This is a genomic window from Neobacillus vireti (genome assembly GCF_001026695.1).
GTDB lineage: Bacteria > Bacillota > Bacilli > Bacillales > Cytobacillaceae > Neobacillus > Neobacillus vireti.
Genome location: NZ_LDNB01000007.1, coordinates 320,225 through 550,910, shown reverse-complemented (window position 1 = coordinate 550,910; position 230,686 = coordinate 320,225). Strand labels below are relative to the sequence as shown.

Genomic DNA, 230,686 nt, shown 5'->3' with positions numbered 1-230,686 from the left:
CCCATTAACGGTTCGGCCTTCCCTCTGTCAACACCCAGCTGGTCCATGATTTCTAACGCTGTTTGGTAGCAGTTTTCGGCTAAATGGGTTTCATATTTATTTAATATTTGCACAGCGTGACCCATCCGGATCCAGCCGCATGCCTCAACGAACGGAGCCTTATAGCTTATACCTTGTTGAATAGCCTTCTGGGCAAGCTCTTTCGCTTTTACCCCCTCACCAGTAAAGGCTTCTATTAAGGAAAGTAATAAATCAGTTTCACGATGGGCCTGCGGCAGTGTGGTAACTAAAGTACCATTCAACACTTCTTTGTATAGGACTTTCCTTGCTTCGTTAAATCGACCGGTTCTTAAATACAATCTTGCCTCTAAATTTCCATCAAAATTAACGGCATTGGTTTTTTGAATCCATTTTTCAGCCTCTGTTGCTTTTCCTAAGTTTAGTAGATTCTCAGATAGCAATTGATAGAGTTTACCTCTTTCTGCACCTGAACTCTTACATTTTTCCCTGTAGGCAATCGCCTCATATAGAAGCTTTTCGGCATGATGCGGCTGAATCGTATCTAAATAAATCTTCGCTTTCCCTTCCAGTGCCATACTCATTCCAAGAGCATCTTGCTTTTTTTCTGCACCAATAAAGGCCTTTTCATAATAATCCTCGGCCTCTTGGTATTGGGAACGGTAGCGATGAATTTCCGCTTTTAAATACCAAAGAAGGTAGTACGATTCCATCTCCTCTTCTGGAAGAATCGTTAATTGATCATGTAGGCTCGCTAATTTTCCACTTTCAAGCATCCTTAAGCCGTTCTCTTGTAAAATGGAAGCAATCGCTTGATAGTGATTGATTTTTTTATAATGATGAAGTGCCTCCTCCCACAATTGTCTTTTTTCATAAAAACGGGCACATTTTTCGTGGAGGATGGCATAATGATTCGGGTTATTCTTTTGAAAAATATTTTCAAGAAAGTCTTTAAATAAGGCGTGATAACGATAATGGTTCATGCCAACCTTTTGGATAAATAAATTCCGGTCTTTCAATTGCTCAAGCATTCCGGAGGCTCCATGAAGGCCAATGACTTCATCACAGATTTCTTCCTCGATTTCTTCAAAAATCGACGTTTGCTCGAGGAACTGTTGGATCATTGGCGGCTGTTTCGAAAAAACCTCCATCACTAAATACTGAAAAAAATCCTGAAGGGAGTGTGAGGAGTGTTCAAAAAGCTCCGTAATGTCCTTTTTTAGCGGGATTTGCTGGGCAATCATGCATAAGGCGATAACCCAGCCCTCTGTCATCTCGTAAATTGTTTGTAGATGCTTGGGCTCGACTTCTAATCGATAAAGATCGGTTAACAGCAGCTCCATTTCTTCTATTGTAAGAACTAGGTCGTCTCTTGAAATCTCTAATAACTGACCACAGACCTTCATTTTCGTCAGATACTTCCATCCCGGGCGGCTGCGGCTCGAAAGGACGATATGTAAATTGGCGGGGATGTGTTCAAGCAATTTTTCCATCCAGCTATTGATTGTATAAGAATGTTCTATTTGATGAAAGTCATCGAGGATCAAGGTAATCTCGGAATCGATCGCGAGAATTTCATTGATAAAAAGTGAAGATAATACACTCAATTCCTCATCGCGGATATAGCGGTCCATCGTGTCAATATAGGCAGTTAATTCCTCGCCGAAATCAGGTAGAACAGGGCGGATGGAATGGATAATATAGGAGAGAAAAGGAAGGATGTCATCATCCAGCGACGAAATGGAGTACCAGCAGCCCGGGATTTTTTCGTCCTTCATAAAGAGGGCAAGTGCCGTACTTTTTCCATAGCCTGCTCCAGAATGAATGATCGTCAGTGGAAAGTCAGGGATTTTCTTTAGTTTCCTAGTAAGCTGTGCCCTCCTGATAAAGTCCTCCTTCACGGCTGGAATCCGCAGTTTTGTTTGAATAATCGGCAGCTTCAATTCTTAATCCCCCCTCCCCATTTTTGAAATATTTACACTATTTTACCATAAATTAATAGGAAAAGGGCAGCATTTCGCTGCCCTGTTCTCATTTAGTAAACTTCAACTACTTTTACCCTGCTTCCAAAATGGTCGATTTGGAGAGGTTTTACAGTCATTTCAGGAAAAATGGCTTGTAAATCCAGTGATAGCTGCCTTCCCTTTTCTTTTTCAGTAAAGCAAATAACGGTCGGTCCAGCACCACTCAAGGCCGTTCCGAATGCCCCGCTTAATTTAGCGGCACGTTCAATTTCCTGAAACCCCAGGACCAGTGGTTTTCGATAGGGCTGATGGAAAAGGTCTTGTCCCATCATTTTTCCTGCTAATTCCCAGTTTTCACTTAAAAGGGCTGCAACTAAAAGATTCGCCGTCGAAGAGGCTTGGACTGCTTCATTCCGGGAAAATGCTAATGGGAGCACCTCCCGGGAATCCTTTGTCAATAGGGTTTCCGGCGGGATGACCACTGCCATTTCAAAGGGAAGGTTCGTGAACGACAGCATATCTACTTCATTTTGACGATAACAGCCAATAACGAGACCGCCATATAGCGAAGCACCAACATTATCAGGATGGCCCTCCAGTTCTGTTGCCAATAGCAGCTTTTCTTTCTGCGTTAAGTTTAAGTTTCCGACTGCATCCGCAAGCTCAATTCCGGCAACAATAGCGGCTGCACTTGAACCGAGCCCGCGGGCTAACGGAATCTCACTTTCCATTTTCACTTTACAAGGTGATAAAACTCTGTCATATTTTTCGGCAATCTGTAAAGCTATTTGACCGATAAAATGTGTCTCATCCTTTGGAAGCTGTTGGAGTTCATCTGTGACAGACAAGAACTCCCAGCGGTGGCTTACCTCAACCTCTAACGTCAAATACAAATCAAGTGCGACGCCCATGGAATCAAATCCTGGGCCAAGATTGGCTGAGCTGGCCGGGACTTTGATGATGAACCTGTTATTTTGAGGCATGTAAGACAACCCCTCGAATATGTTCTGTCACTGCCTTTTCATCATTAGGTAAATGGGTTGGCTTCACCAAACTGTTTTGGATGGCTGTATCTGGATCCTTCAAGCCATTGCCTGTAAGCACGGCGACAATTTTCGTTCCCTTATTGATTTTTCCATTTAGCAGGCTCTTATAAACCCCTGCGATCGAAGCACAGGAAGCCGGCTCCGCAAACACACCTTCTGATGCGGCCAATTTTTTATAAGCAGCGACAATTTCTTCATCACTGACCTCATCAAACTGGCCATCTGATTCTTGGACAGCGGAAACTGCGAGGTTCCAGCTTGCCGGATTGCCAATCCGAATCGCCGTTGCGATGGTTTCCGGATTTTCAAAAACTCGGTTATGAACGAGGGCTGCAGCACCTGCTGCTTGATAGCCAAACATTCGCGGCAGCCTTGTACCTTTTTTAACGGAAAATTCTTTGAATCCCTTCCAATAAGCACTGATATTTCCGGCATTTCCAACCGGTATCGCTAATATATCAGGAGCGTCGCCAAGCTGGTCGCACACCTCAAAGGCTGCTGTTTTTTGTCCTTCCAACCGGAACGGATTTACTGAATTTACAAGGGTAATCGGTTCCACTTCACTAATTGTACGAACCATTTTCAACGCTTCGTCAAAATTTCCTTCAATCGAAATAATTTCCGCTCCATACATCATCGCTTGGGCAAGCTTGCCAAGGGCGATTTTCCCTTCAGGAATGACGATAATACAGTTTAAGCCTGCCCGTGCCGCGTAAGCAGCAGCGGCAGCAGAAGTGTTGCCAGTTGAGGCACAAATGACCGTTTTACTGCCTTCTTCCACTGCCTTGGCAACAGCCATGACCATTCCCCGGTCTTTAAAGGATCCAGTCGGATTCGCCCCTTCCATTTTCACATAAAGCTCGACATCCCATTCTTGTGAAAGTCGTTCGAGCTTTATTAATGGGGTATTGCCCTCATTCAGTGTAAGCTTTGGAGTCTGCTGGTTGACTGGTAAATACTCTTTATAGGCTTCTAGCAATCCAGGCCATCTCATAACGATTTCCTCACCACTCTATACGCACTTTTTACTTCCTTCACTGCCTTTAAATCATATAACTCTAGTAAAATTTTATCGTAATTGGTTAGCGAAGCTTTGTGCGTAACTAAGACGATTTCCGATGTTTCATTTTTCTTAATTGGCAGCTGAAGTATTTTTTCAAAGCTTACGCCATATTTGGCAAAAATGGCGGTAATATCCGCAAAAACGCCAACCTCATCCTGCACGTGGATCCGCAAAAAATATTTAGAGAACTGTTCTTCATTATCCTTTAACAACTTAGGATATTGCGGTGTGACAGCGCTGCGGCCATTTACACCCAATCTTAGATTTTTCATAACGCCAACCAGGTCGGAAACAACTGCTGTTGCTGTCGGCAGACTGCCGGCCCCAGGACCGTAAAACATCGTTTCCCCGACTGCCTCACCATAGACGTAAACCGCATTGTATTCGTTTTGCACGGAGGCAAGCGGATGATTATTAGACAAAAAGGTAGGCGCGACACTAACCTCGACTTTTTCACCTTCACGATGAGCATAGCCGATTAGTTTCATGGTATAGCCTAATTGTTTTCCATACCGTAAGTCTTCTTCGGTAATGCTCGAAATACCACTTACCTTCACATCATCTAAATCAATGTGCATCGAAAAACCTAATGTCGCCAGTATCGTCATTTTGCGGGCGGCATCTAAACCCTCGACATCTGAAGTTGGATCCGCTTCGGCAAATCCAAGATCCTGGGCTTCTTTCAGGACTTCATCATAGGAGCGGCCTTCATCACTCATTTTTGTTAAGATATAATTCGTTGTTCCATTTACAATTCCCATCATTTGAGTAATGCGATCGGATGCTAACCCATCAACAAGGCCTCGTAAGATGGGAATACCTCCGGCCACACTTGCTTCATAAAAGAGGTCACAGCCATGCTCGGAGGCAACCGTTAACAGCTCTGAACCGTGCAGGGCCATCAAATCCTTATTCGCAGTTACTACATGCTTTCCTTGCCGGAGTGCACTAATCAAATAGTCTTTTGTTTCCTCAACTCCGCCCATTACCTCGATAACCACATCTATTTCTTTAGCTCGCAGAATTTCGTCGGCATTTGCTGTTAATAACCCGGTTTCGATTTCAACCGGTCTATCCTTATGTAAATCCTGAACAAGGATTTTTTTGATGACAACCGGACAACCCACTTGGTGGATTAATTTATCCTGGTGATTTTTGATAATTTTGACAACTCCTGAACCAACTGTGCCTAAACCTAATAACCCAATTGAGATGGCTTTCACTCGTTTCCCCTCCTGCATTTGTCCACCTGTGGCGCACAAATGTTTTTCTGTTGTAGACATTATATGATTCTCTGAATATTTTTACAATAGCTTTGTTTTCATCAAATACTATGTAATCGCTTACTATTGCGTCGTAACTGGAATACTATTTCGATGTAGATTTTTTCACTTTTTAAAATGAAATTTTTTCTGCTTTATCCCTTTACAATACTGAAGGTATCGTTGTAGAATAGTCCCTATATTTAGTTAATTTTTGAAATTTCAATCAAATCGGATTATGATATGGATGAAAAGTGATGATGAAGACGGCATTAAGGAAATGCTTCAGAGAGCCGGTGGCTGCTGCGAACCGGTGCAATTTCTTAAAGAAAAGCGGAAGCGCCCGTTTAGCGACGTATGGACTGGAGCGGTCCGACCGAGATAAAGGAAACACGAAGAGCGTTAGCGCATTCGTGCTTGACTTATCGTAGGGAGGAACGCGAAGTACACTAGTCGCTGGGCGCTGAAGCTAGACAGTAATCAGAGTTCAGAGATATAGATTCTGATTACATACAGCCCAGCCCTTCTGAACTGGCAGCTGAACGCTTGAAGTAGGCATGCCCGGTTAAAACCGTTATTTTGTTGAGGCTGCACGTAATTTTCTTGCGGCAAAAGAGGGTGGCACCACGCGTTTATTCACGTCCCTCATAACAGGATTATTCTGCCTGTTATGAGGGACGTTTTCTATTTTAAGAGCAAAAGTTCCAACCTTCGGCGCTAATACCAGACAAAAATTTGAAAGGATGATTTCAATGTTACTTGATCAGCAATACTTGTTCGCCCCTGGTCCAACACCGATTCCTGATCGCGTGAAAGCGGCGATGAATCAGCCAATGATTGCCCACCGCAGCCAAGAATTCCCTAAATTACTTGAAGATGTAGCTACCCGCCTTATGCCTGTGTTTGGTTCGGAAAATCCTGTTACCGTGCTCTCTGGAAGCGGCACTTCTGCATTAGAAGCAGCGGCCGCTAATGTGATTGAAGAAAATGATGTGGTCGTGGTAGTGGTTGCCGGGGCTTTCGGTGACCGGTTTGCCTCGATTTGCGAAACCTTTGGCGCTAATGTCCACCGCCTTAACATTGAATGGGGAGCAGCGTGTACACCGGAACAGCTGGAGGAGTGCTTGCAGTCGATTCCAAAAGAGATAAAAGCTGTTTTTGTTACTTATTGCGAAACGTCTACAGGAGTCCTTAATCCGATAAAAGCTTTAGGCGAGGTTGTAAAGCGATTCACCAACGCCCTATATATTGTTGATGGAGTTAGCTGTATCGGCGCCGTCCCAGTGGATATGAAAGAATGGAAAATCGATATTCTCGTTTCCGGCTCACAAAAAGCGCTCATGCTCCCGCCTGGACTAGCGTTTGTAGCGATGAATGATGAGGCGAGAGCGGTGATTCGCAACTGTAAGGCGAAACGGTTTTATCTCGATTTAAATCGCTATCTAGCATCCTATGAAACTGACAAATCTACACCATTTACACCTGCTGTGTCACTCATTTACGGTGCCCAAGAGGTTTGCCGCATGTTTGAAGAAGAAGGTTTCGAAAATGTGATTAAACGGCATTTGCTTTTAAAAGAGATGGTTCGGGAAGGCTTAAGAGCGATTGAGGTTCCACTATTAACATCTGATGAAGATGCCTCGCCAACAGTTACGGCTGTAAGAACAATTGATGGACCGTCTAAACAAATCAAAAAATTGCTTAAGGATAAATTTGCGATTACGGTTGGCGGCGGCCAAAAAAAATTGAAGGGTGAAATTTTCCGAATCGGCCACATGGGGTATTGTACGCCGTTCGATGTCATAAAAGTATTAGGAAGCATTGAAATGACCTTGAAATTTTTAGAAGGAAAAGATGTGTTAGGTATTGCGGTGAAAAGAGCTGAGGAGGTTTGGATGGAACATGTATAAAGTACTGGTAACCGACGGAATTAGCCATACAGGTTTGGTCAGTTTAATTGAACATCCGCATTTTATTGTTGAAAGGCAGCCGACTCTTCCTGTTGCAGAGTTGAAAAAAATTATTGGCGATTACGACGCCCTGATCGTAAGAAGTCAAACAAAGGTTACCGCCGAATTGCTGGAAGCTGCAGGCAGGCTCCGGGTCATTGCCCGAGCAGGTGTGGGTGTCGATAATATCGATGTTAATGCGGCAACCCGCAAAGGGATCATCGTTATTAATGCACCGGGCGCTAATACGATTGCCGCTACCGAGCATACTTTGGCGATGATGCTGTCGTTAGCGCGAAAAATTCCCCAAGCCCATCAAAAAACAGCAGCTGGTGAATGGGACCGCAACTCCTTTAAAGGGGTGGAGTTGTATAAGAAAACGCTTGGTGTGATCGGGATGGGTAAGATTGGGACGGAGGTTGCCAAACGTGCCAAGAGCTTCGGCATGAACATATTAGGGTTTGACCCATACTTAACTGAGGAGCGGGCGAAAAAATTAGGATTCACAAAAGCAAGTCTTGATTTAATCGCAGCGGAATCCGATTTTATTACGATTCATACTCCGCTAACCAATGATACACGCGGACTTGTGAATGATGATTATTTGCGAAAAACGAAAAAAGGCGTCCGTTTTGTCAATTGTGCCCGCGGCGGGGTGATTGACGAGAAAGCGTTGGTTAGAGCAATTAAGGCTGGGCATGTAGCAGGGGCCGCACTAGATGTGTTTGAAAAAGAACCGGTTGCGGATGTAGAATTGCTGCAAAACCCAAATATCATTGTGACGCCGCATCTTGGAGCTTCTACTGTCGAAGCACAGGAAAAAGTCGCCCAAGAGGTAAGTGCGGAAATTATTGAGATTTTTGAAACACAGTCGATTCAGAATGCAGTCAATATGCCGCAAATGTCCGGGGAAACTCAAGCAAAGCTCCAGCCCTATTTACTGCTTAGCGATCAAATGGGCCAGCTCGTGATTCAGTTGTTAAATAAGCAGGCCCCTACTAAAATTGAAATCAATTATTATGGTGATTTAATTGATGAGGATACGGAATTGCTAACACGGACGCTGTTGAAAGGCGTACTATCCTACCATTTAAGTGATTCTGTCAATCTGATCAATGCGCTGCATCTGTTGAAGGAGCAGGGTGTTTCCTATAATGTCGTGAAAAATGCGACTAATAAAGGCTTTGCTAATTATATGGAGCTTTGTGTTTCTAATGGTCTGGAAACAGCCCGGATTGGTGCCACCGTCTTAAATGGTTACGGCGCGCGGATTTTAAAAATCAACCAATACCGGATTGATGTAAAGCCGGAAAAATATCTGTTATATATTAAACACCGCGATGTACCGGGAATGATTGGCAAGGTCGGATCGTTGTTAGGCGATTATGGGATAAATATTGGTACGATGCAGGTTGGGCGGACCGAGGTTGGCGGAGAGGCCATTATGGTGTTAACACTCGATAAAACCATGGGATCGAATGTCATTCGTGAACTAATGTTAATTGATGGGCTGGACGAAGCACAATTATTGGAGTTAACCAATGTGGATTCGTTTGAACCTGGGCGTGTGGAGCCGGAGAAAGTGGAGAGCGTTTAGTTTGTTCAAGTGAACGAGGGATTGCGATGTTGGCAATCCCTCTTTTTTTCTAGTAGGCAGCACAGTTATTATGATTCGCTGATAGAATGCTTGGATTCGCTGATTGAATCTGAAAATTCGCCGATTGAACCTGAAAATTCGCCGATTGAATGCTTGGATTCGCTCAGAAAGTTCGATGATATTGCCCGATTTTGTGATTCGCTCGTTGAATGCCTGGATTCGCTCATTGAACCTGTAAATTCGCCCATTGAACCCGAAAATTCGCCCGTTGAACCCGAAAATTCGCCCGTTGAACTTGAATATTCCCTGATAGACTCCGATTTCCAGCTGATAATCCGCATAAATTCACTAATAAACACCGATTTTATTGAATTGAGGGAATATCTCCTTACATAAATCACTTTCGGAGGCTAAAAAAAATCAAATTTTCCTTTTTTTATAAAATCCCTTTCAAATCAAGGACGGAATCAAGAATATAATCCGCCCCATGTTGTTCAAATTCACTTCGCGCATCTTTTCCAGAGAGCCCTGTTAATACAGCTGCAAACTGACAGCCCATTTGTCTCGCCGCTAGCAGGTCGGCCAAAGAGTCGCCGACAACTAGAATCTCTTCACCATTTTCAATTGGCAGCACTGTATCTAAGCATTCCTGTACCGATGCCCCCTTACCTTTAAGCCCCATTATGTAAGTGTACGGATGCGGCTTCGATAAGGATTTCCATTCAGGAATCTCCGTTTCCGCCGCCAAAACCTCATCAGCGGTCACGATCCGATTTTCCTCAAAATGCTTCAACCAATCTAAATGCAGAAAGGGCTGGATCGTTTCAAGAGCTGGCCGTCCTGTTCCGATTCCAATCGTGAATCCAGCGCTAGTTAGAAATTGAAATAGCTCATCAATCTCCTCCCTCGGTGCTAACGTTGTTTCGTTTGCTAGGAAACCTTTTTTACCTGTTTGCACTGATGGTCTCCCGGTAGAAGCAAGGACATTCTCATCACCAACATACCATTCCTGTGAAACATGCTCACAAATGGACCACAGCTCTCCCTTTAAGAAGATAGATGTTTCTACACCAAGCTTTTCTCGTGCCAACTCATTCAAATACCCAAGCAACTCCTGCTTCATCGCCTGCGAGCGCTCAAAATCCGCCACAAACAAACTAAAATCCATCTTTACCGGATAATTACTCAACACCCTGCCAATCTCTAATAATGTTTCACGGTTGATTGGTGCCTGACACCATTTGTTAATTTTTTCAAATTCAGTATCCCTAATTTGCGATAGGAGGTGGATTAGTTGGTGACTGAATGATAGATAGATCATGTCCCAGTTTGCGTTTAAGCCGCGGGATTTTAATAATTTGAGAACTTTATCTCCCTCAAATACCTGTTCCCTTATTGCCTTGATTTCGGCTTCATTATAGTCAGTCTTAAACTTTTCATGTGCCAACGCTAAGTAATTACAGCTATTCAGCAGCTCCCAAACTGTTAAGGCAGAAGCATCAAAATAATGCTCTTCGCTTAAAAGTACCCCATCTACGTCAAACAAAATTGTCTTAATCATCGTTCAGCCCCTCTTTCCTAGTCTGCTTTTATACGTTATCGTAACACAGTGGAACAACGTAATTGAAGTATATTTGTTCGAAAAACAGATATATCATTACTTACGACAAAATTGGTGGCATTAATGACATATTTTTAGGCATTTACGACATAGTTTTAGCAACTTACGACACATAATCGGCCACTTACTACACATTTTATGAAACTTACGACATTCGATGGATATAACTGGTAAACAGACAAAAATTTCAGAAATGCTTACCACATATTTGGTGTACAAATGACACATCCGTTTTAATTACCATAAAAAAACCCTTAAGCTGGATTATTAGTCCAACTCAAGGGTGTCACTTCAACTTCGATTTTTCAGCGCACGACTTGTTTTTTAGTTCTTGTGATTCAAGCTCAAAATTTGTTTGGTTTACCGCCCCTCGAAAGGACAAGTATTCATAGATCCAACCCAATCGATATATATTTCACTTCTAAAAACTCTTCGATTCCGTAATGTCCGCCTTCACGGCCGAGCCCGCTCTCTTTATAGCCGCCGAATGGAGCTTGAACGACTGAAGGAAGAGAATCATTCAGACCAATGATTCCATACTCCAGCTGCTCTGTGATTCTAAAAGAACGGCTTAAATTTTCCGTATACACGTAAGCAGCCAGTCCGTAGCAAGAATCATTCGCCCGAGCAATGACTTCTTCTTCGGTTTTAAAGGTTGAGATGGGGGCGAGCGGGCCAAAGATTTCATCCTTCATACATTCCATCTCATCGTGTATATCGGTTAAAATTGTTGGGGCATAGAAATAGCCGTTTTCGGCAGAAGGTTTAAGCCCGCTGTAAGTGACTTTTCCACCCTTTTTCACGGCATCTTTGACAAGTCCGTCTACCTTTTTATAGGCAGCCTTATCAATTAATGGACCGATATCCGTATCCTCTTCCAGCCCATTACCTACCTTAAGCTTTTCTAATTCTGCTTTGAACAGTTTAATAAATGCTTCAGCTACCCCTTCTTGGACGTAAACCCGATTTGTACAAATACAGGTTTGACCTGCGTTGCGGAATTTTGATTGAACGAGCCCAACAGCTGCTTTCGCTAAATTGGCATCATCCATCACAATAAACGGGGCATTCCCGCCCAGCTCAAGTGATACCTTTTTTACATTTTCGGCTGCGCCGCGCATCAATGTTTTTCCAACCTCTGTTGAACCAGTAAAGGTAATCTTCGTTACCCGTGGGTCCTTCAGCCACACCTCTCCAATTTCTGATGATCTTCCAGTAATCACGTTTAACACGCCGGCGGGAATTCCAGCCTCATGTGCAAGCTCAACCATTTTCAAGGCGGTAAGCGGTGTTTGGTTTGCCGGTTTCACAACGGCGGTACACCCGGCAGCAAGCGCAGGAGCAACCTTTCTTGTAATCATTGCTGCAGGGAAGTTCCATGGTGTTATTGCCGCAATAACACCAACCGGCTCCTTTCGTACTAATATTCTTTTATTTGGATGGGAAGCCGGAATCGTTTCCCCATAAGTCCGTTTACCTTCCTCTGCATACCAGGAAATAAAGCCATTCGCATACTGGACCTCTCCTAGTGCCTCTTTTAACGGCTTCCCTTGCTCAATCGTCATAATCCGAGCTATTTCATGTTTGTTTTCTTCTATTAAGAGGTTCCACTTCATGAGAAGCTGATAGCGTTCATCGGCTGTTTTTTTCGACCAGGTTTTGAATGCCTTATGGGCGGCGTCAACTGCCTGCTCCGCCTCATAAGCACCACCCGTCGGTACAGCACCAACGACCTTCTTCGTCGCCGGATTGATGACTTCAGTTAATACTTCAGAATCATGTCCAATCCACTCACCGTTTAGATACATCGGATAGATTTGGTAATTCTTTTTAACAACGTCCATATGATTCCCTCCCAGTGTTTAAAGACGATGCACACTTTATTATTTATTCTTATCTACCTTATTCTACCACTTTATTCAGAATTTTTTAAAATTTATTATACGCAAAAAAGCAGTAAAATCCAATGGTTAGGATTTCACTGCTTTTTTGTATAAATTTTAATTTCCTTGGCATGCTAATAGTATTACTTCGCGAAACGGTGGTTTCCGATTGTTACAGTTACTTCACGTGAAAAAATCCATTTACTTACTGCTGTTTTTGGATTATAGAAGAATAATGAACCGTTACCTTGGCCTTTAAATGCCAATGCTTCATTTACCGCTTGCTTTGACGCGGCATCAGCAGGCTGGTTAATCGCGCCATTTTGAACTGGTGTAAAAGCATAATGGCCGCTAGACTTTTCATAAATAACACCATTAATAGTATTTGGGAAATCCTTGCTATCTACACGGTTAAGAATGACGGTAGCAACCGCTACTTTCCCTGCGTATGGTTCGCCTTTAGCCTCTGCATGAATAAGACGTGCCATCAGGTCTTTTTCAGCAGCAGTAACAGTAGAATTTGGGATTACTAGATTTTGACCAACATTAAGAGCACTGCTAGCTGCATTGTTTGCTTTCATTAAATTAGTCACCGGCACGCCGAACTTGGTAGCAATCTTCCAATACGATTCACCTGATTGTACTTTATGAGTAGTTGTTGCAGCTTCAGTTGCTCCATTTAACGTAAATGCTGACATTGATAGGATTAACCCCGTTGTAATCACTAGTTTTTTAAATTTATTCATTTTATTACCTCCAATTTGTTATCTCGTTTCCCTACTACTAAGGCTATCAGTTGTAACACTCTTATTCATCATCCAATAGATGGTAATCTAAAATCAACTAATCTAGCGCCCACCATGAAGGCATTTGTCTATTAATTGGAATTAACAACCATCGTTTTATTTTTTCTTAAAAATTACATGCATGGATAGTTATGGTGCTTTTATTACACTGTGTTTCATGCTCGTAACATATATAAGTCCGTGTTCCTTTGAAATCTTCACCAAATTGACAACAAATTCATTCATTTCATAGAGGATTTCATCTCAATCTTTGGAATAATATAAGGGAGACAATTTGAAGGAGGATTTTATTTATGGAAAATTCATTAGTCAGTGTACTTAACAAGCAAATTGCCAACTGGTCTCTTATGTATATGAAGTTACATAACTACCATTGGTATGTGAAAGGCGCTCAGTTTTTCACACTGCACGTTAAATTTGAGGAATTTTATAACGAGGCTGGTTTACATGTCGATGAATTAGCAGAACGCTTGCTGGCGATCGGCGGAAAACCTGTAGCAACCATGAAGGAATGCCTTGAAAGTTCATCACTTCAAGAAGCGTTAGGAGCTGAATCAGCTGATGAAATGGTTCAATCCGTTATCAATGATTTCTCCATTATTATTGGTGAATTAAAAGAAGGAATGAGCATTGCTGCTGAAATGAATGATGAAACAACGGGAGATATGCTGCTAGCAATTCATTCCGGTTTAGAAAAGCATGTATGGATGCTGACTGCATTTCTCGGAAAATCCATTTAAGTTTTTGTCGAACATTACTGGTTGAAAAATAAATAAAAGCCTGTCCCTCACTGCATCATTCGTTAATGCAGCAAGGGCAGGCCTCTTTCGCTTTCTATTTATTAAGCGCCGAGTTTTGAAGCTAAATTTGCTGGTTCATCTTTTGACTTCCCAGAAATAGTAAACGCGATACCCGCTGCTATTACCAGAGCTACAATCATCATAATGAATGATGAATTGAATGAACCGGTTGAATCAATCATGTAACCCATTAAGAATGGAGAAATGAAACCTGCAATCGATCCTAAACAGTTAACTGTCGCTGATCCGGATGCCATAATTTTTGCAGGCAGACTGTCAACGACCAGCGCCCAGAATCCCCCTTGGGCTAGGAACATAAAGAAGGCAGCAAGACATTGGTAAATGATAACCATTGTTAAGGATGAAGCTTGGAACATTAAATATAATGCTAAACCTCCAGCTAATGCGTTCGGGATAAATACCCATTTTCGATTTCCTTTCATTCTATCGGATATATACCCACCTAGAACGATTGCTACTGTTCCTACTAAATATGGTAATGCACTATAGATACCAGTTTTCATTAAAGAGAGACCTTTTTCGTTGATCAGATAAGATGGAAGCCATGAGGTAAAGCCCCAAAACGTAATATCAAAGAAGAACCAAATAAGTGCCATTTGCCATAAAATTGGCTTTTTTAATAGTTCTTTGAAAGATACATCAGATTTCTTTTTCCCAGAAGCCTTCTCCACCACTACATCTTCGTCTAATTCTGCAAGCTCCTCTTTGGTTATTTTGGGATGATCTTTTGGATTATCTTTAAACTTGAACCATATATAAATACCGACTGCTAGTCCTGGAAGTCCCATTACGATAAAGACAACACGCCATCCATATAACCCGATGATTGCTGCTGCCACAACCGCTGCTATTGCCGGTCCAAGCGTATTTACGGTTGATTGAATCCCCGTGGCTGTTCCACGCTGCTTACTTGGGAAGTAGGTAGCAATTGCTTTGTATGATCCACCCGGTAAACAAGCTTCACCTAAACCGAAGACAAAACGAACCAATAAGAACAAAGGATATGAGAAAATTAATCCTGTTAAAGATGTAAAAATAGACCACCAAACGATAGCAACACTTACTACCCGACGGAAACCAAATTTATCTGACAGCATTCCGCCTGGAATCTGGAACAATGCGTAGCCAGCAAAGAACATACTTAATAGTAATCCTTGAGCTGTCTTATTTAGGTTAAGGTCTTCCCCGATAAATGGCAGGGCAATCGTAATAACCATCCGATCCAGAAATGAAAATAACCAACATAACCATAGGACTAATAAAATTGAATAACGAACTTTCCACTTTTTCTTTGGCTGTACTTGAGATAAGTCACTCACCAAAATTCCCCCTTAAATAACTTCGTAGATTTGAGTCTAAGAATAAAGCGATTTCATTTTCTCAGGAATAACTATTAATTCTAACCTCTCATCTTTTCGGAAGAGGTTTTTAACTATTCCCTAAATTCATGATATATAAATGGTTGGACATTTTGTTATATTAGTCACGAAATGAACATAATTAGATATAAAACGCCTTCAAATACATACGAAGTGCAGCGAGTAAAGTTAAAAAAACGTTAAAAGGGGTTAAAAAAACATTAACATTTCCATCTGAATATAAAGATAAAATAAAAACAGCCTCGAATTTGGTTAAAAACCTAAGTATTGGCGAACCATTTTTGCATAGGAGCGACTAACTGGAACTTTCGATTGATCACAAAAAATTAAATTATAGGTGCCATTAAACCATTGTTCAATTTCAGTCACAAATTTAAGGTTGATAATATAGCCACGATGTACTCTCAGAAAAGAATGATTTTCTAATTTTTGTTCTATTTCATATAGATTTGTATCTATGGCGTATTTATCATTTACTGTTTTTACAAATACTTGGCGATTTTCTGTTCCAATATATAGAATGTTTTCGAAATCCACCAAGATAATCCGCTCATCTTTAACGACGGCCAGCTTATTTATTTTAAGGCTGGATTTCACTTCTTTTACTGGCTTTGATTGGCCGTCTTCTTTTTTTAATTGATGCCACTCCACTATTCTTTCGATTGTTTGTTCAATTCTTTTTTCGTCAAACGGCTTTAATATATAATCGACGGCATCAAGCTCGAAAGCTTTGATTGCATATTCTTCGAACGCAGTTGCAAAAACAATGAATGGCGGATTCTTTAATGAACGGAGTTGATGTGCTATTTCAATCCCATTTCCATTTGCCAAATGAATGTCTAAAAAAATTACTTCGGGCTCCAATTGATGAATCCCCAAAATGGCTTGATCTATTTCATCTGCTTCTCCAACAATCTCAATTTTATTACTTTGTAAAAGTATGTCCTTAAGGTCTTCTCGGGCAAACAACTCATCCTCAACCAAGAAAGCTCTAATCACTAGACTCTTCCTTCCTTTCATATTGGAGGGGAACAATGATTGTAATGTTTGTTCCACTGTTAACCTGGCTGTCTATAGAAAAAAAAGCTTCTGAACCAAACACTAATGATAACCTCTCCCTAATATTTTGTATCGCTATCCCTGCCCCAATATTTGAAGGTATGGGTTCGCTGCCAATAAACTTTAGCCTTTTGCTAGGAATTCCTCGACCATTATCTTTAATTAAAAGTTTAAGGAAACTTTCTTCCTCATTGTCTATCGTAATTTCAACGGTTTCCTGTTTACGTCGTTGTGAAAATCCATGAATAATTGCATTTTCAACAAGAGGTTGAATGGTGAACGGAGGGATTAATGCCATATTAACGCTTGGATTTACTGTTGTTTTAATGGTAAAACGCTCCGGAAAACGTGCTTGTACTAAAATAAAATAAGCATTTAGAGTCTCCATTTCCTTCTCAATCGGGATTAACGTCTGACTTGCCGCACTCGTATTATTGCGAAGAAAAGTACTTAACTGAAGTAGCAGGGATCTCGCAAACAAAGGATCTCTTTTGCACAGTGCGGAAATCACATTAATCGAATTAAAAAGAAAATGAGGATGAATTTGGGCTTGTAATGCTTTAATTTTTGCATTTTGCAGCAATTCTTTATGCCGTTCAGCATCACCTATTTCCAACTGGGTTGAAAACAACATGAGCAAACCTTCCGCTAATTCTAACTCTGCTTCATTTATTTTAAACGGATTTTTAAAATATAATTTGAATGTACCAATAGGTTTTTCGCCCACCACCAATGGCACAATGATGACCGCTTTCAATGGACAATTACTGTTTTTCAAGCTAATCGATTTTAAGGTATGTATTTCCCCTTTTTGGAGTACCTCTTTTACTGCGTCTTGATCAGCGTACCTCAGTAAGTGCCCATATTCTTTTCCTTCACCAACATGGGTTAAAACATCAGTTAAATCGGTAATGGCTACAGAATCAGCCTTTGTATATGTACATAGTATTTGTGCTACCTTTTCGCATGAGTCCACATTGAACCCCCGGCGAAAAAATGGCAATGTTTTATTTGCGATAAATAATGCCTTTTGGGTTTGAATGGCCTTTACTTTTTCTTCTTCGCGCACCACACTATTAAAGATTAATGCACAGATCCAAATTCCAATTCCATTTACAATGATAATCGGTAATCCAGTGAATTGAATTAATAATAAAGCCACGTTATGGGATTTCGTAAAAACAGGGATTAAAATAATTTGCAGGAACAAGATTAATACACTTATCAATAAAATAAGCGGCGGCTGCATTCGTTCTTTAATGGTAATTTTCCGATTGATCCAACCTGCCGTTAATCCACCTAGTATCGTCAGAATCAAAGTGGCTGTATTAATAAATCCGCCTAATAGATATCGATGTCCGCCTGCGATAATTCCCGCTCCCAATCCGACTGCGGGGCCGCCAAAAAGCCCGCCAATAATTACTCCGATATTACGAGTATCCGCAATTGCCTTAAAGGATTCCAGATTATGTGCCACATCTCCAGATGGTATTTTTGAAACATCAGGATGGATTGCTATACCTGTATAATTCCCTATGATTCCAAATAAACCAAATACAAAAATCATCACAATTTTGCCTTTCCAGCTTAAGTGCTGGTAAATCATTTGCCTAAAGAGATTTAGCCGGGTAATTAAGAATGCTATCGTAACAATCATGCACATCCGCCAAATCAGCTGGCTTATTAGATCTAACATCCGAAACTTCTCCTATTTTTCAAAATCCTAACTAACTTAATAAATACGGTGTGTTTAGTGCTAAGCTGCCCTTTTTCATAAAAGACGGCACTTGCCGTCTTCTTTACTTTTCGGTTGTTAAAAGTGAATATCCAATTCCTGGATAGGTACGAATAATTTTAGAAATATCGGTGCAGCCAGCCTCCTTCAGCTTTTTCCGAATTCTCGCAATTGCTACACGCAAGTACTCCACTTCATCTCGATATTCTGCTCCCCAAACCGACACGAGAATTTGTTCATGGCTGACAATTTTGTCGGCATGAATGGTAAGCTGCTCTAAAATCAAATATTCCGTATTGGTAAAGCGCATTTCTTTCTCATCCACATAGACACGTTTTTGTGCAAGATTTATATTAATCCTGCCAATGGTAATCTTCTTGTCCTCGTGAACGGTCTGTTCGAGATGCGAAGTTCTTCGTAAAACGGCCTTCACTCTGGCAAATAACTCTTCAAGCGAAAAGGGCTTTGTTAAATAATCATCGGCCCCACGTTCAAAGCCTTCCACCAAATCGTTTGAATTGCTGCGGGCAGTCAAGATAATGACCGGAACGTTGGAAAATTTTCGCAGCCTTTCTAGTACGGTGAACCCATCCATGTTGGGCATCATAATATCCAGCAGGACTAAATCAAGTTCATGCAAATCAAAGTTATCAAGAAACTGTTCACCATCTGAGAACGTTTCTACTTTATATCCAAGAGAAAGTAAATTTGCCTTTATGAATCGGACAATTTTTGGTTCGTCATCTACGATTGCAATTTTATGATTCATAACTACCTCCATGATCTCCCTCGTTAATCGGGAGCTTCATCGTAAAAATACTTCCCTTTCCAGGTTCACTTTCGACTAGTATATCACCATTATGTTCTTTCATTAATCCAAGGCAAATCGACAGACCGAGACCAGTTCCTCCCGTTTTCCGCTGCGGCGAATTGTCGACCCTATAAAAACGATCAAATATTTTTTTGCTAAGTTCCTTTGAAATACCAATTCCGTTATCCTTAACATGAATAAATACATCCTTGGGTCCGGCCTCCACAGTTAATAACACCTGCTTCTTAGGTGAGTCATTGTGCACAAGTCCGTTCATAATCAAATTTAACAGCACTTGTTGAAGGCGTTTTTTATCTCCATAAAGCAAGGAAATGTGCGACTGAGTATCTTCGTCATAACGCACTTTATCACTTGCTGCGATTTCGCGTGGCAGCTGATCCAAGGTACTTGAAATCAACTGTGAAATTGGAAAATAACCCTTATTTAAAGACATGGTTCCCATTTCGATTTTCTTGATATCGAACCAGACAGAAATTAAATCCTGCAGATGCAAAATATCTTCATGGATTCCCTGCAGAAGCTCCTGTTTGAAGTCTTCTTCCCAGTCGGCATCCTGCCTCATTAGCGTTTCCACGCTGCCGCGGATGTTCGTAATCGGTGTCTTAAATTCATGGCTGGCAATCGTAATTAAATTGCTCTTTAGCTGGTCAATCTCTTCCTCTTTCGTAATGTCACGAAGCAAATAGCCATTACCAATAAAGCCTGTTTCAGAATACACACTAAATTTGTTCAACATAATATATTTTAGCTGATTCTCATATTCAATTGTCAGTTTTTTAGTTATATCCTCTGATTGTAATAACTCATCCACATTATTATTTTTTGAAACACTTACCTTTTGGATGAAAGCAATTAAATCTACTTCTGTCTTAAGGCTATCTGACCCAATTCCACAAAAAAGATGACTAGTAACAAATTCATTTTGGTAAACAATATTTTTATTGTTATCAACTAGGATGATTCCTTCAGACATACTTTTTAATACAGCATTCAGCCGGGCATGCTGGTCCTTATCTTCCTCAAAATTGAATTTTCCTTTATTCATCATGGAAAATTGCACCTCTGACTCCTTCATTAAATGGTTACCCCCCATTCTAAAAAATTCACTTATTATTAAAAACCCCTATATGCTTATTACATACAGGGGCTTAGTGGTGATTTAGTTTGTAACTGCTGCTTCGCGATTCATTACGATGCGTGTACCAGTTTTTCCTTGAAGAGCATCCTGAAGTTTATCAATCGATGTAATGATAACGTTCTTTCCGCCTTTTTGCAGGAATAAAACAGCTGCCTCAATTTTCGGTCCCATACTTCCTTTTGGAAAATGACCTTCATCCATATAGCGGAGTGCATCATCAGCTGTCATTTCTAATAAGTTTTGTTGCTGTGGTGTGCCAAAATGAATGGCAACTTGTTCCACACCTGTTAAGATAAATAAATAATCTGCATTAATTTCAGCAGCAAGCAGTGCGCTTGCAAAGTCTTTATCGATGACAGCTTCTGTACCTTCAAGCATACCGTTATTCTCGATAACTGGAATTCCGCCGCCTCCAGCTGTAATAACAGTAATGTCCTTCTCAAGCAATGCTTCAATTGCCTCTTTTTCAACAATTTTGATTGGCTTTGGAGAAGCAACTACACGTCTGTACCCTCTGCCGCTATCTTCGATAAAAGTTAGCTTTTCGGTTTTAAGAATTTCTTCCATTTCTTCCTTAGAATAAAATGGTCCAATTGGTTTAGTTGGAGCTTCAAACGCTGGATCATCTTTAGAAACAATTGCTTGCGTAACAACGGTTGCAACTGTCTTACTAATATTACGCTCAACCATTTTATTTCTAAATGCCTGCTGAATTAAATAACCCAAGTTACCTTGAGTTTCCGCATCACACACATCTAAAGGATAAGCTGGAACGACTGCTTCAGCCATTTTAGTTTTAATTAACGTGTTGCCAACTTGTGGACCATTTCCGTGAGTGATAACTACAGTGTGGCCCTGTTCGATTAACCCGAGGACAGGTTCACAGCTTTCATTAATATTTGCTTGCTGTTCTTCAATCGAACCCTTTTGTCCTTCTTTAATAATTGCATTGCCGCCGATAGCTAGGACAATTTTACTCATGTAACATCTCTCCAATGTTGTAATATAATTTTATTGTTCATTTGGGTTTTTAAAGGCCAGCATCCCGATAAGAATACCGAATAGTGTATCCAATCCCGAACTGTGGCCGACTTCAAGCAAGTTCTGAAAGGCCTTATTGAAGGTAGAATCATCACCGCTGGCAAGTGAGTTCACCAACTCGGTAACGGTTGAGCCAAATTCATGCCGAATCGCATACCGTAAATATTCCCTGCTCACATCCGTTGTGATTGGCTCACTCTCCAGCAGCTCTGAAAGCTGTTGGTAAAATAGTGCAGAAATAAAATTGGAAGTGGCATCAAAAGCTAATAAACCGACGATCATGTCGTCACCTGATGGAGTCAGGCCTTTTCCCCTGCCAAGGAAATACCTAAGGGTCTTCTCAATTAAATAACGGTCACTCGACATCACCACTTCGATCAACATGACCAAATATGATTCAGGTCCGAACCACTTCTTTTCGCCGATACCATTAAACCTTTTTAAAAATTGATTTATATCGATATCCAACCCAGTTAATTCTTCCATTGTGCTTAATTGCGCGCAAAGATTTTCAAAGCCAATTTCGAAGACCTGGTTGCTTTTTAAAGAGGTTAATTCATTTTTAAATCTGTGACCCTTTTCCAGGCTGATTGAAAGGCTTGAAAATTCCAAAGAATTCGTTCTTGTATTCCAGAAAACGGCTTCTCCGTTATTCACGACTGAAACGGCCCTTAAAGTGTCTACTTCTAGAAGATGAATCCCAAATGGAAGCAGCCCGTTTTTTTTATTGCCAATAAAAACGAGAGAGTCATCCATTTTAATATTAAAGCCATTTTTAAAAATACTATGAACATGACCATTGCCCTTTTTACTAAGAAGGAGAGGAATTAGATCACTATATCCCTCTCCAAAAAGAGTACTTTTAATCATTTATTCTGCAGCAGGTTCAATTAAACCAAGTTTAACTGCATAAGCATCAATCGCTTTTTCGAAGCAAGCTAATGGAGCACGAACAGTACCTGCACCGATTTGGCCAACTCCTGCTTCTTTATGAGCAATACCAGTGTTGATTACAGGCTCAATTCCAGTTTCAACAACTTTTCTTGCATCGATTCCTAGGCAAGAACCTTTGAAATCCCAAGTTGGAATCGAGAAGTTAGAGTTATGATCGATACAAATTTCCATCATTTCATTACTTGTTTTAACTGCATCGTCCATACCGCCAGCACCTACGAAACGTGTAACACCAGGAGCAGCGATCATTGCAAAACCACCTACACCAAATGTTTCAGTGATTGCACTGTCACCCATGTCAGGGCAAGCCATGTCTTGATCATATCCAGTAAAGAATAGACCTTGTGGTGTATTAACTGGTGCAGTAAACCATTGATCACCCATACCAGCAATACGGATTCCGAATTCGTAACCGTTACGGCACATTGCTGTTACAACTGTACCATGTTGAACCGTTCTAGCTGTGTCCATTACTGCTTTCGTCGTTGCCATCGCAATGTTTAAGAAGAATTGGTCTGTATCAGCTAAGAATTTAATAACATCTTGCTTATCTTTATCAGTTGCATCTGTTTGGATAATGTATGGAGCAATATCTTTTAGGAAAATAAGTGATCCAGCAATATTACGTTGGTGGAACTCATCTCCCATTGTAATTGCTTTTGCCATCGCAACGTTCACGTTTAAGCCGTCGCCTTTTACTTTAAGTGCTTTAGCAATGACAGGGCCTAGTACATCTCTAAACCATCCAAGGCGGTTGATTACTTCCTGAGAATAGGCACCGAAACGAAGAACTGCACCAATTCCTTCATTCATTGTGCAATATGCGCGATTTCCACCATCACGATTTTCAACGACAAGAACAGGCATGCTTCCAGAAGTGATACCACCCATTGGGCCGACAGCATCAACATGGTGACATGGAATGAATTCTATTTCGCCATTTTTAAGCATTGCAAATGCTTCGTCAGAGTTCGTTGCCCAACCTTCAAAAAGGGTCGCACCTACACAAGATCCTTGCATCGGGCTAGTCATGTTTTCCCATTTGATAGGTGGTCCCGCATGAAGTAATACTTTTCCATTTAATTCTTTAATCACAGATTTAGCTGGAACGACATCCACTAAAAATGGTGAGCTTGATACAACTTTATCGATTACCGCTCGGTTTGCTTCATCAATTGTTTTAAATTGTCCGTACATTATGCTTTCCTCCTGAAAATTCAATGTTAGTGCAAATTCGTTTAGCCTTTGGTTTAGCGAAGTACACTTAAGACTTTGCGCATTCTTTCATTACCACCGGCTACTGGACGCCAGTCGAATTGAACAGCTCTGCCGCCGTTAGCTGTAATAGATTCTGTGAATTTCTTTAAACCTACGTTGATCACGCTTGGCTTTTCGTTCAGGAATTTTTCAATTGCTGAAGAAATGGTGATTTCAGCTTTTGGAGCCTCAACTTTTGCAGGAACAACTTCTTTATCTGCTTCTTCAACCTTAATATCAAGCATTGCTAAAGCTGTGCGAATTGCTTGGTTATTACTGTCTCTTAGGATAACCCCAGCTTTCTCAAGCTTTGCTTTTTGTTCTTGAATGTTTTGCGGATCTTGATCTGTTCCACATACAGTCGCAACAAAGTAAATATTTCTGCCGTTTTCCTGTGCCGCTTTTTGGATTTTTTCGATACCAGGAAGTAACGCGCCAGCCATATCTTCATGTGAACCGTAACCAAGAACAACATCGAATAGGATAATCGCTGTTTGCTCATCCTGCGCTGCTTTTTGGAAGAATTCAATTCTTGTATTTGGGTCTATCATTGGGTGTGGTTTACCTTGTGTGTAAATATCATCACCTAGGTCAGCTACTTCAAAGCCATTTGCCTTTAATAGGTAACCATCTTCATGATGTTCGCTTTTTCCAAGTCCAAGACCTCTGCTGATTAAAGTAGCCGCTTCATAGCCAAGAGTACCACCAGAATAAAGTCCTTTGATTGTTTTTTGTTCAGGCTTTAAGTCTACAGCCGGTACTTCAAGGTTGTACTGATAGTAGTTTGCTTTCACCGCATTTCCTTTTGCAAGGTCTACAGAGATTGCAGCTGTTTCTTCAAGGGTGTTCGCATAGTAGAAATTTCCTTCATGTGCATGCGGCTCTTCACCAAGGAAGATGGCAACTACTGGTTTTGAAACGCTTTGAAGTAATTGAACAACTTCATCACGTACTTCTTTTGCAGGTGGCTTAGAAATAAGTGTGATGACTTCTGTTTGCTTATGGTTTGCTAACCCTTTGATTGCATCTAACATCGTAATCGCACCAATTTTATCAGAAAGGTCACGTCCACCTGTTCCAATCGCATGCGTAACACCGCCGCCAAGACGATCGATTTGAACCGTTACTTCCTGAATTCCAGTTCCGGAAGCCCCAACAATACCAATATTCCCTTGCTTTACAACGTTTGCAAATGCAAGCGGTACACCGGAGACAATTTCAGTGCCACAGTCTGGACCCATAACAAGTAGGCCTTTTTCATGCGCCTTTTCTTTAATACGGCGCTCATCTTCGATTGACACGTTATCACTAAAGATTAAGACATGCATGTCATTGTCAAGTGCTTTCTCAGCTTCTTCAGCCGCATATTGACCTGGAGTAGAAATAAGCGCAATATTTGCATTTGGTAAAGCTTTAAGTGCCTTATCCCATGTACGTACTGTTTCGAATTCTTCCTTGCTTCCTGCAATTGCTTGATTGTTTAAATATTGATCAACCTCATCAAGAACTTCTTGAATTTTGTCTTCAGAGTCTGTATCAACAACGATACACATATCATTAGCAGCAGCTTTTTCAAGCTCTTCAGTGTGGAGACCTGCAGTTTTGAAGATATCTTTATTGGCCGGAGTTCCCATCATGATTTGTACCTTGTTAATTCCGTCCATAGTGGAAATTTTATTGGTGAGAAGCATCAGGTTAACTGAATCCTGGTAGGAATTCTCTTTGATAATCGTATAAAGCATTAATGAACGCACCTCTTTAATATATTTTTCGCTTTCATAATAAGCGGGGATATAAAGCATTTGTTCCTCTGTAATGGTAAGGTTTTTCACCTTGCAATGTAATAAAAAACAATACATACACATTAAAAATTCGTTAAAACAATTTTTGTTATATTCTTATGAATTTTCACTCTTTTGCTGATTTAAAAGAGCGGCTAAAAATGGAAGCCGCCCTTTTAATAGAGATTATTTACGATTATTTTGCAAAAGGGCTTTTATTATCATAAGCGTTGTTGTGAACAACATCTGATGTTAAATATTCATAAATATGATCAACAATTTCAATGCCATCTACTTCTGATTTATTTTCTCTATCCGCACTTCTTTGTCCAGGATAGTATACTTTATCAAATCCTGTAGCTGGCTTAATTGAATTCAGATCGTTCATTGTTTGAGCAACACTTTCTTTGAAGGTGTTAATTCCTGCAAAACGTTCTGGATCAATGACAATATGCAACTGACCAAGATTTCTTCCTTCAGTTAGATCATGATACATCGAACTCACCTTATTTCCGAAGGGAAGGCCTAATAGGATTCCGGATAATACGTCGACCATCATCATTAACCCGTATCCTTTTGGACCGGCGATTGGCAATAACGCATTAACTTTAAATGGGTCTGTTGTACCCGCGCCTTCGCTATCTACTGCCCAGCCTTCAGAAATAGGTTTATTTTTGGATCTGGCATCAAGAATTTTCCCCCATGCCTGAACGGTTGTAGCCATATCGATAATAATATGTTCTCCATTCTTTCCAGGAGCCGCAAAGGCAATAGGGTTCGTCCCATAATAAGGTTCTGCTCCGCCAAATGGCACTGCCATTGGGTCTGATTGACAAACTGAAATTGCAACCAGGTCCTGATCAGCGGCCTGTTCAACAAAGTATGACAGCGCACCGCTATGGCCCATACGTCGCATGCCTACTATGGCAATACCATTTTCCTTGGCGATTTTTATCGCTTCATCCATCCCTAATTTCGCCACAACATGTCCCGCTCCATTATCTCCATCAAAAATGGCTGTGCATGGACCAGTTTTAGTAAACGTAAAATTCGGATTATGGGTGATACCGCCTTTTGCAATTCTTTCGGCATAATATTCTACCCGCATTGCTCCGTGGGAATGATATCCTCTTGCATCAGCATGAACAAGAACATCGGCTACAATACCAGCATGATCCACTGTTAAACCTGCTTTATGAAGCTTTGTGACAATTAGATCCTTTAATTGCTCTTTTGTTACCCTCATCCCTTGCACCTCTTCGACTTTGAGAATTGTCTAGCTCCAGCGCCCTAGCGACTAGTGTCCTTCGCTCTCCGCCCTACGATAAGTCAACACGAATCGCCTCCGGCTCTTCGTGTTTCCTTTATCTCAGTTGGAGCGCTCCAGGCCATACGCCGCTGAACAGGGCGCTTGCGCTTTTCTATTCAGCAAATGGGTTTTTGTGATCGTATTGATTGTTATGGATTGTATCAGAGATTAAATATTCATAAATATCATCAACGATTTCAATGCCATTTTCCTTGTATTCTGCTATTACTACATCATTATTTTGCCCAGGATACAGTACTTTTGAAAAGCCTGTTGCAGGTTTAATCTGATTTAGATCTTCCATCGTATTAGAAATATTTTGTTTGAAATCCATTAGGCCCGTAAAGAATGCTGGGTTAATCACAATATGAAGTTGTCCCAATTTACGATATTCGGATAAATTCTCATACATGGAAGAAACCTTGTTTCCAAAAGGAAGTCCTAGAAGAATTCCAGATAATATATCCACCATCATTCCCAGACCATATCCCTTAGGTCCGGATATTGGCAATAACGCACTTACTTTAAATGGATCTGTTGTCGGTTCGCCCTTTTCATCCACTGCCCATGTATCTGGAATTGACTCATTTTTTGATCTTGCATGAAGGATTTTCCCCCAAGCTTGAACCGTAGTCGCCATATCTAACGTGATTTTTCTTCCATCAGCACTTGGTGCAGCAAAGGCAATTGGGTTGGTGCCATAATAAGGCTCGGCCCCTCCAAATGGGACCACCATCGGATCGGATTGGCAAACAGAAAATCCAATTAAATCTGCTTCTGCTGCTTGATGGGTAAAATAAGAGATTGCACCGCTATGGGACATATCTCTCACCCCAACGATTGCTACTCCATTTTCTTTTGCCATATTGATGGCTTCAGCCATTGCCAGTTTCGCAGCGGCATGTCCATTGCCGCCATCAGCATGAAAAACTGCCGAACAAGGGCCTGTTTTTTCAAACTTAAATTCAGGATTAGTATTTATTCCGCCCTTGGCAATTCTTTCAGCATAGTACTCTACACGCATTGCCCCGTGTGAATGAATTCCTCGTTCATCAGCAAATACAAGGACATCTGCTGCAATTTCAGCATGTTCCTCATTAAGCCCTGCTTTTTGAAGCTTCGTTTTGATTAGATCTGTTAATTTTTCTTTTGTAACTCTCATTTAGGCACCTACTTTTCAGTAAAAAACTTGTTGTAAATTATAATGATGCGTCTCTGTTGCAATCTTTAGAGTAAACGTATGCTAATGGCTCTCTGCCAACTGCATATGCTGCTTGATGAACATAAGGTCCCATAAAAATGTAATCACCTTTTTTAACTGGAATCCATTCGTTATCAAGATTGTACATGCCTTCTCCAGACAGTAAATACGCTCCATGTTCTTGAACGTGAGTTTCGATAAACGGATGGCTCGCCGCCGGGTCAAACGATAAAATATGGAAGTTCATATCGAAATCAAGATCGGCTGGTAAAAGATCTTTAATATGAACATTGTGCATGTCATCATAATCTCTGAATTCGATTTGATTTGCGTGTCCGGAAACAACCCATGGCTTGCGTCCTTCAAGCGGTTTATATTTTTGCTTATATAGGAATAAGCGTGAGTCACCAGCTTCAAGGTTTTCTAAATACATTTTTACTCCAGGCGGGCAATATAAATAGCCGCTGCCTTCAAGAACATGCTCCTCTTCGCCAGCTGTTGCTTTCACTTTTCCCTCAAGTACATAGACAAATGATTCTACATCTTCTTGGCCGCAGAAGCCTTCGCTATTCTTTCCGCCTTCGTGCATGGTAATGATGTAGTCAACAAAGCTTGCACCAAGCTTTGGTGAGCCTAGAATGGACATTGAGCAATTCTCAAATCCTGGGACAACATTATTTACCAAACCCTCAGGGGCGATTAAAGCGTACAACCCGTGTTTAATAATTGATCTGCTTGAAAGTAAATCTTTTGGATAACCCATGTTTCATATCTCCTCTACAATATATTTATTTGATCCAGCTTCTCAGCGCCAAGGCGCTTTTTTTCTAATTTATTTATATCCCAATTCATAAAGGGCGCCAATTAGTCCCTTAACACCCTCTGCTAAATCTGAAGGTTTCGTATATTCGGCCGGGTTATGGCTGATTCCTTTGTGACTAGGGACAAATAGCATGGCTGTAGGTACAAATGGAGCAAAAATTTGTGAGTCATGCCCTGCACCACTGTGCATTACCTTGAAATTCAAGCCATTTTCTTTAAATTGGTTCTCGATTAATTCCACTACTGTTGTATCCATTGGAACCGGGTCAGCATCCATCCACATATCAATGGTTGTTTCAACACCATGTTCTTTTGAAATTTCATTCATTCGTGCAGTTATTTTTTCTGTAAACGATACGAGTGCCTCTTTTTCCGTGTGGCGGACATCGATGGTGAAAATCGCCTTTCCTGGCACCACATTCACGATGTTAGGCTGCGCTTCAATTTTACCAACCGTAGTTACAAGCGGATCTCCCGCTTCTCTGGCCATTGTAATCATTTCAAAAACCATTTGGCTGGCAGCGTAGAGTGCGTCTTTTCGATATCCCATTGGAGTTGTACCAGCATGGTTCGCTTCACCGTTAACTTCAACAGTAAATCGTCTTTGACCAACAATATTGTTGACAACAGCTACTGGTATTTTTTCCGTTTCTAAGACACTGCCTTGTTCAACATGAAGCTCAACAAATGCTTTTAAATCATTGCGCGGAGCTTTTGACTCATCCTTGAAATTAAAGCCTGATTCTTTCATTGCTTCAACAAATGGGATACCATCAAAATCGGTAATGTTTTCAACATCTTCACGCCGAGCGATACCTACGATATTTTTAGAGCCCCAAAAAGCATATGGGAAACGGCTGCCCTCTTCTTCTGCCATGGAAACTACCTCAATATTACGCAGTGGCTGTCCATATTTTTGCTTTAAATATTTTAAAGCCAATATACCAGCAACTACACCATACGCACCATCATAGAGGCCGCCATTTTTTACGGTATCTACGTGTGAACCAGTAAGAACTGTCTCATCCGTATTTTTTCCTTTTAACGTCCCAAATAAATTGCCAATTTCATCAAAGCCGGCTTCAAGGCCTTCTTCTTCGATCCAGCCTTTTAAAGCGTGCTGTGCTTGGGCCCACTCTTTTGAATATAGAAGACGTGAAACTCCGCCAGCAGGATCTTTCCCAAATTCCCCCAGCCATTCAAGTCTTCCAACTAATTCTTTTTGTAAATCATCCATTGCATCTACCCCCCAAAAAACATTTTACAGAGATATAAATTTCTTTTTCTTTCCTCTTATATTGTAAGCATTTTCAGCTAAAATATCATTATGACTATTGGATAAAGATGATTTGTTTTTTTGTCCAAAATGGATAAATAAAATGAATAACAAAAAGGAGCAAGCCGCTGCTCACTCCTTTTTAACTACAATTAGTTGGATCTCTTTGCAATTAATTCAATTTCTACCTCTGCACCAAGCGGCAGCGCTAAAACAGCGACGCAAGTTCTAGCAGGATACGGATCCACAAAGAATGTTTTATAAACTTCATTCATTGCTGTAAAATTCCCCATATCTGTCAGATACACATTTACTTTTACCACATCATCAGGTGTTAGGTTCCCCGCTTCTAACACCTCGAATAAATTAGTAAAACACTGCTTTGTCTGTGCACCAATATCACCCGTCATCTTTTCAGCTCCGACTGTGTTCATTGCTGTCTGACCCGATAAAAAAATAAATTCCCCTGCGTCAACAGCATGTGAATATGGCCCCGAAGCGACGGCATTCTTTGCAGTATAAACTTTTCTAGTCATGTAGATTCCCCCATTCTATCTCATAAGGTTAATGTACTATTATAAAGAAATAAGAAAAAAAATCAATTCAAAAGTGTTTTATTTTCTCGTTCAAGAAGATCTACTATCTTCAATCCAACTCGGACGGATAACATTTCCTCTGGATCTTCAAAATTCATCCCAGTAATCTCTTTAATCCTGTCTAACCGATAAACAGCCGTCTTATGATGTATAAATAAAACTTGGGATGCTTTCGTAGCATTTTGATTACACTCTAAAAAGGTTTTTAATGTTTCAATCAAATCATTCTTATTTGCTTGTGAGTAATGAAGGAGACTTTGTAGTGAAGCCGGGATAAATGGTTTTAAAAGAGTCGGATCATCAAATTGGCAAAGGAGTCTATATATCCCTAGTTCAGAAAATGCCGTAATTGCTTCTTTTCCTTTCAAAATCTCCCCCAGTTCCAAAGCATCCTGGGATTTTTGATAACTTATTGGAATCTCATCTATACTATGTGCTAGGCTTCCTATCCCTACCTGTATCACGATATCTCCTATTTGATTTTTTAATAGGTCTTGGATGCCTTTTGCTGTTTCTTTAATACTCGGCATCCACTTTAATTCACTTTCATTTTTTTCCTCTATTTTCCATAACACAATAACCAGGCTGCTTTTATTGCCAATAATTCCATTAGGCAAATATCGGTGAATAATTTCATATACTAGTGGCTCATGCTGGTTGGATAATCCCCGTTTATTTTTTAACCTTGATGAAAGTGTTTCATTATTTTTGGTGATCTTGAACAAAACAACTGCAAAGGATCCTTCTAAATTCCAACCCACTAAATTCGCATTTTGGTAAAGCATTGTCTTGGATTGGTATTTCCCCTCAATTATTTCGCTGATTAAATCATTTTTAAATTTCTTATCCACCTCTGCTACCGCGAATTGTTTTACTAATTCCAGTGATAAAGCTGTCGCTGCATTTTCAACAGCGATAAAGTCAAGTTCTTCAAGAGGTTTATTCGTTTCTCCGATTAACAAATATGTTTTAATGTGGTTAATAGTTTCGATTGGAACGACGATTTGATATCCCTTTTGGCCTGCCATCTCAGGATATTTGACTACTTGCCGATAATGCGGGAATTTTATTTCTTCTGTTTGATTGTAATAAGGGATTTTCTCAACAATTTCGAACATTGCCAGGGACTGAAGCGTGGAAGCAATACAATGGAAATTCCGGTCAAATAAGGCCACTGGATTTCCGATTAATAACTCTAATGTTGCAATAATTTCTTCAGGTCCCTCATCTGCTAACGATAAGGCAGTAAAACGGTCATGGATTTCTTTGTAATATTGGAGCTTCTTTACTTGATTATTCATGATTTCGCCCATAACCGGATACATAACGTCAACATAGGGAATTTCTTTTGGGATCTGGATAATCGGCAGCTTGAATTTTTCCCCGGCACTTATGATTGGCTCCGGAATTTCTGTCACAAAGCGATGATTCTTAATAACAAGTGCACTAACCCCTTTCTCCGCCAGCCGAGAAATAAACTGCCGCTGTTCCTCCTTATCAAAAGAACGGATAGGATAAAGACTTGTTAATATTAATTCCCCGCCCTTCAACCAATCAGTAATGTCGGGGGCTTCCATAATCGTGGCACCTTTAATAATATTGTTTAAATAGTTGTGCCCGCTTAGTACTACAGCATCCTTAAGTGACGCAATTTGGAGCAAATCTTTTACTCTGAATTCCATATGCTGCTGCACCCTTTCTACATCAACAAATAGGTGAAAAGGGCTAAGAGGATAACTCTAAGCCCTTTTTTACTCTAATTATTTTTTAAGAATTAATTAACTCTTTTGTAATACGCCCGTTTTCAAAAACAACTTCTCCATTGACAATAGTGGTTTTGACATTTCCTTTAAAGGTCATTCCTACATATGGTGAATGTTGATGACGATAGAATAAATCTTCTTTATTTAGTATAAAACTTTCTTCCAAATTGACAAGAGCGAAGTCAGCATCATAACCAGCAGCGATTGTTCCTTTATTTGCAAGGCCAAATAATTTCGCTGGGTTTGCAGCTGTTAAGGCAGCGATTTTTTCTAATGGAAGATTCCGTTTAAAATGCCCTTCAGTCAACAAAATATTCAAGGTAGATTGAGCACCGGAAATGCCTCCCCAGCCTTCGAAGAAGTTTCCTTCAATTTCTTTCATAGAAGCAGGTGCTGGTGAATGGTCAGACCCAATCACATCAATTTCTCCGTTCGCTACAGCAACCCATAAATCTTCTAGTTCATCTTCATCGCGTAATGGAGGGCAGCATTTTGCCATTCCGCCTTTTTCTTCTAAATCCTTAACGGTTAAGGACAGATAGTGCGGGCAAGTTTCGACCGTAATATCGACACCCCGGCGTTTTGCGTCTTCAATTACTTCAACAACCTTCCGGCTGCTTGCATGAACAATGTGCAATTTACATCCTGTTGCTTCCGCATAAGAGATAATTCTTCTAACTGCCTCTATCTCAGAAATGATTGGTCTTGATTCCACAAAATCACGCGCAGATGTTTTGCCTTCGCTTTGTTTTTTTTGTGCAAGCTGATCACAAATGACTGTGCTTTCAGCATGAACTGCTAAAAGAGAACCAAGTGATGCAATCTCTGTCATCCCTTTAAAAATAGTTTCATCGTCAACATTGTTAAAATCAGCAATTCCGCTAGGAGACATGAACGCTTTAAAACCGATTACTCCATTTTCATGAAGTTCTTTTAAGTTTTCAATGTTTTCCGGAACAAGTCCGCCCCAGAAGCGCGGATTAACAATCGATTTTTGCTCAGAAAGTGTACGTTTTAATTCAAGATTTTCTTTATTAATGGTTGGTGGTGTACTGTTTAACGGCATATCAAAGAATGTTGTTACTCCACCGGCAGCCAAACTTCTGCTGCCGGTTTCTAGTCCTTCCCATTCTGTTCTTCCCGGCTCGTTAAAGTGAACATGTGAATCAATTAAACCTGGGAATACATGAAGACCTTCCGCATTAATTTCTTTTTCAGCCTTTGCCTCAATCGCCTTGTTGACTGACACTTCTGCAATTTTCCCCGCCTGAACTGCAATATCCCCTTTGACAACCGAATCAGCAGTTACAATATTACCGTTTCTAATAATTAAATCGTAATTATTCATGGCAGTTAATCTCCCTTTTATTTAAAAAATGCAAAATGTTTTTTTATTATCCATTGTCATTATTCAGAAAATATGGTAATTTTAGAATCAATATGATTGTCATATAACAACAACTGTTACACTAATACAGTTTACCCGTTATTTTTGTGCAGACATTAGTTTTCCAATCGGATTCCCAACAATACCTTTTTCCAAGTCGAATACAACATTTCCACGAACGATTGTTTTCGTTACCCGGCAGTCAATTTTTCTGCCTTCATAAGCGCTGTGTTTATTTTTATAGTAAAGGTCTTCACGTTTGACCACATATGATTGGTTAGGATCTACCAAAATAATATCCGCATCTTTTGAAACTGCAATTTCGCCTTTATTAGGCAGGTTAAAACGTTTAGCAGGATTGGAAGCAATTAAATCAACAAACTTTTCAACAGCTAAGCCACGTTGTTTTACAGCCAAATCAAACATTAAATCGACATTATTTTGAATACCGCTAATTCCGCCCCATGCTTCCCAAAGATTTCCTTGCTTTAGATCCTCAGTACAAGGCGAATGGTCGGAAGTTAGCCAATCGATATTGCCGCTCAGAAGCTCGTCCCATAATTTTGCTTGATCTACTGCTTTTCTAATAGGCGGCTGACATTTTGCTCTAGGTCCAATCTCATCAACTTGTTCGGCAGTCATCGCAAAATAGTGCGGGCATGATTCAACTGTTACATCGACACCTTCAGCACGTGCTTTCAAGATGGTCTGAATTGCCTCAGAGGTACTAATATGGACAAGATGCAGCTTACAGCCAGTGTCTTTAGCAAAAAGAATCGCACGACTGACAGCCTCCACTTCTGTAACGATCGGGCGTGATTCTGCATATTCTACACCTGAATTTTTGCCTTCTCTCGCAAATTCTTTTGAAAGCCCAGAGGTAACCGATGCGTTTTCGGCATGGATACATAGTATCTGATCCAATTCTGCTAATTTTTGCATACCTTTATACAATGTGTAATCATCCACATTAGTGAAATCTCCTGGAATATCACTTGTGATATCAGATAAGAAGCATTTGAAAGCAAGAACACCTGCATCAGCCAACTCTTGCAGCTTATCTAGATTTTCCGGCACAAGCCCGCCATAGAACGCATAGTCTACATAGTTTTGATTAACAGCTGCTTCAAGTTTAAGATCTAATGCTTCTTTATTGATCGTTGCAGGAAGCGCATTAAGCGGCATTTCTACATAGCTCGTTGTACCGCCAGCTGCCATTGCTTTCGAGCCTGTTTCAAAGCCTTCCCATTCTGTACGTCCAGGTTCACTTATGTGAACATGTGTATCAACCATTCCTGGCATAACATATTGACCGTTCGCGTCAATGATTTCTTTTGCATCTTCAGTAATTGAATCGGCAATGCAGGAAATTTTTTCGTCTTTAACCCCAATATCAGCTTTACGAACACCATCATGGAATACCACGTTTCCGCCTTTAATAATTAAATCGTATTTCATGTTATATCCTCCCAGAAAATGATTGAATTTATATATAAACAATAACTAGTCTTACCAGTCATCGCTTTAAAACACTTGAGAATTCAGGAAATCTCTTTCAGCCGGTCTTCTGAATGGCCTGTTATATTAATTTTAGACATCCCTGTTTTTGCAAATAAAATATAAAGAATAAAAGCTGTGATTGTACCTGTGAAAAATGACATATCATAAAGAGGTTTAAAGACCGGGACGAATTGCCCAATCAAACTAATAACCCCTGCAATTGCAGTCGTAACTAATGCTGGGATATTAAAGCCGTTTCGGTATCTATACATCCCATTTGCACTGTACAAATCCTTCATATTAATTTCCTTTTTCGCAATCACAAAATATTGAGCAAGCATGATTCCCAATACTGGGCTCAGTAACCCACCCATAATCCCTAAGAAAGTAAAGATACTCGTCGGGTTTTCCATCAGCTTCCATGGCATGATGAGGATTCCAATCACAGCAGCAATTAATGCTCCTGTTTTAAAGGTCAGTTTTTTCGGAAAAAGGGTCGCTAATTGGTAGCCTGCAGGGATGATATTTCCTGTAATATTTACAGATAATGTTGTTAAACAAATGGTAATGACGGAGACAGCAATTGCAAATTTACTATCAAATTTATCCACGACATCAAGTACATTCCAAATCGGTGTTCCAAACGCAATTTCAGAACCCACAATAACAGCGATACTGGCAAAAGCAAATAATAAATATGTTAGAATGACTCCAGCAATTTGTCCAATCGTTTGATCCTTTTGGCTCCTTGCCTCTCGTGTAAAGTCTGAAACGCTTACAGCAAGGGAAGCCCATGTTGCCAAGAGGGCACTTACACATCCTATAAAAACAAGAACGCTATTTCCCTCAATCCCTTTAGCAGTATAATGAAGGATTGGAGTGATACCACCGGCTAACCTAACAGCCCAGATTGCCATTCCACCAAATACGATATAGATGATTGGAGAAAGAAAGTTTGTAAATTTTCCAAGGACACCCATTCCTCCATAAACAAACAAAATATTTATACTCCAAAATAGAAGGAAAGAAATTAACCCTGGTAAATGTAATCCAAAAAAGTTCCAACCGCCACCTAGATTTAAGAAAGCTGGCCAAAATTCACCAATCAAGATGGTAACTGCAAGACTTCCTGCATAAGTTTGGAACCCAAACCACATAATAGCAGCTATAACACCTCTAATGATTCCAGGTACCATTGCACCCCTTTGACCAAATGAGGTTCTTAAAAGCATTGAGGTCGGTACACCAAACTTTGCACCCGCATGACCGCCTAACACAAGGATCGCTCCAAGAATCACCGCCGCTATCATGATTGCCCAAAAAACTTGGCCAATAGATAAACCGAGTGCAAAAAAGCCACCGATTGTCAAATAGGATGGAACGTTATGGACAGCCCCCATCCAAAGGGAAAAATAATTTCCAACTTTCCATTTTCTATCTTCCTGCCTCGTTGGCATTAAATCTTTGCTGAAACTTACCTCCTGGTTCGATACAGGATTATTTTGTCCCAATATTTTCCCTCCAAAAAAAAGATATACGTTTACTTTCTTCCTAATCAATCAAATTAAAAGAGGAAAGTATTCCCTAATATAAGGCCACAATCAACAGATATGAATTATACTATTTTTATATTATGTAACACTTTTTAATCTTTTTTTAACTTGAAACACTTTGTATTCTAACCCTCCCCATTTGTTTTGTCATTGTTACTTTTATATAATTCATATCGAAACTTTTAGCCAATATAAACAAGAAAATAACAAAAAGCCGCATTTTTCAAGTGAAAAATGTGGCCTTTTCGTAATTCTAAATAAACTTTTATTATTTTTCAAAGATTGTACCTTTTTTAAATTTCGAATCTTTAAAGGCATACTTAGATAGAAGGAAATAGGAAACTCCTGCAACGACTAGTCCAATAATCCATGCTAGGTCTACTTCGATAAAGGCTGCGGCAGCACCAATAAACATAGCAAGCAGCCCACTTGGATTATATCCAGCAAATGAACCATCTTCCTTATACAATTCTGCAACATTTACTTTTTGCTTTCTTAATACATAATAATCGATTAATAAAATCGCAACAACAGGTCCCAAGAATGCGGAATAGACAAGAATGAACACATTAAGACCTTTTGCTGATGACTCCTGAACAAGCAACCAAGGGAATGCACCTAATGCAAGCAATCCTGTGATGATGACAGACATTTTATATTTTAATTTTGTCAGTAATGTAATAACGTATGCCGGCGGAATAATGTTGGCAACCATATTTGTTGCAATAACCCCAAGGACAATAAACGCAGACACACCTAATGAAATATAAGGATTATCGATTACAACCGGTATTGCTTTTGCAGGATTTGTGATACCAGTTGCTGAAGCAAGCATGGTCCCGATAACAATGACAAAGCCATACGCTACAGTGATTGGCGCAAAATATAATGACCCCCGCTTTGTATCACTTAAACCAGTTTTAAGCTCTCTGGAATAGTCTGCTGCACTGACAAAAATCCCTGCATAGTTTCCTAAAAAGACCATGATCATTCCAAAGAATGGTAAGCCCCATGATCCTTTTGCATGCACCCAATTCTTTGCAATGTCGGCACTATGGGATGTTAAAAGAATCCCGAATACATAAATAAGTGCTAGCATAATCACAACAGAGGCAAGTGTTTCTACCCATTTAACAGCATGGAAACCAAATGTTGATAAGACAATTTGCACTACCTGAAGGATGATAAAACAAATAGCAATATTATCAAATGAACCATTTGTAACAATCTTCATAATTTCATTTAAGGCCGTACCACCAATCCAGCTTTGAATACCGTACCAAACGATGGCTGGTATACCACGTAAAAGTGACGATATTACGGTTCCTTTTATTCCAAAGGACATCCTTAGCTGAACAACATATGGGATCCCTTCTTTGTATCCAAGCCTATCATTCAAGGCAAAAATAGTTGATATGATAGCAATCGCAACGATAGCAGCTGCAATGGTTTGCCAGATGTTAAGTGTTGCCACTCCCGCTACAATAACGCTAGCCCCAAGAGTCATATTTCCTAAGTTAACACCGTCTCCAATCCACATAAACATATAGGATAAAGGATTAACCGTTCTACCCTCTTTGGTTTTCGGTTTTAGTGAGTCATCTAAGCCTGCTGCATGTTGCATATCTATCTCATTTGAAGCAAAAGTTTCAGAATGTGTAGACATATAAACTTTCCCCCTATTCTTTGTGTACGGAATATTCTTGTTTTTGAACCTTGTCCAAGAATTTATCCCTTTCTAGATGTGGTCTTTTTGTTGTTATTATCAAGTTAAACGAAGGCGGAAAGTGTTTCTTTAAACTTTTTTTAAAATCATTTATCTTTATTTTATATCAAGGTCACACTTTTTAATCTTTTTTTAACTTGATTTGATAAATTGATTTTAACCGTTTGCAAAAAGCTTGTCATTGGCAATTGTAAACAATCCTTTTTCAATTTTTTTAGATAAAATGAACAAAAAAATGCCACAGTCGCGAAAACTGTGGCATTTTTGTACCTATTGTTATTTTATTTAACTAACCTTTTCCTCTTTTACCAAACTTTTTTTGACTTGGTCCAGCTTTGACCAATTAATGGTGTTTTCAAGCAGTACTGCTAGGATAATTCCAATTAATAAACCGCTGCTTACAAGTGGTCTGACAACCATTGGGATGGATCCAAACATATCAGCAGGAATATTCATAATGGCAATCCCCAATAATACTGGAGCAGCAATCCGATAAATACTCTTTGAGGTAAAGGTAATTCCTTTTAAATTCGAAATAGCCCCGCTAAATAGCTGTAAATATGCAACAAATAAGACGGCATTTCCTACACTTACTGGTAATGTTGAAAACAGATGACTAAGCGCTGGAACTAAACCAAGCACCATAAACATAACCGCACCAATGATCATTGGCAGAGTTTGAAATATGAGTGTTGATTGTAAAAACCCTAGCGACGACACATAGGGTGCATAAGGAACCATTCCGAACGCTCCTGAAACAACTGAATTCAAACCTGTTAACACAAATGATTTGCGGTACTGATTATTTGTAGTCGTGGCATTAACCATAGGTTCAAACCCTTTAATAGCGGAAATGGTATTGGTTGTATTCACTAGTCCAGTGATGACAGCAAATATAATCAGACTGAGATTAAAGGTTGGTTTCCCCCAAGGAAAAACATTGAAAATCTTCGTAGATGTAACGACTTCAACTGACTGGGCCGGGAAGAAAATCACATAAATAATCCAGCCTGTTACAATACCAATCAGAATTGAAAAATTTCGAATGACTCCAGGTCCCTTTACATTAATCCAAACCACAAGAATTACTAAGAAAATCGACAAGGCCGCTGTCGGCAAGTGAATTTGATCCCCAGTCGCCAACCCCAGCATTCCTTTTGTAAAAATTCCAACCAACTGTGCACCTAACAAAAATAACACTGTACTCATGACAACAGGTGTAAACAAACGTTTTAACACATTCCCTATTCCAAGAGCACCGAGTATCGTAACAAGAACCCCGGAAAGGATGATACCAACTGCTAGACCACCACCCATTTCACTGGCAGTTAACCCTGCTGAAGAAGCGGATGCACTAATGCTTAAAAGCGCTCCCCACCATAATCCAGATTGCCCTTCCATCAGTGGATATCTATGGCCAATTACTGCCTGAAGAACACAAGCCACACCTGTGAAAATAAATGACCTTTGAAGTGCACTCGCGACTTCCATGGAGGATAAATCGAATGCATCCCCAATGGTTAACGGGATGACAACTGTATTTGCAAACATAAAAAACAGCCATTGTAAGCCGGCAAAAAACATTGTAGATGATGACTTTTGATTCATCACTATTTCCCTCCATTTCCCCTTTATCTTTTCCCAACAATTAAGATCTATTTGAGTTTAGTTCTTCCTAATTTTTAACTACAACAAACAAACAAGTTAAAAAATTCCGTACTAGATAAAAAACCCATTAGAATTTAATATACTAGAAAAGGCAAACAAAATCATTAGTCATTATTCATAATTATATGTGGTATTTTTGTCTAATATAGATAATAATAAAAAAGGTAAAGGATAAGCTAGGTGGAGGTACCAAATGAAAATAGTTGAGGATTTATTTATTGTCGATGTCTTTCAAGACGCACAAGTCATTGCCGGTCATGCCGGACTAAAACGAGTGGTCGAATCAATCGAGGTTTCCGAAACACCGGACGTGATAAATTTTTTAGCTGAGAACTCTCTGTTATTGACAACGGGTTTTGCATTTAAAGATGATCCGCTTGCACTAGGGAAGTTCATTTCCCAAATGAGTAAGCATCCCTGTGCCGGCATCGCCATAAAACTAAAAAGATTTATTGATGTAATCCCTAAAGAGGTGGTGGATTTAGCCAATTCATTAGAATTTCCGATTATCGTCATTCCACCCTCTCTTACTTTAGGAACTGTTGCCCATCAATTGTTAAGTTTTATATGGAATAACAAAATCGAGGAACTATTTTATGCTATCCATATTCATAAAAAATTTACCGAAATGATGATTAAAGGCTATAATCTTCAATCTCTAATTGAAAATCTCGGCTTTTTTTTAAAAAACCCCGTCCTATTACTTAGCCCTCTAGGTGATATTGTCTCATTTTCCCAGCATTTCCATAAGGAAAATATGAAAAATGTGAAAGAACATGTGGAATCTCTTTTCAAAGAAAATATTGAGAAATATAGCGAAAAAGGTAGGATTACGATTGAGCATCCAAATTCTACCCATTCGCCGATATCACTTAATATCGTTCAGGTCAAAACGATGCATCCATATCCAAGTCTGCTTATCATCTTTAACGCAGAAAAATTGCCCTATCCGTCATCACAATTAGCGATTGAGCAGGCATCAACCGTTATTTCCTTCACCCTATTAAAGAACGAAGCAATACGGGAAAGCAGCCGATTATTAGAAAACAACTTTTTTGGCTCTCTCGTTGAAGGGAACATCTCCTTAAAGGAAGAAATTATTTATCGCGGCAAACAACATGGGTTAATTGAAAAAGCAAAATACCTTTGTATTGTATTTAAAATTGACGAGGATAAGCAAGATCCATTCCTGCAAAGTGATCTAACGACAAGGAATCGGTCATACGATTTTTTATATGATTTGTTTAATAAATCAATGATAAAAATTAATAAGGATAGTATTCTTTTTATAAAGAACAAGTATTTTGTCAGTATCATCCAAACGACAAATGATAATCTCACCGCTTCAATTAAGAAAAAACTTGAGGAATTCCAAGAGGAAGCTTATAACACATTAAAGGTTTCGCTTTCCTTTGGTGTTGGTAACTTTGTCAATGATGTGACCTATATTCCGATCACCTATTCGGAAGCTGTGGAGGCTTGGAAACAAGGCGAGGAATTATACCAAAAGAAATTTATCAACCTTTACGAAACAAAGCAATTAATCGAACTCATTCATTTAATTCCGAAGGAAAACTTAAAGAACTTTTATGAAAACACATTGCGGTCGCTCGCGTATCCCAAAACAAAGGATGAGGAAGATTTAATTAATACATTAATTGTCTTTTTGGAAAATAATTGTGAAATCACGATTACCTCCAAAAAATTATTTATCCACCGGAATACGGTTAAATATCGAATCGCAAAATGTGAAGATATATTAGGCTATTTAGTTCATGAACCACAAAACTCACTACATTTGAGAATGGCATTACTAATGCGCCCGATTTTCACAAAAACAGGTGGGATTTAACCTTAATAAAAGAAAAGCGGAGCAAAGAATCATTTCAGTTATTGTCCAAAACGGATAAATTGAATTAATCTTTTTAGCAAATAATACTAAGAAACTTTAACTTTTTTTTATTATACTATAATAAATAGATGAATTTACTTTAATGAAAGTGTGTGAAGCATCAAGATGAAAACAACCATTGTTTATAAAAAAGCAGATCGTTATGAAATAAAAGGAGATTTTTATCCTACTTCTCAACAGCATCGCCCAGTCATTGTTTATATCCATGGCGGCGGCCTCTTTTGGGGATCGAGGGAAGATATGAAAACCGAACAAATTGAAATTTATCATCAAGCTGGTTTTAATGTATTCTCCATCGATTATCGGCTTGCTCCTGAGACGAAGCTGCCAGAAATCAAAGCTGATATTGCTGCTGCCCTTTCTTGGGTTGAAAACGAAGGTGTCAAGGAATTTGAATATGACCCAGAAAGAATAGCTGTAATTGGAGGCTCAGCAGGCGGCTATCTTGCCTTACTATCGGGAACTTTCAAGAAAAAGCCCCAGGCAATTGTTTCTTTTTATGGCTATGGTGATATCACCGGCGATTGGGCAATGAAACCTAGCCCTCACTATCAAAACATGACCACTGTTCCCAAGGAACTTGCAAAAATGCTCGTTTCAAACGAAATTATTACCGTCGGTCCGATTCAAAAACGTTATGCCATCTATATGTACGCCAGACAAAATGGCGTATGGATTGAAGAAATAAGCGACACCCGTAATAAGGAAGAGCTTTCCCAATTTTGTCCGATAAACTTTGCAAGTACTGATTTTCCTCCTACACTTCTTTTGCACGGAACAATGGATGAAGATGTCCCTTATGAACAATCGGTGCAAATGTCCGAGGCGTTAGCCAAAGCTGGAGTAGAATGCAGCTTAATTACGATTCCAAATGGCAAGCATGTGTTCGACGAGGATTGGCAAAACCCGATTGTTCAAAAAGCGTTTGATGATGTAATTACCTTTTTAAAAGAGCATTTAAGTTAATAATTAATTTAGGCTGATTCAAAGTGAAATGCTTACTTTGAATCAGCCTTTTTTGATTTTTAAAAAATCTCAAAACATATTTTCTTTTACCCTTACGTTTGTCCATTCCTTTCCAAGGTGACAAGCATAAAATGTAATTATTTGACTAGGAGGTGATAACTATGTCTGAATTTCACCATGAACACAGAGAACACAATGGCTTTGCTTTAATTGTGGTGTTGTTTATTTTATTAGTCATTATTGGTACTGCTTATGTGTACTGATGAATGATTAACTCTAAATATTCACCATAGTTTTGGGACACAAAAGAGCGGCTTCCTTTATTGGATAACCGCTCTTTTTGTTTTGATTAGAGAAAACTATGCTTTTTACATGATGATATCAATCAGTACAATTTCATTATTCGCATTCACTGCTTCTGTTAACGCCGCCTCAAGCCCTAAGATATTCGTTACTTTCTTCCCGCTAACTCCGTAACCCTCAGCCAATTGAATGAAATCTGGATTAGAAAACGTAACACCAAAGCTATCAGCAAACTTTTTCTCCATTGTATGCACTTCTAGCTTCAACATTGAATTATTCAAAAGAACGATGACAAAGGACACCCCGAGCCGCCTCGCCGTCTCTAGTTCAGAAAAGTTCATTAAGGCTCCGCCATCCCCGATAATGCAAATAATTGTTTTTTCAGGGGCTGCTAATTTGGCGCCAATTGCACCTGGTATGGCGATACCCATCGAAGCAAATCCATTGGAGATAATTAACTGGTTCGCTTCCGCAGGTTTGTAGGTCCTTGCAATTGAGACTTTATGTGAACCAACATCTGAAATAACAATCGTTTCTTCAGTCTGAACCCTTTCAACTGCATGCAAGATTTGTTCAATGGTTAACGAAGCATTGCCGCCAGCTTTTTCAATGATCGAATATGATTCTTCTATCCGGGTCTTCAAGTCACCTGATGGAAGCCAACGCTTAGAGTTGATCTCATATGATAGAAATAGTGGCAGCTGTACTTTCAGATTCCCTATTAATTCTGCCTTTACGGGATAGCATTCATCCACTTCGGCTGCTGAAGCGGATATATGGATAACTGGGACCTTCTTCTTGTTCCATTCCGATGGAAGCTTTTCAATCACGTCAAAGCCAATCACCACTAGTAAATCAGCTTCCTCAAAACCGCGAAGGACATAATCCTTTTCAGCAAACCCAAAGGTATGAAAATTTTGCGGATGTGCCTTTTGTAAAATTCCTTTTGCCATAAAGCTTTGTGCCACTGGTGAGCCAAGCTGTTCAATAAACATTAGGACTTCTTTCACGGCGTCTTGGCGGATGATTTCATTCCCAACAATGATAAAGGGGCGATTACTTGCGTTAAGCAATTGGACCGCCTGCTTAAGGGATTCGGCCGCTGGCACACTTTTTGGCAGGCTTGTAACGGCTAATGGCTTCATCGTCACATTCTCCATTGCAATATTTTCCGGCAGCTCAATCACGACCGCCCCAGGTTTTTCTTCACATGCAGCCCGAAAGGATTTTCTGATGATTTCAGGAATTGTTTCTGCAGCTTTTATTTGTACTGCCCATTTTGTAACAGGTCCGAAAACATTTTGGATATCAATATACTGATGGGTGTGTTTATGCTGCTTTTCAAGACCTGTTTGCCCGGTTATAGCGATAAGCGGGGAATGGTCCAAATTTGCACTCGTGACGCCCGTTAATAGGTTTGTGGCCCCTGGTCCAAGCGTTGCAAGGCAGACACCCGGTTTCCCCGAGATTCGCCCATAAACATCGGCCATGAATGCAGCCCCTTGCTCATGGCGAACGGGAATGTATTTAATTTTTTCAGATCTGGACAAAGAATCAGCTAAATCTATGACTTCCTTTCCTATTATCCCAAAAACAAATTCGACACCTTCGTTTTCCAAACAACTTACTACAGCATCTGATGCTTTCATGACTGCCTCCAAAGAATAGATTTCCTAATTCTATTCTTTGTTTAATTTTTATTATCATGAAAAATTTCGCTGCTTCACAGTTTGGAGGAATCCCCGTTCGATAAATTATTTTCTAAATTCTATTAATTGGTCATTAAGCACCTTTGTTTGAGTGTAAACTTGTTGATAAATCGAAAAGAGTTTTTTATAAGTCTCTACATTTTCTTGTATAGGGTAATAGGTTTTAGACGGTTGAATAAATTCTTGCGCACATTCTTTTAAGGAAGGAAACCAGCCGCACCCATAGGCCGCTATCATCGCTGCACCCATTCCTGGCCCCTGTTCACTTGTTAATTTCTCGATTTTTGCATTAAAAATATCAGCCTGCATTTGCAGCCATATTTCATTTTTGGCACCGCCGCCAATAGAGACGATAGAATCGATAGTTTTACCATTTTTTCTAAATATTTCAATCGATTCGTTTAATGAGAACGTAATTCCTTCAAGAATAGAACGGGCAAAATGTTTCCTCTCATGGGATGCATCTATTCCAATAAAGCTGCCGCGGATGTTCGAATTTGCATGGGGTGTTCTTTCACCGACAATGTATGGAGTGAATAGCAAGCCATTAGCTCCTGCTGGTATAGTATCAACCCCTTCCAAAAACTGATCAAATGATTCCTGCTTTCCAAATGTATCCTTAAACCAGCTTAGGCTATACCCGGCAGCAAGTGTAACACCCATTGTATAGTAAGCATTTTCTTCACCATGATTAAAATAGTGAACTTTTCCCTCAAAATCAAGGTCATTTTGTTCTTCATATGAAAGGACAACCCCAGAAGTACCAACGCTGCATAATGTGTTACCTTCCGTTAAAATACCAGAACCAATCGCGCCGCATGCATTATCTGCACCACCAGCAAAAACCTTTGTTGTGTCAGACAATCCCGTAGATTTGGTAAATTCAGCAGAAATTGTCCCAACACAGGCACGGGATTCCACTAATGGGGGACAGAAGTTTGGTGAAATATCGAATAGATTTACGATTTCAGTGCTCCATTTACGTTCACTTATGTTTAATAGTAATGTTCCGGCAGCATCTGAAAATTCGCTATGGATATTGCCAGTCATCCGAAAACGTAAATAATCCTTTGGAAGCATAAATACGCTCGCTAGTTTATACGTTTCAGGCTCATTTTCTTTTACCCAAAGAATCTTTGGCAGGGTAAAGCCTTCTAATGCAGGATTCTTAGTAATCTCTAACAAACGTTTTTTGCCGACGACATGATAAATTTGCTGGCATTGTTCCGTTGTTCTTGTGTCATTCCATAAAATCGCATTTCGTAAAACTTTATAATCTTTGTCTAATAAAACTAGACCATGCATCTGTCCTGAAAAACTAACTCCCTCGATATCGTTAACATTACCGTGAAATTGCTTTACAAGTTCCGTTAATCCTTCGGATGTCTTTTCAACCCACTCTTCTGGATTTTGTTCACTATAACCGGATTTTTCTAGTATTAAAGGATACGATTTTGATACTTCGTAGCAGACATCACCATTTTGATTGACGAGTAAGATTTTCACAGCACTCGTGCCAAGGTCAATTCCGATTACGTATTTCATCCTTATCATTCCTTTCTTTATGAAAATGTGCTGGAATAAAAGAAACTTCCAGCACATTTTTTACGATTCTATTTTTCATCAATTTGTAGAAATTCTTTATTAAACCGTTACGTTAGAGAGTGTTTCAAGTAAATATTGATTAACCAATGCTTTTAAGCGCTCTGTTCTGCCTGATTGATTTTTAATTTCTTTTAATTGCAATGCGTAGGCTTCTAATTGATGGAAGTTTGTCCTTCCTTCAACGATATCTAGCCCAATTCCTTTTGTATAGCTGCTGTAGCGATCTTCAATAAAGCCGTCTAGGACTTTATCTTCAATCAGCTTATTGGCAACTTTTAGGCCGATAGCAAAGCTATCCATTCCGGCAATATGTGCATGAAAAAGATCCTCCGGTTCAAACGAGCCCCTTCTTACTTTCGCATCAAAGTTTAGACCGCCTTTACCTAAACCGCCATTTTTCAAAATTTCATACATTGCGAGCGTAGTAGAATACAAGTCTGTTGGGAATTCATCGGTATCCCAGCCAAGAAGCGGATCACCTTGGTTCGCATCGACTGATCCCAGCATTCCATTAATACGAGCTGTTCTTAGCTCATGCTCAAATGTATGACCTGCAAGAGTGGCATGGTTTGCTTCAATATTAAATTTAAAGTAATTTGTTAGATCGTATTTTTGTAAGAATGCTAACCCTGTTGCCACATCAAAATCGTATTGATGTTTTGTTGGCTCTTTTGGTTTTGGCTCGATTAAGAACGGTACATTCAAACTAATTTCTTTCGCGTAGTCTATCGCCATTTGGAAGAAGCGTGCCAAATTGTCTTGTTCTAGCGCCATATCCGTATTTAGAAGGGTTTCATAGCCTTCACGTCCACCCCAGAACACATAGTTTTCGGCACCAAGTTCTTTTGCTACTTCCAATCCTTTTTTTACTTTAGCGGCAGAATAAGCAAATACATCCGCATTGCATGACGTTGCTGCCCCGTGAACATATCTTGGATTGGTAAACATATTCGCCGTATTCCAAAGCAGCTTTGTTTTGCTTGTATTCATGTATTCTTTAATCATCGCAACAATTACATCTTGGTTTTCATTGCTTTCTTTTAATGTACGTCCTTCTGGAGCAATATCGACATCGTGAAAACAGAAAAATGGAACATCTAATTTTTCAAAAAGTTCGAAGGCAGCTTCCACACGCGCTTTAGCTAAATCCATTCCTGTTAAATGATCCCAAGGACGGATAGCAGTCCCAGCACCAAATGGATCCGTTCCATCTGCTGTAAAGGTATGCCAGTATGCTACAGAAAAACGAAGCAACTCTTCCATTGTTTTTCCGTTAATCTTTTCCTGTGGATTATAGTACTTAAACGATAATGGATTTTTTGATCTCGTACCTTCAAATTGGATTTTTTTCACACTTTCGAAATAATTCATGGGGGTATCCTCCTATTGGTTTTATGCAATTTAAACTTTCAACAAATTCACCTGCTAGTGGTACCAAAATTTCTTCTTGCTAAGACAGTTAGGCTTACGATTAGACATAATTTAACCCTTCCGGAAATGGAAGTGGGATAGGAAAAATATCTTCGAGCAAACGGTCAAGATTTGAATCACCTTGAAGAATTAATTTTTCTAAATCAGCATTGCTTAAGATTATTGACTTTTGCTTGTATAAAAGTTTTTTGTAATCTTTATCAATATTTATTATTTCGATTTTTCCACTGAAGAACGGTTCTAATTGTTTTAACAATAAATCCAGGTTAGTAATTTTAATCGTCCCCGGGAAAGGTCCGACTGTTTTCTCTTTAAAATTTAAAATATTATTAAGCTCTCTTTCGTGCAATGGAAGGGAATATTGCAGAAAACTTATTCCGTGCTGGAAAGATTCTGCTAAAACAGATTGAATAGCATGCGGCTCTCCTCCCCATTCAATAACTCGTGATGGCAATTCTTCTGAACCTGAAGAAGAATTTGGAACTCCCAAAACGACAAATCCTTTTATTTGATTTTCCGATTCAGCGACCAAAATCTTGTGTTCCATTTTAAGAATACTTGCAAATCCTTTTGCCTGATAAAGGATGGAAAAGTCATATATACTTTGTTCAAAATAAACAGCGCGTGAATGGCGTAATTTTCTTAAATTAAACCAATCGTACGGGAGAATTTCCCGAACTGAGTATCCTTCTTTTACTAGTAAATCCCCTTTATTAATTTCGTATTTATTGACCTCCCCATAGAAAGAACAGCCTGCTTTTATATACATCGGCAGTATGCCTGATACAAATATAAGGGAAGCGTCAGCCCTTTGGGCATGAGCAAACACCTTCTCTAAAAGCATGCTTGCATAGCCTTTCTTTCGATGTTTTGGATGGGTACAAACAGCGCCAATTGAATAGGCTTGAGCCTCTGCATCTCCTAGATGGATGACAGAAGGCACCAAACCAATAAAGGAAACCAATTCATTATTTATGAATGCTCCATATGATTGATTTAGTTCAGGTGAAAACACTTGCGGGAAGGCTCTCCCCATCGAGCTATGCTCCTCATCCCGAAACATTTTATCCGCTAATATTATTGCTTGTTTGTACTCAGTTTCCGATTTAAGTAATCTTAATTCTACCATCTTGTTCTCCATCCAATCCCTTAATTAAGCTAAATACTATTCCTCTTCTTTTGTCACTATCATTTATTTTCCCAAAAATATATCAATAATCACAGCTTCAGTATACTTTGAACAGTCAATCATATAGGTTGACTCAGCCATTGGGGTAATTTTTGCGGCAGTTCCGTTGATAGTTGCCTCCAGGTTTGGCAGCAACGTATAGAAAAGAAATTCTCCACCTTCTTTAAGCTGAACCGTCATCCGATTATTAATAAAATCAGTTTGACTAATTGTTTTTGGTACAATATATTTATTTACAAGTCCAATTGCAGTTACATCATCTTGAACAGGGATGATGGAATACAGGGCAACCCCGCCCTTTTGCAGTTTGAATTCAAAAGTTTCATTGGCACTCATCATGATTACTTCTTTCTTAAAAAAATCATAGACGAGGAATTTGTCTCCATCCAGTAATGAAATGTCTGACGGACTAATCTTTCCAGCAACTTCTTTTCCTTCCAGGTGAATATTAAAAGCAGCAATGATACCAGCATTCCCAGAAGTATTCCAAACCTTTAATGGAACTAAGTCATGATTTGGATTGACAAATAAACAGTCTTCTGTTGGAAGTCCTGGCTGATCGGCACGCAGAATCTTACCGTCGCCCCAAATTAGAGGCCAGATTTTCTCGGTATCGGTTTCGCCAACGCGATCGCTAAAATAAACAGGACCGCCACTGACTGCTCGTAATACTGCGTTTTGAACATCCTCTTCATGGTCCGTCCAGAACATATCCCAGTCACCCCAGTATAAGTTTCCATGATAATAGGAATTATAAGCATTCTGAAGGGCATGCTCCTTAAAGCTGATTTCTTCCCCAGGGACAAAATCATCACTGTTTCGGGATACGGACGATGCTGGCCGGTTAAAGATATTTTCAGCGGCCATTCCCATGCAATTGATGATGGCTTGGTCAAAATGAATGCCAACAGACGCCTCTAATGAAGCGTGAGCACCCCTTGCAGCTTCACCGATTGATTTCTGGTACATCATAAAATTATTGACGGCACTCTGGCTGTCCACCTTAACAAAATCGATGCCTTGCTTCTTTAAGTCAGAATGCCATGCATCCCAAAAATTAAACCCTTTGTTTGCATCAGGATGAGGGAAAAACTTGTGACTGTTCGTTTCATATAAACTGTCACTCATCTTTTTAGCCAATTCTGGGTGTACCCCTCCCCAATAACCAGCAATCGTATGCCAAACACCTACCGACGACACACCATATTGCTTTTTTAATTTTGTTGAGATTGAAGAAAGCCCCTTAGGAAACTTGATCCGGTCGGCTTCGAAGGAACGTAGCCGGTTATCCTCTACACTCAGCCAGCCGTCATCAATCATGACCCATTTAACTGGAAGTTCCTTCTCCCTCAGTTCGTCCATCTTTTCGATAATGCCATTTTCACTTACTTCATGGTAAAAAGCATCCCAACTGCACCAGCCTAAAGAGTCAAGCATTTCTGGATAACGTTTTTTCTCTCTTAACAAGGTTGGGTAGTTAAGCTTCTTTAATACATTTGCAATCGTCTGTTTGGATAAATCGAAAGGGTTCTCCCCAATTCCAATCGCAAATGCCAGTGTATGGCATTCATCATACCCACCAGCATAGGATGATAGCTTAATATCAATTCCCTGTTCGCTGCCGGCAAGCTCTGTCCGGTAGACTTTATCGACAACAGGCAAAAGATAATAATAGAATTCTTCATCCGTTTTCCATAAGAAAGATTGTGTTCGTTCTGGCAAGGTTTCTAGTTCAGTAGAAAAATGAGGACGGGTCCACCAATCTTTATGCTGGTAATTCGCCATTAAACCTTTTACCGGTCCGAGTCCTGCCACATGAATTATAATTCCGCCTTCAGGGGCAAGATATTTATGTCGGTTTTGTATTCGCTCATTTGTGATTTTTACATCGATATAAGCAAAAACAATGTCCTGATAAATCTTAAATTTTAAGGCAAGAGAAATTTCTTCCGCCTGGTCGCTAAAGACATGAATTATTTCATGATAACTCTCCTCGCCATTTCCAGAAGGAATGGTGGATTCTGAAGTGTTCCGAAATACTAATCCATGTCTTGAATGGTCATCAAGAGTAACGGACGGGTTTAAACCTTGTAGAACTGTTTGACCTTTCACAAGAAGATTTAGTTCATTTTTTATCGTGTTTTGATTCATGATTTGCGCCTCCTCCACTAGTTCAATATTTGAGAAAATATTCACACTTTGAAAGCAATGATCTTTCTTTATATATCCAACATTCCTTAGCTGGAAAAGACTCCTGCTGTAACGATTCGATGGTATGAATTTCTTCCCAACGCACCTTTAGGCATAACCCATGGTGCATCATGATAAAGCCGTTCTTCTTCTAATTCTTCAATGCGGTCGATCGTGCCATCAAGCCATTGCTGAAGACGATATTCCGCCGAGTCTAACCTCGACAATACACCACCATAACGGATATCAATTACTTCCCAGCCGAACGGCTTCAACGTTGAAAACCATAATGAACGGTGCAGCTTGCGAAGGTCATCAACCATACCTCGTAATGAAGGCAGTAAATCTTTTAAGTGTGTTAATTCCTTTTTGTCATTCCGGTCAAAAGCATCTTTTATTTTAATTCCGATGTCTGCTTTTACTGACAGTACATACGAAAGCTGGGTATAGAAGCTAAAAATCTCTGACCAATTTTTGTTCCGCTTTGTTGCCTTTTCTAACCGTGAAGCTAAGTCAGCGTAATGTTCACTTAATGGAAGAGAACGAATATTCCCATCATATAAACCAAGTAACACATCCTGCCATAACAAAAACTTAGATGGATGCGATTCATGCGGGTTATCTTTTGAAACACCAGGGGTTTCGTCCAATTCATTTAACGCGAGAAAGTCATCTAAATTTCCACCTGTACAAAATGCAAACCGTTTGGCTAGTCGTTCATGACTAACATCGCTTCCGTAACCGTGTTCAGCAAACAACTGCAGACCCGCCAGTCCAGCAAATGGATGTGTTTCGGCACCGTTATCCCCCCACATAGTCGCGAAAACCTCTGTAATCCCTTCTTTTTTACATGCTTCTAGTGCAGCTTTCGTGGTTGCAAATGTCTTACCATAGTTAGGGGCAATTCCATTCCACGTCCAAACTCCGCCGGCAAAAATCGGTTCCGAACCAAACCTTTTATGTTTTTGTAAAAACGTCCGATAAAATTCTTCATCCGTATGGTAATAATCCCAGTAAACAAGCTGAGCATCTTTCGGCATCGATTCAATCACATCATCTGGAATCTGTGCATTGAGGTCGTAATAATCTCCTGTTCTCGAACCAAGCCGAAAATACATATCGCTCCAAATCATCGGTTTCAAGGATAGCTTTTCAGCAAGATCGACAACCTTATGCAAATGCTCGTTCATAATTTCAAAGCGTTTTTGATAACCATGCTGTTCCAAATATTTCCCCAAGCCGAGCTGATGTGCTTCATCCATACCGATATGAATGCGTTTACTGCGAAAAGGAAGGGAGGCCGCTTTCATCAATTCCTCAATAAAATCATAGGTTTTGTCACTGCCAACCAACAAAATATCAGAAGTATCTTTAATCTCGGCAGCATAATTCCACTTCAACGCCTCGGTTAAATGGGCCAGCGTTTGGATACAAGGAATCATTTCAATTCCTAAGGAATTAGCATAGTCATCACAGGCGTGTAATTCCTGTTCACTATACCTTCCACGCATATATCCGAAATAAGGATATTTTTCAACTGTAAAGGTATCCTCTGTATACACCATGACGATATTTAAACCCATTAAAGCCATTTTCTTTAGGAGGTTTTGAATTCCATCCACAGTCATAACAGCATTCCGAGATACATCGACCATGACACCATTTGTTTTAAAGTGAGGCACTTCACTTAAATTAAACTCATTATTTTCTTCAAACTCTTGGAGCCATAAACCTAAAGCCCGGAAAAAGTGGATTTTTTCTTGAAAGTAAATTTCTCCACGATTTTGCTGACAGCTTACCTTTAACGGCCCATTCATTTGCTTTATATCGATTGGAAAGCCATCTTCACCACGTTCGATGTTAAGCTCATGACATATGATAGTTAACCCCTGTTCTAAACCTTCAATATCACCTGAAAAATGTATTTTCATCGTAGCACCTACATTTCAAACCAATAATTTTGGTTGAGTTTACTGTACCAATAAAAACTATCTTTCTTCGTTCGTTTTAGTGTTTGATAATCGACGTGAACAAGACCAAAACGCATACTGTAGCCATAGGACCATTCATAATTGTCCAGCAATGACCAAATACAGTAACCTTTTAGATTCATTCCCGACGAAAGTACACGACTAATTTGCGTTAAGTGCTGCTTTAGGTAATGAATCCGTTTGTCATCACGAACACGACCATCGACCGGATCTTGATTATAAGTCGCGCCATTTTCTGTAATGTAGATTGGAACATCACCATATTTATTTTTAATATCCATTAGTACTTTATAAAAGCCATCTGGGTAAATAGTGAAACCAATGTCTGTTTTATCAAATAAGTTATCAAGATGTTCACAATCAAACGTTCCGTGATCCTCTTTATGTCTTGAAACTGTCCCATTATAATAATTGATTCCTAAAATATCGATTGGCTGAGAAATGATTTCCAAATCCCCTTCCTCGATGTTTACTTTTGCTCCTTTTTTAGCAAACCAATCTACTAATATTTGCGGGTAGCTCCCTTTAAACACAGGATCGCAGAACCATTCCATAAACCAAGCAGATATACGTGCACATGCCTCGATATCTTCCGGACGGTTACTAAACGGTTCATACCAGGTAACATTTGGTGCGAAGCCAATTTCTCCTGGAATACCTAATGCTTTAAAACGTTGAACAGCTCTGCCGTGGGCAAGTAATAGGTGGTGAGCTACATCTAGAGCAGTCTGCAGATTTGCTTCACCAGGTGCTTGTTCAGCAACGAAATATCCTAAAAACGCTACACACCATGGCTCATTAATCGTTAACCATGATTTGATTTTTCCAGAAAACTCACGGAACAATAATTCTGAGTACTCGACAAATGCCTCAATCGTTTGGCGATTCTTCCAACCGCCTTCATCTTGAAGTGTTTGTGGCAAATCCCAATGGTAGATGGTACAAAGTGGTTCAATTCCGTTTTCTATTAATTTATCTACGAATCGATGGTAATGGTCTAACCCTTTTTGATTGACTTCTCCCCTCCCCTTTGGGAAAATTCTTGGCCAAGCAATCGAAAAACGATAGGTGTTAACCCCTAATTCTTTTAATAACTCAATATCTTCATCCATACGATGATAACTGTCACAAGCGATATTGCCATTATCACCATTTCGGACTTTACCGGGAATTCGGCTATATGTATCCCAAATGGACATGCCCCTGCCATCTTCATTATAGGCACCCTCAATTTGATAGGAAGCAGTCGAAACGCCAAACCGGAAATCTTTCGGGAAAGTAATAATCGCCATAATTTTTAACTCCTTTTAATAAGTTATTTTTCAATGACGGTAGGAATGTCATGCTATCCAATGTGTGGAGACTAGCATCCCTATCCAGTAAACTATAAATCGATTCTTCTTGAAATCGTTTCATTTCCTTCAACAAGGTCTGTTTGTTCCCTATATGGTTGTGGAATAATCTTGTCTTTTTCTGTCTCAAGCCAGTCGCTCCAAGCCTTTTTATCCTTGTTTAGATTTAGCCCGGTTAATCGTTTTAGCTCTGTATGTGCCTGCATGCTAAGTAAGGAACGGACATCGTCAAGATAATTGATTAAGACTTGATAGCCTATTGTGCTCGCACACCTAGCCAAGGCCCGGCCGATGGCCAATTCAAGGATGGCTCTCCGTTCAAGGAAAAAGTCTGCTTGAAAGCCTTGATAACACTGCTGGTTATTGACTGATGAAATTCTTAGAAGCTGCTCAAGTACTGGAATGACCTTCACATCCGCTAATCTTTCCGCACCTATGCAGATGCTATGGATATAATAGAAAAGCCCCCACATCGTATCCTTAAAATCCTCTTCGGATGGGTTAAGTAAATCTGCCACACGCTGCCAAACAGCGATACTCCGTTTATCTTTTGTAAGTCCAAGGGAGTAAAGCAAATAACAAACATCAGGCATCGCCCCGTGGTCAGGCGGCATGGTCACATACAAAATATCAGCAGTCCGTTTCGGCAGCCTATCTCCCTTAAGAAGGCCCATTATTTCTGAGATTAACGTAGGGACACCTGTCTTTGACTCATACATCGCTAAAGCTTGGGCAATTCGTACCTTACGAATTCCTTCAGCATTAGCATACGCTTTTTCAAGAAACGGGATAATTTGTTTCCCCACAGTACAAATTTCAACGAACGGGATTCTTTGTTGATAGATTTCATTCATCCGCATGTTCGAGTATTCATAAAGGGGGTGGTTGACCTCAATCGATTCAATGAGCTTCACTAGTTGTTCATCCGAATAGTGAATTGATTCTATGTTTCTTGTCAAAATACTTTCAGGAATCAAACCTTCTTTCACGATTCTTTCCTGTAAAGCAGTGCAATCTATTTGTCTTGGATATTTGTTTTCCTTCACAGCCATCGCAGCAGCAAGACCGGCAATCCCACCGAGGTTTTCCAAATCCGATTGCATCCGAATAGCAGGTAAGGCATCATGGGTGGCGGATACCGCTTTACCAACCACCAACATTCCATCCAGCCCTTTTGGAAGAAGCATCCGGTAAGGAATTTCAATTTCAAGGTTTGGCGGAATTAACCCGGCATGTAACCAGTTTGCTTCGCTGATCCCTTTCATATCATGGTTACTAAAATGAATATTAATACAATCCGGCCAGCTACGTTGCAGCAATTGATCACTCATATTCATGACAACATCACCAATAATATGGCGGCTTTCCCGTGGAGCAACATAGATTCCGTGATCATGACAGCCATCCACGTCAACGCTCCATCTTCTTCTTCCTGCAAGAATTGCCCGTGTATAATCCTGAACATCCGAAACATTCACCATACTGGTGAAATTATTTTGCAATTTCCCTGGTGTTTTATATTGAGCAAGTGAATACCACATCACAACATGGTCACGAACAGAACCATAAACAAATTCCGCACCTGCAAATGCAGAAAGATCGCCGTCACCGGTCGCATCAATCACACAATCAGCCAAAACGGTGCACATTCCCCATTTTGTCGCAACTAGACTACCACAAACTCGAGTTCCCTTTGTGATGGCACCGAAGGTAATCGTATTGAATAGCAATTCGATTCCTAATTGGTCTGCAGTATCTAAAAGCGCAAACTTTTTTGCTTCAATATTCCATTTATGCCCCTTATACTTTATTCTTTTTTGGACATCATGTACTAATTTCGTAATCCGCTCTGCATATCCATGGCGTTTACCAAACCAATAGCTGTCAACACCACCGAAAGTCCCTGTTCCACCAAGACCAGGATTGAGGTCAACAAGGATTGTCTTCATTCCTTCTTGAGCTGAAACAATCGCTGCGGCACCACCGCTTGAGCCACCCCCTGCGACAAGTACCTCGACTGTCTTTGAAAGGAAAATCTCCTGTTCCGGAACAAAGGCATAATCAACCCTCCGCTCTATAGAATCTACTGGAATTCTCATCTCATATTCAGAGTCCAGTTTTGTAACAGATCCTTTTTGCTGACGTACCACCTGATTTTTTTTGGGTAAATCTCGGATGATTTCGGCAAACTGTTCAGCTAATGATGCGGCTTGGACAGGGTCGAGCCAATTCATATTGTTATACACATAAAGGTCTTTATAAAAACTCCAAACGTTTGGATGGTTAACTGCTAATCGCTCAAGCTGTAATGGTGAAGATGTTTTCTCATCTTCATCCCAATACGGCCCGTTTAATTCATATGAGCTGGCAGATAACATCGCTTTATTAAAAGATGGGACATGATGAAGTAAATATTCAGCAAGTGCAATTCCTACCTTTTGTGCCTTCACTTCACGAAGCCGATTCCCTTCTAGGTTGTTTTCAGCGGTTAAATACAATTGATATTCTACATAGAAATGGCCATTTTCATGATAACCAGGATTAAGGCGGACCTTATTACCCTTTATCGATAGTTCAACCGGAACCGACAGTTCTTCTTTGTTGATTTCTTGGACATCGGTAAACTCTAAAACCCGTTTATAGTAAGGTTTGTCACGGACTTTAGCAGAATTCAAAACATCTTCAGTTAAAAAAGTCGTGATGGCTGTTTCGGTTGCATCGACAATAGCATGGCAGCAAATAAGCTGCCTGCCAGATTTATTGGCAATCACTAAGCCGTTCCAGTCACCATCAACGTGAGTGATAGCGATTGGCAGCGATGCATAGAGTAATTGGACACCCGCAGCAAACAATTCTTCCTCCAATATGATTTTCAGCTGATCAACCTGAAAGACTATCGTTTGTGAATAACCTATCTGAACCGTTTTTCCACAGGTCTGCACACAAGCTTCTATTAACTCTGAAGTTGCTGATTGACTGGAGTCAATCCAAGGACGAAGGGGAGCTGTCAGTTCGCTGCCTAAAAACGTTCTGGATTCAATCACCATCACTTGCTTACCTTGCTTCGCAAATTGCAGCGCAGCTGCTAAACCAGCGAAGGTGCCGCCAATAATGACAACATCAACCTCTGCTAAAATCGGAATGTCCCCGGCAGGCAAAAGACTATTTTTCACAATTAATGCCTCCTTCAACTAATTCATCACTATTGTTCGTTTTCTAGTCCGTATTTTGCAACTGAAAGAGAAGCTAAATCGCCTACAGCTTCTTTTAGTCCTGACGGAACAACAGTGCATACCTTAAATGAATAGGGTAATGCTTCATTACGAAGTTCTTCCATGACGATTGGTTTTAACAAATCTTCTTGGCGTAAGTAAATGCTTCCGATAACAATCTTTTCAGGATTAAGGAAATCAACTAACAGCGCTAGGCCACGACCTAATTTCCGGCCGACAATCTGATAAATCTGATTGGCTAATAAATCTCCAGCTTGAGCAGCTTCAGCCACTGTTTTCGCTGTTATCCGCGCAATTTCTTCCTGAGAAGAACAAATAGCTGTTGTTTTTCCTTTCTCAAACCACTCATTTACTTTCATTTGTGCCAAGCGAGCAATTCCGCCACCGCTGCAAAAGCCTTCAAATGAGCCTGCCTTTCCATACCCGATAGGACCGTCCTGTTCTAAACGAACATGACCAACTTCACCTGCCATATCATTTGTTCCTGTATACAACCGTCCATCCAAAATGAAACCTGCACCCATTCCGGTACCAAACGTTAGAAAAACCATATTTCTCGTGCCCTTCCCTGCCCCCCATTTCCACTCAGCCAATGCGCAGGCATTGGCATCGTTTTGAATGGAAACAGGTACCTGGAAACGATCTCGCAGCGGAGTCAGGACATCAATGTGGTTCCAATTTGGCAAATTAGGCGGAGATAAGATAAGACCCCTTTTACTATCGAGGGGGCCTCCACAGCTTATACCTATGGCTGTTAAGACAAGCCCTTTTTGCTCTGCCATTAATTTTTCTAACTCGACCATCATTCGAGTGAGTGCTTCCTCAGGTCTGGATGGAGTAGAGAAAGTTTGTTTTGCAACAATTTGAATTTCGTTATCTTTTTCAATCCCTAAAACAACAGCACATTTTGTCCCGCCAATATCTAAACCTGCTAAAACGGGGTTCATGCAAAAAATGCCTCCTCTAGCATTACGCAAAGAGCGTGGTAAATTGGCAAATGTCTTTCCTGAATATCAGGTGTTGAAACAAAGGGAACACAAATCGTGATGTCAGCTAACTCTTTTAAGGCACCGCCACTTTTACCTGTGAATCCGATTGTTACTAATCCCAGTGCTTTGGCAACTTTAACAGCATGGTTAATATTATTCGACTGACCAGATGTACTAAATCCGACGAATACATCGCCCGCTTTTCCGTAACCGTACACTTGCTGCGCAAAAACCATATCTGGGGCAACGTCATTAGCAAAGGCAGTCATGAGTGCTGAATGGCTTACAAGAGAGATAGCAGGGAGCGCCCCCTGCAAATTCTCACCTAAGTAGTCATCGCCGCCAGCAGCTGCCTTTAATTTTTCTTTCATCTCTAACGGTAAAGGACGTTTTGACATAAATCCTTTCATTAATTCACCAACAACATGCTCACAGTCAGCTGCACTGCCGCCATTGCCAGCAAGAAGCAGTTTTCTGTCAGACTCATAGGCATGTTTCATCGCTTCAAAGGCTTCCATAATACTAGTTTGACACTCTACTAATTCAGGATACTTTTCAATAAGCTTTTCTAATCTAGCATTCATTCCTACACCCCCTATTAAGTCGTTAGTTAATTTTCTTTAAGATGATCAATCGCTTTGGGAAAGAAATCGGCACTGCCAAAGCTACCTGATTTCAGTACTAGCAGCATTGTCGGTGAATTTAAAACTAATACAGGATGGAAGACCTGGTTTCATTAAATCCCATTACTACTCATCCCATTCAATCAAATTCGTTTCCCTAATCGGCATGTCAGAATTTTTTTGAATACGGAAGGTTTTTATTTCCGATGGTTTAAAAGCAGCTTTGAATGAACGATTAAATTTTGGCAAAGTAATTTCAACTTCTGCTGCTACTTTATTCGTTTCATAGCAACGAATAATCAAATCTTCACTGTCTTCTGCCTTTTTGATGGTACTGACAAGAACATTATCTGCACTTACTTTCACATATGAATCTGTTTGTGGTAATAAGCCTTTATGGAAGGATTCAATAATTGAAATCGGTTTACAATTTAACTCTGCTGCTCTTTTTGGCGTTTCTGCATCTTCCCAGCTTCCTTCATGTGGAAGTAATGAGTATTCAAAGCGTTGAATTCCTTGGTCAATAAATGTATATTCCCCATCCTCGTCTGGAACAAGCGGATCATGATGGGCATAGATGGGGCTGCGCAATACCGTTAAAGACAACTCCTTATTGTGGATACTGTAGCTATATTTCGCATCATTCAACAGGCTTAGACCATACACACCTTCATGGTTTGGACGGACTCCCGTCACATCTACCCAGCTTTGGCCTGGCTCCTCTTCCCCATTATGCTCGCGCTCGATTGATCCATATGGAATTTCATACGTTTGTTTTCTAAAGATTGCATTGATAGGGAAAACAAGCTTCAGCATCTTGAACCTTTCCCGCCAATCAACAGTTACTTTCACATCAATTTGGTCTTTTTCTTGATACATTGTGAAGTCTTGAATCAAAATGGAGCGATCATATTCACTTTTCACACGAATCACAGATTTTACTGGACCATGCTCTGCAAGATATATCTTTGTCGCTTTAAATTCGCCAGCTATGTTATTAAAATGGAGGGTATCATGGCTCCACGTATCTGTTCTATCATGGATGACAACCGGTTTAGCCGCAGGACCTGAAAATACTTCATGAAGGACACGTTTATCGAATAAACTGTTAATCCAACCAGTCTTTGTATCGAATTCCATTCGATAGCGATCATTTTCCATCGAAAATTGACTTGCATTCATAGCTTCGCCAACCGGAGTAGTGCTGCTTAATTCTGTATAAAGCTTATAAACACGATATCCCATCGCCGGTAAATCTGCTAAAAAATTTAAACGGTAGCGTCCACCCGCGGTTGCTTGTGACTGTACAGTTTGAAATGGAACAGCATGACCTTGATCATCAACTAAAACAGATGTTGGTTTCAAGCCGCCAATTTCAATTTCTACATTTACTTTGATATGCCAGGCATGTGGGTTAAAGACGACGATTGGCTTCATTCTCTCATCTTGCTCAATATCAATTTTCCAAGAAATCGATTGCACTGCATTATTTAATGCCCGGTCAGCGATCGCAATTGCTTCACCATATAAATTCCTTGCATCTTCATAGGCAGATTCAATACTTGTCCCCGCTAAAATATCATGGAACTGGTTAAATAAGATATTTTTCCAAGCCCGCTTGAATTCGTCTGGATATGGCTGACCTGTTAACCAAAAAGCAAGGGCTGAATATTTTTCAGCTGTCATTACGATATTTTCTGCTTTACGATTGTATTGCTTTACACCGGAATGTGCCGCATAGCAGCCGCTGGCATGGTGTTGCAGATCGTCATGAACAACAGGTAAATCCTTCGTACTCTTCATTTTTTCAAAATATTCTTCAGGTGTTGAAATCTCCAGATTAGGAAGATCATCATCCTGATTTAACCTATAAATACTCTCAATGTTTTCCTTCGTTGGTCCGCCGCCATGGTTTCCCACTCCATAGAAAATCATTAGATCATTGACATTGCCTTTAAACTCACCCTTACTTCGCTGGACAATTCGATCTAGTTCTTTACCCCATGAATTATATTCCTGCATGATTCGAAACGCCATTACACGTGTGCCATCATCTGATTCCCACCAAAAGAGCCTGCTTGGAAGACCTTTTTCATTTGGTGCCGGCCTCATGAACACATAAGAGTCCATACCGCTTTTCTTCAAGATTTGTGGAAGCATGCCGTGATGACCAAAACTATCGACATTGTAGCCAACCTTTGCTGTTACACCAAATTTCTCTTGAAAATACCGCTGTCCGTAAAGACCTTGGCGGACAAACGATTCACCATTTGGGATATTGCAATCAGGCTGAATCCACCAGCCGCCAACAATCCTCCAGCGTCCTTCTTGAATCCGCTCTTTGATTTCAGCAAACATTTCTGGTTCATTTTCTTCTACCCATTCAAACATAGCTGCTGAACTACAGGTAAAAATGAAATCATCATATTCTTTCATTCGGTCCAAAGCTGAACGAAAAGTAGCTTTTGTTTCTTGGAACCCCTCTTGCCATTGCCAAAGCCAAACTGGATCTAAGTGAGCATTCCCAATCATATGGAAGGTTCTATCTTTCATTTCCTCAACCCCTGTCCTATTTTTGTTGTCTTACAGGTTGAATTGACTTGTTTGGTTATTACTTAATATAAATTGTGTGATTTTTTCAATTTGAACTTTTCCGCCATTTTAAGTGCTGCAGTTAACCCCAATCGTGACTGGAGTCGTATGAATAATCGCAATCTTCTTTTTCATATCCTTTTCCCCCAAACCATCATTATTTCATCATCAAACACAACTAACCACCATGGTATTGCCCAAGATGGTTAATTGAATTTTCATTTAAGAAAGCTGCAAAGATTCGTTAAAGGCTAAGGATTCTTGGGCAGCATATAACACTAGACCTACACACCAGGAATGCGAGAGCGTTAACATCATTCCCTTTGGCTGGAAGCAATTCGTATTATAAAATCGTTCTGTGACCATCCCTTTGTAGGCATTAAAATCACCATCTTTTCTTGCAACAAACTGCAAGAAACAGGCAATATGATCACGGGTTCGGTCTAAGTAATAGGGATCATCCGTGTACTTCCATAAACGAAGCATTTCTGGAACACAAAATAGTCCATAATTATGTAAATGCTGATTTGACGGTGATGCTTGATCAGCACCACGAGACCGAAAATCATATTGATGTAGCAAGGTATGTTCCGGAAAGTTTAGATTATATGTCCAGCGGAAGGTCATTAGCCAATCTGCAGCAGATTTAGCAAGCGCTAGCCATTTTTTATTTTTAGTATTTTCATAGAGCAGTACATAGGCAACAACAGCATTATAAGCATCCTCAGATGTTGGCGTTAAATGAACATCTTCAGGAGCACCGTATATATATTCATCTAACACGAAACGTTGATAATAATGACCAGCCTTTTGGGCTGCAACATGATACTCTTCTTTTTCAAAAAATTTACTTCCTTCTAGTAAGGCGGCAATCCATAAAATCCCGCCTGCTCCATCCCATTCTTCGACGTCTCCAGTTTCACAGTGATAATAGGAACCGAAATTGCCATCGTCACGTTGATGTGCAGCAGCAAAGTCTAAATTAGAAAGAACGGCTTTTTCCCAATCGGGATGAGCAAAGCCCGCTTGCTTTTCGAATGTAAGGGCGCGAACCAAAAACAAAGTGGCTTCAGAGATGGTTCTTGCTTGTAACCATGTATTCTTTGGATTCCAGCCTGTTCCCCAGCCTTTTCCAAGTACCCACGATGCCCAGAATGTCCCACTAGGAGCGAGGGCCGATGCAATATTATCGATAACATCAATAGCCGCATCTACATACTGTTGGATACCCTTTTTTCTGCCATAAGTAAGCAATGCGTAGGTATACGGTACACCGCTGACCCAGCCAACATGCATATGGGGGCGATCGCCCATTCCTTTTACATTGTTATTAAACTCGCGATCGAAGGCGGCCGTTTCGGATAGAATGCTATACTCTGGCATATAATGCCAACGATGTAACCCATGGGCCGTTAATTTTGCTGCTTCCTCAAGACCCACCCATGGATTTAAGAAATGCTCTTGTTGATGAAGCTTATACATTTCACGGACAAATGGATCATAAGAATGTAAATCAGCCGAACCAGTATAGATTTTTAATTGTAAGTGAACGGTTTCACCAGGTGTAAAGGTATATAAAGAAATATCCTTTGGCTCTGGTATCGCATGACCAACAAATGTAATTGGTTCCTCTTTATAAGGGAAATTCACCCAAATAGAAGTAGTCTCCTTATTCCCCCGAAACCCTAAACCAGTCAAACCAAGCTCAGACATTTCCTCTACACAAAGAGCACCACACATTTCATCGTTCCAAGCAAATACAGTTGGAAGGGCGGCACGGTCTGAACGAAAAGACCAATAATCCGAAACCATCTCTTCATGATTGCCACCACGGTAATCATATCTTGGATACTGTCTAGCGTTATGTTCAAAACGATTTTCTTTGTAAAAAGCACCAGGTATCATCCAGGTTGGCTTTCCACTCCCCCGTAAATCAGCATTAAACTGTAAACCATATTGTCCTGAAACTTCTTTGTTATAGCTGACTTGTAAATCAACTTGGATAAAACCGCAGCCATCGTCGACCTGTTTCCAGTCCGATTGAACAGAGAAATGCTCTCCCTTCCCTAGGAAACGGTAACCACCTTCTAAAAGATTGATTTCCTCAATTTTGATTTCCTCTATAGTCTTTTCCCCGTTATAAATTTCAAGTAGTGATGAAAAAGCTAAAAACGCTTGAGCGCTCTTTTGCTCTGAAGAATAGACTTGAATTTCACTTTGTTTATTCTTGCTATCATGGATATTAATATTCGTAGCCAATGAAATCACACCTTTAGTTTGTAAAATTCTATTAGGTTGTCTCTAAAAATTCTTTTGGCAAACTCTACTGCTTCGATTTCTGTTAACATCCCATCTTGAACTTTTTCTACTAATACATCCCCTACAATTTTCCGAGCTAGCTTTTGATGGGCATAAGTTCCTTCAACAAAATTGTAATCTCCGCCAAACCCAAAAATTTTATGTTGCGGCACCATTTCAATCATTTGGTGAAGGATTTGCTTAGCAATCGTTGGCGATATGATATATACCCAGGTGAAATCTGCATAGACATTCGGGTAGTTTTTCGCAATAGTTAAATATTCTTGGTGGTAAGGAATACCGCAATGCAGCAAAACAAAATTCGCATCAGGATAGGCTGCAATAAGTGGAACTAAATCGGTAACCTTTGAGTTTGTAATAAGATTTCCATTACCAGAAACACTAGTTTCATGATGTCCCGTATGAATCTGGATCGGTAAATCATGTTCGATTGAACATTGGATAATATGATGAATCAAATAGTCTTGTAAAGGTATTGATTCCTGTTGCGACAACTGTTCATCCAAGAACGATGAAACCAACCGATTAAAGCATTGTTCAGCCTCGTTAAATGTTGGCTTTGTTGAAGCAAGCGTTCTCCAGTAGGCATGGCCCAGTTTAGTGGCAACCATTCCTTCCCTAACAAATTTATCTAATAAGGCATCTACAGCATGAAGATAATCTTGGAATGTATGAACTTTTTTTCCAGAATGACTTTCAATAATCTGTACATCCTTAATTGTTCTCAATTTAAATGCGTAATCTAAAAACATCACTGGACGAAAAAGAGAAAAATCAACATTCGTTGTAAAAGCTAATGTAATCGCTAAATCAATTCCCGACTTTTCCTTTAACACTTTCATATACCATTTATCATCATTTGTTGCTGCTATTACTTTTTTATTTAAGGCTAAAATACCTTTAACGGTCCAATCGTCCATTCCATATAAATCTTCTAATGCTGTAATAAATGTCCGTGCATAGGTGGTATTCTTTGTTTTCTGAAAAAAAGATAAAAATTGCTCTGCTTTCTCTTCATCACTTAATTTCGATTCAGGGCTTAAAATCCCACGTTTCATCCCTGCTGTGATTAAGTCGGATTCTAAATAATGAAGAAGACCAAAAAAATCCACTTTATTTTTTTTTCGAATTTCCTTCGGATCGATGTGTTCATGTCCATCGATTATGCGAATTTTGTTAATTTCTTCATGGATATGACTCATCGTACTCCTCCCAATAATAAAGGATGACTTAAATGAATTCGTCCCACCAGCCACTCAAAATCGCCTATTTCAACGATACTGAATGGCAGGGATTTCCCTTTCACTTTTAAGTCATCCTCCTTCTAAAACTACCTGCTAATTAATCAACGTTAAGTTCAGGGAATGTGTTCTTAACTTCTTTTTTGAACTTTTCAATTACATTATTAATATCATCTTTATCTTTGATACCTTGTCCAGCAACTTTTCTCCACTTACTTAATACTTCTTCGCCATATTTGTCAGGCTTTAATCCAGGAATATCTTTTACAGTTTCGTAATATGGTTTTAGAATGTTTTGATCACCAAACATTGGAGATTTGAAGGTTTCTAAGTTGTCTTTATATACAGTTAAAAGTCCTGGCATATTTCCAGTTGCTTCCAGGTTATGCTGCTGCCATTCTTTTCCTGCAATGAACTCAATAAATTTATAAGCTAAATCTTTGTTTTCTGATTTTTCATAGATTGAACGGTAAGTACCACCCATGTAAAATCCTTTTGGAGTTGCAGCTACGCCAAACTTATCTTTCGCCTTATCATCTTTGTTATCAACCATGAAGCTTGCCCATGCAGGCATTGCGGTTAACACAACACTACCGTCGTTAATGGCATTTCCCCAACCTGCAGAGAAAAATTCTAGCTTAGCATCTACATCATTATTAAAGATTTCTTGTTGAACTTTATAATTTTCCTTCCAAGCAGGATCGATAGTTAATTTTCCATCCTTCACCCAAGGCTTAGTATTATAAGCTTCAATATTATAGATATCGCCAAAATGAGAAATTAAATGTACCTTGCCATTGCTTTCTTTATTTACCTTTTTACCTAATTCAATAATTTTGTCATAGGAATCGACCATTGCACTGATTTCATCCGGGTTATCTGTACCTAAATATTTTTTAGCATTTTCCTTGATATACCAGAAACCTCCTGGTGAAGAGTGGTCAGAAATCGCTCTTACATCACCTTTAGCATCTCGTCCTAATGCTTGGACATATGGTACGTAATCTTTAACAAGGTCTTCTGCTCCCATATCAGAAAGGTTCACAACATACTTAGAATTGATGAACTTATCAATATAACCCCTTTCTAAGTCAAATATATCGGGAACACCCTTACCTGACTGAAGTACATTTAATAGCTTTGTTTGATATTGATCACCAGGGAAGATTTTAACTTCCACTTTTGCATCCGGATATTTCTTCTCAAATTCTGCCGCCATATCTTTAACTTGTCCAAAGAACGTCCAAATCGTTAATTTACCTTCTACTTTTTGAGCAGTTTTATTATCACTTTTTTTATCTTTTGATGATGTTGATTTTTCACTGTTAGAACAGCCAGCAAATAATGACAGAATAAGAACAGCAGCAAATAGAATAGATAGCCATTTTTTCATTAGATGTACAGCTCCTTTTTTGGGTAAAATAATAGTCGATTTTTTTCTTTCTTGAACCTTTACTTTGTTCTTCAACATCACCCCCATCAAGTCTGATTCAGCAGGATTAACCCTTAAGTGCTCCTGCCGTTACACCACTGATAATCTTCTTAGAAACAATGGAGAAGAAGATTAAGATTGGGATAACAGATATCACAATTCCCACATACATAGCCCCAAAGTCCGTTGAGAACTGAGATTTAACCATGGCAATCATAACTGGTAACGGTTGCAATTCATTATCAAAAAGAATAATCATTGGTGTTAAGAAGTCATTCCACTTTCCAATAAACGAAAAGATTCCTAATGTTGCAAGTGATGGCATTAATAATGGCAAAACTAAACGATGAAATATTTTTAGTTCGCCGCAGCCATCGATTCTACCAGATTCGAGAATCTCTGTCGGGATACTGGAATCACACATTTGCTTCATAAAGAAGATCCCAAACGCGTTCGAAATCGATGGAAGAATGATAGGCCAATAGGTGTTTAGCATATTGAAGGTATCCATCAATTTAAAAAATCCGATAATCCCTAATTGTCCCGGAATCATCATTGTCCCTAAGACGGCCATGAATAGGATGTTTTTACCTTTGTAGTTATATTTCGAAAACCCATAACCAGCTAAAGCCGAAAAGTATAAACTTAATACAGTTGATGAAACGGTAATAAAGATGGTATTAGCAAAACCTCGCCAAATTGGTACTGTATCAATCAACCGCTTATAATTTTCCACAAATTCTCTACCAGGAACTAATAGTAACTTCCGTGCAATATCTGAATTCGCATGTGAGGAAGTGACCATCATACTATAAAAAGGAAGCAGACAAGTGAACGCGACTAAAATCAAGAAAAAATAGACAGCGAATTTAGCTAATGATTTTTTTACATTTATCGTCTTTTTTGTTTTGCCATTGTTACCCGCCAAACCAGTTTCTACAATACTATTATTAGCCTTCATAAGGATCCCCTTTCATTCCAAGCCGAAAGTCTCCTACTTTTCTAAAGTAAAAAGGTATTTTACTGTTCAACTTTATTCATTTTTGAAAACTTAATTGAGATTAATGAGAAGATTAAGATGATGACAAAAATTGCATAGGCAATCGCTGCACCGTAACTATAATCAAAGTTTTTGAAAGCTGTTTGATACAAATACATAACCATTGTCAGGGTCGAATTATCAGGACCATTTCCTAGCATTAATGGTGCGTCAAACAATTGCAAACCGCCGATTATCGAAGTAATAAAAGTAAATAGCAATACTGGCTTTAATAATGGCAGGGTAATTTTTATAGCAATATCCCAGCGTGAAGCCCCATCTACCTCAGCCGCTTCGTACAATTCATGCGGTATCGATTGAAGTCCAGCGATAAATACTAACATGTTGAACCCAAAGTATTGCCACATAATAACTCCAGCAACAATCAATCTTGCAAGCCAAGGGCTATTAAACCAGTTCACCGGGTCATCAATAAGCCCAATACCCATTAAAAGTTTATTGACACTCCCTGTTTGCCAATCAAACATTAAACTGAACAGCACCCCTAGTGTTACTGGCGTTACGATATTCGGAAAGTAGAATACTGCTCGAAAGAAATGCTTTCCTCGAATGAACTTTTCATTCAGGATCATCGCTAAAATCAGTGCAAGAATTAATTGCGGAACAATGGATAACACCCATATGATTAGCGTGTTCCCAATGGACTTAAGAAAGAAAGTATCTTGGAGCAATCTTGTATAGTTGGCCAAACCTACGAACACCGGGTCGGAAAACCCATCCCACTTCATAAAGCTTAAATAGAGGGAGTAGATAATAGGCGTCAATCCAAAGATAAGAAATGTAATGAAATAAGGAACCACAAAATAGAATCCAAATTGTGATTTATTAATAGAAGACTTTCTCATATTGTCACAGCCTTTTAATCTTTTTTGTACACCCTTTAACAAGTTGTTTTATCGAAAACAATCACTCGGAAATCTTTCTGCACGAGTCACGAATAATCAGTTTTGGTTTCAAAAGATGGCGTTCAGAAGGATAATCATCACCCTTTTCCATCCTTTTAAATAATTCAGTTGCTGCCATAATGCCCATTTCCATAAATGGTTGTTTCACAGTCGTTAAAGATGGATAAACCCAACTTGATAGAGTGATATCATCAAAACCTGTTATCGATAGATCAGTTGGAACATGATATCCTTGCTCCTGAACAGCTCTTAATGCCCCAATCGCTGTTTCATCATTTGAAGCTACCACTGCGGTAAAATCACCGACAGATAATAAATGATTCATGGCTTTATACCCTGATTCATTTGACCAATCTGTTGGTACAATCCAATTTGGATTCACAGCCTGCCCCAGCTGCTCCATCGTTTCCAGATAACCCGCTAAACGAGATTCCGTCGCTGCAGCATGATCCGGTCCAGAAATATATGCGATTTTTTTGTGCCCAATTCGACTAAGATAGCGAACAAGCTCTGAAATACCCAAATAATTATCAACGTCCACCGATACTATGTCCTCTACATTGGCTGAATCTCCAAACACCACGACTGGAAAACCAGCCTCGGCAATTTCCAATAAATCTTTGTGATTCCTTTTCCTGAAGCTAATCATAATGATTCCATCAACATGACCTTCATAATATAAATTTTGAAAATAGGATTCTGTATATTTACTTGAAGTCATACTGTAGAAAACACAATTAAAGCCTTTTTCTTTGGCAATTTCCTCAATTCCTCTGAAAATCGTCGGGTAAAACAAGTTCGTAATACTGTCAACGACAATACCAATCGTTTGTGTTTTACTAACAACCAATCTCCTTGCATTTTCATTTCGGTGGTAGTTCAATTCTTCAATCGCCTTTTTTAATGCCTCTTCTGTTTCCTTTTTGACGGGCTGACCATTTAAATAGCGGGAGACAGTACTTTTTGAGGTATTTGCTAATTTAGCCACATCTTTAATGGTTGGATTCATTTCGTTTACCTTCCCTCCCTAACGTTTCTTTCAGACTATTGATAGAAAATAGGAACGTTCCCAAAAAACTGAAAACCGAACAAGAAATCTTCAAGTAACTTTTGATCCCAATTCTCTCAGTATGATTTACCTGATAACTTTCCCCCTGTTATCTTGGGAAAAACAGTCCTTATTATGATGTGGAGTTCCCACTACATAAGACTTAGAAAACGGTTACATCAGAAATAAAAAATTTTTCTCGCAGAAAAAAGGAATCATACAATGGTAATTTCAATAGGAAAACAAGTAACCGATTGAACAGGATTTTTATTTTTGGGAACGTTCCCATTTTAAAGCCGGAAATATTTATCTATTTAAATTTTAATCCCCCGCCAAGTATTTGTCAAAGCAAATTTAAATTTTTTTAATAACATTTTGATGTCGTACTTTATAGCTATTTCTTATCACTTTGTTCATGCTTTGGCGAATGAAAGCTTGTAATCGAGCGATAGACATACCACATCCATATATAACTAATGGTACTTCCACAGAAAAATAGAAACAGAACTGGAACTTTCATTAACAGATAATAGATGGCATACGAGATTATAAAAATTCCCGCAGATTTTAGTGGTGAAGCCGCACTAAATAAAAAGCTATATTTTATATAATCAAAAAAACGATAATGATTGTGAACAAAAATTGGAAAAAAATAAATACATGTAGTGACATAAAAATAAGTAATCAATAGTGTTACTATTTTAAATATAGAACTGCCCATCGATTCACCAAAGGTAAAGAAATGGAGATCAATGTATAATAACCACCCAATCGCTACTAAAATCCAGCCAAGGCCATTAACTTTGATAAATTCCGTTTTATATGTTTTCCAAAACGTTTTAAAAACAGGCACATCCACTTCTCCCATAATCCATTTGCGAACAACAGAAAACATCGCTGCTGTGGAGGGGAAAATCCCAAAAGCCCCCAACCCTATAATAACGAAGATAATCCATAACAATTGGAGATAGGCAAATTGCATAACGAGCTCCGTAATCCGGTATATATAACCACTTACACCCTTAATATTCACTGATAATCATCCCTTTAGTGGACCTCACAATCGTGTAAACGATGGAATATCTCTTTTAATGAATCATAAGTTTCTGCAAAAATCTGATATAGTTTTTCATACTCTTCATGCAATACTTGATTTGGAAGATAAACCTTTTCGTATTGACGCAAACCCCAACATGCTGAAACTTCCTCAAGAGTGTTAAAATCGCCCGCTCCTACCGCTGCCAACATAGCTGCCCCGTATGCACCGCCACCACGATTTTTATTTCTAACAACTGGAACATTAAAAATATTGGCCGCCGTTGTAACCCATAAATCGTGTTGTGCCGCCCCTCCTGTTAACAGGATGTGCTCACACTTCTGTCCTATTGTCTTTTCAACAATTTTAAATGATTGATATAAGGAAAAGAGTACCCCTTCAACTACAGCCCGGGCCATTTCGGACTTTGTATGCTCGTTCGTAAAACCAATAAATGACCCCTTGGCTTTTTCATCCATGTGCGGTGAGCGCTCTCCGAATAAATATGGCAGAAAAAGTAGCCTTTTTGCTCCAGGGCTTGCCATACCTGCTAAGTCTAACAAGTCCCTTATTTCTAAATCGCTGCTAAAGATTGATTCTGTTAACCATTTAAAAGACATTCCCGCAGACAAGGTAGCACCCATTAATACCCATTTCCCTGGATATGCGTGAACAAATGAATGGAGTGTCCCGTTCTTTTCAATGGCAGGTAGGTCTGTACTAACAAAAAGCTGCCCGCTTGTTCCGATGGTGCACAACCAATCTTTTGAGTTAATAATCCCGTTTCCTAATGCCTGGGCTTGAGCATCACCACACCCACAAATAACCACTGTCCCTTCATTTAGTCCAAATGATTCTGCCGCATTCCTTGTAATGGAACCTGTAGAAGCTGTGGATAAATTAATTCCAGGAAGCTTGGAGCGGTCAATTGGAAAGATATTAACAATTTTTTCAGACCATTGCAATGTTTGTAAATCCATAAGCAAGGTTGCCGAGGCATCGGAATAATCTGTTTCAAACGTATCAGTCAGCTTCATTCGAAGAAAATCCTTCGGAAGTAAAAACTTATTCGTTTTTTCATAAAGATCTGGAAAGTGTTTTTTAAACCATATTATTTTCCCGAGCGTGAAACTAATATTTGGACGATTTCCAGTGATGGCGACCCATTCCTCGTTAGTTAACGCCGCATGCATCGCAGCTAACTCATCTTCATTTCTCCGATCAGACCAGATAATTGCATGGTGCAGTGCATTCCCATTTTTATCAACAGGAACAATTCCGTGCATTTGGCCCGTTACAGAGATAGCATTTATTTCTTTTAGAATCTGTGGATTTGCTTTTTTCACATCCGCTAATGCTTCAATCATAGCTGTCAGCCATTGATTAGTATTTTGTTCACTCCAGCCAGCCTGCGGCGTGTGAACCTCATATGACCTTGTTACACTATTTACAATCATACCACTTGAATTCACAATTACTACTTTAAGTGCTGATGTTCCTAGGTCAATTCCCAAGTAGTGTTTCATCATGTAAGGACACCGCTTTCGAGATTTTCAATTAAATTTGTTTCATAAATCGGTTCCACTAGCTTTTTTGGAATATATAATGTTTTGATTTCCATTGGTCCAAAGCAGAGTTCCAATGTTCTGCCCCAATTTTTTAATTCCACTTTTGCAACCGTTTCGGCGTTATTCGTTTCATATAGACGAATAATTAAGTCATCATGATTCTCAGCTTTCTTTAATGCAGAAAGAATGATGTTTGATTGATCAATTGAAATAAATGAATCTTCCTGTGGTAATGATCCTTGATGGTACGTTTCAACAATCAGTTGTGGTTTTTGATTTAATTCTAACGCATGCTTAACAGTCTCTGCATCTTCCCAACTATTTTCATGTGGTAACAATTGATACGTAAAAGTCTGGATTCCCTGGTCAATAACCGGATAATCTTCTTCCATGTCTGGAATAAATGGTGCATGGTGTGCATAGATTGGGCTTCTTAAAACCGTTAAGCTGATGGTATTCCCTTTCACATCGACACCATACTTCCCGTCATTAAGAATACTTAGTCCGTAAATATCTTCCCTTTCTTTGCCTATTGTCCCGGTTACATCGATCCAATTTTGCATTGGGTTTTCGTTTCCATCCGACTCACGCGAAGTATGCCCATATGGAATCTCATAGGTGTTATTCCGTTGATTAAAGCTTACAGGAAACTTGATTTTTAACGTTTGATAGCTTTCTTGCCAGTTTACTTTCACCTTAACTTCAATTTTATTCAAGTGCTTGTACATAGAAAAATCTTGAACAATCGTTGAAGATTGAAACTTTGAAGTTACCCGGATTACGCCTCTAACCGGTCCTTCTTCAAGCTTCTTAATTTGAACGGGCTTAAATTCGCCTGCAATCTCATCAAAGCGTAACGTCCCATGTCCCCACGTATCAGAAGAGTCGTTCATTACAACAGGAATTGCTGCACCATCCTTGAACACTTCAATTTGTCTCTCTTTATCAAATAAGCTGCTAATACCACCTGATTCTTTATCAATAACAAGCTTGAACCGATCGTTTTCCATTTCATAGTCTGTCACTTTTACCTCGTCAAACTCTTTTTTGGACTTGATGGCACGAAGTTTATACGTGCTATATCCTAATGGTGGAAGCTCGGCCAAAAATACGACTCTTTTTCGATTTGGAATTTTTGCTATCGAGTCAACGATTTGGTATGGGATCTCATTACCATTTACGTCTTCAATAATGAACTCTTCTGGCAGTATATAATTCACAAACAACCCATACTCTATTTCGGCATTCACCTTCACCGGCCATGAATGTGGATTAAAGATCACCATTGGCTTCATATCTTTTTCTTCTTCAATACCAATATTCCAACTCAGTGATTGCAAAGCATTATTCATATTTCGAGCAGCAATACTTATCGATTCTCCATATAAATCTCGGGCATCATCATATGCTGATTCAATACTTGTACCCGCTAAAATATCATGGAACTGGTTAAATAAAACTCCCTTCCACGCCTGGTTCATATCTGCCGGGTATGCTTGTCCGGTTGTCCAGTTCGCAATCGAGGAAAACTTCTCAGCCATTAACATAAGATTTTCAGAATATCGATTTAGCTTTTTCACTTCTGAATGTACTGAATAACAACCAACAGCATGGTGAAGTAGGTCATCATGAACAACTGGCAGCTGGTCCTTTAAATCTTCCACCTGTTCGAAAAAGTCATTCGGTGAACTAAAGGAAATATTTGTATCACCCATCAATCCATTTAACTTTTCAATCACCTCGATATTCTCCTTGGTAGGTCCACCCCCGTGATTACCAACACCATAAAAGCACATTAAGTTGTTATAAGAATGCTTAAGCTCGGCCTTGCAATGCATCATATGGTTTTCAAGATGGTCAAAGGTACAATATTCGAAGGGAATCCGAAAGGCCGTTACATGGGAACCATCCTTTGATTCCCACAAAAACAAGCGGCTTGGCAGCCCTTTTTCATCTGGACCAGGCCTCATAAATACATAGGAATCCATCCCTGATTTCTTTAATATTTGCGGGAGCATCCCGTTATGACCAAAACTATCAACATTGTAGCCAACCTTTGCTGTGACCCCAAATTTTTCTTTAAAATAATTTTGTCCAATCAACCCTTGGCGGACATATGATTCGCCACTTGGAATATTGCAATCAGGTTGAATCCACCAACCGCCACAAATAATCCATCTGCCTTCTTGAATTCTATCCTTAATTTCTTCAAACATTTTCGGTTCATTTTTTTCAATCCAATCATAATAAGCCGCAGAACTGGAGGTAAAAATAAAATTCTCATATTCTTTCAAGCGGTCGAGTGCCGAACGAAATGTCGCTTTCACTTCTTGAAAGCCTTCCTGCCAGCGCCAAAGCCAAACTGGGTCCAAATGAGCATTTCCGATCATAAACATATTTTTTATCAAGCCTAATTTCTTCATGATATCCCCTCGAAACCAAGTATTTATACAGTGTAGTGAACAACCCGCAGATTTTCATCGAGATATTCGATTACAGACTTTTTCGTCTCTAAATTAACGAATAGTGTACATTGTTTATCCTCTTTTTGCCAAGATAAGTGCACTTCAGTTTTAGAGGAATCTAACACTTTAAATTCCCCATCAAATGCAGGGTATTCATTTCTAAATCTGATTAGCTTCAATAGTCTTTGCACTACTACTTTTTGAAGTGAATCTTCAATTTCCTCCGATGTGAAGTTATGTCGGTTGATTTCACGAATTTCGCCGGTCTTTTCTACCGAATCATAATCATTTTCTCCTGCAAGCAAGCCTACATAATATACTTGAGGAACTCCAGGTGCAAAAAATTGTACAGCTCTTGCTGCTAAATAAGCATCATCATCTGCATTTAAAACAGAATAATATGTACCACCAATTTGGTGTACATCAAAACCATCCTCACCCTTGTGATCTTCACCAATGATTCGGCTAAGATTTGATCCTCTCTCAACACATATTTCCACTACTTTCCTAGCATCACTGACATTGAATAAACCCTCAACATCCGGCAATACAGGTATACCATCGTGACAATCAAGCATTGTAAATTGCTTACACGGACGAATTTTTAAATACTCGGTAATTCTTTCACTAGATTTATTGGTTAACATCTCTAAAATAGCGTAAGGCAAAATAAAATCATAAATCCAGAAACCACGCTCTGCTAACTTAAATTGTGTGGTATATTCTGCATGTACCTCAGGCAACAGCTCCATATTTAATGAATCTGCTAAACTCTTGATCCAATCAAGAAAATCATAGATTTCTGGCTCTACAAAAAAGCAACTTGTTCCAAGTTTTTTAATAACATAGCCAATTGCATCTAATCTTACAGTCTTTATATTATTCTTGCTAAAGTTTACAAAGAATTCTTTTAAAAGGTTCTTTGCCTTTTCAGACTTAACGTCCAAGTCAATTTGCTCAGATGGATCTTCACGTCCAAATGTTGTCCAAATATTTTCGTATTTACCAGTTGCCTCAATTTTAAATGTAGAATATGGTTTTGGACGTCTTAAGAATATATTCTCAAGATCTTCCTTTGCAGGTTTACCATCTTTCCAAATCTTATCTAAAGTGATAAATATATCTGCATACTCTGATTTACGGCCATTTTTTAAAAAGTCTTGGAAATACTCTGATTGTCGTGAAATATGATTGACCATTAAGTCTACTAACACATCAAAATTTTCCCCAATAGCCTTAATATCCTCCCATGTCCCAAAGCTTGGTTCGATTTCTAAATAATTTAGCGGTGCAAATCCCCTGTCACCAGATGAAGGAAAAGGGGGAAGAATATGGACACCACCTTTAAAAACATCTGAAAAGTGTTGTAAAAGTACATTACGAAGAGACTTTAAATCGCCTCCCAATGAATCAGGGTAGGTAATTAGCTGTACCTTGTTCTTTACTGGCATTCTTACACTTCCTCCTCTATAGTGTCTTCGTGCTTTCACGAATAACCAATTTGTATGGCACTAAATTTTCTACTTTTTCGACTGGCTTCTCCTTAATTTGATTAATGAGAAGTCTTGCTGCGGTTGCACCAATTTCTAGCGGATATTGTTTCACAGAAGATAACTTTGGTCTAAATACTGTCGCTAAATCAATATCATCAAACCCAAGGACCGAAATATCATCAGGAACCTTATAACCATTTTCGTTTAAATAATTTATTGCCCCCAAAGCCTGTTGGTCGGAACACGCAAATATTGCAGTAGGCGTTACGCTACCCATCATAATTTGAGCCGCTGCGGAGTAGCCATCCTCTATTGTATGATATCTTCTGGTCTGCCAATTTGGATTGATAGGTAACTCTGCTTCTGTTAACGCTTTAATATATCCTTGTAACCGATGATCACCAGTTGCCATATCTGATTCTGGCCCTGCCATAATCGCTATATTTTTATGTCTTCGTTCAATAAGATATTTAGTAGCTTCATAAGATGCTTGAATATTATCAATAGTTACATATGGGTATTTTGTTTGCTGCTCTAATTTTTGTCCTAGAAAGACCGTGGGAACCTTTGCATTTTTAAAAAAGTTGTTATATTCCTCTTTAAACTCTGTGACAGAAAATATTATTCCATCAAGCTGTCTTTCCTTAAAAATATTTAGATATTCTAATTCCCTGTTTGTATCGTTGTATGATGTACTTAGGAGAATATTATATCCGTGTTGTTGAGATATTTCTTCGATGCCTTCTATTAATTTTGAAAAAAAGTTATTTGAAATTCTTGGTATTAGGACTCCTATTAGTTGAGTCTTCTTTTCCACTAGGCCTTTAGCCACCATATTTGGTCTATAACCCGTTTCTTCTACAAGTGCAAGAACTCTTTCTTTAAGTTCATCCCTTACAAACTTACTATTATTTAATACCCTAGATACTGTCGAAACAGAAACCCCAGATTTTTTTGCTATTTCTTTAATTGAAACTTTTATAAGGGTCAACTCCTTTTCTAAACACAGGAAAACGTTTTCCTCATTTTGTAATTTTGTTTAGGAAAACGTTTTCCTAATATGGCCAGTTTATTATTTTTTTTAAGTCGTGTCAACAAGGGGCCTTTTACTTTTTAAAAAGATTAAAAAAACGTTCTGGGCTTGGAGTTTTCCTCTAAAAGGAAAACCACTTAATAAAAACGCAAGCACTCGTATTAGCCGATATGGTCTGGAACTAGACATTCTCAAAGTCAAAAATTTATGCTTTCTATTCTCTGGACAAAAAAAGAGACTACCTTTAACGGATAGTCTCTTCTTCGTTTTTACTCCTAGATACGATGACTAGGCTTACGGTAATAATCGTAAAAGCAATAAATGCTAATAAAGGGATCGTGATAAAGCCGAGCCAGTTTATGTAATCCTTTGAGCACGGCACCCCTGAAGTACACATTTCAAACTGCTGTATGTAGGGGATTTTTTGTAATAAAGTGTGATAGCCGGATATCAGCATACCTATGATTGATAATGGGAGCACATAGGAATAGATTCCTTTATCATTCCGATAGACAGCTATTCCAAGTATTATGACTAACGGATACATGAAAATCCGCTGGTACCAGCAAAGTGTACAGGGAATAAAATGTTTAACTTCACTGAAATATAAGCTGCCAAGTGTTGCTAAGATGGCAGCAATCCAGGAGAGCAGCAAAGGTTTATTCATTCTTTTTCTCCTTTGCCGCCTCTTCTACCATTTTTATTAAGTGATCGATTTTTGTACCTGTGAACATCTTGCCATTAACAAACATCGTCGGTGTACCCGTAACCCCTAGTTTTTCAGCATAATCCATATCCTTTTGCCAGGCATCATCTGACTTCTTAGCTTGAAAGTTTTGAACAACCTTTGCGGCATCTTTATCACTAGCCACTTCTTTTAACGTATCAATCAAGAAACTTTCCGTAAAAACATCCTTTTTTTCTTCTGCCGAATCCTCTGGCTGCTTATCAAAAAGGCGATCATGGAATTTCCAAAACGTTTCATTTCCAAGCTCCTGATAAACTGATTCAGCAAACTTAGCAGAACGGATGGAATCAATATTTATAAAGGAATCATTCATGAAATAAAACTTAGCCTTTCCAGTATCAACTAGCTCTTGTTGAATAATTGGCACGATATTTTCGGCAAAATGTTTGCAGTTTGGGCATTTATAATCACCAAACTCAATAATCGAAACTGGTGCGGACTCGTCACCAAGAAACGGCTGATTACTATAATCAATCGTTTCCTCCGTTTTTTGCTTTTCTTCCGGTTTTGTATGATTGCCTAAAAAAATAAAGCCTAATACGAAAACGGCAATAATCCCAATCATCCAAAAAACAAACTTGGATGAGGATTGCGGCTGTTTTTTTGTTTTTTTATTGTTTTTTGCCATAATTTAACTCCTTTTATGATTGTTACTATAAGATACTAAGTACATTGGTGTGCTTAATAGTTTAACTATTACTTATCCTACTTAAGAATGCAAATAAAAGAGTCATTAGACCAAAAAAACGCCATGCAAAAAGGGATTTTTTTATAGTTTTCGCTTATTCATCCCACTGTTTATCAGTTATTAAGAACAACTTCAATCTTTTGCCTATGGATGAGAAACAATCAATTCACATTCGCCATTCACTTCAAATTCACCAAACCCGAAAGGCAGGATCATATGTCTGCCTTTTTCTAATTTGTAGCTTTTTCCTTGATGAACGAGTGAACCCCCGCCTTTAATGATACTTACCAACAAGTAGGTATCATCGGAAGCAAAGCTGAATGTTCCGTTGATGTCCCATTTGTACACTGAAAAGAATGTAGATTCTACAAAAGTTGTGATTGTGGCATTGTCTTTTGCAGCAGTTTTTGGAACAGTTATACTGCCTTGATGGGGAACGGCAGTTACATCAATTGCCTTTTCCAAATGAAGCTCACGTAAATTCCCATCAGCATCTTTGCGATCATAATCATATACCCGGTACGTGGTATCAGAGCTTTGCTGTGTTTCCAATACGAGGGTACCTTCACAAAGGGCGTGGATTGTGCCGCTTGGAACATAGAAAAAATCCCCTGGCTTAATTTTCACTCGTCGGAGCAAGGTACCCCATTTCCCTTCTTTTGCTTGTTGAATAAATTCCTCTTTTGTTTGGGCGTTATGACCGAAAATCATATCTGCCCCTTCTTTACAATCAATGATATACCAGCATTCTGTTTTGCCGAGCTCGCCGTTTTCATGAGTTTTCGCATAAGCATCATCTGGATGAACTTGAACCGATAAATCCATATTGGCATCTAAAATTTTGGTTAACAGAGGGAAAACCGCCTCTTTTGGGTTTCCAAAAAGCTCAGGATGATCTTTCCATAGCTTATCAAGTGTTTGGCCGGCATATGGTCCGTTTTCAATTACCGACGGTCCGTTTGGATGGGCGGAAATCGCCCAGCATTCCCCGGTATGTTCGGTTGGAATCGAATAACCGAATTCCTTTTGTAATGCCGTTCCACCCCATATTCGTTCTTTAAAAACAGGTTTTAAAAATAATGGCTGCAAAATTTGTCCCTCAACTTTCTCTTTGTGTTTTATCCTGTAGTGCTTGTTCCGCAAGAAGTAATGAGCCAATGATTCCTGCCCGGTCACCTAAACCCGGGTTTACTATATAACTAGAAAGTTCCGGTAAGGTTACATAACCACTTATCAGCCCTTCTAAATGCTTATAGATTGAAGCAAAAACTTGCTTTTGGTTCATGACACCGCCGCCAAGAATGATTTTTTTCGGTGACAGAATTAAGATGTACTGCATTAGCGCTTGAGCTATATAGTAGCCTTCTAGATCCCAGACTTCTTGACGTTCCACCAAATTAATTCCTTTCTCTCCCCAGCGGTCTTCAATGGCAGGACCAGCGGCAAGTCCTTCCAAACAGTCATGGTGATAGGGGCATTTTCCTTGGTAAGGATCATCTGGATGACGCCTTAGTAAAATATGTCCCATTTCCGGATGTGACAATCCTTGAAGCAGCTTGCCTTGAATGACTGCACCTGCTCCAATTCCAGTGCCAACCGTTATGTATAAGCAGCTATCCAAGCCTTTTGCTGCACCAAAGGTTGCTTCCCCTAATGCTGCTGCGTTGACATCCGTGTTAAATCCGACCGGAACATGAAAAGCATTCCTCATCGCTTCGACAATCGGATAATTCCGCCATGCTGTTTTCGGTGTCGATGTTATCGTGCCATATGTCTTACTTTCCTGGTCAATATCAATTGGACCAAACGAGCCAATTCCAATTGCCTCTATTTCAAATCTCTTAAAAAATTCAATGACCTGCTGCATCGTTTCATTTGGCACTGTTGTTGGAATCTGAATTTTCTCGGTTATATTCCCTAAGTTATCTCCTACAGCGCAGACAAACTTTGTTCCCCCAGCTTCAATTGCACCTAGCATAAATTTTCCCTCCAAAGGCTCTGTCTTCAATAGACGTTTTTCCATTACAAATTTATCATACTCCTAATTTTATGGAAAGCTATCTCCATTTGAGTAAATATTGGATAGTTTGATACAATAGGTTCATTAGAAAAATTATGAACGGAGTGTTGATGATGACAAACAGTAAATTCACTGGGTTTATTGGAACGTACACGAAGGGTGAGAGTAAGGGGATTTATTCTTTTTCATTAGATACAGACGAGGCGAAAATAACGGATATAAAAGTGGCGGCACAAGCAGAAAATCCTACATACTTAACCATCAGCAATGACAATCGCTTCCTATATTCAGTGGCAAAAGAAGGGGAGACCGGGGGTGTGGCTGCTTTTTCTATCAATGAAAGTGGGGAATTAACAGCAATCAATCGTCAAATGCTCGATGGATCATCCCCATGTCATGTCAGTATCGACAGCAAAAACAACTATCTATTCAGTGCAAATTACCATAAAGGAGAAGTTGTTTCTCACTTGATTAGCCCTGAAAATGGCAGCCTACAACCTGCTGCTTCAGTGATCAAACATGAAGGCCGAGGACCAGATTCCAGGCAGGAAAAGCCTCATACCCATTATGCAGGCCTTACCCCGGATGAAAAATTTCTGGCCGCTGTTGACTTAGGCATTGATGCCCTTATTACCTATGCAGTTAATGATGACGGTTCGCTTAAGAAGGTAAAGTTGCTGCCATTAAAGGCTGGCAGCGGACCGCGCCATCTCACATTTCATCCAAATGGAAAATTTGCTTACCTTATGACAGAGTTTAGCTCTGAAGTGATTGTTTTAAACTATCACTCAGAAAATGGCCATTTCACAGAGAAACAATATATTTCCACACTACCGGCCGATTTTTCCGAAAATAATCAAGGCAGCGCGATACACATTTCTTCGGATGGACGCTTTATTTATGCCGGCAATCGCGGACATAACAGTATTGCACTGTTTAGTGTTAATCAAGAATCGGGCGAGCTTAGCTTTATTGAGCATACTTCTACTGAAGGGGATTGGCCGAGGGATTTTGCCTTGGATCCATCAGAAAAATTCATTGTAGCTTCCAATCAGGAATCGGGCAATCTTGTGTTATTTTCACGGGATACGGGTACTGGGAAATTAACCCTTATACTGTCTGATATTATGGTGCCATATCCGGTTTGTGTGAAGTTTTTACATGTTTTGAGCTGATTAGAATTTTCTAATCGGCTTTTTTTCAGTATCTCTAGCATGCGGTGAGCCAGTAATAATTCTTTTATTCGACAACCTCGTGTGACAAATTTCCTATGTTCTGTCATTTATAATCGAAAGAAGAAATACTAGTTAGGTAGGAGAATTGGTATGAGTTACCGCGAACTACATAATAGTAGAATAAATAAAAAAAGGAAATCTCGAGGACTGGCTGCTTTCGTAAAAATATTCATTACTATTTTTTGGGTATTATTTTTATTATTAAATACTTGGACAGAAAGCATAGAGCGACTAATATATTTACATACGTTCGGATTTAGATGGATTTCAAAACCGGACTTTTTGTCTTTCTTAAATTTCAATGATTTTACGGTAATTCATCCTGAATTTATTAAAATAAAGTTAGGACATTTTATCGGTTTTGCTGTATTGGATTTTCTCCTTTTCAACCTGATAAAAAGGCACAAATATTCGGTCTGCATCTCGATTGCTTTTGCATTTTTAACAGAAATCCTTCAATTGTTTTTCGGCAGAGACGGACGACTTTATGACATTATGATTGATTCCCTGGGAGTTTTATCGGTATTTTTTATCTTAAAGAGGCTTAAACTTTAAGAGCTGTGGGCTTCCAAAACTATGAGGCGGTTCCATTGCTAGAAGGTCTTGCTTACAAAATGAAGAATCAGAAGGGGCATTTGCTCTTTCTGTTTTTTTATATTTGGGGCGTAAAAAAATGGAATCAGTGACAATACTAAATGTAATGCTCAATAGCTAAAGGATGTGCCTTCATTGTTGGATTTCTTCCATGGCCAAGAAACACTTTCGATAATAGAGTGGATTTTACGATCTGTAGTCACGTTTATCTTTTTGCTCTTTGCCGTCAAAGTAATGGGTTCTCGTGCCATTTCTCAATTAAGATTACTTGATTTTGTGATGGCCTTAATGTTAGGAAACATTATTGCCCATCCACTGTCAGACCACAGAATCGGATTAAAAGGTTCAGTAATCTCAACAATAGTAATTATTTCCCTGTACCTGATTGGTATATTTTTAAATTTAAAATGGATCTGGCTCAGAAACACAATTGAAGCCACGCCTATTCTACTTATTAAAGAAGGAGAAATCTTTTATAAAGGGCTTAAAAAGGCAAGAATCTCGATAGATACATTATTAGCTGAGTTAAGAAAAGAGAAAATAGTCGAGGTAAAAAAAGTAGCATTGGCATTGTGGGAGTCTGATGGGAGAATTTCGATATTTTTGGATCCGCAGTATGAGGCAATCACACCATCGACGTACCAGTTACAAACGGAACCATTTGAATTGCCCAGGACGATTATTAAGGAGGGCAAAATTGATTTTCAGGTTCTAAAACAAATTAACAAGGAGGAAGGGTGGCTCATTAATGAGCTTATGAACCACCATCAGACGGAGGTGAATAGGGTATTGCTTGCGACGATTAATCGTAAAAATGATTTGAAGGTGTTTGTGTATAAATAAGCTTGCTAAACCTTAGCATTCAATAAGACCTTTATCATTTGTTCAGAATTGGGGTAGTCGGATTCATAATACTTATTTATTGCTGCTTTAATATCATAATTCACTCTTACAATTGTGGTTTGAAAGCTCTCTTCGTATATTTCAACTAAAGCGTATGACGATTTGTCCAAGCCATCAAATGGTAAGCCAACGCTTCCTGTGTTAATAATACATTTTCCATCTAAATATCTGATATAAGGTTTATGAATGTGAGAGTAAATATATATATCAGCTTCGCTGTCTAACATTTTTTCTTGCAAAACTTCATCACTTTCGGATGGTTGAACAACTTCAAACAAATTTTTAGGGGTTGCATGGAATGCATGGATTTTTACTTTTTCAAATTCCAGCATTAATTCCGTTGGCAAATTACTTAGATAGTTAATATCATTTTGATCTAGTTGTGATAAGGTCCACTCCCGCTCGTTGCTCATTATTTCAATAGCACTATCCGGTACTTCGCCAACATGAATGCCGCGGACGACCCATTCATCGGCATTTCCTTTAATTACTTCAGTATTTAATGACCTCACTAATTCAAGCGACCGTTTAGGTTCCGGTCCCCGGAAACACAAGTCCCCAAGGACAAAAACTTTATCAACTTCTTTAAATTCCAAATCTTTTAGTACTGCATCTAATGCATTTGCATTGCCGTGGATATCGGAAATAAACGCTATTCTCATCATCTCACCTCAGATAAATTAGTATTCCATGTCTATTTTTGTTTAACATTAGGTTTTTTAATCACTCTTTTAAGGTAGATATTGGAAAGTTGTCACTATTAATTGATTGCATGGTTTTTTAAATGATATATTTAGGCTGTTTTATCTACCTTATATTTCCCATTAATAACAAGCCTCTTTTTCAGAAATGTTTCAACTTTGCTGGCTAGAATTTTCCCATACCTAGATGCAGGCCTTTCAATAATTAGCCATGAAATATGGGCTGTAATGATCGCTAAGGGAATTGAAATAATTAAAATGCTCCAAAGAGGGAGTATCTTATAAAAAACATAAATCAAACTAAAAAGTATTGGCAAATGATACAGATAAAGACTATATGAAATTCTCCCCAAAAATAATAATGGTTTAATTAATAATACTGATTGTACTCTTATTGATGCAAGCGAAATTAATATTACCAAAACGGATCCGACCCCAATAGAGTAATCACTCATAATTTCACCGTACTGATAGATTCCTAAATGGTTCGCAACAACGGTTAAAGCCTCATTGTAAATAAAACAAGAAACTGTAAAAATCAATAATACTATTTTATTATTTTTTGTTAGGATTACATAAATTTCAATTAACTGATATAAGTGTTTTGCTAAAAGGCTTCCTAAAATAAACATGGAGATGATTTGTAATGAAGCAAAGAATGAAGTGTGGTAACCTAAGCTATTTTCCCAGTTGAAGATATTATTAAGCCCACTGATGAATGATAAACAAAAACACATAAGTAACGATACATGCCATTTTACTCGAATAATTATTACGGCAATTATAGGAAAAATTAAAGAAACCCTCATTTCTTGCACCAAAGACCACAAGACATTATTGTATAAATTGGTATTAAAATTTCCAATCATCATAATATGATCCAGCATATCTTTCAAAGTGAGTGGTACCGTCCAGGACAGATTAAACCAGCCACTTAACTCCTTTATCCCTCCTTTTGAAAAGCTCAAATATGTAATAATTGATACTGTAACTGCGACTATATATGGGATGTAAATTCTAAAAAATCTTGAAATAATAAACCCACCGTAATTTTTGGTTTTCCCCTTGGTGAATAATAGAAATAAAACAAAACCACTTAATACAAAGAAAAAGTTCACAAAAGAATATGAACTCTTTCCAATAAAAACTTTTAAAGGCAAAAAAACAATGGATGAAACTGTAAATGATATAAATGGTGTAGCAGTAACTATGGAAATATGGCCCAAAAAGACTGAAATCGCTGCTAATCCGCGTAGAGAATCCAATTGGTCGTAACGTCTTCGCATTTATGTCCTCCTAATTTATGTCCCTATTAAAAATACGGGCAATCGTTTTTCGGTAATTTCTTTTAAAACTGCTACTTTCACTAAAAAATGTAAGTATTTTAGTATGGATTCTCTATTTTTTTTGACCTGCTTCTATAATTAGTATAAAAGATTAATTTACGAATCTTATCTGTCTGCTTCTCTGTTAATAAAGCAATTATCCATGCGTAAGATAGTACTAAAGTCGCCAACACCACTTTAATAATAATGGTAGTTTTAGCAAATGGCCATTTTGGTGATCCTAGCCATGTAAGGATAAAATTTGCTAGAGGGTAATGTGTAAGGTATAAGGTATAAGAGAAACTAGCCAACTCTTTATTAATATTAAACTTTGTGTTGTAACTGTTATTAAATAATGAAGTAATTATATAGATAACTATGGAAAATGTTACACCTACCAAAAAATCAGAGAAAAAACTTGAACCAGCTTGATAATTTAGTGAACAAATTGCTATAACAATAGAAACCGTAAAAAAAGTATAATTCAAATATTGCCTTTTAAATTTAAAAGGTTTAATGAATGGGATTAAAGCTCCAAGAATCCAAACTAAAAAATACAGCATTATTTTTTCGCCAACAAAAATTGATATTGTGATAAAGATTAATGTATAAAGAAATTTTACAATTAGTCTTCTTGAAAATATTACAAGCGCTATACAAGGAAACAAAATATAGTACCAAAATTCATAACTTAAACTCCATAAAGGTCCATTTAAACCATACACTTTAACCGATATACCCTGCAAAAAGAATATATTACCAACAAGTTTTTTTAAATCTAAATAATTTGTAATCTTTTGATCTGTTCCAAATAAATTAATTTGGAGCTTAGCCCAAACAAACGTCAAAAATAAACAAGGGAGGAGTACAATCCATAATCGGGTGATTCTTTTTAAAAGATATTCAGACCAACTCCATCTATTATTTTTTATTGATTTTAAAACAGTGGAAGAAATAAAAAAACCACTCAATACAAAGAATATCATTACCGCTTGATACCCCGGTAAGGGAACGTAAAAATGAAACAAGAAAACAGTTAAAGCAGAAAGGAACCTTAATAAGTCTAAAATACTGGATGCTTTACTATTAATTTTGATTGTATTTAGAGTTACATTTTTCAACCAATCGTCCCACTTTCTATAAAATTAAATGACCCATTCATCGGCATTTAATTTTATTCTTTATATTTAAATTTTTATTTAATAGTATTTTGTTTTGATAGATTCTATTTCTATTACTGAGTAATTTTTATTTTCTCACTCAGATAATTTTCAACTAAAACATCGTAATCTGCTTGTTCAGCAAGAATTAAATCAATCACTTCTCGAACAGCTCCGTTTCCACCATTATATTTACATATATAATCTACTGATTTCCTAACAATTTCTACAGCATCTTGAGGAGCAGCAGAATAACCCACTAATTTTATCACTGGCAAATCATTGATATCATCGCCTATATAACATACATTCTTTAGATCAATTTCAAGTAATGTAATAATTTCATATAATATTTCTTCTTTATTGGCAATTCCTTCGTATAAAAAATCAATATTTAACTCTCTAGAGCGAATTTGAACAGATTCTGATTTTCTTCCAGTAATGATGGCAACCTTTATTCCATAGAAACGCACCAGACTAATACCCATGCCATCTTTTACATGAAAGCTTTTAAATTCAACACCATTGGAACCAATTAATAAATTTCCGTCGGTTAATACCCCATCAACATCTAATACGATTAATTTTATTTCGGACTTTTTCACTGTTTAAAACCCCAATTTGGTTATGTCATGTAAATGAATCATAGCAATCGGTTCATTCCGATCATTTACAACCGGCAATACATTAATCTTTAAATTTTCCATTATATTTAAAGCCTCAACAGCTAAGGAAGTTGGTCTGATTGTTGTGGGATTTTCGTTATATAAATGTTGGATTGAAAGATCAATAAATTTATTTCCTTTAGCCAAAGCCCTTCGGAGGTCTCCATCAGTGATAATGCCAACTAGTTTACCAGTATGATCAATAATACTAGATGCCCCTAAACCAGACTCAGTCATACTAAAAATAACTTCTTTAACTGTATTTGTTTTTAAAGAAGTTGGATTTTTTTTTGTAATATCTACTATTGCACTTACAGTAAGTAACAATCTTTTTCCAAGTGAGCCACCCGGATGAAAAATGGCAAAATTTTCGGATGTGAAGTTACGAGCTTTTAATAAGGTGATTGCAATGGCATCTCCTAAAGCAAGCATTAATGTTGTACTTGTTGTTGGGGTTAAGCCAAGGGGACAAGCTTCCTTTACCTTTCCTGTACAAAGAATGTGATCCGCTTTATTCGCTAAAGTAGAATTTGAATTCCCGACAAAAGCTATTAGTCTAGCACCAATACGTTTAATGGATGGAATCATACTAATGACTTCCTCTGACTCCCCACTATTTGAAAGCGCCAAAACAATATCGGATTGAGTGACCATTCCTAAGTCTCCATGGAGCCCTTCGGCAGGATGTAAGTATAAAGAAGGGGTTCCAGTACTAGCTAAAGTAGCTGTTATTTTCCGTCCTATAATCCCCGACTTTCCGACTCCAGTCACGATAATTCTTCCGTTACAGCCAAGGATCATTTCAATTATTTGGGCAACCTCCTGATTCAAATCTTCTATTAATTTTAAAATAGCCTGGGCTTCTTCCGCTAAAACTTCTTTAATGGTAGAGATATGCTTATTAGTTGTTAATAAACCTTTTACCATATATGCCTTCTCCTCTATTTTGACTTGCCTTTAATGAGACGATCAATTTCCACTATAGGTTTAAGAAATTCTTCAAGATTGTCGAGTTTTATCATGTTAGGACCATCCGATAAAGCTCGGTCAGGATCGGGGTGAACCTCTAAAAATAATGCATCAATTCCGACTGCAGCTGCTGCTCGAGCAAGATATGGGACGAACTCTCTTTTTCCACCCGTACTTGTGCCCAAACCACCAGGTATTTGCACACTATGTGTGGCATCGAACACAACTGGGGCATCAAATTCTCTCATTGTTGGGAGCGACCGCATATCAACAACTAGGTTGTTATAACCAAATGTAGAACCTCTTTCTGTTAATAAAACCTTTTCGTTCCCTGATTCCTCTATTTTAACGACGACATTCTTCATATCCCAAGGGGCTAAAAATTGTCCCTTTTTTATGTTAACGATTTTATTGGTTTTTGCGGCGTTTACTAATATATCGGTTTGTCTGCATAGAAAAGCAGGAATTTGAATAATGTCAACTACACCCCCAACAATCTCTGCCTGACTAGCATCGTGGATGTCTGTTGTTATTGGAATATTTAAATCGTTTTTTACTTGATCTAATATCTCTAATCCTTTATGAATACCAGGGCCTCTTTCCGAATAAATCGAGGAACGGTTAGCTTTATCAAAAGATGCTTTAAAAACAAATGGTATGCTAAGTTTTTCGGTAATTTCCTTTATAATGGCAGCTGTTTCCATTACAAGTTTTTCACTTTCAATCATGCAAGGACCAGCTATTAATACAAAGGGACTGTTTCCACCAAATATAATGTCTTCACGTAAAATAATTTCCTTCACCATTAAATTTCAGCTCCAAAATTCTATACTTTTTGTAAATGCTTATCCATTTCAATAATCTTTAAAGCATATTCGTAATCATCTTTCGTATCAATATCAATTGCTTCAATGTCATCCAACTCTTGAAAATATGGGTTAAATCCAATCCTTCTTCCATGTGTTAAAAAGTGATCCTTTTTAAAAATATAAAATCCACTTGTTTCTATATAGATAGGTTCGATATCCTGAGTTCTTGGAATATCGTCGCATTCGTAGTTTAATGTCTGCGCTTTGTACCAAACAAAGGTCTGTTTTTTCTGAACACTTAGTGCAGAATCATAGTTTTCACTTAAAACATTCTCCAAAGCATTTTCAATTGATGTATGAGTCATGAAAGGCGAGGTAGTATGCGCAAGAAGGTATATATCACTGTCAATCATATTAATAAAAGCCTGATAGATTTCATTCCCTTTCACTAAATCGCCATCAAGAAGACGATCTCGTTTAAGAAAATTCACACCTTTTGGTACATAGTTCATTACATTTTCATCACTACAAAAAACGTATACTTCATCAATTTTTTTTATTCTCAATAAATTACTGAATACATACCAGCTTAATGGGTGATCGCCTATTGGCAGAATATTTTTATTTGCTAGTCTTTGACTGTTTAATTTAATTGGGACAAATGCGACTACCTTTTTTCTCATTTTCTCAACATCCTTTGTAAATAATCGTTTTTTATCATTCATTATAAAGAACATCAAAAGTAAAAAAATAAGTAACAGCTTCGCTTAAATTTTTTATAAAAAGATCGGTATTACAAGCAAATAACTTTAAAGATCCAACTCGTTCATTATAAAGAACGATTTAAAGAGAAAATATCATCTTTTTTCCCTAGTGTCAATCACTTTGTTGAAACTTTTTCTTATTAATTTCCTAACCGCAGGACCCTCAACTTTAAAACAAAATATTCTTAACACAGAAATATTAGGTAATACTTTTATTTAATTCTTTCGGTAATTGTTTTAGTTTTTGTTTATTAGAGATTTTTTTACCTAATTTCATAAAAGGCACTTCCACGAAAAAATAGGCTAATGTTGAAAAACAGATTGACACTACAATTGTTAATAGGAAAATTACTCCAATTGGTACTACACTATATAACAAGTAAGTTAAACTTAAAAGAACAACGAGATGATATAGATATAAGCTATAGGAGATCTTTCCTATAAAATTTATCGGTTTTAACATTAATAACTTTGTTACCTTACCAGATCCTAAAGCAATAACAATAAACAAAACTGCGCCCATACCTCCTATATAATCCATAAGAACTCTTGCTGGATAAGGAAAATTAATGATATTTAATATTCTAATACCTACACCTGGATAGTTATAAAAAACAAAAGCAGATATAAACAATATCCATTTAATCAGCTTTGATAAACTCTGATACATCATAATGATTTCTTTAAAGTGCTTCGCAATCACTCCTCCAATAATGAACATCGAAGCATAGTGTAAAGTATCCCAATTGGTAGTAAAATATCCATTACTTACTTGAAAGCCAAAGTTATCATTAAGAATGGAAAAAAAGGATAAAAAGAAACCTATCAGAATACTATATTTCCAATCGAATTTCTTAACAATCAAAAAAACCAACGGGAATAATAGCGATATTCTCATTTCATGAACTAATGACCAAATGACGTTATTAAAAGCATCTGAATGAATATTACCAATTAAGAGCAAATGCTCATATAATAATGATATGCTAATTTTAGAAGTCCAAGTAATATTAAACCAATCACTTAAACCACCAATTCCACCTCTTGATAATACCAATGACAACAAAATTGACAGGATTATTGAAACTAAGTATGGCATATAGATTCTTAGAATTCTCCTACCTACAAATACTGAATAATTTATTGGCCTCCCATTTAATAACGGCAATGACAAAACAAATCCACTTAAAACAAAAAAAAGAAGTACCGCAGAGTGTCCATTAATTAACACTTTAAGTGGCGTTCTAGCAAATAGCACCGAAAATAAGTAGGTCGTTGTCACATCACTAAAATGAGAAAACATAACTGTTACTGCTGCTAATCCTCTTAGCGAATCAAGTTGCTCTAATCTTCCATGCAAGCATTTTCCCCCTTTAAATGTCTGAGATTACTACACTACTGTTATATTATTAGCAAAATGGGATTTTAACAATCGTTATAAATATAGGCCATTTAGCAGCAACTTTACATAATTTAACTTGTTCCAAACCCTAATTATTGCAATCTCATACTTTTATAATCTTCTAAGATAACATCTTCTAGATTTACTCTATCAAAAACCTCCAACATCCCTCCCCTTGTCGCATTATAAATTTTTATATTATGGCGGTCTGCATATTTCTTTGCTTCTTTATAGGCGCTAATCATTTTATCACCTGCTAATAAAAAGGTTGGATCAACATGGTCATAATCTTTAAAATGATGTTTCATATTGCTTGAGTAACTACAATCAGTACCAAGTAAATAAATTTCCGCAAAACCCATGTATATGGCTAATTGAATAAGAGAATATGTGATAGTATATCCATCGTATATAACTGCAAAAGCATTATTACTAAATTTTGTTCGATACTTTCGGTGTGGAGAATTATGGTTTAGCAAATTTAGAGGAAAAATAAAATGATCATCTGGGACATTTTTCTTTGTGAAAATATTATCACTTATAAATTTACATTCGACATTTAATTTTTCTATATATTGTTCAAACTTATTAAATACACCTATATCCTGTATCCCATAATACGTTGGCCTCCAATCCGTTTCATCGAAGGCTAGACAGATGGAATTCATGCTAAAGGTGATTTCATTTTTTAATTTTTCGAGATCTTCTATTGTTATACTTGGGCCTGTAGCTACAATAAAACATCTTTCCCCTTTATGTATATTTTTAACATTTCTTAACTTTTCGTAACGGCCTTTTCTATAAAAGCGCATTACTCTGAAGAACTTTTTAATATTGAAAATAAAAATAGAAATACTGGTTGGCAAAATGTTATATTGTATATTTCTTAATTGTCTTATTAGGAAATATATGAGTTTGTTACTTTTTAAAATTTTTTCTAATATCATAATCCTCATCGCCTTTTAGAGCTTAATAGTTTTATTCGCAAGGACCAAAATGTACAATATAAAGAACATGAGTGTAAAAAATAACACCTTTCTTAGCTATACACTAATAGTATTCCTATTTTGATTGGCAGCAATCAATTTCCTTTCAAAAAAAACGATTCTTTTTAAAGAACAACCCATAAGTAAATTATTAGCGTTTTTCACTAAAGTGTCAATCACTTAAACAATATTTTTTTGTTTTGAAAGATTTTTTTTGTAACCTTTTCATCGATTTATTAAAATCTTTTAATATAGGTTGTAATTTATTCTTTGGGAGCTGACAGTGTTCAAATAATTCAATCTCCGATTGTGAAGTGTTAGCTTGTCGTATTGCCTCCCCTTGTAAAAAGAACTGTTCAACATCTTGAGATTGGTGACATGCTAACATTTTTCTTTTTAAAATACGCTCCTCTTCTGAGATTTCAATTTTTATTTCCTTTAAAACTGTAGATTGTGTGGGTAAAAACGTTACATTTTGAGCTCCTAAAGACTGGATTGGATTATATTCGGTCCATTCAAACAAATTAGTATACCCTATTTTATTACATATTGTCTTAACTACGAAACTAGTCATATCATGATCGACATGACCACCCTCGATACAATGAACGTAAATTCTTCCTGGATTCAGTTTTTCTATTAGCATCTTTATATCCTTAGCCATATTTTTCAAATACCGCTGGGTGCCTCCATCTGGATATCCAAAACAAAAAATATTTTCTTTTGAAATATTTATTAATGATAAGGCTTCTACAGCTTCTCTATACCTTATTTTAGATTTCTTTTTTGATTCACTTACTCCTATGGTCCAACTTTCACCATCTCTCCCTGATCCATTAGTAACAAAAATGACTTTTATCCTTCTGCCATTCAAACTATGGCGGTATAAAGTGGTACTTAAGCCTAGTACATCATCATCAGGATGAGCTGCAAAGACGAGAACGTCCGTATCTTCATTAAAATACCTTTTAGGAAATTCACTTCCCATCATTTTCCTTGGGTATCTATATAATCCTCTTACATATTCTATCTTCTTTTTTAACGTTTCATTTCCTTTAATAAATTGTAATACTATTAAAATAAGCGTATTAATTTTTTTCATTACAAATTGCAAAAGGCTCACACCTTGTTTTTATATTTTTTGAATCGTTAGCCAACACTTTCAAACAATTTAATTATTTCATTTGTAGAACCCACATTTGCTTTTTTTAAATTGTTTTCAAATTTTGTGCATAGGTGTTTATTGTTAATAAGGGTTTTAATCGCAGCACAAATTTCGTTTTCATTAAAATTTATTATAAGTCCATTCTCACCATTTCCTATCTGCTCTCTTGCACCAACAAAATCTGTAGTTACTATTGGTTTATTTAATGCCCTAGCCTCAGCCAATGAGATGCAATATCCTTCATGTCTAGAAGTTTGAACATAGATATCACATTGTTTGATATAACAATAGGGATTTCTTTTTTTTCCTAACAAGATAAAGTAATTTTCTAATCTGTATTTCTTGATTAATTTTTCGAGTTCCGGACGGTCATTACCGTCTCCAATACAATACCATCTTACATTTTCTCCATCGGATATTAACTTCATTAGAACGCTAGGTATTATATCTTGTCCTTTCTCAGTACTAATTCTTCCTACAGTTAGAATTCGTATACCTTTAAATTGATCATTGAATCCATCATCTTTTTCTGCCATTTTTATTATTTGATTTTTGTTGAGAATATTATAAAATACAGATGTTTTTTCTTTTAGATTAGGAAATAGATCATTAAATTTTTTCATTGCATTTTCCGAAACACAAAATATTTTATTATATTTTTCATAGAACACTTTATAAGGTTTTAGTTCCTTTATATTTCGGGAGACATCGACGTGTATCCATGCAATTTTGGATTTAGCTTTAATATTGTTAATCACAAATATGACTGGAAAAGTCGCTGGATCGTGATATGCTATTGCTAAATCATATTCAGATTCAATCATCGGTATCATTTTTGAATAGTACTTACCATGTTTAAAACCATTTTTCGTTAATTTAATTAGAAGTGAATACCAAATAATTCTAAAAGCACGAATTAATCTGCCTTCCTTTATACAATTGGAAATTTTTTTGATTGTAGTATTTTCATAACCAAATAAACACTCAACTTTTACATGATCGGGTATCTCGTTCTCAAGCTCTCCACCAAGTTTCATAACTAAAACAGTTACATTATACTTATCTTTGGGAATAGAATTCAGCATAGAAATCAATGCCTTTTCTACACCTCCCAATACCATTTCTCTAGTTACAATAACAATTCTTTTCATTTTTTCATCCTATCCTTGTAATAAATTTAATAGTCCTTACAAGACTAGTTTGACTCCATTTCTTTACACTATATTGTCAAATAATCCCTTTAATTCACTTGTATGATTAACATTTGCTCTTTTTAAATTGTGCTCAAACATTTCACATAAATCTGTATTATCAATTAGGGTTTTTACCGCTGTGAATATTTCATTTTCATCAAAATCTATAATAAGTCCATTCTTTCCATGTTCTATTTGCTCCCTAGCACCAACAAAATCTGTTGTTACAATGGGTTTATTAAATGCCCTAGCTTCAGCAAGTGAGATACAGTAACCTTCATGTCTAGAAGGTTGGACATATATATCACATTGTTTAATAAAGTTATAAGGATTTAATTTTGTTCCTAACAATATTAGGTGTTCTTCTAGGCCATATTTCAAGATCAAACTTTCGAGATCTGAACGACTTTCTCCATCCCCAATGCAATACCATCTTACTTTGAGCCCTTCTGACTTTAGCTTTAAGAGTATACTAGGGATAATATCCTGACCCTTTTGCAAACATAATCGTCCAACTGTTAGAATACGTTTACCATCAAAATGATCTCTGAATCCACCATCTTTTTCCGCCATTATTTCCATTTGTTTTAAATCTATTAGATTATAAAACACAGATGTCTTTTTTTTCAGATTTGGAAAATGCTCATTGAATTTTTCCATTGCATATTTTGAAACACAAAATATTTTATCGTATTTTTCATAATACTCTTTATAGGGTTTTAGGAAATTTATAAACCAAGAAACATCGGAATGTATCCATGCAACTTTTGATTTAGCTTTAATATTGTTTATCACAAATACGACTGGAAAAGAAGCTGGAACGTGATATGCTATTGCTAAGTCATAATCGGAATTAGTCATTGTTATCATTTTGGAATAATACCATTCTTGTTTAAATACACTTTTAGTCATTTTTGCTCGAAGTGTATACCAACCAATTTTAAAAGCTCGAATTAATTTGCCTTCCTTTATACAATTCCGAAGTTTTTCAATTGTAGTACTTTCATAACCAAATAAGCACTCAACCTTCACATGATTTGGTATTTCGTCCTCTAGCTCACCACCGGTCCCCATAACTAAAACAGTTACTTCATATTTATCCTCAGGTATAGCTTTCAGCATTGATATTAACGCCTTTTCTATACCACCCATGACAAGTCTTCTAGTTACAATAACAATTTTCGTCATTTATCATCCTACCTAACTATTTTTTACACCAGCCCTAAGTATTTTTTCCTTCTTAATTTTCCTTAAAAGGTTTTATTAACTATTTCTCTTACATGACGGATTTCTTAAATTTATTTTCTATCGCAACTAATCTGCCATTATTTATTCTAAATACAATATCACAATTTTCTATCGTGCTTAGTCTATGAGCGATAATGATCATAGTCTTTTCTCCTTTTAATCCATCAATAGCCTTCATAATTTCTTTTTCCGTCTCATTATCTAATGCTGAAGTTGCTTCATCCATAAACAATATTTCTGGATTATGATACAACGCTCTTGCTATCCCGATTCGTTGCCGTTGTCCTCCAGAAAGTCTTACCCCTCGCTCTCCTACAGTTGTATTTAATTTATCGGGTAATGCTTCAACAAATTCCTCTAATTGTGCCTGCTCTAAGGCTTGCCAAACCGCAGCATCATTTATTAGACCATCTTCTATCCCAAAAGCTACATTACTACGAATCGTATCGTCTGACAGAAATATTGATTGGGGAATATAACCTATTTTTTGTTGCCATATTTCTTTTTGTTCAAATAAATTTTTACCGTCAACTAAAATACGTCCTTTTTCTGGTGGAAAAAGTCCAAGGATAATATCAACAAGAGTTGTTTTTCCAGCCCCTGATTCACCTATAAACGCAACCGACTGACCAATTGGTATAGTTAAAGATATATCCTTTACAGAATATTCCTTCTGGTTAGGGTAACGAAAAGAAACTTCATTTAATTTAATTGATTCTTTAAAAAATTTCCCACCTTGATAATTTACTTCTGATTTAACATCTGTATTTAATTTTCCAATTGGTTCTAAATTAGTAAATAGATCTTCAAAGACAACTGTTAAAGCTGGTTTGCTATAACGAATTGTTGTTATTAATGCAACTACTCGGTTGATCGAGGGCATTAACCTAAAAGCAGCCATCGCGAAAAGTGCCATTGTTGATACTAAGTATTGCGGGTTCACCCCTTGAAAAACAATAATTAGCATGGTAATAAGAATTACAGCTACTAATAACGTTTCTATAAAAAGTCTCGGTGCTAGTTCTAACATACTCATATATCGGCTGTTGTTTATACTTACTTGACTTTGAATAGTGTAAGCATTAATAAAGAAGTCTTCCCTGCCTGATACTTTTACTTCTTTACTTGCACCCAACCCTTGGTTAACCCATTTTATCATCTTGCCATTTACCTTTTGTTGCTCTACACCTAGGTTACTAATCTTCTTTCGGAAAATTCTAAAAAACGCAAAAACACTTCCGCCTAATAAAATGGAAGCTGTGATCGTTGCAATTGGTGCTGTTTTTAGCAGTAATAATAAAATACATGTAGTAACAAGAAGTTCTGTAAATAGCTGAAATCCGGCTATGATAATTCCATTAAAAACTTTGGATACCTCACTATTTACATTCCGAAGTAAATTTGATGTATTTCGTTGTAAGTGGAAAGTGTACGGTTTTGTTAAATATTCTTTGAACAATCTTCGAGATAATTTTACTTGTTGATTTAAAATAACCCTGATTTGCGCATAGTTAAAGAGAAGTAAATATAAATTCTTTAGAACAAACACAAGAAGTAAAATGCTAACAGCAAATACAATAAATGATGATGTTGACTGAAAATTAAATAATCTGTATATAAAAGATAAAACTGTGTGCTCGTTAATAATACTAGGATTTGTTAAGATTCCTACTATCGGAACAATCATTCCAATTCCTAACGTTTCAAATACGGCAGCAATAATCATCATAAAAAATAAAATTAATAACCGTACCTTTTCCTTTTTATCGAAGAGCATTAATAGCTTTTTGATTGAATCAATCAATTTCCACAACCTCTTTCAACTTAATTTTTTGCCGAGACCCTTCTAATACCCGACCATCTAACCAAGTTCCAATATCTCGAAAAATTTCACAAACGGTATTACTTTAAGTGTAAAAAATAGAAGAATACTTTTTACTACCATAGAGTATTCTTTTACTTTTTTACGTTGCTTTAGAGGATTGTTTTCAGTGTTTACATGTCTTAGCTTTGGAAGTTTCTTTAACAATCTAAAGTCAGAAATAGGATTATTGCTTAAATTCAACTTTTCTAAATTCAAGAAATACTCCAGCCCATCTAAATTAGAAATTCCCCTATTATTAAGATCCAGCTCCTTCACTTTGCTTAATTCTTTTATTTCTATCCACCTATCCAGATTTGAAATCTTTTCTCTAACAGCCATTTCAAAATTTCGATCGATAAAAGTAGCGATACCCGCTAACTCTGAAGTGGTGTAGAACTCCATATCATTTTTTCTTGCTTCATTTATAATCGTTTGGATAAGCTTAGGGGAAGTACTCCATGTCCCCCATTTTTTAGCCTTTTCTCCTTCTCCATAAAAATTGTGATTAACATCTTCGGGTAATATGGAGTGACATGTTAAAATTAAATTCCTACCAGTCTTCTTTGTCAATTTAATTATTTTTTTTATATAGTAAGTATTACAAGAATAATAATCATCTAAACAAATCGATGGAGCAAATCCAACATGATTAAATGATGTTAAATTATCTTTTTTCAAATGACCTCTTGCAATTTTGAAATACTTTGGAATTAATCTATTTAAAGTTTCATTATTGTAAATGAAATGTGGGAATACAAAAGAAACTGGTTTTTTGAATCTTTCATTTGTTTTAGAATGTGATTGCTTTTCCATCCAACTTAAGAGAGTTTCAATTTCGTCTTTTATCCATTTTTCATAACCATATAAAGCTGAATACTCTAAAGCAGGTTTGTGTTTAAAACTGTGATGAGCAATTTCGTGGCCGTTTGCTTGTAATTCTAATAATTTATCTATTTCGTCCTGTGTATGTTCTCTATTATTTTTCAAAGGGTGAACACCGTTCATATTAAATGTTACTTTCACGTTGTAATACCCAAACATATCTTTTCCGTACTTATACCAATCGTACACTCTATAACTATCATCAAATGAAAAAGCAATTCCTGGTTTATTTATATATGGAATGTATTCTTTGGGTTTTTCATTATAGCTATCTATCTGTTTAACCATATTTCTATATAGATAACCCCAATACCTCGATTGATGATATTTTTTCTTAAGTGATTTAATATACTGCCCACATTTATTTATCATATTTGAGTTCCTCCATTAATGTTTATCTAACAAATTTTGTTGGCTAATAGTGCTGCCTTTCAATAATTGCTCGTTTAACTTATACCATCTTGTTAAATTTTTGATATTATGCTAATATACCATTCGTACAGTGAGGGATGGATCATAAATAGTATCCATAATGTTTTTTCCTTTATATTAAATAATGGATTCAATAATAGTGAATAAATATCATTTTGAAAGGTATTCTTCTTATAAATTTTTAATTCACCTTTGGAGTTTTGACATTCTTTTTTTGCTTTAAGATAAAATGAAAAAAACTTAACAACATATTTAAATTCAGCTTGATGACGTAATGAATGTAATTTTTTATCCTTAAAAAATTTTATTCTATCTTTAAATGCATAAACTTCATCCAGCATATTTAAATTAAAGGGCTCCCCCATAATACTGTCGCTTCTTTGAAAATAAAAATACAAATCAATTGGTAAATAGGTTATTACCTTTGATTTATATAGTATTCTATGGGCTAAAAATTCATCCTCATGAATTCTACCCTCTTCAAATCTGAGATCATGAAATAATTGTCTTTTATACAATTTATTGGTTGCTAAAGTGAAATAAATTCCTTTATTCGTATATATTTGTTTCAGTGCCTGCAGATTTGTATAATGTTTAACATCGATTTGAAAATTACGTAATACTTCATGATTTGGAACATGTTCATAAACAGGTAAAAAGTTACACATAGTAATATCTGACGAATATTTCTCTGCAGCTTCAAATAATATCTCAAACATTTTCGGGTGTATATAATCATCACTATCAACAAATGCAATGTATTTACCTTGTGCAACATTTATTCCAGCATTCCTTGCAGATGATAACCCACCATTAGATTTATGAATGACTTTTACTCTATTGTCTTTTTTGGTATAGTCATCACAAATTTCTCCGCATTTATCGGGAGATCCATCATTTACAAGAATTAATTCAAAATCCTTAAATGTTTGATTTAAAATCGAGTCAGTGCAAATAGCCAAATATTTTTCAACTTTATAAATTGGAACAATGATACTTATCATAGTATTTACCACCTAATTCCAAATTTGTTAATTTCTTTATTTCGCTTTTAGTAGTGAGTTTCTTTTATCTTAGTAGAAAACTTTGATAAGATACGATCCAGTTTCCATATAAAATAATTCTTATTTTCCAATTTATGGCCATCCACAGCTATTAGCCATTGGTTATCTGCAATCTTAATTTGATCAATAGTGTGCATACCATCTTTGTTCCAATCAATTTCTTTTTTAGTTCCACTTAATACTAAGTTAAGTTCTTCTTCTTTATATTCATTTTCCGACAACTGGGTTATTTTAAATGCCCGAACTGCACTCCCATAGTTTGGTTTCCCATCTTGTGAATATCTGTAAATATTTTCTTTGTCGACAATCACCCTGCCTCCGGGTCTAGTAATACTGTTATTATCAGATATTAAAGGGCTTTTGGGGTGTTCCTTCCAATTCCCTTCGAGTTCATCAGAGTAAAACAAATGCAATTTCCCTGACTTTCCTGCTTGCAGCCACCATTTATTGTTATATTGAAAAATACTAGAATCTACATATTTTCCTCGAATGAGTTCACAAGCTATCTCCCATTCATAGGGAAAGCTTTTTGCTTTATATAACAATACTTTATTTGCTTCACAGGATTCGGGTATCATGTAAAAGTCATCGTTGTATTTAAATACATAAGGATAAGATAAATGGTAATTTTCCTTAAGAATAACTCGATCATAAACCCAATTCTCACCATCTTTACTTTTAGCTAAGCCAATAATCCCTTTTCCCGAAGATTTATCTAGAATCTCAAAGAACATATAAAACTTAGATCCATGCGAAATAATAAACGGGTCTGCAACAAACTCAGCTGGCACATCTGAAACGTCCGAAGCTTGTAAAGTGGGATTCTTTAGCTTTTTACGATTTGGATGCGTAGAGATGATCGTATTAGAATTAAATACTGTAATGGACCATATACCCAATATTATTTTTCTATTGAGCAATCTACTCAACAACACTAATAAAATTAAAAAAGCAGCCATTAATATATACATAGAATCACCTTTCATTTCAGACACTTTCCATACTCCAGCAGCATCTATCCTACGCAAATATATTTATCATTTTGTATTTATTGTTACTTTTTTCTGTAGCCAAATTCTTGGAAAACTTTACTCTTAAATCCTGATCATTTATTAATTTCACTAATGCTTGATAGATTTCATCTTCACTAATTCCAACAATAAGTCCATTTACTCCATTCTTAATCTGTTCCTTTGCTCCGGTAAAACAAGTTGTTACAATAGGTTTTTTTAAATATCTAGCTTCCGCTAGTGTAAGGCAATACCCTTCATGTCTAGACGGCTGAACATATATATTACATTGGTCTATATATGGATAAGGATTCGGGTCTGTACCTAATAAGATAAATTTATCCTCAAGGTTATATTCCTTGATTAAACGTTCGTACTCCCTTCTGCTGTTTCCATCTCCTATGCAATACCATTTCACTTTATATCCATCTTTCACAAGTCTTGCTAGTGCATGAATAGCCAAATCTTGCCCTTTTTCAGCCGATAATCTACCAACAGTTAGGATTCTTAATCCGTTAAATGAATCTGTAAAGCCCTTTCCTTCTTTTGATTGTCTAATAACCCCCTGTGGGGATGATATATTAATAAAAGTATCTGTCTTTTCATTTAACACTGGTACCCTATACACTAACTTCTTTCTCGCCTCTTTTGATACAACAAAAACCTTATCAAATTTGCTATAAACTTTCGAAGCAAACTTCGGGTTAAACCCCGTCTTCGTCACATCAAAATGGATCCACTGAATTTTCTTTTTGGCTTTAATTTTTTTCAAAACAAAATAGCTTATGAAATCCATTGGACCATCATAAGCTACAGCAACATCATATTCTTCATCATGAGTTGGATATTTTCTTACTATATATTTGAAGAAAAGACTTCTATTATTTATAATTTTCGTAATAAAATGTAGAAACACAATGGTTAGTGACTTAATAACCTTACCCTTTTTTAATAGGTTTAAGGCTACGAATTGTGGAGGCCTATTCAACATCTCTTTTATGCTTTGATAGTCTGAAAAATACTTCACTTTAACTTCAGACGGAATAAACTCGAGAAACCCACCATATTCTTCCAGCATAAAAATGGTAACATCATATTGATCCTTTGGCATTTCATTTATCATGTTAAGTAACGCCTTTTCTGTACCGCCTATGTTCATATTGATTAACATGAAAACTATTTTTTTCCTCATTTTATTTAACTCTCTTTCAGCCAATTAATTCATAAAATTTATCCAATTCTTCAAGATTTCCTTTTTTCTCATGTTGTAAGTAAGTAACAATACTCTCCCTTAGATCCTTATTATGAATTAGCTTTAATATTCCTTCACAAATGGCATTAGCATTCATATCAACGACAAGACCATTTTTGCCATCTACCATTTGGTTATATACGGCATCAAACCTTGTTGTGACGACTGGAATATTAAGCATCCGCGCTTCTGCTATCGCAAGTCCAAACCCTTCAAATCTTGATGTTTGCACATAAATGTCGCAGTTTTTTATTATGGGGTATGGATTGGCCGTTACACCTAATAACACGAAGTAATCAGATAAATTATTTTCATTAATAAAATCTTGTATCTCCCCTAAAAGAGGACCTTTCCCTAATACATACCACTTGAATTTAATCCCTTTTTCTTTAAGCCTTTTACATGCATGTAAAGCAATATCATAACCTTTTTGATGTGCTAATCTCCCTATTGTAAGGATTCTCACCCCATCAAAATGATCTGTATAATTTTCCCCGAGTTCCGCCATATTAGAAATAAAGCGGGGGTCATTAATGTCGTAGATGATTTCAATTTTATGATCATATGATGGGAAGGTTTCTAAAAATATTTCTTTCGTTGAATCAGAAACTGCGATAATTTTATTGAACTGATCGTAAAACTGTTTTTGAAAAGTTGCTTCCTTATAATCTAACCTATAGGTTACATTTACCCAAGCGAATTTTTCCTTCGCTTTTACCTTTTCGGCAACATAAAATGTTGGTACTCCTTGTGCATAGCTAATCGCAATATCATATTTTTTAGTATTCCCCTCAATTACACTCGACACATCCTCCCAATATAATCTTGCTTTCTGAGGATTACTATATTTTTTCATACGTATTTTCAAGGAATATTTCAACCTTGAATTAAGCATTTTAAAATCAGTTTTCTTTAAAGAATAAAGTATAGCCTTCGTTAAATTTAATCGGGAAAAATTTGTATACTTTAATGGACGTAATATCTTTACTTCTTTGGGAACGAGTTCTTGGAGAATTTCACCATGTGCAAACAACATTAAGTCCACTGAATACTTTTCATAATCCAATAAGGATAGTAACGTAATTAAGCTCTTTTCTGCCCCTGCTCCGACTAATGAGTCTATTACAAATAATAAGTTTTTTTTCATTTTGAACAATCTCCAATAATTTTATGTGGCTCTTAAACTCCGTCCCCGTTTTGCATTTGTAACATACACGTAGACAGATGGACTTATGATGAACAGCCCTACCATCACTTTTTGTTTCCAATTAGAATATGGATTTTTCATGAGAGATTCTATACTACGATTTAAAGTCCTCTTTAGCTGTTTTAGATCTTTATTAACTCCAGTAAGTTGTGATCTTGCAGCAAGATAACTCCAAATGAATACTTCCAAATAAACCTTGAATGCCTTTTCGTGTAATTTATTTTGTCTAATTATTTTAAAGAAGTCCACGCGTTCTTTTAGAGCATAAACCCTATCAAATTTTTTAATAGAAAAAGAGGAATGGCTTATACTATCTGGCCTTTGCACATAGTAATATAATTCCACTGAAATTGAAGTAACCCTTGTACTTTGATAATAAATTTTATGTATTATAAATTCATCATCGTAAATCACTCCTTCTGGGTATTTTAAAGCATCAAATAAGGATCTTTTATATAACTTATTAACCGCGAATATCCACTTTTCTCCACGCCTCCCCATCGTATCAAACATATCTTCATTTGGTTGATATAATTGATTTAAAGCCTGGATATTTGTGAAATGCTCTATACTATATTCCGTCTTACCACCTTGTTTGAGGACAGCTTGACTCTCAACATCTACTTTAACAACATCACAAACGACTACATCTGATGAATGTGTTTTAGCATTATGGTATAAAATTTCATACATTTTTTCATCAATATAATCATCACTATCAATAATTCCAATATATTGACCTTTAGCAATCTTAATTCCCGCATTTCTTGCAGACCCTAATCCACCATTTTCTTTATGAATAACTTTAATTCGCGTATCTATTTTTGCATAATCATCGCAAATTGCCCCACAATTATCAGGTGAACCATCATTAACAAGGATAAGTTCAAAATCTGTAAAGGTTTGCGACAAAATTGAATCTATACACTTACATAGATATGGTTCGACGTTATAAATAGGAACAATCACGCTAATTTTTGGATTCAATATCTTAAACCACCCTTTCAATATTTAAGCTTCTATAAACATTCTTACGTGCTTTTAAGTTTTTTCCCTTTTATCCATTTAAACCTGTATACAAAAGGATAGATTACAAATAATAATATAAAAACCTTTTGCTTCCATCCTATTAGTGGATTTTTCATTAAAGATACTACACTTCTATTTAATGTTCTTTTCAATACTTTTATTTCTGTATTGACATTATTTAAGTCTGATTGAGCTTTTGAGTAATACCAGAAAAACACTTCCATAAAGTTCCTCATTGCCAGATCATGTAAGCTAATTTGATTTATTTTTTTAAAGAAATCTGCCCGTTCTTTAAGGGCATATACCCGATCAAATTTTTTTGTACTAAATTCAGAACCTATATAACTATTAGTTCTTTGAAAATAGTAATATAATGTTTCGGGAACATACGTAATTTTTGTGCTATGATAAAGAATTTTATGTGCTATAAATTCGTCTTCATAAATTTTCCCAGCTGAAAATCTTATATCTTTAAATAGCCAGCTTTTATATAATTTATTCCAAGAATATACCCATACAGCAGCTTTTTCAGGTTCATTTGTATATAATTGATTTAAAGCTTCGATATTCGAATAATGTAATAAACTAAATTCTTTTTTATATTTTTTTACCGAAACTTCATCACCATGTACTTTTAATAAGTCACAAACAACTACATCCGATGAATGCAATTCAGCACTAGTATATAAAATTTCATACATTCTATTATCAATATAATCATCACTATCAATAAACCCAATATATTTACCTTTAGCCATCCTAATCCCAGTATTTCTTGCCGATGAAACTCCTTCATTTTCTTTGTGTACGACTTTAATTCTCTGGTCACTTTCTGCATAGTTATCGCAAATTATTCCACAATTATCGGGTGAGCCATCATCGACAAGGATAAGTTCAAAATCTTTAAATGTTTGTGATAAAATTGAGTCTACGCACTTTCTTAAATAGTTTTCAACATTATAAATCGGCACAATTATGCTTATTTTTGGATTCATTTATGTTCACCCCTTTCGTAATTTATCATTCCTAAAATTATTTAGTGCATGTGACAAAATAAACAATCTAACACTAATGTTTATGATTGAAATTAATTTCTTATATTTAACGGTTAAAGCAGCATTCTTAATAATGTCTTTATAATACTTTCTCACATACGATTGAATATAGAGCAAATACTTTTCCCTTTCTTTTTTGCCAACAACTTGATTTAGAATGTAATAACCATTATCGACACATGAATAGACAAAGCAGGCATTAACTTCACTGGATAGTTGCGGGTATTTTTGTTTCATAAACGCTAGGATCTCTTCCCAGCCAGTAAACGCATCCAACCTCTTTTCATTGAATCTGGAAGCTAAAATACTATTGTCTCTTTTCACGTAAATATATCCTATATAATTTGTATAAACGACTTTATTTGCATTAGAAAATAATTTATAAGTTGTCGATAAATCTTCATGAATTCTGCCTTCTGGAAAAACGATATTTTCAAAACAACTTTTCTTAAATAGTTTATTACAGACTGAAAACCTATATAATTCCCCTTTAAACAGCTGTCTCATCGCTTCTATTTTATCCATTTCTTCACAAAAAGGTTTTTCTGTCATCTCATTGGATAAATTTTCATTAAGTTCCCTTCCAAACTTACAAATGGATATATCACTATTTGTATTTTCACATAACCAATAAAGCTCTCCGAACATATTTCTATCCACATAATCGTCACCATCTACGAACCCTATATATTCTCCGCTTGCGATTTTCATACCCGCATTCCTAGCAGAACTAAGTCCACCATTTTTCTTGTGAATAACCTTTATCCTGCAATCCATACTTGCATAGCTATCGCATATAACTCCACTTTCATCAGTCGACCCGTCATTAATCAGAATTACTTCAATATTTTTAATAGTTTGGATGATTATACTCTTAATACATTTTTCCAAGTATGCTTCTAGATTATAAACAGGTACAATAATACTTATTACGGGTTTCATAAACTTACTATTTCCTTTTGTTCGATCTTTTTCTTTACGATCGTTGATGATACACCATGTGTATATGGAAAATAGACAATTTCTACCCCTTGTTGGTTGAATTTCTTTTCAACTTCATTAAATAAGGGATCACCTTTCCAATCATCACCCACGAACATGATGTCAAACTTTATCTGTTCCCATGCCGAATATTTATCTCTATTTATTTGGGGAACGACCCGATCTACATACTTTACTGATTCAATAATTTGCGTTCTTTCACGATATGGAATAACGGGCTGCTTCTTTTTATACACCCAAACTAATTCATCAGTACTTATGCCAACAATTAGATAATCGCATTGCGCTTTCGCGCTTTTTAAAATATTTAGATGTCCAACATGAAATAAGTCAAATACACCAGTTGTATAGCCAATTTTATACGGCTTCTGTACCATAACTATTCCCCTTCCTATTCCTACTAAAGCAAATTTCATTTATTTGCTGCAGCAAATTTTCACAGGCATTGCCATCTTCGAATGATCCAATACTATCTAAAAATCTAATCAAATTATCGTTGTATTCCTGCTGATTAAAGCTGTCAATTTTCTCAATTAGTTCGTCATTGCTGTTTGCACTGATAAAAGGGAGTTCCTTTGAATCAAAATATAAATTTCTATCATTGTTGGTATAATCGAGTAAATCAGGTACATATAAAAAGCATGGCCGCTTGGTTATACCAAAATCAAACATAAGAGATGAATAATCTGAAATTAATATGTCCGTTATACTTAAGAGTTCTTGTGTATCATCAAATGATGTTACATCAATGATATTTTTTCCCTTCATTAATTGATTAGATTTTGCGGCCAAGTGCGGGTGCAACTTTACTAAAAATGTCCAATTGCCCCCGAACTTTTCTCTTAATTTTTCAGAAACCAATTGATAATCAATATTATAAACTTCGAGATTATTATCTTTTCTAAACGTTGGAGCATATAAAACTACCTTTGAATCAATTGGTATGTTTATCAATTTTAAAATCTTCTTCCTCATTACTGAATCATTTTGAAAAAGAATGTCATTTCTAGGTGTGCCGTGTTCAAATATATTACCATCATACCAAAACGCTCTTTTGAAGATGTTAGTACTAAATACACATCCAGATAATAATAAATCGCATTTTTGCGAATCCTTTTTGGCCATCTCGACATAATCTTGTGGCAAGGAACCCTCAGCATCCTTTTCGATTTGTTTTAAGCGCAGTGAACTATGCCATGTTTGGATGTAAAATTGACTTTTTCTTTTTACGAATAATTCAGTTGTTCTAAAATTAGTTATTATTACCTTTGATGTGCATATCTCATAAAAATACCGTAAGGACATTGTTTTAACTTTTCTAATACCAGTTAAATGCGGTTTATTTGTATCATTGAATGCCCAAACAACATCAAATCTGTCCTTTGGGTAATTCTTGAGAATATATTCTGTAATATATTTTGGATTACAGCCATATTGAGTCCCATAGTAACTAAAACAGAAGATTTTATTATTCTTTATTGGTAGGCAATTAAACAAATAAATGATGGCAAAAGCAATATAATTTTTAAATGATGCAATAAAATTAGACATAGAAAAAGCTTCCCCTTTGCATAGAAAAAGCATTGAACCATAGTATACAATTTGTCATCTATTGAACTCCTATTGCTTAAAGATTGATTTTCTCTAACCCTAAAGGTGTTGGCACAATCTTAAACTTTCGTAATAACTTCCTAAAAAATAAAAACAAGATATTAAAATATGGGTGGATTGAAAACAATAACAGCTGCTTTTTCAAATTATTATCTTTTTCTGCCGCATTAATAAATTTTACATAATTCTTTTTGATGTAAATTTGTAACTCTTTTTTATTCGTTCCTTTAGGATCTTTTTTTCTATTTACTAAAAGCAGGTTGTAATGAATGAATATCGTTTTTAAGAGCACCTTATAGGACTCGTTAGATAAATTTTTATAGAATTCCTCTATAAAAATTTGCCTTTCCTTCAAACCTTTAATAATATCTAAGTTTCTGGGGCTGTAGTCAGAAACAATACTGTCACCTCGCTGAAAATAGTAGCATAGAGGTTGATGTAGGATTAAATAAGTTTTTACTCTTTTCATGACTAAATGTGCCCAAAACACATCTTCAAATAAAACTCCTTTTTTAAAGGGAATATCTCTAATGATTTCGGTTTTATAAAGCTTACCCCAGGCAAAATTTTTCACTCTTTCGTTCATGACTAACTCTGCCATAAGAGCTTCATTGTCTAGAATAATTGGAGGATCATCCTTTTGATAAAACCGATTATCGAAAAGCAGATGATCCTGATGTGCATAATAAAAAGCCGATTGAACGACATCAGCTTTAAACTTCAGACTGTTATGCACTAATTCTGTTATCATATTAACTTCTATCCAATCATCACTATCGACAAAAAGTGTAAAATCACCTGTAACATACTGCACACCAAAATTTCTTGCATCAGATAAGCCACCATTTTCTTTATGAATAACTTTTATTCGGTTATCTAATTTAGCGTATTCCTCTGCGATTGTTCCGGACTTATCTGGTGATCCATCATTAATTAATATAATTTCTAAATGTGAATATGTTTGATTAATAATTGAATCGACACATCTATTAAGATATTTTTCTACTTTATAAATGGGAACAACCACACTTACTTTATTAGGTTCCATTTTATTTCTTTTCCCCTATTTGTTCATTTTTCCATTTAATAAATTCAATTAAAGTTTTATACTCCTGAATTTGTTCTTTTTCAACACCTGATTCTTTTAGTTCATTAATAAAATCAAGCCATTCCCGATCCAAATATTGTTGTCTTTCTTCGTTTATTTCTGTCTTCACCAATGACCTTAAATCTACATCTAAAACGGCTGCCAGCTTTTTAATAATATGAATGGATGGGTTTTGATTTAGATTTCGTTCGATATTACTTAAATATGATTTAGATATATTCGCTCTTTCCGCTAATTCCGATAACGAAAGCCCTTTTTTTAATCGAATTTCATAAATATTTCTCCCAATCATATATTTTACCCATTTTTATCCAAGATTTTTTTCATTATGGATAACATTCCTTTCTTTAGAAAAATGGTTAATCGTATCTTTTATGCAATTAATTACATTCATTTGTTCTTCCTCTGTTAAATTTGAGCCTGAGGGGAGACAGATACCACTTTCAAATAGGTATTCTGAAATATTCTCATTTTCCTTATGTGAATAGTATCTAGTACCTTTGAAGATTGGTTGTAAATGAAGTGGTTTCCATACTGGCCGCGCTTCAATATTTTCATTCTCCAAAGCTTTTAACAATTCTCCCGCTGTAATCTCCGCTCCATTGAATGTAAGGGCTGTAAGCCACCGATTAGAAAATGTATTTTCTAATTCTGGCATAAATGAAATTCCAGGTAATTCAGATAATTCTTGAGAGTATCGATCAAATATTAATCTTCGAGTATTTACTCTATCATCTAATATTTCTAGTTGGGCTCTGCCAATCCCAGCCAATATATTACTCAGTCGATAATTATACCCTATCTTGCTATGTTGATAATGTGGTGCTGGGTCACGTGCTTGTGCAGCTAAAAAACGTGCCTTTTTTAATGCCACAGTATCATTTGAAATGAGCATACCACCTCCAGATGTGGTGATAATTTTATTTCCATTAAATGAAAAAATTCCAAATCGCCCAAATGTTCCACTCGGTTTCCCTTTATATGTTGAACCCAGTGACTCAGCAGCATCTTCGATTATTGGAACATGATAATGGTTACAAATTGAGATAATTTCATCCATTTTTGCACTCTGGCCATATAAATTAACCACAATGACTGCCTTTGGTAATTTCCCTTCCTGAAATGCATCTTTAAATGCTTTTTCAAGTGCTAGAGGTGACATATTCCATGTGTCGGGTTCAGAATCAATAAATACAGGTACTGCCCGCTGATAAATGATTGGATTAGCACTTGCGATAAATGTAAGGCTGGAACAAAATACTATGTCTCCTTCTTTTACATCTAATAAACAAAGAGCCAAATGAATCGCTGCTGTACCTGAACTAACTGCAACTGCATCACCGGCTCTAACATAATTTGCTATTTCATTTTCAAAAGCATCAACATTTGGCCCTAATGGCGCAATCCAATTCGTTTGAAATGCTTCATTAATATATTTTTTTTCATACCCACTCATATGTGGTGGAGATAGTAAGATCCTTTTCTTATTTGTTTTATTTATCAATTAATTAACCTCCACCCTTATTTGGTTTGTTTTTTTAACCATGGCCGGAATACCTACAGCAGTACAATAGGATGGAATATCATGAATGACAGTTGCTCCGGCGCCAATTATCGCCCAATCATTAATATGAATATTGGGAATAATCGTTGCCCCTGCACCAACGAAGGAACCTTCATCTAGTTGAACATTACCTGTTAGTGTAGCTCTAGGGCACACATGGGTGAAGTCACCTATTATACTATCATGCTCGATTATCGAACCTGTGTTTATTATTGAATGTACTCCGACTTTGGTATTTGCATTTATTACTACGTTGGGCATAATCACCGTACCAAATCCTATTTTTGAACTAGGGCTAATAATGGCTGATTTATGTTTGACCGTTACATAGTATTCATTAGGTAAGTTTAATTTCCGAACAATTATTTGCCGTGTTTTATTATCGCCGATACCCATTACGAATTTTATGTCTTTAAAATGACCAATCAATCTTTTTGCAGATGAAATTGGCCCACAAAATGTATCCTCCACTAGTCTTATATGTTCGTATTTTTCATCCAAATATCCTATAAGATGATAATCCTTATTTGAAAGTATCATATCGGAAATTACCTTACTGTGACCCCCACTTCCAATTACCGCGATATTCATCCATGCTCCCCTCTCACCGCATGATTCGAACCTGTAAATCTTTCCATTGTCGAGTTTCCTGGTTGGTTTATTCCTTCTGATGTCACTACCTTGCAAGCTGTTAAAAATAAGATTTTCATATCAAGGAGAAATGTGCGATTGTTAACATACCAGACATCTAAGATAAATTTTTCTTCCCATGTTATCGCATTCCGCCCATTCACCTGTGCCCAGCCCGTTATGCCTGGTCTAACATTGTGACGCTTTGATTGCTCCTTTGTATAAAGCGGGAGGTATTCCATTAATAATGGTCTAGGTCCAACTAAACTTATATCGCCTTTCATAACATTTATTAGCTGTGGATATTCATCTAAACTATATCTTCTTAGAAAATTCCCAAAAGAGGTCTTCCTTTTATAGTCTGACAGCAATTGTCCATTATGATCTTTTTCATTTGTCATTGTTCTTAATTTGTAAAGGTAAAATGGTTTACCATATAATCCAGGACGCTGCTGTTTGAAAATGATTGGAGATCCTAATTTTAACTTTATCAACAAGGCAAAGATCATAAAAACAGGGAATAGAGAAACAAATAACACCAATGAAACTAAGAAATCAAACATTCGCTTCATTACAGCTCATCCCCTACAATTCCATTAATTATTTTTCCTGTACAACTTGCTGCTTAATTTCCTCGATTAATTCTATGACGTTAATTTTTTCTGATTCCTGTCCTTTTATATAGATTTTTCCCATAATCTCTAATAATCTCTGCTCTGTTAGTGATACGGATAGGGCCACTTTTCTAACCTCACTTAAATGTTATTAACTCTTTATTAAAAAATCCCCACTATTAGATAAGTGAGGACTTTCGATATTCGTTTTGCTTTGCTCATATCCATGAGGATTTTCCGCTTGCCATCGCCATGAATCTATACACATTTCTTCAATGCCTTTTTCAGCTCTCCAACCAAGTTTTTGTTTTGCCTTTAATGCATTAGCATAGCATATAGCTACATCACCTGGCCTGCGCTTAGTAATCTTAAATGGAAACCTTCTTCCGCAAGTCTTTTCAAATGCCTCGACCATTTCAAGAACGCTATATCACTTGCCGATACCAAGATTGTATCCCCATTTTACCCCTCCCCTATTTTTCAATTAAACTGTAAAACTTCATTAACTGCTCTTTGTGTCTGTCTGAAGTATTATGTAAATTTTTTGTTAATAGCGCTCTTAATTCAGGCGATTGGATTAATCGCTTTATTCCTTCGGCAATTCCTTTTGCATTCGGTTCAACTATAATTCCTGTTTCTTCATTTTGAATTTGCTGATTAAAAGAAGGAATATCAGTTACAACAATCGGCCTTCTAAGTGCGATTGCTTCCTCTACCGCCACACAATGTGCTTCTGTTTTGGAGGGCTGAACATATATGTCACCCAACCCCATAAAGGGATAAGGATTTTCCTGCTCACCAAGCAGAATAAAATTCTTTTCGATTCCAAGTTCCTTTGACTTTTTTTCTAGGTCTGAAAATAATGGACCATTACCGATTAAATACCAAACGATGTTATAACCTTGCTCATTCAGCATCCTACATGCATCAAGGGCTAATAAAACTCCTTTTTCCTCAACAAGCCTTGCAACAGTAACGATTTTAAATCTTTTTTCTTGTTTAATTTTTTTTATTCTAGAAGCCTTTTTTGACATTGAGCGAACAGTTTTAGGCTGAATACGATTGTGAATGACATGAATTTTATTCGAGAACTCTGGAAAAATGGATTCTAGAGACTCACGAGCTGATTCCGCAACCGTTACAATATAATCACTTTTCGAAAAGCTTTTTTCATCTAATTTTTGACATGGCCATCCGTATTTTTGGCTGTACCTATAATCCATATGGTTATATAATATTTTTTTATCAGCATTGACTTTTTCAATAACATAATAATTGCAAAAGAAATCTAAATAGCTAATTGCCACATCATAATGTTTTTTTATTTTAGATAATGAATACCGATAAATGGTCCATCTTATTCCGGTCCCCATTCCTTTAGACATCCTGCCTAAAGATGCAGCAAGAAATTTACCCGTTAGCAAACGAAAACGACCCTTCTTTAAAAGCGTGGGAATTGCTTTTGAAAGAGGGGTCGAAAATGTTTCAAAGAGAGGTGGGAGTATTCTGACCTCTTTTGGGACCTGGTTGTATAAAACTCCACTATGATCAAATAAAAGTAAATCAACTTCATATTTGTCATAGTCTATATCAGATAGGAGAGTAAGTAAACTTTTCTCTACACCTCCCGTTTGCAGGTATTGGGTTACAAACAGCAATTTCTTTTTCACTTTATTTACTCCTTTGTGGGTTTAGATCCCGTATAACGATAACCAATGGTGAACATTCTCCTTTATATGAAAACCATTTTTTAAAAAGTTATCATGGATTCTGATACTATCGGGTCTTCCTAATAAAAAGGACTTTTTAATTTCTTCTGACCAGTGATTCAAATCTTCATCGAGACTGATATAAGAAATTAGTCCAAGGCCCATATCGGTTGTTTTTGGAACTGTATCAGAAACTACACAAGGTGTCCCTGCACATTGTGCTTCCAATGCCACGATACCAAATCCTTCATATAATGATGGAAATACAAAAACATCGAATGCTTTCATCAATCTAGAGATATCACTTCTAACCCCTATAAATCTCACAAAATCCTCTAAATCCAACTGTTGAACACAATCCTTCAAATAAGTTTTTAATTCACCATCACCTACAAAAATCGCATATACACTTAATCCTTCATCTATCAACTGCTTCATAATTCTTAAAATAAATTCCTGATTTTTAATATGTGATAAGCTGCCAACATGACCGATAATTTTTGCGCTACTCGGTATACTTAATTCTTTGCGTACACTAAAATCGCTATCTTCAGTCAAACATGTAAATTTATCTACATCAATTCCATTTTTCAAAATATGAACTTTCCCCTGCTCAAACTGTTGATCGCCAAATAAAAACTCAGCTGCCTCTTTACTGCAGGCACAATATTCAGTTGCAGAGAATTTAATTATTTTTTGTAGCAATTTTAGCTTTAGATTTTCTTTAAAACTACTTTTTCTTGTCCATTGGTTGCTATGTGAATGGCATATTCTCTTATTTATTCCAGTTAATTTTGCAGCTAAAGCAGGGAATCCAGACTGATAATCGGTATGAGAATGTACGGCAATATAATCATTAGATGACATGATCTTTTCCAACTCGCGGATGTATAAAATGGGCCCAGATTGACCAAGGCTTGAGATACGAAATACTTTTCCGCCCATTAATTCTATTTCATCATCATAGTGGCATTTTTCTTTTCGATGAGAAACAAAATCAAATTGAACCTTCGATTTATCAATATTTCGATATAAATTCATGAGGAGAGTCTCGGTCCCTCCCCGGTTCATTGCACTGACTATTTGTAAGATCCTTTTTGGCGCATTGGTTACACCCATGGTTCACCTCCTAACTGATCTAGTTCAATTAAAACTATAAATTGAAAAAATCACTTTTATACACAATATTAAGAGATAAAACTTGCTCATAATAAAAATAAATCACATAACAACCTAACAGGAGATAATAAATAGTTTTTCTATCCTTATGAGAAAATAGGATGACAATCCAAGATATTAAGATTAAATTATATAAACCAAAATAAATATTAAATCTTGCGAAGATCCAGTTTTGGCTTGATATGAGCATAAAGACAGTTCCTAACAGAGCTAAATTTACAATATAATCACTTTTGGGCCAAAATTCTCTAAGTTTTTCCTTTCCAAAAAAGGCAATTATCAATGGTGCGCAAGTTACTGCAATTCTTAATACATTTGCCCCTCCTTCAGAAAAATTACTATAATGTCCATACTGGGTATCATTAAGAACTTCAAATAAGATTTGTGAAAATTGATTAAATCCGGCTGCTATTATGACTCCAACACCTAAAAGAATGAACGTTGTTTTTGTCCATGCTTCCCTTCTGACTATAAAATAAACAGGAATAAAAATTAATGCAGTTTGGTGAATGGTAGAACCTAATAAAACTATTAGAAGGAAACCTTTCCAATTACCGTTAAAAATAAACTTTGTTGCGGCAAACACTATAGCTGCTGCTAAAGTTTGTCTTATTCCATTCATTGATACCGTATACATTCCAGAAGCTATGTATACAAATAAGCTTAATTCAATCATTCTTGAATATTTGTATAAAACTAATACAATTAATAAGTTAGTTAATAATGCTGTTGTAAAGATTAAAATTTGAGGATCGTGTGAAATTTTTTGCAAAAGTGCTTGCAAGACATTAAATCCAAAATCCCCCTTTAACTCCAAACTTTCCAAGCTGAAATCTGTGATTTTATAACTATGCATATAGAAATAAGTATCACCAATATTGGTTCTCAGACCTGAAATAAAAACTAATGAAGCTACAGAGATAAAAATAAGTAGTTTATTTGGCTTAATATATGGATCTTCAATTGTTATAGGCTGGGAAAAAAATCTTGCAAGAACCGATGAAATGTATACCACAATAAAATTAATCCATAATATCGCCATAAAAGGATCCTCTCAAGGAAATATACTCTAACTTTTTATAATGGTAGACTTTCCTGTATTTTGAATATATAAATATAGAGCAATGCCAAAAGGTGTTGCAAGCAAAGTCGTTATTTTATTTGGAGATTCAATTAAATATTTCGCATTTTTTATCATAAAACTGCTTGAAACATAATGAACAGCTTCTCTAAACCTTTCTTTAAAAGAAGGAGCATGTTTCATAGCAACCTTTCTAAAAAAAGAAAAACTTCTCGGATTTCTTTTATATTGTTTGATAATATTCAGACTTGAACCGTCTTCTAAATATTCAACATAACAAAGGATTTCATTTAGGACGAGTAATGGATATTCCTGATCAATTAGAATATATTTGTAGCTTAATGGACAGTACTTCTCACCTTGAAAAAGAGGATATGCGGGAGTTTTCCGAGTAAGTTCTGACCGATAGACCAGTTTCTTATCCCCTTTAACTTTATACTTTACATATAGGTCTGATAATGTTGCCTCTTTTAGGGTTGCAGGTATTTTAGTTCCAATTACCTTTTGATCATGACTTGCATCTAAACCAACAATACCCGCATATTTTTCACCACCGAATTTACTCCAAAATGAAGTGATTTTTTCAACAGCATCATCAGGCATATAATCATCGGAATCTATACATACATTAAGATCTGTATCAATTAGTTCATATGCAGTATTATGTGCACCATGCATTCCCTGATTTTTTTGAAATTGATAACGAATTGGGATAGCATTCTCTGAAATCCAACCTTTTACTATTTCTCGTGTATTGTCGGTAGATCCATCATCAATAATTAGCCAAATAAAATCTTTACATGTTTGTCTTTTTAAACTTTCGTAACATAAGTGCAAAATATATCCACGGTTATAGGTTGGGGTAAAGACTGTTAGTATAGGGGGCATATAGTGTACCTCCAAAATTTAAAATTACTTTGCATCCAATGTGTAGTAATCTGAATAAAAATTTGATAACCACTTCGCCATCATGGCAGAATCATAATCATTTTTCTGCAACTTTTCGGATGTATCCTTATGTTCAAACGAGGAAGAAAGAATTTTATTTGTCCAATATTCTGGTGACTTGTTGATACTAATAAATTCGACCCTGCCTGTTATATCGCTTTCTTCCGTGATAGAATCTGACACTATGCATTTTAAACCTGCCGCCTGTGCCTCAATTAATACAACTGGCAATCCCTCGAATAAAGAAGGGAATAGAAATAAATCCATTGCTTGCATAAGGTTTGGGATATCACTGCGAACTCCAAAAAATTTCACATTGGAAGAAAGACCTAATTGCTCAACTTTCCTTTCTATAGAGGATCGCAAATGCCCTTCTCCTATTAATAGTAATATTGCGTCAGGGCATTTTTGATGAACAGCTCTAAATATATCTAGAAGGAATTCGTGGTTTTTTTGCTTATTAAACCTTCCGATATGTCCAATAACTAATTCATCCTTAATTCCAAGATCATTTCTGATTCTTTTTCTTACCGTTTCGTTATATTTAAATTCTTCGGCGTTTACCGCATTATTGAGAACCTTTATTTCGTTAGAACTAGCAATTTTATTTCCAAAGAGCCAAAGCCCTGCCTTCTTGGAGCAGGCAAAATAATTATTTGGTTTATTTTTCATAAAAAATCTGGCATATAAACGAAATGGAAGTTTTAAATCAATCCCTAAATCACTTAAATGGCTATGGGCAATTCGGCAAGGAATCCCTGCCTTTTTGGCCGCCCTTAATACAAAACTGCTATTTTCGTTAATATGAGAATGAACGACTCTATATTCCTTATGCTTTCTAAAAAATTCATCAAGAAGCTTAAAATACAAGCGATAATTTCCAGGCCTAATTTGCGGCATTTGATAAATTCTTCCACCCAACTTTAAGATTTCCTTATCATAATGACCTTCTTCAGGACGATGTACCATAAAGTCAAATTGGATCATGCTACGATCGATTTGCCTGTAGTAATTCATTAACATTGTTTCAAGACCACCGCGGTTCATTATCGTGACTACCTGAAGAATTCGAATTGGTTCCAAAATCTCCCCCCTATCTGTTGATTTTTCTAAGATATTCAATACAAATTAACATTAAATAGAATCCTGCAGCAAAACGAATTTTAGCGAAAAAATAAAACACCCTCCAAACAATCGGAAATTGGGACATTTCTAATCGTTTAAAAGAATGCTTTATACGCTTATTTCTTAGGAATATCTTTATATTTTGTATCTTCTTTAAAGGAGAGGAATGATTAGCTTTGCTTATTGTATTTAATCCCAGACCAAGAGTATTTATACAAATACGATTATTTAGTGCTATAAAAAAATATTCATTCATTTTTTTATCTTTCAAGAATTTTTCAATATAGCTAAAAAGATATATCCATTGATCCATTAAATTTGGTTTAAATCCAGTAGTTACAGATGTACTATTTGCACGCCAATAATGATAATAGGGAGAATTTATAAATAGAAAAGATTTAGCATAGTAAAATACTTCGATGTTAAATAAAGTATCCTCATTCGTACCAATCTTATTAAGATCAATTAACCGAATACCATTCTCTTTTATGATCTCAGCACGATATAACTTTGACCAAACTGTTCCCCATGCGTCCAGTAACTCTGGATTTGCGATTTCTTCATTTAATGGTCCAACTAAACGTCTCATGACGATTAATTTTACTTCATCATCATCATAGCGAACTTCACCGGGAAGATTAAATTCTTTTAATTTTGAGTGGTTTTCAAATTCACGGATGTATGAACACATTACGATATCAACTTTTTCACTTATTGCATAATTATACATTATTTCATACATTTCCTGATCAACCCAATCATCAGGGTCCACAAAGCCTATATATTCTCCGGTTGCTATCTTTATCCCCTCATTTCTTGCAGAGGATACACCGCCATTGGGCTTATCAAGCACTTTTATCCTACTATCCTTTAAAGCATATTCTTTTAGAATATCAAGACTAGAATCCTTTGAACCGTCGTTAATCGCAATAATCTCTATTTCTTTTAAGGTTTGTGCTAATAAACTATCTAAGGATCTACTCAAATACTTTTCTACATTATATATAGGCACGATTATGCTTACCTTCGGGTTCATTTACTTCCTCCATCATATATTCTGAGTAGACCTCTATTACCTCTGAACTTACACCTGAAAGTGAATAATTTTTCATTTTACTCTGTCCAACAAGGCCCATTTTTCCGCAAAGTTCCTTTGATTGATACATTTCTAGCAATCTTAAAGCAAACAGTTGAGAATTCTTATGGGAGAGAATATATCCATTTTTGCCATCTTGAATAAGCTCTGAGTGTCCTCTATTTATAGTAGCGATAACTGGCAATCCACAGGCCATCGCTTCCATTACATTTACCGGTAATCCCTCTCGGAAACTTGAAGCAACTGCAATATCACTCATTTTTAGTAACGCTTCTATGTCATTCCTAAACCCAAGAAAATGAACCTTTTCTTCTATGCCTAGATTCATCGTAAGCTTTTTGCAATCTTCCAGTAATGGTCCATCTCCCGCTAATAAAAGCTTAATTTGAGGTACTTTGTCTTTAATTAAAGCAAGTGCTTTAATAAGAAATTGTTGGTTTTTGTTTTTATTAAACTCAGCTGCGTAAAACATTAAGAAATCTTCCGGCTTATAGCCTTGTTCTGCACGCAAAACACTTTTATGAAATGGTCCTACCGGATAGAATATGTCTGTGTTAACCCCCACACCATGAATATGTTTAATTAGCCTAGCCTTAAATCGGTGGCGGAGTGCCCGATGATAGTCTTCTTGATTAATAGTGATTAGGCAATCTGTATAATGAGATAAGAATTTTTCAATAGGGTAGTATAATGCCCAATTTATGATTGGGGCACCCTTACAAAAATGAAACCCATGGGCAGTATAGATTACTTTCGTTACAGCGTTCCTTGCCTTTCTTGCCGCTAACCGAGTAAGTACTCCCCCCATTGGTGTATGGCAATGGATGATTTTATATTGATTATGATCAATTATCTTTTTTAACTCCTTGTAAGCCTTTAAATTCAATTTGTTAAATGGCGATCGTTGTATGGGGATATCATATTTTTTATCTACGAATGGAAGTTCTATATCACCTGAAGCCGCTACATGAACCTCCCACCCCTGTTCCTTAAACCATTTCATGTATGGCAAATGAAATGCCCTAAAATGAATGTCCACCGTTGCACAAAAAAGCACTTTTTTATGCATATTAATCATCCACCCATTCTATATATCTTTGAATCTTTCGCTTATTACCTTCTTCAGCCCTGCTACTGATTAAATTTAAATAATTTTTTTCAACATCCCTTTAAACTGAAACCGACAGCCTTGGTTCTGGGATTACTTTATGATTGGCAATTGCTAAAAGTCTTGCCCTTATTTCCTCTTTATCAAGATTTGAATAGGTTGATATGATGTCTTCTATTTCTTTTAACAGTAGTTCAGAGGTTTTTCCGATATATATTTTGGGATAGATTTGTTGTTCATGAACTTCATCTTCTTTAAGTAATTCTTCGAAGAGCTTTTCTCCTGGCCTCATTCCTGTAAATTCAATTCCAATTTCCTCAATGGAATTTCCCGAAAGTTTAATTAGGTTTTTCGCTAAATCAACAATTTTTACAGGCTCGCCCATATCTAAAACGAAAATCTCTCCACCCTTTGCGAGCGACCCAGCTTGAAGAACCAGCCTTGATGCTTCTGGAATCGTCATAAAATAACGAATCATTTCTGGGTGAGTAACTGTAACAGGCCCACCTTTTTCAATTTGCCTTTTAAATAACGGGATTACACTGCCCCTGCTACCTAAAACATTCCCAAATCGAACAGTGACAAACTTTGTCTCACTTTCGCTATCCATATATTGAATAAACATTTCAGAAAGCCTTTTTGTTGCACCCATTACACTCGTGGGGTTTACAGCTTTATCGGTTGAGATCATGACAAAAGTCTTAATCCCATTCCAGCTCGCTGCTTTAGCCGTGTTCATAGTTCCAATTAGGTTGTTTTTAACAGCTTCCTCAGGGTTAGCTTCCATCAAAGGAACATGTTTATGGGCAGCTGCGTGATAGACTGTATCAGGCTGATATGTACTCATTACATGCAGCATTTTCTTTTCATCCTGCAAATCCGCAATCACAGGTACAAACTCGATTAGTGAATGCTTAAATGTCTCTTTTAATTCCATTTCAATGGAGTAGATGCTATTTTCACCATGCCCTAACAAAACTAACTGTCTTGGATTAAACCCTGAAATTTGACGACAAATTTCCGAGCCAATAGAACCGCCTGCTCCAGTCACTAGCACCACTTTATTGGTAATATTCTCAGAAATACTTTCGATATCTAGCTCGACAGGCTCACGGCCAAGTAAGTCTTCCACTTGGACATCACGGAATTGATTTACCAATACTTTCCCAGTCATAAGATCTTCTAATAATGGCAGGATTTGTGTTTTAGCTTTGGTTTTTGCACATTCAAGGAATATCGTGTTTAATTCCTTTTTACTAAGTGAGGGAATGGCAATAACAATGTTCTCTATTTCTAATTCCTTAACTCTGGCTTCAATATCTACAATTCCACCAATAACCGGAATTCCTAAGATATCAAGCTTATGCTTTTTTTCATCATCATCAATAAATCCAACCGGCAGTAGTTCAGCCTCATTATTTTTATTAAGCTGTCTAGCGACCATCGCTCCTGCCGATCCTGCCCCGACAATAAGTGTTCGCTTTTTGTTATCTGCTCTGATTAGATACAAATCGCGAAACATTCTCCAGCCAAAACGTGAACCACCAATTAATGACATGTTAAGTAACCAAGTTACTGCTAATAAGCGAAATTGGATTTCATAAATAACCAGTTGTTGAACAAATGCAGCTACTAGAATAGAAAACGTTACGGCCTTTAAAATACTAATGACTTCGCCGACACTGGCATACTCCCAGGCCTTTTTATACAGATGGAACAAAAATGAAAAAAAATGATGACTAAGTAAAATGACTAGAGAACTTAAGACGATTGAAAAAGTAATAACATTAAATGTTGCATTTACCAGAAAGCGGCTGAAGAATATGGCTGTCAAGACAATGCATGAATCAATCAAGATTAATAGAGATAGTCTTTGCCGGTACGTCATTCCTTCCCTTCCTTTCACCCTAAAAAAATTTTAACTATTTGTTCTTAGAAAAGAGCACATAATTAAAATTTCTTATAAATAATGGGCATCTAACCCGTCCTCACATCATCCTACTGACGACTTGCGTCTAAGGTCCTAGACCCACAGCATGACCGAGTGCCTCCATCGATAACGGTAGGGAGACATCACCAAATTATAGATATTACATATGTTTTAAAGTTTGATTATTTCTTTATAAAGAACAACAGTGGTAAATTTTTTTACAACTAACATTCATTCATAACGACGCCAATAAGCGTGGCTTTCGCGAATTCTAATACCTTTTTTGCTTCAACCGCTTGATCAAGCAATGTTTTCCCCTTCTGAATCACTAATACGACACCGTCACATTGGTTTGCCAAAAGCTTTGTATCGGTTAGCTCTAGCACGGAATGTGAATCAATTAATACAACATCATAAGATTTTAAAGAGGTTTCCAATGTCTCACGTAACAAGGGTGAGGATAGTAATTCACCCGGATTTATTGGGATGGAACCACTCGTTAAGATGTCAAGTCTGCCGATTTCCGTATGATGAATAGCATCATAAAATCTTGTTCTGCCAATAAGAATATCTGTTAAACCAACAGAGTTTGGAATTTTAAAAATGGAATCGAGATTCGGATTACGCAAGTTTGCATCTATTAATAAGACTTTTTCTTTTTGCAGTGCCAACGAAATAGCTAAGTTAGCAGCGGTGGTTGATTTTCCTTCCCCTTTATTGGGGGAAGTAATTAAGAAGGTTCTACTTCTTTTATCTTTCATGGAAAATTTTATATTTGCTTGAAGCATCCGGAATTGCTCAGAAATTATCGACTCTGGATGGGTGTAGGCAACTAATGGCCTTTTTTTTGCCATTACATTGTTTTTCCCTTTACTTATAGCCAATCGTATCACCCCTAACTTCCAATTCAAACTGCTTTATATTTTTCTTTTTCAAATTCTTCTTATGCATTTTTGATACTCTTCCTAATACTGGCAATCCTAAGATTTCTTCCACTTCATGATTCGACCTTATCGAATCATCCAAAGAATCTAGCAGAAATATTAAACCGATTCCTATTCCTACTCCGGCAATCAATGCAATGAGTACCAGCTTTGTTTGATTTTGACTTTGATTGATTGGTGTTAGTTTTACCTTTGCTTCAGAGAGGAACCAGACATCTTTAATATCCATAATCTTTGGAATAATCTTTGGAATCCCATCTATAAATACCTTTGCAGTTTTATTGGCAATCTCCGCGGCCCGATTCGGGTCCGAATCTATGACACTAATACTAACAACTTGTGTGTTATCAACACTTTCAACCGTAATTTGATCAAATAACGCTTCTGCCGACTGAGGCAACCCTAGTTCCTTTACTACCTCATCTAATACGGTGGAGTCTTTAATAATAACTTGCAGGGTATTCCTGGTTTCCGTATTTGCCCCGATGAAGATCCTCGAAGAAGTTTGATATAATGGTGTATTATTTGAATGACTATGATTATAATAAGCGCCTAAACCTGTTGTTATGACTGTTATGACGATAATTAACCAAAATCTCCTTTTTATTACGAAAAATAATTCTTTTAAATTTATGTCCTTTGCTTTTCTTTTAGGTAAATTATTCATATCGTTAAAATTAGCCATAAAATCCTCCTAATAAAAGATATAACATGCCTGTATTAACACAATGCAATTTGTTTCTAATAAAGAACTAATTATTTAAAATAGCCGCTACTCAGCCCCAAAAATTTATCTAACTTTCTTATTTCTTTTTTTATAATGCTATACATTCATTATATTAGTTCTTTATAAAGAACATGTCAATATAACTACATCAATTTTCCTAAAAATTTTCTGAACATTTAGGGAAGTTCTCAAGATTGCTAATTTTTTTTCATATCCAGCAATTACAGTTGACACCCTCTCCAATTTGTAGTAATTTTTATAAATAATCTAAATAATTGATTTCTTATCAAGAGAGGTTGAGGGAATGGCCCTGCGACGCCTCAGCAACCATCAATGGTTTCAACCATTGAAAAGGTGCTAAGTCCTGCAAATTAGTTTGCTAATTTGCGAGATAAGAAGAATGACGCTTTGGTCGTATTTACAAAAGCCTTCTTCTTATAGAAGGCTTTTTTTATTGGAAAAGCGGAAGCTCTTGCAGTTGGCCATTCTCATCATTAAAGGAGAGTGCATCATGTACAAAATTGATACAAAACTAGCCCAAATTGGAAATCGCAGTGAGACAGCGACTGGAACGGTGAATCCGCCGATTTACTTTTCAACGGCTTACCGACATGCAGGAATTGGGCAATCGACTGGCTATGACTATATTCGTACTGGAAACCCCACAAGACAAATTCTTGAAAAGTCAATTGCTGATTTAGAATACGGTGACCAAGGATTTGCCTGCAGCTCTGGTATGGCGGCCATTTTCACGGTGCTTTCATTGTTCCAATCTGGTGATGAATGGTTAGTGAGCGAAGATTTATATGGCGGCACCTACCGTTTATTGGAACAAGGATTTAAGAAGTGGGGCTTAAAGACGAAATATGTGAATACCTGTTGTCCGGAAGAGGTCGAACGGAGAATTACCCCTTCTACAAAGGCTATTTTTCTGGAGACCCCTACAAATCCCCTGATGCAGCAAGCAGATATTGCCGCAATCTCAGAAATTGCTAAGAGACACGGGGCTTTGCTGATTGTTGATAACACCTTCTATACTCCATTATTGCAGCAGCCCATCCTGCTTGGCGCCGATATTGTCATCCATAGCGCGACTAAGTATTTAGGCGGCCATAATGATGTGCTGGCGGGCCTTATCGTTGCCAAGGGAAAAGACATTTGTGAAGGATTAGCCCTTCATCATAACGGTGCCGGCGGTGTGCTAAGCCCGTTTGATGCTTGGGTGTTAATGCGCGGAATGAAAACGTTAGCGCTTCGAATGGAACGCCATGAGAAAAATGCAAAGGAAATTGTCGAATACCTTTCGAACCATGAAAGTGTTGCAGATGTTCTCTACCCTGGTAAAGGAGGAATGGTGTCCTTCCGATTGAAAGAAGAAACATGGGTAAATCCATTCCTTCAAAATATAGCTTTGATTACCTTTGCTGAAAGCCTTGGCGGCACGGAGAGTTTAATTACTTATCCAACAACACAAACTCATGCCGACATTCCTGAAAAAATTCGCCTGCAGCAAGGAGTCGACAATTGTTTATTACGTTTTTCCGTTGGGATTGAAGATGCCGGCGATTTAATCCAAGATTTAGAGCAAGCTTTAGCAAAAATTACAGAAGGAGTGATTGCTTAATGTCCGGCGCTGAATATAGCTTTCAAACAAAACTCCTTCATAATCAGCACAAAGTCGATCCAACCACTGGGGCTGTAAGTGTACCAATCCAACATGCCTCTACCTTCCACCAATCTGATTTCGATCAGTTTGGCAAGTACGATTATGGCCGCAGTTTAAATCCAACAAGAGAGGCACTTGAGGATGTGATTGCGGAACTCGAGGGCGGACTAAAAGGATTTGCCTTTTCATCAGGAATGGCCGCGATTTCGACGGCATTCCTCCTGCTTTCCGCAGGAGACCATATTGTCATTACAGAAGATGTCTATGGCGGAACCTTCCGGATGGTTGCACAAGTCCTTCCCCGATTAGGCATTGACCATACATTTGTCGATATGACGGATTTAGATGCAGTAAAGCAGGCGATTCAACCAAATACAAAAGCCTTTTATATGGAGACCCCCTCTAACCCATTAATGAAAGTCACGGACATTAGGGCCATTTGTGAGTTAGCGAAGGACATCGATGCGATCACTTATCTCGATAATACCTTCCTCACCCCTGCCCTGCAAAAACCATTGGCGTTAGGAGTCGATATTGTCCTCCATAGTGCGACTAAATTTTTATCAGGGCATAGTGACGTAGTAGCAGGACTTGCCGTCGTGAAGGACGAAGAATTGGCAAAACGATTAGGCTTTTTGCAAAACGGGTTCGGGGCTATTCTTGGTGTTCAAGATGCCTGGCTCGTCTTGAGAGGGTTAAAGACGCTTCACGTTCGCTTGGAGCAATCGCAAAAATCAGCTCATAAACTGGCAGAATTCTTAGATGCACATCCGCTTGTGGAAAAAGTATATTATCCAGGCCTTGTCAGTCATCCACAATACCAAATTCAGAAGGAGCAAGCTGGTGGTCCCGGAGCCGTCTTATCCTTTGAATTGGCTGACGAAGATGCACTTCGAACCTTCCTTGCTAACGTAAAAATACCTGTCTTTGCTGTCAGCCTTGGCGCGGTGGAGTCGATTTTATCGTATCCGGCTAAGATGTCACATGCGGCAATGCCGCAAGCAGAAAGAGAAAAGCGCGGAATTAAAAACAGTCTGATTCGTTTATCAGTTGGGCTCGAAAATCCTGACGATCTAATTAAGGATTTTTCCCAGGCACTAGAATCGGTTAGTGAAAAACAATTGGTGTTACAGCAAGGAGAATTACAATGAGTTTTTTAGAAAAATTAAACAACCAAATCCTAATCGCGGATGGAGCGATGGGAACACTTCTGTATTCATACGGTACGGACTGTTGCTTCGAGGAGTTGAACATTTCTCAGCCTGGGCAAATCCAAAATATTCATAAGGCTTATATTGATGCCGGTGCAGACGTTATCCAAACCAATACGTATGCGGCCAATTATTTAAAGCTCCAGCGCTATGGCCTCGAGGATTCGGTGAAGGAAATTAACAGTGCCGCTGTTAGGAATGCAAAAAAGGCTGCACAAAATAATGCCTATGTGCTTGGGACAGTCGGCGGGAATCGCGGGGTTAAGCCTGATTCTGTGTCGATTGAGGAATTAAAGCGCAGCTTCCGTGAACAATTATATTGTCTTTTGCTCGAAGGGGTCGATGGGTTGTTGCTGGAAACCTTTTACGACCTTGAAGAGCTTGAAACGATTCTTACGATTGCCCGGAAGGAAACGAAGCTGCCCATCATTGCCCAGGTCTCGCTTCAAGAGCCTGGAATTTTACAAAATCAAACGCCGGTTAACGAAGCATTAACGCGACTTGAAGGTCTCGGAGCCGATGTCATTGGACTCAATTGCCGGCTTGGACCGCACCATATGCTGCTGGCACTTGAGCAAATTGAACTCCCAAAGCATGCCTTTCTCTCCGCCTATCCTAATGCCAGTCTGCCAGCTTACACGGACGGGAAGTTTCATTATGAGGGGGATGCGGATTATTTCCGTCAATCTGCGCAAAGCTTTAGGACTCAAGGAGTCCGTCTTCTCGGCGGCTGCTGCGGCACAACGCCGGAGCACATCAGGGCATTTTCTGAAGAACTAAAGAATAGTGTTCCGGTTACTGAAAAGGTAGTAAAATTAAAACCAAAGAAGATTGTCGTAGAGCCTTCTGCTGTAAAAAGGGAGTTTGCTCCCCTTCAGGAAATTGTAAAAGAGCGGCCATCGGTTATTGTCGAATTAGATCCTCCACGGAAGCTGGATACTTCAAAGTTTTTCGAAGGGGCTAAAGCTTTAAAAGAAGCTGGAATTGATTCGATTACACTTGCGGATAATTCGCTTGCGACAGTAAGGATTTCAAATGAATCATTGGGCTACTTAGTAAAGCAGGAATTAGCGATGCGGCCGCTAATCCATATTGCCTGCCGCGACCGTAATATCATTGGCTTGCAATCGCATTTAATGGGGCTGCACACACTTGGATTGAATGACGTTCTTGCAATTACGGGAGATCCGGCAAGAGTCGGCGATTTTCCGGGTGCCTCCTCTGTTTACGATGTGTCCTCATTTGAGCTGATTCAAATGATTAAGCAGCTGAATGAAGGGCTGTCTTTTTCCGGTAAAGATCTAGGGCAAAAGACAGATTTTAGCATTGCCGCTGCTTTTAACCCAAATGTTCGTTCTTTAGAGAAAGCAGTGAAACGATTAGAGAAGAAGATTCATTTTGGGGCAGATTACTTTATCTCCCAACCTGTTTTTTCAGAAGAGAAGTTAATCGAAATCTATGAAAATACGAAACATCTTGACGCACCTATTTATATTGGCTTAATGCCGCTTTTGAATAGTAAAAATGCTGAGTTCCTTCATAATGAAGTCCCTGGAATCAAAATCGCCGATTCGATTCGGGAACGGATGGCTGTGCTGAACGACAACCCGATTCAAGCTGCTAGAGAAGGAATTGCCATTACTAAGTCACTCATTGATGCGGCATTGGATTTATTTAACGGGATTTATTTAATTACACCATTTTTACGCTATGAACTGACTGCCGAGCTCGCTATATATGCACGGCAGCGTGCTGAAGAATTGAGGGGGAACATCATCTATGCCGAAAACACCATTTAATGAGCAGCTAAAAAAACGCATTCTCGTCATGGACGGGGCTATGGGAACAATGATTCAACAGGCCAATCTTAGCGCTTCGGATTTTGGCGGAGAACAGTATGAAGGCTGTAATGAGCACTTAAATTTAACCGCCCCATCAGTTATTGCCGGAATTCATCGCGAATACCTTGAAGCCGGCGCCGATATTATTGAGACGAATACGTTCGGGGCAACAAGCATTGTCCTTGATGACTATGAGCTGGGATTTAAAGCTTATGAGATTAATAAAATTGCCGCAATGATTGCTGTCAAAGAAGCAGTGAAGATTTCCACCGATGTTTGGCCCCGCTATGTGGCAGGATCAATGGGTCCGACGACAAAAACCTTAAGTGTTACTGGTGGTACAACATTTGATGCCCTTGCGGCTGCTTACGAGGAACAGGCAATCGGATTAATTGACGGCGGAGTCGATTTACTGCTGCTTGAAACGAGCCAAGACATGCTAAATGTGAAAGCGGGCTTTGTCGGGATGCAAAGGGCTTTTGAAAAAACAGGCAAAACATTGCCGCTGTTTATTTCGGGAACCATCGAGCCAATGGGGACGACACTTGCGGGACAAACGATTGAATCATTTTATATTTCGGTTGAGCATATGAATCCTGTTGCTGTAGGCTTGAATTGCGCAACTGGTCCTGAATTTATGCAGGATCATGTCCGGTCACTTTCAGGTCTTGCCTCTGTTGCAGTCAGCTGTTATCCGAATGCCGGATTGCCAGATGAAGAAGGCCACTATCATGAAACACCGGAAACACTGGCAAAAAAGCTGTCTGACTTTGCCGCCCATGGCTGGCTGAATATTGTTGGCGGCTGCTGCGGGACAACGCCTGACCATATTCGGGCGATTGCTGAGGCGATGAAGAATTATCAGCCGAGGGAAGTGCTGCAATCCAGTGTTCATATGGTTTCCGGTATTGAACCATTCGTTTATGATGACCCGACACTACGGCCAATTTTGGTTGGGGAACGGACGAATGTGATTGGTTCGCGCAAATTCAAACGGTTAATCACGGAGGGGAAATTTGAAGAAGCAGCGGAAATTGCCCGGGCACAGGTGAAAGGCGGAGCGCATGTGATTGACCTTTGCCTCGCGGATCCGGACCGTGAGGAAATCGTTGATATGGAAAATTTCATCAAAGAAGTGGTTAAAAAAATTAAGGTTCCCTTGGTGATTGATTCAACAGATGAAAAAGTCATTGAACGGGCACTAAAATATTCGCAGGGAAAGGCAATTATCAATTCGATTAACCTTGAAGACGGGGAGGAACGATTTGAAGCGGTTGTACCATTGATTCACCGCTTTGGTGCTGCGGTTGTTGTCGGGACCATTGATGAAGAAGGAATGGGCGTTACGGCCGAGCGGAAACTGGCAATTGCTAAACGTTCCCATGACCTATTAGTGAATAAATACGGCCTTAAACCACAGGATTTAATTTTTGATCCGCTTGTTTTTCCAGTTGGCACGGGTGATGCCCAATATATCGGCTCTGCCAAAGCGACAGTTGAAGGAATCAGGTTAATCAAAGAGCAGCTTCCGGGCGTACAGACGATTCTCGGTGTTAGTAATGTATCCTTTGGGCTTCCGCCTGTTGGCAGAGAAATTCTCAACTCCGTGTATCTCTACCATTGCACTTTGGCTGGACTAGATTATGCGATAGTAAATACGGAAAAACTGGAGCGGTTTGCTTCGATTTCCAAGGAAGAAGTCCAATTGGCGGATTCACTGCTGTTTGATACGACGGATGAAACGCTCGCGACCTTTACTGAATTTTATCGGGGCAAAAAGAAGGAATCAAAGGTAACGGTTCCGGATATGAGCTTAGAAGAGCGCCTAGCCTATTATGTGGTCGAAGGTACGAAAGAAGGCTTGCTGACAGATTTAAACCTGGCCCTTGAAAGCTATCCTGCCCCGCTAGATATTATTAACGGCCCGTTAATGAATGGAATGAAGGAAGTCGGCCGTCTTTTTAATGATAACCAATTAATTGTTGCTGAAGTATTGCAAAGTGCTGAGGTAATGAAAGCGGCAGTATCTCATTTAGAGCCGCATATGGAGAAAGGCGATGTCTCCGCTTCTAAGGGAAAAGTCATTTTAGCAACCGTCAAAGGCGATGTTCATGATATCGGGAAAAACTTAGTTGACATTATTCTTAGCAATAATGGCTACGATGTTCATGATTTAGGAATTAAGGTTACGCCTACCGAGCTGGTTCAAGCCATCCGTGAGGAAAAACCTGATTTTGTCGGGTTATCTGGTCTGCTGGTGAAATCGGCGCAGCAGATGGTGTTAACCGCCCAGGATATGAAAGAAGCAGGAATCTCATTGCCAATTTTAGTCGGCGGTGCTGCCCTGTCCCGAAAATTCACAGATACAAAAATCGCCAAAGAATACGAAGGGCTCGTTCTTTATGCGAAGGATGCGATGACAGGACTGGCGCTTGCCAACCAGCTGCAGTCACCCGAGGAACACCAAAAGCTGCTTGATGAAAAACAAGAAAAGCTGGCTGCAATACCTGTTCCGATTGATTTGCCAAGCCGGTCAGCTGTGTCTGTGGCTGTGAAAGTAAAGCCTTCCGTCTCAACCGAAGTACCGGTCTTTACGCCCATGGATACGAAAAGACATATTCTAAAATCGTATTCGCTGTCCCATATTGAACCTTACATTAATATGCAGATGCTGCTTGGGCACCATCTGGGCGTTAAGGGGAAAATTGCGAAATTGATTGCTGAGAAGAACGAAAAGGCGTTAAAGGTAAAAGAAGTGGTTGATCAATTACTTGTAGATGCCAGTTCGAACAACTGGATTACTCCGGCGGCTGTTTATCGATTTTTCCCAGCACAATCGGATGGGAACAAGGTAATTATTTATGACCCAGAAAATCCGGCCATTATTATTGAAACATTTGATTTCCCGCGTCAGGAATCTGCGCCGCATCTTTGTTTAGCTGACTTTGTAAAATCGGTTGACAGCGGCGTTATCGATTATGTTGGCTTTTTCAACGTGACAGCCGGGAGAGGAATTCGTGAAAAAGCTGACCAATTGAAGGCAGTCGGACGGTTCCTTGAATGTCACGCACTTCAGTCCTTGGCTTTGGAAACAGCAGAAGGTTTTGCCGAGTTAATTCACCGGCAAATGCGCGACCGCTGGGGATTCCCTGACCCGCTTGATTTTACGATGCAGGACCGCTTTGCCGCTCATTATCAAGGCCAGCGATTTTCGTTTGGCTATCCGGCTTGTCCGGATTTAGAGGATCAAAAGAAACTGTTCAAGTTGCTTCAGCCAGAAGATATCGGTGTACAGTTAACTGACGGTTGTATGATGGAACCGGAAGCGTCTGTTTCGGCAATGGTGTTTGCCCATCCGGAAGCAAGGTATTTTAATGTGTTGAGATAAGATTTTGAAGTAATTCCGCGGAGTTAGCATGTACTCCGCGGAATTTTTGGTCTATTTTGGGGCTTTCCGTAACTTGAGCACGGATTCCGCCAAACTTCGTAATGATTCCGCCCAAACTGATTCTTCCAGCAAAAACCATTCAACTAGACTCCTTATCGTGAACATTCCTTGACAATTAATATAAAAAGGAATATAGTTACCTAGGTAATTAATTTGTATATTTGGAGTGAAATCAATCCCTAATGAATAGCCACGAATTATTCCATACGCTGCACCAACTTTCACGACAGCTTACCAATAAACTCAATGAAGCCTTGAAACCATTTGGATTATTTAATGCCCAGTGGGCCGTTATCTTTGTTCTAAATAATAAGGGCTCACTTACCCAAAAGGAACTTTGTGATTACCTTTTTGTCGAAGCACCGCCAATGACCCGTACCATCCAGCGGCTTGTCAAACAAGGATATGTAAAACAAGTTCCAGGCCTAGATAAGCGCGAGAAACATGTTCAATTAACTCAAGAAGCTTTAAAGCTTTATCCAGAATGGGAAAATGCTGTGAATGAAATCAACCAGGAATTACTTAAACATTTCCCATTAGCATCACAGGAGGAGCTTTCCAAATTACAAAAAAGCTGGTTGCACCAGCTTCTATAAAAAGGAGTGCATCTAATGAATAAACCTAAACTTTGGACAAAGGATTTTATCAGTGTTTCTTTAAGTAACTTTTTTCTATTTTTGACTTTTTATATTTTGCTTGTCACACTTCCCTCCTATGCGCTGGATGAATTACATAGCAGTGCGTCACAAGCAGGGCTAATGACAACAGTATTTTTGCTTTCTGCCATCATTTCACGCCCGCTTGCTGGACAATGGATGGAGCGGGCAGGGAATAAAAAGGTACTATTAACAGCGTTGATTATTTTCGCTGCTGCTTCACTCTTTTACTTTTTCCCAAAATCAATTACCGGTTTTCTCGTTGTTCGTCTACTACACGGGATTGGGTTTGGGATGGCGACAACAGCGGTAGGTACGATTGTCGCTGATCTCATTCCCGCTTCGCGCCGTGGGGAAGGAATGGGCTACTTTGTCATGTCGACCAATATGGCGATGGTTATGGGGCCATTTGTCGGATTGTTGGCTATTCAGCAGTGGGGAGCAAAAGTATTATTTATCCTAAGTGTTATTGTCGCGGTTGGTTCCTTGATTACTGGTCTAAGTGTCAAGCTAACGAAAACGGAACAGCCAAATCAGATAGAAGTCCTTTCATCCTTCTCATTCCGAAGCCTTTTTGAAGCCTCTGCTGTTCCGATTGCAGTTGTGGGCGGCTTCCTGGCTATCGTCTATTCTGCCCTGCTTTCATTTGTTTCGATCTATGCAAATGAAATTCACTTGGCAAGTGTTTCAAGTCTATTCTTCGTAGTTTATGCGATTGTACTGTTACTTTCCAGACCGTTTACCGGCAAATGGCTCGATCAGTTTGGTCCAAACGTGATTTCCTATCCATGCCTGGTGCTTTTTGCAATTGGGATGTTTATCTTAAGCCAAAGCGGCGGTGCGGTGACATTTCTACTGTCTGCCGGTTTGATTGGATTGGGCTGGGGTACTCTATTTCCAACCTTCCAAACGATTGCGATTCAAAATGCTGAACCTCGAAAAAGGGGTTTAGCGACAGCTACCTTTTTATCCATCTATGATACAGGGATTGCTTTGGGATCGTTTTTAGTGGGCGTGATTGCCGCGAAAATGGAATATAGTTCTTTATATTTCTATTGTTCGTTCTATGTCCTGATTGGAGTGGTTCTCTTTTACTTCCTTCATACGAAAAAGAAAAACACTTCAGCAAAATTAGAAACTCAACAATCATCGAAAGTACAGGAAATTTAAAAATTAACTAAACAAACCTCCTCCAAATGTTATATAATGGATTGCAACCAACATGGAGGAGTGATTTTTATGGCGAAATCTAAAGCCAAAAAGTTCAGAGAAAGACTTACGCGCGAAGGAAAAATGAATCCGGAAGTAAAGCGAAGTGCATTTGTTTTTTCAGACATGCGCACGAGAACAACTAAGACGAAAAAAGACCACTTATACCAATTTAAACACAAGAACCATCAATCCCAAGACGGATACGATGGTTCTTTTTTATTTCTAAACCATTTCGTTTTCCCAATATCTTAAAACGAGCAGTTTATTTTACATAGCTTATTTGTTGCGTTAGGATAATACTGTTAACTGAAAATTTGGGAGGTTTTGAAATGTATGATGTTGTAATCATAGGAGCTGGACCTACTGGAGCAAGTGCAGCGTTATTTACAGCGAAAGCTGGTAAGAAAACATTAGTTATTGATAATGGTAAAAGCGTTACCAAAAGAGCTTGGATTGAAAATCATTATGGTGTTGCAGAAATCACTGGCCAAGACCTTGTGGAAACGGGTAAACAACAAGCACGCAAATTTGGTGCAGAAATAGTAACAGCTACTGTTACGAACGTAAGTAAATCAGACAACGGTTTTAAAGTAGAAACTGATCAATCGGAATTTGAAGCTAGTCATGTCATTATGGCAACTGGGATGATGGCTGACCTTGCTGAAAAAATCGGCTTAACAACTAAGCCTGGTACTGAACCAAGAATTAAAACGATTCTTGATGTCGATGCGGCTGGAAAGACAAATATTGATGGCATCTGGGCTGCCGGAACCATCGCCGGTGTTAGCATGCACACAATTATTACAGCCGGAGATGGTGCAAAGGTTGCCATCAATCTAATTAGCGAGCTAAACGGCGAACGATATGTTGACCACGATATATTGAAAAAATGATAATTGAATATCATTGAAGGAGACTCAAAGAGGGTCTCTTTTTTTTTCGTTGACAAGGTTACTCCTTCCTTTTAAAATTGCATTATCTTTATTACCATTTTTTGAAAATGTAAGCGAGGATTATTGGACTTATTTTTTCCAGTACTAACATTACATGATCTACTAAGGAGACAATTTATGATCAAAAAAGACAGTAATCTTAAGCTCGTGGTTGCCGGTATCCTCTTGGCGATTTTAATGTCGGCCATGGATAACACGATTGTTGCGACGGCGATGGGAACCATCGTTTCCGACCTTGGCGGCTTTGACAAATTTATCTGGGTGACATCAGCTTATATGGTCGCCGTTATGGCGGGGATGCCGATTTTCGGTAAACTCTCAGATATGTACGGTCGAAAACGCTTTTTTATCTTTGGATTAATCGTGTTCCTCGTTGGCTCTGCTTTATGCGGCATTGCCCAAAGTATTATTCAATTAAGTATTTACCGGGCGATTCAGGGGATTGGCGGCGGTGCTCTTATGCCAATCGCGTTTACGATTGTGTTTGATATTTTCCCGCCGGAAAAGCGCGGAAAGATGACCGGCTTACTTGGAGCGGTTTTCGGGGCATCCAGCGTATTAGGACCGCTGCTGGGGGCCTACATTACGGATTATATTAGCTGGCATTGGATTTTCTATGTAAATGTTCCACTTGGAATTATTTCACTTATTTTAATCAGTCGTTTTTATCATGAATCATTAAGCCATTCTAGGCAAAAAATTGACTGGATTGGGGCCATTACACTTGTTATTTCTGTTGTTAGCTTAATGTTTGCCCTCGAGCTCGGCGGAAAAGAGTATGCTTGGAAATCGATTCAAATCATTAGCTTATTTGCCAGTTTCCTTGTCTTTTTCGTTGCTTTTTTCATTGCTGAGTTGAAGGCGGAGGAACCTATTTTACCGCTTTGGCTGTTTAAGAGAAGGCTGTTTGCGACTTCGCAAATCCTAGCTTTTCTTTATGGTGGTACATTTATTATTTTAACCGTGTTTATTCCGATTTTCGTTCAAGGAGTATACGGCGGCACCGCCAAAAATGCCGGCTTAATTTTGACACCAATGATGCTCGGCTCTGTCGCAGGAAGTTCTGTTGGCGGGATCTTCTTAACGAAAACTTCGTACCGAAACCTGATGTTGATTTCAATAGTTTCCTACGTGTTAGGAATGTTTTTCCTTGGCAGTATGACGGTTGATACTGCCCGCTATCTATTGACCATTTACATGATTCTTGTTGGATTTGGGGTAGGTTTTTCCTTTTCTTTACTTCCAACTGCTTCAATTCATAATTTGGAGCCGCAGTATCGCGGAACCGCAAACTCAACCAACTCGTTCCTTCGTTCGTTTGGGATGACACTTGGCATAACGATATTCGGTACAATTCAGGGTAATTTATTTCAGGATAAACTGAAAGCAGCATTTGCCGGCATGCAGGGTGGAGGAAATTTTAAACTGGGAGATCCACGTGAGCTTTTCCAAGCCAGTAAGCGTGCGGAGATACCTGATTTTATTTTAAGTAAAATTGTTCATGCGATGTCCGATTCAATTACCCATACCTTTATGGTTGCGTTGATTCCGATTGCACTTGCAGCAGTGACAATCTTTTTCATGGGGAAATCCCGGGTAGAAGTGAATAAGCAGCCAGCAAAGAACTGATGAAACAAGCACCTTAAAGGGTGCTTGTTTTTTAGTTTGGCTTAAATCGCGGTGGTTTATCGATTCGCCCATAGAACAGCGGAATTCGCCCATTGGAGGTTAAAATCCGCCCATTGAAACTAGATATTCGCCCATTGAGTGCTAAAATTCGCCCATTGAAGAATATGTTAGAAATTTCGTAACAAATTTCGATAAAATACGGCAGGAAATTCACTCCTTTATTAGAATTTATCTTTAAATTGAAAGGAGTGATGAATTTGATTATCAAGGGAAGAACAAAACCGTTTGTTATGCTTATTTTGGAAGCCCTAGTACGGCGGCTCCCATTGAGCCACCAAAAATACCAGTTAATATTAGAGGAGCTTGGCAGGCGGCAAGCCGGTTACCAGGGGGAGAAATCGCTTGATTATTATTACCGGGAGCTGCCGAACGAGAAATACATGATCCTCCATGATTTAAACCTTCCTGATGGAGACTATAACTGCCAAATAGACACCCTTCTTTTAACTTCAGAATTTGCTCTAGCGATAGATGTAAAACATTTTGCCGGAAAGTTAATTTTTGATACTGAAAATGAACAGTTTATTCAATTCCATAATGGTAAAGAAAAAGGATATCCCTATCCGATTGCTCAGGGAGAAAGACATCAAAAGTACATAAAGAAGCTTCTGGCAAAACATCATTTTCCTCCAGTCCCTGTTGAATATTTAGTGGTTATCAGTAATGGGTATGCTTCCTATGTCGTAACCGGGAACAAAGCCTACAAAGTGAAACCGCGAGTTTGTAAGGCGGATGTCCTCTTAAACAAAATTGAGCTTTTGGAAAAACAATATTCGAATCCGCTTCTTACAGCCAAAGACCTCCGTAAGCTATGCCGCCTCCTATTGAAAATGAATACCATGCCGACCAACTATATTTTGAAAAAATACGGTATTCAAGGATCGGACCTGTTAACGGGTGTCCTCTGTCCTACAAACCAGAACCACACACTTATTCGTAAAAATCAAAATTGGTACTGCCCTTCATGCGATACTTTTTCAAAAGATGCGCATATGGACGCATTGAAGGATTACTTTCTGCTATTTGGTTCGACAATAACCAATCAGCAGTTTCGGGAATTTGCGCATTTGAAATCACGTTACGTAGCAAAAAGAATATTGCTATCTTGTGACCTACAAAGTTTTGGAAATAACAGATTCCGAAAATATACTCCGAAGGACTTCACTTAGTGTGTCTATTATTTACTTGAAATTTACGCGAAAACGAAATCGCCCATTGAATGGCAAAATTCGCCCATTGAACAGCGGAATTCGCCCATAGAAACTGGATATTCGCCCATAAAGCGCTAAAATTCGCCCATTGAACTACCATTGGAGGAGAATTTCACCTATAAAAGCGGAAAAAGGACGCCAAATTCGGTGTCCTTTCCCATTTCTACGAAAAATCAGCTATGCTCCCCACTATTTAGACCTCAAGATCCTTTCCCTCTTCAACAATATGAAACAATAGATGTGCAAGGTGATGAATTGGACCGTATTCTTCTTCCTCTTCGTCAGTTTCTTCATTAAATTCGAGATCATTTAAGAAAAGTGCCATGAATTCGTAAAAGTCCTTCAACTGGAACGAGTAGCAGGCAACAGGTTCTTCGCTTTCCTCTTCGTATTGCAGTACCATATATGAGAGATCACCATCAATGTCTGCAGCATCGAAAAAGACAAAGAAGCCTATATTTGTGTCGAGCTCAAATAAATGCCTTGTTCCGCCTGCGGTTGCCTTTTCAAATTCCTCTTGATTTAGTTTTTGAATCTGCATGCTGTCTACATTATCTTCTTGATGAAAACCAACAACAAATGATTTCATGATATCCTCCTCAGTCCTCTTCCGAAATTTTTAAACACATATTGGTAGGATACCCTTTTTAAATGAAAAAAACCCCCTAATGATTCAGGAGGCTAAAAGTATGAGCACATTAAACTGGAGGATAAATAGGGTGATCTTGAGTAGAATCTGCAACATTAACTGGATTCGCATCATTTACCGGTGCTGCACATACAAGCAAGGCAAGTGAAAATAATACAATTATTGCTTTTTTCATTTAAACTCCTCCTCAAATAATTTTATTTAAATAGTTAACTGCTTCCAAATAGCTTCCTTGTTGACGAAAAAAATCTGAAAGCATTTTGTAAAAACGGGTTAGGTCGTTCTTATGCTCTTTCGTCCCTTCCAAATGGGGAATTACTTTTGCTTCTAAATATTTAAATGCTTTATCAGGAGAGATTATATGGAACAGATAAAAATCTGCCAGTAAGCGGTATTTTTTTATGCCAAGGTCCTTCGCCAAAGAACTGACTACTTGAAAACTCTCTTTCGCTTTGGCTACTTCATTCAGTGAATATTGGATTTCACCAATAGAATATAAAGTCACAAGATAGTGCTGATTTTTGATTGGTTGAAGCGCTAAGCTTTTTTCATAATAATCCAGGGCATCCTTCGGTTTATTCCTTTTATTTTGTAGGAAGCCCATATTGTGATAAATTTGCGGAAGAAGTTTTTCCTCATTTAACAATTCGGCATTACGAATCAAATGTCTAAAACTATCCTCTGCTTCTTCATATATATTAGAGTGGGTGTAGTTAATCCCTAACATCATTAGTGTATGAAGAATTCGGAAGAAGTTATGCTCATTCATAAATAACTGGAGAGCCACTTTTCCAAAATGAATTGCATGCCCAGACTGCTCAAGCGACCCTTTCACAAAAGCACGATGATAAAAAAAATCGGCATTTGACCTTTCATTGCTCGGATCATTATATAAAGCCTCAAGTATTTCGTCAGCTGCTTTATAGTGTCCCTTCATAATTAAACATACAGCATTAAAGTAAGAAAATAAATACTCTTCATGTTGGGAAAAATTTTTCTTTTGTTTAAATAATAAATCCTTTTGCAACTCTGCCTCGTCCAATAATCCTCTAAATAATAGATACCGATATTTATATAGTTCATATAAATGAATATACGTGGAAAAAGGAATAATATCCTCTATTTCTTGCAGCTTTTGATAGACCTCATCTGCCTTATCTTTTAAATAAAAATTAATCTTTTCTCCAAGTTGCTGTAATAAATTATGGATTAACTCCTCTTTTTCCTCGATTTCCTTAAAGTTTATATGTAACCGGCTTAGCAGCAAGGAAACCGTGGCCTCATTGGCTTCTTTTGAGTTGTTTTCAATCTTGCTTAAATGCGGAACAGAGCATATTCCTTTTGCCAGTTCCGTCTGTGTCATCCCTCTTTGCGTACGATAGAATTTAATCAGGGCACCGAATTCCATAATGCCACCCAGCCCCTTTCTTTTCTTACCATTTTACTATATTAGATCCACTATTTACAATTTATTCAGAATATTTTTCCATATTTTAATACTTATCTAGACGACATTAGTAGATAAGATTACAATTTAATAGCATCAAAAACTTGGGAAAATTTTTATATTTATTAAAATTTAGCTAGATTTTCTTTAAAAATATATTTTTTGAAGTCATTTTAAATGTTGTTTCGTCTAAGAGTTAGTAACAAAAAGGAAGGAGACTTCAAAAATGTCTGACGGGGAAATTGATAAAGCAATCTCTTCAACCATTGACCGGGAAGCGGTCCTGGAAATTATCATGGACGCTTATGGGGATCGAATCAAACGTTTGGTCTATTCTTACGTAAAGGATTGGGGAACTGCCAGTGACTTAACCCAAGAAGTATTTGTCACTGCTTATATGAAATTAGAAACCTTTGAAAGAAGATCATCCTTTAAAACATGGATCTTTACGATAGCGGTCAATAAATGCAAGGATTATTTAAAAAGCTGGCATTATCGTAACATGGTTATGAATGAGAAGGTATTTTCGTTTATGAAGGATAAGAGCAAAACGCCTGAGGAACAAGTGTTGCGTAATGACGAAAACCGTGAACTGCTTGATGCCATCTGGGGGTTGCCGCTAAAATATCGCGAAGTATTTTTGCTCCATTATTATCAGGACTTATCCTTACAAGAAATGAGTACAACTTTAGGGATTCCGATCACGACGGTTAAGACTCGTTTGTTTCGTGGAAAAGAAAAATTGAAACGTTTTTTTCCAGCCATTAAAAGGGGTGAAAACCATGGATAATTTGAATGTAAAGGTGAAAGCGGCATATGATCAATTATTTCCAGAGGAATCTAGATTAACAGAAGCGGAAAAACAAAAGATTCGCAAACGGGTCAGCAGCCTTAAAACGAAGCAGCCAAAACGCAAGCTCGAGTTATTTCCAAGGGCGGTTACAATCATTGTGGCAGCATGTTTCTTACTATTTATCGGCGGGGTCATTGGCAAGGAGATTAACCTAGAAGTAACTCAAGACAAAAGCGACCAGCATCAAACAGCTTCCGTTGATGAATTTTACAAAGGTATCAATGTCGGTGATAAAGTAAATGGCTGGGAGCTTGTTTCCAAACAACCCGACGATGCAGCAAAGTCGGATCCATCGGGTCTAAAGAAGGCAACTTTTAAGGGAAATGCCATTTTAAAAGGGGGGATCGTCCTTACAAATGAGTATGACTCAGCTTATCCAAATAAACTTGGCTTTCTCCCTGATGAACAATCAATCAAAATGCTTCCACTGGACGTGGATAAGGGCAAGGTGAAGGAGATAATACTGGATTTTGACGATCAAGCAAGCGTTGAAAAGATATTAAATATCAAGCCGGGGGATACCTTCGACCATACGACGATTGAAATTGATCAGTATACCGCTAATTACAAGGAGGGCGTGGAAATTCCGGATACTGTCCATTTTACCGCTTTGCTTGATATGAATGGAAAAAATATGACTTATGATACTTCTATAACATTAGATGCAAATGGTCAATTGATTCTTTCTGCTCATCTAGAATTAGTTTACAGTACTTTCTCGAAAACATATAAAGATGAAACATTAGCAGACTTAGCACCTGTCGACATCTTCAAACTTTTTTATTATGCCGAGGAGCGGAAGGATTACAAGACGCAGTATGCCCTTTATATGAAGGATCCCGAATATGAGCAGACATTTAAAACAGTGGATGAATATGCAGCAGCAGCAAGTCAGCCGGAAGAGCAAAAGGCTAGTAAAAGCATTTTAGAAATGGTCAAAGCCTCTTCCATTATGGAAAAAATAGATAGTGATTCAGAAGCGCATATTTTCATTTCCAATAAAAATGGATATGGTTTCGGACTTACGAAGAACAAAAAGGGTATCTGGAAGGTCAATTGGATGCCGCTTCAATAATTTTAGAGACCGCCTTTTACAGAAGGGCGGCTTTTTCTATTACTTTTCTATTTTTCCTGGCTGTATTTCTAGGTTACCTGTCGATTTTTTTAATTTACCCGTCTGTTTTCCTATTTTATCCGTCAAAATCACCATTTTACCCGTCCGATTACCTATTTTAGCCGTCAACTTAACTATTTAACTTTTAAAAACAAAACCAGCCCAATAAAAGGGCTGGCAGTCTAGAAATATTTCTTTTTCCAAAAGATAATTGCTGCTAGGGTAGATAATACTCCGCATATTATCAGAGTAAAAATAAACCCGTGTGGATTATTTTCAAACGGTAATTCCACGTTCATTCCAAATAGGCTGAACACCATTGTTGGGAATGACAAAATGATCGTAATCGAAGTTAAAAATTTCATGACAATGTTTAGGTTATTCGAAATAATTGAGGCGAAGGCATTCATCATCCCCGTTAAGATGGAGCGGTACGTTTCGGCCATTTCAATTGCCTGTGTTTTTTCAATAATGACGTCTTCTAATAAGTCCTTGTCTTCTTCATACATTTTTAAATAACTAAAGCGCAAAATTTTATCGAGGACGACTTTATTTGATTTTAATGAGGTGGTAAAGTAAACCAAACTCTTTTCTAAAGCTAGAAACGCAAATAGTTCTTTATTTTTTAAGGATTGGTGAACAACCCGTTCGATTTCATTTGTTTTCTTGTTAATTTGTTTTAAGTAACGAAGATAATAAGAAGAAATGACAAAAAGAATTTGCAGGGCAAAACGTGTCTTTTTAAAGGTATAGAACTCCTTCACTCTGTTTTTCCTAAATTCTTCTAAGATCGGTGAATCTTTTAAGGAAACAGTAATGATACATTCATCGGTTAGGATGATGCCAATTGGAATCGTCTCATAACCGGCAAAACCAGTTTCATCATGGATGATATAAGGGAAGTCGACGATAATATAGACCCGGCCGTCATCCCGTTCGATTCTTGGGCGTTCCTCATCATCGAGGGCATCTTTAATAATGTCGATATCTACCTGGGCATCATTTGAGACCCGGGCAATTTCTTCTGCTGTCGGTGCGTATATATTGACCCAGCAGCCTTTAGTGATCACATCAACTTTTTCTAAAACTTTTGCTTCCGTGCTTTTGTAAATCTCCAGCATGCGAAAACCTCCTCACTCACTTTGTTTGAGGAAGCCAACAACCTTTTCCAGAGTTGATATTTAAGATATTCAATTCAATCCATTCAAAGACATTGACTTCCCCTCGCCTCTTGGGGTCCGGGTCCACGGAATAACTCAAAAATATCAACTCCCTTTAACTTTTTTATCCTACCTTATCATAAACCGAAACTCCGTAAAGTACAAAGGAGTTTTTTCAAATTATTTATCTTCAGGAAAATAGGGGTTTAAATGAATTAATACCTCTCTGATGTTATCATTGTTTTCCATCAGTTTCCCTTTAATTGATTTTGCCAGATCATGTCCCTGCTTGATTGTTTTGAAGTGGTCGATGGCTATTCGTAAATCAACTAGTACATAATGGCCATGCTCCCGTGCGCGAATGCGGTCAATCCGCTTTACCTCGGGAAATTCGGAAATGATGGCCATGTATTCCTGAATGATCACTCCGTCTATATTACGCTCGAGTAAGATATCAAATGCCTCAGTTAACATTTCCTTCGCAATTTTAAAAATTAAATAGGCGACAAAAATACTCGCAGCCTTATCCCCGTAAAGCAGGAAATGGATATCGAATCGTTCACCCACAATCGACAAGAGTACACCAATTGCGGCTGCAATCGAGGCGACAATATCTGCCTTATGATCAAAGGCAATCGCTTCGATTGCCTTGCTCTGATTCTGTTTTGCCACGCGTAATGAACTGCGGTATAAAATGATTTTTGTAATAAATGAAAAGAGCGCGACCCACATAGCCAAAAAGCTTGGTGATTCCACTTTTTGAAATAAACCGCTGATCCCTTCGTAAGCTACATAAATGGACACAAGCAGCAGTAAGAAACCGATAATTTCAGAAACAATGACCTCGGCCTTTCCATGGCCATATGGATGTTCTTTATCTGCTGGCTTATCAGAAATTTTTATCACCAACAAAACAATAACAGATGCAAACACATCTGCCGCCGAATGGATTCCGTCTGCAAACACAGCGTCACTATTTCCATACTTGCCAATAATGATTTTTCCTAAAGTAAGAATAATATTGCTAATTACGCTTATCCAGGCTACCTTTTTGGCTATCGTTTCTCTGGTTTCTCTCATTTCCATCATTATCCACCCCTAAGAATCCACCTAGAAATCATAACAAATCTGACCTATATGGGTCCAGAGAAAAAGTTTTGCCCGCTTCAAGATAAGTTAGCCTCAGGCAAACTTATCTTGAAGCATTTATTCTTTAACCCCGTCTATGTCCTCTTTAATCATTTCCACTTCTTCGACAACGGAAATCTTGTTAATTTGGTCATGCAAGAAATGAAAGGCTTGATCTAATTGTTCACGTGATGGAAATTTGTCTTTTTGTTTCATTTTATTTAACCCCTTAATTTTTTTGAGTAAAATTTTTGAAAAAAGAAGAAAATACCGATGAACCAATAATAAAAAGGAGTGTTTATTTTGGAAAAAAAGAATTCGAACGAAAATACCGATCTGGCCGGACGTACCTATCAAGCAAGCGATTATCAAAAAAATGATCCTCTTTCCTCTGGACTTGCGACCACACATGAACAAGTAAGTGATTCGTACATGGAAGGCGATATCAGTTCAGACAATGGTTCTTCCGAAGGGTAGAAAATTAGAGAAAACAGCTCTCGCTCGAAAGCTGTTTTCTTTTTTTATTGTTTATCATCATCAACATATGGGTCATGTTCATATGCCGGTAAATCCCCAAAACTTGTCATGATCCCTTCTTCATCGAGGGCATCTTCATAGTGTTCATGCTGGGGATTGGGATAAACCTTGATATCATTTCCATACATGTCATTGCCAACAAAGTTTTCATAGTCCTCGACATAACCAATATTTTCATCCGCTTCCGAATAAATATCATTGTAATCATCCTGTGGGAAAGCTAAATCTGATGGTGTATCAGACGTACCCCATGCAGCAACAGTTTGCCAGGAATCCTCGGAATCAAAGCTAACATTTTCTTTTCTATCATCCATGTCAAATTTTCCAAATGGTGGCGCCAACACCTCTTCCTCAACTGGGCGCTGGTGGGAAGTGGCCTGGTCCTGGCTATGATGGATACAAAAGGTGGTATTCGGCAATGCCATTAATCGGTCCATCGGAATCTCCTTTCCGCAGACTTCACATTTCCCGTACCTGCCTTCTTCCATCGCCTCTAAGGCCCGATTGATATTCGTCAGCTGTGATTGATAATGCTCATTTAAAGCGATATCTTTTTCACGTTCATACAATTCGGTTCCCTCATCTGCAGGGTGATTATCATAGCTCGATAACTCCCCCACCGACTCATGGGCATGGCCGCGCTCTAATCCAAAGTGATCATTTTGTTTGAGATATTCTTCTACTTCACTCTTTTGCTGCAATAATTGTAACCGTAACTCAGCAAGTTGCTGTGTCGATAGCATGCGTTACTCCCCTTTCAAAAAAATGTTCATTTGACCCAAAATCTATATCATCCTTAAGTTTTCATTTTTTTAGTGTACCTTTCTATTGTCATTTGTTTCGCCTTTGATTATGTACTAAAAATTTAATTCCACCAAAAACCTATCTGCTAATTGTCGGGCAGACGGAATAAGATTTGCTAAGGTGTGTATCTTAAGAGAAGAATTAAGAAAAGGGGAGATTACGTGGTAAATCTAAACTTTGAAAAATTTAATAAAGTTCAGCAAGCACATCGGACCGAATACTTAGGTGGCAACAAAAATCAAAAGCCTGGACTTAATGACCCAGAATATAACAATCAGGATAATACAGATAAGTCTCCGGGAGCAACTGGACGAGAATAATCAATTATATCCAAATTTAAAAGGTTGAGGCTTTTCATCAACCTTTTTGAACGTACCTTAAGCGAAGCCGCCTGGAGCGGAAATCAACAGACCTATTGAACCAGCCAATAACTAAAACAAGAGGGGCTACCAAAGGTCAGAGACCTGACTTTATGGAAAGCCCCTCTTTTACCCAAATAAGTTATTAAAAGCCTGGATTCCGAAGTAAATTCCAAAGCCAATCAACGAAAGACTGGATAAGAAGGAAATAACAACAAGTAATTGCGAGGTTAAATATTTTCGAAAACTGCTGGCCACACTGGCCATGACAATATCCCATAGGAAAAGCCCGAAAAAAATAGCGCTGCTGTAAAGGATTAATTGGCTGCTCTCATAGGTTGCAGCAGTCTTTGCGAGGACGGATCCGTAAATTCCTAACCAAAACAGAATCGTTAATGGATTGGAGATGGACATCAAGAAGCCGGAAAAAAACGATTTTATCAGCGGTTCGCTGCTTCTTGTATACTCTAGTTCGATCTTCCCGGAATTCATAAACGTTTCAATCCCAGTGTACATCAAAACAAAACAGCCAAAAAACCAAAGAAAGGTTTGCATAAATGAGGTTTCCAAAAATTGGACAACCCCTATGTAAACAACAAGCATATATACGCCATCCGCTACTACAGCCCCGACCCCAATCAACCATGAGTGCATGAAGCCATGTCTGATTCCCCGATCAATTTGCGCCGCATTAATCGGTCCAATTGGTGCAGCCAGTGATAATCCTAACAATATATAGCTTAAAAAAACATTCAAACTACTCCCTCCAATCTAAGAAAAAGCCTGTCTCCTCATATTTATTCAGGCAGGGAGAGTTGTACGACAATAAAAAAGAGCTTTCCTTTTTAAAGAAAACTCTTTCCACTAAATTTATCTTTTCGATGACAAAATTCCTTTGTCCAAAACCTCATTTTCCCCTGTTTGCTGGAGCAAATGGCGCCTTGGCACGGGCAAATTAAAAGAATCAATATCAACAATGTATTTTGGACGCTGCTTTGTCTCTTTATAAATTTTTCCGACATACTCCCCAATTAAGCCTATCGCAATTAACTGGAGACCGCCGATAAGCCAAATGGAAGTAATCAGCGACGTCCAGCCTGTCTCGGTGTTTCCCAAAAATTTAAGTGTTAAGAAGTAGCCGCCAAAGACAAGGCTCATAATAAAAGAAACGAGTCCAATGACTAAGACAAAGCGGATTGGTGAAATAGAAAAGGAAGTAATTCCATCAAAGGCAAAGGCAAGCATTTTTTTTAAAGGATATTTCGTTTGACCAGCTTGTCTCTCTAACCGATCATAATAAACGACATCGGAGCGAAAGCCGAGCAGTGGAACAATCCCTCTTAAGAAAAGGTTAACCTCTTTAAACCTTGCCAACTCTTGGACAGCCCTTTTGCTCATTAACCTGAAATCAGCATGATTATAGACAAGATTTACTCCAAGACTTTTCATCATTTTATAAAAGCCCTGTGCTGTACTCCGTTTAAAGAACGTATCCGTCGCCCGCCCTTTCCTGACACCGTAAACAATTTCACAGCCTTCGTGGAACTTTAATATAAATTCGCGGATAACCTGAATATCATCCTGCAAATCGGCATCAATGGAAATGATACAATCCGAAAGCTCCTTGGCTGCAAACAGCCCGGCGAGTAAGGCATTCTGGTGTCCAACATTTCCCGCTAATTTTAATCCCCGGACAAATTCATTCCGTAACCCCTCTTTATAAATTATTTCCCATGTGTGGTCTTTACTCCCATCATCAACAAACAAGATCTTACTATGTTTTGAAACAAGCGTATCATTAATCAGTTCCTTCAACAGCTGCTGCAGTTGACTTATCGTCTCCGGTAATACCTCTTCCTCGTTATAGCATGGCACTACAATGGTTAGGACTGGTTCCATCATCTGTTCTAAACCTCCGATGTCTACAAAGTCTTATATAAGTAAATTTTCCAGGCAGACGTTTTTGATTCGAATATCTTATCGAGCGCGAGGCTATTTTCGGCGGCATTATCAATTGGGATCGCTGAAAAAATATAGCGGCCGCCCATTTCTTTAAATACATCTGTATTCAATTGCAATTTTTTTAAATGGCGTTTGGAATCCTTTTTGATCATATACCTCTTCCCAAGCTGTGCTGTGAAAATATAGCAGCGGCCGCCCCATTGATCGAAATAGTTGCGGATGGTTTTATTTTCCGCTAATTCCTTTTCAATTATTTTCCTAAATTGATGTTTATAGTTTAATGGATAAAAATTATTGTATGTATCAAGTGTGTAAAAGCCGTTATATTGGGAGATCGCCGGATGAATTCCGATACTGGCAATTCGATATTCCTCCTGCTTCAAGCCAATATGCTCTTTTATTTCATAGAACATTTCCTCAGCGAAAAACTCTTTGACAGTCGGCTTTTGCCGATAAATAATTTCGTCATTAAACAACCCTAAAAAAAGAATTTGCATGACGATAGCCCACTTTGCCATTTTCGCCCAGCTTATTCCTTGAAGTGAAATAATTTTTAACGCGAGAGCGAAGCTTCCATAGATCACAAGCGGTCTTAGGAAGTGATAGCGGGCAAAATTAAAGGTATCCATGAAATGAAACTTTTTAGTTAACGGGAGCCAGCCCTCATAAAACCAAAAGGCATACCAAAGCGACAAGACAAGATTTAAGCCAAATAAAAACACAAACCACTTTTCCTGCTTCCATAGCCTTTTTGAATAAACTAAATAGATGGCAATGAAGGTGGCAGGCAGGATAAATAAGCTATGAACAGTCATGACATGGGTGTGCCCCAGCAGATAATTTTTGAAAAAAAGCCGAACAGTGCGCCAAAAAGGGAGCTCCGCGTGAAAATACTCATCGCGGCTATTGGGCTCTCCCTTATATAGAAAGGAAAAGACTAAGCGATATTCCACAATCATAAAAATTAATGACATATAAGCAATCGAAAACAAAAAGCGAAGATTCCAGCCCTTTCCCCGGAGGAAATCCGTCAGCCAAAAAATCCCCATTGCACTCAAGAAGAAGAAAAAGCCTAAAACAATACTTGCGTATAACGGCAACAAGGTAAGTACCAGATAATCCTTCCACGTTCCCCCGTCCTTCCGAATGTTAAGAAATGCCCAAAGTGCGAGTGGTATCCCTAATGTACTCAACATTCCCGACGGCCAAAATGGTGTTAGGGCAAACGCAAGCGCGCTGCCTATTTGAAAGGGCAGCCACCGCTCACCAGGAAGTAAATGTTTTTTCAACAATAAATACATGCCGAAAAAGGCAGCAATTCTAGTAATTGTCTGGCTTAGGGCATAGGCAATCATTGTCGGAAAGAGAGCATATAACCAGACAATCAGGCTATATTCAGTCCCAAAGGCATTCCTCGACAGCTGCCCATTAATAATTTGCGGTATCACTCCATTTACGCCGCCGAACATTTCCCCGCTTCGCGCTAACACCCTATACCACGCCAAGTTTGAATCCAAATTATCATGAACCCGGATATGGGCATTTTCCTGGAGAATAAAAAGCGGAGAAAGATAGGCCGCTAAAACAATGAAAGCGAAGAGAATGTATCGCCGCTCTTTTTTTATCCCTACAATCACTTCTCTACACCCCGATTCAAAAGTGTATGTCCATAATAAAGTCTGCTTCTTGGCTGGAAATTATTCCTTTAACATAATCTGGTCACTGGTCTTTTTTTCAAAAGGGCGTTTCCATTATTTACATTTGCGAAACTCCCTGTTAAAATAAAATTAATCATTAAAATAAATTTTAACGATAAAATTACTTTTACCGAAAGGATGTTATTTATGTTTAGAATTCTTAAAAACCGAAACTATCTTCGGTTTTGGCTCGGGCAAATCATTTCACAATTAGGGGATGGATTCACGAGAATTGCAATTGTATACTTAGTTGCTACCTTATCGAAGGACCCTCTAGCCATCGGTCTGGTTATTTTCGCTCAGCTTCTCCCGACTGCCTTTTTTGGGATCTTCTTTGGTCCGTTAGCGGATAAATATAACCGAAAATGGCTCATGGTCGGGGCCGATTTTTACCGGATGGTGATTGTCTGTTTAATGATTCCCTTCCACCACTCGGCCGCGGCGCTTATTATCTTAATTGCTTTCCAAGGTCTTGGTTCTGCCCTGTTCGATCCGGCCCGATCTTCATCGATACCTGACCTTGTTGGGGAAGAAAATATCCAGCAGGCGATTTCTCTGTCACAATCAACAAGGGCGGCAATGGATATCATCGGTCCTTCAGTTGGTGCGCTGTTGATGATGACAAACAATTACAATTTTATTTTTGCGATTGATTCTGTTACCTTTGCCGTTTCAGCTTTGTTCATTCTCTCGTTACGAAATCTTGGTAAGAATAAATTGGCAGCTGCTCGATCTTCTGAATCATACTTCAGCTCGATTGGCTCAGGTGTGAAAGAGGTCGTCGGGATGCCAGCCTTACGATTCCTGCTCATTCTGCTGATGCCAATTACCCTTGTCTGCGGAATATTGAATACAAATCTTATCGCCGTCCTCACCAATGAGTTTCATGTTTCCGCCTTTCATTTTGGTTTTATTGAAGCGGCGTCGGCGGTTGGTGTTATTTTCGGCGCTGGTTTTGCCGCTCCCTATGCCCTTAAGAAATTGAATCCAAGTACGATTTTTTTACTGGGTACTGCCACAATTGGGGTTTTGATGGTGGTAATCATTCCGGTTGATACGCTTCAATTACTTTATGGCATCCTTCCTGTATATATTTGGAGTATAATGACAGGAGTAATGAATGCCTTTTTAAATGTTCCGTTAAGCAGCATCTTTTTAAAAATAACTCCATCCGCCTTTAGAGGCAGGGGTTCCTCTTTACTGGGGATTACAGCCAGTACTTCGTCGATGATTGGAATTTTGTTTGGCGGATGGTTATCGAAAGAAATCGGTGTTTTGTATGGAACAGCGATATCAGGGGCACTGCTTATCATTGTCGCAGGATTCATGCCCTTCCTAAAGGGCTATAAAAGCCTGTCGGTTCAGCAAACCGAATCTATTCCTGAAACAGCAGTGCCGGCAGCCGTTAATGAATAATGGAGGTAAGTTTTTGTGAAAAAAATCGATGATATTGAAATAGCCAAAATGATGTTAGATGTTAGAAAAAGAGGAATTCTGGACATTGCCAAAGAACCGGTTACCGTGGGCCAAATTGCCGATGAATTGAATGAGAAGCCGTCGCGGTTATACTACCATGTTAAAAAACTCGAGGAAGCAGGCCTGCTAGAGCTGGTTGAAACCCGCCAGCAGGGAAATTTAATTGAAAAATACTATAAGCGGACGCATGCAGCTGGCCATAGTTTTGAGTTTGATGAAGCATTGTTAAAGGAACATCATGGCACCGTTATGGAGGAAATCATGAATCTGCTCCAGCCTGGCCTGAAGCTTCTTCAATCAGAATTAAAAAAAGGAAAGCCCGACTTTGATAAGCAAGTGAATTTAATGATTAGTCTGCCGACCTTGACGGGAAGAGAATGGGAAACATCACACGAGCGAATGATGCGCTCAATTCACGAGCAACCGAACCAGGTGGAAAGCATTGAGGAATCAAGCCTGCCCAACCTCACCGAGGAACAACTAAATCAAAAATCTAAATACGCCTATATTATGTTGAGTTATCGCGTCGATGACACGGACGCAGACGAGGACTAACAAAAAACCTTCCATATTAAATTGGAAGGTTTCTTTACTATTATATATTTAATATTTTTCATTTTTTTTATCATAAATATTTAACAGGGAATCGAGTTTCTGGCTGCATTGGACAACATTTGGATTAGAATAACCATAAAGATGGGCTAAATGAATCATTTCCAACCTTGTTTTTTCAATCTTTGATAGAAGTGTGTTCATTCCAATACCCATGTCTCCAACCCTCTTTCCTAGTTATAATTATAAACATGTTATTAACCATAATTTATAAGTTTTCTCAATGGAAAGCAAGTAGTTATTAGAAAAACATTAGAACTTTGTGTGAATAATGTACTGGGTAAAATATGCCAAGCCCTAATTATCAAATGGAACTTTTTCGTCCATAATAGGTGGTAGTAGAAAGAGGTGTCGGTCGTGCCAAACAGAGTTTATATTAGCTTTTTACGATTGCCGCTCCTAGTCCGTATTCTAGTCATTGCCCTTCTTGTATTTCTATCATTTGGCATTTCCATTCACCTTTTAGAGCCTGAAACCTTTCCATCGGTTTTCGATGGCATTTGGTGGGCAATTATCACTGCCTCGACGGTGGGATATGGTGATTATGTCCCCCGCTCTTTCCTAGGCAGACTCACAGCGCTCGTATTAATCTTGCTTGGAGTCGGTTTTGTCTCCTCCTATTTTGGGACCTTAGCAGCGGCGGCCGTTACCAAACAAGATGCCTTTTCTGAAGGCAGAATCCCCTTTAAAGGAACAGGTCATATCATTATTATCGGCTGGAACGAGCGATCAAGAGAGTTAATTCATAAGCTGACAAGCGTTAGCTTCCCGCAAATGATTGTCTTGATTGACGAAACGCTCGAAGCAAATCCGGTTAAATCGAGATTTGTTCATTTTATCCAGGGGAAAGGGCATGTAGATGAAACGATACTCAAAAGTGATATTCAGCATGCCGAGAAGGTGCTGATTACCGCTGACCGGGGAAATGATGAACTCCAGGCGGACATGAATAGCATTTTAACGCTGCTGACGATTAAAGGTTTATGCATACAGGTAAAATGCATTGTGGAAATTTTAACGGCGGAGCAGGTAATTAACGCCTTAAGAGCAGGTGCAGACGAAGTAATTCAGTCCAATAAATTGACAAGTGTCTTTATGGTCAACAGTTTGCATTCCAATGGTGACGGGTTGTTATCAAATGTTGTCCATCAGTTACAGGAAAGCAGATTGTCGTCTTTTATGGCGAAGGAAAAGGACATTGGAAAAAGTTTTGGGGAAGTATGCCAGAGGTTGTTAAATCAAGGTTTCCTCCTAATTGGCATTAAAAGAGGCGAGGATACCATACTTAATCCTGTTCATTCATTTACAGTTGAAGAAAACGACCAGTTATTAATATTTAAATAAAAGAGTACTGATAATTTTCATATCAGCACTCTTTTTTGGTTTTTCTATAAGCGTTTTTCTAATTCTGCTTTCTTTTCTTCAAACCCAGGTTTCCCTAATAACGCAAACATATTTACCTTATAGGCCTCAACGCCTGGCTGGTCGAATGGGTTGACGCCAAGCAGGTAGCCGCTCATCGCACAGGCTTTTTCGAAGAAGTAGGCAAGGTATCCAAATGTATATTCATCCATCGCTGGAATCGTAACAATGAGGTTTGGCACGTCGCCATCGGTATGGGCAAGCATCGTTCCTTCAAATGCTTTATTGTTTACAAAGTCAAGCGATTTTCCGGCTAGATAATTGAGACCATCCAAATCTGTTTCAACCGCTTCAATCGTTAGCTCACGGCGGGGCTTTTCAACCTTGATAATCGTTTCAAACAAATCGCGCCGTCCTTCTTGAACATATTGACCAAGCGAATGAAGGTCTGTCGAGAAGTTGGCTGAAGCTGGGAAAATACCTTTTTGATCTTTGCCTTCGCTTTCTCCAAATAGCTGCTTCCACCATTCTGAAAAATACTGCAGGCCTGGCTCATAGTTAATCAGCATTTCGATTGTTTTGCCTTTATTATATAGCGCATTTCTTACAGCCGCATATTGGTAGGCTTGGTTATCTTCAAGCTCTGAATGACCGAAGTCTTCTTGGGCCTTAGCAGCCCCGCTCATCATTTTTTCAATGTCTGCACCGCTAACAGCAATCGGCAGCAATCCAACAGCTGTTAAAACCGAGTAACGACCGCCGATATCATCAGCAATCACAAAAGTTTCGTAGCCTTCTTCATTTGATAAAGTTTTTAAAGCACCTCTTGCTTTGTCTGTTGTCGCATAAATTCGTTTGCGCGCTTCCTCTACACCGTATTTTTCCTCTAGCAGCTTGCGGAAAATCCGGAAGGCAATCGCCGGTTCTGTTGTCGTCCCTGATTTCGAGATGACGTTGATGGAGAAATCCTTGCCATCAAGGAGGTCGATTACATCACTCATATATGATGAACTAATATTGTTGCCGACAAAAATGATTTGCGGTGTTTTCCGTTTTTCTTTCGGAAGGGCATTATAGAAGCTATGTTGCAGCATTTCAATCGCCGCTCTTGCCCCTAGATAGGAACCTCCAATCCCAATCACAAGAAGAACATCGGAATCAGCCTTGATTTTTTCAGCTGACTTTTGGATGCGTGAGAATTCTTCTTTGTCATAGTTTGTTGGCAGGTCAATCCAGCCTAAAAAGTCGCTGCCTGCGCCTGTTTGCTCATGTAAAGAATGATGGGCAACCTTAACAGCATCTCGTAAATATGTAAGTTCATGTTCCCCAAAGAAAGTAAGGGCTTTCGAGTAATCAAAACGAACGTGTGTCATGTATGATCCTCCATAAATTTATTATTTTCACTACCACTTTATCGAAAGATGGGCGGAATATCAAGGAAGGTCCACTTATGTAAGCGGACCCATTTTAGACAAATTTTTCACTTTTATAACGAAGCCCGATAAATCGCTAAACAATCCTCACGATTCAGCTTTTTAAAATTCCCAAACTCGCCGTTTGCCATTGCGCGATCGGCCATCAGCTCAAGCTTGCTGTCATCAATATCATAGTCTGCTAACCGAGCCGGCGCCTCAATGCTGTTCCAGAATTCTCGTAATTTGCTAATTCCCACGCGGCCTGTTTCTTCCGCACTTTTCCCTTTAGGGTCAACTCCAAACACTCTGACCGCTAACTGCTGAAAGCGTTCTGGTTTGATACTTAAGTTATGCTCCATCCAATGCGGGAATAAAATAGCAAGCCCCCCGCCATGCGGGATGTCATAGACTGCGGATACCGCATGCTCTAGGTTATGTGTCGCCCAATCGCCGCGATAACCCATATTTAAAATCCCGTTTAATGCCATCGTGCCGCTGTAAAGAATCGTTGCCCGGTGTTGATAGTTTTCAAGGTCTGCCAGTAATTTAGGCGCCGTTTCCATCACGGTGGTGAGCAATGATTCACACATACGGTCCTGAAAATCGGTATTCTCCTCAAGGTGAAAATAGTGTTCAAGCACATGCGACATCATATCGACGATTCCATAAATCGTTTGGTTTCTTGGGACTGTGAACGTATTAACGGGATCTAAAATAGAGAATTTCGGGAATGTCACAGGACTACCCCAGCCGTATTTTTCGTTTGTTTCCCAATTCGTAATGACCGAGCCGGCATTCATTTCTGAGCCAGTTGCAGCAAGTGTCAACACAGTACCAAAAGGCAGCGCCTCATGAGCGAACGCTTTTTTTACGACTAAATCCCATGAATCGCCATCATATTTCGCACCCGCTGCGATTAATTTAGTACAATCGATGACACTGCCACCGCCAACGGCTAGAAGGAATTCAATTCCTTCTTGTTTACAGATCTCTACCCCTTTGCGGGCCGTAGAAATGCGCGGATTTGGCTCAACCCCGGATAGTTCAAACACTTCGGCACCAATTTCTCCCAAAAGTGCGATAACCTGATCATAGAGCCCGCTTCGTTTAATACTGCCGCCGCCATAGACAAGCAAAACCTTTTTCCCGTAGAGAGGAACTTCTTTTTTCAATTGCTCGAGCTGGCCTTTTCCAAAAATCAATTTGGTGGGATTCCAAAAAGTAAAATTTTGCAAACTAAACACCATCCTTTTCACTATTCATTATTTATTATCTTGTGGCAATTTGCAAAAAACTTGATTAAAATGGCGTCTGTGAGAAAAATCTATTTTTTGCCTGGCCGATACGTAGTTTATCATCTATGTAACATGCTAGACATTGGGTATTTTATTGAGAATTCCGGAAGTCACCGGTAATTCATCAAAGTGACCTGTAAAAAGTAAAAAGTGACCGGTATTTTACTAAAAGTGACCGGTATTTCCACCAAAGTGACCGGTAAAGTGTAATAGAGGATCACTGACTCCTTAAACATAGTCGATAATTTGGTCAAAATGGTTAGTTCATGCTCATACACTTAAAAAAGGTAAACTTAAACCCACTTCAGCCAAAGATCTTCCCCAAAAAATTGGTCATGTACTCCACATAAAGAATAACAATGATTCTTTTGATCTATTAGTGTGAGGATGCAGGTGTTTTTAGTAGGAAATGATGAAGTGACCGGTAAATTGGACAAAGTGACCGGTATTTCATCCAAAGCAACCGGTAAATTAAATAAGTGAACGGTAAATTACTAAAAGTGACCGATAACGTACAAAAAAGGGATGGTCATCCCTCAATAGCTGCCGAAAACATCCCCATAAATGTTAATAGTGGACCTATTTCCGAAAAAGTTCATAAAACAGACAAAGAACGGTGTCGATATTTGAAGGTTTTTAACTGTTGTTAGAGAAATTTTAAAAAAAGAAAGGAATGATACCAATTGATGGCAAAAGAATGCGAACCTCCAGAGAGGATTAAGAAATACGAAGCACTAGACTCGAGATTGCGAGAAAACCATCCCATCCGGCCAATCCTATTAACCGAATATAAGAATTGGATGGCTGGTTACAAAGGTGAAAAATCGCTTATTTTCCATTTAAGCATGCTTCCTGACTCAAAATATCTTATTTTTCATAACATTCGCCTACAATTGGGCAAGTATTATTTCCAGATTGATTACCTAATGCTTTGTTCAGCATTTGCACTAGTTCTGGAAGTAAAGAATCGAATTGGAGAATACCATTTTGAAAACTACTTAAATCAAACTACCCTTAAATTTAATGATAAGGTCGAAAGAATTAAGAATCCAGTACTACAAGCCAGGGTGCAGGCGATAAAACTTAAAAAATGGCTCCAAAAGCATAATTGTTCTGAATTTCCCATTCATTATCTTTTTGTCAATAGTAACGAAAGAGCATCGATAAGAATTGAGCCAGGGAACGAACGGATCCTTCGATATATCTGCAATAGTGAGGGGTTAATTGAAAAAATTACTCAAATAGCCAACTATAATAAGACTGTGATTCTAGATACAAAGGAATTGCGTAAAATTAAACGTCTTCTTTTAACTAACCATACTCCAGAAAAATTTGACATCCTAGAACACTTCAAACTTTTGCTACATGATATCCTTACAGGAGTCCAATGCCCGGAGTGTAGATTTTTACCAATGGAATATATTTACGGAACATGGGTCTGCGCGAAATGTAACTACAAATCAAAAACAGCTCATATTCAAGCCATCTACGACTATTTCCTTCTATGTAAGCCCTCAATTACAAATTCGGAGGTAAGACAATTTCTCCACATTGAATCCCCTAGAGTTGCACATAAATTCTTAAGTCACATGGACTTAGCCTTTTCAGGGACATTCAAAGATAGAATTTATTTTCCAAAATAATTAACAATTCACCCGACATGGGGCTACAAGCAGTTTGCCTGCTTAAGAGTGAAGTCCCCATTTTGACTTCATTGGCAAGACCAAACCACTTTAAGCCCCTGATAATCGTTTTTTCCATTGTAAAAGAATCCCCGCATCAATGATGCAAGGATTTCCATTATACCCAGCCCCTTAATAGGGAGGCTTCTGCCATTTTTCTAACGCCAACCATGTATGCAGCTAATCGCATACTGATATTTCGGCTTTCGGCAAGGTCATAAACATCATTGAATGATTTGACGAGCCTTTCTCGTAATTTCACGGCTATTTCCTCTTCCGTCCAATAATATCCTTGGTTATTTTGAACCCACTCGAAATAGGAAACAGTGACGCCGCCCGCACCGGCAAGCACATCGGGGACTAACAAAATCCCGCGTTCTGTGAGAATCTTGGTCGCTTCCAGCGTCGTCGGACCGTTTGCTGCTTCCACTACAATTCTTGCTTTGATGCTGCCTGCATTTTCGGCGGTAATTTGGTTAGAAACAGCAGCCGGCACTAAAATATCACAGTCGCGCTCAAGCAATTCTTGATTCGTTATCGCACCCTCAAATAATGTGGTCACTGTACCAAAGCTGTCACGGCGGTCGAGCAAATAATTAATATCCAAGCCATCTGGATGATAAACCGCCCCATACACATCTGAAATACCAACGATTATCGCTCCTGAATCATGGAGAAATTTAGCGATGTAGCCGCCGGCATTTCCAAAACCTTGGATGATCACACGCGCACCTTTCAACTGAATTCCACGCTTTTTTGCCGCTTCTTCGATACAAATGGTTACACCCTTAGCCCCTGCTTTTTCCCGGCCCTCTGAACCTCCAAGCACAAGCGGCTTCCCTGTGATAAAGCCGGGAGAGTCGTTTTGACGGAGAGAGCTGTATTCATCCAGCATCCAGGCCATAATCTGCGAGTTTGTATACATATCCGGTGCCGGGATATCCTTGACTGAGCCAACAATTTGGCTGATAGATCGGACATAGCCGCGGCTTAAACGTTCAAGCTCACCAAATGACATGGTGCGCGGGTTACAGATAATTCCGCCCTTTCCTCCACCGAAAGGTAAATCCGCAATGCCGCATTTTAGGCTCATCCACATCGATAACGCCTTTATTTCATCAGCATTGATTTGCGGATGAAAGCGAACCCCGCCCATTGTCGGTCCAACCGCATCATTATGCTGGGACCTGAATCCGCTGAAGACTTTCGTAGAGCCATCATCCATGCGGACAGGAATCCTGACACAAAATGTCCGAATTGGTTCTGCTAATAAATGATACATCTCCTCGTTGTAGCCCAGTTTATTTAACGCATCATGAATAACGATCTGTGTTGATGTAAGAAGGTTTAACATCTCTTGTTTCTTGCCATCTCCATCAGTAGTCCCCATTTTGGCACCCCTAATTATTTTCATTCTAATATTTTGTTAATCCGCTTAATCGCCCAATCCAATTCTTCTAAAATGTTAAGTACAATTCTATTGTAGCCGAGCCTGAAAAAAGAATGAACCCTTTTTATTTCAAAAATAAAAAAGCCCAAGGCAGCCTTCAATAAATTTCAGGGCCTAGGCTTTTAGAAATATTACTTTTTAATTAAATCTTCACGCTGTGACTGGTCAATCCACTCTTGAAGCTTATCTTTTAATGTATTAAATCCTTGCTGGCCTTCAGCCTCAGGAATAATTGCTGCTGCTTGACGCTTACGCGGCTTTTTAGCTTTAGTTATTGGTTGAGCTGGGGCTTCTTCTGTGGCACGGATTGAAAGACCAATTTTTCCTGCACCTTCATCCACTGATAATACCTTAACCTGTACTTCATCGCCCACTTTAAGATGTTCATTGATATCCTTCACATAGCCGTGTGTGATTTCTGAAATATGCACAAGACCCTGTGTATTTTCATCTAAGGCAACGAATGCACCATATGGTTGAATTCCTGTAACTTTACCGGTTAAAATACTTCCTGTTTCAATCTTTTCTGTCATGTAAACACTCCTAAGTAAATGAATTATTAATCCCTTATATACGCATTAAAAGATTATATCACAATATATAGCTTTAGGCAAAAAAGCTTATCGCATTCAAAATAAGTTCTCCTCATTTGAATTAGAAATATTGTCAGAGTTTCTTAACAAATTATTCACAGAACGAATAAAAAAAGCCAACTATCCAATGATATACTAATAGTGAGTAAGTATCCTTTCTAAGAGAGGTGACCAGTATGAATTCAATCGGCCACACCATTAAAACTTCCCGTGAAATGCTAAAAATGACCCAGCAGGAGCTGGCTCAAAAGGTTAGAGTGGGAACACATACGATTGAGAAATATGAATCTGGGGAACAAATTCCAAGCACTCAGACAATCATGAAATTGTCTACTGTTTTAGATATCCCTGCATCTGAATTATTGAAGTACAATCAGGTTCAAACAACCTCCACTTCTACGGAACATATTTGAAAAAGGCACTTTAGCTTAAAAGCGGTAAAATGTACCGCTTTTTTTATTTTTTCTTCATTCTTTTGTATAGAACCATAAATATGTGGAAAACCTTGTAACATAATGCTTTCTAGTATTCCCCCCTTTTTGAAGTGGACAGCCCAAATGGGTATGTCCACTTTTTTTGCATTGGCTGTGTTAAAAAGTGAATGTTGATTTCCGTTCCAGGGCTTCACTTTCCGCGGGGCGGGCGGTGAGCCTGCCTCCTCGGCGAATTGCGCGCCTGCGGGGTCTCACCTGTCCCGCTGCTCCCGCAGGAGTCTCGCGCCTGAAACGTAGAGCAACATTGTGCTTTAACACAGCCTTTCATTAAATAGAACAAGTTTCGTTCTCTTTGATGGCTAATAATTCAGCCGCAATTTTCACACAATCATGGAGTGGAATTAGTATTTCAAATGAAAATTCATAAATGGTTTGGATTCTCTTGGCTAGTTTTGGACAATCATTCAGTTCATGTATCGCCTGAATCACATCAGCAATTTCCGTTTCATAGCCGCCGTTTTTTAGTCGAAAGGGATCCCATTCATTTAAAACATCAACATATTGCAAATTAGTTTGAATTTCTTTTCGCATGGTTTTTAGCTCCTATTATAGTTACATTTGCTGAAAATATTTTATCATACAAAACGGTCATATAGAGAGGTCTTACGTCCAAAGTACATGGAAAAAGAGCAAAACGGTCACGTAGAGTGGTTCTATGTGACCGAAACCCTTGAAAAAAGACGAGCTATGCTAGCTCGTCTTTTCGATTATTTTTCCAGCCATTCTGTATGGAAGGTTCCTTCACGGTCCACTCTTTGATAGGTATGGGCACCGAAATAATCTCTTTGGGCTTGGAGTAAATTGGCAGGCAGCACCTCTGAGCGGTAACTGTCATAATAAGCAAGTGCGCTAGAAAGACCTGGCACCGGTATACCTGCTTTAATCGCAATGGATACTACTTCTCTTGCAGCATCCTGATAGTCGGCAACAATCGTTTGAAAATAGGAATCCATTAATAAATTGTCTAAGGCTGGATTACGGTCGTAGGCTTCCTTAATATTTTGCAGGAAGGCTGCCCGAATAATACAGCCGCCGCGGAAAATCATCGCAATTTCTCCCGGTTTTAAGTTCCAATCATATTCTTCCGAAGCCTTTTTCAATTGGGCAAAGCCTTGTGCGTAAGAAATAATCTTACTTAGATACAAGGTTTTCCGAATCAGCTCAATAAACTCCTGCTTATTGCCGGCAAATTCATTCGCAGCCGGACCCCTTAGCACCTTGCTTGCACGCACGCGCTCATCCTTCATCGCCGATAAAAAGCGGGAAAAAACGGATTCTGTAATAATCGACAGCGGCACACTTAAATCAAGTGAACTTTGACTTGTCCATTTTCCAGTCCCTTTTTGCCCGGCTGTATCAAGAATGACATCCACTAACGGCTTCCCAGTTTCCGAATCTATTTTTGTAAAAATATCGGCTGTTATTTCAATTAAATAGCTGTCAAGCTCGCCTTGATTCCATTCTTTAAACACTTCATGAAGTTCTTCAACGGACAAACCAAGCAGATCTCTCATTAAATGATAGGACTCGCAAATTAACTGCATATCACTATACTCAATGCCGTTATGCACCATTTTCACATAGTGCCCAGCCCCATTTGGACCAATATATGTACAGCATGGATCTCCATTTACCTTAGCAGAGATAGCCGTTAACAGTGGTCCGACTGCATCATAGGCTTCCTTTTGCCCGCTTGGCATGATGGCCGGGCCTGTCAGTGCACCTTCTTCTCCGCCCGAAACTCCGGCACCGATAAATAGAATTCCCTTTTCAGCAAGTTCCTTATTTCTTCGGATTGTATCTTGATAGAAGCTGTTTCCGCCATCAATTAGGATATCGCCTTTATCTAAATGAGGCAGCAACGATTCAATTGCTTTATCGGTAATGACTCCCGCATTCACCATTAATAAAATCTTCCGCGGGCTTTCTAATGATTGCACAAAATCTACAATATTTGTCGTGCCAACTAACTTTTTCCCTTTATTATTTTCGACAACTTCATTTACTTTCTCTGCTGATAGGTCGTACACAGAAACGGGGAAGCCTTTGCTTTCAAAATTTAACGCCAAACTTCTTCCCATTACTCCAACACCCACGACTCCAACTTGTTGTTTTTCCACTCTAAATCATCCCTTCATGATGTTAAAAAAATCAATTTAGCTTTATTATATATGAAAATTAATTAAACTCCACTTTGTTGAACCATTTCCAGTTTAAAAAAGGCAATCAAGTGAACATGGTCTGTTATTTGCCCAGTGTTATCTTCTTTTCTTGTTCCAGAAAACGCTCGATCATTTCCCGGCCTGTCATTAGCGCTTCACCGCCGCCTTGGGCAAAAGAGTCATTCCCACCGCCCTTACCATTTATTAGTAGAAGAGCCGCTTCAAGCACTGATTTCATATTTTCCGTCCGGGCTTGTCCCCGCGCACAAACGAGCTGGAGACGATTTTCATTTTCGGAAACAAAGAAAACCATTGTTTGGTCATCTTCGGCAATGATGATTCGAGCTAGCTTCTGAAGCGCTTGTATCGTCCGATTTTGAAACACTTCACTCACAAGCCTGTTCTCATTTTTTGCTAGTAATTCTCTTGCTTCAAATGTAAGTAATTGTTGTTGGTTATAATCCAGTTCCTTCTCCAATGCCTTTCCCTGCTCAACAAGCCGGCTGGCAGCATGAATCATTTCAGATTCTGGAGCATTTAAGAGCTTTGTTAACTCAAGCAGCACTCTTTGTTTTTGGTCAAACTGAGTTAAGACCCGCTCGCCACAGACAAATTGGACACGAATGTTTTTCCTTTGCCGTTCCCAATCCAATATTTTAATGGCCCTCACCTCGCCCGTCGCCCTCGGGTGTGTCCCTCCGCAGCCGTTATAATCGAAATCAGGAATCATTACCAGCCTGATATTATCTTTCACTTTTGTTTCTTTTCGTAATGAATAAGCAGATAACTCCTCTTCTGTTACCCATTTTGTTTTAATCGGCCGGTTTTCCAAAATGATTTGATTGGCAAGTTCCTCTACCTGTTTAACCTCCTGTTCAGATAATACTTCTGTCGCTAAATCAATCGTGACGATTTCTTCACCTAAGTGAAAGCCGACTGTCTTATAATCGAGTAATTCTTCGAACGCCGCAGAAAGGATATGCTGGCCGGCATGCTGCTGCATATGATCAAAGCGCCGTTTCCAATCAAGCACACCGTGTATATCTTTATTGGTGTCCGTTAAAGGCCCTTCAAGGTAATGCCGAATTTCCCCCTCGATTTCTTTGACATTTACGATCTTTGTATTTTCGATTGTGCCCAGGTCATGGGGCTGTCCGCCGCCAGTTGGATAGAAGGCTGTGTGATTTAACACCACATACCATTTTCCTGATGGATCCTTTTCTTGTTTTTCCACCATCGCTGTGAATTTCGTTAAGTAAGCATCCTGATAATATAGTTTGTTTTCCATTGCAAGTGCACTCCTATTTGCTTCCAGTATTCTTTCATTCTATTTTCTAGAAAAAAATATGATAAATCAAGGAAAGGCGTAAAAAAGTTAAAAACTGCCCCTTCATTTGAAGGAGCAGCCGGCATGTCAGGTAATACTTACTTCTTTTCTTTTCTCGGCATTTGACCTTGTCCAGCTTGTGGCATTCCGCCCATACCTTGAGGGAAACCTACATGTGGATAACCAGTCATTCCTGGATAGCCGCCATGGTGATATTGCCCATATTGTGGGTACCCCCCCATATGAGGATAACCTGTGTGCGGAAAACCTCCTGTTTGTGGATAACCCGTTTGTGGGAACCCACCCATTTGTGGATAGCCGCCAGTCATTTGGGGATAGCCCATTTGTTGGCCAAATTGTCCTTGGAATCCGCCCGGAAATTGTCTTTCTGTCATGATATCGCCTCCTAAAAGTCTCAAGATAGTGTATGTCCATCTAGAGGGATAAGCTTAGATTTTTACCCATGTAAATTATGAATTTTTTCACTTCCATAAAAAATGGGCTAAAGAGAACTCGTCGATTGACGAGCCGTTAGACGGTTCATGAGGCGTAGTTCGTTGAAAAGCACAGCTTTTCAACTGCGAAGCAAAACCTCACGTAGCTTTCCTTAGTGCACTTATGCCTGAAAGGAAAGGTTATACTTTCCTTTCGGCAAAAAAATAGAACCAACACGTGGTCCTACTTTCTTATATAGTCGTTCTTATTTATCTTCATCCTGAGCTTTCCGCTGTTGGCCTGCTTTATTTTTATCTTTGGAGATTTCACCGCAGGCAATCCGCTTACCTGAGTCTCCTGCGGGCTGGGTCATGCCGTCATCCTTTGATTCGTCTACGACAATCGATGTACCCTCTTTTGTTAAAATGGATTTCTTTCCGTCTTTCAAGGTGACATTAGGTGCCATTAAATCCGCTTTAACGGAGCCGTCATCGTCAACAATTAAATTTGGCAAGTCACCAGCATGGGCACCTTTTGGATGCAGAAGTCCATGCTCCTTTTTTTCAGGATTAAAATGGTTCCCTGCAGACTTGAAATCTGGTGCCTGACACTTTCCCTTTTCATGAATATGTATCGCATGTTCGCCAGGTGGCAGTCCCTTCAAATTTACCGTCATCTTGATACCGCTGGACTGTTCGGCCAGTTCTACCGTCCCGAGTGAATCACCAACAGCATTAAACATTTCCACATCGATCTTTTTCACATTCTTTTCCATACATCCAGATAGCAAAATCAGTGGAATTATCATCCAGATTTTTTTCATCTCTATTCCCCCCACTAAAGACAATTTGCCTTTAGTATGGACCAATGCCCCTTCACCTATTCTGTTAAGGTCGAAGGATAAAGAAAACTCGCCGATTGGCAAGCCCGTTAGGGCGAAGACAGAGGCGTAGTTGCACTTATGCCTGATAGGAAAGTTATACTTTCCTATCGGCCAAAAAAAAGAACAGCCTTTGTTAACTGTCCTTTGGTGTTTGTTCTTGCTCTTTTAATTTTTCTTCAAATTCCTTAGCTTTTTCTGCCTCACGCTTTGAATATTTTACGATGAAGCGCATTGTAAAAACTGCTGCAATCATAAAGATACTAAAGCTAATGAGAGCTGGAATGTATTCTGATTTATCTTCCGGAAAGTATAGAAACAAGGAAAGTACGGATGGTAGGAACATTTTTCTTCTCCCTTTCTTTAAAGGAACTGCTCAATTTATAATTATAGCAAGAAATAATGCTTCCTACCAATGAATCATTCCGGGACCGCCTGCTTATTTTAACACTTTAATCTTTTTAATGATGACATCTTGTTCCGGTTTATCTTGCGCACCTACCGGCGTGTCTGCAATCTTATCAACAATATCCATTCCCTCTATCACTTGGCCAAAAACAGTATGCTTGTGGTCAAGCCATGGAGTTCCGCCATTCTTATCATATGCCTCAATAATTTCCTTTGGGAATCCTGCCTGCTCCATTTGTGACTTCATCGAAGGATCAAGGCTGGTACTTTGAACGATGAAAAACTGGCTTCCGTTGGTATTTGCACCCGAATTAGCCATTGACAAGGCGCCGCGCAGATTATAAAGATTTCTCGAGAATTCGTCTTCAAATGGTTTTCCCCAAATGCTCTCACCGCCTGTGCCGTTGCCATTCGGGTCCCCGCCTTGAATCATGAAATCTTTAATGACTCGATGAAATAGAAGTCCGTCATAATATCCATCTTCACTATGCTTTACAAAGTTCTCCACTGCCTTTGGTGCATATTCAGGGAATAATTTAATTTTAATGTTTCCCATCGATGTTTCCATTTCAACGAGTTTCTCATTTTCGGATACTTCTGTGGAAAGCTGAGGATAGACTCCATTACTCACTTCTTTGTCCCCTTCCTTCTGTTCTGTTTTTGGCGCAGCAGTTTTTGGTTTTGTCTCTTCTTTCTTTGAGCTTGTCCCACATGCTGCCAAGACGAGAACAATTGTCACTAATGCAAATAGTATTTGCCATTTCTTTCTCATATATAATCCCTCCATTTTTAAACTTTAACCGAAGTTTTATTTTTTTGCACTTTGTTTTTAATTTAGACTATTTCATTATAAAATGGAAGATAGAAGAAAAAATAATTGGCAGGAGTGGTTTGAATGGCGGAATTTGCGGTTGGTGACAAGGTCACAGCAATCTATAAGACGGGAAAATATATCGGAGAAATAACGGAGATACGCCCGCAGCATTATTTAGTCAGAATCCTAGCGGTCGTTAAACATCCAATGCAGGGCGATTTGCACAACCCTAAGGATGCAGATGTACTAATTTTTCACGAAAGACGTGCCCTCAGCTTTCGGGAGCAGGCCAATATTCCGAAACAAATGGTTAAACACTTCGAGGATGAAATCCCCGACTATCAGGAATCCTTAAAGCAGGCTGTTGAAAAAATGAAAGCAGAACTGGCGGAGACCGGATCGCAATGGGCTGAAATGAGCTTAAAGGCACTTGAAACACTGGAGAAAGATTATAAATTTTAATAACATAAAAGGCCAAATCATTTATAGTGATTTGGCCTTTTATGCGAATTCATTTAGTAGCTTGGAAAAATCAACTCGGTCACCAATTGTGGTTGGTTCCGGCTTTTCTAAATAGCGTTTATCCTTTTCAACAAGTTTAAATATATTATAAGTAGTCAAGGCATCATCAAGTGCCCGGTGATGTCTGCCTGTCCCCTCTTTTCCATATTCCTGTACTGCCTTCCACAAGCCTGTTTGATTTTGGTCCCCAAAAAACCGTTTATACTCCATTGATAAATCGATTTCTTTGGCGTTATTAAATGGAAAAGCAACGCCCGCTTCTAAGCAATTATGCCTTAGTACCTTCATATCCATATTTCCCCAAGTAACAATAGACGTCTCATAATGCTCTTTATTGAATTCCTCTAACTTTTTAATTAATTCATAAATCGACATCCCTTTGTCAACCTGCTGCTGTGAAATATGTAAGAATGATTTACAGCGTTCTGATAGTTTCAGGAATTTACGTGGAGTAACAAAGGATGAAAATTGCTCGGTAACCAGATTATCGACAACCGCAACAATGCCGATCTCGATTATTTCCGGAAAAAACTCCTTCATTCGAATATTCCGTTCAGGCATCGTAAACTCAAAATCAATAAATAAATATTGCCGTCTTGCCTTCATCATTTCACCACCTTCACTTTTTCCTTCTTTATACATTATATAAAGAAACCTGTACAAAAAATTGTGCTATTTGGCTATTTTTTTATTTATTAAATTATAACATGAATTGGAAAGAAATTTTTTAAATTTTTCAATAATGTCTAAAAAAGTGGAGGATATTTCCTCCACCCCTGTCTTAAATAATGTTATTTTCTCAATTTAATGACAGCTATTGTGCAGCGCGAAACACAGATAAGGCGGTCCGTCTCATCGGTAATTTTGATATCCCAAACCATTGTCGATTTTCCTTGATGAAGCACCGTGCCAACTGCCGTAACTATCCCGTCTGTTTTAGGGCGGACATGATTAGCGTTGATCTCTAGACCCGCAACTGCTTCTGTTTCTTTATTAACCAATTCATAGGCACCAACACTTGCAACCGTCTCAGCAAGGGCAACTGAAGCACCGCCGTGCAGTAATCCAAATGGCTGGCGCGTCCTTCCATCCACTGGCATGGTCGCAACCACTTTTCCCGCTTCTACATGGGTTATTTCAATACCTAAAGCCTCAATTAATGTGTTTTCGATCATTTCCATCCCTCCACTATGTATTTCACTTATTATCTATTCTTCTTTCGACTGGATTTTCCCTTTAATTAGAAAAAAACAGCTGCAAGAGCTGTTTTTCACTTTGTTATTAATAATATCCTGGATAGCCCATTGGTGGATACCCCATTGGCGGATAGCCGTAACCACCGTAGAATGGACGGCTTGCTACAAATCCGCCTGCTAATCCGCCGCCAATTAATCCGCCTAAAAAGCCAAGTCCACCTACTGCCAGCGGCCAAGCCCACAATCTCTGGTCCTGCATCGGGTAAGGGCTTCGATAATAATACATGCAGCCATACCTCCTTTAATTAAGAAACTTGCCTACACTATTTCATATGCGAAGGCAAGGAGGTTTGAGTGGGCATTCACATAGAAAAGTCCATGAAAAAGCCCCGGAAACATCCGTGGGCCTAGATATTATTTTTCAATTGGTTCAAACCGTTCTACAAAGAGGGCAAGTGTCCGGGTCATGACGCCTGTCGCACCTGCAGGACCAAGGTCATATGCTTTTGAAGTGACAGCAGTCCCGGCGATATCTAAATGAACCCATGGAGTTCCCTCGGCAAATTCACCAATGAAAGCGCCTGCTACAAGCGCATGGCCTTCGCTACCAGGTGAATTATTTAAATCTGCCACCTTGCTGTTCCGTACCCGCTCTTTTTCAGTTTCAAATAATGGCAATAGCCACATTTGCTCGCCTGCTTCCATCGAAGCCTCCAAAACCTGTTCATACAATGATTCATGATTGGTCATTGCTCCAGTGGTATGCAAACCGAGTGCTGTAATGACGCCTCCTGTTAAGGTTGCCACATCGACTAAATATTCCGCCCCGTGATGCTTCGCATAGGTAACGGCATCCGCTAACACAAGCCGCCCTTCGGCATCGGTATTTAATACTTCAATCGTTTTCCCGCTCATCGATGTGATGACATCATCGGGCTTAAATGCGCCTCCGCTAATCATATTGTCGGTAGACGGAATAACAGCAACGACATTTTGCTCAGGTCGAGTCTCGCCGATAATTTCCATTGCACCCAAAACAGCTGCAGCTCCGCCCATGTCCGTTTTCATCCCAACAATTCCCGCTTTTGTTTTAATCGAGTAACCGCCTGTATCAAAGGTGATTCCTTTTCCGACCAGACCAATTACATCTTTCCACTCATCTTTCCCCTGATATTTAAGTACAATCATCTTTGGTGGCTCTGAGGAACCTTGGTTGACCGCAAGGAACGCACCCATGCCGAGCTTTTCTATCTCAGCTTTTTCTAAAATTTCAATCTCAAAATCATACTTAGCACCAAGTTCTTTGGCATAGTTGGCCATATCTGTTGCAGTTAGCATATTTCCCGGTGTGTTGACAAGTGTTCGAGCCGAATTAGCTGCCTTCCCAAAGGCATATCCAACCGAAAGAGACACTTGTACATCCTCTTCTGCAAACATTTCACTATAAACGTTAAGGTGCTCCAGCCTTTTCTCGGGTTCATTAGATTTCTGCTTATAGCCTTCAAATTGGTAGGTCGATAGCGCAAACGCTTCACTAAGGGCATGGGCGGCATCCAAACCATCGAGTTCCTCTGAAATAAAGGAATCTAAATAAATGGCTGTTTCCTCAAGCTTACTTGCTGTAACGTTCTTAAACAGCTTACCAAACGCTTCTTTCAGCTTCTCAAAGGTTATGTCCTTTTCTTTTCCAAGACCGACAAACCAAACGCGTTTTGAACCGATTTTGCCAAAGCTATGTACCTTGCTAATACTTTTTAACTTTGCTGAAATATCCCCTGATTTGACTAGCTCTGTAAGCTGCCCGTCAAACCCGGCATCCAGTTTTGCCAAGTTTCCGGCAAATTTCTCCGGTTTATCAAACAGACCGATAACCAATCCTTCATGTACATTTGCTAATTCAAAATCTCTTTTTACCTCAAACATTTCCCTTCACCTCCGTGATATTCAAGTTTTATTATATCGAAAAATCCCATTTATTTCGATAATCTAATTATTCTCCAGGTACACCAGCAATTGAGGGATCTTTGGCAAATCTCCCACTTCTTCATACGCAACCCGATCCATTTCTTTCGGAAAAATGCAAAGGCATTGTTCAATGAAAGGATAGACCCTTTCTAAATCTAATCCCCAAAACTTTGGGCGGTAGGCTTGCAGGTAGTCATGGGCTGTTTGCATCATCAACCTCGCGCCTTTTATATTTCCGTACTCATAATGGTAAATGGCCACACTCATTTGCAGAAGTCCCTTTAAAAATAAATTATCTTTATCGGTCATCCACATTTCTTCCAATAAATCGTGGCAAGTATAATAGTCCCCTTCATTAAAGCTGACAAAAAACTCATAGTATTCGATTGGGTACTGTTCATCCATGATATCCCGTCCCCTCACAATGATTCATTTCTATTTTAAGGGAAACTGGATCTAAATGCTCGCGTCAAAATAAAAAACAGGCATACGACCTGTTTTTTACCTTTTTTCTGAGCTAATATACTGTTGACGAAAGACCTGCATCGCTTTATCTTCATTTAACGCTTTAAGTGTTTCCTCTGATAGTTTTCCATTTCCTTTTTCAACTACATAAACATCCAAATTTCTTTTACCCCATTTATTATATACATCTTCAACAGTTTCATAATAAAGGTCCAGTCTGTCGCCTTTAATTGCCCCCCCTTTATCGGCAACCACTCCATAGCCGTAGCCTGGGATAAATAGGATGGTACCAATCGGAAAGACAGTTAAATCTGCAGCAACCGTTGAAAATAAATCACGCTTCACTTTTACACCCGAGTAGGTGATTCCGTACTCCGGATGACCTTTGGTTTTTCCAGTCGATTCAATTCCAGCTGTATAGCCCGTAGCCGTAACTGTATGTTTAGGATACTTAGACCAATCAATCGACTCCTCTAATGAGGGTTGTGTTCCGGAAACAGTTTTGTTTGCCGAAACCAACGATGTTAAATGGCTGATGAGCAATTGTGCATTGACTCCAGAAATGGATTGGAGGGTTGCGAATAATGCCATCATGAAGAGGCAGACCATCGCAAACCGCTTTGTCCAATTTTTTAATTGATTCATTGAATTTTTCACTCCTCCCAAAATATTCATTCCCAAGCTACAGGGAATTATTCAAAAAAGGAGAGAAATTTGTTCATAAATAAAAAAAGACTCATTACCCAAAAGGGAACAAGCCTTAAAACATTTGGTAGCCGTTTTTTCGTAACAGTTTGATTATTAAGCCTGCTACGATGGCACCGGCAAATCCGCTCGCCAAAATGAGGATATCGGCCGTCGCTAATGAGCTGAACCGTTGTCCGAGTTCAATAAAGGATGCTTTACTGTTTGTAAAATATTCACTAAAACTTACTTTATCCACGATTAAAATAGCAACTATAGGATAAACTATCGCCATAACCCATGACATTCTTAACAGCATATTTAAGATAAAGCCAATTCCAAAAAACAGCACAAAAAATAAGACAATCGATATAATTAAGACCACAATGCTCATTTGCATTGAAATTCCCCCTTTATCCATCAACAAATAGTGTACTTAATGTCGAAAGGGGAGTCAATATTAACTGCTTTTTGCCCCAAAAAAATAGCCTCTCGAAATCAATTCGAAGAAGCAGTTGTAACTGTTTCATTAATCCTTTTTCTTTCCTGAACCCCCGCAGCAGGAACAAGTTTCTGATCCTCCAAGTACCAATTGGAAATAGCCCGTTCCTGAACAGTAATCACATTTTTTAGTATCCAAACCCTGCACTTTCATTTTCATCATCCCCTCATTTTATTAACTTAATATTCTGATAATATATCAAGGATTTCTAAAAAAGAAAAGAGCTAAAAATGAGCAAATTCCCCAAGGAAAGCGGATACATTATAAGTTTTCTTTCATTATCGAAGCGTTACTTTAATTTCTTAAAATTACAAAAAAAATTAAAAAACAAAAAGGACTGGGAATCTCCCGTCCTTTTTGTATAGTCTGCTTAAAAAAGCTTAAATTTCCCTTTTTTCACGACTAGACCCACTCCGCCGATCATGTAAAGAGAGCGGTTATCGACCACTTTCTTCATAAAGGAAGCTTTTGCTCCGGTTATTTTTTTACCAAAAACAACACCGATAGCATCATCTTCACCTAAGGAGCAAACAGTTCCTTTATTATCAAACGTAAACGTCTCTAACTCTGTTTTATTACGAATCAACGCAGCGATATTGCGGGCAACAACTTCGCCTTGCTGCATGGCAATTTGAGCGGTCGGAGGATATGGGCGATTAATTTCTTCATTAATAACAAGCGAACTGTCACCGATAATGAAAACATCGTCAAATCCCGGAACGCGGAGGTCTGGTTGTACTTTAACACGGCCTCTCATTGCTTCAAAGCCTGATTTTTCAATAATCGAGTTACCACGTACCCCTGCTGCCCATACAACTGTGCCGGCTTTAATTTCACGTGGTTCTTCCTCACCTTTTCCAACAATGATACTGTCTGGAGTACATTCCTTAATCGCTGTTCCGATTAAGAATTCCACGCCTTTACGTTCAAGCTGGGAAACCGCATAATTCACTAATTCCGGATCGAAACCAGGTAGTACGGTTGGTGCTGCTTCAACACAAATAATTTTCACTTTATGATAATCGACATCATATTCATGACATAATTCAGGAATTCTGTTCGTTAATTCACCAAGGAATTCAATTCCAGTAAAGCCGGCACCGCCGACAACAAGGACCAAACGATTATCGTTTTTCTCTTCTTCCATATTATAGGTAGCAAATTGATATTCGATATGCTCACGCAATTGACGAGATGAATTCACATTGGTGATTCCAAATGCGTATTCCTTTAATCCTTTGATACCAAATGTTTCCGGTTCGCCGCCAAGCGCAATCACAAGGTAGTCATATTCGACTTCGCCTTTTTCTAAAATAACCTTTTTTCCTTCTTTATTAATCTCGACCACGGTATCTTGAACAAAATCAACCTTACTGCGATCGATCACATCACGAATATCATAGCGAACCTTGTCGTGATGGAGCGTCCCAGCTGATGCCTCATGTAACCAAGTGGTTTCATAATGGTAGTCATTTTTATTAATTAATACAATATCTGCTTCATTTACTCCGATTAACTTTTGCAACCGCACTGTTGTCATAAGCCCGCCATAACCAGCACCGATAATAACAATTTTTGGCTTTCTCAAAGTGATCACTTCCACCTTTTTTAATATTTTTAGTAAATTCTCTTTTTCTTATCATCCACTGCTAAGACCATTTTTATTTTGCACTGCCCGAAAAATGTATGTGAGATAATTCACGAATGGGTTCAAAGAAATTTACAAATAGAAAAGCGTACAGAGACGACAGAGATGTCATTGTATAATACAAATATAAAAAGTAGAATTAACTTCCCAATCGTTCATTAAAATTTGCCTTTTTCGTCACAGAATCTTAACAATATATCCACATTACATCATATGCTACTTCTCCTCTATTTTCAAGTGATATATATAAATTATTTAACTTAAGAATATTGGCAACATTGACATTTCATAACGTTTTATATTGATTATATGATTTTTTTCCAATAAGAAGTATTACCTATAAAGATGTGAGGATTCTTTTATTTTGTGATATTATAAGGAGTGGAGTTTGTTACTACTATTGGGGGGATGCGGAGTGCAAGAGAATCAAAAAGTTTATGACATTACCATCATCGGTGGCGGTCCTACCGGTCTATTTACTGCCTTTTACGGAGGAATGAGACAAGCATCGGTGAAAATTATTGAAAGCCTGCCACAGCTAGGCGGTCAATTGTCAGCGCTTTATCCAGAAAAATATATTTATGATGTTGCCGGTTTTCCAAAAATCCGCGCACAAGAATTGATAAATAATTTAAAAGAACAAATGGCTAAGTTTGAACCATCTGTTGCTCTTGAGCAATCTGTTGAAAAGTTAGAACGACAAGAGGATGGAACATTTAAATTAACGACAAATTCAGAAGTTCATTATTCAAAAACGATTATTATTACTGCAGGGAATGGTGCATTCCAACCTCGCCGTTTAGAGCTTGAAAGTGCAGGTCAATATGAGAAGAAAAACCTATACTATTTTATTGAAGATTTAAATCAATTTGCCGGTCAAAAAGTGGTTGTTTTCGGTGGCGGCGATTCTGCCGTTGACTGGGCTTTAATGCTGGAGCCAATTGCCGAAAAGGTATCAATTGTTCACCGCAGAGATAAGTTCCGTGCACATGAACATAGTGTGGAGAATTTGTATAATTCAAAAGTGGATGTTAAAACACCATATGTTCCTGCTGAATTGATTGGTGATGAAAATGGCAGCATTAAGCAAGTCGTGCTTGGAAGTGTTAACGGAGAAAGCCAAGAAACGATTGATGTCGATGCTGTTATTTGTAACTACGGCTTTGTTTCATCACTTGGACCAATCAAGGAATGGGGTCTGGAAATCGAAAAGAACTCGATTGTTGTAAATTCCAAAATGGAAACGAATACACCGGGAATTTATGCAGCAGGAGATATTTGCACATATGATGGTAAAGTGAAATTAATTGCCTGCGGCTTTGGTGAAGCCCCAACAGCTGTCAATAATGCGAAATCCTTTATCGATCCAAAAGCAAAAGTTCAACCATTGCACAGCTCCTCTATGTTTGATAAATAATAGGTAAAGGCGCCCACTTCTGGACGCCTTTTATTTTTTGCGTTATTTGTCTAGCATTCCTCTGGTGTTCCCGTTGCTGTTGCCGTACGGAACGATGACCCGCAGCCGCAGGATGCGATGGCATTCGGGTTATCAATCGTAAAACCGCCGCCCATCATCGATTCTTTATAATCTATTTTCGTGCCTTGGAGAATCGCCGCACTCTCTTTATCGACAAGAACTTGAATCCCAAACTGTTCAAAATGAAGGTCATTTTCGTTTACCTCATGATCAAAGCCCATTCCATAGGATAATCCGCTGCATCCGCCGCCTTTTACACTGACACGTAAAAGCGCGCCCTCTTCTTCATTATGCTTCATCATATCTTTTATTTGGAGTGACGCGGCTTCCGTTAAAATAACAACATCTTTACTCATCATGACTCCCCCTTTTAACGCTTTTACTATAGTATATACACTAGGCATCCAGTACTCAACAGATTGGATTCTTATTCTTAGCATATGTTTAGGTATATAAAAAAGAGAGCGGTGCTGCTCCCATTAATTAAAACATCGGATTTTCCTCCAAATACTGATAAATGTTATCGACCAGTTCATCAGCTGTGTTTCCGGTTACAACCTCACCGTTAACAAGAGCATAAAGAGTGACGGCACACTTCCCGCAATATCCGAGACATCCATATTCAATAATATCCAAGTTAGGATCTTTTTGTAATTTTTCAAGTGCCCTTTGTGCACCATTTGCCAGATTGCTTATACAGAATTCAATGATAGGTTGAATCATTGCTTTCACCTCTCCACAACTAATTATCCTACCCTATTTATTGCGGTTCGTCAAATACCATGTTTAGGTCTGCTTTGTCAAGAATAGAGGGAAAAATGTTGTTATTTTGACACACATTAGATATACTCTTATGTGGTAAACAAACGGGGTATAACACTACTATTATTTACAATTCTTGAAAGCCGGATAAACAAAGGGGATTTTAAAAATGAAAAACCTTGTCATTCTTGGTGGTGGATATGGCGGGATGAAGATATTGAACGAACTTCTTCCCAACCACTTGCCAGAGGACGTAACCATTACACTTATTGACCGCGTCCCATATCACTGCTTAAAAACCGAATACTATGCTTTAGCCGCTGGAACAATTTCTGACAAAGACATACGTGTTGCTTTTCCGGAACATTCTCGATTAGATGTGAAATATGGAGAGGTAACCGGCATCGATACAAAGGAGCGAACGGTTATCCTAAAAGAGGCTGAGCCGGTTGCCTTTGATGACCTTATCATTGGTCTTGGCTGTGAGGACAATTATCATAATGTTCCAGGTGCCGAACAATTCACTTACAGTATCCAAAGTATAGAAAAATCCCGGCGCACCTACTCAGTGTTAAACAATCTTGGACCTGGTTCAGTTGTGGCTATTGTCGGCGCTGGTTTAAGCGGTGTCGAGTTAGCGAGTGAATTAAGTGAAAGCCGTGAAGACCTAAATATCAAATTATTTGATCGGGGAAACCATATCCTTTCTTCCTTCCCGGAACGTTTAAGTAAATATGTTGAAAATTGGTTTGTCAGAAATAATGTCGAGATTATCAACAATTCTAATATAACTAAAGTGGAAGAAAATAAACTATATAATCACGATCAGCCGCTTGATTGTGATGTGATTGTTTGGACAGCAGGGATTCAAGCCAGTAAAATTGTCCGCGAAATGGATGGGGATAAGGATCGCTCAGGACGGATGGTTATCTCCCCTCTCCATCATTTGCCTAATGACAAGCATATTTTTATTCTTGGGGACTGCGCAAGCCTTCCACATGCGCCAAGTGCTCAATTGGCGGAGGGACAAGCTGAGCAAATTGCGGAAGTCCTTAAGAGGCGCTGGAAAGGCGAAGCACCTCCAGCTTCCTTCCCGCAAATCAAATTAAAGGGAATCCTGGGTTCCCTAGGAAAAAAACATGGTTTTGGGATGATGGCAGACCATCCGATTACAGGACGCGTCGCCCGCTTACTAAAATCTGGTATCTTATGGATGTACAAATTTCATAAAGGATAAGTTTAAAAAAGCAAAAAGCATTCCAACTAATAATGGAATGCTTTTTGTTTTATATTGCTTGATATCCATATTTCTCAAGTTCTGCAAAGATGGTTTTAAGTCGCGGGTTGCCTTCGCCGACGACTTTTTCTTTAATAACGACAACGGGATAAAACATGTCTTCTTCTATTACCTTTTTAGCAAAATCAACCTTATCATTCTCACCAGCAGGCTGATGAATATCAACATAGGTCATCTTAAAAGGCTGGCTCGGGAACTTTCTAGCAATTGCCGCCTCCAGCCATTCATACGTTTCTTTCGATGAAGGTAAATTCACGCAGCTCGGACAAAGCGTTTCTGCCCCGTAAAGAACAATTTCCACTTCCTGAACATTCATAAAACCATTCCTAACCTTTTTCTTCTATTTTATCTTATTTCAAACGTAAAAACTAAAAAAATGATTAAATTGGACGGCTTCCTAATTTCTGAGAATGGATTTTTACTGCTGTTGACATTATAATATAGGTAGGAAAGGAGTCGATTAACATGGTAGAACAAGAAATGTTTGAGCAAGTTCAAGAAGTATTAGATAAATTGCGTCCATTTCTTCTTCGCGATGGCGGGGATTGCGAATTAGTAGATGTAGAGGATGGTATTGTTAAGCTCCGCTTATTGGGTGCGTGCGGAACCTGTCCAAGTTCAACGATCACATTAAAAGCAGGTATCGAGAGAGCTCTTCTAGAAGAAGTTCCTGGTGTTGTTGAAGTAGAACAGGTATTTTAAAGAAATGCGATTGCCTTGACGGCAATCGCATTTTTTATTTTTACGCTTTAACTAAGGGCATCCAATCTTTATTCACAAGCGTCTGCGGCTCTTTTCCTTCTAGGACCAAAGCGATATTATCGATACATAGCCTCATCATCGTGGTTCGCGTTTCGACACTGGCGCTGCCGATATGCGGAAGTGCGACGACATTAGAAAGCTTTAATAATGGATGACTGGAATCAATCGGTTCTTTGTCAAAAACATCAAGCCCTGCCCCGGCAATTTCTCCAGCAGTTAATGCCTCATACAATGCCTGTTCATCAACCACTGGACCTCTTGAAGCATTGATGAAAATAGCCGATTGTTTCATTTTTTGAAATACCTCACGAGTAAACATGTTTTTCGTTTCGGGGGTAAGCGGCGTTAGACAAACAATAAAGTCCGACTTTTCCACAAGCTCTTCAAACGGCAGGTAAACTGCCCCGAGCTCTTGCTCGGCCGCTGGTTTTCTCGTCCGGTTATGGTACAGGATGTTCATCTCAAAGCCTGTGGCCCGCTTCGCCACCGTTTCGCCGATTTTCCCCATACCAACAATACCAATGGTTTTATGATGAATATCATGGCCAGCCAATAATAACGGGCTCCAACTTTTCCACTTGTCTTCTTTCACGAATTCCGCAGCCTCGACAATCCTTCGGGCCGCCGCCATCAATAAACCGAACGTTAAATCGGCTGTTGTATCAGTTAATACATCAGGCGTATTACAAACCGCAATCCCTTCCCTGCTCGCGGCTTTTACATCAATATTGTCAAAACCAACAGCAAGGTTTGCTACAACCTTTAAATTTTTTCCCGCGGTTAAAATAGCTTCATCAATGGAATCAGCCAATACAGTCAACAAGGCATCGGCTTTTTTCGCCTCAGAAAGTAAGATGTCTCTTGGAACTGGAACATCGTCATGTTCCCACATTTTTACTTTAAAGTTTTGCAGTAGTGGTTTAATTACTTCATCTGAAAGCTTCCGTGTTATATAAACGTAAGGCTTCATGCTGCGTTCACTTCCTTTATCTTTGTCTACTTAATTTTACCATAGGTTTATTATTGACTCCTGTTAATAAGCTTAATTTGTCTTATTTTATTGAAAAAGCCATTCTAGCTGTGGGATATGGAGCCGTTTAACCGGCGCCCCTGCCATTTGGAAGAATCCCGCCAAAAAACGTTCATAGTCGCTTGACTGTCGTAAGATTTTGCTTAAGCGTTCCTCTAATACCTTCTTATCCTGTTCTGAACGCGTAATATAATAACTTTCTATACAATCGAAGTAATGCAAGGGAAAGATTAATCGTGCATATAATAAACGCCACGAAAAGGGTGACAAGAGAGCAATGCTTTGGTACTCTGCAAAGAATTGCTTTAATTCAACATCGTAGGTCTGGATATTGCGAAAATACCTCTCCCTCGTCCATTCCGCTAAATCACGGCTTCGATGATCAAACACCCAATCAAACGGGTTTTTAATCAGATAATGACTGTATGGCCCCCATATTTTTTTTGTGAAACGTTCATGGCAAACAGTGCCGCCATCCGTTTCCAACGTTTCTTCATCCAGCTCTGTATCAACTAGATATTGAATCGCATTTTCTGTTAATCCCAGGTAATAGGGAAAGGAATCGATAAACATCCGTTCAAACTCATCTTCAGGTGTTTGAAAAAGGAGACCGCTCCAAACCCTTTCCATTTGCTCCAGCCGCTTTTCCCACAAGGCCTTCCATTGGCCAATCCTGCTTGACCTTTCGATTTGAAAAGGAACCCGCCTGCCGCGCTCATGGAATTTAGCGAGCTTCCGCCCTAATTTTATTTTCCGCTGTTCTTCGGTCTGTCGAACCGCTAACACGCAGTATTTATTTTTTTCCCACTCCGTAATTAAAATACCCTCCTTGGTTGGCAAAAAGATTGGGACATTTTGATCCCCGTAATTTCTTAAATGCTCGGCCATCTTCCCAAGCTCGGTGATATCCTCTTCTTCCCTACCAGATGGATTAGCAATTAAATACAGCCAGCCGTTTCCCCGCAGTGCATCAAAACGATCTAATTTCACATATTCCTCGACCGTGATTCCATATTGATTTTCAAGCATTTTCTGAAGCATCCAAGCCCCCACCTCTTCTTTATTCCTTTTCTATCTCAAGTATATGTATAGGCTTTTAAAAACTTGTTTCTTGGTGGTTTCTTTAGGAAAAGAATAACCGAGAAGAAATTGCATATGGGATCAATTTAGCGTATATATATAGTGTAAATAAAAGGAAAAGGTGATCGAAGAAATGGCAGAAGACAAAAAAGTGGACCTAACCGAAGAAACAGCACGCAGATGGCTGAAAGAGAGAGGCGTTGAAGTTCAGGACATCGCCGATTTAGTTTTCTTTTTGCAGGAAAAGTATCACGAAAACTTAAAGATGGAGGACTGTTTGGCAAACGTAGAACGGGTCCTTTCCAAACGTGAGGTACAAAACGCAATCATCACCGGGATCCAGCTTGATATGCTTGCTGAAAAAGGGATGTTAGAGGAACCGCTTCAATCGATTATCGGCAGCGATGAAAGCCTTTACGGAGTAGATGAAATCCTGGCCTTTTCGATTGTAAATGTATACGGCTCGATCGGCTTTACCAATTACGGTTATATCGATAAACTAAAGCCTGGAATCCTAGCACATTTAAATGATAAATCAACTGGCGAGTGCCATACATTTTTAGATGATATTGTCGGAGCAATAGCCGCTGCGGCCTCCAGCAGGCTGGCACACCGGGCAGCAAGAGCTGAAGAAGAAAAGAAATAAGAAGCAAAAAGGATGGGTGTTTTTTACCCATCCTTTTCTTATATTTCCCACTGGTCTAATGAATCTACTGTATAAGTCGGCATCCGCTCGTAGCCGGCAAGCAATTCTTTTGTCGTTACACCGGTATGGACGAGTAATGTGTCCATTCCCGCATTCATCCCAGCTAATATGTCGGTATCATAATAATCGCCGACCATCAGTGTCTCTTCTTTTGCTGTTCCTAGGACCTTTAAGGCCTGTTCCATAATAATGGACTCCGGTTTGCCGATAAAAATCGGGTTGGTCTGTGTAGATACAGTAATAACTGATGTTAGTGATCCATTCCCAGGCAGCAATCCTCTTTCAGTTGGGATGGCAATGTCACCATTGGTGGAAATAAAGGTCGCTCCGTTGCGGACTGCCAAGCAGGCAATGGCTAATTTTTCATAGCTGATGGAGCGGTCAATCCCTGTGACAACGTAGTCTGCATGCTCCCCGGCAAATTGCAATCCTTTTTCCGCTAGAGCCGTTCGGATTCCCTCTTCGCCAATACAATAAACCGTTGCGTCATTTTTACGTTCATAAATGTAGTTAGCGGTTGCCTGACTGGTCGTAAACACAAGCTTTTCTTCCGCCGGAATGTCAAAGCGGACGAGCTTTTCAGCTACCTGCGCCGGGGTTCGCGATGAATTGTTCGTTACAAATAAGTAAGGAATCCCCTGATCCCGAAGCCGCTTAACAAAATCAGAGGCTGCTTCAATCCGCTCTGTTCCCTTATACATCGTACCATCTAAATCAATTAAATAACCCTTATATTTTTTCAAAAAAATCACTCCAATTAGCAGACACTCCGAATTTAGTTTTTAAACGCCGAAACAGGTCCTAATTCATTTGCAAGATAATCACGAACGTTTTCAGTAAAAGTCTTTAATTCATGAAGATTTCTCGAAAAATGGTCCTGCAGCTCGCTATGGTCAATCGTTATGTAATCATGAACAAGTTTTTTTCGATATTGGATGATATGCTTTAAACTTTCCCCTGTTTGCGCTGAAACAACCTTTTCATCAATCAAGATGTCGATAATGTCCTCATAGCTCCCAGGATCGCGCATGATAAAACCGTCTATCATCGCATTACCCACATCTAAAACAGATTCAATCATCATTTGGCTCAAGCGTTCTAACGCTGCTTGTTCGAGTGGTGTTGTCCAAGCTGCTTGGCTTGTGAAGAGAGTGATTTGTCTTTCAAAATAAATTAAGGTTGCTTCAATCTTTTCCCTGTCAACAAAATACATTGTGCCGCTTCCTCCATTCTAAGTTGCGATACTATTTATCAGCGCGGTTGGCCGTGCATAGAAATAACCCTGTGCCAGATCAACATTATTTCGTGTCAATACGGACGCCTCGTCCTCGTTTTCGATCCCTTCAGCTACCACTAATGATCCTGCCTCTCTGGCGATTAACATTAATCCTTTTAACATCGATTCTTTGATTGAATTCTTATCAATATTCTGAATGACAGATCGGTCAATTTTTATAATATCAGGCATGATTTCACTAATGATACTTAAACTAGAATAGCCTGCCCCCGTATCATCCATGGCAATTCGGAACCCCATTAATCTTAACATTTTGAGATTATAAATGAAATTCTTTAAGCCTTCGATTGAATCATTCTCGGTCACTTCAAAGGTTATTTGCTTTGGTGAGATTCCTTTATATTGCTGCATGATTGTTTTCAAATCACGGGTAAAGCGAATATTCCCGAGCGTCAGTGGTGTACAATTAACAAAGATGTCCTGCCGGCATTTTGTCGCCTTCATTTGGCTGAAAACCCTTTCAATGACTATCATTTCAAGTTCATAAAGGACACCTGTCTGCCTGGCAACCGAAAAAAGCGAGAGTGGGCTTTCTAAAACGGTTCCCGCTGGACCGCGGGTAAGCATTTCTAGTGCATATGTTTCTTTTGTGGCAACATTGATAATCGGCTGGGCTAATAATTTTATATTCTTCTTTGAAATAATTCTTTTGATCGCAAAAACCATTTCATTAAATTCAGATTTGACTCGTTTTTCTGCCATTGCAAGCGCTTGCCGATGGGCTCTGACAACGGAATCCTGAATCGAATGATACTTTTTTTCAACGAACATATAACCCGTTGTAAAGATGGTCTGGATGGCAGGATTATACTTTTGCAAATTTCGTTCAACATGATTGATGATTTTTCTCATAATTGTATCGATTTCTGACAAGCAAAGGCGTGACTCATCAACCTTAATGTAAAGTGTCAAACCGTCCCCGTAAAAATCGTGAAGGGTAATGACATCCTGCGTAGCGATTTCTTCCTCAACAGCAGCACGGAAATATTTTTTTATTTGTTTAATTAAATGTGCGAACTGGGATTGACTTAGTTGTTCTGCCAGTTCATTCATATTCTTTAAATTAAAGACAATTACAGCTACTTCATGTCCATCGTTAATGGCAGCCGTTACTCCTTGGATGACAGGGTTTCGCAAGATAAATTGGGGAGGGTAAAAGCGTATTGACGAAAGAGGTAATAAAATTTTTCCCCATTTGACGATGGTTTTGATTTTTTCTATGTAACGATGGAACATTATTTTCATCCCTCTCAGAAGTCAACTTAAATGCTTAGCTACATTGTAACATAATTTGACATCTTTCGTCTTTTTCAGGAAGAAAAATTGTTAGAGGTCCCACCACGCCGAATAATTTGTTACTATAGAGAAGATGTCAATTTAACAAAGGAGATCTTTTTGATGAGTGAACGCTTTTTCTTATACGATGATACAGAAGATACAAAAACAAGATTTGTCAGCTTTGTCGGTGAAAACCAACGCTTCGATTTAGCGATTGTTCAAAGTAATCGCCACTATGGAAAGCTGCTTGTTCTTGATATGCAAGGAAGCCGGTTTGCGATTATTGGTCCGGATGACTTGGAAGAAGAGGGATATTTAGAATTTGCTTTTCAGTTGAATGAAGCAGATGGAGCGGAACTGCGGTCTTTCTTAACAGAAATCGTTTAATGATCTGCTTATGTTTTTCACCCCTTAACGACATACTACCACTTATAAGGAGTGTGAAAAACATGGAGGAAGAGAATTCGAGTAAATATACTGAATTATCTAATGTTGAGAAGCAGCAAAATTTCTTAACGGCGCAAGAGTTTCCGGAAGGCCCTTATGGTTCAACTTTTAGAGTTAACGATACTGTTCAAATTAAAAGCACTCCCTGGAAGGAAGGGCAGCGCCGATATAGTGCTTACAATTATGAATTCAAATCACTGCACCAAAATTTACCGCGCCAGATGGACGGGGCACATCCCACACATGATGACCCGGATAGAGATGAACAAGTACCTTATGACAATTAAAATTAATGGCTGTGTAAAAGCACAATGTTGATTGGAGTGGAAGGCGCGAGACTCCTGCGGGAGCAGAGGAACAGGTGAGACCCCGCAGGCGCTTGATTCGCCGAGGAGGCTCACCGCCCGCCCCGCGAACCGCTCGCGCCTGGAACGGAAATCAACATTCCCTTTTTACACAGCCAAATAAAAAACGAAGGGTCCGATTCCCTTCGTTTTATTTCTTTACTTTTTTCAAAACAAAGTTAGCACAGCCGAAATTGCAGTATTCATAAAAATACTCATTTAGGGTGCTAATTTTTGAATCGAATGTTGCCTTTTGGTTTTGGTCATCAAAAAAGCCCTTTAACCGGAGCTGACCATAGCCCCAATCTCCAACGATATAATCATATCTCGATAAAATATCACTAAACCTAGCCTTTAGTGCTTCCTCATTAAACCCATTTCGATATTCCTGCACTAATTCATACATGGTGTTATTAATAATAATCATGCTTTTTCCACCTCATTTTGCCAGCGAATTCTTAATATCCATTATAACCGATTCCCCATCTTTTACTAAGAAAAAAAATCCTTCCTTTGGCTATTCTAATAAAAGGAGGTGTTTAAGTTGAAAAAATTAGTCATCATAATGGGATTATGTACGATGACAGCTTTAACTGGATGCTCTAAGGATATGTCCAATCGTGATGTGTATGAGGAAAGCGGCAATACCATTAACGTTAATAATAAAAGGCATGAACTCTACAATGAAGGCGCAAGCCGTGGAGTCCGGAATGTCAGTAACAATTATGGCTTTGTCCGTCATCAAAAGAGTCCGCTGATGAATGATAATAAAACCAATAATCACTATGCAGCGCTCGATCGTGAACAGGTCGCCAATATTATCAGCAAGTACAGTACCACTATTCCAAATGTCAATGATGTCGCAACCCTTGTTACGGATCAAGAGGTTTTAATTGCCTATGATACCGATTCAAAAGACCGCAATTTGACAGCTGACCAAGTAAAAAAGACAGCAATGTCGGTTGTACCGCGGTTTTATCATGTATATGTTACAGACAATAAGGTGTTAATGCGCGATGTGGAAAATCTCGCCAATTTAGATTCAACAAGCCGAAATTCACGTAATTTGGTCACCGGCCTTGTGGCACAAATGAAAAAATCACCACAGGGACAACGAATGAGTCCAAGTGAAGACCAAAATGGTCTGACTCCGGATGATTATAGTAAGAGCAGACCACATCGATAATAGACCTTGGGCATGGGCATGCTGTCTAAAAATTACAGCCTTATATTCAAAAGAGTTCAGTCCTTTATCCGGCTGAACTCTTTTTACAATTTGATTGCATGGAATCTCTTGCTGTTCTTAGCTTATGCTTCCTTTGCGTCTTGTTCACCTAATAATTGCTTATGTTTGGCAGCGGCATTTACTTGTTCATCAGCATGGTAAGATGAACGAACTAACGGACCTGCCTCACAATGACTAAAACCTTTACTCATCGCAATTCGCTGTAATTCCTTAAATTCATCAGGACTGTAATACTTTACAACCTTTAGATGACTCTTTGTCGGCTGCAGGTATTGACCAATAGTCATAATATTGACATCATTTGCGCGCAGATCGTCCATCACTTCGATAATTTCCTCTACTGTTTCTCCAAGCCCAATCATTAAACTAGATTTTGTTGGGATGCTTGGCTGCATTTCTTTTGCCCGGCGGAGAAACTCGAGAGACCGATCGTATTTAGCACGCGCCCTTACTCTTGGCGTCAAGCGTCTAACTGTCTCGATATTATGATTTAGGATATCGGGCTTAGCATCCATCAAGAGCTGTAAATTTTCTTCCTTCCCGCCCATATCAGAAGGAAGAACTTCAATGCTGGTAAATGGATTTTTGCGGCGGATTGCCCGAACCGTTTCCGCAAAAACAGCTGCCCCGCCGTCCTTTAAATCATCACGCGCTACGGCGGTTATCACTACATGCTTAAGGTTCATTAATTGGACGGAGTCAGCGACTCTTTCCGGCTCTTGTAAGTCTAATTCTGTTGGCAGCCCTGTTTTTACCGCACAAAAGCGGCAGGCTCGAGTACATATATCCCCAAGAATCATAAAGGTTGCTGTTCTTCTTTCCGCCCAGCATTCATGAATATTCGGACAGCGTGCTTCCTCACAAACGGTATGAAGATTCTTTTCGCGCATCATTTTTTTCAAGCCGGTATAAGATTCATTAGTGTTCAGTTTTATTTTTAACCATTCAGGCTTTCGTAAAATTTCTTCATTCTTGCTCATTGTTACACCCCTAGTATGTATAAATAAATGAGTTCTTCAGAATCACTTTAACATACTGCATATAGAACGACAAGCAGACCACCTTTTGAGTTTCGATTACCAATTATTAACCTTAATGAAATAGCGAAGAAATCATAAACTAATCATGTACATTAATCGGAAGGAGGTTGCCTGTGCGGGCTTTTCTGATAATTGGAACTTTCCTTTTATTCTTCACTTCTACAGTGGCTGTCAGGGATGCTCACGCAAAAGAACCTGATCCATACCAGGAGAGAATGAAGCTTTACAAGAAGGTTGAAACCGTAACACAGATTCCTTGGTATTATTTAGCAGCTATTGATCAATATGAAAGAAGCATCCGCCTTGTCCGTCGCGACTTGCCAAAACCTGAAAGCACTATCGCCATTTACTTCCGACCGGAACAATGGGCCGGCTTGACCAATCCGAACCCTTCTGCAGAAAACCCGGCAATCCTTCAATTTTTTAATGGATTGGGTGTGGATGGAGATGGGGATGGAAAAGCAAGCTTAAAGAGTGATGAAGATGTCTTATATGCAATCGCTCATTATCTTCTTTCATACGGCGTCGATGCTGAAAATCTTAAAATAGGGTTATGGAATTACTATCACCGCGATAATACCGTCCGAATAATTACTGGAAAGGCTAGCGTTTATCGCCATTTTGGTCGTCTTAATTTGGATCAGCAAGTGTTTCCTGTTCCAATTCGAAGCAATCACAGCTACCGTAGTACCTGGGGCGATGCGCGGGGCTGGGGCGGAAGAAGGATCCATGAAGGAACCGATATTTTTGCCGATTACGGGGTTCCTGTCCGTGCTACCAACTATGGGATTATCGAAATGAAGGGCTGGAACAAGTTCGGCGGCTGGAGAATCGGCATCCGTGATATTAATAACACTTATCATTATTTCGCCCATCTCAGCGGGTTTGCCAAGGATTTGAAGGTCGGGCAAATTGTGGAGCCGGGGATGGTCATTGGCGGTGTCGGAAGTTCTGGCTATGGTCCGCCGGGAACCTCCGGAAAATTCCCACCCCATTTACATTACGGAATGTATAAAGACAATGGGATTACCGAATGGTCGTTTGACCCTTACCCGCATTTAGCAAAATGGAAGCGGCTGGAGCGGGCAAATACTGGTAAGAAGAAATAGGACTGTCCTTGATGGATAGTCCTTGTTAATTTTCTGACTTATCTTTTGGAAGTGGAAGAGAAGGCGGAGAGCCGTTTCCTCCATTATAATATTGTGGAACTTGGCCCTGTACTAACATTCCACCAACAAAAATGCTTTGATCCAGTTTGGTTATTTTTGTAGCAAAAGGCGTAATGATTTGAATAGACACTTCTAAATGAATAGAAACATCAATCCATGTATTATTAATCCCGATTGGTTTAGGATCTATTTTTACATCTGGACGCACATCGCCAATTGCATTAAATTTCACTGGAATCTTAGGACCTAAAGTACCGAACAAGGTAATATTGGTTGCTCGACCAATTGGGACATACCAAACAATCCCATCTGAGTTTTTGGTAGCGTTTGTTTCAATTTCCACGTCTGTTACATACTCTAACGAGGAAAGATCCCCTTTTTCAACTGCTGTTAAGTTCTTCTGTATCTGACTCGTAATTTCAGATAACTTCTGATTGACGACCTCTGTTTTTAAATTAGCACTTGGTGCACTTCCATTAGGTCCTGGAGTTAGTTCTATTACATTTTTCACATCACCAAAGTCAACCGCCTTTTTACTGATTGCTTTATTTATAACCATTGAAGCTATTTTTCGGGTTTGTGATTCAGCGTATCCCATGAGCGCTGGCTCGATGCCTTTATTGACGAGCCACAAACCAGTAGCGGTTGAGAAAAGGAAAAAGACAAAAGATAACAGCAGGACATAGCGGAAAGGCAGCGGTCCCCGCTTCCTGAGCCGTCGGCGAAACTTTGCCAAAGAAATCACCCCTTCTTGCTATATGTATGCGTGTAAGAGGAGAACTAGCCTAAGGGCGATAAAAAAAGCCTGCCAACAATGCAAGCTTTTACATCATCTTCAATAGGGCATCCTTGCCAAGCATTCCTTGGTGAATCCCTAATTCCTCTGCCTCCAAGGTCACCGACTCTAACGGGGCATTTAATAGCTGATCAATCGTTCTTACACCGACTGCTCGGCCGGCAATAATTTTGCGGTCCTTTAGTTTTTCATTTAATAAGCCCACATCGAGGGCACCGCACATAATATATCCCCTGTCGCTTGTCACCGCGAGCAAGGTAGTTTTTGGAAGTAACACAGAAACAGCCAAAAACGTATGACCGTTAATTTCAACTGGTGAAAGATCAATCAAATGGCCCAACACTCCTTTCCTTCTTCACTATCACTCTATGACAGCGGAGGAAAATTCGTGATGGGCTAGGTGTCCATCTCTAACTTCCATTTTAATAAGTCACGCAAAAATTCCGGGAGAAAATATTTTTTCTGCTTGCTTGGAAGCACTTCTTTGAAAAAATGACCAAAAGTAAACATATCCGGTAGTGCTAACGTGTATGTTTTTTCACCGTTTAATTCTTTGCCATCCACAAATATCGTGTTTCCATGGAGGCTTAGGCGGTCATAAACGAATATCCCCAAGAGCGTTCCTCTAAATCCAAGGCCCTTGATATGCTTATGGTGTAGACTTTCATCCATTGTTTGAAAGTAAACCTCCTGTAACTCTTTTCCCGTTAGTTCAATAACGCATGGATTGATCGGATGGGGGCAAATTGTAAGCAGGTCATATTCAGTCACATCGCCAGCTAACGGACCTAAAAGCAATCCAGCATTTATCATTGCACAATCAGCATTGCACCATTCCCGTAATGCCTTGCACAGAAAAAGGGAGAGCTCTGTTTCCTGAAAAAGATTATTTGGCATTGGTTTGGTCAGCGTTGTAACTTTCTGATTTAGCAGCTGCTTCCCTTTCTCTAAAAAGGCATCAACCTGTTCCAGTTCATTTTGAACGGCGGGAAGCTCTTTTGTGTCATAAAGAAGCGCGTTTTTGTTTATTATGGATTTGGTCTCATCAATGGTGACGGTAACATGCCCGACAAAATATCCATACTTCCCTGCTGCCCCAAGGAGCGTGCTGCCCACCTGCTTTCCCTGTTCTAGAATATGATGGGTATGGGCGCCTAAGATGACGTCGATTTCCGGGAAATCTGCCGCGATTCGTTCATCATCGTGGATTCCTAGATGGGACAGCAAGATAATGAAGTCTGCCTCTTCCTTCAATGGTTGCAGCCATTTTTTCAGCTCTGAGATTGGCTCCGTCAATTCCCAGCCAAGCAATTTATAAAGGTGAGAAAATTGGACGGTTAGTCCAATCACCCCCACCCTTGTTCCCTTGTTTGTATGATAAATTTGATAGGGTTTTACCCAATCAGGGTAAATTTCATTTTTTTTATAAAAGTTTGCTGCTAAAACATCAAATTGCGCGTCGTCATAAAGGTTATTCAAATCTTCATAGGGAAGATTTACCCCCTCATTGTTGCCGATCGTGACGGCCGTATATTGACACTCATTTAAGAGGGGAATGTTTCCTTTTCCTTTGGTTGCCTCAGTATACGGGTGCCAGCGGTCAATAAAATCACCAATATCGAACAGAAAGACTTCCTCTTCTGTTTGGCCGTGCTGCTCTTTTTTCCTTTGCAGAAACTGCGCTATTCGCGGCCAATTTTCTAAGTGACTGTGAACATCGTTTGTATGATAAATATGAATGGTTTCCATTGTTCTCCCTTATCCTACTATCCCTTGATATATTAAACGAATCGCAACAATTACAAGAATGGTTCTGATAATCAAGACTATCGTTTTGCTCTTTAGCTTCGTATTTAGAAACACTCCCACCTTTGCACCAATCCATGCTCCAGGTATAAGGGCTAGTGCATATAGCCAATTGACATTACCTAGGGCAACATGGGTAATGGAGCTTAGAATGGAAGTAGGTAATATCATGAACATGGAGGTTGCGGTTGCCACATGTGGTGGAAAAAAGAATAACAAAATCATCGTTGGCACCATTAGCGAACCGCCGCCAATCCCAAAGATTCCTGATAAAAATCCAACAACAAAGGAAATTAGAATGGCGATGATTGGACTAAAACCGTATTCGAAGGTTTTGCCGCCATTATCGGTAAAGCTGCGAACCACTCCCTTGTCCTTTCGATAGGGAATCGGTTTTAATTTATCCTTTACGACCAATACAAGCGAGACAAAAAGTATAAAAAGACCGAAATAAATATTAAAGGAATGCAAATCTAATTTTTCCGTTGCCCACGCGCCAAGAATACTCCCGGGTCCGCTTCCAATCAGAAAGATAAAGCCGCTTTTATAATCAACCGTCTTATGCTTCATATAGGCTAATGTTGAGGATAGCCCTGTAAATATCATCGTAAACAGTGAGGTCCCTACGACTACCTGCGGGGTAAGATGACTGAATGTTGATAATGTGGCCAAGTACAGCAAGGCGGGAACAACTATGATTCCTCCCCCCATGCCAATCAACGAACCTAGCGAGCTTGCGACTAGGCCTACTAAAACTAATACAATCCATTCCATTTGTTTTCACCTTCTAGTGTCTGTTTTAATCTGCCTTGAGGTTGAAGGAATTTTCAAAATAACCCTAGCTGCCTTGGGGCAAGATCGTCATATTCTATATGTAAAAGATTCATCATTTCCTTGGCATTGTCTGCCGCGTCCCCGCCTGAATTGTTATTAAAGAGGAGATACACATTTGCGGACTCTTTAGCTAATGTTTGGATGGAATCTGTCCATTCTTTTAGCTCTTGCTGGTTATAGCGATAAAGATAACGAACCTCGCGCCAGTTCTCAGCATTCCGCTTTTGCCAGCCATGAACATTACGACCGTGAAACCTTACCAGGACTTTATCGGGATCAGTAGTCTTCAGGATCGTTGGAATCGAACCCTCTCCGGATTGCGGTTCATCGCAAAGGATTTTCTAAATAATTGTGTAAAATTCAATGAAAATATGTATATCAATGGTTGGATGATATTTACCCCAAAAAGTTTGGGTGAAATAAATTTAAAAACAAAAAAAACTTAAATATTTATGTGTTTTAATGAATAATATTCCAACACAGATAGTTCATTACTTTTCATTCAATGGTTTATATGATGAATTTTTATATTAGTCCAAATGGAATTCCAATTCTTCTTTAAAACTCTGTTTTCATAAATTTTGATTAGTCCTTCTGAATTCAAATAATATGGTGTCGGTCTTACCTCTAAATTGACAACATCGGTTATCCCCCATGGAGCGGTTAATATTACGTTCTCCTTTTCATCTAATTTAACTCCTAATGCTGTTACGGTTTCAGGAAACTTTGATATGCCGTCAACGGAAGATGAAAAGGGAGGCATATTATTTTTAATGTGCATTCTCGCCTGATTTTTTACAGACCAAGGAATTTGTGGAACAAGTGATATTAACTTTTCTTCAATCTTCTTTTCAACTGATTCATCAATATTTGTAAGCTCGAAGTAAATTACATCAATGTCAGGAATAGGAGTTCTTGTACTGAAATCGTGCAATACATCCCAAATTTTCGAACGAACAAATCCTGCACATACCCACCAGTCAGGGAGATTTAAAGATTTTACCGCTCTTAATAAATCCATCATCCATACATCATCTCTTATTACATTTACTATGTCTTCCTTATTTTTAATAATCATTAAATTTCACTCACTTTCCACAACAGAGCTAATCGGTATTTCCCAATCCTCTAAAAGTCCCCAAATAATTTCAGGGTTTCCTTTTAGGGATTTCATCGAGCCGACATATACTTTTTCAGTTAATCTACCAATATGTAAATATTGTTTAACTATTTCTTTGGTCGTAGCTGAAACATTATGATTAAAAATCTCCTTGAAATCTTTCCATCAAATTCAAACTACTTAGACTCTAATACATAAGAGTATAATCCACTTTTTCCTAAATGTCAGTTATCCAGTAATTTTTATTCAAGGTACTGAGCAATTTTGCAAAAGAAGGAAAAGAGAATACATATATAGAAAAAGAATAGGTATAAGATAACTTTTTCTTACGGGGGGATTTATTTGTCATTTGAACAATGCCAAAGAATTACTTCATTAATGTCTGGTTTTGATAAAACATGGTTTTTTGCTGGTGGATGGGCAATCGACCTTTTTATTGGGGAAGAAACGAGGGAACATAAAGATATAGAGATTGCAGTTTTCCGAAAAGACCAGTTTTATCTAAAAGATTACCTTAAAGAATGGGATTTTAAAATGGTTTTAAAAGGCAAATTCCATACTTGGGATCATGAGTTTTTAGATTTACCAATTCATGAAATACACGCTTCGAATCTATTAAGCGGAGACAAAATGGAAATTCTTCTTAATGAGACGAAAGATAATGATTGGAGATTCAGAAGAGATTTGAGAATTTCCTATCCAATCAAATCCATTTGGAGTGTCACTGAAACAGGAATTCCGTATCTAAATCCAGAAATCGTTCTTTTATATAAGGCGAAAAACACAAGAGAAAAGGACCATCAAGACTTTAATGCCATAAAGGATTATCTTGATAAAGAAAAGAGAAAATGGCTTCAATTTGCATTAGAAAAACACGAACCAGAACATAAGTGGCTTCAATTTTTGCAGTAAATGAATTTAATGGAACAAGATTCCTTGATTATGGAATGATATTCCAATGGTTAAAAAACGGTATAAAAATAAAAGGAGGATTAGGATGATAGGCTTGCCAAAAGGAGAGGTCTTCTTAGTTCCTTGGACAGAGGAATGGAATAAAGCATTTTTATTTGAGAAAGAAAAAATACAAAAAAAAATAGGTCAATACATAACGGATATTCACCACATAGGAAGTACATCAGTAAATCATTTAAGTGCAAAACCAATTATTGATATAGCCATAGAAATAAAAGATTTTAACGATGGTGAGAACACTTCCTCACCTTTAGAGGAGTTGGAATATTCATATAAAGGAACAAACGTTTTACCCGACAGACATTATTTTAGTAAGGGTGAACCAAGAACCCATCAAATCCATATGTATCAATGTGGAAATAAATATTTAGTTGAACAGCTAAGGTTCAGAGATTACTTGAGAAAAAATGATGAAGCAAGAATTGAATATGAACAGCTCAAACTTAATTTAGCAAAGTTAAATAAAAATAATAAACATAAATATGCAGAAGAGAAAAATGCTTTTGTTAAATCAATTTTAGAAAAAATTTAATGGATCTTTATAACGGTGGCAAAATTAGAATAAACAATTCATATAAACTTACATGAAAAACTCGCCAATACTATAATGGCGAGTTTTTTTGACTACCACGCTATCCGCACACAATCATTATTTATGTAGGTCATCCTTTGCGTTTAGCTGTTCTGACATTTGTTTTATTCGGCTCTTTCTTAATGGTGTAACTATGTTACTCTGTTCCTTTTGACTTGGAGAAGGATTGCTATGAACAATACTTTTATTGTAGTCGTCAAACCGCTTGTAACCTTCATCCTTATTGGAAAATGCTGTTTCGAAGAACAAATCAATTATCGGATGTCGGGACTTACCAGTGGTCAATAGGTTTATAAGAGGAACGTCTGATTTATGACTCGCATTAAACCATGAAAATAATATTGTTTGTTGCTGTTCAACCAACTTTTGAAGTTCCTTGACCTTGTTCTTTTGAGCCTCTATTTCCATTGACTGTTGTTCAATTTTTTCAAGATACTTATTGGATTCCTTCGCCTTCTTTTCGTTAAGTTTCAAGGCTTGTATGAGCCTCTTTTTATCAGCCGTTTTTCCAGAAAAGAACTTATTGACGCATTCCTCAGTGTCTACAAAAATATCTGTATGATCCGTTTTATTCCCTTGTACAGTAACTTTATAGGATTCGTTTGATTCATCTACTATCTTTCTTCCTTGACGATTTGATCTTCGCCAAAATTCATCACTTAACTGATATGGTATTTCTCCGTTTTCATACAGTTTTTTGGCAAAACGATACATTTCCGAGTAAGTAATTAAGCCTGTAATCTTTTCCTCTTGAATGTATCTAAACACAATATTTTTTATCTCTTGTTCATCATATATCGTAGCTTTCCTACCCCTCGTTTCCAACGAATTCAATCCTTTCTTTAACACTTGTTAGATTGATGTATCTTCTAATTGCGTTATCTATACGTTTAGACCTTTTAATCAATTCTTTCCGCATTTCGGGATTCTCAGAAGAATAGTAGTCATCGGTCACGCTATCATATATGCTCATATACAAAGTCTTGAGGCTTTCAACAACTTCATGTATTTCAGATTTGCTTGCATTTAATTTGGTAGACAATATATGCTGCTTCTCCGATAATTCCTCTCTTGATATTCTCCAAGAATCGCATTCCCAACAGTCTTCTACCATACAATTCTGCATCGGGTCTGTACAGTACCCATCTTTTAGCATTATCTTAACATTAGTTCCTGATGGTTTTAAAACAAACTTCTCTATGAAAGAGGTTCCAATTGTTGTACTCTGCTGTCCAACTGTGGCATCTATTTTATTGCTGAAACTATCCAAATCAATGCTTGAAACCAATTCTAAAATCTCAAGATCCACATAGTTTTGAATGTGACCAAAATAATGATTTTGTGCTTCTAATGATATATGTCCGCCAAGTCGGGCAATTTCTACAGGATGGTATCCCTGTCTATTCAGATTTACGAAAGCAATGTGTCTGGTGTCACCAGGTTTCAATTGCTGTGAAATCGAAAGTCCATTAGAATCCAACGGATTCTTATTCAAAGTAATGTTATATTTTTCAAATATCACATGTTTATAGAATGATTTCAATTCCATTCTGAAAATGCTATTCGTAAACCTGTATGGATTGAGTCTCTTGGCTTGCGTACCCTCAGTCGGCAACCAATACTGCCCTTTGAAGGTTTTAGGTATAGACATGTAGGAAATGAGGGTATCTGTCCTACCAAAGCGATCAGTTGCACATTTATACTTCACTATTTCTTGATACAAATGCTCAGGAATACTGATTTCATCTAATACTTGAATACGTCTTGCGTTGACTGCTTTTATCTTGTGCCTTGGCAATTTGATATAGAATTTTCCATTCCTCTCAAAAAGACAGTCCCGTTGAATACTACAGTATTCACTTGGTCTCATAGGGATAAGGTTGGTCAGGTTCCACCAAAGCCATACGGGAAACCATTTCAAGTATTCTATCTCTGATAGATTGCTTGAAAAGAAATCCTCCAATATTCTTGAAAAGATAAGAATATCCTTGGAGGGGGGAATGATCCTCACTATACTTTTTTCTGACTTTGGCTTGACTGAGTGTATTATAGAGACGTATTCATCTACGCTAAAATCAAACTCATTGTAATAGTCAAAGAAATTCAACATCGTTATGCACACGTTTCTCCTCATGCTGTCGGTCATATTCACAATTTCATCGGCAAGATCGTCATAATTCGTATCTGTAAGCCCTTTTGATATATTTAAGAATGTCAGGAATCCTTCGTTTACAATTGATGAAATTCTTTGGGGATTGTGTCCTTCATCAATAAGTGTAGATGCCCAACATTTTACAATGTCAATGAATCGGTCTGTACGAATACTCTTGTTAAATTGCACTGCATTTTTTATGTCCTCAAATACAATAGACTCTCTCCTTGATTCGTAAGGGATCTCAAGGAACCATTTCATTTTTTCGTAATGACATGAACTAAGCTCATGCGATACCATCTCGAATTGAAGAATTTCTTTTGCCTCTTCAATTGATTCCTCTAAATTAAAATGACTTTCATTGTACTCATTAATTGTATCCAAAACCTTCTCCAAGACTGTTGTTTCAATCATTTACACTTCACCCCTTCTATATCAGTAGTAACTCCTCCTGTGGGTCAGGAAGCTCCTCTAAGCCCTTTATAAACCCGTTAAAGTCTAAATCCATAAACATCTCAATTATTTCTCTTCCAAACTTTTGCTTCGCCTCTGCGATAGTAGAGAAGTCCATAAGCAATAAATTATACAGCTTGGTTTTTTCTCCAATTGGAACATCATCTCTGTATGCTATCTCCTTATAATTTGAGAGAATACGCCTCATCCTTCTACAGATTGTGCTTAACGAATAGAAGTGAGGGATAGAAAATGGACACTTGTTACACTCTGTTTTTTGAGCAATACACGTTGAAAAGAAACATTGGTATGTTTCTTCTTTGGCAGGGGAGAGACCTAAGTTGATAAGATTCAATCTGCTTTTCAGTTCCTCTTTTGACAACTCCTCTAAATAAGTTCCTAATTCTTCTTGACGCTTTGACAACACATTCAGATATGAAGCCATATCCTCCAACTTCACAACGTCTCCAAGAAGTTCTTTTAACTCTATCGAATGTCGTGTTGTATCTATTTTGTTTGTAGAACTTTCTCCCAGTAAAAGGGCATTAACCTTTTGATACACATATCCAAAGTATCCCGTATCAAATAGCTGTTCTGTAATAGAGTCTAAATGCTCTTGAGGCACTTGAATATAGATGTTTGTTGTCTCCGTTTGCGTATGACCTCTTAAATGCTTTGCAATCAATATTGGATCACCATTCAGTGCAGATGCAATTATAGAGCTTGTGATGGTTAGAACAGTTCTATTCATTTTTCTTGACTCAAACTGAAATTCATCTTTGTAGTTCTTGAAGAAATGGTCATGAGTTCCCGCAAAAACTTCGTTCTTTTTATTGTAGAAATTTATAAGATTGGATTCATCATGGATATGAAAATTCCTAACCCTATATTCACAAATCAAGATAGCGTAAGCCATTGGTAACTTCAATTCGCTCGAACAATAGAAAGTAGCTTTTTCATGTGTCTTGTTATGTTCAAACCATTGTGCCTGATAAAATCTTACTATCTGTTCAGCGTCTTCCATTGTTAAGAGTAAGCATTCTAAGGACTCAATAGAAGTAAGATTGAACTTATTAAAGTGGTGTGACGGATACCTTGGAAAATCGACTACGGTTCCTTTTCTCCAACCATTATTGATATGCAATAGTACATATAGCCACATAGAATCATATTTTTTATACAATTTTCCATTTTTTAAGTCCTTCTGACCCTGTATGCCCTTAATACCATTAATAGCCGATTCCTTATGGAGTTTGTAGTCTTTTACATAATTGTATAAAGACATGTACTCTTCAAGATCATACGTTTCCTTCGATTTACTTTTTACTTGCTTGATACTTTGGCGTTCAAAATTCAATTTTGAAAGGTTAAGAACTTTCTTTCCTGTATTATGTTCTATGCTGGACACGACTTCATATAAAAACGCATAAATATGACCTTGGTGTTTCTTTGGAATTTTTTTATTGAATATTCCCAAGTTCATTTCTTTTTCAGAGAACGTAAGGAGTTCCTTCGTCTTTGCGAAGTTGGTTATCACCTTTGTAGCGTTTTTAAGGGAAGTAATTTTATTTAAGCAGGAATCTCTATTACCAGTCATTTTCCTTAACGTCTGATTGGCATATTGAAACCAAAGTTCTTTTGTAATTTTTAGATTCTCGCAAAATTGCACATTTTCCACCTCAAGAACTTGTTGTAAAAGAAGGGGATAGTCCATAATGGTGTTGTACAAATCGGAGATTTTCCTTTCAATTCGCATTCTTTCAATGAACTCGTCAATGCCTTTTTTGTCATATAAGACCTTTTTATATTTGTATTTTTCTACCCTTAAAAGGGGAGTGATCGCCCCCTGAATCTCGTACCTTTTTAATGCGTCATCATCTGGCTTAGAAGTACCAATTTCATTGTGAAAAACTTCAACCTCACTCAAGGTGTATGTGGTTTTCATCAGTTCATTCAATGACTTTTCCTGCAAGTCTTTAAGCAAGTGAAAATCATCCTTGCTGATATTCAAATTAGTTCCATTGGAGAAGAATGGTTCAATACCATAGGCTTTAAATGCTTCACGAAGATTTTCATTCGTAATTGAAAGTATCTCTCGACATTCTTGAATAGTAATAATATCTCGGTATTTCCTATACACATCCTCTTTTTTTACAAACTTACATTCATACAAATTTTGCAATTCCAAAATCTTAATTTTCTGTTTCAACAGATTATCTCTAAATGCTTTTAACTCAATATCAAGCCCTAACTCCTTGTACGCTTCAATAAGTGAGAAATATTCCTCCAAAAATCTATCGCAACTACTCCTTTTTACGAAAGTCCTTTCTTTCCTTGTTATAGGAATATCAAGTTCCAACAATTCTAATCCCGCTTGCTCAATGAAATTGTGTAATCCAGAAGAGTCTATTCTAATCGGTTTTCCCGAAATCTTAATAAAAGCCTCTTCTAAGGTAAAATAATTATTACGAATCGTGATCACTTTTTGAATGTAATTCTCGACTGACTTAATGGAAATGTAAGTTCGGTTATATCTATTACCTATCACCTTTGCCTCAATTTCCCCACCATCTATCAACGTTTTCATCTTTGTTTCATTCAACCCATAACGTTTCAAATTATACTCTTCAAGTTCCGAAAAGAGTGCATATCCCTCCATCTACAAACCCCTCAAATCTTCGACTTTTGAATACGTTTTATCTGCGTGAGTGGTAGCTCTCGCTATTATCTCTATTGCTTCCTCTGTTTTCTTTTTAACATTTTGCTCTTCGATATAACTATTCGAAGATTGGATGTTGCTATCGCCCCTTGCAATCATTACTTCACTTGCAGACCATCCTAATAAAAACACAAGCATATTGGTGTAAATTCCTCTACCAATATGAGTAGACCAATTTTTTGAAGTCAATTTTCTATATGCCTCTTCATCGTTCTCAAGGAGAATACTTAAAAATCTATTTTTCACCCTTGTAAAACGTTCCCAATACGCTGTTCCCGATATTGGTCTTCCTGTATGGATGGAACAAAACAGTGCTTGTTCATTCTTTAACTTTCCGTTTCTCTCCATCCTTGATAATAACTCCATATGTTTTTTGTACATCTCTAACACAATAGGAGCTTTGAATACCGCTTGTATTCTCGTCTTTTTTACCTGCTCTAACACTGTGAGTTTTTTGTCGGGGAACAAGAAACTCCAATTGTCTTTTATGTTCAATGTAAGCTCTCCTGACCCTTTACCGTTTGGTTCTTTTACGCTACTACGCAAGAGATTTACTACTTCCCCTTTCCTCAAACCTCCATAAAATTGAAAAGCAACACCAATCGCAATATCAGGGGCTTCTAATTCAGCAATTCTGATAAAAAGATTTACGAGGTCTAATCTACCATTTCCAAAGTCGTGTAGCCTATCATTTTCTCTTCCCATATCCCTTGTGTTTGGATACTCTGTCCCTAATTCAAAATTATCAAATGGACTTCGTATTATTACTTTCTTCTGACCCTTTATGCTACGTACTTCTTCTCTATATTGAATCTTCTCTTTGATTAAACCTTGCTCACTCAACCAAAGATAAAACTTTGTAAGCATACGGTCAGCATCTCTTACTTGTTGAGCAATGATTTCATTTGCTCTTACCCTTTGTGTCAAATGAGTAATATAACTTGCTCCATGCTTCAACTGTAGTCCACTTATACCAGTATCTCTTAAATCTAAGTACATTTCTTCTTCATCAGAGATACATTCTAAGGTATAGTTCAAGAATTTTTTTATTTCTTCTGCATAGTTTTTCTGTGTTTTTAATGCTAATGATTTCCTATCAAACGTACTCTTTATGAAATTGGATAATGGGTGGGGTAAGAGCATCCCTGTCTCTTTATCATCTATACACAGAATTATCTTATCCGCTTCAACTAATGCCCCTTGTCTTACTTCCTTTATTCTCATTTGTTTTACTACGAATTCAAAGCCCACTATAATCCTCCTTACCGCTACCCGCTTCGGGACTACATCCCCATACAACGAATAAGAACACATATTCTATACATATAATATTAACCTATTAATCTAAATATTTCAACACAAAAAAATGACTATTGTGCGAAATAGTCATCCCTCATTATTACTTATATATCAACATTTCATTACAATAATTAATTGAATGTATTTTACTACCCCAAATATACTAATCCATATCGCAAATGCTATGAATCCATTTCTCTGTTTTCATAAATTCAAGCGTTTTTTGAATGTATTGAGGTGCGAACCACGATTGGTGTCTGAATTCAAGTGCACAAGGAATATCACCCATTTCACGCTTGCACCATCTTAAGTACTTAACATTTTCCCGTTTACAGGCAAACCATGGCGGGAATTGAAAAAGCGTCATGGCTAATTTATTGGTTTCTATGTATGGAGCGAGCGACTCTTTAAAGGCGTTAAACATTGCTTGTTTGGTTTCAAAAGGGATTTCGCCACGCATATGTCCGGTCATCCCTTGGTAGGCTTTGACGACAAATTGGAAGCTTGCAGGCGTGTCATTGACCCACTTTTCGGCATTACGAGTAGGTTGAATCGCGTAAAAAGCGGAATCCACTTCAACAAGCGGAAAATGTCCCGCATATTCCTTTAATTTATCTCTTGAGGAAATTTGACCCGGGTATAAGCTGTCATGGTCACCCCAGCCTGTTACACCGATATAAATCAAGAAACTCACCTCCATTTATTAATAATAGCATAACCATCGGATGCTTTGCGACAGGGGCACACGCTTCGCGACAGTTGGAGCACGCATGGCGACAGTTGGCGCACGCTTTGCGACAGTTGGCGCATCCTATCCCTGTAACCCCCATTTCCACGCAAAAACCCGCCTGCCAACCGGCAGGCGGGTAAATTTTTCAAAAGTGGATCCTTCCTTCTCGAACCAGGACAGGACATTACAAAACTGGCGAAAGATTTGGATTTCCAAGATTTAAATAAATCAATGAATGAATGATAACTTGCCTTTTTAAGTTCTTTTATAAGCTTTATATTTTGTCACCAAATATCCAAAAATACGTATAGGAAATAAATAAAAATTGTCAAAAATATAAAAGTAGGAAGGTAGGGGAGGTACTTAATTGGATACTAAAAACAAAATAACTAGAAACGATGAAATTTTTTATTTGGATATGATTGGACGTAACAAGGAGATACATGCGTTAAACCCATATTATAAGATACTTGAAGAAAGAAATTCAGATGATTTCAAGAGATTTATCGGAATATACACTGTTATGAGGGAATTCTTGTCAGAGCGAGAGCAGATTATTTTAAATGAAATATATGGTGTAAATAAACAAAGGGTAAAATTAAAAGCTGTTGGTGAAATGCTAAATATTTGCCCCGAGCGTGTTAGGCAGATAAGGAGAAAAGCTGAGTTCAAGATTGCTAGGAAAATTTCCGAAATCCTAAAAAATGATACTTATTAATTTTAAAAATATAAGCCCCCTCTCGAATAAGTAACGGGTTTACTTGTGAGGTGCAAAACGGTAAATCGCTGACCAAATCAAATAGCAAATCACATAAACTTCACAGTATTTTTCACTGTCAAAAAGGCTTAGAGTCTCTAAGTCTTTTTGACTTTTTCTTGCAAAACCATCCGTAAGTTTTATACAAGTTCATTAGATGCTAAAGCGAGTTTGATAAATAAGCGGATAAATTTCTCTTAATTAGGAAATAGTACTGAAAATAGCCTAAATAGACGGAAAGATTCCGACTATTGACTCAAAAAACGTGAAAATGGGTAATTTTCCTTTGCCTAATCGGAAAATCTCCGCTTATATTCCCCGACCCGTGCTCTATTTTGCAGTCTAACCGGAAAACCTCCGTTTATTTTAAATATCAATGGTTCCCCAATTAAGAATAAGACCTTCTTATTTTTCAAAAAAACCAAGTAAACCTCATTTTAGATGCGTTGAGGGGGACCTTCGCAAAGATGCCAAATGCTAAAGCAACTGCGGGGTCCTGTCTCCTCAGCCCCATTATTCCTGAAGGTGTCTAAGTGCCCGTGAAAGTTACCCATTAAAATTAAACCCAACATTCTCTGTAATTGCAACATAATCCACGTATCCAACAGTAAACTCCATTCCAACACAAAAACCCGCCTGCCAACGCGGCAAGCGGGTTAATTTTTTTAAAATATTAACCGATTGAACCTTCCATCTCAAACTTAATGAGACGATTCATCTCAACGGCATATTCCATTGGCAGTTCTTTCGTAAACGGCTCGATAAAGCCCATGACGATCATTTCGGTTGCTTCTTGTTCTGAAATTCCGCGGCTCATCAAGTAGAAGAGCTGCTCTTCAGAAACTTTAGACACCTTGGCTTCGTGCTCAAGTGAAATATTGTCATTTAAGATTTCGTTGTAAGGAATCGTATCTGATGTTGATTGGTTATCCATGATCAACGTATCGCACTCGATATTGGCACGGGCACCGTCTGCTTTGCGTCCGAATTGAACGATTCCGCGATAGGTTACCTTTCCGCCATGCTTCGAGATTGATTTCGATACAATTGTTGACGATGTATTTGGCGCTAAATGGATCATTTTCGCACCAGCATCCTGGTGTTGGCCTTTACCGGCAATCGCGATTGATAATGTCATTCCGCGAGCGCCTTCGCCTTTTAAAATAACCGCTGGATACTTCATCGTCAGCTTCGAACCGATGTTGCCATCAATCCATTCCATTGTTGCATTTGCTTCACAAACCGCACGCTTCGTAACAAGGTTGAACACGTTGTTTGCCCAGTTTTGAATTGTTGTATAACGGCAGTAAGCATCTTTTTTAATCACAATCTCAACAACGGCACTGTGCAGAGAATTCGTTGTATAAACTGGTGCAGTACAGCCCTCAACATAATGCACGTGCGCGCCTTCATCGACAACGATTAATGTCCGCTCAAATTGACCCATATTTTCGGAGTTAATCCGGAAATACGCTTGTAATGGCGTATCTACTTTCACGCCTGGCGGTACATAAATGAACGAGCCGCCTGACCAAACAGCAGAATTCAACGCAGCAAACTTGTTGTCTGTTGGCGGAATTGTTTTGCCAAAGTGTTCGCGGAAAATATCTTCATTTTCCTTTAATGCTGAATCCGTATCTTTAAACACGATTCCTAATTCTTCAAGGTCTTCCTTCATGTTGTGATAAACAACTTCTGATTCATACTGTGCAGATACACCGGCAAGATACTTTTGCTCAGCTTCTGGAATCCCAAGCTTATCAAAGGTTGCTTTGATTTCCTCAGGTACTTCATCCCATGACTTCTCAGATTTCTCAGATGGTTTTACATAATAGGTAATTTCATCAAAGTTTAATGAAGACATATCGCCGCCCCATTGCGGCATTGGTTTGCTATAAAAAATTTCAAGTGATTTGAGGCGGAAGTCTAACATCCATTGTGGTTCGTTCTTCAACTTGGAAATTTCTTTAACAATATCGGGTGTTAACCCGCGCTTAGATCGGAATATGGAAACGTCTTTATCGGCAAAACCATATTTATAATCACCGATTTCCGGCATTTTCTTCGCCATCGTCCTTTTCCTCCATTTCTTAAACGAAAGGGGGCAAAAAACGCCCTATTTCATTCTATTCATGCTCTTCTTCCTTCAATCCTTTTTCCATCGCCTTCCACGCTAACGTGGCACATTTGATGCGCGCTGGAAATTTAGAAACACCCTGAAGTGCTTCGATATCGCCTAAATCGAGATCTTCACCAATCTCTTTTCCTTGCATCATATCTGAAAAGACCTTTGATAACACCAAAGCATCTTCTACTTTCTTACCCTTAATGGCTTGTGTCATCATCGATGCAGAAGACATCGAAATCGAACAGCCTTCGCCTTCCTGCTTGGCGTCAACCACGATTCCATCCTCCACCTTCAGGCTCAATTGAATCCTGTCGCCGCAAGTTGGGTTATTCATATTAATTGTATGACTGCCATCCTCCAAAACACCGCGATTACGAGGTTTTTTGTAATGGTCCATAATTACTCTTCGGTAAAGTGCATCTAAATTAGAAGACATCGCTGAAATACTCCTTCGTTTTGACAAGTCCTTCAACAAGTTTATCAATATCATCTTCTGAATTGTATAGGTAAAAGCTGGCACGAGCAGTGGCTGTAGCTTTAAGCCATCTCATCAGCGGCTGGGCACAATGATGTCCGGCGCGGACAGCAATTCCTTCCGCATCCAAAACAGTTGCCACATCGTGCGGATGAACATCTGTTAAATTAAAGGTAACAAGACCTGCACGCTTGGCCGCATCAAGCGGGCCATAAATCGTCATGCCTTCAACTGCCGCCATTTTTTCTAATGCGTAAGCGGCAAGGCGATGTTCATGCTCAGCAATATTATCTAAGCCTATTTCAGTTAAAAAGTCGATTGCTGCGCCAAGACCGATTGCACCGGCAATAATTGGTGTGCCGCCTTCAAATTTCCACGGCAGCTCTTTCCAAGTTGACTCGTACAATTCGACAAAATCAATCATCTCGCCGCCAAATTCAATCGGCTCCATTTTTTCAAGCAGCTGTTTTTTCCCATAAAGGACACCAATGCCAGTAGGACCGCACATTTTATGGCCTGAAAAAGCAAGGAAATCACAATCAAGATCTTGTACATCAATTTTCATATGCGGAGCACTTTGGGCAGCATCAACAACCATAACCGCTCCGTTTTGATGGGCAATTTCGGCAATTTCTTTCACCGGATTGATGACACCAAGGACGTTCGATACCTGCATAACAGACACGACCTTCGTGTTAGCAGTGATTGTCGCCCGGGCATCATCCAGTGAAATCGTGCCATCCGCTTGAAGCGGAATGTACTTTAGCTGCGCACCAGTCCGTCTGGCGACTTGCTGCCACGGAATGATATTACTATGGTGCTCCATATAAGTAATAACGATTTCGTCACCTTCTTTTACATTTGCAGCCGCATAGCTCGCCGCTACTGTATTAAGGGATGTCGTCGTTCCTCTAGTAAAAATAACTTCCTGTGTCGATTTAGCATTGATAAACTTGCGAACCTTTTCCCGTGCACCCTCGTACGCATCCGTCGCTCTTGTTCCTAGTGTATGCACACCGCGGTGGACATTGGAATTGATTTCGCGATAATATTTTTCAATCGCTTCAATTACTTGGAGCGGCTTTTGTGATGTTGCCGAACTATCCAAGTATACTAATGGTTTGCCGTTTACCTCTTGATCTAATATCGGAAATTGTTTGCGAATATCCTGGATATTCATTAGCGTACTTTCCTTTCAATCACTTCAGTCAGCTGTTTCTTAACCCCTTCAATCTCAAGTTGGTTAACAACCGGCGCCAAGAAGCCATGGATGATCAAGCGTTCCGCTTCCGTTTTCGTAATGCCGCGGCTCATTAGGTAGTAGAGTTGTAAGTTATCAACCCGTCCAACAGAAGCTGCGTGGCCTGCCGTTACATCATCTTCATCAATTAATAGGATTGGATTGGCATCACCGCGTGCTTTTTCACTCAGCATTAAGACACGGGATTCTTGCTCGGCATTTGATTTAGAAGCACCATGTTCAATTTTACCAATTCCATTAAAGATGGAAGAAGCGCTATCTTTCATCACACCATGCTTCAAGATATAGCCTTCGCTGTTTTTTCCGAAGTGCACAATCTTGGTGGTGAAGTTTTGCGTTTGCTCACCGCGTCCGACAACAACCGTTTTAGTATCCCCATAAGAGCCATCGCCAATTAAATTAGTCGTGTTTTCTGAAATCGTGTTGCCTTCATTCATTAACCCTAACGCCCATTCAATTCGAGCATCTCTGCCGGCAACACCGCGACGGTTCACATAAGTCGTGATACCCTTTGCGAGGTTATCCACTGCTCCAAATTTCACTCTTGCATTGGCGTTCGCAATCACTTCTACCAAAAGATTGGCAACTGTATTTGATGTTTCCATTGTAGAAATGTAGTTTTCAACATATGTTACCGCACTATTGTCCTCCGCAACCACAATCACATGGTTAAATAGGTTGGCCTCAGTATCATCATGTACATATACTGCTTGAATCGGCTCGGTAACTTCGACATTCTTTGGAACGTATAAGAAAACTCCGCCGTTTACAAGTGCAGCATTAAGCGCTGTAAGGCGATGCTCGTCAGCATTGATGGCCTGCGTCATGTAATACTTTTTCAACAGGTCCCCATGCTCTCTAGCAGCGGTGAAAATATCTGTGTAAATAACACCCTTGTTTTTTAGCTCTTCTGATAACGATAAGAAGGCAGGCGTTTGATTTCTTTGGATATATAAATTCTTCTGTTCAGCATCCATATCAACTAATGCTTTCACTTCTTCCGGCAAATCTGCAAGCGTTGGATAGGCATCACTTTTTACCGTATGTTGATTGAATTGCGTAAAATTCCATTTATCGATTTTGGTTTTATCAGGTCTTGGCATTGGCAGTTGTTCGAAATCAGTTAATGCCTTAAGACGGAATTCTTCAAACCAAGCGGGCTCGCTCATTGCTTTTGAGAACGAGCTTACTTTGCCATTATCAAATGATAATTTTGTTTCTGTTGTCATAGTAATCCTCCTAACGCTCTCTTACGCTTCTTGCCCAACTGTTTCATCTTCAATGCCAAGCTCTTGCTTGATCCAGTCATATCCTTCTGCTTCTAAGCGTTGTGCTAGCTCTGGTCCGCCGGATTTCACAATGCGGCCTTGCATCATTACATGCACACGGTCAGGAGTGATATAGTTTAACAGACGTTGATAGTGCGTAATCATTAAGCAGCCGAAATCTTCGCCGCGCATTTCATTGATACCCTTCGAGACTACCTTTAAAGCATCAATATCTAGTCCAGAGTCAATTTCATCTAAGATGGCAATTTTCGGTTCTAACATTGTCAATTGCAAAATTTCGTTACGCTTTTTCTCCCCGCCGGAGAAGCCTTCATTTAAATAGCGCTGTGCCATATCAAGATCCATTTCAAGGAATTCCATTTGCTTATCCATTTTACGGATGAATTTCATCAAGGAAATTTCGTTTCCTTCACCTAGACGGCTATTAATTGCAGAACGTAGGAAGTCTGCATTTGTAACGCCGTTAATTTCACTTGGGTATTGCATTGCTAAAAATAGACCGGCACGTGCGCGTTCATCTACTTCCATTTCAAGAACATTTTGTCCATCTAATGTGATGTTTCCGCTTGTCACTTCATATTTTGGGTGACCCATGATCGCAGAAGATAAAGTCGATTTACCAGTTCCGTTTGGACCCATGATTGCATGGATTTCTCCACCCTTTATTTCAAGGTTTACCCCTTTTAAGATTTCTTTACCCTCAATTTCTACATGAAGGTCCTTAATTGTTAAAGTTGATCCAGCCATATTTATACCTCCGAAAAGAATGATTTGTATCTAAAACTACAATGGTCTGTGACTCTATTCTCATTTTATTCTCATTACAATCTTATAACAAATGAAATGTATTAGCAACTCCTAAACAGTAAAAACAAAGCTGCTATTTTCAATAAGCAGGCCCTAAATGAGAATGAATAGAATATTTTTTCGAAAATTCAGACAGAAACTCTTTATGTAAATCACATTCGGTATAAATGATACCTTATTTTATATTATTTTGCCAATGGTAATACATGTTCTATTCAATGGGCTAAAATACAGAAAAAGCCAGTGACGCTATCACTGACTTTCTGTTTTTCTACCTATTTAAATATGTTTATTCAGAAACCGTTACAACGGACCCTTTGTATTTTTCTTTGATGAAGTCTTGGATTTCTTTTGATTTGAGTACATCTACAAATGTTTTGATGGTTTCTTTGTCTTTGTCCTCTGAACGAACGACCACAAGATTTGCCGGAACAACGTCATCGCCTTCAAAGGCAATTCCATACTTTCCAATGTCAACTCCGCCTTCTAATGCGTAGTTCGTATTAATAACGACTGCATCACCTTCACCGCTTTCGAAAGAAGATGCTAATAATTTGGCTTCAATTAGCGTTGAGAAATCTAGGTTCTTTGGATTTTCGATAATATCCTCAACTCTTGCATTTGCGCCAACACCGTCTTTAAGCTTGATTAATCCTGCTTTTTCAAAAATAGGTAAAATACGTCCATGGTCACTAAATGAATTACTCATAATAATTTTTGCACCATTAGGAAGGTCTTTTAAGCTCTTATATTTTTTAGAATAAACTCCGATTGGTTCTTTATGAATTTCGCCAACACTTACAAAATCAAAGTCCTTATTATCTTTCATTTGCAGGGCTAAATACCCTGGTGTTTGAAAATAGTTGGCATCGAGATCTTTATCTTTTAACGCTACGTTTGGCAGGATATAATCTTGAAAAACTTTGATTTCTAGATCAATGCCTTTTTCCTTTAATAATGGTTTTGCCGCTTCTAATACTTCCGCATGCGGTACAGCAGTAGCACCCACGACTAATTTCTTGTTACCATCTTTTCCTGCCGTATCTTTTTTGGCTCCACCGCAAGCTGTTAAGGCAAATGCTAGTAACGCAATTCCAATGAAACTAAATACCTTTTTCATGATTTGACTCCTCCTGTTATCGCTTATCTGTTTTCTTTGTAAAATAATCGCCAATAAATTGGACAATAAAAACTATAATTAAGATCGCAATCGTTGCAACTAGCGTGACAATCGGTTTATTGCCCTGAAACCCATAGAGGTAGGCAAAATTCCCAAGTCCGCCAGCTCCAATGATTCCAGCCATTGCCGTAAAGCCGATGAGCGAAATAGCTGTAACGGTTATTCCTGAAATTAATGCCGGTAAGGATTCCGGTATTAATACTTTAAAAATAATATGGCCATGGGTAGCCCCCATCGATTGCGAGGCCTCAATCACACCTTTATCAATTTCCCTAAGGGCAATTTCTACCATTCGCGCATAAAAAGGGGCAGCACCAATAATGAGAGCGGGAAGCGCCGCATTTGCCCCAAGAATCGTCCCAAGCAATAATTTTGTAAATGGAATTAATAAAACGACTAAGATAATAAAGGGAATCGATCTGAAAATATTGACAATGCCCCCAACAACGACATTAACAGTCCGATTGGCCCATATATTCCCTTTATCTGTTAAAAATAACAGCAGACCAAGTAATAATCCTAAAACAAATGTCGCAAACACAGAAATGGAAGTCATATACATCGTTTCTCGAGTGGCTTCCATTAATTTGTCCCACTTTACCATTTCCATAAAATCAGCCATTACTGATCACCTCCACGCCGACTTGCTGTGAGTGAATATAATCGATGGCCTTCTGTATTTCGCTTACTTGCCCATCCAAGTGAATGAATAATGTTCCGTATGATCCGTTTTGCGTGTGTGAAATTTTCCCTTGCAGAATATTGACAACCACATCGCAATTCCGAATAACATTAGTGATTAATGGCTGTTCTGTTGTCTCACCAACGAACGAGAGCTGAACCACACAACCATGCGGATAAAGTTCGAGTAGATGCTGGGTTGTTTCCTTCGTTTCTTCCGGTTCCGTTACTTGCTGAACGAATCGCTTCGTGATCGGCTGCTCCGGGTTTTTAAACACATCTAACACTGGACCAAGCTCAACGACGCTTCCGCTTTCCATGACCGCTACCCGGTGGCAAATCTTACGGATCACGTGCATCTCATGCGTAATCAAAACAATCGTTAACCCGAGCCGCTTATTAATATCGACTAGCAAATCCAAAATCGAGTCCGTCGTTTGCGGATCGAGCGCAGAGGTTGCTTCATCACAAAGCAATACCTTTGGATTATTGGCAAGTGCCCTAGCAATCCCAACGCGCTGCTTTTGGCCGCCGCTCAGTTGGGAAGGATAGGCGTTTTCCCTGCCTTCGAGACCAACTAGTTTAATAAGTTCCTGCACTCGTTTTTTTCTTTGTGAGCTATTTACCCCAGCGATTTCTAATGGAAAAGCAATATTTTCACTTACAGTCCTTGACCACAGCAAGTTAAAATGCTGGAAAATCATGCTGATTTCCTGACGTGCTTTCCGAAGTTCAGCACCCTTTATCTTCGAAATCACCCGGCCGGCTACCGTAACGGTTCCATCCGTCGGGAGCTCGAGTCCATTTAACATCCGGATTAACGTACTTTTTCCGGCACCGCTATATCCAATCACTCCGAAAATTTCGCCTTCTTGTATTTCCAGGTTTACATCATCAACTGCCTTTAAATGCCCCTGTTTTGAAGGAAAAATTTTACTGACTTTTTTTATCGATATCACTTGAATCACCTGCTTCTTATCCGATTTACAGATTCTTGTTTATAGAGTTAGACTGTTTTCATGAAAAGATTCTTTTTTAAAATAAAAAGCCTCTCTGCGCAGGCAGAAAGGCATCATTAAAACAATCCTTTCTCCCATCTCCCAAAGCAATTGCTTTGTGTGAATTGGCACCATTTCAATACAAATATTGACGGTTGCCGGGCTTCATCGGGCACATCCCTCCACCTCTCTTGATAAGAGCTTACAGCATTCTATATTCAATTAACGTTAAATTATTTAAGTAATGATATTACGAATGCAATCGTATCACGGATAAAAAGCAGTGTCAACGAGAAATTCTTTGGAAAATTATATCAGCTGAATTTAAGCATTTGTTTTAAGGGAAGCTAAACCAGTCGCCGTTTCAATCGCTGATTCGAGGTCCTCGATTAAATCCTCGACATTTTCAATGCCAATGGAAAGGCGAATTAAATCCTCAGATACCCCTGCAGACTTAAGCCCTTCCGCATCTAATTGCTGATGAGTAGTGCTTGCCGGATGAATAATTAAGCTTTTTGCATCGCCAACATTAGCAACATGTGCCCACAGCGTAATTGCATCAATTAATTTAGCCCCTGCCTCTTTGCCGCCTTTAATCCCAAAGACAACCATGGAGCCGGCTCCTTTTGGCAAATATTTTTGCGCTAATTCATGATCCAGATGTGTTGGATGTCCAGGGTATGAAACCCATTCCACTGCAGGATGATTAATTAAGTAATTTACTACTTCCTTCGTATTGGCAACATGCTCTTTCATCCGCACATGAAGTGTTTCAAGACCAAGTGTGAACTGGAATGCATTTTGCGGACTTAGTGCCGGCCCAAGGTCACGTAAAAGCTGGACTCGTGCTTTAATAATATAAGCGACCGCACCTAGTGCTTCTGCATATACGAGATCATGATAACTTGCATCTGGTGTTATAAAGCCCGGGAATTTCGGCGAGTTCCAGTCAAATTTTCCGCCATCGACAATCACACCGCCAGTTGTCGTGCCATTTCCCAACAGCCATTTTGTGGCCGAGTGAACGACAATGTCTGCACCATGCTCAATTGGCCGGCACAAATATGGTGTCGCGAAGGTATTATCAATAATTAAAGGAACCCCTGCCTCATGAGCAATTTCAGCTACCTTTTCAATATCTAATATGCGTAAGCTCGGATTACCAATCGTTTCAGCGAAGACCGCTTTTGTTTTTTCAGTAATCGCCGTGCGGAAATTTTCAGGATGATCCGGGTTGACAAATTTCACTTTAATTCCGTATTTAGGGAGTGTAACGGCAAATAAATTATAAGTTCCTCCATATAAATTAGAGGCGGAGACAATCTCATCACCTGCTTCGGCAATATTTAAAATCGCAAGTGTGATCGCTGCCATGCCGCTTGCAACCGCAAGTGCTCCAACGCCGCCTTCTAATAAAGCCACGCGATCTTCAAAAACGGTGGTGGTTGGATTATGGATCCGGGTATAAATGTAACCAGGCTCCTTCAGGGCAAATAAGTTGGCCGCATGTTCTGTGCTTTTAAATTGATACGCATTGTTTTGATAAATCGGGACCGCACGAGCACCTGTCACCGGATCTGGCGACAATCCTCCATGAACACTCAATGTTTCAAAACGATAATTCTTTTGATTTTCTCCCATTATTCTCGCTCCTTTTATAACAATACAATAAGCAAAAACCCCCTCTTCATAAGAAGATGGGGGTCCATTCTTCTTATCTTCCAGAGCTAAATTGCTCTGCTGGATTTAGCACCGTGTTATTAACCGGTTGCCGGGCATCGTAGGGCCAGTCCCTCCGCCACTCTTGATAAGAATGCTTATTGAATTGTGTTTATTAATAGAATATTTAAATAATACTTTACATCAAGATTAATTCCGAGTCAATAACTTTGTTTAAATTATTTTTGCCTGTGGGCTGTTCTGTGCTTTTGTTAAAAAGAAGACCGATTCTAGTAAAAGAGTGCTTCTTAGTGGTACTGAAACCTTTAGCTGCCCTTGCTGTTCGAGAACCCGCAGCCTATATGTTCCCTCAAGCAGCTGTTTCATAGCGTTAGGCGATCCGCTAATCTCGTGCTTTGTCTGTAGTGCTTCTGAGTTTTGCAAGATCATGGTACTGCCATTTTTGATCATTAACTGCATCATTTGCCCCTCACAGCGTAGGTTAATTTGTAAATTCGCCTGATGAATTAAGGGCAGGACATGCCCCTGGTCTTTGATTTTTGCTAGAAATGCTTCTACCGCTTCCATCATTTCCACCACTCCGGTCTTTTCGCTTTTACATTACTTATTCAGCAAGAATTGGCGGAATCCTTTCATTATCACTCGACAATTTATTGCGCAATTTGGCAGTTTTTTGAAATTTCCCGAGAAATATGTCGCTTCTTTATGAAATTTTGGCAGATGCTGCCGGTTCTTTTTTAACGGTGAATCCTCTAAATACTAGGAAGAAATACGTCGAACCAATTAAGTATAATCCAGCAGTTATTGTAAACACATAGGCATAGCCCCAGTACGAAACGTACTTAACGACAATTCCTGTCGAAACCTGCCCCATGAACGCCCACCCTAAATTAAACACCATTTGGTTGACGGAGTTGGCGAGCCCCTCCATCGAGTCGCTCACCTTCGACATCATTAACGACATTTGAATCGGGTTCCCGGCATTCATCAATGCTTGGCGGAATAAGAAACCAAGGGCTGCCAGCCATAAATGTTCTATATAGGCTGTTAATAATAGGAATGGAAGCGATGCAAGCTGTAAATAAACTACCGCCTTCACGTCCCCGACTTTCTTGACGACTTGCGGACCGATACACATCGCCAAGGCGGTTGCTGCCTGCCCCAATGGGTTTTAAATTGTGCAGCCCAATTATGATAGAAGGCCATTTCGTATTCGCCCCCTAGGATGGTTATTTTGGATCCCTAAGTATCATAATGCAGGAGGGAAGGTTTAGATTTTTCATATATTTCGGTTGTGGCTGAATTTTTCGGCAAAGTGTTGAAAAGTATTCAAATATGAATGCCGATTGCGGGAGATTATTTTATAAAATGAGATTAGAAAGGAAGTGGAAAATGAGTTATAAATCTCGTTCTAAACCAGTTGAAGCAATTATTCTAGGAATCCTAAACGCAAGAATGACCCTCGGAGAAAAAGAAATGCAGCGCCTTCATAACCTCGATAAGGGTTTTGAAGGGGAAGTCAAATTTGATTCATTAACGGAGAAACTTCAATGTTCAAGCTATATTTTAAAGGACTTACTGCTGGAACATAACGGCAGTAAATTTCAAATTGATTCGTTAATGCTTACACAAGAACCTTTATATTACTTTGAGGTAAAAAATTATGAAGGTGACTATTATTTTGAAAATGACAGGTTCTATACGTTTTCCAAAAAAGACAAGGAAATTAAGAATCCGCTGCAGCAGCTTGAACGAGGTGAGTCCTTACTCCGTCAGATGCTACAGCATTATGGGTATCGAATTCCGATCGAGGCATATGTTGTTTTTGTTAACCCCGAATTCCATTGTTTTCAGGCCCCTCTAAATAAACCAATAATTTTTCCTAACCAGCTCAACCGTTTTATGAAAAAGTTGAATATGCGACCATCACGGTTAAATGGGTCTCACAAAAAGCTGGCTGATCACTTAGTCTCTATGCATCAGATTGTTCTTCCGTATGACAAGCTGCCGCCATATACCTATGCACAACTTAATAAGGGACCCCTTTGCGCTGTTTGCGACTCACTGAAGACGAGTGTTGTTGATAGGAAACTTGTATGCGCGATTTGTGGACACGAGGAACTGCTTGATCACGCTATTTTGCGGAGTGTGGAGGAATTAAAGCTGCTTTTTCCGGATATAAAGATTACCACGGTTCTGGTTCATGATTGGTTTCAGGTAGTGGATTCTATGAAGACGATACGGAGGGTTTTGGTGCAGAACTATAATGCGGTAGGGAAGAAAGAATATAATTTTTTAAAGTTGAAATAAATCTTTCTTATTTAAGGATTTAGTTGGGGGCTCTGAGCGCTTCACAGAGCCCGAGCAACCATTTTATCAAGCTCGACGGGCACTCTGGCTCTTCCACAGTGCCCGGTTGATGTTTTTTTCTCCTCACATGGGCACTCTGGCTACTCCACAGTGCTCGTGCGATGCTTTTTTCTCCTAACATGGGCACTCTGGCTACTCCACAGTGCCCGGTTGATACTTTTTTCTCCTCACATGGGCACTCTGGCTACTCCACACAGTGCCCGGTTGATACTTTTTTCACCTCGCACGGGCACTCTGCTTCCTCCACAGTGCCCGGTTGATGCTTTTTTCTCCTCACATGGGCACTCTCGTTACTCCACAGTGCCCGGTTGATTTTCTCTTCACATGGGCACTCTGGTTACTCCACAGTGCCCGGTTGATGTTTTTTTCTCCTAACATGGGCACTCTGGCTCCTTCACAGTGCCCGGTCGACGCTTTTAAAATTGCAAAAAAAACAGATGCGCTCCGCATCTGCTTAAGTGAGATATTGTTTTGTTTTTTCAAGTAAATATGGCACGGAATGAAAAGCGTAAATGGTTTCTTTCACCTTGCCTTTTTGCACAATTAGCAGGCATGGGACACTTTCGATGCCAAAATTCGCGGCAATATCGGGATAAAAATTCAAGTTCATTTTTCCCATATTAACCTTCACAAGTTCCTCAAGCACAACTAGCATCCTTGAAGCAACCTGACAGGTGCCGCATAGAGGAGTATAAAAATATAGCAATCCGCTTTCTTGATCATCAAGAAATCCAGCTAAATTATTTCGATTCCATTCGTTCATATGCTCATTAACCCATTTCTAAATACTCTGTATGAACATCAATATTCGCGCCCATTAGAACGGTCGCCAAGTGGTGCACCGGGGCAGTTGCGACCTCGCGATACATCCGGTCAATATATAAATGTTCAGCTTGGGGAAATTCCCGTTTAAATTGCTTGCGAAGCTTTTCGCCAGCTTTATCCGCATCAACAAGGATATAGACATCCTTGTCTTCAAGAAATTCGATCCATTCATCTAATTTCGTAAAACTGATGGTTCCATTTGTACAAATGATTTCTACTGGTTCCTTCACAATCCGCTTTACCTTATTTTTATCTGACTTTCCTTCAACAATAAGAACTTTGTCAACATACGAATCATTCATATCCATCACCTGTAATAGAAGTTGTTTATGTTAACATATTCTAAAATATTAATTTCGTGTGTTTTTCTTCTTAGTATGTTAACTATAGCACTATTGTTATATTTAAAATAGGAATTTGTCCGACTTTATTATATTCTTCCCAATTTAAAGCAGAAGTGATGTTGGAAAAATAAAGAAAACTCACCGACTGGCGAACCGTTAGGCGGTTCATGAGGCGTAGTTGCACTTATGTCTGATTGGAAAGTTTACTTTCCTATCGACTAAGAGAAAAAGCACCTTTGAAAAGTGCTTTTTCCAATTATATTTAGCCTTCATTAGTCATTGCTTCATATTGTTCAGCAGTCATCAGCTTTTCGAGCTCGCTTGAGTCAGATAGTTCAATGACAACCATCCATGCTTTTTCATATGGTGATTCATTAACAAATTCTGGGCTGTCGCTTAAATCTTCATTTACTTCCACTACTTTGCCACTTACTGGTGCGTAAAGCTCAGAAACGGTCTTAACAGATTCAACACTGCCAAATGGTTCATCAGCCGAAATCTCATCGCCGACTTCAGGCAGCTCAACAAATACGATATCGCCTAGTTCATGCTGTGCAAAGTCAGTGATTCCGACGCGCACTCTTTCCCCTTCAACCTTTACCCATTCATGTTCTTCGGAATAACGTAATTCTTTTGGTGTACTCATTAGCAAAATCCCTCCATTGTTTTTTCTAAAATCTATCATCGAAATAAATCGATTTCCGTTAGTAAATGATCACAGCCACATTTTTTCGTACTCTTCCTCTTTAAAGCCTACTGTGACGTGTTCTCCATCGGTTAAAATCGGCCTTTTGATTAACATGCCGTCAGATGCAAGGATATCAAGCAGTTCATCTTCAGAAGCAGTTTTCATTTTGTCTTTTATCCCTAATTCGCGGTATTTTAAACCGCTAGTATTAAAAAATTTCTTTAATTCCAGACCGCTTTTTTGTAAAAATCCCTGCAATTCCGCACGCGACGGAGGATTTTCAACAATATGTACTTCTTCATAAGGCAGATGATGCGCATCCAGCCATTTCTTCGCATTTCGACATGTACCGCATTTTGGATACCAGTAAAATGTCAGAGACATTCGTTTCACCGCCCTCCTGCCTAACATTTATGCATCACTTGAATATTACCATAACTTTTTTCTAACGCAAAAAGTATTGCAGTCTTCACCAAAGAAATTCGACTAATTTCGAAAAAATCCTGCATCATTTTGACAAAAATTATTTTATTTAGAAAACAAGCACTAATTCCTGCTAGAAAAGCTATACGTCGAAATAAGCCCCTCCAAATGAAGGGGCTCAATTCTTTTAGACGATATAACGCTCAGCTTCGATTATCACATCGGCTGCTTCACGTTTTTTCGCGATTACATTGATTGGTGTATGACGTGTAAATTTGCGGAGTGACGACAACATCATCCGAAGTGTATCGCCCTGTTCAATCGCTATTAATGTTTCTTTAGCATCTGCTTCAATTTTATTGAATGCTTCCTGACAGAAGATTTGCGTATATAGAAGCTTTTGATTGTTTTTTTCTAAGCCGTCTTTAGCAATCGCCTTTTCGGTTCGTAAGACTACAGATTCCATGGCGTATACATTTGAAGCAATATCAGCAATATTTACGAGTATCTCTTGCTCTTTTTCAAGCGCTTTGCCAAATTTTTGCGCGGCCAATCCTGCTGCTAATAAGCCAATTTTTTTCGCATTTTTGACAAGATGTTTTTCCTGCGCTAGCGGCTCATCGCCTGGCTCTTCCGGCATTAACATCATTAGTTCCTCTTGGAGCGCCAGTGCTTTTTGGAATAATGGCAGTTCACCTTTGAATGCCTTCTTCAAGAAGGTGCCTGGCACCAATAGACGGTTGATTTCGTTTGTTCCTTCAAAAATTCGATTGATGCGGGAATCACGGTAGGCTCTTTCGATTGGGTACTCTTGCATGAATCCATATCCGCCATGAATTTGCACGCCTTCGTCGACGACATAATCTAACACTTCACTGGCAAAGAATTTATTAACCGAGCACTCAATCGCATATTCAGCAATCGAACCCGCAACCTTTTTAATATCTTTGGCATCTTCTGTTGAAAGCTTGCCTTGGTTATCTTCATATAATCCAACTGTACGGTACACGGAACTTTCTGCCGCATAAATCTTCGAGCCAAGCGTGCCGAATTTTTCTTTTGTTAAATTGAACTGAGAAATTGGTGTTTTGAATTGCTGGCGGCCATTTGCGTATTTTACGGTCATTTCAAATGCACCTTTGGAACCGCCGACAGCGCCGACCGCTAATTTATAACGACCAATGTTTAAGATGTTGAAAGCAATCACATGGCCGCGGCCGAATTCACCTAATAAATTTTCAACTGGGACAGGAACATCCTCTAAAATAAGTGTGCGAGTAGATGAGCTCTTAATCCCCATTTTCTTTTCTTCAGCGCCAGTGGAAACGCCCGGGAACTCTCTTTCCACGATAAAGGCGGTGAAGTGCTCGCCATCTATTTTTGCATAAACTACAAAGATATCGGCAAAGCCGGCATTGGTAATCCATTGCTTTTCACCATTTAGGATATAGTGTGTACCTTCGGCGTTTAATTTTGCAGTTGTTCTTGCTCCAAGGGCATCGGAACCTGAGCCTGGCTCGGTTAATGCATAGGCGGCAAGCTGTTCACCTGAAGCAAGAGCAGGCAAATACTTTTTCTTTTGCGCATCATTCCCGAATAACACGATCGGCAGTGAACCGATCCCAACGTGAGCTCCGTGGGAAAGCGAGAAACCGCCAGCCCTTGACATTTTTTCCGTAAGCAGGGAAGAAGTAATTTTATCTAAGGCGAGGCCTTCATATTCTTCTGGTACATCTGCCGCTAAAAGACCAAGCTCGCCTGCTTTTTTAAGCAGCTTTACAGTCCGATCGAATTCATGTTTTTCTAGATATTCAAGCTGTGGAAGAACTTCTTTTTCAACGAAGTCTTCAGCTGTCTTGGCAATCATTAAATGCTCTTCGGTAAAGTCTTCCGGTGTTAACATATCTTGATACGAAATATCTTCGATTAAAAAGCTGCCGCCTTTAATGAATTTTTTTGTTTCGTTTGTCATGGAAATCTCCTCCTAATCTTGTTAAAGTAACTCAAATACTCCGGCAGCACCCATCCCGCCGCCGATACACATCGTCACAACACCGAATTGTTCATTTCTGCGCTTTAATTCATGAATGAGTGACAGCGTTAACTTTGCTCCCGTACAGCCAAGCGGGTGGCCAAGGGCAATTGCGCCGCCATTTACGTTGACGATTTCATCATTTAGCCCAAGCTCGCGAATTACTTGTAATGATTGCGAGGCAAAGGCTTCATTCAATTCGAAAAGGTTAATGTCTGAAAGCTCAAGACCAGCGAGCTTGACGGCTTTTGGAATTGCTACCACCGGACCAACACCCATAATTTCCGGGGGAACGCCGCCAACAGCAAACGATCTGAATTTTGCTAATGGTTTAAGACCAAGCGATTCTGCTTTTTCACGGTCCATTACCATTAGTGCGGCAGCTCCATCACTTGTTTGCGAAGCATTTCCTGCAGTTACTGAACCGGTTACCGAGAATGCAGGTCGAAGTTTTGCAAGTGTTTGTAAATTTGTATCGGGACGAACCCCTTCGTCCTGTGAGAACTGAATTGTTTTTTCAACAAGTTTATTGTCAGTTCCAACAGTGCGGACCGTCACATCGACCGGGACAATTTCATCGGCGAATTTGCCTTCCGCAATTGCTTTCGCTGCACGCTGATGGCTTCTTACCGCAAAAGCGTCTTGATCTTCGCGGGAAATTCCATACTTCAGTGCTACTTGTTCAGCGGTATGGCCCATGCCCATATAATACTGCGGTGCTGTTTCTGCTAGTTTGATATTTGGACGGACGACATGCCCCATCATCGGGATCAGACTCATCGATTCTGCACCGCCTGCGATAGCCGTGTCAGTGTGTCCAAGCATGATTCCCTGCGCCGCATAGGCAATTGCCTGTAATCCTGAAGAACAGAAACGATTAATGGTAATCGCAGGAACAGTATATGGAAGCCCTGCTAATGCTCCAATATTGCGGGCCATGTTATTGCCTTGCTCTGCTTCCGGCATTGCACAGCCAATGATTAAGTCATCAATATTTCCTTCATAATTTCCAGCACGCTTTAATGTTTCCTTTACCACCAATGCTCCCAAATCATCAGGGCGAACATGGGCAAGCGTTCCTTTCTTTGCCTTACCAACCGGGGTACGAGCTCCGGCAACGATTACCGCTTCTCTCATGCAAGTTCCCTCACTTTCTTTCATATTCGAAAAATACGACTCTATTTTTGTCAGGGGTCAGACCCCTCTAACTTTTTATATCACGAGATTTTGTCAGAGGGGTCTGACCCCGTGCTCTTCATTTTTTGACAGTGGGGTCAAACCCCTCATATAAAAATTAGTTTCTTAACGGTTTCCCCTTCACAAGCATATGCTGCATGCGCTGCTGTGATTTCGGCTCTGCAATCAGGCTTAGGAAAGCCTCTCTTTCTAAATCTAATAAGTATTGCTCATCGACTTCGGTTCCAAACGGCACTTTACCGCCGGCGATTACATAAGCGATTTTTTTAGCAATTTTTAAATCATGCTCAGAAATATAGCCGGATAAGCGCATCGCTTCAGCACCAAGCAGCAAAGTCGCATAGCCAGTTTCCCCTACTACCGGAACCTTTCTGCGCACTTTCGGCTTATAGCCTTGTTCATGCAGCGACAGGACGGCTTGTTTCGCATCATGGATTAGATGATCACTATTGACGCTGATTCCATCTGAAGCATCTAAGAAATTATTCTCCCGTGCTTCTTCAGCAGAAGTTGAAACCTTTGCCATTGCAATCGTTTCAAACACTTTGTTGGCCACATTTTGCAAGTCAAATGGGACTCCGTTTGGCAGGTTTTCTAAGTGCTTCATATAAAGCTCCTTATTTCCACCGCCGCCAGGGAGCAGGCCAACACCCACTTCGACAAGACCCATATACGTTTCGGCTGATGCTTGGATATGTGCTGTCGGCAGGCATACCTCTGCTCCGCCGCCAAGCGTCATCCCAAATGGAGCAGCGACAACCGGCTTTGAACTGTATTTTACCTTCAACAAGGCGTTATGAAGGTGACGGACAATCATATCAAGTTCATAAATATTATCGTCCTGCACTTCCATTAACATCATCGCAAGGTTTGCGCCGACACAGAAGTTCTTTCCTTGGTTGCCAATGACAAGACCTTTATAGTTTTTCTCAACCTCATCAACCGCAAAATTTATCATTTGGACAATATCGAGACCAATTGCGTTGTTTGGTGAATGGAATTCTAACAGCGCAACGCCATCGCCAAGATCTATTAAGCTCGCACCGCTGTTCTTTTTAATTACACCTTTTTGTTTCTTGATTTTTTTCAGGTCGATTGCCTTTGGATTGTTTTCTACTAGCCTATATTGACCGTTATGATAGAAGAACAGCTCGCCATTTTCTTCTAAATAGAAGGATGAATTTCCTTTTTCTAACATCTCCGTCACCCATCCTGGAACTTCCACACCGGCTTCAGTCAGCTTTTTGACGGATTTTTCAACACCTATGGCATCCCATACTTCAAAAGGACCCATATCCCAGCCAAAGCCCCACTTCATTGCACGGTCAATGTCGACGATTGTCTCAGCAATTTCACCAAGAAGCAGTGCAGAGTATACGAGTGAAGCCGATAAAGTATTCCATAAAAATAGTCCGGCACGGTCACCTGAGTATACAAGCGCTTTCATTTTGTTGGCTGTGCCTTTTTCCTGCTTGCTTAGCTCAACAGAAGGCGTAGACAGCTTTTTGCGTGGACCATATTCTAATGTTACTGGATCGAGCTCAAGAATGTCTTTGCCTTTTTTCAAAAAGAATCCTTGTCCGGATTTGCTTCCAAACCATCCATTATCAAGCATTTTCTTCATAAATTCCGGTACTGCGAAAACTTCTTTTTCTTTGCCTTCGACTTTTTCATACACATTATTGGCAACGTGATAGAAGGTATCCAATCCGACAACATCGAGCGTGCGGAAGGTGGCGCTTTTCGCACGGCCAATTAACGGACCAGTGATGGAATCTACTTCACCAACGCTGTAACCGCCCTTTAGCATTTCTTGGACGGTAACAAGGAGGCCATAAGTGCCAATTCGGTTGGCAATAAAGTTTGGTGTATCCTTTGCCTCAACAACGCCTTTTCCTAACACATCTTCACCAAAGGTTTTCATGAACGAAAGGACTTCCGGTGCCGTATATTGTGTCGGAATCACTTCCAGCAATTTCAGATAGCGCGGCGGATTAAAGAAGTGTGTTCCTAGAAAATGCTTTTTAAAATCGTCGGTACGTCCTTCTACCATCGCTTCCACTGAGATTCCAGATGTGTTGGAGCTGATAATGCTGCCAGGCTTACGATATTGGTCGACTTTTTCAAAAACTTGTCTTTTGACATTGAGGTTTTCTACGACCACTTCGATCACCCAGTCAACATCTTTCAGCTTTATTAAATCGTCTTCGAGGTTTCCTGCTTCAATAAGCGCAATGTTCTTCTTAACTGCCAGTGGTGCCGGCTTTTGCTTTAATAATTTATGAAGGTTGGCAGCACTGATACGATTGCGTATCTGTTTATCTGCTAATGTAAGTCCTTTTGCTTCCTCTTCTTTGGTTAATTCGTGCGGCACAATATCCAATAATAATGTTGGAATACCGATGTTTGCTAGATGGGCGGCTATTCCTGTGCCCATTACCCCGGACCCAAGAACTGCTGCTTTTTTAATCAATTGGTTCAACATTGTCTCCCCCTTCAACACTTTGAATGAATGCTCATTCATTTTTTTGTCAAAAAAAATTCATAATTGAATGAGTTCTGCTACTTTTTACTATAAAAGATTTTGAAAATTCCTGCAACAGTTAAGTGCGGAAAATTGAAATTTTTTGAACTTTTATTTTTCGAAAGATAATTGTCTTTGTTGGGCAAGCTATTCCCTGAGGTGATAACGATGGCGAGAGTGAAAAAGGATCCTTCCAAAGCAGGTGTAAGTGCCGCTAGTGTGAAGGGCAATGGCGGCCCGGGATACGAAGCTGCTGGGAAAGACAAACAAAACAGCCAGAATAACCAGTACAAGCGATAGTGAAAACAGGCTGAGTGCTTCAGCCTGTTTTTATTATTGTATAAAAATTCCTATTTGAGAGACCATATAATCGTAAATAGTTGACTTAAACAGGAGGGTTATTATGCAGCAGCAAAATATGAACATGCCAAACATGAACATGCAGAACCAGCAAATGACGATGCAGCAGCCGCCAGGAGTCGTTTCAACAAAGGATTCGCTTTATTTAACTGACATGATGTCGTGGAATTTACTCTCTGCCAAGAAAGCACACTTTTTTGCGGCTCAGTGCCAGGATCCCGAGCTGAAGGCAGAAGCAGAAAAGTGCGGCCAAATGCATCAGCGTCATTACCAGCAGTTGCTTCAGCATCTAGGCGCACACGCAAGTCAGCAGCAGCCATTGAATAATATGCAGTAATTAGGAGGAGAATTATTTTATGAACCAGAATCAACAAAAGATTCAAAATCCGGAAACACAAGTCCCGAAAACCCCGCAAATGAACGAGCGCGATTTCATTAATGATTTACTGACAACAGAAAAATATATGACCAGCTCGTATGGCGTGGCAATGCATGAAGCTAGCCATCAAGGATTGTACCAGGACATAATGCAGATTTTCACGGAAACACAGCAATGCCAGCGTGATCTTTATGATCTGATGTTCAGGAAAGGCTGGTATGCGATTGAGCAGGCCGACCAACAAAAGCTGCAGCAATCATACCAGCAGTTCCAGGGGTATACGAATCAGTTTGCGAGCGGCGGGACAATGCAATAAAGTTAAAAGCCGGAGGGAATTTTTTCCTCCGGCTTTTTTTCTGCGTTGATTAATACTACTATGCTGTTGTCGAAAACATGTATTTTTTATAATGGTAGCGGATTGAAAAGATTAAACCTAGACCCATCATATTCCCCATTAGCGCGCTCCCCCCGTAGCTGATAAATGGAAGCGGAATACCGGTGATTGGCAGCACGCCAATCGTCATACCGATATTTTGGAACACGTGGAAGGTAATCATGCTGATAACCCCGACACAAATATAAGTATAAAAGTTATTCTTTGTTTCCATTCCGACCTTGGTAATATGGTAAATCAACAAGAAAAACAAACTGATTAACACACTGGCACCAACAAAGCCATACTCCTCGCCAACAACACTAAAAATAAAATCCGTTTGGCTTTCTGGCAAATATACTTCACGGTTGCCCAGGCCTTTGCCGCTCGTCTGTCCTGAACCGATTGCAAGCATCGATTTGGTCAGCTGATAGCCTGTCGAGCTTTGGTAATTATAAGGATCAAGCCATGAATAAATCCGGCCAAATTGGTATTCCTGCACACCAAGATATTTTTCTAGAACTGCCGGATTCCATAACACAAAGTAAAAAATTGTTCCCACAACTACAATACCTACTGAGAATATCGGAACTAGCAATTTCCAGGTAATTCCCGAAATAAAAACCATCCCTAATAAAATCGCCAGAAAGACAAGCCCTGTTCCCAAGTCCTCCTTGATTATCAGCAATAACGGTACCATTGTTACGATACCCATCTTGATTAACAGCCATAAATCAGTTTGAATCGTCTTTAGCATGTTTTTTTGATGATGCTGGTCAATAACCCATGCAAGGCCAAGGATGAGGAATACTTTTACAAACTCTGAGGGCTGTATCGTACCAATTCCAGGAAGCTTGAACCAGTTTTTTGAGCCATTGATTCGTGGCGCAATCGAATCCGGTGCAAGGATTAATAGAATGAGGAGCAAAAGTCCAAACCCATATACATACCAGGTAAGCTTCCGCAACTGGTCAGAATCAAAGGTCATTACAACCCCAATGATGATGCAGCCGGCAACATACCAGCCAATTTGAAAAATTAAAAAGTTTCGATCATATTGCCCGCTTGATTGAGCACTATAAATCGCGGCACAGCTCGCCAAAAACAAAAGCAATAATATAAGAACAAGACTGTAATCCAGTTTAGAAGTTGAGTTTTTATTTGAAGTCAATTTTCTAGTCTCCACCTTAACAAAGAACTTTACATTCCTTCATTATATTTTTAAAAACAGGAAATCACAACTTCTAAACCATGAATGGTTTTATTTACATCCAATGTCCTACATCGAAAAGCGAAAGCGCCCGCTTAGCGGCGTATAGACTGGAGCGCTTCGACTGAGATAAAGGAAACACGGTGAGCGTAAGCGAACCGATGTTGACTTATCGTAGGGAGAAGAGCGAAGTCTACTAGCCGCTGGGCGCTGGAACTAGACATTTCTCAAAGTAAAAACTTTTCTTCTTTAAAAATAAATTCTCTTTACCTCATCCGCCATCCACTCGAGATTATTCGGCACCTGGGGAATGCCGTATCCGATATAAAGCGGAGTTGTCACAAAACGTGAGACAATCTTCGCATAGATTTTATTATCAAAATGATGAAAAAAGACATTATAGCTCGATGCCTTGAATGGAAAATGGTTCAAAATATAATGAACCGCCGTTTGCAGGTATTCTGAAAAGCTTTCGTGATAGCTGGAATCCTCCATCTCGATATTAAACTCATAAAATCCTACCCGCGGCTTTGTCGACAACGTAAATTTGGGACCCCCATCCACTGCAGCAATCACGATTCCCTCGAACATTTCATGAGTTAGCTTTTCTTTATAGTCAATATCATGTAAGCCGACAATCTGCATATGTGGATGGGCAAGCGTTCCGCCCGACAATGGTCCATGGTTTTTGAAGAAAATAACCGAGCGATAGCTGCCGGTTTCCTCCATCTCCAGCCAATGCTTGATGCCGAACTTGATCAGCCTATGTAAATGCGCCTTTGTGTAGGTCGATAATTCAGCATAGCAATCATCCGTTTCAATTAACACCGTTTGATAAGCATTTTCCAAAACAGGATATTTATTTTTCAACAGAATAATCGGCCCATCGACAGCGATGAGATCGTTCAGCTGGTCTCGTTCGCAAAAAGGGCAAGCCTGCTGCTTATTTCGAATATTTTCCGGCTTTTTGACACCGATTGACGTATTAAAATGCAGATGAGTATTTGCCAAATGCGTTACTCCTCTCTCAAACTTGGATATTTCTATTTTATGGGAGAAGAGGGTACATTTGCACCAATTTTGTTTTATTAATTTCATCGGTAAATCAAAGTTTCATTAAATTGATTTGCAATGCATATCTATTAATAGTACAGGCTTATCATTATTTTAGAATGAGAGGTTTTTTATGTTAACAAAACTGGAAGCACTTATTCTCGGAATTATCCAAGGGCTAACGGAATTTTTGCCGATTAGTAGTACGGGGCATCTTTATTTAGGCAGGAATTTATTTGGTTTACAGGAAGCGGGGCTTTTGCTCGATACGATGCTGCATGTCGGGACATTACTTGCTGTTTTTGTATTTTATAAGGCTGAATTTATAAAAATTATTAAAAATCCGTTTAGTAAATTAACGTTTTTGCTGATTGTCGGGACGATTCCCGCCGTTATCTTCGGGCTCGCCTTTAAGGATTATATAGATGAAATTTCGAAGACAGGGGTTACGATTGGCTGGGAGTTTTTACTGACTGGGTTATTCTTGTGGCTTGCTGATTCCGCGAAAAACGGCCATAAAAAAATGGACAATATCAGCTATAAGGATGCGTTTATCATTGGCACCTTTCAGGCGGTTGCGATTATGCCGGCGATTTCTCGTTCCGGGATGACGATTGTTGCTGCGCTTTGGCGTAAATTGGACCGTGAAACGGCTGCCTACTTTTCCTTCCTTTTATCAACACCTGCGATTGCCGGGGCGATTGTCCTGCAAACGAAGGATTTACTTGGCGGTGCTGGGGAAGAAATATCCTTATCTGCCTTGCTCGTTGGAATCGTCTCTTCTGCCATCTTCGGGTATATCGCGGTTAAGTGGATGATTGGCTATTTGAGAAAACATTCATTGAAGCCTTTCGCGTACTATGTCTGGGCGTTAGGATTACTTGTTTTAGTTTTCCAATTTACAGGTAAATTCTAGCCTGATGTGGCCAGGTAAAATGGATTCGCAAATAAAACTGCTAGATTCGCAAATAAACACCCTAGATTCACAAATAAACTGCTGGATTCCCAAATTAAATAGCTATACCGGTGCAAAAAAGCGACTCGAAGCTTTCGAGTCGCCATTTTTTATAATGTAACTGTTTGTTTTGCCATTTCTCTTGCTGCTTCGGCTGCTTGTTCTTTCGCTTTGGCGATAATTTCGGGTGCCTTTTTTGGATAATGGTCCATTCCCTCGGCAACAACCGTTTCAATTAGGTCGAAGCCAAGGAATTTCAACGCCTTCATTAAATAGCGGTCCCCCATTTCAAATTCGACCATCGGACCGCTGGAATAAATGCCGCCGCGCGTTTGAATGTGAATCGCCTTCCTGCCGGTTAGCAGTCCTTTAGGTCCATCGGCGGTGTTCGTAAACGTTTTTTCAGCAATAAATAGACAATCCATAAACGATTTTAAGATAGCCGGGGCGCCGAGATTCCAAATCGGTGTCACAAATACATAATAATCTGCAGCAATAAAGCGATCAGCGAGCGCATGCATTTTTTCCAGCTTCGTCCTCTCCGCTTCACTAAGCTGCTCTTTTGTATAGCCCATAAAGGATAATTTCGCACGCCCATATAATAAGTCCATATCGATTTCCGGGATATCCATATCATATAAGTGCATATGCTCAATTTCAACATCCGGCTGGATGCTTTTGAACTCCTCTAAAAATACTTCGCCAATCTGCATTCCTTTTGAAAGTTTACTATCTGATTTTGGATTGGCCGTAATATAAATAAGCTTTGACATGTACATCCCTTCCCTTTTACCACTAATTTTTTCTCTATTACTATACTACCTCAAATTTACTTGCTCACCATTGAACAAACCGTGAAGTTTATGAAAAAATTGTGAATTTCTTACTTATGAGACCCTTATTTTTTAAAAACTTATCTCGTTAATATGATTGCATTCTAAGATATTTTGAACAGTTCGTGACAATTCTAAACAAAACTAAACGAAACACAACAAAACTTAACAAAAGTCACATCCAATATGATACTATTTTTTTAAGATTAGGAAAAAGGAGGGAACTTGGTTATGGAGGGCAAGGCATATACACCGGATGAAGTGGCGCAAATCTTTCAAATCTCTAAACATACTGTTTATGAGCTAATCAAAAGAGGCGAGCTCCAGGCCTTTAAAATTGGCAATAAAATGCGGATTGAACAGGCCGAGCTTGAAAGATATAAGGAGAATACAAAAGCTCCGGTAAAGAAAAATGTGCCAGAACCATTGCCGATTAATCCGGCTTCATCAATTCGGTTATCTGGAAGTCATGATTTTCTTGTCGAACATTTCACTAAACAAGCGGCAAGAGCACTAAACTTACAGATTCAGCCGTCATACATAGGCAGTCTGGAAGGGTTAATGATGCTTTACCGTGGGCAGTGCGATATTGCCGCCATTCATCTATTAGACCCAACATCACAGGAATATAATCTGCCTTTTATCCATCAGCTGTTTGTTTACGAATCGATTTTGGTGTTGAGATTGGCCGCTAGAGAACAAGGGTTAATCGTTGCAGGAGGTAATCCGAAAAAAATTCAAGACTTTCATGATCTGACTAGAAAAGATGTTCAATTTATTAACCGCCAAAAAGGGGCCGGGACAAGGTTTTTACTAGACTCCAAGCTTTCAAGCAATGGAATAGAACCTCGGCAAATTAACGGTTACGATACTGAAGAATGGAACCATTTGTCGGCAGCCTCCTACATTAGCAGAGGCATGGCGGATGTTACCTTTGGAATTCAGTCAGCCGCGAGCCACCTAGGACTTGATTTCATTCCAGTCGCGCAAGAAAACTTTGATCTTGTATTCCGGTTTACCCCTGAAAATAAGCAATCCTTAACAGAATTGATTGAGTACTTGCAGTCGGACAACTTTAGAAATAGCTTAACCGATTTAGAAGGCTATTCGATTCAAGAATTAGGAAAAATCACTTATCAAACTAGAAAAACGGAGGAAACAACATGTTAAGAAAACGTTATTTTGCAGTCCTATTTGCTTTAATGCTATTAGTTTTATCAGCTTGCGGAAACACGGACACAAAAGATACCGCCGCCGCAAAAGAGAAAAAAACAGCGCCGAAACCAGCACCAACGGAAATGATTCTCGCCACAACAACAAGTACACAGGACAGCGGTTTATTGGATGTATTAGTCCCAATGTTTGAAAAAGAAAACAATGTTAAAGTCAAAACGATTGCAGTCGGGACAGGGCAGGCGTTAGAAATGGGCACAAAAGGTGAAGCCGATGTCCTGCTTGTTCATGCTCCAGCGGCTGAAAAAGAAGTAGTCGATGCAGGTAATGCAATCAACTACAAGCGCGTAATGTATAACGACTTTATTTTAGTAGGACCGAAGGAAAATCCAGCTGGTGTTAGCGGCGACGATATTAAAGCCGCCTTCAAAAAATTAGCAGACAGCAAAGCTACTTTTGTTTCCCGCGGCGATGACTCCGGCACACATAAAAAAGAACTTGGAATCTGGACGGCCGAAAACATTAAACCAACCGGCGATTGGTATGTATCAACAGGACAAGGCATGGGGCAAACGTTACAGGTTGCTGCTGAGAAAAAAGGTTATGTATTAACAGACCGTGCAACATGGTTAGCGCAGGAAAAGAATTTGGATACTTTGCAAATTGTTGTTGAAGGCGGAAAGGATTTAATGAACATCTATCACGTGATGCAAGTAAATCCTGAAAAACATGATAAAGTAAATAGTAAAGACGCTGAAAAATTTGTAAACTTTATGATAGACAGCAAAACGCAAGACGTGATTGAGGAATTTGGCAAGAAAGAATACGGCCAATCATTATTCTTTAAATACACTGAATAATTTTTAACTGGGAACGGGGCCTCGAGCCCCCCTTCCTATCCTACTTCTAAAGGGAATCCTGGAGGCATTACGTTTATGGAACTACTAATAGATGGAATAAAAAAAGCATTTGATATGATCCTTTCCGGTGACAGGGAAGTTTTTGCAATTACCTGGCTGACACTTAAGGTCTGTCTTATTTCCATTCTGATTAGTACGCTCATCGGGTTGCCGCTTGGAATTTTACTAGGATTAACTAGATTCAAAGGCCGCAGGATTCTATTATTATTTATTAATATCGGGATGGGGCTGCCTCCTGTTGTTGCAGGGCTGTGGATTACGATGCTGTTATGGCGCTCCGGCCCGTTAGGAGATCTAACCCTCCTCTATTCACCGACAGCGATTGTCATGGCACAGATTTTAGTAAGCTTACCGATTGTTACAAGCCTGACATGTACGGCATTCCAGCAAATCAGCGAGAAGATGCTCCTGCAAATTAAAGCACTTGGAGCAACAAGAATGCAGACATTAATCATCCTAATCAAGCAACTAAAAATTGCGATTTTAGCGGCAATCATGGCCGGCTTTGGCCGCGTCATCGCCGAGGTTGGTGCCGCGATGATGGTCGGCGGGAATATTCTTGGTGATACAAGAATTCTGACTACGACGATTGTAATGGAAGTTTCCAAGGGTAATTTTGATATTGCCTTAGCTCTGTCGTTTATTTTATTGTCCGTTGCCCTGTTGATTACGGCCGCGTTAACATTTTTACAGCAAAGGAAGCGAATATCATGAACCCGTTAGTTGAGCTGAACAATATTACCTATAAAGCCCAAAATAAAACGATTCTTGATATTCCTGAATTTCAGATTTGTGCTGGTGAATTTCTTGGGATTATGGGACCAAACGGTGCTGGAAAAAGCACGCTGCTTAAGGTGTTAGCATTTCTTGAAAACCAATCGAGTGGTGCTATTCTCTACCGGGGTGAGGTCATTCCAAAGGGGAATGTGCCGCTCGAGCTG

Annotated in this window: 213 protein-coding genes, 4 pseudogenes and 3 riboswitches (2 of these 220 cut by a window edge); of the genes and pseudogenes, 50 read left to right on the top strand and 167 right to left on the bottom strand. The window is 38.7% G+C overall.

Annotated elements, in window-relative coordinates:
- From AA980_RS09695 to AA980_RS09680, 4 genes are all read right to left on the bottom strand, one after another.
- On the bottom strand, positions 1-1,961 hold the 5' portion of the coding sequence (locus tag AA980_RS09695) for a BTAD domain-containing putative transcriptional regulator (RefSeq protein ID WP_024029329.1). 1,273 nt of this gene lie to the left of the window's left edge; 1,961 of the gene's 3,234 nt are visible here — the first part of the coding sequence; its start codon is at positions 1,959-1,961; the stop codon falls past the left edge of the window.
- A gap of 92 nt (positions 1,962-2,053) precedes the next feature.
- The gene (thrB, locus tag AA980_RS09690; RefSeq protein WP_024029330.1) at positions 2,054-2,965 is read right to left on the bottom strand and encodes a homoserine kinase; all 912 of its coding nucleotides are present in this window, start codon (positions 2,963-2,965) and stop codon (positions 2,054-2,056) included.
- Positions 2,952-4,022: a threonine synthase gene (gene thrC, locus AA980_RS09685; protein WP_024029331.1), complete on the bottom strand. Its 1,071-nt coding sequence runs from the start codon at positions 4,020-4,022 to the stop codon at positions 2,952-2,954. The genes thrB and thrC overlap by 14 nt, the downstream gene beginning before the upstream one ends.
- Positions 4,019-5,314 (bottom strand): homoserine dehydrogenase, encoded by a 1,296-nt coding sequence (locus AA980_RS09680; protein WP_024029332.1) that lies wholly within the window; start codon positions 5,312-5,314, stop codon positions 4,019-4,021. The genes thrC and AA980_RS09680 overlap by 4 nt, the downstream gene beginning before the upstream one ends.
- Before the next feature lie 286 nt (positions 5,315-5,600).
- Between AA980_RS09680 and AA980_RS27205 the strand changes: the two genes are divergently transcribed.
- From AA980_RS27205 to serA, 3 genes are all read left to right on the top strand, one after another.
- Positions 5,601-5,738, top strand: coding sequence for a hypothetical protein (locus tag AA980_RS27205; protein ID WP_156351195.1), 138 nt, complete (start codon positions 5,601-5,603; stop codon positions 5,736-5,738).
- Positions 5,739-6,105: 367 nt separating this feature from the next.
- Complete coding sequence (locus tag AA980_RS09675; protein ID WP_024029333.1) at positions 6,106-7,263, top strand: pyridoxal-phosphate-dependent aminotransferase family protein; 1,158 nt, start codon at positions 6,106-6,108, stop codon at positions 7,261-7,263.
- Positions 7,256-8,899 carry a phosphoglycerate dehydrogenase gene (gene serA, locus AA980_RS09670; protein WP_024029334.1) on the top strand — a complete coding sequence of 548 codons (1,644 nt, stop codon included), beginning with the start codon at positions 7,256-7,258 and terminating at the stop codon, positions 8,897-8,899. The genes AA980_RS09675 and serA overlap by 8 nt, the downstream gene beginning before the upstream one ends.
- Positions 8,900-9,335: 436 nt before the next feature.
- On the opposite strand, the gene AA980_RS09660 is transcribed toward serA, so the two are convergent.
- From AA980_RS09660 to AA980_RS09650, 3 genes are all read right to left on the bottom strand, one after another.
- A complete protein-coding gene (locus AA980_RS09660; protein ID WP_024029336.1) occupies positions 9,336-10,460 on the bottom strand; it encodes an HAD family hydrolase in 1,125 nt (374 codons plus the stop codon).
- A 446-nt stretch (positions 10,461-10,906) separates the two neighbouring features.
- Positions 10,907-12,328, bottom strand: a complete 1,422-nt coding sequence (locus tag AA980_RS09655) for an NAD-dependent succinate-semialdehyde dehydrogenase (protein WP_152681120.1) — start codon at positions 12,326-12,328, stop codon at positions 10,907-10,909.
- A 218-nt stretch (positions 12,329-12,546) separates the two neighbouring features.
- Positions 12,547-13,149, bottom strand: a complete 603-nt coding sequence (locus tag AA980_RS09650; RefSeq protein ID WP_024029338.1) for a cell wall hydrolase — start codon at positions 13,147-13,149, stop codon at positions 12,547-12,549.
- Positions 13,150-13,502: 353 nt separating this feature from the next.
- Between AA980_RS09650 and AA980_RS09645 the strand changes: the two genes are divergently transcribed.
- Positions 13,503-13,949, top strand: coding sequence for a Dps family protein (locus AA980_RS09645; protein WP_024029339.1), 447 nt, complete (start codon positions 13,503-13,505; stop codon positions 13,947-13,949).
- A 101-nt stretch (positions 13,950-14,050) separates the two neighbouring features.
- Here AA980_RS09645 and AA980_RS09640 read toward each other — a convergent pair whose 3' ends face one another.
- From AA980_RS09640 to AA980_RS09545, 20 genes are all read right to left on the bottom strand, one after another.
- Entirely contained in the window at positions 14,051-15,349 is a 1,299-nt protein-coding gene (locus AA980_RS09640) for an MFS transporter (protein ID WP_024029340.1), read from the bottom strand.
- A 312-nt stretch (positions 15,350-15,661) separates the two neighbouring features.
- On the bottom strand, positions 15,662-16,408 hold the full coding sequence (locus AA980_RS09635) for a LytR/AlgR family response regulator transcription factor (protein ID WP_024029341.1): 747 nt from the start codon (positions 16,406-16,408) through the stop codon (positions 15,662-15,664).
- Positions 16,401-18,164, bottom strand: coding sequence for a LytS/YhcK type 5TM receptor domain-containing protein (locus tag AA980_RS09630; protein ID WP_024029342.1), 1,764 nt, complete (start codon positions 18,162-18,164; stop codon positions 16,401-16,403). The genes AA980_RS09635 and AA980_RS09630 overlap by 8 nt, the downstream gene beginning before the upstream one ends.
- 103 nt (positions 18,165-18,267) lie before the next feature.
- The gene (locus AA980_RS09625; protein ID WP_024029343.1) at positions 18,268-18,972 is read right to left on the bottom strand and encodes a response regulator transcription factor; all 705 of its coding nucleotides are present in this window, start codon (positions 18,970-18,972) and stop codon (positions 18,268-18,270) included.
- Positions 18,962-20,110, bottom strand: a complete 1,149-nt coding sequence (locus tag AA980_RS09620) for a sensor histidine kinase (protein ID WP_024029344.1) — start codon at positions 20,108-20,110, stop codon at positions 18,962-18,964. Before AA980_RS09620 ends, AA980_RS09625 begins: the two co-directional genes overlap by 11 nt.
- A gap of 84 nt (positions 20,111-20,194) precedes the next feature.
- Positions 20,195-21,154 carry a carbamate kinase gene (gene arcC, locus AA980_RS09615; protein ID WP_024029345.1) on the bottom strand — a complete coding sequence of 320 codons (960 nt, stop codon included), beginning with the start codon at positions 21,152-21,154 and terminating at the stop codon, positions 20,195-20,197.
- Between the two features lie 30 nt (positions 21,155-21,184).
- Positions 21,185-22,084: a DUF2877 domain-containing protein gene (locus AA980_RS09610; RefSeq protein ID WP_024029346.1), complete on the bottom strand. Its 900-nt coding sequence runs from the start codon at positions 22,082-22,084 to the stop codon at positions 21,185-21,187.
- On the bottom strand, positions 22,085-23,365 hold the full coding sequence (locus tag AA980_RS09605) for a YlbE family protein (protein WP_024029347.1): 1,281 nt from the start codon (positions 23,363-23,365) through the stop codon (positions 22,085-22,087). It lies immediately after the preceding gene.
- 53 nt (positions 23,366-23,418) lie between these two features.
- Positions 23,419-25,167: an acyl-CoA synthetase FdrA gene (fdrA, locus tag AA980_RS09600; protein WP_034724411.1), complete on the bottom strand. Its 1,749-nt coding sequence runs from the start codon at positions 25,165-25,167 to the stop codon at positions 23,419-23,421.
- 235 nt (positions 25,168-25,402) lie between these two features.
- Positions 25,403-26,452, bottom strand: coding sequence for an ureidoglycolate dehydrogenase (allD, locus tag AA980_RS09595; protein WP_024029349.1), 1,050 nt, complete (start codon positions 26,450-26,452; stop codon positions 25,403-25,405).
- Between the two features lie 175 nt (positions 26,453-26,627).
- Complete coding sequence (gene allD / locus AA980_RS09590; RefSeq protein ID WP_024029525.1) at positions 26,628-27,677, bottom strand: ureidoglycolate dehydrogenase; 1,050 nt, start codon at positions 27,675-27,677, stop codon at positions 26,628-26,630.
- Positions 27,678-27,714: 37 nt separating this feature from the next.
- Positions 27,715-28,479: a (S)-ureidoglycine aminohydrolase gene (gene allE / locus AA980_RS09585; protein ID WP_024029526.1), complete on the bottom strand. Its 765-nt coding sequence runs from the start codon at positions 28,477-28,479 to the stop codon at positions 27,715-27,717.
- 69 nt (positions 28,480-28,548) lie between these two features.
- Positions 28,549-29,775: an allantoate deiminase gene (gene allC / locus AA980_RS09580; RefSeq protein WP_024029527.1), complete on the bottom strand. Its 1,227-nt coding sequence runs from the start codon at positions 29,773-29,775 to the stop codon at positions 28,549-28,551.
- Positions 29,776-29,966: 191 nt separating this feature from the next.
- On the bottom strand, positions 29,967-30,350 hold the full coding sequence (locus AA980_RS09575) for a RidA family protein (protein WP_024029528.1): 384 nt from the start codon (positions 30,348-30,350) through the stop codon (positions 29,967-29,969).
- Positions 30,351-30,412: 62 nt separating this feature from the next.
- Positions 30,413-32,092, bottom strand: coding sequence for a PucR family transcriptional regulator (locus AA980_RS09570; protein ID WP_024029529.1), 1,680 nt, complete (start codon positions 32,090-32,092; stop codon positions 30,413-30,415).
- An 85-nt stretch (positions 32,093-32,177) separates the two neighbouring features.
- On the bottom strand, positions 32,178-33,521 hold the full coding sequence (locus tag AA980_RS09565) for an allantoinase (protein ID WP_024029530.1): 1,344 nt from the start codon (positions 33,519-33,521) through the stop codon (positions 32,178-32,180).
- A 138-nt stretch (positions 33,522-33,659) separates the two neighbouring features.
- Positions 33,660-35,018, bottom strand: a complete 1,359-nt coding sequence (gene allB / locus AA980_RS09560) for an allantoinase AllB (protein WP_024029531.1) — start codon at positions 35,016-35,018, stop codon at positions 33,660-33,662.
- Positions 35,019-35,101: 83 nt separating this feature from the next.
- Positions 35,102-36,571 (bottom strand): allantoin permease, encoded by a 1,470-nt coding sequence (gene allW / locus AA980_RS09555; RefSeq protein WP_024029532.1) that lies wholly within the window; start codon positions 36,569-36,571, stop codon positions 35,102-35,104.
- Between the two features lie 310 nt (positions 36,572-36,881).
- Complete coding sequence (locus AA980_RS09550; RefSeq protein WP_024029533.1) at positions 36,882-38,279, bottom strand: NCS1 family transporter; 1,398 nt, start codon at positions 38,277-38,279, stop codon at positions 36,882-36,884.
- Positions 38,280-38,624: 345 nt separating this feature from the next.
- The gene (locus AA980_RS09545; protein ID WP_024029534.1) at positions 38,625-39,947 is read right to left on the bottom strand and encodes a uracil/xanthine transporter; all 1,323 of its coding nucleotides are present in this window, start codon (positions 39,945-39,947) and stop codon (positions 38,625-38,627) included.
- A gap of 253 nt (positions 39,948-40,200) precedes the next feature.
- Here AA980_RS09545 and AA980_RS09540 point away from each other — a divergent pair, with 253 nt between their 5' ends.
- The 3 genes from AA980_RS09540 to AA980_RS26265 all read left to right on the top strand — a co-directional run bounded on the left by AA980_RS09540 (position 40,201) and on the right by AA980_RS26265 (position 43,148).
- Positions 40,201-41,859, top strand: coding sequence for a PucR family transcriptional regulator (locus AA980_RS09540; RefSeq protein ID WP_024029535.1), 1,659 nt, complete (start codon positions 40,201-40,203; stop codon positions 41,857-41,859).
- A 165-nt stretch (positions 41,860-42,024) separates the two neighbouring features.
- Positions 42,025-42,885 carry an alpha/beta hydrolase gene (locus AA980_RS09535; protein WP_024029536.1) on the top strand — a complete coding sequence of 287 codons (861 nt, stop codon included), beginning with the start codon at positions 42,025-42,027 and terminating at the stop codon, positions 42,883-42,885.
- A 161-nt stretch (positions 42,886-43,046) separates the two neighbouring features.
- Positions 43,047-43,148: a YjcZ family sporulation protein gene (locus AA980_RS26265; protein WP_024029537.1), complete on the top strand. Its 102-nt coding sequence runs from the start codon at positions 43,047-43,049 to the stop codon at positions 43,146-43,148.
- Positions 43,149-43,253: 105 nt separating this feature from the next.
- On the opposite strand, the gene AA980_RS09530 is transcribed toward AA980_RS26265, so the two are convergent.
- The 26 genes from AA980_RS09530 to AA980_RS09405 all read right to left on the bottom strand — a co-directional run bounded on the left by AA980_RS09530 (position 43,254) and on the right by AA980_RS09405 (position 81,106).
- Positions 43,254-44,837 carry an acetolactate synthase large subunit gene (locus tag AA980_RS09530; RefSeq protein ID WP_024029538.1) on the bottom strand — a complete coding sequence of 528 codons (1,584 nt, stop codon included), beginning with the start codon at positions 44,835-44,837 and terminating at the stop codon, positions 43,254-43,256.
- 105 nt (positions 44,838-44,942) lie between these two features.
- On the bottom strand, positions 44,943-46,442 hold the full coding sequence (xylB, locus tag AA980_RS09525; protein WP_024029539.1) for a xylulokinase: 1,500 nt from the start codon (positions 46,440-46,442) through the stop codon (positions 44,943-44,945).
- Positions 46,443-46,541: 99 nt separating this feature from the next.
- Positions 46,542-47,873 (bottom strand): xylose isomerase, encoded by a 1,332-nt coding sequence (gene xylA / locus AA980_RS09520; protein ID WP_024029540.1) that lies wholly within the window; start codon positions 47,871-47,873, stop codon positions 46,542-46,544.
- A 100-nt stretch (positions 47,874-47,973) separates the two neighbouring features.
- Positions 47,974-49,062, bottom strand: coding sequence for a GNAT family N-acetyltransferase (locus AA980_RS09515; protein WP_024029541.1), 1,089 nt, complete (start codon positions 49,060-49,062; stop codon positions 47,974-47,976).
- A gap of 63 nt (positions 49,063-49,125) precedes the next feature.
- Positions 49,126-51,273, bottom strand: a complete 2,148-nt coding sequence (locus AA980_RS09510; RefSeq protein WP_024029542.1) for a Sip1-related alpha-galactosidase — start codon at positions 51,271-51,273, stop codon at positions 49,126-49,128.
- A gap of 86 nt (positions 51,274-51,359) precedes the next feature.
- Positions 51,360-53,243 carry a beta-N-acetylhexosaminidase gene (locus tag AA980_RS09505; RefSeq protein WP_024029543.1) on the bottom strand — a complete coding sequence of 628 codons (1,884 nt, stop codon included), beginning with the start codon at positions 53,241-53,243 and terminating at the stop codon, positions 51,360-51,362.
- An 8-nt stretch (positions 53,244-53,251) separates the two neighbouring features.
- Positions 53,252-54,595, bottom strand: a complete 1,344-nt coding sequence (locus AA980_RS09500) for a GH1 family beta-glucosidase (protein WP_024029544.1) — start codon at positions 54,593-54,595, stop codon at positions 53,252-53,254.
- 92 nt (positions 54,596-54,687) lie between these two features.
- Positions 54,688-57,828 (bottom strand): FAD-dependent oxidoreductase, encoded by a 3,141-nt coding sequence (locus AA980_RS09495; RefSeq protein ID WP_024029545.1) that lies wholly within the window; start codon positions 57,826-57,828, stop codon positions 54,688-54,690.
- 29 nt (positions 57,829-57,857) lie between these two features.
- Positions 57,858-58,835 (bottom strand): ROK family protein, encoded by a 978-nt coding sequence (locus AA980_RS09490; RefSeq protein ID WP_024029546.1) that lies wholly within the window; start codon positions 58,833-58,835, stop codon positions 57,858-57,860.
- Positions 58,832-59,461: a D-sedoheptulose-7-phosphate isomerase gene (locus AA980_RS09485; RefSeq protein WP_024029547.1), complete on the bottom strand. Its 630-nt coding sequence runs from the start codon at positions 59,459-59,461 to the stop codon at positions 58,832-58,834. The genes AA980_RS09490 and AA980_RS09485 overlap by 4 nt, the downstream gene beginning before the upstream one ends.
- Positions 59,462-59,626: 165 nt before the next feature.
- Complete coding sequence (locus tag AA980_RS09480; protein WP_024029548.1) at positions 59,627-62,053, bottom strand: alpha-mannosidase; 2,427 nt, start codon at positions 62,051-62,053, stop codon at positions 59,627-59,629.
- A 261-nt stretch (positions 62,054-62,314) separates the two neighbouring features.
- Entirely contained in the window at positions 62,315-64,351 is a 2,037-nt protein-coding gene (locus tag AA980_RS09475) for a hypothetical protein (protein ID WP_024029549.1), read from the bottom strand.
- A 5-nt stretch (positions 64,352-64,356) separates the two neighbouring features.
- Positions 64,357-65,613 carry an amidohydrolase family protein gene (locus AA980_RS09470; protein WP_024029550.1) on the bottom strand — a complete coding sequence of 419 codons (1,257 nt, stop codon included), beginning with the start codon at positions 65,611-65,613 and terminating at the stop codon, positions 64,357-64,359.
- Between the two features lie 139 nt (positions 65,614-65,752).
- Positions 65,753-67,123 carry an ABC transporter substrate-binding protein gene (locus AA980_RS09465; protein WP_024029551.1) on the bottom strand — a complete coding sequence of 457 codons (1,371 nt, stop codon included), beginning with the start codon at positions 67,121-67,123 and terminating at the stop codon, positions 65,753-65,755.
- Between the two features lie 28 nt (positions 67,124-67,151).
- Positions 67,152-68,045, bottom strand: coding sequence for a carbohydrate ABC transporter permease (locus tag AA980_RS09460; protein WP_024029552.1), 894 nt, complete (start codon positions 68,043-68,045; stop codon positions 67,152-67,154).
- A 59-nt stretch (positions 68,046-68,104) separates the two neighbouring features.
- Positions 68,105-68,989, bottom strand: coding sequence for a carbohydrate ABC transporter permease (locus AA980_RS09455; RefSeq protein WP_024029553.1), 885 nt, complete (start codon positions 68,987-68,989; stop codon positions 68,105-68,107).
- A 61-nt stretch (positions 68,990-69,050) separates the two neighbouring features.
- Positions 69,051-70,058, bottom strand: coding sequence for a LacI family DNA-binding transcriptional regulator (locus AA980_RS09450; RefSeq protein WP_024029554.1), 1,008 nt, complete (start codon positions 70,056-70,058; stop codon positions 69,051-69,053).
- Positions 70,059-70,491: 433 nt separating this feature from the next.
- Positions 70,492-71,130 (bottom strand): YesL family protein, encoded by a 639-nt coding sequence (locus AA980_RS09445; RefSeq protein WP_024029555.1) that lies wholly within the window; start codon positions 71,128-71,130, stop codon positions 70,492-70,494.
- A gap of 14 nt (positions 71,131-71,144) precedes the next feature.
- Positions 71,145-72,662 carry a xylulokinase gene (xylB, locus tag AA980_RS09440; protein ID WP_051427129.1) on the bottom strand — a complete coding sequence of 506 codons (1,518 nt, stop codon included), beginning with the start codon at positions 72,660-72,662 and terminating at the stop codon, positions 71,145-71,147.
- Positions 72,659-75,124 carry an alpha-mannosidase gene (locus AA980_RS09435; protein WP_024029557.1) on the bottom strand — a complete coding sequence of 822 codons (2,466 nt, stop codon included), beginning with the start codon at positions 75,122-75,124 and terminating at the stop codon, positions 72,659-72,661. Before AA980_RS09435 ends, xylB (AA980_RS09440) begins: the two co-directional genes overlap by 4 nt.
- A gap of 23 nt (positions 75,125-75,147) precedes the next feature.
- Positions 75,148-76,617, bottom strand: a complete 1,470-nt coding sequence (gene gtfA / locus AA980_RS09430) for a sucrose phosphorylase (protein ID WP_024029558.1) — start codon at positions 76,615-76,617, stop codon at positions 75,148-75,150.
- 16 nt (positions 76,618-76,633) lie between these two features.
- Positions 76,634-77,650, bottom strand: a complete 1,017-nt coding sequence (locus AA980_RS09425; protein WP_024029559.1) for a LacI family DNA-binding transcriptional regulator — start codon at positions 77,648-77,650, stop codon at positions 76,634-76,636.
- Positions 77,651-77,936: 286 nt separating this feature from the next.
- Positions 77,937-78,359, bottom strand: a complete 423-nt coding sequence (locus tag AA980_RS09420; protein WP_024029560.1) for a disulfide oxidoreductase — start codon at positions 78,357-78,359, stop codon at positions 77,937-77,939.
- A complete protein-coding gene (locus AA980_RS09415) occupies positions 78,352-79,068 on the bottom strand; it encodes a DsbA family protein (RefSeq protein WP_024029561.1) in 717 nt (238 codons plus the stop codon). Before AA980_RS09415 ends, AA980_RS09420 begins: the two co-directional genes overlap by 8 nt.
- 204 nt (positions 79,069-79,272) lie before the next feature.
- Positions 79,273-80,220: a mannose-6-phosphate isomerase, class I gene (gene manA, locus AA980_RS09410; protein ID WP_034724512.1), complete on the bottom strand. Its 948-nt coding sequence runs from the start codon at positions 80,218-80,220 to the stop codon at positions 79,273-79,275.
- A gap of 7 nt (positions 80,221-80,227) precedes the next feature.
- Positions 80,228-81,106 (bottom strand): ROK family protein, encoded by an 879-nt coding sequence (locus AA980_RS09405; protein WP_034724515.1) that lies wholly within the window; start codon positions 81,104-81,106, stop codon positions 80,228-80,230.
- 152 nt (positions 81,107-81,258) lie between these two features.
- On the opposite strand from AA980_RS09405, the gene AA980_RS09400 reads away from it, so the two are divergent.
- The 3 genes from AA980_RS09400 (at position 81,259) to AA980_RS09390 (ending at position 83,820) form a co-directional block, all read left to right on the top strand.
- A complete protein-coding gene (locus AA980_RS09400) occupies positions 81,259-82,323 on the top strand; it encodes a lactonase family protein (protein ID WP_034724482.1) in 1,065 nt (354 codons plus the stop codon).
- Between the two features lie 150 nt (positions 82,324-82,473).
- Positions 82,474-82,938 carry a VanZ family protein gene (locus AA980_RS09395; RefSeq protein ID WP_024029565.1) on the top strand — a complete coding sequence of 155 codons (465 nt, stop codon included), beginning with the start codon at positions 82,474-82,476 and terminating at the stop codon, positions 82,936-82,938.
- Positions 82,939-83,115: 177 nt separating this feature from the next.
- Positions 83,116-83,820 (top strand): DUF421 domain-containing protein, encoded by a 705-nt coding sequence (locus AA980_RS09390; protein WP_034724520.1) that lies wholly within the window; start codon positions 83,116-83,118, stop codon positions 83,818-83,820.
- A 5-nt stretch (positions 83,821-83,825) separates the two neighbouring features.
- On the opposite strand, the gene AA980_RS09385 is transcribed toward AA980_RS09390, so the two are convergent.
- From AA980_RS09385 to AA980_RS09195, 40 genes and pseudogenes are all read right to left on the bottom strand, one after another.
- Entirely contained in the window at positions 83,826-84,542 is a 717-nt protein-coding gene (locus AA980_RS09385) for a metallophosphoesterase family protein (RefSeq protein WP_034724484.1), read from the bottom strand.
- A gap of 131 nt (positions 84,543-84,673) precedes the next feature.
- Positions 84,674-85,867 (bottom strand): acyltransferase family protein, encoded by a 1,194-nt coding sequence (locus AA980_RS09380; protein ID WP_024029568.1) that lies wholly within the window; start codon positions 85,865-85,867, stop codon positions 84,674-84,676.
- Positions 85,868-85,965: 98 nt separating this feature from the next.
- Positions 85,966-87,027, bottom strand: coding sequence for an acyltransferase family protein (locus AA980_RS09375; protein WP_024029569.1), 1,062 nt, complete (start codon positions 87,025-87,027; stop codon positions 85,966-85,968).
- 113 nt (positions 87,028-87,140) lie between these two features.
- Positions 87,141-87,671: a KdsC family phosphatase gene (locus AA980_RS09370; RefSeq protein ID WP_024029570.1), complete on the bottom strand. Its 531-nt coding sequence runs from the start codon at positions 87,669-87,671 to the stop codon at positions 87,141-87,143.
- 3 nt (positions 87,672-87,674) lie between these two features.
- Complete coding sequence (locus AA980_RS09365; RefSeq protein WP_024029571.1) at positions 87,675-88,658, bottom strand: KpsF/GutQ family sugar-phosphate isomerase; 984 nt, start codon at positions 88,656-88,658, stop codon at positions 87,675-87,677.
- Positions 88,659-88,672: 14 nt separating this feature from the next.
- Positions 88,673-89,506, bottom strand: a complete 834-nt coding sequence (kdsA, locus tag AA980_RS09360) for a 3-deoxy-8-phosphooctulonate synthase (RefSeq protein WP_024029572.1) — start codon at positions 89,504-89,506, stop codon at positions 88,673-88,675.
- A gap of 20 nt (positions 89,507-89,526) precedes the next feature.
- Positions 89,527-90,192 (bottom strand): acylneuraminate cytidylyltransferase family protein, encoded by a 666-nt coding sequence (locus tag AA980_RS09355; protein WP_024029573.1) that lies wholly within the window; start codon positions 90,190-90,192, stop codon positions 89,527-89,529.
- Positions 90,193-90,472: 280 nt separating this feature from the next.
- A complete protein-coding gene (locus AA980_RS09350) occupies positions 90,473-91,633 on the bottom strand; it encodes an acyltransferase family protein (RefSeq protein WP_024029574.1) in 1,161 nt (386 codons plus the stop codon).
- Between the two features lie 134 nt (positions 91,634-91,767).
- Complete coding sequence (locus AA980_RS09345; protein ID WP_024029575.1) at positions 91,768-92,622, bottom strand: 6-hydroxymethylpterin diphosphokinase MptE-like protein; 855 nt, start codon at positions 92,620-92,622, stop codon at positions 91,768-91,770.
- Positions 92,623-92,833: 211 nt separating this feature from the next.
- Positions 92,834-93,775, bottom strand: a complete 942-nt coding sequence (locus AA980_RS09340; protein ID WP_024029576.1) for a PIG-L deacetylase family protein — start codon at positions 93,773-93,775, stop codon at positions 92,834-92,836.
- A 35-nt stretch (positions 93,776-93,810) separates the two neighbouring features.
- Positions 93,811-94,977, bottom strand: a complete 1,167-nt coding sequence (locus tag AA980_RS09335) for a glycosyltransferase (protein ID WP_024029577.1) — start codon at positions 94,975-94,977, stop codon at positions 93,811-93,813.
- 63 nt (positions 94,978-95,040) lie between these two features.
- Positions 95,041-96,207, bottom strand: coding sequence for a glycosyltransferase (locus AA980_RS09330; protein ID WP_024029578.1), 1,167 nt, complete (start codon positions 96,205-96,207; stop codon positions 95,041-95,043).
- Between the two features lie 88 nt (positions 96,208-96,295).
- The gene (locus AA980_RS09325; protein ID WP_024029579.1) at positions 96,296-98,071 is read right to left on the bottom strand and encodes an ABC transporter ATP-binding protein; all 1,776 of its coding nucleotides are present in this window, start codon (positions 98,069-98,071) and stop codon (positions 96,296-96,298) included.
- A gap of 57 nt (positions 98,072-98,128) precedes the next feature.
- Complete coding sequence (locus tag AA980_RS09320) at positions 98,129-99,385, bottom strand: leucine-rich repeat domain-containing protein (RefSeq protein WP_024029580.1); 1,257 nt, start codon at positions 99,383-99,385, stop codon at positions 98,129-98,131.
- Positions 99,386-99,477: 92 nt separating this feature from the next.
- Positions 99,478-100,449: a glycosyltransferase family 2 protein gene (locus tag AA980_RS09315; protein WP_024029581.1), complete on the bottom strand. Its 972-nt coding sequence runs from the start codon at positions 100,447-100,449 to the stop codon at positions 99,478-99,480.
- 47 nt (positions 100,450-100,496) lie between these two features.
- The gene (locus tag AA980_RS09310; RefSeq protein ID WP_047771507.1) at positions 100,497-101,495 is read right to left on the bottom strand and encodes a glucosamine inositolphosphorylceramide transferase family protein; all 999 of its coding nucleotides are present in this window, start codon (positions 101,493-101,495) and stop codon (positions 100,497-100,499) included.
- A 34-nt stretch (positions 101,496-101,529) separates the two neighbouring features.
- Positions 101,530-102,711: a glycosyltransferase gene (locus tag AA980_RS09305; protein ID WP_024029583.1), complete on the bottom strand. Its 1,182-nt coding sequence runs from the start codon at positions 102,709-102,711 to the stop codon at positions 101,530-101,532.
- 16 nt (positions 102,712-102,727) lie between these two features.
- Entirely contained in the window at positions 102,728-103,918 is a 1,191-nt protein-coding gene (locus tag AA980_RS09300) for a glycosyltransferase (protein WP_024029584.1), read from the bottom strand.
- A 21-nt stretch (positions 103,919-103,939) separates the two neighbouring features.
- The gene (locus tag AA980_RS09295; RefSeq protein WP_024029585.1) at positions 103,940-104,965 is read right to left on the bottom strand and encodes a glycosyltransferase family 2 protein; all 1,026 of its coding nucleotides are present in this window, start codon (positions 104,963-104,965) and stop codon (positions 103,940-103,942) included.
- A gap of 44 nt (positions 104,966-105,009) precedes the next feature.
- Complete coding sequence (locus tag AA980_RS09290) at positions 105,010-106,002, bottom strand: glycosyltransferase family 2 protein (RefSeq protein ID WP_024029586.1); 993 nt, start codon at positions 106,000-106,002, stop codon at positions 105,010-105,012.
- Positions 106,003-106,008: 6 nt separating this feature from the next.
- The gene (locus AA980_RS09285; RefSeq protein ID WP_024029587.1) at positions 106,009-107,004 is read right to left on the bottom strand and encodes a glycosyltransferase family 2 protein; all 996 of its coding nucleotides are present in this window, start codon (positions 107,002-107,004) and stop codon (positions 106,009-106,011) included.
- Entirely contained in the window at positions 107,001-107,441 is a 441-nt protein-coding gene (locus AA980_RS09280; protein WP_024029588.1) for an adenylyltransferase/cytidyltransferase family protein, read from the bottom strand. Before AA980_RS09280 ends, AA980_RS09285 begins: the two co-directional genes overlap by 4 nt.
- Positions 107,422-108,615 carry a CDP-glycerol glycerophosphotransferase family protein gene (locus AA980_RS09275; protein ID WP_024029589.1) on the bottom strand — a complete coding sequence of 398 codons (1,194 nt, stop codon included), beginning with the start codon at positions 108,613-108,615 and terminating at the stop codon, positions 107,422-107,424. The genes AA980_RS09280 and AA980_RS09275 overlap by 20 nt, the downstream gene beginning before the upstream one ends.
- A 76-nt stretch (positions 108,616-108,691) precedes the next feature.
- The gene (locus AA980_RS09270) at positions 108,692-109,723 is read right to left on the bottom strand and encodes a glycosyltransferase family 2 protein (protein ID WP_024029590.1); all 1,032 of its coding nucleotides are present in this window, start codon (positions 109,721-109,723) and stop codon (positions 108,692-108,694) included.
- A gap of 1 nt (position 109,724) precedes the next feature.
- A complete protein-coding gene (locus AA980_RS09265) occupies positions 109,725-110,075 on the bottom strand; it encodes a helix-turn-helix domain-containing protein (RefSeq protein ID WP_024029591.1) in 351 nt (116 codons plus the stop codon).
- Positions 110,076-110,090: 15 nt separating this feature from the next.
- Positions 110,091-111,239 carry a DegT/DnrJ/EryC1/StrS family aminotransferase gene (locus tag AA980_RS09260; protein ID WP_047771503.1) on the bottom strand — a complete coding sequence of 383 codons (1,149 nt, stop codon included), beginning with the start codon at positions 111,237-111,239 and terminating at the stop codon, positions 110,091-110,093.
- Positions 111,240-111,287: 48 nt separating this feature from the next.
- A complete protein-coding gene (locus AA980_RS09255) occupies positions 111,288-111,938 on the bottom strand; it encodes an acetyltransferase (RefSeq protein WP_024029593.1) in 651 nt (216 codons plus the stop codon).
- Positions 111,935-112,549 carry a sugar transferase gene (locus AA980_RS09250; RefSeq protein ID WP_024029594.1) on the bottom strand — a complete coding sequence of 205 codons (615 nt, stop codon included), beginning with the start codon at positions 112,547-112,549 and terminating at the stop codon, positions 111,935-111,937. Before AA980_RS09250 ends, AA980_RS09255 begins: the two co-directional genes overlap by 4 nt.
- Before the next feature lie 28 nt (positions 112,550-112,577).
- Positions 112,578-112,718, bottom strand: coding sequence for a hypothetical protein (locus AA980_RS27200; RefSeq protein ID WP_156351200.1), 141 nt, complete (start codon positions 112,716-112,718; stop codon positions 112,578-112,580).
- A 24-nt stretch (positions 112,719-112,742) separates the two neighbouring features.
- Positions 112,743-113,045 (bottom strand): annotated as a pseudogene (locus tag AA980_RS09245) (UDP-glucose 4-epimerase); the annotation flags it as partial.
- A 19-nt stretch (positions 113,046-113,064) separates the two neighbouring features.
- Positions 113,065-114,261, bottom strand: coding sequence for a glycosyltransferase (locus AA980_RS09240; protein ID WP_024029596.1), 1,197 nt, complete (start codon positions 114,259-114,261; stop codon positions 113,065-113,067).
- A 21-nt stretch (positions 114,262-114,282) separates the two neighbouring features.
- On the bottom strand, positions 114,283-115,419 hold the full coding sequence (locus AA980_RS09235; protein WP_024029597.1) for a glycosyltransferase family 1 protein: 1,137 nt from the start codon (positions 115,417-115,419) through the stop codon (positions 114,283-114,285).
- 34 nt (positions 115,420-115,453) lie between these two features.
- Positions 115,454-116,521 (bottom strand): EpsG family protein, encoded by a 1,068-nt coding sequence (locus tag AA980_RS09230; protein ID WP_024029598.1) that lies wholly within the window; start codon positions 116,519-116,521, stop codon positions 115,454-115,456.
- A 27-nt stretch (positions 116,522-116,548) separates the two neighbouring features.
- The gene (locus tag AA980_RS09225; RefSeq protein ID WP_024029599.1) at positions 116,549-117,448 is read right to left on the bottom strand and encodes a glycosyltransferase family 2 protein; all 900 of its coding nucleotides are present in this window, start codon (positions 117,446-117,448) and stop codon (positions 116,549-116,551) included.
- Positions 117,449-117,472: 24 nt separating this feature from the next.
- Positions 117,473-118,591 carry a glycosyltransferase family 1 protein gene (locus AA980_RS09220; protein ID WP_024029600.1) on the bottom strand — a complete coding sequence of 373 codons (1,119 nt, stop codon included), beginning with the start codon at positions 118,589-118,591 and terminating at the stop codon, positions 117,473-117,475.
- A 10-nt stretch (positions 118,592-118,601) separates the two neighbouring features.
- Positions 118,602-119,669: a glycosyltransferase gene (locus AA980_RS09215; RefSeq protein WP_024029601.1), complete on the bottom strand. Its 1,068-nt coding sequence runs from the start codon at positions 119,667-119,669 to the stop codon at positions 118,602-118,604.
- Positions 119,632-120,798 carry a glycosyltransferase family 4 protein gene (locus AA980_RS09210; protein ID WP_024029602.1) on the bottom strand — a complete coding sequence of 389 codons (1,167 nt, stop codon included), beginning with the start codon at positions 120,796-120,798 and terminating at the stop codon, positions 119,632-119,634. Before AA980_RS09210 ends, AA980_RS09215 begins: the two co-directional genes overlap by 38 nt.
- A 100-nt stretch (positions 120,799-120,898) precedes the next feature.
- Positions 120,899-122,725: a polysaccharide biosynthesis protein gene (locus AA980_RS09205; RefSeq protein ID WP_024029603.1), complete on the bottom strand. Its 1,827-nt coding sequence runs from the start codon at positions 122,723-122,725 to the stop codon at positions 120,899-120,901.
- 266 nt (positions 122,726-122,991) lie between these two features.
- Positions 122,992-123,660 (bottom strand): CpsD/CapB family tyrosine-protein kinase, encoded by a 669-nt coding sequence (locus AA980_RS09200; RefSeq protein ID WP_236691747.1) that lies wholly within the window; start codon positions 123,658-123,660, stop codon positions 122,992-122,994.
- On the bottom strand, positions 123,638-124,396 hold the full coding sequence (locus AA980_RS09195) for a YveK family protein (protein WP_024029605.1): 759 nt from the start codon (positions 124,394-124,396) through the stop codon (positions 123,638-123,640). The genes AA980_RS09200 and AA980_RS09195 overlap by 23 nt, the downstream gene beginning before the upstream one ends.
- Before the next feature lie 322 nt (positions 124,397-124,718).
- A riboswitch (SAM riboswitch) is annotated at positions 124,719-124,836 on the top strand.
- Between the two features lie 113 nt (positions 124,837-124,949).
- Between AA980_RS09195 and AA980_RS09190 the strand changes: the two genes are divergently transcribed.
- The 4 genes from AA980_RS09190 to metH are packed head-to-tail and all read left to right on the top strand — an operon-like array spanning position 124,950 to position 132,544.
- Complete coding sequence (locus tag AA980_RS09190; protein ID WP_024029606.1) at positions 124,950-126,062, top strand: methionine biosynthesis PLP-dependent protein; 1,113 nt, start codon at positions 124,950-124,952, stop codon at positions 126,060-126,062.
- Entirely contained in the window at positions 126,062-127,255 is a 1,194-nt protein-coding gene (metC, locus tag AA980_RS09185) for a cystathionine beta-lyase (protein ID WP_024029607.1), read from the top strand. Before AA980_RS09190 ends, metC begins: the two co-directional genes overlap by 1 nt.
- Positions 127,252-129,114 (top strand): bifunctional homocysteine S-methyltransferase/methylenetetrahydrofolate reductase, encoded by a 1,863-nt coding sequence (locus AA980_RS09180; RefSeq protein ID WP_024029608.1) that lies wholly within the window; start codon positions 127,252-127,254, stop codon positions 129,112-129,114. The genes metC and AA980_RS09180 overlap by 4 nt, the downstream gene beginning before the upstream one ends.
- Positions 129,095-132,544: a methionine synthase gene (metH, locus tag AA980_RS09175; RefSeq protein WP_024029609.1), complete on the top strand. Its 3,450-nt coding sequence runs from the start codon at positions 129,095-129,097 to the stop codon at positions 132,542-132,544. The genes AA980_RS09180 and metH overlap by 20 nt, the downstream gene beginning before the upstream one ends.
- Here metH and AA980_RS27195 read toward each other — a convergent pair.
- Positions 132,528-132,683, bottom strand: coding sequence for a hypothetical protein (locus AA980_RS27195; RefSeq protein WP_156351201.1), 156 nt, complete (start codon positions 132,681-132,683; stop codon positions 132,528-132,530). The genes metH and AA980_RS27195 overlap by 17 nt on opposite strands.
- 103 nt (positions 132,684-132,786) lie before the next feature.
- Here AA980_RS27195 and AA980_RS09170 point away from each other — a divergent pair, with 103 nt between their 5' ends.
- The 6 genes from AA980_RS09170 (at position 132,787) to AA980_RS09145 (ending at position 138,283) form a co-directional block, all read left to right on the top strand.
- Positions 132,787-133,200 (top strand): MarR family winged helix-turn-helix transcriptional regulator, encoded by a 414-nt coding sequence (locus AA980_RS09170; RefSeq protein ID WP_024029610.1) that lies wholly within the window; start codon positions 132,787-132,789, stop codon positions 133,198-133,200.
- Between the two features lie 15 nt (positions 133,201-133,215).
- Positions 133,216-134,430 carry an MFS transporter gene (locus tag AA980_RS09165; protein ID WP_024029611.1) on the top strand — a complete coding sequence of 405 codons (1,215 nt, stop codon included), beginning with the start codon at positions 133,216-133,218 and terminating at the stop codon, positions 134,428-134,430.
- 69 nt (positions 134,431-134,499) lie between these two features.
- Positions 134,500-134,724, top strand: coding sequence for a hypothetical protein (locus tag AA980_RS09160; RefSeq protein ID WP_024029612.1), 225 nt, complete (start codon positions 134,500-134,502; stop codon positions 134,722-134,724).
- A gap of 77 nt (positions 134,725-134,801) precedes the next feature.
- Complete coding sequence (locus AA980_RS09155; protein WP_024029613.1) at positions 134,802-135,365, top strand: NAD(P)/FAD-dependent oxidoreductase; 564 nt, start codon at positions 134,802-134,804, stop codon at positions 135,363-135,365.
- A gap of 177 nt (positions 135,366-135,542) precedes the next feature.
- The gene (locus AA980_RS09150) at positions 135,543-137,054 is read left to right on the top strand and encodes an MDR family MFS transporter (protein WP_024029614.1); all 1,512 of its coding nucleotides are present in this window, start codon (positions 135,543-135,545) and stop codon (positions 137,052-137,054) included.
- A 257-nt stretch (positions 137,055-137,311) separates the two neighbouring features.
- Positions 137,312-138,283: a nuclease-related domain-containing protein gene (locus AA980_RS09145; protein ID WP_024029615.1), complete on the top strand. Its 972-nt coding sequence runs from the start codon at positions 137,312-137,314 to the stop codon at positions 138,281-138,283.
- 235 nt (positions 138,284-138,518) lie between these two features.
- On the opposite strand, the gene AA980_RS09140 is transcribed toward AA980_RS09145, so the two are convergent.
- The 3 genes from AA980_RS09140 to AA980_RS09135 form a co-directional block, all read right to left on the bottom strand.
- Positions 138,519-138,914, bottom strand: a complete 396-nt coding sequence (locus AA980_RS09140) for a hypothetical protein (RefSeq protein WP_024029616.1) — start codon at positions 138,912-138,914, stop codon at positions 138,519-138,521.
- 109 nt (positions 138,915-139,023) lie between these two features.
- The gene (locus tag AA980_RS28020; protein WP_268926661.1) at positions 139,024-139,149 is read right to left on the bottom strand and encodes a hypothetical protein; all 126 of its coding nucleotides are present in this window, start codon (positions 139,147-139,149) and stop codon (positions 139,024-139,026) included.
- Between the two features lie 12 nt (positions 139,150-139,161).
- Positions 139,162-140,382, bottom strand: coding sequence for a helix-turn-helix domain-containing protein (locus AA980_RS09135; RefSeq protein ID WP_024029617.1), 1,221 nt, complete (start codon positions 140,380-140,382; stop codon positions 139,162-139,164).
- A gap of 265 nt (positions 140,383-140,647) precedes the next feature.
- Here AA980_RS09135 and AA980_RS09130 point away from each other — a divergent pair, with 265 nt between their 5' ends.
- Together AA980_RS09130 and AA980_RS09125 are read left to right on the top strand one after the other, a co-directional pair.
- Positions 140,648-141,211, top strand: coding sequence for a sigma-70 family RNA polymerase sigma factor (locus tag AA980_RS09130; protein ID WP_024029618.1), 564 nt, complete (start codon positions 140,648-140,650; stop codon positions 141,209-141,211).
- Positions 141,204-142,349, top strand: a complete 1,146-nt coding sequence (locus tag AA980_RS09125; RefSeq protein ID WP_024029619.1) for a hypothetical protein — start codon at positions 141,204-141,206, stop codon at positions 142,347-142,349. The genes AA980_RS09130 and AA980_RS09125 overlap by 8 nt, the downstream gene beginning before the upstream one ends.
- A gap of 221 nt (positions 142,350-142,570) precedes the next feature.
- Here AA980_RS09125 and AA980_RS09120 read toward each other — a convergent pair whose 3' ends face one another.
- The 3 genes from AA980_RS09120 to AA980_RS27190 form a co-directional block, all read right to left on the bottom strand.
- Positions 142,571-143,509: a magnesium transporter CorA family protein gene (locus tag AA980_RS09120; protein ID WP_024029620.1), complete on the bottom strand. Its 939-nt coding sequence runs from the start codon at positions 143,507-143,509 to the stop codon at positions 142,571-142,573.
- A 219-nt stretch (positions 143,510-143,728) separates the two neighbouring features.
- Entirely contained in the window at positions 143,729-144,628 is a 900-nt protein-coding gene (locus AA980_RS09115; protein WP_034724539.1) for a cation diffusion facilitator family transporter, read from the bottom strand.
- Between the two features lie 126 nt (positions 144,629-144,754).
- Positions 144,755-144,892: a hypothetical protein gene (locus tag AA980_RS27190; RefSeq protein ID WP_156351202.1), complete on the bottom strand. Its 138-nt coding sequence runs from the start codon at positions 144,890-144,892 to the stop codon at positions 144,755-144,757.
- A gap of 87 nt (positions 144,893-144,979) precedes the next feature.
- On the opposite strand from AA980_RS27190, the gene AA980_RS26260 reads away from it, so the two are divergent.
- Positions 144,980-145,153: a YozQ family protein gene (locus AA980_RS26260; protein WP_024029622.1), complete on the top strand. Its 174-nt coding sequence runs from the start codon at positions 144,980-144,982 to the stop codon at positions 145,151-145,153.
- A 44-nt stretch (positions 145,154-145,197) separates the two neighbouring features.
- Here the strand turns inward: AA980_RS26260 and AA980_RS09110 are convergent, their stop codons facing one another.
- The gene (locus AA980_RS09110) at positions 145,198-145,956 is read right to left on the bottom strand and encodes a TraR/DksA C4-type zinc finger protein (protein WP_024029623.1); all 759 of its coding nucleotides are present in this window, start codon (positions 145,954-145,956) and stop codon (positions 145,198-145,200) included.
- 222 nt (positions 145,957-146,178) lie between these two features.
- On the opposite strand from AA980_RS09110, the gene AA980_RS27480 reads away from it, so the two are divergent.
- Complete coding sequence (locus tag AA980_RS27480; protein ID WP_162837341.1) at positions 146,179-146,337, top strand: hypothetical protein; 159 nt, start codon at positions 146,179-146,181, stop codon at positions 146,335-146,337.
- A gap of 168 nt (positions 146,338-146,505) precedes the next feature.
- Here the strand turns inward: AA980_RS27480 and AA980_RS09105 are convergent, their stop codons facing one another.
- The 3 genes from AA980_RS09105 to AA980_RS09095 all read right to left on the bottom strand — a co-directional run bounded on the left by AA980_RS09105 (position 146,506) and on the right by AA980_RS09095 (position 149,975).
- On the bottom strand, positions 146,506-147,132 hold the full coding sequence (locus AA980_RS09105; protein ID WP_024029624.1) for a LysE family transporter: 627 nt from the start codon (positions 147,130-147,132) through the stop codon (positions 146,506-146,508).
- 114 nt (positions 147,133-147,246) lie between these two features.
- Positions 147,247-148,278, bottom strand: a complete 1,032-nt coding sequence (locus AA980_RS09100; protein ID WP_024029625.1) for a glycosyltransferase — start codon at positions 148,276-148,278, stop codon at positions 147,247-147,249.
- A gap of 20 nt (positions 148,279-148,298) precedes the next feature.
- Positions 148,299-149,975 (bottom strand): DUF6044 family protein, encoded by a 1,677-nt coding sequence (locus AA980_RS09095; RefSeq protein ID WP_024029626.1) that lies wholly within the window; start codon positions 149,973-149,975, stop codon positions 148,299-148,301.
- A 207-nt stretch (positions 149,976-150,182) separates the two neighbouring features.
- On the opposite strand from AA980_RS09095, the gene AA980_RS09090 reads away from it, so the two are divergent.
- Positions 150,183-151,451: an MFS transporter gene (locus AA980_RS09090; protein WP_024029627.1), complete on the top strand. Its 1,269-nt coding sequence runs from the start codon at positions 150,183-150,185 to the stop codon at positions 151,449-151,451.
- 15 nt (positions 151,452-151,466) lie between these two features.
- The gene (locus tag AA980_RS25755) at positions 151,467-152,066 is read left to right on the top strand and encodes a winged helix-turn-helix domain-containing protein (protein WP_024029628.1); all 600 of its coding nucleotides are present in this window, start codon (positions 151,467-151,469) and stop codon (positions 152,064-152,066) included.
- A gap of 48 nt (positions 152,067-152,114) precedes the next feature.
- Here the strand turns inward: AA980_RS25755 and AA980_RS26255 are convergent, their stop codons facing one another.
- Positions 152,115-152,279 (bottom strand): aspartyl-phosphate phosphatase Spo0E family protein, encoded by a 165-nt coding sequence (locus AA980_RS26255; protein WP_024029629.1) that lies wholly within the window; start codon positions 152,277-152,279, stop codon positions 152,115-152,117.
- 201 nt (positions 152,280-152,480) lie between these two features.
- On the opposite strand from AA980_RS26255, the gene AA980_RS09080 reads away from it, so the two are divergent.
- Positions 152,481-153,467 (top strand): potassium channel family protein, encoded by a 987-nt coding sequence (locus AA980_RS09080; protein WP_034724492.1) that lies wholly within the window; start codon positions 152,481-152,483, stop codon positions 153,465-153,467.
- A 44-nt stretch (positions 153,468-153,511) separates the two neighbouring features.
- Here AA980_RS09080 and AA980_RS09075 read toward each other — a convergent pair whose 3' ends face one another.
- Together AA980_RS09075 and AA980_RS09070 are read right to left on the bottom strand one after the other, a co-directional pair.
- Entirely contained in the window at positions 153,512-154,858 is a 1,347-nt protein-coding gene (locus tag AA980_RS09075) for a glucose-6-phosphate isomerase (RefSeq protein WP_024029631.1), read from the bottom strand.
- A 113-nt stretch (positions 154,859-154,971) separates the two neighbouring features.
- On the bottom strand, positions 154,972-156,135 hold the full coding sequence (locus AA980_RS09070) for an iron-containing alcohol dehydrogenase (protein ID WP_024029632.1): 1,164 nt from the start codon (positions 156,133-156,135) through the stop codon (positions 154,972-154,974).
- Between the two features lie 746 nt (positions 156,136-156,881).
- Here AA980_RS09070 and AA980_RS09065 point away from each other — a divergent pair.
- Entirely contained in the window at positions 156,882-157,838 is a 957-nt protein-coding gene (locus AA980_RS09065) for a nuclease-related domain-containing protein (protein WP_024029633.1), read from the top strand.
- Positions 157,839-157,995: 157 nt separating this feature from the next.
- Here the strand turns inward: AA980_RS09065 and AA980_RS09060 are convergent, their stop codons facing one another.
- On the bottom strand, positions 157,996-159,267 hold the full coding sequence (locus AA980_RS09060) for a Glu/Leu/Phe/Val family dehydrogenase (RefSeq protein WP_024029634.1): 1,272 nt from the start codon (positions 159,265-159,267) through the stop codon (positions 157,996-157,998).
- A 191-nt stretch (positions 159,268-159,458) separates the two neighbouring features.
- Positions 159,459-159,860 (bottom strand): S1 domain-containing post-transcriptional regulator GSP13, encoded by a 402-nt coding sequence (gene yugI / locus AA980_RS09055; protein ID WP_024029635.1) that lies wholly within the window; start codon positions 159,858-159,860, stop codon positions 159,459-159,461.
- 236 nt (positions 159,861-160,096) lie between these two features.
- Here yugI and AA980_RS09050 point away from each other — a divergent pair, with 236 nt between their 5' ends.
- Complete coding sequence (locus AA980_RS09050; RefSeq protein ID WP_024029636.1) at positions 160,097-160,333, top strand: helix-turn-helix domain-containing protein; 237 nt, start codon at positions 160,097-160,099, stop codon at positions 160,331-160,333.
- A gap of 348 nt (positions 160,334-160,681) precedes the next feature.
- Here AA980_RS09050 and AA980_RS09040 read toward each other — a convergent pair whose 3' ends face one another.
- From AA980_RS09040 to AA980_RS09010, 7 genes are all read right to left on the bottom strand, one after another.
- Positions 160,682-160,945: a DUF1871 family protein gene (locus AA980_RS09040; protein WP_024028440.1), complete on the bottom strand. Its 264-nt coding sequence runs from the start codon at positions 160,943-160,945 to the stop codon at positions 160,682-160,684.
- Between the two features lie 176 nt (positions 160,946-161,121).
- A complete protein-coding gene (gndA, locus tag AA980_RS09035; RefSeq protein ID WP_024028439.1) occupies positions 161,122-162,534 on the bottom strand; it encodes an NADP-dependent phosphogluconate dehydrogenase in 1,413 nt (470 codons plus the stop codon).
- Between the two features lie 124 nt (positions 162,535-162,658).
- Positions 162,659-163,864, bottom strand: a complete 1,206-nt coding sequence (locus AA980_RS09030) for a serine-tRNA(Ala) deacylase AlaX (RefSeq protein ID WP_024028438.1) — start codon at positions 163,862-163,864, stop codon at positions 162,659-162,661.
- Positions 163,865-164,001: 137 nt separating this feature from the next.
- A complete protein-coding gene (locus AA980_RS09025; RefSeq protein WP_024028437.1) occupies positions 164,002-164,298 on the bottom strand; it encodes a hypothetical protein in 297 nt (98 codons plus the stop codon).
- 305 nt (positions 164,299-164,603) lie between these two features.
- The gene (locus AA980_RS09020; RefSeq protein WP_024028436.1) at positions 164,604-165,161 is read right to left on the bottom strand and encodes a superoxide dismutase family protein; all 558 of its coding nucleotides are present in this window, start codon (positions 165,159-165,161) and stop codon (positions 164,604-164,606) included.
- Between the two features lie 193 nt (positions 165,162-165,354).
- Complete coding sequence (locus AA980_RS09015; RefSeq protein ID WP_024028435.1) at positions 165,355-165,564, bottom strand: hypothetical protein; 210 nt, start codon at positions 165,562-165,564, stop codon at positions 165,355-165,357.
- A gap of 93 nt (positions 165,565-165,657) precedes the next feature.
- The gene (locus AA980_RS09010; RefSeq protein ID WP_024028434.1) at positions 165,658-166,398 is read right to left on the bottom strand and encodes a peptidylprolyl isomerase; all 741 of its coding nucleotides are present in this window, start codon (positions 166,396-166,398) and stop codon (positions 165,658-165,660) included.
- Between the two features lie 123 nt (positions 166,399-166,521).
- On the opposite strand from AA980_RS09010, the gene AA980_RS09005 reads away from it, so the two are divergent.
- Entirely contained in the window at positions 166,522-166,902 is a 381-nt protein-coding gene (locus AA980_RS09005) for a kinase-associated lipoprotein B (protein ID WP_024028433.1), read from the top strand.
- 39 nt (positions 166,903-166,941) lie between these two features.
- Here AA980_RS09005 and kapD read toward each other — a convergent pair whose 3' ends face one another.
- From kapD to AA980_RS08965, 9 genes are all read right to left on the bottom strand, one after another.
- Positions 166,942-167,568, bottom strand: a complete 627-nt coding sequence (gene kapD, locus AA980_RS09000) for a 3'-5' exonuclease KapD (RefSeq protein WP_034724007.1) — start codon at positions 167,566-167,568, stop codon at positions 166,942-166,944.
- A gap of 185 nt (positions 167,569-167,753) precedes the next feature.
- Complete coding sequence (locus AA980_RS08995) at positions 167,754-168,137, bottom strand: hotdog fold thioesterase (protein ID WP_024028431.1); 384 nt, start codon at positions 168,135-168,137, stop codon at positions 167,754-167,756.
- Positions 168,138-168,243: 106 nt separating this feature from the next.
- A complete protein-coding gene (locus AA980_RS08990; RefSeq protein WP_024028430.1) occupies positions 168,244-168,444 on the bottom strand; it encodes a hypothetical protein in 201 nt (66 codons plus the stop codon).
- A gap of 128 nt (positions 168,445-168,572) precedes the next feature.
- Positions 168,573-170,081 carry a leucyl aminopeptidase gene (locus AA980_RS08985; RefSeq protein ID WP_024028429.1) on the bottom strand — a complete coding sequence of 503 codons (1,509 nt, stop codon included), beginning with the start codon at positions 170,079-170,081 and terminating at the stop codon, positions 168,573-168,575.
- A gap of 63 nt (positions 170,082-170,144) precedes the next feature.
- Positions 170,145-170,528 carry a DUF309 domain-containing protein gene (locus AA980_RS08980; protein WP_024028428.1) on the bottom strand — a complete coding sequence of 128 codons (384 nt, stop codon included), beginning with the start codon at positions 170,526-170,528 and terminating at the stop codon, positions 170,145-170,147.
- A gap of 96 nt (positions 170,529-170,624) precedes the next feature.
- Positions 170,625-171,233, bottom strand: coding sequence for a 3D domain-containing protein (locus tag AA980_RS08975; RefSeq protein WP_024028427.1), 609 nt, complete (start codon positions 171,231-171,233; stop codon positions 170,625-170,627).
- A gap of 115 nt (positions 171,234-171,348) precedes the next feature.
- Positions 171,349-171,672: a YuiB family protein gene (locus AA980_RS08970; RefSeq protein WP_034724003.1), complete on the bottom strand. Its 324-nt coding sequence runs from the start codon at positions 171,670-171,672 to the stop codon at positions 171,349-171,351.
- 129 nt (positions 171,673-171,801) lie between these two features.
- The gene (locus AA980_RS27185) at positions 171,802-171,927 is read right to left on the bottom strand and encodes a YuiA family protein (protein WP_024028425.1); all 126 of its coding nucleotides are present in this window, start codon (positions 171,925-171,927) and stop codon (positions 171,802-171,804) included.
- Between the two features lie 217 nt (positions 171,928-172,144).
- Positions 172,145-173,362, bottom strand: a complete 1,218-nt coding sequence (locus AA980_RS08965; protein ID WP_024028424.1) for an NAD(P)/FAD-dependent oxidoreductase — start codon at positions 173,360-173,362, stop codon at positions 172,145-172,147.
- 475 nt (positions 173,363-173,837) lie between these two features.
- Here AA980_RS08965 and AA980_RS08960 point away from each other — a divergent pair, with 475 nt between their 5' ends.
- Entirely contained in the window at positions 173,838-174,839 is a 1,002-nt protein-coding gene (locus AA980_RS08960; RefSeq protein WP_024028423.1) for an NAD(P)/FAD-dependent oxidoreductase, read from the top strand.
- Between the two features lie 50 nt (positions 174,840-174,889).
- On the opposite strand, the gene AA980_RS08955 is transcribed toward AA980_RS08960, so the two are convergent.
- Positions 174,890-175,255, bottom strand: coding sequence for a HesB/IscA family protein (locus AA980_RS08955; RefSeq protein WP_024028422.1), 366 nt, complete (start codon positions 175,253-175,255; stop codon positions 174,890-174,892).
- 127 nt (positions 175,256-175,382) lie between these two features.
- Positions 175,383-175,622 (bottom strand): YuzB family protein, encoded by a 240-nt coding sequence (locus AA980_RS08950; RefSeq protein WP_024028421.1) that lies wholly within the window; start codon positions 175,620-175,622, stop codon positions 175,383-175,385.
- 208 nt (positions 175,623-175,830) lie between these two features.
- On the opposite strand from AA980_RS08950, the gene AA980_RS08945 reads away from it, so the two are divergent.
- Positions 175,831-176,898 carry an NAD(P)/FAD-dependent oxidoreductase gene (locus AA980_RS08945; protein ID WP_024028420.1) on the top strand — a complete coding sequence of 356 codons (1,068 nt, stop codon included), beginning with the start codon at positions 175,831-175,833 and terminating at the stop codon, positions 176,896-176,898.
- 49 nt (positions 176,899-176,947) lie between these two features.
- Here AA980_RS08945 and AA980_RS08940 read toward each other — a convergent pair whose 3' ends face one another.
- Entirely contained in the window at positions 176,948-177,274 is a 327-nt protein-coding gene (locus AA980_RS08940; protein WP_024028419.1) for a YuzD family protein, read from the bottom strand.
- A 149-nt stretch (positions 177,275-177,423) separates the two neighbouring features.
- Between AA980_RS08940 and AA980_RS08935 the strand changes: the two genes are divergently transcribed.
- A complete protein-coding gene (locus AA980_RS08935) occupies positions 177,424-177,660 on the top strand; it encodes a NifU family protein (RefSeq protein ID WP_024028418.1) in 237 nt (78 codons plus the stop codon).
- A 40-nt stretch (positions 177,661-177,700) separates the two neighbouring features.
- On the opposite strand, the gene AA980_RS08930 is transcribed toward AA980_RS08935, so the two are convergent.
- Positions 177,701-178,690, bottom strand: a complete 990-nt coding sequence (locus AA980_RS08930; protein ID WP_024028417.1) for a 2-hydroxyacid dehydrogenase — start codon at positions 178,688-178,690, stop codon at positions 177,701-177,703.
- An 87-nt stretch (positions 178,691-178,777) separates the two neighbouring features.
- A complete protein-coding gene (gene yutH, locus AA980_RS08925; RefSeq protein WP_024028416.1) occupies positions 178,778-179,791 on the bottom strand; it encodes a spore coat putative kinase YutH in 1,014 nt (337 codons plus the stop codon).
- A gap of 172 nt (positions 179,792-179,963) precedes the next feature.
- Here yutH and AA980_RS08920 point away from each other — a divergent pair, with 172 nt between their 5' ends.
- Positions 179,964-180,476 (top strand): phosphatidylglycerophosphatase A family protein, encoded by a 513-nt coding sequence (locus tag AA980_RS08920; RefSeq protein WP_024028415.1) that lies wholly within the window; start codon positions 179,964-179,966, stop codon positions 180,474-180,476.
- Between the two features lie 38 nt (positions 180,477-180,514).
- On the opposite strand, the gene AA980_RS08915 is transcribed toward AA980_RS08920, so the two are convergent.
- From AA980_RS08915 to AA980_RS08905, 3 genes are read right to left on the bottom strand one after another with little or no spacing between them, the layout of a single operon-like run.
- Positions 180,515-181,279, bottom strand: a complete 765-nt coding sequence (locus tag AA980_RS08915) for a TIGR01457 family HAD-type hydrolase (protein ID WP_024028414.1) — start codon at positions 181,277-181,279, stop codon at positions 180,515-180,517.
- Positions 181,280-181,311: 32 nt separating this feature from the next.
- Entirely contained in the window at positions 181,312-181,749 is a 438-nt protein-coding gene (locus AA980_RS08910) for a DUF86 domain-containing protein (RefSeq protein ID WP_024028413.1), read from the bottom strand.
- Positions 181,750-181,767: 18 nt separating this feature from the next.
- A complete protein-coding gene (locus AA980_RS08905) occupies positions 181,768-183,069 on the bottom strand; it encodes an EAL domain-containing protein (protein ID WP_024028412.1) in 1,302 nt (433 codons plus the stop codon).
- A 162-nt stretch (positions 183,070-183,231) separates the two neighbouring features.
- On the opposite strand from AA980_RS08905, the gene AA980_RS08900 reads away from it, so the two are divergent.
- The gene (locus AA980_RS08900) at positions 183,232-183,498 is read left to right on the top strand and encodes a DUF3055 domain-containing protein (RefSeq protein ID WP_024028411.1); all 267 of its coding nucleotides are present in this window, start codon (positions 183,232-183,234) and stop codon (positions 183,496-183,498) included.
- Positions 183,499-183,560: 62 nt separating this feature from the next.
- Positions 183,561-183,845: a hypothetical protein gene (locus AA980_RS08895; protein WP_024028410.1), complete on the top strand. Its 285-nt coding sequence runs from the start codon at positions 183,561-183,563 to the stop codon at positions 183,843-183,845.
- A 208-nt stretch (positions 183,846-184,053) separates the two neighbouring features.
- Here the strand turns inward: AA980_RS08895 and AA980_RS08890 are convergent, their stop codons facing one another.
- Positions 184,054-184,329 (bottom strand): YutD family protein, encoded by a 276-nt coding sequence (locus AA980_RS08890; RefSeq protein ID WP_024026591.1) that lies wholly within the window; start codon positions 184,327-184,329, stop codon positions 184,054-184,056.
- Positions 184,330-184,446: 117 nt separating this feature from the next.
- Between AA980_RS08890 and AA980_RS08885 the strand changes: the two genes are divergently transcribed.
- On the top strand, positions 184,447-185,088 hold the full coding sequence (locus tag AA980_RS08885) for a YhcN/YlaJ family sporulation lipoprotein (protein WP_024026590.1): 642 nt from the start codon (positions 184,447-184,449) through the stop codon (positions 185,086-185,088).
- A 122-nt stretch (positions 185,089-185,210) separates the two neighbouring features.
- Here AA980_RS08885 and lipA read toward each other — a convergent pair whose 3' ends face one another.
- Positions 185,211-186,128, bottom strand: coding sequence for a lipoyl synthase (lipA, locus tag AA980_RS08880; protein ID WP_024026589.1), 918 nt, complete (start codon positions 186,126-186,128; stop codon positions 185,211-185,213).
- Between the two features lie 173 nt (positions 186,129-186,301).
- Here lipA and AA980_RS08875 point away from each other — a divergent pair, with 173 nt between their 5' ends.
- Entirely contained in the window at positions 186,302-187,297 is a 996-nt protein-coding gene (locus AA980_RS08875) for a M23 family metallopeptidase (RefSeq protein WP_024026588.1), read from the top strand.
- A 25-nt stretch (positions 187,298-187,322) separates the two neighbouring features.
- Here AA980_RS08875 and yunB read toward each other — a convergent pair whose 3' ends face one another.
- From yunB to AA980_RS08845, 6 genes and pseudogenes are all read right to left on the bottom strand, one after another.
- On the bottom strand, positions 187,323-188,093 hold the full coding sequence (yunB, locus tag AA980_RS08870; RefSeq protein ID WP_024026587.1) for a sporulation protein YunB: 771 nt from the start codon (positions 188,091-188,093) through the stop codon (positions 187,323-187,325).
- A gap of 88 nt (positions 188,094-188,181) precedes the next feature.
- Complete coding sequence (locus AA980_RS08865) at positions 188,182-188,484, bottom strand: YunC family protein (protein WP_024026586.1); 303 nt, start codon at positions 188,482-188,484, stop codon at positions 188,182-188,184.
- Between the two features lie 65 nt (positions 188,485-188,549).
- On the bottom strand, positions 188,550-189,902 hold the full coding sequence (locus tag AA980_RS08860; protein WP_024026585.1) for a bifunctional metallophosphatase/5'-nucleotidase: 1,353 nt from the start codon (positions 189,900-189,902) through the stop codon (positions 188,550-188,552).
- 9 nt (positions 189,903-189,911) lie between these two features.
- On the bottom strand, positions 189,912-190,733 hold the full coding sequence (locus tag AA980_RS08855; protein ID WP_024026584.1) for a sulfite exporter TauE/SafE family protein: 822 nt from the start codon (positions 190,731-190,733) through the stop codon (positions 189,912-189,914).
- 53 nt (positions 190,734-190,786) lie between these two features.
- A pseudogene (locus AA980_RS26250) lies at positions 190,787-191,128 on the bottom strand (DUF72 domain-containing protein); the annotation flags it as partial.
- Between the two features lie 167 nt (positions 191,129-191,295).
- On the bottom strand, positions 191,296-191,871 hold the full coding sequence (locus AA980_RS08845; protein WP_024026582.1) for a nucleotidyltransferase family protein: 576 nt from the start codon (positions 191,869-191,871) through the stop codon (positions 191,296-191,298).
- 384 nt (positions 191,872-192,255) lie between these two features.
- Between AA980_RS08845 and AA980_RS08840 the strand changes: the two genes are divergently transcribed.
- Together AA980_RS08840 and AA980_RS08835 are read left to right on the top strand one after the other, a co-directional pair.
- Positions 192,256-192,825, top strand: a complete 570-nt coding sequence (locus tag AA980_RS08840; RefSeq protein ID WP_024026581.1) for a nucleotidyltransferase domain-containing protein — start codon at positions 192,256-192,258, stop codon at positions 192,823-192,825.
- An 85-nt stretch (positions 192,826-192,910) separates the two neighbouring features.
- Positions 192,911-193,417 (top strand): GrpB family protein, encoded by a 507-nt coding sequence (locus AA980_RS08835; protein WP_024026580.1) that lies wholly within the window; start codon positions 192,911-192,913, stop codon positions 193,415-193,417.
- Between the two features lie 117 nt (positions 193,418-193,534).
- Here the strand turns inward: AA980_RS08835 and AA980_RS08830 are convergent, their stop codons facing one another.
- The 5 genes and pseudogenes from AA980_RS08830 to AA980_RS08810 all read right to left on the bottom strand — a co-directional run.
- Positions 193,535-194,302 carry a hypothetical protein gene (locus AA980_RS08830; RefSeq protein WP_024026579.1) on the bottom strand — a complete coding sequence of 256 codons (768 nt, stop codon included), beginning with the start codon at positions 194,300-194,302 and terminating at the stop codon, positions 193,535-193,537.
- Positions 194,286-196,043 carry a hypothetical protein gene (locus AA980_RS08825; RefSeq protein WP_024026578.1) on the bottom strand — a complete coding sequence of 586 codons (1,758 nt, stop codon included), beginning with the start codon at positions 196,041-196,043 and terminating at the stop codon, positions 194,286-194,288. Before AA980_RS08825 ends, AA980_RS08830 begins: the two co-directional genes overlap by 17 nt.
- Before the next feature lie 16 nt (positions 196,044-196,059).
- Positions 196,060-198,741 carry a hypothetical protein gene (locus tag AA980_RS08820; RefSeq protein ID WP_024026577.1) on the bottom strand — a complete coding sequence of 894 codons (2,682 nt, stop codon included), beginning with the start codon at positions 198,739-198,741 and terminating at the stop codon, positions 196,060-196,062.
- A complete protein-coding gene (locus AA980_RS08815; protein ID WP_024026576.1) occupies positions 198,742-200,052 on the bottom strand; it encodes a hypothetical protein in 1,311 nt (436 codons plus the stop codon).
- Positions 200,053-200,272: 220 nt separating this feature from the next.
- Positions 200,273-200,785: pseudogene (locus tag AA980_RS08810) on the bottom strand (DUF72 domain-containing protein); the annotation flags it as partial.
- 412 nt (positions 200,786-201,197) lie between these two features.
- Here AA980_RS08810 and AA980_RS08805 point away from each other — a divergent pair.
- Positions 201,198-201,548, top strand: coding sequence for a sigma factor-like helix-turn-helix DNA-binding protein (locus AA980_RS08805; protein ID WP_024026574.1), 351 nt, complete (start codon positions 201,198-201,200; stop codon positions 201,546-201,548).
- 712 nt (positions 201,549-202,260) lie between these two features.
- Here AA980_RS08805 and sufB read toward each other — a convergent pair.
- The 11 genes and pseudogenes from sufB to AA980_RS08750 all read right to left on the bottom strand — a co-directional run.
- On the bottom strand, positions 202,261-203,658 hold the full coding sequence (sufB, locus tag AA980_RS08800) for a Fe-S cluster assembly protein SufB (RefSeq protein WP_024026573.1): 1,398 nt from the start codon (positions 203,656-203,658) through the stop codon (positions 202,261-202,263).
- Between the two features lie 55 nt (positions 203,659-203,713).
- On the bottom strand, positions 203,714-204,151 hold the full coding sequence (gene sufU / locus AA980_RS08795) for a Fe-S cluster assembly sulfur transfer protein SufU (protein ID WP_024026572.1): 438 nt from the start codon (positions 204,149-204,151) through the stop codon (positions 203,714-203,716).
- Positions 204,141-205,370 (bottom strand): cysteine desulfurase, encoded by a 1,230-nt coding sequence (locus AA980_RS08790; RefSeq protein ID WP_024026571.1) that lies wholly within the window; start codon positions 205,368-205,370, stop codon positions 204,141-204,143. Before AA980_RS08790 ends, sufU begins: the two co-directional genes overlap by 11 nt.
- Entirely contained in the window at positions 205,370-206,680 is a 1,311-nt protein-coding gene (gene sufD, locus AA980_RS08785) for a Fe-S cluster assembly protein SufD (protein ID WP_024026570.1), read from the bottom strand. The genes AA980_RS08790 and sufD overlap by 1 nt, the downstream gene beginning before the upstream one ends.
- A gap of 21 nt (positions 206,681-206,701) precedes the next feature.
- Positions 206,702-207,487 (bottom strand): Fe-S cluster assembly ATPase SufC, encoded by a 786-nt coding sequence (gene sufC, locus AA980_RS08780; RefSeq protein WP_024026569.1) that lies wholly within the window; start codon positions 207,485-207,487, stop codon positions 206,702-206,704.
- A 349-nt stretch (positions 207,488-207,836) separates the two neighbouring features.
- Positions 207,837-208,667: a MetQ/NlpA family ABC transporter substrate-binding protein gene (locus AA980_RS08775; protein WP_047771461.1), complete on the bottom strand. Its 831-nt coding sequence runs from the start codon at positions 208,665-208,667 to the stop codon at positions 207,837-207,839.
- Positions 208,668-208,683: 16 nt separating this feature from the next.
- Positions 208,684-209,349 (bottom strand): methionine ABC transporter permease, encoded by a 666-nt coding sequence (locus AA980_RS08770; protein ID WP_024030918.1) that lies wholly within the window; start codon positions 209,347-209,349, stop codon positions 208,684-208,686.
- Entirely contained in the window at positions 209,342-210,367 is a 1,026-nt protein-coding gene (locus AA980_RS08765; protein WP_024030919.1) for a methionine ABC transporter ATP-binding protein, read from the bottom strand. Before AA980_RS08765 ends, AA980_RS08770 begins: the two co-directional genes overlap by 8 nt.
- Positions 210,368-210,498: 131 nt before the next feature.
- A riboswitch (SAM riboswitch) is annotated at positions 210,499-210,607 on the bottom strand.
- A gap of 123 nt (positions 210,608-210,730) precedes the next feature.
- Complete coding sequence (locus AA980_RS08760) at positions 210,731-212,047, bottom strand: O-acetylhomoserine aminocarboxypropyltransferase/cysteine synthase family protein (protein WP_024030920.1); 1,317 nt, start codon at positions 212,045-212,047, stop codon at positions 210,731-210,733.
- 70 nt (positions 212,048-212,117) lie between these two features.
- A riboswitch (SAM riboswitch) is annotated at positions 212,118-212,220 on the bottom strand.
- 79 nt (positions 212,221-212,299) lie between these two features.
- Entirely contained in the window at positions 212,300-212,656 is a 357-nt protein-coding gene (locus AA980_RS08755) for an SCP2 sterol-binding domain-containing protein (protein ID WP_024030921.1), read from the bottom strand.
- A 133-nt stretch (positions 212,657-212,789) separates the two neighbouring features.
- Positions 212,790-213,251: pseudogene (locus AA980_RS08750) on the bottom strand (MFS transporter); the annotation flags it as partial.
- Between the two features lie 227 nt (positions 213,252-213,478).
- Between AA980_RS08750 and AA980_RS08745 the strand changes: the two are divergent.
- Positions 213,479-214,396, top strand: a complete 918-nt coding sequence (locus AA980_RS08745; RefSeq protein WP_034725183.1) for a nuclease-related domain-containing protein — start codon at positions 213,479-213,481, stop codon at positions 214,394-214,396.
- Positions 214,397-214,910: 514 nt separating this feature from the next.
- On the opposite strand, the gene AA980_RS08740 is transcribed toward AA980_RS08745, so the two are convergent.
- The 7 genes from AA980_RS08740 to AA980_RS08710 form a co-directional block, all read right to left on the bottom strand.
- Positions 214,911-215,219, bottom strand: a complete 309-nt coding sequence (locus tag AA980_RS08740) for a thioredoxin family protein (RefSeq protein WP_024031009.1) — start codon at positions 215,217-215,219, stop codon at positions 214,911-214,913.
- 7 nt (positions 215,220-215,226) lie between these two features.
- On the bottom strand, positions 215,227-215,583 hold the full coding sequence (locus AA980_RS08735; protein ID WP_024031010.1) for a toprim domain-containing protein: 357 nt from the start codon (positions 215,581-215,583) through the stop codon (positions 215,227-215,229).
- A 304-nt stretch (positions 215,584-215,887) separates the two neighbouring features.
- Positions 215,888-216,271 (bottom strand): glycine cleavage system protein GcvH, encoded by a 384-nt coding sequence (gene gcvH, locus AA980_RS08730; RefSeq protein ID WP_024031011.1) that lies wholly within the window; start codon positions 216,269-216,271, stop codon positions 215,888-215,890.
- A 69-nt stretch (positions 216,272-216,340) separates the two neighbouring features.
- Positions 216,341-216,697, bottom strand: a complete 357-nt coding sequence (locus tag AA980_RS08725; RefSeq protein WP_024031012.1) for an arsenate reductase family protein — start codon at positions 216,695-216,697, stop codon at positions 216,341-216,343.
- A 226-nt stretch (positions 216,698-216,923) separates the two neighbouring features.
- Positions 216,924-218,708, bottom strand: coding sequence for an acyl-CoA dehydrogenase family protein (locus AA980_RS08720; protein WP_024031013.1), 1,785 nt, complete (start codon positions 218,706-218,708; stop codon positions 216,924-216,926).
- Positions 218,709-218,729: 21 nt separating this feature from the next.
- Positions 218,730-219,905 (bottom strand): acetyl-CoA C-acetyltransferase, encoded by a 1,176-nt coding sequence (locus AA980_RS08715; protein WP_024031014.1) that lies wholly within the window; start codon positions 219,903-219,905, stop codon positions 218,730-218,732.
- A gap of 157 nt (positions 219,906-220,062) precedes the next feature.
- Complete coding sequence (locus AA980_RS08710; RefSeq protein ID WP_024031015.1) at positions 220,063-222,447, bottom strand: 3-hydroxyacyl-CoA dehydrogenase/enoyl-CoA hydratase family protein; 2,385 nt, start codon at positions 222,445-222,447, stop codon at positions 220,063-220,065.
- A gap of 210 nt (positions 222,448-222,657) precedes the next feature.
- Here AA980_RS08710 and AA980_RS26245 point away from each other — a divergent pair, with 210 nt between their 5' ends.
- The 3 genes from AA980_RS26245 to AA980_RS08700 all read left to right on the top strand — a co-directional run bounded on the left by AA980_RS26245 (position 222,658) and on the right by AA980_RS08700 (position 223,544).
- The gene (locus AA980_RS26245) at positions 222,658-222,789 is read left to right on the top strand and encodes a YuzL family protein (RefSeq protein WP_024031016.1); all 132 of its coding nucleotides are present in this window, start codon (positions 222,658-222,660) and stop codon (positions 222,787-222,789) included.
- 103 nt (positions 222,790-222,892) lie between these two features.
- Positions 222,893-223,186: a hypothetical protein gene (locus tag AA980_RS08705; protein ID WP_024031017.1), complete on the top strand. Its 294-nt coding sequence runs from the start codon at positions 222,893-222,895 to the stop codon at positions 223,184-223,186.
- A 19-nt stretch (positions 223,187-223,205) separates the two neighbouring features.
- The gene (locus AA980_RS08700) at positions 223,206-223,544 is read left to right on the top strand and encodes a spore coat protein (RefSeq protein ID WP_024031018.1); all 339 of its coding nucleotides are present in this window, start codon (positions 223,206-223,208) and stop codon (positions 223,542-223,544) included.
- 58 nt (positions 223,545-223,602) lie between these two features.
- On the opposite strand, the gene AA980_RS08695 is transcribed toward AA980_RS08700, so the two are convergent.
- Positions 223,603-224,772, bottom strand: coding sequence for an FtsW/RodA/SpoVE family cell cycle protein (locus AA980_RS08695; protein WP_024031019.1), 1,170 nt, complete (start codon positions 224,770-224,772; stop codon positions 223,603-223,605).
- 288 nt (positions 224,773-225,060) lie between these two features.
- Entirely contained in the window at positions 225,061-225,822 is a 762-nt protein-coding gene (locus AA980_RS08690; RefSeq protein ID WP_024031020.1) for a DUF4931 domain-containing protein, read from the bottom strand.
- Positions 225,823-225,997: 175 nt separating this feature from the next.
- Between AA980_RS08690 and AA980_RS08685 the strand changes: the two genes are divergently transcribed.
- Positions 225,998-226,780, top strand: a complete 783-nt coding sequence (locus AA980_RS08685; RefSeq protein ID WP_024031021.1) for an undecaprenyl-diphosphate phosphatase — start codon at positions 225,998-226,000, stop codon at positions 226,778-226,780.
- A gap of 149 nt (positions 226,781-226,929) precedes the next feature.
- Here the strand turns inward: AA980_RS08685 and AA980_RS08680 are convergent, their stop codons facing one another.
- The gene (locus AA980_RS08680; RefSeq protein ID WP_024031022.1) at positions 226,930-227,592 is read right to left on the bottom strand and encodes an FMN-dependent NADH-azoreductase; all 663 of its coding nucleotides are present in this window, start codon (positions 227,590-227,592) and stop codon (positions 226,930-226,932) included.
- A gap of 291 nt (positions 227,593-227,883) precedes the next feature.
- Between AA980_RS08680 and AA980_RS08675 the strand changes: the two genes are divergently transcribed.
- The 4 genes from AA980_RS08675 to AA980_RS08660 form a co-directional block, all read left to right on the top strand.
- Entirely contained in the window at positions 227,884-228,822 is a 939-nt protein-coding gene (locus AA980_RS08675) for a substrate-binding domain-containing protein (protein WP_024031023.1), read from the top strand.
- Positions 228,816-229,685: a substrate-binding domain-containing protein gene (locus AA980_RS08670; RefSeq protein ID WP_024031024.1), complete on the top strand. Its 870-nt coding sequence runs from the start codon at positions 228,816-228,818 to the stop codon at positions 229,683-229,685. The genes AA980_RS08675 and AA980_RS08670 overlap by 7 nt, the downstream gene beginning before the upstream one ends.
- Positions 229,686-229,760: 75 nt before the next feature.
- Complete coding sequence (locus AA980_RS08665) at positions 229,761-230,459, top strand: ABC transporter permease (RefSeq protein ID WP_024031025.1); 699 nt, start codon at positions 229,761-229,763, stop codon at positions 230,457-230,459.
- On the top strand, positions 230,456-230,686 hold the 5' portion of the coding sequence (locus AA980_RS08660) for an ABC transporter ATP-binding protein (protein ID WP_024031026.1). The gene runs 513 nt beyond the window's last position; 231 of the gene's 744 nt are visible here — the first part of the coding sequence; it begins with the start codon at positions 230,456-230,458; its stop codon lies beyond the right edge, outside the window. Before AA980_RS08665 ends, AA980_RS08660 begins: the two co-directional genes overlap by 4 nt.

Coding starts and splice junctions, on each gene's coding strand:
- thrB (WP_024029330.1), bottom strand. CDS start 2,965: ATGCCTCAAAATAACAGGTTCATCATCAAAGTCCCGGCCAGCTCAGCC.
- thrC (WP_024029331.1), bottom strand. CDS start 4,022: ATGAGATGGCCTGGATTGCTAGAAGCCTATAAAGAGTATTTACCAGTC.
- AA980_RS27205 (WP_156351195.1), top strand. CDS start 5,601: ATGAAAAGTGATGATGAAGACGGCATTAAGGAAATGCTTCAGAGAGCC.
- AA980_RS09675 (WP_024029333.1), top strand. CDS start 6,106: ATGTTACTTGATCAGCAATACTTGTTCGCCCCTGGTCCAACACCGATT.
- serA (WP_024029334.1), top strand. CDS start 7,256: ATGTATAAAGTACTGGTAACCGACGGAATTAGCCATACAGGTTTGGTC.
- AA980_RS09660 (WP_024029336.1), bottom strand. CDS start 10,460: ATGATTAAGACAATTTTGTTTGACGTAGATGGGGTACTTTTAAGCGAA.
- AA980_RS09655 (WP_152681120.1), bottom strand. CDS start 12,328: ATGTATCTAAACGGTGAGTGGATTGGACATGATTCTGAAGTATTAACT.
- AA980_RS09650 (WP_024029338.1), bottom strand. CDS start 13,149: ATGAATAAATTTAAAAAACTAGTGATTACAACGGGGTTAATCCTATCA.
- AA980_RS09645 (WP_024029339.1), top strand. CDS start 13,503: ATGGAAAATTCATTAGTCAGTGTACTTAACAAGCAAATTGCCAACTGG.
- AA980_RS09630 (WP_024029342.1), bottom strand. CDS start 18,164: ATGTTAGATCTAATAAGCCAGCTGATTTGGCGGATGTGCATGATTGTT.
- AA980_RS09625 (WP_024029343.1), bottom strand. CDS start 18,972: ATGAATCATAAAATTGCAATCGTAGATGACGAACCAAAAATTGTCCGA.
- AA980_RS09620 (WP_024029344.1), bottom strand. CDS start 20,110: ATGAAGGAGTCAGAGGTGCAATTTTCCATGATGAATAAAGGAAAATTC.
- arcC (WP_024029345.1), bottom strand. CDS start 21,154: ATGAGTAAAATTGTCCTAGCTATCGGCGGCAATGCAATTATTAAAGAA.
- AA980_RS09610 (WP_024029346.1), bottom strand. CDS start 22,084: ATGATTAAAAGTACTCTTTTTGGAGAGGGATATAGTGATCTAATTCCT.
- AA980_RS09605 (WP_024029347.1), bottom strand. CDS start 23,365: ATGTACGGACAATTTAAAACAATTGATGAAGCAAACCGAGCGGTAATC.
- fdrA (WP_034724411.1), bottom strand. CDS start 25,167: ATGCTTTATACGATTATCAAAGAGAATTCCTACCAGGATTCAGTTAAC.
- allD (WP_024029349.1), bottom strand. CDS start 26,452: ATGAGGGTAACAAAAGAGCAATTAAAGGATCTAATTGTCACAAAGCTT.
- allD (WP_024029525.1), bottom strand. CDS start 27,677: ATGAGAGTTACAAAAGAAAAATTAACAGATCTAATCAAAACGAAGCTT.
- allE (WP_024029526.1), bottom strand. CDS start 28,479: ATGGGTTATCCAAAAGATTTACTTTCAAGCAGATCAATTATTAAACAC.
- allC (WP_024029527.1), bottom strand. CDS start 29,775: ATGGATGATTTACAAAAAGAATTAGTTGGAAGACTTGAATGGCTGGGG.
- AA980_RS09575 (WP_024029528.1), bottom strand. CDS start 30,350: ATGACTAGAAAAGTTTATACTGCAAAGAATGCCGTCGCTTCGGGGCCA.
- AA980_RS09570 (WP_024029529.1), bottom strand. CDS start 32,092: ATGGAATTCAGAGTAAAAGATTTGCTCCAAATTGCGTCACTTAAGGAT.
- AA980_RS09565 (WP_024029530.1), bottom strand. CDS start 33,521: ATGAATAATTACGATTTAATTATTAGAAACGGTAATATTGTAACTGCT.
- allB (WP_024029531.1), bottom strand. CDS start 35,018: ATGAAATACGATTTAATTATTAAAGGCGGAAACGTGGTATTCCATGAT.
- AA980_RS09550 (WP_024029533.1), bottom strand. CDS start 38,279: ATGTCTACACATTCTGAAACTTTTGCTTCAAATGAGATAGATATGCAA.
- AA980_RS09545 (WP_024029534.1), bottom strand. CDS start 39,947: ATGAATCAAAAGTCATCATCTACAATGTTTTTTGCCGGCTTACAATGG.
- AA980_RS09540 (WP_024029535.1), top strand. CDS start 40,201: ATGAAAATAGTTGAGGATTTATTTATTGTCGATGTCTTTCAAGACGCA.
- AA980_RS09535 (WP_024029536.1), top strand. CDS start 42,025: ATGAAAACAACCATTGTTTATAAAAAAGCAGATCGTTATGAAATAAAA.
- AA980_RS26265 (WP_024029537.1), top strand. CDS start 43,047: ATGTCTGAATTTCACCATGAACACAGAGAACACAATGGCTTTGCTTTA.
- AA980_RS09530 (WP_024029538.1), bottom strand. CDS start 44,837: ATGAAAGCATCAGATGCTGTAGTAAGTTGTTTGGAAAACGAAGGTGTC.
- xylB (WP_024029539.1), bottom strand. CDS start 46,442: ATGAAATACGTAATCGGAATTGACCTTGGCACGAGTGCTGTGAAAATC.
- xylA (WP_024029540.1), bottom strand. CDS start 47,873: ATGAATTATTTCGAAAGTGTGAAAAAAATCCAATTTGAAGGTACGAGA.
- AA980_RS09515 (WP_024029541.1), bottom strand. CDS start 49,062: ATGGTAGAATTAAGATTACTTAAATCGGAAACTGAGTACAAACAAGCA.
- AA980_RS09510 (WP_024029542.1), bottom strand. CDS start 51,273: ATGAATCAAAACACGATAAAAAATGAACTAAATCTTCTTGTGAAAGGT.
- AA980_RS09505 (WP_024029543.1), bottom strand. CDS start 53,243: ATGAAAATACATTTTTCAGGTGATATTGAAGGTTTAGAACAGGGGTTA.
- AA980_RS09500 (WP_024029544.1), bottom strand. CDS start 54,595: ATGGCGATTATTACTTTCCCGAAAGATTTCCGGTTTGGCGTTTCGACT.
- AA980_RS09490 (WP_024029546.1), bottom strand. CDS start 58,835: ATGAACCCCGTTTTAGCAGGTTTAGATATTGGCGGGACAAAATGTGCT.
- AA980_RS09485 (WP_024029547.1), bottom strand. CDS start 59,461: ATGAATGCTAGATTAGAAAAGCTTATTGAAAAGTATCCTGAATTAGTA.
- AA980_RS09480 (WP_024029548.1), bottom strand. CDS start 62,053: ATGAAAGATAGAACCTTCCATATGATTGGGAATGCTCACTTAGATCCA.
- AA980_RS09470 (WP_024029550.1), bottom strand. CDS start 65,613: ATGAGTCATATCCATGAAGAAATTAACAAAATTCGCATAATCGATGGA.
- AA980_RS09465 (WP_024029551.1), bottom strand. CDS start 67,123: ATGTTGAAGAACAAAGTAAAGGTTCAAGAAAGAAAAAAATCGACTATT.
- AA980_RS09460 (WP_024029552.1), bottom strand. CDS start 68,045: ATGAAGGCTAATAATAGTATTGTAGAAACTGGTTTGGCGGGTAACAAT.
- AA980_RS09455 (WP_024029553.1), bottom strand. CDS start 68,989: ATGAGAAAGTCTTCTATTAATAAATCACAATTTGGATTCTATTTTGTG.
- AA980_RS09450 (WP_024029554.1), bottom strand. CDS start 70,058: ATGAATCCAACCATTAAAGATGTGGCTAAATTAGCAAATACCTCAAAA.
- xylB (WP_051427129.1), bottom strand. CDS start 72,662: ATGATGAAACACTACTTGGGAATTGACCTAGGAACATCAGCACTTAAA.
- AA980_RS09435 (WP_024029557.1), bottom strand. CDS start 75,124: ATGAAGAAATTAGGCTTGATAAAAAATATGTTTATGATCGGAAATGCT.
- gtfA (WP_024029558.1), bottom strand. CDS start 76,617: ATGCCAGTAAAGAACAAGGTACAGCTAATTACCTACCCTGATTCATTG.
- AA980_RS09420 (WP_024029560.1), bottom strand. CDS start 78,359: ATGAATAAACCTTTGCTGCTCTCCTGGATTGCTGCCATCTTAGCAACA.
- AA980_RS09415 (WP_024029561.1), bottom strand. CDS start 79,068: ATGGCAAAAAACAATAAAAAAACAAAAAAACAGCCGCAATCCTCATCC.
- AA980_RS09405 (WP_034724515.1), bottom strand. CDS start 81,106: ATGCTAGGTGCAATTGAAGCTGGGGGAACAAAGTTTGTCTGCGCTGTA.
- AA980_RS09400 (WP_034724482.1), top strand. CDS start 81,259: ATGATGACAAACAGTAAATTCACTGGGTTTATTGGAACGTACACGAAG.
- AA980_RS09395 (WP_024029565.1), top strand. CDS start 82,474: ATGAGTTACCGCGAACTACATAATAGTAGAATAAATAAAAAAAGGAAA.
- AA980_RS09385 (WP_034724484.1), bottom strand. CDS start 84,542: ATGAGAATAGCGTTTATTTCCGATATCCACGGCAATGCAAATGCATTA.
- AA980_RS09380 (WP_024029568.1), bottom strand. CDS start 85,867: ATGCGAAGACGTTACGACCAATTGGATTCTCTACGCGGATTAGCAGCG.
- AA980_RS09365 (WP_024029571.1), bottom strand. CDS start 88,658: ATGGTAAAAGGTTTATTAACAACTAATAAGCATATCTCTACCATTAAA.
- kdsA (WP_024029572.1), bottom strand. CDS start 89,506: ATGGTGAAGGAAATTATTTTACGTGAAGACATTATATTTGGTGGAAAC.
- AA980_RS09355 (WP_024029573.1), bottom strand. CDS start 90,192: ATGAGAAAAAAGGTAGTCGCATTTGTCCCAATTAAATTAAACAGTCAA.
- AA980_RS09345 (WP_024029575.1), bottom strand. CDS start 92,622: ATGATATTAGAAAAAATTTTAAAAAGTAACAAACTCATATATTTCCTA.
- AA980_RS09335 (WP_024029577.1), bottom strand. CDS start 94,977: ATGAAAAGAATTGTTATTGTAACTAGAGAAATGGTATTGGGAGGTGTA.
- AA980_RS09330 (WP_024029578.1), bottom strand. CDS start 96,207: ATGACGAAAATTGTTATTGTAACTAGAAGACTTGTCATGGGTGGTATA.
- AA980_RS09320 (WP_024029580.1), bottom strand. CDS start 99,385: ATGATAAATAAATGTGGGCAGTATATTAAATCACTTAAGAAAAAATAT.
- AA980_RS09315 (WP_024029581.1), bottom strand. CDS start 100,449: ATGATAAGTATCATTGTTCCAATTTATAAAGTTGAAAAATATTTGGCT.
- AA980_RS09310 (WP_047771507.1), bottom strand. CDS start 101,495: ATGAAAGGTGATTCTATGTATATATTAATGGCTGCTTTTTTAATTTTA.
- AA980_RS09305 (WP_024029583.1), bottom strand. CDS start 102,711: ATGAGGAAAAAAATAGTTTTCATGTTAATCAATATGAACATAGGCGGT.
- AA980_RS09300 (WP_024029584.1), bottom strand. CDS start 103,918: ATGAAAAAAAACTTATTATTTGTAATAGACTCATTAGTCGGAGCAGGG.
- AA980_RS09290 (WP_024029586.1), bottom strand. CDS start 106,002: ATGAATCCAAAAATAAGCATAATTGTGCCGATTTATAATGTTGAAAAC.
- AA980_RS09285 (WP_024029587.1), bottom strand. CDS start 107,004: ATGAAACCCGTAATAAGTATTATTGTACCTGTTTATAATCTAGAAGCA.
- AA980_RS09280 (WP_024029588.1), bottom strand. CDS start 107,441: ATGGTACAGAAGCCGTATAAAATTGGCTATACAACTGGTGTATTTGAC.
- AA980_RS09275 (WP_024029589.1), bottom strand. CDS start 108,615: ATGTCTAATTTTATTGCATCATTTAAAAATTATATTGCTTTTGCCATC.
- AA980_RS09270 (WP_024029590.1), bottom strand. CDS start 109,723: ATGGAACCTAATAAAGTAAGTGTGGTTGTTCCCATTTATAAAGTAGAA.
- AA980_RS09265 (WP_024029591.1), bottom strand. CDS start 110,075: ATGATTGGGAGAAATATTTATGAAATTCGATTAAAAAAAGGGCTTTCG.
- AA980_RS09260 (WP_047771503.1), bottom strand. CDS start 111,239: ATGAGTGGGTATGAAAAAAAATATATTAATGAAGCATTTCAAACGAAT.
- AA980_RS09255 (WP_024029593.1), bottom strand. CDS start 111,938: ATGAATATCGCGGTAATTGGAAGTGGGGGTCACAGTAAGGTAATTTCC.
- AA980_RS09250 (WP_024029594.1), bottom strand. CDS start 112,549: ATGAAGCGAATGTTTGATTTCTTAGTTTCATTGGTGTTATTTGTTTCT.
- AA980_RS09235 (WP_024029597.1), bottom strand. CDS start 115,419: ATGGGTGTAACCAATGCGCCAAAAAGGATCTTACAAATAGTCAGTGCA.
- AA980_RS09230 (WP_024029598.1), bottom strand. CDS start 116,521: ATGGCGATATTATGGATTAATTTTATTGTGGTATACATTTCATCGGTT.
- AA980_RS09225 (WP_024029599.1), bottom strand. CDS start 117,448: ATGCCCCCTATACTAACAGTCTTTACCCCAACCTATAACCGTGGATAT.
- AA980_RS09215 (WP_024029601.1), bottom strand. CDS start 119,669: ATGAACCCGAAGGTAAGCATAATCGTGCCTATATATAATGTAGAAAAG.
- AA980_RS09210 (WP_024029602.1), bottom strand. CDS start 120,798: ATGCATAAAAAAGTGCTTTTTTGTGCAACGGTGGACATTCATTTTAGG.
- AA980_RS09205 (WP_024029603.1), bottom strand. CDS start 122,725: ATGACGTACCGGCAAAGACTATCTCTATTAATCTTGATTGATTCATGC.
- AA980_RS09195 (WP_024029605.1), bottom strand. CDS start 124,396: ATGGCTAATTTTAACGATATGAATAATTTACCTAAAAGAAAAGCAAAG.
- AA980_RS09190 (WP_024029606.1), top strand. CDS start 124,950: ATGTACAAAATTGATACAAAACTAGCCCAAATTGGAAATCGCAGTGAG.
- metC (WP_024029607.1), top strand. CDS start 126,062: ATGTCCGGCGCTGAATATAGCTTTCAAACAAAACTCCTTCATAATCAG.
- AA980_RS09180 (WP_024029608.1), top strand. CDS start 127,252: ATGAGTTTTTTAGAAAAATTAAACAACCAAATCCTAATCGCGGATGGA.
- metH (WP_024029609.1), top strand. CDS start 129,095: ATGCCGAAAACACCATTTAATGAGCAGCTAAAAAAACGCATTCTCGTC.
- AA980_RS27195 (WP_156351201.1), bottom strand. CDS start 132,683: ATGGTTTTTGCTGGAAGAATCAGTTTGGGCGGAATCATTACGAAGTTT.
- AA980_RS09170 (WP_024029610.1), top strand. CDS start 132,787: ATGAATAGCCACGAATTATTCCATACGCTGCACCAACTTTCACGACAG.
- AA980_RS09165 (WP_024029611.1), top strand. CDS start 133,216: ATGAATAAACCTAAACTTTGGACAAAGGATTTTATCAGTGTTTCTTTA.
- AA980_RS09160 (WP_024029612.1), top strand. CDS start 134,500: ATGGCGAAATCTAAAGCCAAAAAGTTCAGAGAAAGACTTACGCGCGAA.
- AA980_RS09155 (WP_024029613.1), top strand. CDS start 134,802: ATGTATGATGTTGTAATCATAGGAGCTGGACCTACTGGAGCAAGTGCA.
- AA980_RS09150 (WP_024029614.1), top strand. CDS start 135,543: ATGATCAAAAAAGACAGTAATCTTAAGCTCGTGGTTGCCGGTATCCTC.
- AA980_RS09140 (WP_024029616.1), bottom strand. CDS start 138,914: ATGAAATCATTTGTTGTTGGTTTTCATCAAGAAGATAATGTAGACAGC.
- AA980_RS28020 (WP_268926661.1), bottom strand. CDS start 139,149: ATGAAAAAAGCAATAATTGTATTATTTTCACTTGCCTTGCTTGTATGT.
- AA980_RS09135 (WP_024029617.1), bottom strand. CDS start 140,382: ATGGAATTCGGTGCCCTGATTAAATTCTATCGTACGCAAAGAGGGATG.
- AA980_RS09130 (WP_024029618.1), top strand. CDS start 140,648: ATGTCTGACGGGGAAATTGATAAAGCAATCTCTTCAACCATTGACCGG.
- AA980_RS09125 (WP_024029619.1), top strand. CDS start 141,204: ATGGATAATTTGAATGTAAAGGTGAAAGCGGCATATGATCAATTATTT.
- AA980_RS09120 (WP_024029620.1), bottom strand. CDS start 143,509: ATGCTGGAGATTTACAAAAGCACGGAAGCAAAAGTTTTAGAAAAAGTT.
- AA980_RS09115 (WP_034724539.1), bottom strand. CDS start 144,628: ATGAGAGAAACCAGAGAAACGATAGCCAAAAAGGTAGCCTGGATAAGC.
- AA980_RS27190 (WP_156351202.1), bottom strand. CDS start 144,892: ATGAAACAAAAAGACAAATTTCCATCACGTGAACAATTAGATCAAGCC.
- AA980_RS09110 (WP_024029623.1), bottom strand. CDS start 145,956: ATGCTATCGACACAGCAACTTGCTGAGTTACGGTTACAATTATTGCAG.
- AA980_RS09100 (WP_024029625.1), bottom strand. CDS start 148,278: ATGATGGAACCAGTCCTAACCATTGTAGTGCCATGCTATAACGAGGAA.
- AA980_RS09090 (WP_024029627.1), top strand. CDS start 150,183: ATGTTTAGAATTCTTAAAAACCGAAACTATCTTCGGTTTTGGCTCGGG.
- AA980_RS26255 (WP_024029629.1), bottom strand. CDS start 152,279: ATGGGTATTGGAATGAACACACTTCTATCAAAGATTGAAAAAACAAGG.
- AA980_RS09075 (WP_024029631.1), bottom strand. CDS start 154,858: ATGACACACGTTCGTTTTGATTACTCGAAAGCCCTTACTTTCTTTGGG.
- AA980_RS09065 (WP_024029633.1), top strand. CDS start 156,882: ATGGCAAAAGAATGCGAACCTCCAGAGAGGATTAAGAAATACGAAGCA.
- AA980_RS09060 (WP_024029634.1), bottom strand. CDS start 159,267: ATGGGGACTACTGATGGAGATGGCAAGAAACAAGAGATGTTAAACCTT.
- yugI (WP_024029635.1), bottom strand. CDS start 159,860: ATGACAGAAAAGATTGAAACAGGAAGTATTTTAACCGGTAAAGTTACA.
- AA980_RS09050 (WP_024029636.1), top strand. CDS start 160,097: ATGAATTCAATCGGCCACACCATTAAAACTTCCCGTGAAATGCTAAAA.
- AA980_RS09040 (WP_024028440.1), bottom strand. CDS start 160,945: ATGCGAAAAGAAATTCAAACTAATTTGCAATATGTTGATGTTTTAAAT.
- AA980_RS09030 (WP_024028438.1), bottom strand. CDS start 163,864: ATGGAAAACAAACTATATTATCAGGATGCTTACTTAACGAAATTCACA.
- AA980_RS09025 (WP_024028437.1), bottom strand. CDS start 164,298: ATGACAGAAAGACAATTTCCGGGCGGATTCCAAGGACAATTTGGCCAA.
- AA980_RS09020 (WP_024028436.1), bottom strand. CDS start 165,161: ATGAAAAAAATCTGGATGATAATTCCACTGATTTTGCTATCTGGATGT.
- AA980_RS09015 (WP_024028435.1), bottom strand. CDS start 165,564: ATGTTCCTACCATCCGTACTTTCCTTGTTTCTATACTTTCCGGAAGAT.
- AA980_RS09010 (WP_024028434.1), bottom strand. CDS start 166,398: ATGAGAAAGAAATGGCAAATACTATTTGCATTAGTGACAATTGTTCTC.
- AA980_RS09005 (WP_024028433.1), top strand. CDS start 166,522: ATGGCGGAATTTGCGGTTGGTGACAAGGTCACAGCAATCTATAAGACG.
- kapD (WP_034724007.1), bottom strand. CDS start 167,568: ATGAAGGCAAGACGGCAATATTTATTTATTGATTTTGAGTTTACGATG.
- AA980_RS08995 (WP_024028431.1), bottom strand. CDS start 168,137: ATGATCGAAAACACATTAATTGAGGCTTTAGGTATTGAAATAACCCAT.
- AA980_RS08990 (WP_024028430.1), bottom strand. CDS start 168,444: ATGTATTATTATCGAAGCCCTTACCCGATGCAGGACCAGAGATTGTGG.
- AA980_RS08985 (WP_024028429.1), bottom strand. CDS start 170,081: ATGTTTGAGGTAAAAAGAGATTTTGAATTAGCAAATGTACATGAAGGA.
- AA980_RS08980 (WP_024028428.1), bottom strand. CDS start 170,528: ATGGATGAACAGTACCCAATCGAATACTATGAGTTTTTTGTCAGCTTT.
- AA980_RS08975 (WP_024028427.1), bottom strand. CDS start 171,233: ATGAATCAATTAAAAAATTGGACAAAGCGGTTTGCGATGGTCTGCCTC.
- AA980_RS08970 (WP_034724003.1), bottom strand. CDS start 171,672: ATGCAAATGAGCATTGTGGTCTTAATTATATCGATTGTCTTATTTTTT.
- AA980_RS27185 (WP_024028425.1), bottom strand. CDS start 171,927: ATGAAAGTGCAGGGTTTGGATACTAAAAAATGTGATTACTGTTCAGGA.
- AA980_RS08955 (WP_024028422.1), bottom strand. CDS start 175,255: ATGAGTAAAGATGTTGTTATTTTAACGGAAGCCGCGTCACTCCAAATA.
- AA980_RS08950 (WP_024028421.1), bottom strand. CDS start 175,622: ATGATTCAACCTATCATTGAATTCTGTATAAGCAATCTGGCAAATGGT.
- AA980_RS08945 (WP_024028420.1), top strand. CDS start 175,831: ATGAAAAACCTTGTCATTCTTGGTGGTGGATATGGCGGGATGAAGATA.
- AA980_RS08940 (WP_024028419.1), bottom strand. CDS start 177,274: ATGAATGTTCAGGAAGTGGAAATTGTTCTTTACGGGGCAGAAACGCTT.
- AA980_RS08935 (WP_024028418.1), top strand. CDS start 177,424: ATGGTAGAACAAGAAATGTTTGAGCAAGTTCAAGAAGTATTAGATAAA.
- AA980_RS08930 (WP_024028417.1), bottom strand. CDS start 178,690: ATGAAGCCTTACGTTTATATAACACGGAAGCTTTCAGATGAAGTAATT.
- yutH (WP_024028416.1), bottom strand. CDS start 179,791: ATGCTTCAGAAAATGCTTGAAAATCAATATGGAATCACGGTCGAGGAA.
- AA980_RS08920 (WP_024028415.1), top strand. CDS start 179,964: ATGGCAGAAGACAAAAAAGTGGACCTAACCGAAGAAACAGCACGCAGA.
- AA980_RS08910 (WP_024028413.1), bottom strand. CDS start 181,749: ATGTATTTTGTTGACAGGGAAAAGATTGAAGCAACCTTAATTTATTTT.
- AA980_RS08905 (WP_024028412.1), bottom strand. CDS start 183,069: ATGTTCCATCGTTACATAGAAAAAATCAAAACCATCGTCAAATGGGGA.
- AA980_RS08900 (WP_024028411.1), top strand. CDS start 183,232: ATGAGTGAACGCTTTTTCTTATACGATGATACAGAAGATACAAAAACA.
- AA980_RS08895 (WP_024028410.1), top strand. CDS start 183,561: ATGGAGGAAGAGAATTCGAGTAAATATACTGAATTATCTAATGTTGAG.
- AA980_RS08890 (WP_024026591.1), bottom strand. CDS start 184,329: ATGATTATTATTAATAACACCATGTATGAATTAGTGCAGGAATATCGA.
- lipA (WP_024026589.1), bottom strand. CDS start 186,128: ATGAGCAAGAATGAAGAAATTTTACGAAAGCCTGAATGGTTAAAAATA.
- AA980_RS08860 (WP_024026585.1), bottom strand. CDS start 189,902: ATGGAAACCATTCATATTTATCATACAAACGATGTTCACAGTCACTTA.
- AA980_RS08855 (WP_024026584.1), bottom strand. CDS start 190,733: ATGGAATGGATTGTATTAGTTTTAGTAGGCCTAGTCGCAAGCTCGCTA.
- AA980_RS08845 (WP_024026582.1), bottom strand. CDS start 191,871: ATGATTATTAAAAATAAGGAAGACATAGTAAATGTAATAAGAGATGAT.
- AA980_RS08835 (WP_024026580.1), top strand. CDS start 192,911: ATGATAGGCTTGCCAAAAGGAGAGGTCTTCTTAGTTCCTTGGACAGAG.
- AA980_RS08825 (WP_024026578.1), bottom strand. CDS start 196,043: ATGATTGAAACAACAGTCTTGGAGAAGGTTTTGGATACAATTAATGAG.
- AA980_RS08820 (WP_024026577.1), bottom strand. CDS start 198,741: ATGGAGGGATATGCACTCTTTTCGGAACTTGAAGAGTATAATTTGAAA.
- sufB (WP_024026573.1), bottom strand. CDS start 203,658: ATGGCGAAGAAAATGCCGGAAATCGGTGATTATAAATATGGTTTTGCC.
- sufU (WP_024026572.1), bottom strand. CDS start 204,151: ATGTCTTCTAATTTAGATGCACTTTACCGAAGAGTAATTATGGACCAT.
- AA980_RS08790 (WP_024026571.1), bottom strand. CDS start 205,370: ATGAATATCCAGGATATTCGCAAACAATTTCCGATATTAGATCAAGAG.
- sufD (WP_024026570.1), bottom strand. CDS start 206,680: ATGACAACAGAAACAAAATTATCATTTGATAATGGCAAAGTAAGCTCG.
- sufC (WP_024026569.1), bottom strand. CDS start 207,487: ATGGCTGGATCAACTTTAACAATTAAGGACCTTCATGTAGAAATTGAG.
- AA980_RS08775 (WP_047771461.1), bottom strand. CDS start 208,667: ATGAAAAAGGTATTTAGTTTCATTGGAATTGCGTTACTAGCATTTGCC.
- AA980_RS08770 (WP_024030918.1), bottom strand. CDS start 209,349: ATGGCTGATTTTATGGAAATGGTAAAGTGGGACAAATTAATGGAAGCC.
- AA980_RS08760 (WP_024030920.1), bottom strand. CDS start 212,047: ATGGGAGAAAATCAAAAGAATTATCGTTTTGAAACATTGAGTGTTCAT.
- AA980_RS08755 (WP_024030921.1), bottom strand. CDS start 212,656: ATGATGGAAGCGGTAGAAGCATTTCTAGCAAAAATCAAAGACCAGGGG.
- AA980_RS08745 (WP_034725183.1), top strand. CDS start 213,479: ATGAGTTATAAATCTCGTTCTAAACCAGTTGAAGCAATTATTCTAGGA.
- AA980_RS08740 (WP_024031009.1), bottom strand. CDS start 215,219: ATGAACGAATGGAATCGAAATAATTTAGCTGGATTTCTTGATGATCAA.
- AA980_RS08735 (WP_024031010.1), bottom strand. CDS start 215,583: ATGAATGATTCGTATGTTGACAAAGTTCTTATTGTTGAAGGAAAGTCA.
- gcvH (WP_024031011.1), bottom strand. CDS start 216,271: ATGAGTACACCAAAAGAATTACGTTATTCCGAAGAACATGAATGGGTA.
- AA980_RS08725 (WP_024031012.1), bottom strand. CDS start 216,697: ATGTCTCTGACATTTTACTGGTATCCAAAATGCGGTACATGTCGAAAT.
- AA980_RS08720 (WP_024031013.1), bottom strand. CDS start 218,708: ATGACAAACGAAACAAAAAAATTCATTAAAGGCGGCAGCTTTTTAATC.
- AA980_RS08715 (WP_024031014.1), bottom strand. CDS start 219,905: ATGAGAGAAGCGGTAATCGTTGCCGGAGCTCGTACCCCGGTTGGTAAG.
- AA980_RS26245 (WP_024031016.1), top strand. CDS start 222,658: ATGGCGAGAGTGAAAAAGGATCCTTCCAAAGCAGGTGTAAGTGCCGCT.
- AA980_RS08705 (WP_024031017.1), top strand. CDS start 222,893: ATGCAGCAGCAAAATATGAACATGCCAAACATGAACATGCAGAACCAG.
- AA980_RS08700 (WP_024031018.1), top strand. CDS start 223,206: ATGAACCAGAATCAACAAAAGATTCAAAATCCGGAAACACAAGTCCCG.
- AA980_RS08685 (WP_024031021.1), top strand. CDS start 225,998: ATGTTAACAAAACTGGAAGCACTTATTCTCGGAATTATCCAAGGGCTA.
- AA980_RS08680 (WP_024031022.1), bottom strand. CDS start 227,592: ATGTCAAAGCTTATTTATATTACGGCCAATCCAAAATCAGATAGTAAA.
- AA980_RS08675 (WP_024031023.1), top strand. CDS start 227,884: ATGGAGGGCAAGGCATATACACCGGATGAAGTGGCGCAAATCTTTCAA.
- AA980_RS08670 (WP_024031024.1), top strand. CDS start 228,816: ATGTTAAGAAAACGTTATTTTGCAGTCCTATTTGCTTTAATGCTATTA.
- AA980_RS08665 (WP_024031025.1), top strand. CDS start 229,761: ATGGAACTACTAATAGATGGAATAAAAAAAGCATTTGATATGATCCTT.